The 223,587-nt window shown below is 64.0% G+C and carries 224 protein-coding genes, 4 tRNA genes and 1 pseudogene (2 of these 229 only partly in view); 106 read left to right on the top strand and 123 right to left on the bottom strand.

Annotated elements, in window-relative coordinates:
• The 3 genes in view from Harman_RS02205 to Harman_RS02195 are tightly spaced (at most 54 nt apart) and all read right to left on the bottom strand, a layout consistent with a single transcriptional unit that may run on beyond the window.
• Window positions 1–77, bottom strand: the 5' portion of a protein-coding gene (locus tag Harman_RS02205; protein WP_137682186.1) for a hypothetical protein. The gene continues 352 nt to the left of window position 1, outside the view; only the first 77 of its 429 coding nucleotides appear in the window; the start codon lies at window positions 75–77; its stop codon lies beyond the left edge, outside the window.
• Between the two features lie 54 nt (window positions 78–131).
• Window positions 132–2,057 (bottom strand): PDC sensor domain-containing protein, encoded by a 1,926-nt coding sequence (locus Harman_RS02200; RefSeq protein WP_137682185.1) that lies wholly within the window; start codon window positions 2,055–2,057, stop codon window positions 132–134.
• Between the two features lie 2 nt (window positions 2,058–2,059).
• Window positions 2,060–3,241: an ABC transporter substrate-binding protein gene (locus tag Harman_RS02195; RefSeq protein WP_235007143.1), complete on the bottom strand. Its 1,182-nt coding sequence runs from the start codon at window positions 3,239–3,241 to the stop codon at window positions 2,060–2,062.
• 348 nt (window positions 3,242–3,589) lie between these two features.
• Between Harman_RS02195 and kdgK1 the strand changes: the two genes are divergently transcribed.
• From kdgK1 to Harman_RS02180, 3 genes are all read left to right on the top strand, one after another.
• Window positions 3,590–4,549, top strand: coding sequence for a bifunctional 2-dehydro-3-deoxygluconokinase/2-dehydro-3-deoxygalactonokinase (gene kdgK1, locus Harman_RS02190; RefSeq protein ID WP_137682183.1), 960 nt, complete (start codon window positions 3,590–3,592; stop codon window positions 4,547–4,549).
• A gap of 100 nt (window positions 4,550–4,649) precedes the next feature.
• On the top strand, window positions 4,650–6,440 hold the full coding sequence (gene pyk / locus Harman_RS02185) for a pyruvate kinase (protein ID WP_137682182.1): 1,791 nt from the start codon (window positions 4,650–4,652) through the stop codon (window positions 6,438–6,440).
• 52 nt (window positions 6,441–6,492) lie between these two features.
• Window positions 6,493–7,464 (top strand): ROK family protein, encoded by a 972-nt coding sequence (locus Harman_RS02180; protein ID WP_137682181.1) that lies wholly within the window; start codon window positions 6,493–6,495, stop codon window positions 7,462–7,464.
• A 29-nt stretch (window positions 7,465–7,493) separates the two neighbouring features.
• On the opposite strand, the gene Harman_RS02175 is transcribed toward Harman_RS02180, so the two are convergent.
• The 4 genes from Harman_RS02175 to Harman_RS02160 all read right to left on the bottom strand — a co-directional run bounded on the left by Harman_RS02175 (window position 7,494) and on the right by Harman_RS02160 (window position 14,065).
• Window positions 7,494–8,669, bottom strand: a complete 1,176-nt coding sequence (locus tag Harman_RS02175; protein WP_137682180.1) for a Cdc6/Cdc18 family protein — start codon at window positions 8,667–8,669, stop codon at window positions 7,494–7,496.
• A 65-nt stretch (window positions 8,670–8,734) separates the two neighbouring features.
• A complete protein-coding gene (locus Harman_RS02170; RefSeq protein ID WP_235007142.1) occupies window positions 8,735–9,859 on the bottom strand; it encodes a hypothetical protein in 1,125 nt (374 codons plus the stop codon).
• A gap of 3 nt (window positions 9,860–9,862) precedes the next feature.
• Complete coding sequence (gene glpK, locus Harman_RS02165; protein ID WP_137682179.1) at window positions 9,863–11,395, bottom strand: glycerol kinase GlpK; 1,533 nt, start codon at window positions 11,393–11,395, stop codon at window positions 9,863–9,865.
• A 129-nt stretch (window positions 11,396–11,524) separates the two neighbouring features.
• Window positions 11,525–14,065 (bottom strand): methyl-accepting chemotaxis protein, encoded by a 2,541-nt coding sequence (locus Harman_RS02160; RefSeq protein WP_137682178.1) that lies wholly within the window; start codon window positions 14,063–14,065, stop codon window positions 11,525–11,527.
• A 349-nt stretch (window positions 14,066–14,414) separates the two neighbouring features.
• Between Harman_RS02160 and glpA the strand changes: the two genes are divergently transcribed.
• From glpA to Harman_RS02145, 3 genes are read left to right on the top strand one after another with little or no spacing between them, the layout of a single operon-like run.
• On the top strand, window positions 14,415–16,145 hold the full coding sequence (glpA, locus tag Harman_RS02155) for an anaerobic glycerol-3-phosphate dehydrogenase subunit GlpA (protein ID WP_137682177.1): 1,731 nt from the start codon (window positions 14,415–14,417) through the stop codon (window positions 16,143–16,145).
• Window positions 16,135–17,409, top strand: a complete 1,275-nt coding sequence (glpB, locus tag Harman_RS02150; RefSeq protein WP_137682176.1) for a glycerol-3-phosphate dehydrogenase subunit GlpB — start codon at window positions 16,135–16,137, stop codon at window positions 17,407–17,409. The genes glpA and glpB overlap by 11 nt, the downstream gene beginning before the upstream one ends.
• A complete protein-coding gene (locus Harman_RS02145; RefSeq protein WP_137682175.1) occupies window positions 17,406–18,776 on the top strand; it encodes an anaerobic glycerol-3-phosphate dehydrogenase subunit C in 1,371 nt (456 codons plus the stop codon). The genes glpB and Harman_RS02145 overlap by 4 nt, the downstream gene beginning before the upstream one ends.
• 21 nt (window positions 18,777–18,797) lie before the next feature.
• On the opposite strand, the gene Harman_RS02140 is transcribed toward Harman_RS02145, so the two are convergent.
• Together Harman_RS02140 and ppc are read right to left on the bottom strand one after the other, a co-directional pair.
• Window positions 18,798–19,250, bottom strand: a complete 453-nt coding sequence (locus Harman_RS02140) for a universal stress protein (protein ID WP_137682174.1) — start codon at window positions 19,248–19,250, stop codon at window positions 18,798–18,800.
• Window positions 19,251–19,323: 73 nt separating this feature from the next.
• Window positions 19,324–22,020, bottom strand: a complete 2,697-nt coding sequence (gene ppc / locus Harman_RS02135; protein ID WP_137682173.1) for a phosphoenolpyruvate carboxylase — start codon at window positions 22,018–22,020, stop codon at window positions 19,324–19,326.
• A 154-nt stretch (window positions 22,021–22,174) separates the two neighbouring features.
• On the opposite strand from ppc, the gene Harman_RS02130 reads away from it, so the two are divergent.
• Window positions 22,175–22,879, top strand: a complete 705-nt coding sequence (locus tag Harman_RS02130; protein WP_137682172.1) for a helix-turn-helix domain-containing protein — start codon at window positions 22,175–22,177, stop codon at window positions 22,877–22,879.
• A gap of 109 nt (window positions 22,880–22,988) precedes the next feature.
• Window positions 22,989–23,303: pseudogene (locus Harman_RS21725) on the top strand (hypothetical protein); the annotation flags it as partial.
• 605 nt (window positions 23,304–23,908) lie between these two features.
• Here Harman_RS21725 and Harman_RS21910 read toward each other — a convergent pair.
• Window positions 23,909–24,676 (bottom strand): sensor histidine kinase, encoded by a 768-nt coding sequence (locus tag Harman_RS21910; protein WP_268812793.1) that lies wholly within the window; start codon window positions 24,674–24,676, stop codon window positions 23,909–23,911.
• Between the two features lie 691 nt (window positions 24,677–25,367).
• Between Harman_RS21910 and Harman_RS02110 the strand changes: the two genes are divergently transcribed.
• The 8 genes from Harman_RS02110 (at window position 25,368) to Harman_RS02075 (ending at window position 34,766) form a co-directional block, all read left to right on the top strand.
• Window positions 25,368–26,777, top strand: a complete 1,410-nt coding sequence (locus Harman_RS02110) for an ABC transporter substrate-binding protein (protein WP_137682169.1) — start codon at window positions 25,368–25,370, stop codon at window positions 26,775–26,777.
• A gap of 2 nt (window positions 26,778–26,779) precedes the next feature.
• Window positions 26,780–27,589: an ABC transporter ATP-binding protein gene (locus tag Harman_RS02105; RefSeq protein WP_137682168.1), complete on the top strand. Its 810-nt coding sequence runs from the start codon at window positions 26,780–26,782 to the stop codon at window positions 27,587–27,589.
• Window positions 27,586–28,284 carry an ABC transporter ATP-binding protein gene (locus tag Harman_RS02100; protein WP_137682167.1) on the top strand — a complete coding sequence of 233 codons (699 nt, stop codon included), beginning with the start codon at window positions 27,586–27,588 and terminating at the stop codon, window positions 28,282–28,284. The genes Harman_RS02105 and Harman_RS02100 overlap by 4 nt, the downstream gene beginning before the upstream one ends.
• Entirely contained in the window at window positions 28,281–29,270 is a 990-nt protein-coding gene (locus tag Harman_RS02095) for a branched-chain amino acid ABC transporter permease (RefSeq protein ID WP_137682166.1), read from the top strand. The genes Harman_RS02100 and Harman_RS02095 overlap by 4 nt, the downstream gene beginning before the upstream one ends.
• Before the next feature lie 139 nt (window positions 29,271–29,409).
• On the top strand, window positions 29,410–30,576 hold the full coding sequence (locus tag Harman_RS02090; RefSeq protein WP_137683112.1) for a branched-chain amino acid ABC transporter permease: 1,167 nt from the start codon (window positions 29,410–29,412) through the stop codon (window positions 30,574–30,576).
• A 145-nt stretch (window positions 30,577–30,721) separates the two neighbouring features.
• Complete coding sequence (locus Harman_RS02085) at window positions 30,722–31,576, top strand: alpha/beta fold hydrolase (RefSeq protein ID WP_137682165.1); 855 nt, start codon at window positions 30,722–30,724, stop codon at window positions 31,574–31,576.
• Entirely contained in the window at window positions 31,569–33,200 is a 1,632-nt protein-coding gene (locus Harman_RS02080) for an AMP-binding protein (protein ID WP_137682164.1), read from the top strand. Before Harman_RS02085 ends, Harman_RS02080 begins: the two co-directional genes overlap by 8 nt.
• 63 nt (window positions 33,201–33,263) lie before the next feature.
• On the top strand, window positions 33,264–34,766 hold the full coding sequence (locus Harman_RS02075) for a PAS domain-containing protein (RefSeq protein WP_137682163.1): 1,503 nt from the start codon (window positions 33,264–33,266) through the stop codon (window positions 34,764–34,766).
• Between the two features lie 76 nt (window positions 34,767–34,842).
• Here Harman_RS02075 and Harman_RS02070 read toward each other — a convergent pair whose 3' ends face one another.
• Window positions 34,843–36,093 (bottom strand): mandelate racemase/muconate lactonizing enzyme family protein, encoded by a 1,251-nt coding sequence (locus Harman_RS02070; RefSeq protein WP_137682162.1) that lies wholly within the window; start codon window positions 36,091–36,093, stop codon window positions 34,843–34,845.
• Window positions 36,094–36,326: 233 nt separating this feature from the next.
• The gene (locus Harman_RS02065; protein ID WP_137682161.1) at window positions 36,327–37,403 is read right to left on the bottom strand and encodes a tyrosine-type recombinase/integrase; all 1,077 of its coding nucleotides are present in this window, start codon (window positions 37,401–37,403) and stop codon (window positions 36,327–36,329) included.
• Between the two features lie 508 nt (window positions 37,404–37,911).
• Here Harman_RS02065 and Harman_RS02060 point away from each other — a divergent pair.
• Window positions 37,912–38,109, top strand: coding sequence for a hypothetical protein (locus Harman_RS02060; RefSeq protein ID WP_235007139.1), 198 nt, complete (start codon window positions 37,912–37,914; stop codon window positions 38,107–38,109).
• Window positions 38,110–38,393: 284 nt separating this feature from the next.
• Here the strand turns inward: Harman_RS02060 and Harman_RS02055 are convergent, their stop codons facing one another.
• The 4 genes from Harman_RS02055 to Harman_RS02040 form a co-directional block, all read right to left on the bottom strand.
• A complete protein-coding gene (locus Harman_RS02055; protein WP_235007138.1) occupies window positions 38,394–39,056 on the bottom strand; it encodes a DUF4145 domain-containing protein in 663 nt (220 codons plus the stop codon).
• A 45-nt stretch (window positions 39,057–39,101) separates the two neighbouring features.
• On the bottom strand, window positions 39,102–40,943 hold the full coding sequence (locus Harman_RS02050) for a hypothetical protein (protein WP_137682159.1): 1,842 nt from the start codon (window positions 40,941–40,943) through the stop codon (window positions 39,102–39,104).
• 422 nt (window positions 40,944–41,365) lie between these two features.
• Entirely contained in the window at window positions 41,366–41,683 is a 318-nt protein-coding gene (locus Harman_RS02045) for a hypothetical protein (RefSeq protein ID WP_137682158.1), read from the bottom strand.
• A 286-nt stretch (window positions 41,684–41,969) separates the two neighbouring features.
• Window positions 41,970–42,040, bottom strand: a tRNA-Pro gene (locus Harman_RS02040).
• Between the two features lie 171 nt (window positions 42,041–42,211).
• Between Harman_RS02040 and Harman_RS02035 the strand changes: the two genes are divergently transcribed.
• The 3 genes from Harman_RS02035 (at window position 42,212) to Harman_RS02025 (ending at window position 46,606) form a co-directional block, all read left to right on the top strand.
• Window positions 42,212–43,546: a DEAD/DEAH box helicase gene (locus tag Harman_RS02035; RefSeq protein ID WP_137682157.1), complete on the top strand. Its 1,335-nt coding sequence runs from the start codon at window positions 42,212–42,214 to the stop codon at window positions 43,544–43,546.
• Between the two features lie 124 nt (window positions 43,547–43,670).
• Entirely contained in the window at window positions 43,671–44,939 is a 1,269-nt protein-coding gene (locus Harman_RS02030) for a TIGR00341 family protein (protein ID WP_137682156.1), read from the top strand.
• A gap of 77 nt (window positions 44,940–45,016) precedes the next feature.
• Window positions 45,017–46,606, top strand: a complete 1,590-nt coding sequence (locus tag Harman_RS02025) for a DUF790 family protein (RefSeq protein WP_137682155.1) — start codon at window positions 45,017–45,019, stop codon at window positions 46,604–46,606.
• A 23-nt stretch (window positions 46,607–46,629) separates the two neighbouring features.
• Here the strand turns inward: Harman_RS02025 and Harman_RS02020 are convergent, their stop codons facing one another.
• Complete coding sequence (locus tag Harman_RS02020; protein ID WP_137682154.1) at window positions 46,630–47,130, bottom strand: DUF7122 family protein; 501 nt, start codon at window positions 47,128–47,130, stop codon at window positions 46,630–46,632.
• On the bottom strand, window positions 47,127–48,038 hold the full coding sequence (locus Harman_RS02015; protein WP_137682153.1) for an RsmB/NOP family class I SAM-dependent RNA methyltransferase: 912 nt from the start codon (window positions 48,036–48,038) through the stop codon (window positions 47,127–47,129). Before Harman_RS02015 ends, Harman_RS02020 begins: the two co-directional genes overlap by 4 nt.
• Before the next feature lie 51 nt (window positions 48,039–48,089).
• On the opposite strand from Harman_RS02015, the gene Harman_RS02010 reads away from it, so the two are divergent.
• From Harman_RS02010 to Harman_RS01995, 4 genes are read left to right on the top strand one after another with little or no spacing between them, the layout of a single operon-like run.
• Entirely contained in the window at window positions 48,090–48,863 is a 774-nt protein-coding gene (locus Harman_RS02010) for a proteasome assembly chaperone family protein (protein WP_137682152.1), read from the top strand.
• Entirely contained in the window at window positions 48,863–49,858 is a 996-nt protein-coding gene (gene sppA, locus Harman_RS02005; RefSeq protein WP_137682151.1) for a signal peptide peptidase SppA, read from the top strand. Before Harman_RS02010 ends, sppA begins: the two co-directional genes overlap by 1 nt.
• A gap of 40 nt (window positions 49,859–49,898) precedes the next feature.
• Window positions 49,899–51,020, top strand: a complete 1,122-nt coding sequence (locus Harman_RS02000) for a DUF373 family protein (RefSeq protein WP_137682150.1) — start codon at window positions 49,899–49,901, stop codon at window positions 51,018–51,020.
• Between the two features lie 35 nt (window positions 51,021–51,055).
• Window positions 51,056–51,775 carry a diphthine--ammonia ligase gene (locus Harman_RS01995; protein ID WP_137682149.1) on the top strand — a complete coding sequence of 240 codons (720 nt, stop codon included), beginning with the start codon at window positions 51,056–51,058 and terminating at the stop codon, window positions 51,773–51,775.
• A gap of 28 nt (window positions 51,776–51,803) precedes the next feature.
• On the opposite strand, the gene Harman_RS01990 is transcribed toward Harman_RS01995, so the two are convergent.
• Window positions 51,804–52,772 carry a sugar phosphate nucleotidyltransferase gene (locus Harman_RS01990; RefSeq protein ID WP_137682148.1) on the bottom strand — a complete coding sequence of 323 codons (969 nt, stop codon included), beginning with the start codon at window positions 52,770–52,772 and terminating at the stop codon, window positions 51,804–51,806.
• An 84-nt stretch (window positions 52,773–52,856) separates the two neighbouring features.
• On the opposite strand from Harman_RS01990, the gene Harman_RS01985 reads away from it, so the two are divergent.
• Complete coding sequence (locus tag Harman_RS01985; RefSeq protein ID WP_137682147.1) at window positions 52,857–53,510, top strand: NUDIX hydrolase; 654 nt, start codon at window positions 52,857–52,859, stop codon at window positions 53,508–53,510.
• 23 nt (window positions 53,511–53,533) lie between these two features.
• On the opposite strand, the gene mce is transcribed toward Harman_RS01985, so the two are convergent.
• Window positions 53,534–53,923: a methylmalonyl-CoA epimerase gene (mce, locus tag Harman_RS01980; RefSeq protein ID WP_137682146.1), complete on the bottom strand. Its 390-nt coding sequence runs from the start codon at window positions 53,921–53,923 to the stop codon at window positions 53,534–53,536.
• 83 nt (window positions 53,924–54,006) lie between these two features.
• Window positions 54,007–55,689 (bottom strand): acyl-CoA mutase large subunit family protein, encoded by a 1,683-nt coding sequence (locus Harman_RS01975; protein WP_137682145.1) that lies wholly within the window; start codon window positions 55,687–55,689, stop codon window positions 54,007–54,009.
• A 130-nt stretch (window positions 55,690–55,819) separates the two neighbouring features.
• Between Harman_RS01975 and Harman_RS01970 the strand changes: the two genes are divergently transcribed.
• A complete protein-coding gene (locus Harman_RS01970; RefSeq protein WP_137682144.1) occupies window positions 55,820–56,299 on the top strand; it encodes an FKBP-type peptidyl-prolyl cis-trans isomerase in 480 nt (159 codons plus the stop codon).
• Here the strand turns inward: Harman_RS01970 and Harman_RS01965 are convergent.
• Window positions 56,296–56,880: a GNAT family N-acetyltransferase gene (locus Harman_RS01965; protein WP_137682143.1), complete on the bottom strand. Its 585-nt coding sequence runs from the start codon at window positions 56,878–56,880 to the stop codon at window positions 56,296–56,298. The genes Harman_RS01970 and Harman_RS01965 overlap by 4 nt on opposite strands.
• Window positions 56,881–56,988: 108 nt before the next feature.
• On the opposite strand from Harman_RS01965, the gene Harman_RS01960 reads away from it, so the two are divergent.
• On the top strand, window positions 56,989–57,693 hold the full coding sequence (locus Harman_RS01960; protein WP_137682142.1) for a helix-turn-helix domain-containing protein: 705 nt from the start codon (window positions 56,989–56,991) through the stop codon (window positions 57,691–57,693).
• A gap of 25 nt (window positions 57,694–57,718) precedes the next feature.
• On the opposite strand, the gene Harman_RS01955 is transcribed toward Harman_RS01960, so the two are convergent.
• Genes Harman_RS01955 through Harman_RS01935 form a run of 5 tightly spaced genes read right to left on the bottom strand, consistent with a single transcriptional unit; the run spans window position 57,719 to window position 62,660 of the window.
• A complete protein-coding gene (locus Harman_RS01955) occupies window positions 57,719–58,456 on the bottom strand; it encodes a branched-chain amino acid ABC transporter ATP-binding protein (RefSeq protein ID WP_137682141.1) in 738 nt (245 codons plus the stop codon).
• Window positions 58,449–59,204, bottom strand: a complete 756-nt coding sequence (locus tag Harman_RS01950) for an ABC transporter ATP-binding protein (RefSeq protein WP_137682140.1) — start codon at window positions 59,202–59,204, stop codon at window positions 58,449–58,451. The genes Harman_RS01955 and Harman_RS01950 overlap by 8 nt, the downstream gene beginning before the upstream one ends.
• A gap of 1 nt (window position 59,205) precedes the next feature.
• Window positions 59,206–60,354 carry a branched-chain amino acid ABC transporter permease gene (locus tag Harman_RS01945; protein ID WP_137682139.1) on the bottom strand — a complete coding sequence of 383 codons (1,149 nt, stop codon included), beginning with the start codon at window positions 60,352–60,354 and terminating at the stop codon, window positions 59,206–59,208.
• Window positions 60,354–61,298, bottom strand: coding sequence for a branched-chain amino acid ABC transporter permease (locus Harman_RS01940; protein ID WP_137682138.1), 945 nt, complete (start codon window positions 61,296–61,298; stop codon window positions 60,354–60,356). The genes Harman_RS01945 and Harman_RS01940 overlap by 1 nt, the downstream gene beginning before the upstream one ends.
• A gap of 9 nt (window positions 61,299–61,307) precedes the next feature.
• A complete protein-coding gene (locus Harman_RS01935; RefSeq protein WP_137682137.1) occupies window positions 61,308–62,660 on the bottom strand; it encodes an ABC transporter substrate-binding protein in 1,353 nt (450 codons plus the stop codon).
• Window positions 62,661–62,903: 243 nt separating this feature from the next.
• On the opposite strand from Harman_RS01935, the gene Harman_RS01930 reads away from it, so the two are divergent.
• Both Harman_RS01930 and Harman_RS01925 read left to right on the top strand, forming a co-directional pair.
• Complete coding sequence (locus Harman_RS01930; RefSeq protein ID WP_137682136.1) at window positions 62,904–63,773, top strand: SDR family oxidoreductase; 870 nt, start codon at window positions 62,904–62,906, stop codon at window positions 63,771–63,773.
• A 148-nt stretch (window positions 63,774–63,921) separates the two neighbouring features.
• A complete protein-coding gene (locus Harman_RS01925) occupies window positions 63,922–65,949 on the top strand; it encodes an AMP-binding protein (protein WP_137682135.1) in 2,028 nt (675 codons plus the stop codon).
• On the opposite strand, the gene Harman_RS01920 is transcribed toward Harman_RS01925, so the two are convergent.
• Window positions 65,950–67,140: an MFS transporter gene (locus tag Harman_RS01920; RefSeq protein ID WP_137682134.1), complete on the bottom strand. Its 1,191-nt coding sequence runs from the start codon at window positions 67,138–67,140 to the stop codon at window positions 65,950–65,952.
• A gap of 710 nt (window positions 67,141–67,850) precedes the next feature.
• The gene (locus Harman_RS01915; protein ID WP_137682133.1) at window positions 67,851–68,828 is read right to left on the bottom strand and encodes a phosphoadenosine phosphosulfate reductase family protein; all 978 of its coding nucleotides are present in this window, start codon (window positions 68,826–68,828) and stop codon (window positions 67,851–67,853) included.
• Between the two features lie 135 nt (window positions 68,829–68,963).
• Here Harman_RS01915 and Harman_RS01910 point away from each other — a divergent pair, with 135 nt between their 5' ends.
• Window positions 68,964–69,581 (top strand): stage II sporulation protein M, encoded by a 618-nt coding sequence (locus tag Harman_RS01910; protein ID WP_137682132.1) that lies wholly within the window; start codon window positions 68,964–68,966, stop codon window positions 69,579–69,581.
• Window positions 69,582–69,657: 76 nt separating this feature from the next.
• Here Harman_RS01910 and Harman_RS01905 read toward each other — a convergent pair whose 3' ends face one another.
• The gene (locus Harman_RS01905; protein ID WP_137682131.1) at window positions 69,658–70,260 is read right to left on the bottom strand and encodes a DUF7110 family protein; all 603 of its coding nucleotides are present in this window, start codon (window positions 70,258–70,260) and stop codon (window positions 69,658–69,660) included.
• A gap of 196 nt (window positions 70,261–70,456) precedes the next feature.
• The gene (locus Harman_RS01900; RefSeq protein ID WP_137682130.1) at window positions 70,457–70,789 is read right to left on the bottom strand and encodes a 2Fe-2S iron-sulfur cluster-binding protein; all 333 of its coding nucleotides are present in this window, start codon (window positions 70,787–70,789) and stop codon (window positions 70,457–70,459) included.
• 104 nt (window positions 70,790–70,893) lie between these two features.
• Between Harman_RS01900 and Harman_RS01895 the strand changes: the two genes are divergently transcribed.
• Together Harman_RS01895 and Harman_RS01890 are read left to right on the top strand one after the other, a co-directional pair.
• Window positions 70,894–72,312 (top strand): geranylgeranyl reductase family protein, encoded by a 1,419-nt coding sequence (locus tag Harman_RS01895; RefSeq protein WP_137682129.1) that lies wholly within the window; start codon window positions 70,894–70,896, stop codon window positions 72,310–72,312.
• A gap of 230 nt (window positions 72,313–72,542) precedes the next feature.
• Window positions 72,543–72,998 (top strand): type IV pilin, encoded by a 456-nt coding sequence (locus Harman_RS01890; protein ID WP_137682128.1) that lies wholly within the window; start codon window positions 72,543–72,545, stop codon window positions 72,996–72,998.
• Here the strand turns inward: Harman_RS01890 and Harman_RS01885 are convergent, their stop codons facing one another.
• Together Harman_RS01885 and Harman_RS01880 are read right to left on the bottom strand one after the other, a co-directional pair.
• The gene (locus Harman_RS01885) at window positions 72,999–74,270 is read right to left on the bottom strand and encodes an amidohydrolase (protein WP_137682127.1); all 1,272 of its coding nucleotides are present in this window, start codon (window positions 74,268–74,270) and stop codon (window positions 72,999–73,001) included.
• Window positions 74,271–74,323: 53 nt separating this feature from the next.
• Window positions 74,324–74,656 (bottom strand): uS10/mL48 family ribosomal protein, encoded by a 333-nt coding sequence (locus Harman_RS01880; RefSeq protein WP_137682126.1) that lies wholly within the window; start codon window positions 74,654–74,656, stop codon window positions 74,324–74,326.
• A gap of 95 nt (window positions 74,657–74,751) precedes the next feature.
• Here Harman_RS01880 and Harman_RS01875 point away from each other — a divergent pair, with 95 nt between their 5' ends.
• Window positions 74,752–75,183 carry a bis(5'-nucleosyl)-tetraphosphatase gene (locus tag Harman_RS01875; RefSeq protein ID WP_200830807.1) on the top strand — a complete coding sequence of 144 codons (432 nt, stop codon included), beginning with the start codon at window positions 74,752–74,754 and terminating at the stop codon, window positions 75,181–75,183.
• A 93-nt stretch (window positions 75,184–75,276) separates the two neighbouring features.
• On the opposite strand, the gene Harman_RS01870 is transcribed toward Harman_RS01875, so the two are convergent.
• Window positions 75,277–75,717, bottom strand: a complete 441-nt coding sequence (locus Harman_RS01870) for a DUF5684 domain-containing protein (RefSeq protein ID WP_235007136.1) — start codon at window positions 75,715–75,717, stop codon at window positions 75,277–75,279.
• 208 nt (window positions 75,718–75,925) lie between these two features.
• Here Harman_RS01870 and Harman_RS01865 point away from each other — a divergent pair, with 208 nt between their 5' ends.
• Window positions 75,926–76,951 carry a DUF5787 family protein gene (locus Harman_RS01865; RefSeq protein WP_137682124.1) on the top strand — a complete coding sequence of 342 codons (1,026 nt, stop codon included), beginning with the start codon at window positions 75,926–75,928 and terminating at the stop codon, window positions 76,949–76,951.
• A gap of 23 nt (window positions 76,952–76,974) precedes the next feature.
• On the opposite strand, the gene Harman_RS01860 is transcribed toward Harman_RS01865, so the two are convergent.
• The 4 genes from Harman_RS01860 to Harman_RS01845 form a co-directional block, all read right to left on the bottom strand.
• A complete protein-coding gene (locus tag Harman_RS01860) occupies window positions 76,975–77,454 on the bottom strand; it encodes a DUF5797 family protein (RefSeq protein ID WP_004516865.1) in 480 nt (159 codons plus the stop codon).
• 184 nt (window positions 77,455–77,638) lie between these two features.
• Complete coding sequence (locus Harman_RS01855) at window positions 77,639–78,103, bottom strand: Mut7-C RNAse domain-containing protein (protein WP_137682123.1); 465 nt, start codon at window positions 78,101–78,103, stop codon at window positions 77,639–77,641.
• On the bottom strand, window positions 78,096–79,832 hold the full coding sequence (gene polX, locus Harman_RS01850; RefSeq protein WP_137682122.1) for a DNA polymerase/3'-5' exonuclease PolX: 1,737 nt from the start codon (window positions 79,830–79,832) through the stop codon (window positions 78,096–78,098). Before polX ends, Harman_RS01855 begins: the two co-directional genes overlap by 8 nt.
• A gap of 1 nt (window position 79,833) precedes the next feature.
• Window positions 79,834–80,286 carry a DUF5788 family protein gene (locus tag Harman_RS01845; protein ID WP_137682121.1) on the bottom strand — a complete coding sequence of 151 codons (453 nt, stop codon included), beginning with the start codon at window positions 80,284–80,286 and terminating at the stop codon, window positions 79,834–79,836.
• 143 nt (window positions 80,287–80,429) lie between these two features.
• Between Harman_RS01845 and Harman_RS01840 the strand changes: the two genes are divergently transcribed.
• The 3 genes from Harman_RS01840 to Harman_RS01830 are packed head-to-tail and all read left to right on the top strand — an operon-like array spanning window position 80,430 to window position 83,062.
• Window positions 80,430–81,374, top strand: coding sequence for a rhomboid family intramembrane serine protease (locus Harman_RS01840; RefSeq protein WP_137682120.1), 945 nt, complete (start codon window positions 80,430–80,432; stop codon window positions 81,372–81,374).
• A 2-nt stretch (window positions 81,375–81,376) separates the two neighbouring features.
• Window positions 81,377–82,183 carry an endonuclease V gene (locus Harman_RS01835; RefSeq protein ID WP_200830806.1) on the top strand — a complete coding sequence of 269 codons (807 nt, stop codon included), beginning with the start codon at window positions 81,377–81,379 and terminating at the stop codon, window positions 82,181–82,183.
• A gap of 54 nt (window positions 82,184–82,237) precedes the next feature.
• The gene (locus Harman_RS01830; RefSeq protein WP_137682118.1) at window positions 82,238–83,062 is read left to right on the top strand and encodes an SDR family NAD(P)-dependent oxidoreductase; all 825 of its coding nucleotides are present in this window, start codon (window positions 82,238–82,240) and stop codon (window positions 83,060–83,062) included.
• Window positions 83,063–83,079: 17 nt separating this feature from the next.
• Here Harman_RS01830 and Harman_RS01825 read toward each other — a convergent pair whose 3' ends face one another.
• The 6 genes from Harman_RS01825 to mct all read right to left on the bottom strand — a co-directional run bounded on the left by Harman_RS01825 (window position 83,080) and on the right by mct (window position 89,498).
• Window positions 83,080–84,171, bottom strand: coding sequence for an ArsA family ATPase (locus tag Harman_RS01825; RefSeq protein ID WP_137682117.1), 1,092 nt, complete (start codon window positions 84,169–84,171; stop codon window positions 83,080–83,082).
• A gap of 51 nt (window positions 84,172–84,222) precedes the next feature.
• Window positions 84,223–84,384, bottom strand: a complete 162-nt coding sequence (locus tag Harman_RS21340; protein ID WP_004516852.1) for a DUF7563 family protein — start codon at window positions 84,382–84,384, stop codon at window positions 84,223–84,225.
• A gap of 75 nt (window positions 84,385–84,459) precedes the next feature.
• Window positions 84,460–86,907 carry an ATP-dependent DNA helicase gene (locus Harman_RS01820; protein WP_137682116.1) on the bottom strand — a complete coding sequence of 816 codons (2,448 nt, stop codon included), beginning with the start codon at window positions 86,905–86,907 and terminating at the stop codon, window positions 84,460–84,462.
• A gap of 125 nt (window positions 86,908–87,032) precedes the next feature.
• The gene (locus Harman_RS01815; protein ID WP_004516850.1) at window positions 87,033–87,593 is read right to left on the bottom strand and encodes a TATA-box-binding protein; all 561 of its coding nucleotides are present in this window, start codon (window positions 87,591–87,593) and stop codon (window positions 87,033–87,035) included.
• A 203-nt stretch (window positions 87,594–87,796) separates the two neighbouring features.
• Window positions 87,797–88,237 (bottom strand): TRAM domain-containing protein, encoded by a 441-nt coding sequence (locus Harman_RS01810; protein WP_137682115.1) that lies wholly within the window; start codon window positions 88,235–88,237, stop codon window positions 87,797–87,799.
• Between the two features lie 70 nt (window positions 88,238–88,307).
• On the bottom strand, window positions 88,308–89,498 hold the full coding sequence (gene mct / locus Harman_RS01805; RefSeq protein ID WP_137682114.1) for a succinyl-CoA:mesaconate CoA-transferase: 1,191 nt from the start codon (window positions 89,496–89,498) through the stop codon (window positions 88,308–88,310).
• A 121-nt stretch (window positions 89,499–89,619) separates the two neighbouring features.
• On the opposite strand from mct, the gene glmS reads away from it, so the two are divergent.
• The 5 genes from glmS to citE are packed head-to-tail and all read left to right on the top strand — an operon-like array spanning window position 89,620 to window position 94,896.
• On the top strand, window positions 89,620–90,060 hold the full coding sequence (gene glmS / locus Harman_RS01800; RefSeq protein ID WP_137682113.1) for a methylaspartate mutase subunit S: 441 nt from the start codon (window positions 89,620–89,622) through the stop codon (window positions 90,058–90,060).
• Window positions 90,061–90,062: 2 nt separating this feature from the next.
• Window positions 90,063–91,526 carry a methylaspartate mutase subunit E gene (locus Harman_RS01795; RefSeq protein WP_137682112.1) on the top strand — a complete coding sequence of 488 codons (1,464 nt, stop codon included), beginning with the start codon at window positions 90,063–90,065 and terminating at the stop codon, window positions 91,524–91,526.
• Window positions 91,516–92,784, top strand: coding sequence for a methylaspartate ammonia-lyase (locus tag Harman_RS01790; protein WP_137682111.1), 1,269 nt, complete (start codon window positions 91,516–91,518; stop codon window positions 92,782–92,784). Before Harman_RS01795 ends, Harman_RS01790 begins: the two co-directional genes overlap by 11 nt.
• Window positions 92,777–93,859 (top strand): 2-methylfumaryl-CoA hydratase, encoded by a 1,083-nt coding sequence (gene mch / locus Harman_RS01785; protein WP_137682110.1) that lies wholly within the window; start codon window positions 92,777–92,779, stop codon window positions 93,857–93,859. The genes Harman_RS01790 and mch overlap by 8 nt, the downstream gene beginning before the upstream one ends.
• On the top strand, window positions 93,856–94,896 hold the full coding sequence (gene citE, locus Harman_RS01780; RefSeq protein WP_137682109.1) for an L-malyl-CoA/beta-methylmalyl-CoA lyase: 1,041 nt from the start codon (window positions 93,856–93,858) through the stop codon (window positions 94,894–94,896). The genes mch and citE overlap by 4 nt, the downstream gene beginning before the upstream one ends.
• Before the next feature lie 18 nt (window positions 94,897–94,914).
• On the opposite strand, the gene Harman_RS01775 is transcribed toward citE, so the two are convergent.
• Window positions 94,915–96,033, bottom strand: a complete 1,119-nt coding sequence (locus Harman_RS01775) for a pyridoxal phosphate-dependent aminotransferase (protein ID WP_137682108.1) — start codon at window positions 96,031–96,033, stop codon at window positions 94,915–94,917.
• A 38-nt stretch (window positions 96,034–96,071) separates the two neighbouring features.
• A complete protein-coding gene (locus Harman_RS21335; protein WP_200830805.1) occupies window positions 96,072–96,215 on the bottom strand; it encodes a hypothetical protein in 144 nt (47 codons plus the stop codon).
• A gap of 77 nt (window positions 96,216–96,292) precedes the next feature.
• Between Harman_RS21335 and Harman_RS01770 the strand changes: the two genes are divergently transcribed.
• Complete coding sequence (locus Harman_RS01770) at window positions 96,293–96,802, top strand: CinA family protein (protein ID WP_137682107.1); 510 nt, start codon at window positions 96,293–96,295, stop codon at window positions 96,800–96,802.
• 36 nt (window positions 96,803–96,838) lie between these two features.
• Window positions 96,839–97,345, top strand: coding sequence for a metal-dependent hydrolase (locus Harman_RS01765; protein ID WP_137682106.1), 507 nt, complete (start codon window positions 96,839–96,841; stop codon window positions 97,343–97,345).
• On the opposite strand, the gene Harman_RS01760 is transcribed toward Harman_RS01765, so the two are convergent.
• Window positions 97,342–98,103, bottom strand: a complete 762-nt coding sequence (locus Harman_RS01760) for a PHP-associated domain-containing protein (RefSeq protein WP_137682105.1) — start codon at window positions 98,101–98,103, stop codon at window positions 97,342–97,344. The two genes, Harman_RS01765 and Harman_RS01760, sit on opposite strands and share 4 nt — an antisense overlap.
• A 115-nt stretch (window positions 98,104–98,218) precedes the next feature.
• Here Harman_RS01760 and Harman_RS01755 point away from each other — a divergent pair, with 115 nt between their 5' ends.
• Entirely contained in the window at window positions 98,219–98,518 is a 300-nt protein-coding gene (locus tag Harman_RS01755; RefSeq protein WP_137682104.1) for a DUF7565 family protein, read from the top strand.
• A gap of 106 nt (window positions 98,519–98,624) precedes the next feature.
• Here Harman_RS01755 and Harman_RS01750 read toward each other — a convergent pair whose 3' ends face one another.
• From Harman_RS01750 to Harman_RS01720, 7 genes are all read right to left on the bottom strand, one after another.
• Complete coding sequence (locus tag Harman_RS01750; protein WP_053968046.1) at window positions 98,625–99,062, bottom strand: transcription elongation factor Spt5; 438 nt, start codon at window positions 99,060–99,062, stop codon at window positions 98,625–98,627.
• A 4-nt stretch (window positions 99,063–99,066) separates the two neighbouring features.
• The gene (locus Harman_RS01745; protein WP_004592944.1) at window positions 99,067–99,246 is read right to left on the bottom strand and encodes a protein translocase SEC61 complex subunit gamma; all 180 of its coding nucleotides are present in this window, start codon (window positions 99,244–99,246) and stop codon (window positions 99,067–99,069) included.
• Window positions 99,247–99,394: 148 nt separating this feature from the next.
• Window positions 99,395–101,839: a methyl-accepting chemotaxis protein gene (locus Harman_RS01740; protein ID WP_137682103.1), complete on the bottom strand. Its 2,445-nt coding sequence runs from the start codon at window positions 101,837–101,839 to the stop codon at window positions 99,395–99,397.
• On the bottom strand, window positions 101,836–103,074 hold the full coding sequence (locus Harman_RS01735; RefSeq protein ID WP_137682102.1) for an ABC transporter substrate-binding protein: 1,239 nt from the start codon (window positions 103,072–103,074) through the stop codon (window positions 101,836–101,838). Before Harman_RS01735 ends, Harman_RS01740 begins: the two co-directional genes overlap by 4 nt.
• A gap of 254 nt (window positions 103,075–103,328) precedes the next feature.
• Window positions 103,329–104,489 carry a cell division protein FtsZ gene (gene ftsZ, locus Harman_RS01730; protein WP_137682101.1) on the bottom strand — a complete coding sequence of 387 codons (1,161 nt, stop codon included), beginning with the start codon at window positions 104,487–104,489 and terminating at the stop codon, window positions 103,329–103,331.
• 103 nt (window positions 104,490–104,592) lie between these two features.
• Entirely contained in the window at window positions 104,593–105,948 is a 1,356-nt protein-coding gene (locus Harman_RS01725; RefSeq protein ID WP_137682100.1) for a D-aminoacyl-tRNA deacylase, read from the bottom strand.
• The gene (locus Harman_RS01720) at window positions 105,948–107,309 is read right to left on the bottom strand and encodes a sodium:calcium antiporter (RefSeq protein WP_137683109.1); all 1,362 of its coding nucleotides are present in this window, start codon (window positions 107,307–107,309) and stop codon (window positions 105,948–105,950) included. Before Harman_RS01720 ends, Harman_RS01725 begins: the two co-directional genes overlap by 1 nt.
• A gap of 137 nt (window positions 107,310–107,446) precedes the next feature.
• On the opposite strand from Harman_RS01720, the gene Harman_RS01715 reads away from it, so the two are divergent.
• From Harman_RS01715 to Harman_RS01690, 6 genes are all read left to right on the top strand, one after another.
• The gene (locus Harman_RS01715) at window positions 107,447–108,244 is read left to right on the top strand and encodes a shikimate dehydrogenase (RefSeq protein WP_137682099.1); all 798 of its coding nucleotides are present in this window, start codon (window positions 107,447–107,449) and stop codon (window positions 108,242–108,244) included.
• Between the two features lie 50 nt (window positions 108,245–108,294).
• Window positions 108,295–108,897, top strand: a complete 603-nt coding sequence (locus tag Harman_RS01710) for a helix-hairpin-helix domain-containing protein (protein ID WP_137682098.1) — start codon at window positions 108,295–108,297, stop codon at window positions 108,895–108,897.
• Window positions 108,898–109,001: 104 nt separating this feature from the next.
• A complete protein-coding gene (gene pabB / locus Harman_RS01705) occupies window positions 109,002–110,471 on the top strand; it encodes an aminodeoxychorismate synthase, component I (RefSeq protein ID WP_137682097.1) in 1,470 nt (489 codons plus the stop codon).
• Complete coding sequence (locus tag Harman_RS01700) at window positions 110,468–111,205, top strand: anthranilate synthase component II (protein ID WP_137682096.1); 738 nt, start codon at window positions 110,468–110,470, stop codon at window positions 111,203–111,205. The genes pabB and Harman_RS01700 overlap by 4 nt, the downstream gene beginning before the upstream one ends.
• Window positions 111,190–112,062, top strand: a complete 873-nt coding sequence (locus Harman_RS01695) for an aminotransferase class IV (RefSeq protein WP_137682095.1) — start codon at window positions 111,190–111,192, stop codon at window positions 112,060–112,062. Before Harman_RS01700 ends, Harman_RS01695 begins: the two co-directional genes overlap by 16 nt.
• An 83-nt stretch (window positions 112,063–112,145) precedes the next feature.
• Window positions 112,146–112,562: a Rieske (2Fe-2S) protein gene (locus Harman_RS01690; protein ID WP_137682094.1), complete on the top strand. Its 417-nt coding sequence runs from the start codon at window positions 112,146–112,148 to the stop codon at window positions 112,560–112,562.
• Window positions 112,563–112,594: 32 nt separating this feature from the next.
• On the opposite strand, the gene Harman_RS01685 is transcribed toward Harman_RS01690, so the two are convergent.
• Window positions 112,595–112,885, bottom strand: a complete 291-nt coding sequence (locus Harman_RS01685) for a transcriptional regulator (RefSeq protein ID WP_137682093.1) — start codon at window positions 112,883–112,885, stop codon at window positions 112,595–112,597.
• A gap of 107 nt (window positions 112,886–112,992) precedes the next feature.
• On the opposite strand from Harman_RS01685, the gene Harman_RS01680 reads away from it, so the two are divergent.
• Window positions 112,993–113,442 (top strand): pyridoxamine 5'-phosphate oxidase family protein, encoded by a 450-nt coding sequence (locus Harman_RS01680; RefSeq protein WP_137682092.1) that lies wholly within the window; start codon window positions 112,993–112,995, stop codon window positions 113,440–113,442.
• A 7-nt stretch (window positions 113,443–113,449) separates the two neighbouring features.
• Window positions 113,450–116,098 carry a cation-translocating P-type ATPase gene (locus Harman_RS01675; RefSeq protein WP_137682091.1) on the top strand — a complete coding sequence of 883 codons (2,649 nt, stop codon included), beginning with the start codon at window positions 113,450–113,452 and terminating at the stop codon, window positions 116,096–116,098.
• Here the strand turns inward: Harman_RS01675 and Harman_RS01670 are convergent.
• Both Harman_RS01670 and Harman_RS01665 read right to left on the bottom strand, forming a co-directional pair.
• Entirely contained in the window at window positions 116,095–116,676 is a 582-nt protein-coding gene (locus Harman_RS01670; protein WP_137682090.1) for a VIT1/CCC1 transporter family protein, read from the bottom strand. The genes Harman_RS01675 and Harman_RS01670 overlap by 4 nt on opposite strands.
• Before the next feature lie 3 nt (window positions 116,677–116,679).
• The gene (locus Harman_RS01665; RefSeq protein WP_137682089.1) at window positions 116,680–116,970 is read right to left on the bottom strand and encodes a DUF211 domain-containing protein; all 291 of its coding nucleotides are present in this window, start codon (window positions 116,968–116,970) and stop codon (window positions 116,680–116,682) included.
• A 104-nt stretch (window positions 116,971–117,074) separates the two neighbouring features.
• Between Harman_RS01665 and Harman_RS01660 the strand changes: the two genes are divergently transcribed.
• Window positions 117,075–117,944 carry a universal stress protein gene (locus Harman_RS01660; RefSeq protein WP_137682088.1) on the top strand — a complete coding sequence of 290 codons (870 nt, stop codon included), beginning with the start codon at window positions 117,075–117,077 and terminating at the stop codon, window positions 117,942–117,944.
• 6 nt (window positions 117,945–117,950) lie between these two features.
• Here the strand turns inward: Harman_RS01660 and Harman_RS01655 are convergent, their stop codons facing one another.
• Window positions 117,951–118,586: an FAD-dependent oxidoreductase gene (locus Harman_RS01655; protein ID WP_137682087.1), complete on the bottom strand. Its 636-nt coding sequence runs from the start codon at window positions 118,584–118,586 to the stop codon at window positions 117,951–117,953.
• 205 nt (window positions 118,587–118,791) lie between these two features.
• Here Harman_RS01655 and Harman_RS01650 point away from each other — a divergent pair, with 205 nt between their 5' ends.
• From Harman_RS01650 to Harman_RS01635, 4 genes are all read left to right on the top strand, one after another.
• Window positions 118,792–120,555, top strand: coding sequence for a 2-oxoacid:acceptor oxidoreductase subunit alpha (locus tag Harman_RS01650; protein WP_137682086.1), 1,764 nt, complete (start codon window positions 118,792–118,794; stop codon window positions 120,553–120,555).
• Window positions 120,552–121,415 (top strand): 2-oxoacid:ferredoxin oxidoreductase subunit beta, encoded by an 864-nt coding sequence (locus Harman_RS01645; protein ID WP_137682085.1) that lies wholly within the window; start codon window positions 120,552–120,554, stop codon window positions 121,413–121,415. Before Harman_RS01650 ends, Harman_RS01645 begins: the two co-directional genes overlap by 4 nt.
• Before the next feature lie 234 nt (window positions 121,416–121,649).
• Window positions 121,650–122,444: a methyltransferase domain-containing protein gene (locus Harman_RS01640; protein ID WP_137682084.1), complete on the top strand. Its 795-nt coding sequence runs from the start codon at window positions 121,650–121,652 to the stop codon at window positions 122,442–122,444.
• A gap of 103 nt (window positions 122,445–122,547) precedes the next feature.
• Entirely contained in the window at window positions 122,548–123,918 is a 1,371-nt protein-coding gene (locus Harman_RS01635) for a cryptochrome/photolyase family protein (protein WP_137682083.1), read from the top strand.
• Window positions 123,919–123,947: 29 nt separating this feature from the next.
• Here the strand turns inward: Harman_RS01635 and Harman_RS01630 are convergent, their stop codons facing one another.
• From Harman_RS01630 to Harman_RS01620, 3 genes are all read right to left on the bottom strand, one after another.
• On the bottom strand, window positions 123,948–124,433 hold the full coding sequence (locus tag Harman_RS01630) for a metal-dependent hydrolase (protein ID WP_137682082.1): 486 nt from the start codon (window positions 124,431–124,433) through the stop codon (window positions 123,948–123,950).
• Window positions 124,433–124,981 (bottom strand): hypothetical protein, encoded by a 549-nt coding sequence (locus tag Harman_RS01625; protein WP_137682081.1) that lies wholly within the window; start codon window positions 124,979–124,981, stop codon window positions 124,433–124,435. The genes Harman_RS01630 and Harman_RS01625 overlap by 1 nt, the downstream gene beginning before the upstream one ends.
• 68 nt (window positions 124,982–125,049) lie before the next feature.
• Window positions 125,050–126,267, bottom strand: a complete 1,218-nt coding sequence (locus tag Harman_RS01620; protein ID WP_137682080.1) for a hypothetical protein — start codon at window positions 126,265–126,267, stop codon at window positions 125,050–125,052.
• Window positions 126,268–126,378: 111 nt separating this feature from the next.
• On the opposite strand from Harman_RS01620, the gene Harman_RS01615 reads away from it, so the two are divergent.
• The 4 genes from Harman_RS01615 to Harman_RS01600 all read left to right on the top strand — a co-directional run bounded on the left by Harman_RS01615 (window position 126,379) and on the right by Harman_RS01600 (window position 129,304).
• Window positions 126,379–127,614, top strand: coding sequence for a digeranylgeranylglycerophospholipid reductase (locus Harman_RS01615; protein ID WP_137682079.1), 1,236 nt, complete (start codon window positions 126,379–126,381; stop codon window positions 127,612–127,614).
• Between the two features lie 58 nt (window positions 127,615–127,672).
• On the top strand, window positions 127,673–128,386 hold the full coding sequence (locus tag Harman_RS01610) for an NAD(+)/NADH kinase (protein ID WP_137682078.1): 714 nt from the start codon (window positions 127,673–127,675) through the stop codon (window positions 128,384–128,386).
• A 41-nt stretch (window positions 128,387–128,427) separates the two neighbouring features.
• A complete protein-coding gene (locus tag Harman_RS01605; RefSeq protein WP_137682077.1) occupies window positions 128,428–128,889 on the top strand; it encodes a DUF7313 family protein in 462 nt (153 codons plus the stop codon).
• Window positions 128,890–129,124: 235 nt separating this feature from the next.
• The gene (locus tag Harman_RS01600; protein ID WP_137682076.1) at window positions 129,125–129,304 is read left to right on the top strand and encodes a DUF7317 family protein; all 180 of its coding nucleotides are present in this window, start codon (window positions 129,125–129,127) and stop codon (window positions 129,302–129,304) included.
• A 47-nt stretch (window positions 129,305–129,351) separates the two neighbouring features.
• On the opposite strand, the gene Harman_RS01595 is transcribed toward Harman_RS01600, so the two are convergent.
• The 8 genes from Harman_RS01595 to Harman_RS01560 all read right to left on the bottom strand — a co-directional run bounded on the left by Harman_RS01595 (window position 129,352) and on the right by Harman_RS01560 (window position 134,523).
• On the bottom strand, window positions 129,352–129,621 hold the full coding sequence (locus Harman_RS01595; protein ID WP_137682075.1) for a DUF7314 family protein: 270 nt from the start codon (window positions 129,619–129,621) through the stop codon (window positions 129,352–129,354).
• Window positions 129,622–129,631: 10 nt separating this feature from the next.
• Complete coding sequence (locus Harman_RS01590) at window positions 129,632–129,931, bottom strand: DUF7315 family membrane protein (RefSeq protein ID WP_137682074.1); 300 nt, start codon at window positions 129,929–129,931, stop codon at window positions 129,632–129,634.
• Between the two features lie 106 nt (window positions 129,932–130,037).
• A complete protein-coding gene (locus Harman_RS01585) occupies window positions 130,038–130,802 on the bottom strand; it encodes a cytochrome bc complex cytochrome b subunit (RefSeq protein WP_137682073.1) in 765 nt (254 codons plus the stop codon).
• 4 nt (window positions 130,803–130,806) lie between these two features.
• Window positions 130,807–131,610 (bottom strand): cytochrome b, encoded by an 804-nt coding sequence (locus tag Harman_RS01580; protein WP_058996093.1) that lies wholly within the window; start codon window positions 131,608–131,610, stop codon window positions 130,807–130,809.
• A gap of 3 nt (window positions 131,611–131,613) precedes the next feature.
• The gene (locus Harman_RS01575; protein WP_137682072.1) at window positions 131,614–132,480 is read right to left on the bottom strand and encodes a Rieske 2Fe-2S domain-containing protein; all 867 of its coding nucleotides are present in this window, start codon (window positions 132,478–132,480) and stop codon (window positions 131,614–131,616) included.
• A 3-nt stretch (window positions 132,481–132,483) separates the two neighbouring features.
• The gene (locus tag Harman_RS01570) at window positions 132,484–132,903 is read right to left on the bottom strand and encodes a DUF7318 family protein (protein WP_137682071.1); all 420 of its coding nucleotides are present in this window, start codon (window positions 132,901–132,903) and stop codon (window positions 132,484–132,486) included.
• Window positions 132,903–133,559 (bottom strand): halocyanin domain-containing protein, encoded by a 657-nt coding sequence (locus Harman_RS01565; RefSeq protein ID WP_137682070.1) that lies wholly within the window; start codon window positions 133,557–133,559, stop codon window positions 132,903–132,905. Before Harman_RS01565 ends, Harman_RS01570 begins: the two co-directional genes overlap by 1 nt.
• A gap of 64 nt (window positions 133,560–133,623) precedes the next feature.
• Window positions 133,624–134,523, bottom strand: coding sequence for a DUF7319 domain-containing protein (locus Harman_RS01560; protein ID WP_137682069.1), 900 nt, complete (start codon window positions 134,521–134,523; stop codon window positions 133,624–133,626).
• Between the two features lie 87 nt (window positions 134,524–134,610).
• Between Harman_RS01560 and Harman_RS01555 the strand changes: the two genes are divergently transcribed.
• Together Harman_RS01555 and Harman_RS01550 are read left to right on the top strand one after the other, a co-directional pair.
• Entirely contained in the window at window positions 134,611–135,093 is a 483-nt protein-coding gene (locus Harman_RS01555) for a DUF7321 family protein (protein ID WP_137682068.1), read from the top strand.
• Between the two features lie 99 nt (window positions 135,094–135,192).
• Window positions 135,193–135,702: a universal stress protein gene (locus Harman_RS01550; protein WP_137682067.1), complete on the top strand. Its 510-nt coding sequence runs from the start codon at window positions 135,193–135,195 to the stop codon at window positions 135,700–135,702.
• A 9-nt stretch (window positions 135,703–135,711) separates the two neighbouring features.
• Here Harman_RS01550 and nth read toward each other — a convergent pair whose 3' ends face one another.
• A complete protein-coding gene (nth, locus tag Harman_RS01545) occupies window positions 135,712–136,395 on the bottom strand; it encodes an endonuclease III (protein WP_137683108.1) in 684 nt (227 codons plus the stop codon).
• Between the two features lie 129 nt (window positions 136,396–136,524).
• Between nth and Harman_RS01540 the strand changes: the two genes are divergently transcribed.
• Window positions 136,525–137,064: a GNAT family N-acetyltransferase gene (locus Harman_RS01540; protein ID WP_137682066.1), complete on the top strand. Its 540-nt coding sequence runs from the start codon at window positions 136,525–136,527 to the stop codon at window positions 137,062–137,064.
• On the opposite strand, the gene Harman_RS01535 is transcribed toward Harman_RS01540, so the two are convergent.
• Window positions 137,065–137,520 carry a redoxin domain-containing protein gene (locus Harman_RS01535; RefSeq protein ID WP_137682065.1) on the bottom strand — a complete coding sequence of 152 codons (456 nt, stop codon included), beginning with the start codon at window positions 137,518–137,520 and terminating at the stop codon, window positions 137,065–137,067.
• Between the two features lie 196 nt (window positions 137,521–137,716).
• On the opposite strand from Harman_RS01535, the gene Harman_RS01530 reads away from it, so the two are divergent.
• Window positions 137,717–138,022, top strand: a complete 306-nt coding sequence (locus tag Harman_RS01530) for a PRC-barrel domain-containing protein (RefSeq protein ID WP_137682064.1) — start codon at window positions 137,717–137,719, stop codon at window positions 138,020–138,022.
• Here Harman_RS01530 and Harman_RS01525 read toward each other — a convergent pair.
• Window positions 138,019–139,485 carry a DHH family phosphoesterase gene (locus Harman_RS01525; protein WP_137682063.1) on the bottom strand — a complete coding sequence of 489 codons (1,467 nt, stop codon included), beginning with the start codon at window positions 139,483–139,485 and terminating at the stop codon, window positions 138,019–138,021. The two genes, Harman_RS01530 and Harman_RS01525, sit on opposite strands and share 4 nt — an antisense overlap.
• Before the next feature lie 154 nt (window positions 139,486–139,639).
• Here Harman_RS01525 and Harman_RS01520 point away from each other — a divergent pair.
• Window positions 139,640–139,713 (top strand) — tRNA-Lys (locus tag Harman_RS01520).
• A gap of 226 nt (window positions 139,714–139,939) precedes the next feature.
• Here the strand turns inward: Harman_RS01520 and Harman_RS01515 are convergent.
• Together Harman_RS01515 and Harman_RS01510 are read right to left on the bottom strand one after the other, a co-directional pair.
• Window positions 139,940–140,731 (bottom strand): YihY/virulence factor BrkB family protein, encoded by a 792-nt coding sequence (locus tag Harman_RS01515; protein WP_137682062.1) that lies wholly within the window; start codon window positions 140,729–140,731, stop codon window positions 139,940–139,942.
• A gap of 104 nt (window positions 140,732–140,835) precedes the next feature.
• Complete coding sequence (locus Harman_RS01510) at window positions 140,836–141,276, bottom strand: GNAT family N-acetyltransferase (protein WP_137682061.1); 441 nt, start codon at window positions 141,274–141,276, stop codon at window positions 140,836–140,838.
• An 87-nt stretch (window positions 141,277–141,363) separates the two neighbouring features.
• Between Harman_RS01510 and Harman_RS01505 the strand changes: the two genes are divergently transcribed.
• Entirely contained in the window at window positions 141,364–141,588 is a 225-nt protein-coding gene (locus tag Harman_RS01505; RefSeq protein WP_137682060.1) for a hypothetical protein, read from the top strand.
• Window positions 141,589–141,879: 291 nt separating this feature from the next.
• Here the strand turns inward: Harman_RS01505 and guaB are convergent, their stop codons facing one another.
• Window positions 141,880–143,364, bottom strand: a complete 1,485-nt coding sequence (gene guaB, locus Harman_RS01500; protein WP_137682059.1) for an IMP dehydrogenase — start codon at window positions 143,362–143,364, stop codon at window positions 141,880–141,882.
• A 412-nt stretch (window positions 143,365–143,776) separates the two neighbouring features.
• Here guaB and Harman_RS01495 point away from each other — a divergent pair, with 412 nt between their 5' ends.
• The 4 genes from Harman_RS01495 (at window position 143,777) to Harman_RS01485 (ending at window position 146,057) form a co-directional block, all read left to right on the top strand.
• Window positions 143,777–144,664: a DUF5794 domain-containing protein gene (locus tag Harman_RS01495; protein ID WP_137682058.1), complete on the top strand. Its 888-nt coding sequence runs from the start codon at window positions 143,777–143,779 to the stop codon at window positions 144,662–144,664.
• A gap of 38 nt (window positions 144,665–144,702) precedes the next feature.
• The gene (locus Harman_RS01490) at window positions 144,703–144,930 is read left to right on the top strand and encodes a DUF5795 family protein (RefSeq protein WP_137682057.1); all 228 of its coding nucleotides are present in this window, start codon (window positions 144,703–144,705) and stop codon (window positions 144,928–144,930) included.
• Between the two features lie 54 nt (window positions 144,931–144,984).
• Window positions 144,985–145,165: transfer RNA gene (locus tag Harman_RS21200), tRNA-Trp, on the top strand.
• A 211-nt stretch (window positions 145,166–145,376) separates the two neighbouring features.
• On the top strand, window positions 145,377–146,057 hold the full coding sequence (locus tag Harman_RS01485; protein ID WP_137682056.1) for a carbonic anhydrase: 681 nt from the start codon (window positions 145,377–145,379) through the stop codon (window positions 146,055–146,057).
• Window positions 146,058–146,059: 2 nt separating this feature from the next.
• On the opposite strand, the gene Harman_RS01480 is transcribed toward Harman_RS01485, so the two are convergent.
• Both Harman_RS01480 and Harman_RS01475 read right to left on the bottom strand, forming a co-directional pair.
• Window positions 146,060–146,353 carry a chorismate mutase gene (locus Harman_RS01480; RefSeq protein ID WP_137682055.1) on the bottom strand — a complete coding sequence of 98 codons (294 nt, stop codon included), beginning with the start codon at window positions 146,351–146,353 and terminating at the stop codon, window positions 146,060–146,062.
• Complete coding sequence (locus Harman_RS01475; RefSeq protein WP_137682054.1) at window positions 146,350–147,228, bottom strand: shikimate kinase; 879 nt, start codon at window positions 147,226–147,228, stop codon at window positions 146,350–146,352. The genes Harman_RS01480 and Harman_RS01475 overlap by 4 nt, the downstream gene beginning before the upstream one ends.
• Before the next feature lie 143 nt (window positions 147,229–147,371).
• On the opposite strand from Harman_RS01475, the gene Harman_RS01470 reads away from it, so the two are divergent.
• Entirely contained in the window at window positions 147,372–147,809 is a 438-nt protein-coding gene (locus Harman_RS01470; protein WP_137682053.1) for a hypothetical protein, read from the top strand.
• 20 nt (window positions 147,810–147,829) lie between these two features.
• Here the strand turns inward: Harman_RS01470 and Harman_RS21905 are convergent, their stop codons facing one another.
• From Harman_RS21905 to Harman_RS01440, 7 genes are all read right to left on the bottom strand, one after another.
• A complete protein-coding gene (locus Harman_RS21905) occupies window positions 147,830–147,964 on the bottom strand; it encodes a hypothetical protein (protein WP_268812784.1) in 135 nt (44 codons plus the stop codon).
• Window positions 147,965–148,076: 112 nt separating this feature from the next.
• Window positions 148,077–149,612: a TrkH family potassium uptake protein gene (locus Harman_RS01465; protein WP_137682052.1), complete on the bottom strand. Its 1,536-nt coding sequence runs from the start codon at window positions 149,610–149,612 to the stop codon at window positions 148,077–148,079.
• Window positions 149,613–149,854: 242 nt separating this feature from the next.
• Window positions 149,855–150,277, bottom strand: a complete 423-nt coding sequence (locus tag Harman_RS01460; RefSeq protein WP_137682051.1) for a hypothetical protein — start codon at window positions 150,275–150,277, stop codon at window positions 149,855–149,857.
• A gap of 59 nt (window positions 150,278–150,336) precedes the next feature.
• Window positions 150,337–152,673 carry an alkaline phosphatase PhoX gene (locus Harman_RS01455; protein ID WP_137682050.1) on the bottom strand — a complete coding sequence of 779 codons (2,337 nt, stop codon included), beginning with the start codon at window positions 152,671–152,673 and terminating at the stop codon, window positions 150,337–150,339.
• A 397-nt stretch (window positions 152,674–153,070) separates the two neighbouring features.
• Complete coding sequence (locus tag Harman_RS01450; protein WP_137682049.1) at window positions 153,071–153,793, bottom strand: cell surface protein; 723 nt, start codon at window positions 153,791–153,793, stop codon at window positions 153,071–153,073.
• 39 nt (window positions 153,794–153,832) lie between these two features.
• Complete coding sequence (locus tag Harman_RS01445; RefSeq protein WP_137682048.1) at window positions 153,833–156,490, bottom strand: alkaline phosphatase PhoX; 2,658 nt, start codon at window positions 156,488–156,490, stop codon at window positions 153,833–153,835.
• 204 nt (window positions 156,491–156,694) lie between these two features.
• The gene (locus Harman_RS01440) at window positions 156,695–156,982 is read right to left on the bottom strand and encodes a DUF7111 family protein (protein ID WP_137682047.1); all 288 of its coding nucleotides are present in this window, start codon (window positions 156,980–156,982) and stop codon (window positions 156,695–156,697) included.
• Window positions 156,983–157,069: 87 nt separating this feature from the next.
• On the opposite strand from Harman_RS01440, the gene Harman_RS01435 reads away from it, so the two are divergent.
• Window positions 157,070–157,360, top strand: a complete 291-nt coding sequence (locus tag Harman_RS01435; RefSeq protein ID WP_137682046.1) for a PadR family transcriptional regulator — start codon at window positions 157,070–157,072, stop codon at window positions 157,358–157,360.
• A gap of 87 nt (window positions 157,361–157,447) precedes the next feature.
• Entirely contained in the window at window positions 157,448–157,702 is a 255-nt protein-coding gene (locus tag Harman_RS01430; protein WP_137682045.1) for a hypothetical protein, read from the top strand.
• Here Harman_RS01430 and Harman_RS01425 read toward each other — a convergent pair.
• Together Harman_RS01425 and Harman_RS01420 are read right to left on the bottom strand one after the other, a co-directional pair.
• Window positions 157,699–158,847, bottom strand: coding sequence for an acyl-CoA dehydrogenase (locus Harman_RS01425; protein ID WP_137682044.1), 1,149 nt, complete (start codon window positions 158,845–158,847; stop codon window positions 157,699–157,701). The two genes, Harman_RS01430 and Harman_RS01425, sit on opposite strands and share 4 nt — an antisense overlap.
• 111 nt (window positions 158,848–158,958) lie before the next feature.
• Window positions 158,959–159,816, bottom strand: a complete 858-nt coding sequence (locus Harman_RS01420; protein ID WP_137682043.1) for a 3-hydroxyacyl-CoA dehydrogenase family protein — start codon at window positions 159,814–159,816, stop codon at window positions 158,959–158,961.
• Between the two features lie 280 nt (window positions 159,817–160,096).
• On the opposite strand from Harman_RS01420, the gene Harman_RS01415 reads away from it, so the two are divergent.
• Window positions 160,097–160,972, top strand: coding sequence for a class 1 fructose-bisphosphatase (locus Harman_RS01415; RefSeq protein WP_137682042.1), 876 nt, complete (start codon window positions 160,097–160,099; stop codon window positions 160,970–160,972).
• 17 nt (window positions 160,973–160,989) lie between these two features.
• Here the strand turns inward: Harman_RS01415 and Harman_RS01410 are convergent, their stop codons facing one another.
• Window positions 160,990–162,984: a PKD domain-containing protein gene (locus Harman_RS01410; protein ID WP_137682041.1), complete on the bottom strand. Its 1,995-nt coding sequence runs from the start codon at window positions 162,982–162,984 to the stop codon at window positions 160,990–160,992.
• 107 nt (window positions 162,985–163,091) lie between these two features.
• Between Harman_RS01410 and Harman_RS01405 the strand changes: the two genes are divergently transcribed.
• Both Harman_RS01405 and Harman_RS01400 read left to right on the top strand, forming a co-directional pair.
• Window positions 163,092–164,855, top strand: a complete 1,764-nt coding sequence (locus Harman_RS01405; protein ID WP_137682040.1) for an acyl-CoA carboxylase subunit beta — start codon at window positions 163,092–163,094, stop codon at window positions 164,853–164,855.
• Between the two features lie 128 nt (window positions 164,856–164,983).
• On the top strand, window positions 164,984–165,367 hold the full coding sequence (locus tag Harman_RS01400) for a DUF5658 family protein (protein ID WP_137682039.1): 384 nt from the start codon (window positions 164,984–164,986) through the stop codon (window positions 165,365–165,367).
• A 34-nt stretch (window positions 165,368–165,401) separates the two neighbouring features.
• Here the strand turns inward: Harman_RS01400 and Harman_RS01395 are convergent, their stop codons facing one another.
• Window positions 165,402–165,851, bottom strand: coding sequence for a MaoC family dehydratase (locus tag Harman_RS01395; protein ID WP_137682038.1), 450 nt, complete (start codon window positions 165,849–165,851; stop codon window positions 165,402–165,404).
• 114 nt (window positions 165,852–165,965) lie between these two features.
• On the opposite strand from Harman_RS01395, the gene Harman_RS01390 reads away from it, so the two are divergent.
• The 4 genes from Harman_RS01390 (at window position 165,966) to Harman_RS01375 (ending at window position 169,746) form a co-directional block, all read left to right on the top strand.
• Window positions 165,966–166,799 carry an HpcH/HpaI aldolase/citrate lyase family protein gene (locus Harman_RS01390; RefSeq protein ID WP_137682037.1) on the top strand — a complete coding sequence of 278 codons (834 nt, stop codon included), beginning with the start codon at window positions 165,966–165,968 and terminating at the stop codon, window positions 166,797–166,799.
• Between the two features lie 87 nt (window positions 166,800–166,886).
• Entirely contained in the window at window positions 166,887–168,143 is a 1,257-nt protein-coding gene (locus Harman_RS01385; RefSeq protein WP_137682036.1) for a Glu/Leu/Phe/Val family dehydrogenase, read from the top strand.
• Window positions 168,144–168,206: 63 nt separating this feature from the next.
• Window positions 168,207–168,692: an SRPBCC family protein gene (locus Harman_RS01380; RefSeq protein WP_137682035.1), complete on the top strand. Its 486-nt coding sequence runs from the start codon at window positions 168,207–168,209 to the stop codon at window positions 168,690–168,692.
• A 145-nt stretch (window positions 168,693–168,837) separates the two neighbouring features.
• Window positions 168,838–169,746, top strand: a complete 909-nt coding sequence (locus Harman_RS01375; protein ID WP_137682034.1) for a DMT family transporter — start codon at window positions 168,838–168,840, stop codon at window positions 169,744–169,746.
• Window positions 169,747–169,764: 18 nt separating this feature from the next.
• Here Harman_RS01375 and Harman_RS01370 read toward each other — a convergent pair whose 3' ends face one another.
• Complete coding sequence (locus Harman_RS01370) at window positions 169,765–170,559, bottom strand: RIO1 family regulatory kinase/ATPase domain-containing protein (RefSeq protein WP_137682033.1); 795 nt, start codon at window positions 170,557–170,559, stop codon at window positions 169,765–169,767.
• An 81-nt stretch (window positions 170,560–170,640) separates the two neighbouring features.
• Between Harman_RS01370 and Harman_RS01365 the strand changes: the two genes are divergently transcribed.
• Window positions 170,641–171,780 (top strand): acyl-CoA dehydrogenase family protein, encoded by a 1,140-nt coding sequence (locus Harman_RS01365; protein WP_137682032.1) that lies wholly within the window; start codon window positions 170,641–170,643, stop codon window positions 171,778–171,780.
• Between the two features lie 4 nt (window positions 171,781–171,784).
• On the opposite strand, the gene Harman_RS01360 is transcribed toward Harman_RS01365, so the two are convergent.
• Together Harman_RS01360 and Harman_RS01355 are read right to left on the bottom strand one after the other, a co-directional pair.
• A complete protein-coding gene (locus tag Harman_RS01360; RefSeq protein WP_137682031.1) occupies window positions 171,785–172,216 on the bottom strand; it encodes a universal stress protein in 432 nt (143 codons plus the stop codon).
• A 55-nt stretch (window positions 172,217–172,271) separates the two neighbouring features.
• On the bottom strand, window positions 172,272–173,735 hold the full coding sequence (locus Harman_RS01355) for an RtcB family protein (protein ID WP_137682030.1): 1,464 nt from the start codon (window positions 173,733–173,735) through the stop codon (window positions 172,272–172,274).
• Window positions 173,736–173,958: 223 nt separating this feature from the next.
• Between Harman_RS01355 and Harman_RS01350 the strand changes: the two genes are divergently transcribed.
• The 4 genes from Harman_RS01350 (at window position 173,959) to Harman_RS01335 (ending at window position 176,435) form a co-directional block, all read left to right on the top strand.
• The gene (locus Harman_RS01350) at window positions 173,959–174,483 is read left to right on the top strand and encodes a DoxX family membrane protein (protein ID WP_137682029.1); all 525 of its coding nucleotides are present in this window, start codon (window positions 173,959–173,961) and stop codon (window positions 174,481–174,483) included.
• A gap of 14 nt (window positions 174,484–174,497) precedes the next feature.
• A complete protein-coding gene (locus Harman_RS01345) occupies window positions 174,498–174,794 on the top strand; it encodes a hypothetical protein (protein WP_137682028.1) in 297 nt (98 codons plus the stop codon).
• A 189-nt stretch (window positions 174,795–174,983) separates the two neighbouring features.
• A complete protein-coding gene (locus tag Harman_RS01340; protein ID WP_137682027.1) occupies window positions 174,984–175,676 on the top strand; it encodes a metal-dependent hydrolase in 693 nt (230 codons plus the stop codon).
• A gap of 72 nt (window positions 175,677–175,748) precedes the next feature.
• Window positions 175,749–176,435: a protein sorting system archaetidylserine synthase gene (locus Harman_RS01335; RefSeq protein WP_137682026.1), complete on the top strand. Its 687-nt coding sequence runs from the start codon at window positions 175,749–175,751 to the stop codon at window positions 176,433–176,435.
• 19 nt (window positions 176,436–176,454) lie between these two features.
• Here the strand turns inward: Harman_RS01335 and Harman_RS01330 are convergent, their stop codons facing one another.
• Window positions 176,455–177,231 (bottom strand): alpha/beta fold hydrolase, encoded by a 777-nt coding sequence (locus Harman_RS01330; protein WP_137682025.1) that lies wholly within the window; start codon window positions 177,229–177,231, stop codon window positions 176,455–176,457.
• A 147-nt stretch (window positions 177,232–177,378) separates the two neighbouring features.
• On the opposite strand from Harman_RS01330, the gene Harman_RS01325 reads away from it, so the two are divergent.
• Together Harman_RS01325 and Harman_RS01320 are read left to right on the top strand one after the other, a co-directional pair.
• Window positions 177,379–177,624, top strand: coding sequence for a DUF7127 family protein (locus Harman_RS01325; RefSeq protein ID WP_137682024.1), 246 nt, complete (start codon window positions 177,379–177,381; stop codon window positions 177,622–177,624).
• Window positions 177,624–179,897: a CDC48 family AAA ATPase gene (locus Harman_RS01320; protein ID WP_137682023.1), complete on the top strand. Its 2,274-nt coding sequence runs from the start codon at window positions 177,624–177,626 to the stop codon at window positions 179,895–179,897. Before Harman_RS01325 ends, Harman_RS01320 begins: the two co-directional genes overlap by 1 nt.
• Window positions 179,898–179,996: 99 nt before the next feature.
• Here Harman_RS01320 and Harman_RS01315 read toward each other — a convergent pair whose 3' ends face one another.
• Window positions 179,997–180,749 (bottom strand): TrmB family transcriptional regulator sugar-binding domain-containing protein, encoded by a 753-nt coding sequence (locus tag Harman_RS01315; RefSeq protein ID WP_137682022.1) that lies wholly within the window; start codon window positions 180,747–180,749, stop codon window positions 179,997–179,999.
• Between the two features lie 128 nt (window positions 180,750–180,877).
• Between Harman_RS01315 and Harman_RS01310 the strand changes: the two genes are divergently transcribed.
• The gene (locus tag Harman_RS01310; protein WP_137682021.1) at window positions 180,878–182,425 is read left to right on the top strand and encodes an ATP-binding response regulator; all 1,548 of its coding nucleotides are present in this window, start codon (window positions 180,878–180,880) and stop codon (window positions 182,423–182,425) included.
• A gap of 156 nt (window positions 182,426–182,581) precedes the next feature.
• Complete coding sequence (locus Harman_RS01305; RefSeq protein WP_137682020.1) at window positions 182,582–183,142, top strand: DUF420 domain-containing protein; 561 nt, start codon at window positions 182,582–182,584, stop codon at window positions 183,140–183,142.
• A 34-nt stretch (window positions 183,143–183,176) separates the two neighbouring features.
• Here the strand turns inward: Harman_RS01305 and purF are convergent, their stop codons facing one another.
• The 4 genes from purF to Harman_RS01285 all read right to left on the bottom strand — a co-directional run bounded on the left by purF (window position 183,177) and on the right by Harman_RS01285 (window position 186,118).
• Window positions 183,177–184,619, bottom strand: coding sequence for an amidophosphoribosyltransferase (gene purF / locus Harman_RS01300; protein ID WP_137682019.1), 1,443 nt, complete (start codon window positions 184,617–184,619; stop codon window positions 183,177–183,179).
• 14 nt (window positions 184,620–184,633) lie between these two features.
• Entirely contained in the window at window positions 184,634–184,807 is a 174-nt protein-coding gene (locus Harman_RS01295; RefSeq protein ID WP_004517916.1) for a 50S ribosomal protein L37e, read from the bottom strand.
• Complete coding sequence (locus Harman_RS01290; protein ID WP_004592851.1) at window positions 184,804–184,986, bottom strand: LSM domain-containing protein; 183 nt, start codon at window positions 184,984–184,986, stop codon at window positions 184,804–184,806. The genes Harman_RS01295 and Harman_RS01290 overlap by 4 nt, the downstream gene beginning before the upstream one ends.
• Window positions 184,987–185,059: 73 nt before the next feature.
• Window positions 185,060–186,118, bottom strand: coding sequence for a M20/M25/M40 family metallo-hydrolase (locus Harman_RS01285; protein ID WP_137682018.1), 1,059 nt, complete (start codon window positions 186,116–186,118; stop codon window positions 185,060–185,062).
• Between the two features lie 116 nt (window positions 186,119–186,234).
• Here Harman_RS01285 and Harman_RS01280 point away from each other — a divergent pair, with 116 nt between their 5' ends.
• Together Harman_RS01280 and Harman_RS01275 are read left to right on the top strand one after the other, a co-directional pair.
• Window positions 186,235–186,519: a hypothetical protein gene (locus Harman_RS01280; protein ID WP_137682017.1), complete on the top strand. Its 285-nt coding sequence runs from the start codon at window positions 186,235–186,237 to the stop codon at window positions 186,517–186,519.
• 93 nt (window positions 186,520–186,612) lie between these two features.
• Window positions 186,613–187,563: a zinc-dependent metalloprotease gene (locus Harman_RS01275; protein WP_137682016.1), complete on the top strand. Its 951-nt coding sequence runs from the start codon at window positions 186,613–186,615 to the stop codon at window positions 187,561–187,563.
• A 25-nt stretch (window positions 187,564–187,588) separates the two neighbouring features.
• Here Harman_RS01275 and Harman_RS01270 read toward each other — a convergent pair whose 3' ends face one another.
• The gene (locus tag Harman_RS01270) at window positions 187,589–188,119 is read right to left on the bottom strand and encodes an Rrf2 family transcriptional regulator (protein ID WP_137682015.1); all 531 of its coding nucleotides are present in this window, start codon (window positions 188,117–188,119) and stop codon (window positions 187,589–187,591) included.
• A gap of 76 nt (window positions 188,120–188,195) precedes the next feature.
• Complete coding sequence (locus tag Harman_RS01265; protein WP_137682014.1) at window positions 188,196–189,740, bottom strand: alkaline phosphatase family protein; 1,545 nt, start codon at window positions 189,738–189,740, stop codon at window positions 188,196–188,198.
• Window positions 189,741–189,872: 132 nt separating this feature from the next.
• Between Harman_RS01265 and Harman_RS01260 the strand changes: the two genes are divergently transcribed.
• Window positions 189,873–190,298, top strand: a complete 426-nt coding sequence (locus tag Harman_RS01260; RefSeq protein WP_137682013.1) for a DUF5796 family protein — start codon at window positions 189,873–189,875, stop codon at window positions 190,296–190,298.
• A gap of 42 nt (window positions 190,299–190,340) precedes the next feature.
• On the opposite strand, the gene Harman_RS21900 is transcribed toward Harman_RS01260, so the two are convergent.
• The gene (locus Harman_RS21900; RefSeq protein WP_268812783.1) at window positions 190,341–190,475 is read right to left on the bottom strand and encodes a DUF7128 family protein; all 135 of its coding nucleotides are present in this window, start codon (window positions 190,473–190,475) and stop codon (window positions 190,341–190,343) included.
• Between the two features lie 85 nt (window positions 190,476–190,560).
• On the opposite strand from Harman_RS21900, the gene Harman_RS01255 reads away from it, so the two are divergent.
• A complete protein-coding gene (locus tag Harman_RS01255) occupies window positions 190,561–192,678 on the top strand; it encodes an AAA family ATPase (RefSeq protein ID WP_137682012.1) in 2,118 nt (705 codons plus the stop codon).
• 277 nt (window positions 192,679–192,955) lie between these two features.
• Here the strand turns inward: Harman_RS01255 and Harman_RS01250 are convergent, their stop codons facing one another.
• The 5 genes from Harman_RS01250 to Harman_RS01230 form a co-directional block, all read right to left on the bottom strand.
• Window positions 192,956–193,969, bottom strand: coding sequence for a DUF4349 domain-containing protein (locus tag Harman_RS01250; RefSeq protein WP_137682011.1), 1,014 nt, complete (start codon window positions 193,967–193,969; stop codon window positions 192,956–192,958).
• Window positions 193,970–194,047: 78 nt separating this feature from the next.
• A complete protein-coding gene (locus Harman_RS01245) occupies window positions 194,048–194,866 on the bottom strand; it encodes a carbon-nitrogen family hydrolase (protein WP_137682010.1) in 819 nt (272 codons plus the stop codon).
• On the bottom strand, window positions 194,863–195,294 hold the full coding sequence (locus tag Harman_RS01240; RefSeq protein ID WP_137682009.1) for an SRPBCC family protein: 432 nt from the start codon (window positions 195,292–195,294) through the stop codon (window positions 194,863–194,865). Before Harman_RS01240 ends, Harman_RS01245 begins: the two co-directional genes overlap by 4 nt.
• Window positions 195,295–195,361: 67 nt before the next feature.
• A complete protein-coding gene (locus tag Harman_RS01235; RefSeq protein ID WP_004592831.1) occupies window positions 195,362–195,589 on the bottom strand; it encodes a DUF7123 family protein in 228 nt (75 codons plus the stop codon).
• Window positions 195,590–195,652: 63 nt separating this feature from the next.
• Window positions 195,653–195,883 carry a DUF7525 family protein gene (locus Harman_RS01230; RefSeq protein WP_235007133.1) on the bottom strand — a complete coding sequence of 77 codons (231 nt, stop codon included), beginning with the start codon at window positions 195,881–195,883 and terminating at the stop codon, window positions 195,653–195,655.
• 87 nt (window positions 195,884–195,970) lie between these two features.
• On the opposite strand from Harman_RS01230, the gene Harman_RS01225 reads away from it, so the two are divergent.
• Window positions 195,971–197,146: an LEA type 2 family protein gene (locus Harman_RS01225; RefSeq protein ID WP_137682008.1), complete on the top strand. Its 1,176-nt coding sequence runs from the start codon at window positions 195,971–195,973 to the stop codon at window positions 197,144–197,146.
• 23 nt (window positions 197,147–197,169) lie between these two features.
• Here Harman_RS01225 and Harman_RS01220 read toward each other — a convergent pair whose 3' ends face one another.
• From Harman_RS01220 to Harman_RS01195, 6 genes are all read right to left on the bottom strand, one after another.
• Window positions 197,170–197,400: a HalOD1 output domain-containing protein gene (locus tag Harman_RS01220; protein ID WP_137682007.1), complete on the bottom strand. Its 231-nt coding sequence runs from the start codon at window positions 197,398–197,400 to the stop codon at window positions 197,170–197,172.
• Between the two features lie 168 nt (window positions 197,401–197,568).
• Complete coding sequence (locus Harman_RS01215) at window positions 197,569–198,603, bottom strand: phosphate signaling complex PhoU family protein (RefSeq protein ID WP_137682006.1); 1,035 nt, start codon at window positions 198,601–198,603, stop codon at window positions 197,569–197,571.
• 91 nt (window positions 198,604–198,694) lie between these two features.
• Window positions 198,695–199,765 (bottom strand): ATP-NAD kinase family protein, encoded by a 1,071-nt coding sequence (locus Harman_RS01210; RefSeq protein ID WP_137682005.1) that lies wholly within the window; start codon window positions 199,763–199,765, stop codon window positions 198,695–198,697.
• A gap of 196 nt (window positions 199,766–199,961) precedes the next feature.
• Window positions 199,962–200,657 carry a competence/damage-inducible protein A gene (locus Harman_RS01205; RefSeq protein ID WP_137682004.1) on the bottom strand — a complete coding sequence of 232 codons (696 nt, stop codon included), beginning with the start codon at window positions 200,655–200,657 and terminating at the stop codon, window positions 199,962–199,964.
• A 77-nt stretch (window positions 200,658–200,734) separates the two neighbouring features.
• Window positions 200,735–200,809, bottom strand: a tRNA-Glu gene (locus Harman_RS01200).
• 67 nt (window positions 200,810–200,876) lie between these two features.
• Window positions 200,877–202,091, bottom strand: a complete 1,215-nt coding sequence (locus tag Harman_RS01195; protein ID WP_137682003.1) for a helix-turn-helix transcriptional regulator — start codon at window positions 202,089–202,091, stop codon at window positions 200,877–200,879.
• Window positions 202,092–202,420: 329 nt separating this feature from the next.
• On the opposite strand from Harman_RS01195, the gene Harman_RS01190 reads away from it, so the two are divergent.
• The 4 genes from Harman_RS01190 to Harman_RS01175 are packed head-to-tail and all read left to right on the top strand — an operon-like array spanning window position 202,421 to window position 206,391.
• The gene (locus tag Harman_RS01190; protein ID WP_137682002.1) at window positions 202,421–203,536 is read left to right on the top strand and encodes a branched-chain amino acid ABC transporter permease; all 1,116 of its coding nucleotides are present in this window, start codon (window positions 202,421–202,423) and stop codon (window positions 203,534–203,536) included.
• Window positions 203,533–204,816, top strand: a complete 1,284-nt coding sequence (locus Harman_RS01185) for a branched-chain amino acid ABC transporter permease (RefSeq protein WP_137682001.1) — start codon at window positions 203,533–203,535, stop codon at window positions 204,814–204,816. The genes Harman_RS01190 and Harman_RS01185 overlap by 4 nt, the downstream gene beginning before the upstream one ends.
• On the top strand, window positions 204,809–205,639 hold the full coding sequence (locus Harman_RS01180) for an ABC transporter ATP-binding protein (RefSeq protein WP_137682000.1): 831 nt from the start codon (window positions 204,809–204,811) through the stop codon (window positions 205,637–205,639). Before Harman_RS01185 ends, Harman_RS01180 begins: the two co-directional genes overlap by 8 nt.
• Window positions 205,636–206,391 (top strand): ABC transporter ATP-binding protein, encoded by a 756-nt coding sequence (locus Harman_RS01175; protein WP_137681999.1) that lies wholly within the window; start codon window positions 205,636–205,638, stop codon window positions 206,389–206,391. The genes Harman_RS01180 and Harman_RS01175 overlap by 4 nt, the downstream gene beginning before the upstream one ends.
• Window positions 206,392–206,409: 18 nt before the next feature.
• On the opposite strand, the gene Harman_RS01170 is transcribed toward Harman_RS01175, so the two are convergent.
• The 3 genes from Harman_RS01170 to Harman_RS01160 all read right to left on the bottom strand — a co-directional run bounded on the left by Harman_RS01170 (window position 206,410) and on the right by Harman_RS01160 (window position 210,155).
• Window positions 206,410–207,777: a substrate-binding domain-containing protein gene (locus tag Harman_RS01170; protein ID WP_137681998.1), complete on the bottom strand. Its 1,368-nt coding sequence runs from the start codon at window positions 207,775–207,777 to the stop codon at window positions 206,410–206,412.
• Between the two features lie 187 nt (window positions 207,778–207,964).
• Window positions 207,965–208,576, bottom strand: coding sequence for a superoxide dismutase (gene sod / locus Harman_RS01165; RefSeq protein WP_137681997.1), 612 nt, complete (start codon window positions 208,574–208,576; stop codon window positions 207,965–207,967).
• Window positions 208,577–208,757: 181 nt separating this feature from the next.
• Window positions 208,758–210,155, bottom strand: coding sequence for a cryptochrome/photolyase family protein (locus Harman_RS01160; protein WP_137681996.1), 1,398 nt, complete (start codon window positions 210,153–210,155; stop codon window positions 208,758–208,760).
• A gap of 106 nt (window positions 210,156–210,261) precedes the next feature.
• On the opposite strand from Harman_RS01160, the gene Harman_RS01155 reads away from it, so the two are divergent.
• The gene (locus Harman_RS01155) at window positions 210,262–211,056 is read left to right on the top strand and encodes an enoyl-CoA hydratase/isomerase family protein (protein ID WP_137681995.1); all 795 of its coding nucleotides are present in this window, start codon (window positions 210,262–210,264) and stop codon (window positions 211,054–211,056) included.
• 152 nt (window positions 211,057–211,208) lie between these two features.
• Window positions 211,209–211,724 (top strand): Lrp/AsnC family transcriptional regulator, encoded by a 516-nt coding sequence (locus Harman_RS01150; RefSeq protein ID WP_137681994.1) that lies wholly within the window; start codon window positions 211,209–211,211, stop codon window positions 211,722–211,724.
• A gap of 53 nt (window positions 211,725–211,777) precedes the next feature.
• On the opposite strand, the gene Harman_RS01145 is transcribed toward Harman_RS01150, so the two are convergent.
• Together Harman_RS01145 and Harman_RS01140 are read right to left on the bottom strand one after the other, a co-directional pair.
• Complete coding sequence (locus tag Harman_RS01145; protein ID WP_137681993.1) at window positions 211,778–212,059, bottom strand: UPF0058 family protein; 282 nt, start codon at window positions 212,057–212,059, stop codon at window positions 211,778–211,780.
• A gap of 71 nt (window positions 212,060–212,130) precedes the next feature.
• Window positions 212,131–212,346 (bottom strand): ribbon-helix-helix domain-containing protein, encoded by a 216-nt coding sequence (locus tag Harman_RS01140; RefSeq protein ID WP_004517946.1) that lies wholly within the window; start codon window positions 212,344–212,346, stop codon window positions 212,131–212,133.
• 255 nt (window positions 212,347–212,601) lie between these two features.
• Here Harman_RS01140 and Harman_RS01135 point away from each other — a divergent pair, with 255 nt between their 5' ends.
• Entirely contained in the window at window positions 212,602–213,939 is a 1,338-nt protein-coding gene (locus Harman_RS01135; RefSeq protein WP_137681992.1) for an isochorismate synthase, read from the top strand.
• Window positions 213,936–215,714 carry a 2-succinyl-5-enolpyruvyl-6-hydroxy-3-cyclohexene-1-carboxylic-acid synthase gene (menD, locus tag Harman_RS01130; protein WP_137681991.1) on the top strand — a complete coding sequence of 593 codons (1,779 nt, stop codon included), beginning with the start codon at window positions 213,936–213,938 and terminating at the stop codon, window positions 215,712–215,714. Before Harman_RS01135 ends, menD begins: the two co-directional genes overlap by 4 nt.
• Before the next feature lie 10 nt (window positions 215,715–215,724).
• On the opposite strand, the gene Harman_RS01125 is transcribed toward menD, so the two are convergent.
• Window positions 215,725–216,672: a J domain-containing protein gene (locus tag Harman_RS01125; RefSeq protein WP_137681990.1), complete on the bottom strand. Its 948-nt coding sequence runs from the start codon at window positions 216,670–216,672 to the stop codon at window positions 215,725–215,727.
• Between the two features lie 54 nt (window positions 216,673–216,726).
• Window positions 216,727–217,035 carry a hypothetical protein gene (locus Harman_RS01120; RefSeq protein ID WP_137681989.1) on the bottom strand — a complete coding sequence of 103 codons (309 nt, stop codon included), beginning with the start codon at window positions 217,033–217,035 and terminating at the stop codon, window positions 216,727–216,729.
• Window positions 217,036–217,128: 93 nt separating this feature from the next.
• On the opposite strand from Harman_RS01120, the gene Harman_RS01115 reads away from it, so the two are divergent.
• On the top strand, window positions 217,129–218,088 hold the full coding sequence (locus Harman_RS01115; protein WP_137681988.1) for a 1,4-dihydroxy-2-naphthoyl-CoA synthase: 960 nt from the start codon (window positions 217,129–217,131) through the stop codon (window positions 218,086–218,088).
• 37 nt (window positions 218,089–218,125) lie between these two features.
• Here the strand turns inward: Harman_RS01115 and Harman_RS01110 are convergent, their stop codons facing one another.
• Genes Harman_RS01110 through Harman_RS01090 form a run of 5 tightly spaced genes read right to left on the bottom strand, consistent with a single transcriptional unit; the run spans window position 218,126 to window position 222,790 of the window.
• Window positions 218,126–218,476, bottom strand: coding sequence for a helix-turn-helix transcriptional regulator (locus Harman_RS01110; protein ID WP_137681987.1), 351 nt, complete (start codon window positions 218,474–218,476; stop codon window positions 218,126–218,128).
• A gap of 27 nt (window positions 218,477–218,503) precedes the next feature.
• Window positions 218,504–219,241, bottom strand: coding sequence for an NRDE family protein (locus tag Harman_RS01105; protein WP_137681986.1), 738 nt, complete (start codon window positions 219,239–219,241; stop codon window positions 218,504–218,506).
• A gap of 51 nt (window positions 219,242–219,292) precedes the next feature.
• Window positions 219,293–220,795, bottom strand: coding sequence for an AMP-binding protein (locus Harman_RS01100; protein ID WP_137681985.1), 1,503 nt, complete (start codon window positions 220,793–220,795; stop codon window positions 219,293–219,295).
• Window positions 220,788–221,834 carry a mandelate racemase/muconate lactonizing enzyme family protein gene (locus Harman_RS01095; protein ID WP_137681984.1) on the bottom strand — a complete coding sequence of 349 codons (1,047 nt, stop codon included), beginning with the start codon at window positions 221,832–221,834 and terminating at the stop codon, window positions 220,788–220,790. Before Harman_RS01095 ends, Harman_RS01100 begins: the two co-directional genes overlap by 8 nt.
• Complete coding sequence (locus tag Harman_RS01090; protein ID WP_137681983.1) at window positions 221,831–222,790, bottom strand: 1,4-dihydroxy-2-naphthoate polyprenyltransferase; 960 nt, start codon at window positions 222,788–222,790, stop codon at window positions 221,831–221,833. The genes Harman_RS01095 and Harman_RS01090 overlap by 4 nt, the downstream gene beginning before the upstream one ends.
• A gap of 135 nt (window positions 222,791–222,925) precedes the next feature.
• On the opposite strand from Harman_RS01090, the gene Harman_RS01085 reads away from it, so the two are divergent.
• Window positions 222,926–223,587 carry the 5' portion of a long-chain-fatty-acid--CoA ligase gene (locus Harman_RS01085; RefSeq protein ID WP_137681982.1) on the top strand. 958 nt of this gene lie beyond the right edge of the window, so 662 of the gene's 1,620 nt are visible here — the first part of the coding sequence; it begins with the start codon at window positions 222,926–222,928; its stop codon lies off the right edge, out of view.

Below are 223,587 nucleotides of genomic sequence, written 5' to 3'. Positions count from 1 at the left end.
CCCGCAAGAATCGCGGCCTGGGTTCGACAGTACTCGGCGAGGTCCGCCTGTGAGATATCGCCTGCGTCGTCGCTCATTAAATACGGTACGATCCCAGCGCGAAAACCGGTTTCGGTGACAGTAGAAACAGCCTACTCTTCTTCTTCCTCTTCGCCGAGACTCTGGGATGGGCCGCCGGAGAAGACGAACTCGTGTTCGGCTTCGGTCTCGAAGCGATTCAGGATGTCACCGAGTGGCTTCGCGTAGCGTTTGAGCTGTTCGGCACGCGAGGACACTTCGTTGAGTTCCGCGGCCTGCTCTTCGGCCGCCCCAGCAACGGTCTGGGTTTCGGCCATCATCTGGTCGCTCGTTTCAGCGGCCGACTGCAGTGTGGTCGCCACCGTCCGGAACCGTTCGAGCGAGTCGCCCAGGTCGATGTCCGGATTGTTCGCTTCCAGCTCTTCAAGCGTGTCGACGAGGGTGTCAAGTTCCTCTGAGATGGACGCGAGGCGGTCCTTCTGGTCGTAGGCGTCGTCGGAGATCTTCTGTGTGGATTCGGCGACCTGTTCGGACGCGTCACGGACAGATTCCGCACTCGACAGAACGACATCACCGGATTCCGCGACCTCGTCGGCGAAACTGTTGAGCTGACCGACGGTCTTTTCGAGTTCGTCGACCATGCCGTTGAATTCGTTGGCGATGCGGTCCATCGACTCGTTCTCGCCGTCAGTCGCCATCCGCTCGGTGAGATTTCCGGCAGCCGTCTCCTCCATCACGTTAGAGAACTCTTCGGCCTTCTTCTGGAGGTACTTGTTGACTTCGAGGGCCTCGGCCCGGGAGACCTCTGCCTCCTTCTGGGCGCGTTCGGCCTCGTTGATCTGCTCTTTGAGCGCGTCGCGCATGTCAGCGAACCCGCTGTACAGGCGGCCGATGTTGTCGATGCGACCGGTAGCGATATCCACATCGAGGTTCCCCTGTCGCATCTGGTCCGTTTTTCTGGTCAGCCGGTCAATCGATGTTGCCGTGTTGTACCCGAGTATGGCTCCGACACCCGCGATGAGCAAAACCATCAATGCCGTGCCGATGAGCCCGTACTGCTGGACGTTCTGGACGAACCCGAACACGGCAGAGTTGGGTGCGTGTACGAGAACGACCCAGTCAGTCCCTTGAATCGGCGCATAGCCCACGGTGTAGCGTTCGTTGAGCACGTCGCCTGCGGGCATGTTCGGGCTGACACCGGATGGCTGGTCCGACGAGCGAAGGTCGTCTGCCGCGTCGATCGGTGCGGTGGCGCGGGTGTTCGAACTGTATGACTGCAGCATGTTCTCGCCGAGGCCGCGGCTCCCGTCTCTGGGTTCGTCGACCATGACGACTGCTGAACTGTTGACGACCTGCGTGAACCCGCCTTCGGCCCTGTTGTTTCCTTGAAGCGAGTTCGCGATCTCATCGAGGGAGTACTCGATGAGGATGTATCGGTTCTGTGTGGCGTCGACGGGGCTGACGAAGCCCACGACTGGGCCGGAGTTCGTCTGATACACGTCGGAGATGACGACATCACTCGCTGCTTCGAAGCTGACATCGGTAAACCAGGCCCTGTTTGTCGATTCCAGCGGTGAGTTGGTCAACACCTGCGAGTTAGACGTGCTGGCGACGACTTCCGTCTGGGTGGCACCGCGTTCGACCAGGTGGATGTCGGCAGCGTCCGCAGATAAGGCGGCCTTCCGATTGTTGAGTTCGATCTCGATATCGTCGGTATTGCTACTGGCCCAGATATCGTCCGAAGAGACGAACTGGGTCGATAACCGGTTTCGATCGACCCACTGTGATAGGATATCGGCTTCCTGTGCCGCGGCGTTTTCGTAGTCGCTCAGGACTTGCTGTTCCGTGTAGTCCCTGACTTGCTCTGTCGCGGCGAGACCGACAAGCCCCACCGACAGTGCCATGATAAAGAGGACGATACCGAACTTCAGTGCGAAGTTTCGCCGGATGAAATCCGGGACCACCGTGGCCAGAATTCCACCGGACGCGTTTGAGTCGGTCGCTGAACTGTCTGTTATCTCTGTGTCGTCTGAACTCATAGTTAGCTCCCTCCAAGCGAGCACTCGGCCGCTGGACCGCTATCGCACCCGTACTGCACATTTGCTGGCTCTCCGATCAGGCCGTAGTACGACCCGTAGGACTGCTCTGCCTCCGGCTTCCCTCTGACAACCGGGACCCGACGCATCGCCTGATGGTCACAGGCCCGGAGCGTCTGCGATCCAAGGCCGGCGTCGTACCCGTGGTCTTCGAGTTCCGCGATAACCTCAATCGGATTGAACGTCCCCGCTCGCTCGACCGCACTGGCGTACTGAAGCGTTTGCGTGTACGCGATGTGCGCCGATCCCGACGGGATAGACGCCGCCGTCCCGCTGTACTCTCCCCGGAACGCCTCCCGGAAGGTATCGGATAGCGGTGAGGTGATAGCCGGGCTCCAGGCGACAGTGCCCAGTACGCCGTCTATCGCATCGCCCGCGGTCTGGGCGACTTCCAACGAGGCCAACGGGAGGACGATATCCGAATCCGGGAACGCTTCACGGAATGCCCTGAGAGCGTTCGCTGCGTCAAGGCCACGAAGACTGAGGACGATTACATCGAAATCGACTGATTTGATCTCAGAAGCGTACTGCGAGAAATCGCTCGTCCCGACCTGGGAACTGTGTTCCCAGACGGGTGACCAGCCAATCTCTCCGAGGGCCGCATCCATATCGTCCCGCATCGTCTTGCCCCAGTCGTTCTTTTCGAAGAACTTGGCGTAGTTGACGTTCTCGCCGTACTCCTCACGGAGAACCGGAGCCAGCGCCTCGGCCGTCATATGGCTGTTGAACATCTCGCGGAAGGCATACCGGTTACACTCGGCACCCGTCAGCGAGTTCGCGTGGGCCATCGTCGCCATGTACACGACCTGATTCTGGGCGGCGACCTCCTGATTGGCCACTCCCGCACCGCTGGACGTACCGCCGGCGAGCATGATAGCCTCCTCGCTGTCAACAAGACGCTGTGCGTTGGTCCGGGCCGTGTCAGAACTGCCGCCGGTGTCCTCGACAGCGTACTCAACGTCTTTTCCGAGGAGTCCGTCACCGCTCAGGGGCGACTCGTAACTGTCGTTCGTTACCCATCCACCGCCGTTGTTGATGTGTTTGACTGCGAGTTCGAACCCTCGCAGTTCCTGCTGCCCGGCCGCCGAATACGTGCCGGAGGACGCGACGTTGAAACCGAACGTCACCGAGTCCCCGGAAACCGGATAGTTGCCGACCGGAGTGGGAGTCGGTGTCCCGCCTCCATCTGTTACACCCTCACTGCCACCACAACCCGCAAGCCCGGCGAGCCCGGACGCGCCGATTGAACGTAGTAGGTTCCGCCTAAAGACGGACCTTCCACCACCATTTCTCCCTGAATCCATACCCGCGAGTGTAAATTAGTATTGCACATAAGCTTTTGGAGACCCTCTAACGCCGATTGTCCAGGTTCACGCGACGAAACCACTTTCTACGAGCTGGTAGGCGAGGATTAATGTCTCTTACAGGCGACTGGTTCTCCGGGATTTATAGCCACCCAGTGAGGAACGTCGGATATGACGGAGCTAGTTACGTTCGGCGAGACGATGTTGCGGCTATCGCCGCCCGATGACGAGCGACTGGAGACTGCAGACCAGTACACCGTCCGGGCGGCCGGTGCGGAGTCAAACGTCGCAGTCGCCGCTCAGCGGCTCGGACTCGATGCGATGTGGACCTCGAAGCTCCCGGATTCGCCGGTCGGCCGCCGGGTCACCGGAGAACTCAAACACCACGGCGTGTCGGTCGATATCGCCTGGGACGACGCCGACACCGCCCGGCAGGGGACGTACTACCTCGAACAGGGCAGTCCACCGCGAGGCAACGAGGTTATCTACGACCGGCGAAACGCCAGTGTCACAACTGCGACGCCCGAAGAATTGCCAACAGAGACGATTGAAAACGCAACCGGATTCCACACCTCGGGAATCACGCCGGCGCTCTCGGAGACGCTGGAATCGACGACCACCGATCTCCTCTCGCTCGCACAGGACGCGGGGACGACGACGAGTCTCGACCTGAACTACCGCTCGAAGCTCTGGACGCCGGCGGAAGCCCGCTCGGTCCTGACCGAACTGTTCCCGGCCGTCGACGTGCTCGTGGTCGCCGAGCGCGATGCCAACGTCGTGCTGGACCGGGACGGTGACACGGAAGCGGTCGCTCGGGACCTCGCTGACGAGTACGGGTTCGAGGTGACGGTGATAACCCGGGGCAGTGAGGGCGCGCTCGCACTCGCTGACGGTGCCGTGGTCGAGCAACCCACCTTCGAGGCGACGGACGACCATCCGGTCGGAACCGGCGATTCGTTCGTCGGCGGCTTCCTCTCGCAGTACCTCTCGGGCGGCAGCGTCTCCGACGGGCTCGCGTGGGGTGCCGCGACGGCGGCGCTCAAGCGGTCCATCCCGGGCGATATAGCCGTCGTTTCGCCCGACGAAATCCGTTCGATTCTCAGCGGCGACACGGAAGCGATTTCGCGGTAGCTACGGCGTCCAACAAGCTTCTTATCCCCTCGCGGGGAACGTCAGGGTATGATTAACTATGAACGCTGTAAACTGTGGCTCCTGGGAGTCGGAGGCCACAATGCGTAGCGCAAAGATCGTCTGTACCCTCGGTCCCGCGTCGGACTCGGTCGACGACATCGCGTCGCTTGCGACAGCTGGCATGTCCGTTGCCAGACTGAACGCGAGCCACGGTTCGCCGGAACACCGCCGGGAGATGATCGACCGCATCCACGAGGTCGACGAGGCGGTCGAAGAGCCTGTCGCGGCCATGCTCGACATGCCGGGGCCGGAGGTACGGACCGCGGCAATCGACGAGCCGATCCAGCTCACTGAGGGATCCACCATCCGGTACGTCGTCGGCGACGACGCGACGCCCGAGGAGGTCGGTCTCTCGCAGTCGATCACGGCAGTCGAGCCGGGTGACCGGGTGTTGCTCGACGATGGACGCATCGAGACGACCGTCGAACGCGTCGAGGACGAGACGGTGTTTGCGACCGTCGAGAACGGCGGGAAACTGGCCGCCCGCAAGGGTGTCAATGTCCCCGGCGTCGAACTCGATCTGCCGACGATCACGGAAAACGACAGGCAGGAACTCGACGTAGCGGCCGAGAAGGAACCGGATTTCGTGGCCGCGTCCTTTGTCCGCGACGGCGAGGACATCTACGAGATCAACCAGGCGCTCGAAGCGCGCGGCGTCGACATCCCGATCATCGCCAAGATCGAACGAGCAGGGGCGGTCGAAAACCTCGACTCGATCATCGATGAGGCCTACGGCGTGATGGTCGCCCGGGGGGACCTCGGTGTCGAGTGCCCGCTCGAAGACGTGCCGATCATCCAGAAGCGCATCATTCGCCGCTGTCACGAGGCCGGCGTTCCGGTTATCACGGCGACCGAGATGCTCGACTCGATGGTCCACTCGCGGCGGCCGACCCGCGCGGAGGCCTCTGACGTGGCAAACGCCGTCCTCGACGGAACGGATGCAGTCATGCTTTCGGGCGAAACGGCTATCGGTGACCACCCGACCCGCGTCGTCGAGACGATGGACCGGATCATCCGCGATGTCGAGAGTAGCGAGGAGTACGCCGAGTCCCGCGAGCAGCGCGTGCCAAACGCCGGTGACACGCGGACGGACGCACTCGCTCGCTCGGGGCGGTTCCTCGCCCGCGATATCGGCGCGTCGGCTGTCGTCGCTGCTTCCGAGTCCGGCTACACCGCGCTGAAGGCAGCGAAGTACCGCCCGCCGATTCCCATCGTCGCGTCGACGCCAAACGAGCGCGTCCGACGGAAACTCGCGCTCTCGTGGGGCATCACGCCCGTAACGACCGAGTACACCACCGACGGGGCCGACGCGATTATCCAGACGGCGGTCCAGTCGGCGCTCGACACCGAGGCCGCGGACAGCGGTGACACGGTCGTCGTCCTTTCCGGGATGATGACCGAACTGGAGGGGATGAACACGGCGAACATGCTGAAAGTCCACGTCGCGGCAGAAACAGTCACCAGCGGCCGCTCCATCGTCGACGGCCTGGTGACCGGACCGGTACACCGAATTTCAACGGCTCCGTCCGCGGAGTCGCCGGGCGACCTCTCGAACGTCCCCGAGGGAGCTATTCTGGCGGTACCGGAGGGGTTCGACGGTGAGTTCCTCGGTGACACCAGCCGCATCGGCGGCATCATCGATGCCCATGAGGGCGTAACGAGCTACGCGGCCATCGTCGCCCGCGAACTCTCGATTCCGATGATCTCGAACGCGGACCTGCCCGACAGTGTCTCGGACGGGTCGACCATCACGCTGGACTCGGAGCGCGGCGTCGTCTACGAGGAGGCCGTCGGACGGGAGGACATCTCCGGCGCGGAGCGGGACTACTGATCGCGGTAGAATCTGTGTAGTTAAGTATCGGTGGAGCAACCCTTCGACCAGCATGGGCGCTTACGCAGGGGTCGACCTCGGAGCGACACATATTCGGGCTGTTATCGGTGACGAGACGGGTTCGATAGTCGCGTCACACAAAACTGAGACACCGCGGGGACCGTCGGGCATCGCGGTCACGGAAGCGGTCCTTGATGCGATTCGACAGGCCTGTGACGCTGCCGACATCGCCCCGACAGATGTGCTTGCCGCCGGTATCGGGTCCTTCGGGCCGATGGATTTGGCCGAAGGCGTTGTCGAGAACCCCGCGAACCTCCCCGACACTATCGACCGGATTCCGCTGACCGGCCCGGTCGAGAACCTCATCGGCAGCGAGCGGGTCTCGCTGCACAACGACGCCAACGCCGGCGTCATCGGCGAGCGGTTCTACTCGGACCGAAATCCCGATGACATGGTGTATCTCACCATCTCGTCCGGGGTCGGCGCTGGTGTCGCCGTCGACGGGAACATCCTCTCTGGCTGGGACGGCAACGCCGGGGAGGTCGGCCACCTGACCATCGACCCCCAGGGATTCATGACCTGTGGCTGTGGCCACGACGGGCACTGGGAAGCGTACTGTTCGGGCGAGAACATCCCGCGGTACGCCACGCAACTGCACCGCGAAGACCCCGTCGAGACGGCACTTCCCATCGAAACAGAGGAGTTTTCGGCGGCGGATATCTTCGAGTACGCCGGCGAAGACGAGTTCGCGTCCCACGTCCTCGATCAGATCTGTCACTGGAACGCGATCGGCGTCGCGAACATCGTTCACTCCTACGCGCCGCTCGTGGTCTACGTCGGTGGGGCCGTCGCGCTCAACAACCCCGAACAGGTCCTGGAGCCGATCCGGAACCGACTCGACGATATGGTGATGTCGAACATCCCGGACATCCAGCTGACGCAGTTCGGCGACGACGTGGTGGTCCGTGGCGCACTGGCGTCGGCGCTGACCGGCGGAACCGGCGACCCGTCACAGCGCGTCTGAAAAAGCGTCGACCAGCGGCAAAACGGGGATTACTGTCGCAGGTCGTACAGCCGACGGAACGCCGTCGGCGGGAACCGCGGTTCGACCCGGCTCGGGGGGCGGCCCTGGCCGTTTGTCGTCGTCGCCTCGACGCGGTCGACGACGCCGGACTCGGCCATCTCATAGAGGAACCGCTTGACCGTCCCGGCTGATAGGTCGAGTGATTGGGCGGACGCGATTGCCTCCGTCGTCGCTGTCACCGACGAGCGCTCGCTGTCCTCCAGGTCGATGAGCTCTCTGAGGACGGCCTGTCGGTTCGTCGGCAGGGAGAGGACGATGCCAAGCGACACGCAGGGAACTGGTACTTCCTCGATGGCCGTGTCCACGTTCGCCTGCGTGATGCGGTCCTGTCCGTTTTCCTCTGCCAGCTCCGCCGCGATGAACAGGGCCGCGAGGGCGTCGTGGGCGTTGCCGTCCGCCCAGTCCGCGATTTGCCGTGCCAGGCCGTGATCGAGTCCCTGCTGAGCCAGCCCGTTCGAGGTTCTGGTCATCAACACGTCGACGAGCATCTGGCGCTGGTAGCGGTCGATGCCGATTGATTCGGCGGTGTACCGCGTCAGCTCTGTCGTCGACGGGTCGTCACGACCGATAGCCAGCCAGCTGACGTTGCTCGGCAGGCCGGCAAACAGGTCGACAAGCGAGGAGGCGTCGATGCTCTCCGGCTCGCCGACGTGATCTACCGCGATGACGACCCCGGTTCGTTGCTCTCGAACCAGTTCATGGAGGCGAGACCTGAGCGTCTCCGTCCCGATCCCGTGTTCCGGGACTGACTCCTCCACCAGCGAATCCAGCACCGCGTGGTAAAACGCGAACTCGCTTGCGGTCTCCCGGGCGTTCACGTAGACGAACGACGGAGAGGTCGGTGGCTGTGCGCGGGTCGTCGTGTGGATAATCGCCTGTTGTGCTGTCGGGAGCTGTTCTAAATTGGCGAAAAGCGCCGTGATAACGGCGGATTTCCCGGAGCCGTGCGGGCCGTAGACGTACGCGTTCGGCGGTAACTGCCCGTCGAACACCGGGTCGAGATGGTCGAGCAGCCGTTCGAGGACCGGGCCGCGATCGGCCGGTTCCTCGATGTGAACGACCGGTGAGATGGCCTCGTAGTCCTGAATGAGCCGTGGCTCACCGTTCCGGCGTTGTCGACGCTTGATTCTCGCTTCAATGTCCATCGTTTAGAGAGATATGTGTTAGCGTTTGGAATCGGAAATATAGAGGTATCGTTTTGGAGTGGATCTCACACCGGGAGCGGGACCCAAGAGGCGCTGCCGAAGACGCCCGCGATTGCCAGAATTGCGATAGTAAACGTTCCGACGACGATAGCCGCCGCGGGCGGGTCGAAGTGCGTGTCCGAGTGCGCGTAGAAGACGCGCTGGATGACCTCACCGGCGAGGGCACCGTAGGCACCGAACACGCCGGCGACGATGAGGGCGATGACGGCTGCCATCGATCCGGTTTCGGGCGTGCCACCGAACACTGCCAGCGCGGCCGTGCTCGCGGGCAGGGTCATGTGGTGGGTCACCGGAATCTTCTCGACGCCGAGGTTCAGGAACGTCAGGCTCGCGGCGGAGATGCCGAAGCCGAGGAAGGCGCTGCCGGTCTGGATGGCGATCCAGCCGCCGAGCAGGCCGGCGACGAGGCCGATCATCGCGACGTTCGTCCACTTGTACTGGTGAGGGAGCCACGGCTCGACGGCCAGGCGGTACGACTCGACAGTGCCGCCGTCGGTCGCCGTCTCACTGCCGCCGTCCGTGGCGACGCGTTTTTCCCCGCTCTCGAACGGCGACATGTCGAGGATGTTCCGGCTGCCAGCGCCGATAAGGGGGTAGCCGAACGCGATACGGTGGGCGACAGCCGACAGGACGACGCCCATCGCAATCGGGTCCCACGGGAGCGCGAGCCCGCCGGAAACCTGGCGGACGACCATCCCGAAGATACCGAACAGCCCACCGACTGCGAGGATGTCCGGGCGCGTACCCAGCGCGTAGGCGATGTCCTTTGCTGGGTGGTAGTCGCCGTCGTCGGGCTCGTACATCCCGTCGCTCTTGGCGGCGTAGGCGGCCGCCGCGGCACCGCCGGCGAAGGAGACGTGCGGGCCGAAGACTGGACCGAACGCGATTGCGCCGGTCACGCCGGTCGCGAGCGCGCCGGAGCTGAGTTCACCGAGCTGGCCGGCGAGGCTCCCGCGGAGAATCGCCACGGCTTGGCCGGCGATAACCATGAAGCCGGTGAAACAGAACGCCGGGAGCGCACCGAGTGCCGCGCCGAACGCACCGCCAGCGAAGGCGGCGATTATCAACAGCAGGAGGTCCGGGACGTTCATCCCAAAGACCGGAATCTGTAGGAGCAGACTGTCTATCATGGGTTACTCCTCCTGTGCCCAGTCGCGGGACCGGTCGACGGCGTCGTCCCAGCGGGAGTACATCTTGTCGGCCTTCCCGGCGTCCATCTCCGGCGAGAATTCCTCGTCGACCTGCCAGTTGTCCCGGAGTTCGTCGACGGTATCCCAGTACCCGACGGCGAGGCCAGCGGCGTAGGCGCTCCCGAGCGCGGTGGTCTCGTCGACCTGTGGGCGGGCGATGTCCGTCTGGATGATGTCAGATTGGAGTTGACAGAGGAAGTTGTTCTTGACCGCACCGCCGTCGACTCGCAGCGTCGTCATCTCGACACCGGAGTCCTCTTCCATCGCTTCCGCGAGGTCACGGGTCTGGTACGCAATGGATTCCAGGGTGGCACGCACAATGTGCTCTTTCCGGGTCCCGCGAGTCATTCCCACAATCGTCCCGCGTGCGCGGCCGTCCCAGTGCGGGGCACCGAGACCCGTGAAGGCCGGCACCATGTAGACGCCGTCCGTGGACTCCACGGAGCGAGCCAGTTCTGCCGTCTGAGCGGCGTTGTTGATGAGGTCGACATCTTCGAGCCATTCGATGGCCGCGCCGGCGATGAAGATAGAGCCTTCCAGCGCGTACTGGACGGGCTCGCCGGACATCTGGAAGCCGACGGTCGTAAGCAGGCCGTTGTCGGAGGCGACTGCTTCGGACCCGGTGTTCATCAGGTAGAACGCGCCGGTGCCGTAGGTGTTTTTCGCGTCGCCCTTATCGAAGCAGGTCTGGCCGAACAGCGCGGCCTGCTGGTCACCCAGCGCGCCCGCAACTGGCACTTCCTCGCCGAGGAAGCCGTCGCCGTCGGTGTGGCCGTACAGGCTCTCGTCGGAGGACGGTCGAACTTCGGGAACCATGGACTTCGGCACGCCGAACTCGTCGAGGAGTTCGTCATCCCACTCCATATCGTGGATGTTGTACAGCATCGTCCGCGATGCGTTCGACACGTCCGTGATGTGGTTGCCGGTGAGCTTGTAGATGAGCCACGCGTCGATGGTGCCCATCAGGAGCTCGCCGTCCTCGGCACGGTCGCGGAGGTCGGCCCCGCGGGAGCTCTGCATCTTCAGCGGTTCGGCGTTGTCGAGGATCCACTCGGTCTTGGTCGCTGAGAAGTAGGCGTCACATTCCAGCCCGGTTTTGCCGCGGATCCACTCGACTTTGTCCTCCTCCTGGATCTCCTCGACGCGGTCGGTGGTCCGTCGATCCTGCCAGACCAGCGCGTTGTGGACCGGCTTGCCGGTCTCCTTGTCCCAGACGATCGTCGTCTCGCGCTGGTTCGTGATGCCAAGCGCCTCCAGCTGTTCGGCACCGACACCCGCGTCAGCCAACCCCTGCGTGACGACTTCCTGCGTGTTCTCCCAGATTTCGACGGGGTCGTGTTCGACCCAGCCGGGCTCCGGATAGATCTGTTCGTGTTTCTCGTAGGCGTTCGCAACGACCTGACCGCTGTGGTCGAATACCATGAAGCGAGTCCCGGTCGTTCCCTGATCGATTGCGCCAACGTATGTGTCTGCCATTGTTGTGTTCTCCGTGGTGGAGGTAGCTTATTTATGAAAGCTACCACCTTGACAGTAAACAACATATTGAACCATTATAAAGATTACTAATGGTGATGTTTAGATAGTAAAGAAAGGGGTAGACCGCCGTTACTGCCCGGATTCGTACCGTTCGAGCTGTTTTCCGACCTGCGTATCGAGTCGGTCAAGCGCAGACGGGACCGAATCCACGCCGTCCATACTGTCGATGGCGTCCTCGATAACCGTCCGAACCGTATCAAACGGCCCAATCTGTGCGCCACGTGTCGCCGTGGTGTCGCGCGTCTGCATAAGTTGGTCGAATGCCGTCCGGTACTGCGGATTCTGTTCGAACCAGTTCGCCGACCGGAGTTGCGGAATCGCCTCCTCGTGGACCGGGAAATACCCGGTTTCCCGGTGCCATCGGCGCTGTTGGCCCGGTTCGGTCAGCCAGGTGAGGAACTCGGCGACGGCGTCGTGGACGACCTCGGAAACCGCATCACCCACCCAGAGAGACGCGCCGCCGACGAGGACGCCGGTCCGGTCGTCGAGAACCGGAAATCGACCGGTTCCTACGTCGAAATCGGCACCGCTTTCGATGCTGTTCAGAGAGGAGGTAGAGTCGATCAACATCGCGGAGTCTCCCTCGAAGAAATGGGTCCGAGCCGCGCCTCTGGCCTCGATGCCCGGGTCATGGTACAGCCCATCCGCTTCGAGGCCCTGCCACCACTCGAACACGTCTCGGGCAAGCGGACCGTCAAGGTAGCTCTCCGTGGGCGACCCAGCCCGTCCGTTGTGCTGGTCCACGAGGGGTTGGTCGGCCTCGGCGAACCACTGCTCGACGAACCACGAGTAGTTCGCGAACGTGATTCCGACATCTACGACACCACTGTCTACGAGCCGTTCGGCTACGCTCCGGACCGAAGCAAGCGTTTCCGGGGGCGAGTCGGGGTCAAGCCCCGCCTGCCGGAACGCATCGCGGTTGTAGGCCAATACCGGGTTCGACGCGTTGAACGGGAGCGAGTGAAGCGTCCCGTCGAAGCGGTAGTAGTTGGTCACCGGGTCGAGCAGCGAGTCGATGTGCGCTCCCGGGAGAAGCTCCTCGACGGGTCTAAACTGACCACTGTCACGCGCACGCGTGGTCCCGATCTCGAATATCTGCGCGATGGCGGGTGGGTCGCCGTTTTCGGCCGCCTTTAGCGTCGCGTCGAGGGTCCCGCGGTAGCTCCCTTTTGACCGCAAGGCGAGGCTGATACCGTCAGTCTGTGCCTCGAACTCACGGACGAGTTCTTCCAGCAGCAGTGCCTTCTCGCCGCCCATCGCGTGCCAGAATTCGACGACGGTTTCGTTCTTGCCAGCCGCCGACGCGCCGGTCACGAGTTCGAAGGCGTCCAGGGACGCATCGAGCGATTCGGCCCGCTCGGTCAGCGTCGAGACCCGCGTCGACACCTCCGCGAGTTCCGTCGTCTGGTCCGCTGCGGCATCAGCGGCGACGGCCGCTTCCTCGGCTGTCCGAGCGCTTATCTCCTTAACGTCGTCAACCATCGACACGACCTCTTGTGTGGATTCGGCCTGCGTATCCGTCGCCTCGTCGATTTCCTGAACGCTTGCGTCCACGTCCTCGACCATCGAGACGACGGCATCCAGCTCATCGAGCGCACTGGCGACCGACGAGCGGGTTTCCGCGACGCTCTCTCTGGTGTCGTACATCTCCTCGACCGTCGCGTCGGCCTGGTCGTGAACGTCCTGGATGGAGGCCTCGATTTCGTCAGTGGCCTCCTTCGTCTCGTTTGCGAGGGCTTTGACCTCCTCAGCGACGACAGCGAACCCGTCGCCGGACTCGCCCGCCCGAGCGGCTTCGATGTTGGCGTTCAGCGCCAGCATGTTCGTCTGGTCCGCGACATCGGTGATGAACCCCGCAATCTCCTCGATGTCGGCAAGCACGTCGTTCAATTGCTCGACCTTGTCGACGGTCGCCTCGGCGCTGTCGGTCAGCCCTTCGAGAGTCGTCATCGCCGCCGCCGCTGACTCCTGTGCGGACGCGCCCCGGGCGTTGGCTTCCCGTGAGGTATCCGCGACCTCGTCGGCGGCACTCGCTATCTCTTCAATGGTTGCCGAAAGGTCCCGCATCTCGTCGGAAATGGACTGTATCTGGTCGCGCTGCTCGTCCGAGCCCGTCGAAATCTCACCCACAGCGCCACTGACTGCCCGGCTGGCGGATTTGACTGAATCGAGGCGTGTGTCGACCTGTTCGGTCGCGGCGGTCACTTGCTCGCTGAACGACGCCATCCGGTCGACGGTGTCGGTCCACTCTCGGAGCAATCCGTCGTATGCGTCGTACAGCGGTTCGGCGGCCTCAGTCGGCGGTTGCTCCGGTTTCGCTGTGAGATCGCCGCTGGCGTTCGCGCTGACGACTTCGGTGAGTTCGTCGACGGCGGTTTCGAGCGCGCGGCGGTCCGCCCGCTCCTGTTCGAGTTCTGCCGCCAGTTGCTGGCAGCGGGCTTCTAGCTCCGCCTGTTCGGCGTCTCGCGCTGTCCGATTCGCCTGGATTTCCGGTTCTTCCGACTGGGCGTCTCCCGTCGGCGGTGTCTGCTCCGACTCGTTTCGACCGCCGTCGGTCTGTCCCACGTCAGACCGGTCGTCTTCCGAATCAAATGGGTTCCATTTACTCATTGTCGCTCCCGTTGGCCGAACCGCCAACGTGCTTCGGCCATAATCAACTATCAAAATACATAATAGTTACTGTCGACTTGAGGTTAGTAGTAACAAATTCTCGGTGGTCAGATTCGTCAGGAGATGACTACATGGGCCGTAGTAATCAGGGAATATGGCCTGTATCTGCCGAATCTGTCTTTCTGGGTTCAGTGGTCCAGCAGACTGTTCAGCGAAACATAATGTGTTGTGTGGGCACAAATTCCAATAGTGGATTCTGGTATTCTACATGATTACATAGAAAATTTACTACCTAGAAGCCGCCAACGGTAAAGTGAAGTGTATGCGCTCCAAACCCACGGAAAGATAGATGGGACCGACACCACACATCGCCGTCATCGGCGGCGGTTCGACCGGGGCGGGCATCGCGCGGGACCTCGCGATGCGCGGGCTCGACGTGACCCTCGTAGAACAGGGGAACCTGACCCACGGGACCACCGGTCGGATGCACGGGCTGCTCCACAGTGGCGGGCGGTACGCCGTTTCGGACCAGGCCAGTGCGACCGAGTGCATCGAGGAGAACCGCGTGTTGCGGGACATCGCCAGTCACTGCGTGGAGATGACCGGCGGCCTGTTCGTCAAGCGACCGGAGGACTCAGAGGAGTACTTCCAGAAGAAGCTCAGCGGCTGTGAGGAGTGTGGCATCCCCGCCGAGGTCGTTTCGGGCGAGGAGGCCCGCGCCATGGAGCCACACCTGGCGAAAGACATCGACAAGGCCATCTCCGTCCCCGACGGGGCCATCGACCCGTTCCGGCTGGTGGTCGCCAACGCCGCGAGCGCACAGGAACACGGCGCACGCATCGAGACCCATAGTAAAGTCACTGACCTGCTTGTGGAGAGCGGCGAGGTCGTCGGTATCGAGGTTGAACACGACTCCGGTCCCGGGAAGCGTGTCCACGGGACCGAAGGCGGAACCGAGCAGATTCGCGCCGATTACGTCGTGAACGCGACGGGCGCGTGGGCCGGTCGCATCGGTGACATGGCGGGACTGGACATCGAGGTCCGGCCCTCCAAGGGTGTCATGACCATCATGAACATCCGCCAGGTCGACACTGTCATCAACCGCTGTCGGCCGAAGGGCGACGCCGACATCGTCGTGCCCCACGAGACGACCGCAATTTTGGGCACGACCGACGAGGAGGTCGAGGACCCCGAGGACTATCCCGAGGAGCAGTGGGAGGTCGACATGATGATCGACACCCTCTCGGAGCTGATTCCGATGCTCGAAGACGCCCGAACCATCCGCTCGTTCTGGGGCGTGCGCCCGCTGTATGAACCGCCGGACGTGGGCAGCGACGACCCGACGGACATCACGCGAGATTTCTTCCTGCTTGACCACGACGAGCGCGACGACCTGCCCGGCATGACCAGCATCGTCGGCGGGAAGTTCACCACCTACCGGATGATGGGCGAGCAGATCGCCGACCACGTCTGCGGGAAGTTCGGTATCGACGCCGACTGCCGAACCGCCGACGTGCCCCTGCCCGGCAGCGAGGACTTCTCGGTCCTTCGGGACTACATGGACGAGTTCGGCCTCCGCTCGCCAATCGGCCGCCGGAGCGTCGAGCGACTCGGCTCCCGCGCTGACGAGGTGCTCACAACCGACGGCCCGAACCCGACGGTCTGTGAGTGCGAAGGCGTCACCCGTGCCGAGATTCACGACGCCATCGAGGGGTCCGGGTCGGACCTCAACGCCGTCCGCATCCGCACCCGCGCGTCGATGGGCAACTGCCAGGGTGGTTTCTGCTCCCATCGGATGGCGAGTGAACTCCACTCGGAGTACGACGAGGCTGTCGTCCGCGAGGCCTGGGACGAACTGCTCCAAGAGCGCTGGAAGGGCCAGCGCCATGCTCTCTGGGGCGAACAACTCTCCCAGGCCGCGCTGAACTACGCGCTGCACGCAACGACACAGAACCGCGACCAGGACCCGGCGGACGGCGACCCCGTCGATTTCTCGGCCTTTGACTCGGGCCGCGGACAGACGGGCGGCAGCGTCGACAGCGCGGACGTGGCCGCCGACGGAGGGACAGATGGCTATTGAGTCGGAGGTACTCGTCGTCGGCGGCGGCCTCGCGGGCTTGACCAGCGCGCTTTCGGCTGCCCGCGACGGGGCCGACGTGCGACTGGTCTCCTACAAGCAGAGCACGCTCCGGCAGGCGTCGGGCCTTGTTGACGTGCTTGGCTACACACCTGACGGCGACGGCCCGTTGACCGACCCGTACGAGGCGATTCCGTCGCTGCCCGATAAACACCCCTACCGAAAAGTGGGTGTCGGGACGGTCCGCGAAGCGATGGCGCTGTTCGATGACGCGGTCCCGACCTACGAGGGCGACCACACCGACACCAACGCGCTCCTGCCGACCCACGGCGGAAGCATCAAGCCGACCGCCCGCTACCCGGCCGGGGCCAGCGCCGGCCTCGCCAGCGATACCCGGGACACGCTGCTCGTCGGCATCGAGGAGATGGTCGACTTCGACGCGCCTCACGTCGCCGCCCACCTCGACGCGACGGGCGTCCCGTTCGACGTTCGGGGTGAGACAATCCGGTTCCCCGGTGACCTGCGAGCGGACGCGAAGGTCACGCGATATGCCAAACTGCTCGATACCAACAGCGAGGTGGCGGTCCGCGGGCGAATGGTTCCGGCCCGCGAGGCGCTGGCCCAGCGCGTAAACCCCCTACTTGAGGGTGAACAACGGGTCGGCTTCCCGGCGATTTTAGGAGATGACCACCCCGGCGCTATCCGCGACTCGCTCGGCGACCACCTCGGCGTCGACGTGTTCGAGGTGCCGATGGGACCGCCGTCGCTGCCCGGTCTCCGGCTTGAGGACGCCCTGTTCTCGGCGCTTGACGCGGCCGGTGCGAGTATCGAGACCGGCAACCCCGTCGTCGACTTCGAGGGCGAGGACCGCATCGAGCGGGTGTTCATCGAGAAAAACGGCGCAAAAATCCCCAACAGCGCCGACCAATACGTCCTCGCGACCGGCGGCTTCGTCGGCAAGGGCGTCGAATCCGACCGCGAGGGCGTGTACGAACCCGTCTTCGACTGCCACGTTCCCCACGCCGCGGACCGCTACGACTGGTTCGAGGGCGAACTGTTCGGCGATCACGAGTTCGCCCGCTACGGCGTGGCGACCGACGACGATCTGCGCCCCCTCGATGCGAGCGACGACCGAGAGTTCGAGAACCTACGCGCCGCCGGCTCGGTGCTTGGCGGCTACGACTTTGCCGCCGAGAAATCCGGCAGCGGTATCTCGATTGCCACAGGCTACGCGGCGGGCCAGCGCGCCGCACAGGAGGCACGATGAGTGACGCTGAAACCCCACCAGACTTTGACCCGGTTGCACCGAACACAGGCGAGGAGTTCGAACCCGTCGACGTTTTCCCCGACAGCGACGATTTCGACCTCCGGCCCGGCGCGGACTCCTGTTACAAATGCTCGACCTGCGACACGAACTGCCCCGTCGCGGAGGTCGACGACGACTTCCCTGGCCCGAAGTTCCAGGGCCCCGAACAGTGGCGGCTGAAGCAGTCCGACGACGACCACGACATCGACGACTCGGTGATGGACTGCTCGAACTGCATGCGCTGTGATAACGCCTGCCCGTCGGGGGTCCCGCTCAGCCAGATGCACAACACCGCCCGCGGGGAGTACGTCAGCGAGCAGATGGACAAGCTCTCCGTCGAGTACATCCGCAATCGCATCCTCGCGAACTACCGCACCTCGGCCTTTTTCGCCAGCAAGGTCCCGCGGCTTGCGAACTTCGCCATGAACTTCGGCCCGGCCCGCTGGGTCATGGAGAAGACGCTCGGCGTCACGAGCGAGCGGGACTTCCCAGCGTTCGCAAAGCAGACCTTCCGCGAGTGGTGGGCCGACCGCGGCGGCCAGGTCCAGTCACGCGAAAACGCCAGAGCCGCCCGCAAGCGCCGTGGGCTCCCCGAGGACGCCGACAAGAAGGTGGCGTACTTCCACGGCTGTTACTCCAACTACAACACCCCCGAGGTCGCCAAGGCGATGGTCCGAGTGTACGAACATTTCGGTTACGAGATCGTCGCGCCCGAGCAGAAGTGCTCCGGGACGCCGATGTTCGCCAACGGCATGCTTGATGACGCCCGCCGCCACGCCGAGACCAACGTCTCCTCGATGTCCGAACTCGTCGACGAGGGGTATCACGCTATCGCCTCCTGTACTTCCTGTTCGATGGCGCTCCGCCAGGAGTACCCCGAACTGTTCGACATCGACGGCATCGACAAGGTGGCCGAAAACACCTTCGAGGCAATCGAGTACCTCCGCATCCACGAGGACCTCACGAGCGAGGTGCAGGCGGCCGACGTGGACGGCGAACTGGCAGAGGAGTTCGCCTACCACGCCCCGTGTCACTCGCGCAATCAGGGGCTTGACCGCCAGGCCGTCGAGCTGTTCCGGGACTTAGACGGGGTCGAAGTCGAGGACGTGGGCGACTCCTGTTCTGGCATCTCGGGAACCTATGGCTGGAAGGAAGAGAAATACGAGAAGTCCATGGCAATCGGCGAGGAGATGTTCGAACACATGGACCACGCCGAGGGCGAGACCGGCATGACCGAATGTCCGACCTGTGCGATGCAGATGGAACACGGCAGCGGCTACGAGATCCGGCATCCGCTGGAGTTGCTCGAAGCCGCGCTGGTGGAGTAACTGAAAACCGTTTTCGCTGCCCTACTCTTCGCCGCGGACGAACGTGACCGGACACGGCGCGTTCAGCATGACTTCCTGTGCGGTGGAACCGAAGACGGCCTTCCCGGTCGGCGAGCGTTTGCGGCCGCCGACGACGATGAGGTCAGCCGCGGTCGTCTCGGCGAGGTCGACGATCTGCTCGCCGTGGTTGCCCACGGCACCGCGGGCCTCCGTTTCCAGCCCGGCGTCCTTGAACCGCGAGATGAGTTCTCGGACGGTCGTGTGGCGGTCGGCGACCTCGTCGGGATCGGCTTCGCCCGTCGATTCGAACTCAAGCCGGTCGACGACGCCGTCGTACTGATCGTCGGTGAATACGTGTGCAACGACGACTGTCGCACCGGCCGGCCCCGCAATGTCGAGGACGGCGTCCGCGAGTTCGTCGATTCGGTCGGCGTCGTTCGGCCCAACTGCAAGAAGAACAGTTTCGAGTGCCATATCGGCTACTCCGCAGGAAGATGCCTAAATCCTTCGGTAGGTACTACTTTCGGTGTAACCCGTTCACACGACCTTATCCGGTGTTTTTCATCCCGGCCGCGATCCCTTGGACGGTCAGTCGCAGGGTCCGGCGCTCGGTCTCGGTCCGGTGGGACTGCTTGAGCAGGCGGACCTGCAACAGGTTCAGCGGGTCGACGTACGGGTTCCGACGCTCCAGGTTCTCCTCCAGCCAATCGCGGGAGAGCAGGCCGTCCTGCCCGGTGATTTCGAGGACTTTCTCGACGGTCTCCTCGTACTCCTCGACGATGCGCGGGAAGATGCGCTCCCGGAGTTCGGGGTCGGCGAGGTCGGCGTACTCCTCCGCGATTTCGAGGTCGGTGCGGGCGAGCGCCAGCGACGCGTTGTCGAGTTTCGTCCGGAAGAACGGCCAGTTCTCGTACATCTCCTGAAGGGTCTCCATGTCGCCGCCGTTTTCCAGGTAGGCGTCCAGTCCGGTCGAAATGGAGTACCAGCCGGGAATGATACAGCGGGCCTGCGTCCAGGAGAACACCCACGGGATGGCCCGGAGGTCCTCGACGCTGCGGTCCTCGCTTCGGGAAGCCGGCCGCGAGCCCATGTTGAGGTTCTCGATGACAGTGATCGGCGTCGCCTGCTCGAAGAATTCGACGAAGCCGTCGGTTTCGAGGAGGTCCTGATACTCGGTGCGGGCGGCGTCGGATGCCGTCTCCATGGCCTCCTCCCACTCCTCGGGAATCTCCTCGACGGGCTCCTCGATTGCGTTTTTCCGCGCCCGGATCTGGGCGTTGAGCATCTGTTCGAGGTTCCGCTCGGCGATGTCGTGGTTGGCGTACTTCTCGGCGATGGCCTCGCCCTGCTCGGTGAACTTGATCTGGCCGGTCACCGTCTCGTTTGGCAGCGCCAGCATGGCGTCGTTCATCGGGCCGCCGCCGCGGGAGATGGAACCGCCGCGGCCGTGGAACAGGCGCATCTCCACGTCGTAGTCGCTGGTGATGTCCGCCAGTCGCTTCTGGTTGTTGTACAGCGACCAGTTGGCTGCGAGGAAGCCGTTCTCCTTGTTCGAGTCGGAGTACCCCAGCATGATCTCCTGAACGTTGTCCCGGGCCTCAAGGGCCTGGGAGTAGGCCTCGTTCTCGAACAGCGTGCCCATGATGCGGCGGGCACCGGAGAGCGCGTACTCCGATTCTAGCAGCGGGACCACGTCGAACCCGCAGTAGCCGGGCAGATCGACGATGTCGACCTGGTCGGCTAGGAACAGGACTTCCAGCGCGTGGCTCGGTTCCTCGCACCAGGAGATAGCGTAGGTGTCGATGGCGTCGATGCCGAACTCGTTTTGCCAGTCGGCGGCCGCACGGAACCGGTCGAGAACGCGCGTCGCATCGTCCGAGAGGCCGTCGGTGTCCGCCATGTCGATGACGGTGTTGTCCTGTAGGATGGCCTCGGTCAGGAACTCGACGCGCTCGTCCTCGTCCATCGCCGCGTAGTCGATGCCTTGGCGGTCGACGGCCTCGGCGATGGCGTCGGTGTGCATCTTCCGGTGGTCGCGCAGGTCGAGGCTGGCGAGGTTGAAGCCGAACGTCTCGACCTTTCGGATGAGCGGGTCGACGTGGGCCTCGGCGATTACCTCCGCGTCGTTCTCTCGGAGGCTGTCGGCGATGACTTCGAGGTCGGTCAGCAGTTCCTCCTCGTTCTCGTAGCCGCCCTGGCGAACATCGCTGACACGGATGACTGACTCGCGCATCAGCCGGAGCTTCTGGCGGTAGGGCTCGTCCGGGTACCGCTCCTCAGCTTCAGAGGCGATGCCGGGCAGGCGTGACTTGTGGCGGTCCAGCCGTTCGTTGAACACCGCGTCGGTCGCGATGTTCGAGGCGTCCTGGCTCAGGACCCCGGAGAGCTCCTTGAGCTTGTTGCGGTACAGCGGGAGCACGGTATCGCGCTGACGCTCCAGGGTTTCCTCGGTTACGTCGGTGGTGACGAACGGGTTGCCGTCGCGGTCGGAGCCGGCCCACGAGCGGAACTCGTAGAGGGTGTCGACATCGATGTCCTCGCCGTACTCGTCTTCGAGCGTGTGTTCGAGTTCGTCGTACACCTCGTCGATGACATCGAACAGGACGTTCTCCAGGTACCACTGGACGTTCAGCGCCTCGTCGGTGACCTCGGGGCGGCGGTCCCGGACCTGTGGAGTCTGCCAGAGGCTCGTCACCTCGGCGTCGAGGTTGCGCTCGATACGCTTCTGTTCGCGGTCGGTAAGACGGCGCTCATCGAGCCGTTCGATATCGCGGGCCACCGACCGGAGCTTCGCCTTCACCGTCTTTCGTCGGGCCTCCGTTGGGTGGGCCGTAAACGTCGGCTGGATGAGCACGTCTTCGAGCACCTGCTGGACCTCCTCTGCGTCCGCCCCGCGGTCGGCAAGGTCCCGAACGGCCTCCTCGACGCTGTCGGCTAGGACACCCTCCTGGCTTCCCTCCCGAATTTCGCGGACCCGTTCGCGTTCCTCGGCGAGGTTTATGAGTTCGAAATACGTCGTGAACGCGCGTGCGACGATGTCCTGGGTCTCCGGGTTCAGTCGGTTCAGCGCCCGATGGACCTCGTCCCGCGTCTCGGCGTCCCCGCGGCGGTAGTCGATACACGACGTTCGAATGGTCTCGACCGTTTCGAACGCCTCGGTCGACGTCTGTGCCTCCAGGACCTCGCCCAGGAGCTCACCCAACTCCCGTACGTCCTGGTTAATCTCTCTGGCGTGCAAAGTCATACCACTTCCTCCAAAACCGAGACCTAAAACACTATTGAAACGGTGTATCGGGGATAGACGTTCGTGAAGAACACGGCTGTGCCGAGATAACTATCATTAATCGTGGGGTTCTTTACCGTGTCACCGTAATGTCACACGATACAGTGGACTGCCAATGATAGATATCGCCCTGGACATGGAGCAGTACGACTGTCCGTTCATCGACACCACGGCAGACCACGATGTCGCCTTCGCGGCCGTACATTGGGACTTCGACCAGCGCGCACGGGAACTTGAGACCCGAATGGTCGTCGAAGCCGAGGATTCGGGGGTCCTCGATACGGGACTGGAGAGCCTGCAGGCCCACGGGAACATGAACGACTGCGTGCTGTTGCGCCGCGAGGACAACGCCGCCCACATCCGAACGACCATCGAGGAGACGGCGGCGATGCAGACTATCAGGGACAACGGCGGCTACATCACCGGGCCGTTCCACATCGAGGCGGGCAGCGAGACCTGGCACGTCGGCTTCGACCGCGGCCGGGACGCCGATACCACCCTTTCGGAGCTTGACCGTGACAACGAGTACGACGTGATCGAGCGCACGTCGACGACGCTCCCCCAGCTTCAGGACCTCGTGAAAAACGCCGGCGCGGCGATGACGCTCGTCGACGGCTGTCGTGACCTCTCGGACACCGAACGCGAGACGCTGGAAACCGCCGTCTCCGAGGGGTACTTCGAATCACCCCGCGACGCGACGCTGGGTTCGCTGGCCGAGGACTTCGGCGTGTCCAAACCCGCGGTCTCGAAGAACCTCCGTCGCGGCGAGCGGAAGATGATCGAGCGCGTCATCGAGGCATTAGACGACATCGACGACTGATTCTGTGTGGCTGTTACCCCAGTCGCTTCACGCCCCGAGACCTAGACGAGTGGGGCCCGGGCATCGATGACGGTTCGGAGGACGAGTAATGGCTTAAGAGCAGGGGGAAGTCTGGTGGGGATCGGCACCGCACAAATCCGGGCCATCGTATCGCCCATGGACGATCGTCAGCGGTGACAGTCATCCGTTCTCGCATACGGGGTGTATCGCCGTCGCGATGACCACACAGCAGCATGCTGGTGGGATTCCCGTTCCTGGTGACGCTTGGATTCAGGGCGGCTCACAGACGAATTCGTATCTCTCCGTGGTATACGAGACAATCGAGGACCGGGCTCTCGATCAGCAGCAAGAGACGATCTCGGCATCGCTCGTAGCAGAGGCCGTTGCCGAACTCCATCGATACACTCTCGCTCCAGCGAACTGAGTCCCACAATCCTCGAACCGACTACTTGGATTTGTTGAAATATTCAACTACTAATGTTTTGTTGAGACCATGCAGAATACAGGGCGCGAGTCGGTCACCAGGTCAGCAACCAACGACGCCGACCCGAATCAGTCAGTACAGTCCACGTATCGTGACTGCAGATTGCTCGGCACTGTCGCCGTGTTGATCCTGCCATTTGTCAGCGCCGAGGACAAACAGTACGTATGGGTAGTGATGGACTCATTGAGCTGGATCAAGAGTGTTGGGTAGCGTTCGCAAAATACAATCTGCTGCTGGCAACGATGTTCGGTATTCTCGCTGTAGTTACCCGGACGATGCTGGCAAACAACGTTTTATTACTGATCGAAAATGGGGCGCTCACGCTATTGTTCGGGGCCATCCAAACGTACGCATGGCTCTCATCCTGATACATTTCGATTCCGCCGACCAAAGAACTCCCGCTAAAACTGTCGAAACGAGACGGCCGCCCCACGTCCTGCCGTACCGTGAAACAGCAGGACACATATGTTCGAATTGACTACTTGGGATCGTGGTAGTTTCATACCATATTTGCAGAGCGGTACAAGATACAGGATGCGTCTCTCTCACTCTGCGAATTCGACACCGGTGATTTCAAACCGGGCCCCACCATCGCTTCCCCCGACAATACGGATTTCCCACCCGTGAGCCTCGATTATTTGTTTAACAATAGTCAGGCCAAATCCTGTCCCGTCCTCCACAATTGAGTGCCTAGGTTCAAACACGAGTTCACGTTCCTCATTGGGAATCCCTGGTCCATCATCCTCAATATAGAAGCCGTCAGCTAGTTCCCCAACGGTAATCGTGACGTTCGGACCGGTATATTGAACTGCATTTGTGAACAAGTTCCCAAACACTTGGCGGAGAGCAGCGGGATCGGCTAGTATCCGTTTCTCAGTCTCGATGCGGATAGATGGTTCAGTTCCTGTAACCGTCTGCCAACAGTTGATAGACATAGTTTTAAGATTTACTGGCTCCGTCTCTCCGGTCCATCTACCTTGGCGAGATAGGGCCAGCAAGTCCTCGATGAGTTCGCTCATGTGCTTGTGGGCATCAGCAATGCTATCGAGATGCTCGCTGTCACATTCCTCTCGGGCCAATTCAAGGCGTCCGCTGGCCACGTTTAATGGATTCTTGAGGTCATGGCTAACAATCCCTGCAAACGCCTCCAATCGTTGGTTCGTTTGCTGAAGCTGTCGTTCACTATGATAAGTCAATGCATAGACAAGGCCCGCTGTCAGTAGCACTTCGAGACTCCCTTTCAGAGCCTGTACCTGAGCCAAGAATGGGTCAGAAAAGAACCGCACTATATAGAAATCAAACAAATACAACATAAGAAACCCAAATATCGTGTAAATACCTGCTATTCGGAGTGGCGTTAACTCAATTCTCAGCCAGCTCTCGTTTCTACCCTGAAAGTGCATATGCGAATTTAATTTGATACACAAATGAATAAGCACATGGGAGAAGCTGTCCAGAACCTACAGAAGCGATCTCTCTCTTGAATGGTTACTCCGTCAGATCGAAGAGGGGGGTTGTTCCTGACGAGACAGATTTTATTGTGTGCCCTGAGCACGTCTCCGGTCGATATCGATCCGTAGACAGGACAGCCACTCCGATGGCAGTTGCATTCGACCGTCAGAAGTAGACTGTTCTGCGCTTATCTGGGTGAAACACAGTGGTCACTAAGTGGGCTGTCAATTACCTGTGCGAAAATAGCTACTCCGATTCAGTGCGATAGTGTTGGGCGTACATGTCGGTGTAAATACCCAAGAGAGGAGTGAGACTCGCACCAGTCCCGGTGAATTCGCTCATCGGAACGAGGTGGAACAAGCCGCGCGTGATTCCGCCGAGGACTAAGTCCGAGCTGTTTTTTTGCAGATAATCCGGCAAGCGAGGAGCGAGATCAGTAGTTTGCGATCCGTTCTGTGACTGACCCAGTACGCCGGGTACTGCGTTCTGCCCCGCCGCGTTAACATGTTAACTCAGTACACTATGGAGGTAGCGAATATACGATTATCTGTTATGCAGAATACGACCACACGGCGGCGCGTCCTCGGTGCGCTCGGTGTCGGTGTCGTTGGACTCAGCGGCTGTGTCGGTGACGACTCAACCATGACAGAACAGGACGGTTCGGACGGCGGCATGACGGATAGTGGCACGAACGGCGAATCGGGCGGGGACTCCACACAGACGGTCAGTATCGGCGTGTTACAGCCCCGCTCCGGGGACCTGAAGTACTACGGCGACCAGGCGCTGTGGGGCTTTCTCTCCGGGCTGGCGTACAAGGGTGAGACGGCCCCTCCAACCGACGCTGGCAGCGGTGAAGTAACGATCACCGCCGGAGACACGGAGTATCGGCTGCTGGTACGTGATACGGAGTTTTCGGCGGACACCGCCCAGACGGCGGCGACGAATCTCGTCGAGAATGAGGACGTGGACATGCTCGCCGGCTGTGCGTCCTCGGCGGTCGCCAGCCGGGTCGTCACGACGGTCGTCAATCAGGCGCAGGTCCCCATCATGCTCGGCCCGGCGGCGTCAGCAGATATCACGTCTAACTCCGAGACATGTAGCGACCTCGTCTACCGGGCGAGCGAGAACACCGCGATGGACGCCCGCTCGGGCGGGAAGTACGTCGCCAGAGAGACGGACGTTTCGAGCGTCTATCTCTTCGGCGCTGACTACAGTTTCGGCCGGGCCGTCGTCAACAACTACCGGGCCGTGCTGGAAGCGGAGGGCGTCGATATCGTCGGCGAGCGCTTTGTCGAACAGGGGTATGCCGAATGGGACGGCTTGCTGGACAACGCCGAGGAGGCCGGTGCCGAGGGCGTCGTCGGCGGGTTCACCGTCGCGACGCTCCCGGCGATGTTCAACGCCTTCCTCTCGGGCGACTACTCCTACCGCGTGTTCGGCGGGTTCGCTACCCGCATCACGAACAGCGTCGTCGGCGGGACGATGCAGAGCGTCCTCGGCGAGCCCCTGACCGAGGAGAAGATCAGGAACTCCCGGCTAGGGCCGTTCACGACACGGTACCACTGGAACCAGTACGACAACCCCATCAACGACGCATTTGTCGAGAGCTACACCAACGCCTATGGCGTCGTTCCCGACCTCTTTACTGCGGGGACGTTCACGGGCGCGTCGGCGATTCACCAGGCGATACAGGAGAGCGGGTCGACCGAGGGCGCGGACATCGCCGACGCTCTGAAGGGGATGACCGTCACCGACACGCCGAAAGGCGAGAACGGCTACACCTTCCAGGAGTACAACAACCAGGCGCGGTCGGCGATGACCGTCGCGAACCCGATTCCGACGACCGACGAGTGGGCCGACAACTGGGGGGCCGCGATTATGCCCGGCGAACCGCTGGCCCGCATCAGTGCTGACGAGACGACCATCCCGCAGGACAGCGACCAGATGGGCTGTTCACTGTAGGCATGCTCAGAACACAGGGACTGACCAAGCGGTTCGGTGGGCTCGTCGCCGTCGACAGCGTCGACTTCGAGCTCGAAAACGAACTCTGCTCGCTCATCGGCCCGAACGGGGCCGGCAAGACGACGTTCTTCAATCTGCTGACCGGGACGCTCTCGCCCACCGAAGGAACGGTCGAACTCCGGCGGAACGGGGCCTGGGAGGACATCACCGACGCCGCCCCCCACGAGACGGCCAGCAAGGGCATCCACCGCTCCTACCAGGTGACGAATGTCTTCCCGAACAGCACGGTGCTGGAAAACGTCCGGGTCGCCGAGCAGGCCCATAGCGACGACGCGACGACGTTCTGGCGCAACGTCGACCACTACGAGGAGTTCACCGAGCGCGCCCACGAGATTCTGGAGCGGGTCGGCCTGTCCCACCGGGCCGAAGACGCCGCGAGCACACTCAGCCACGGCGCAAAGCGCAAGCTCGAAGTCGCCATCGCGCTGGCCGGCGACCCCGCAGTCCTCCTGCTCGACGAGCCAAACGCTGGCGTCTCCTCGGAGAGTGTCGACGAAATTCGGGACCTCATCGAAGCAGTGGCGGAGGACTACCCCGTCCTGCTGGTCGAGCACAACATGGACATCGTGATGGGCGTCTCCGACCGCGTGGTCGTCCTGCATCAGGGCGCGGTCATCGCCGACGGCCCACCGGCAGAGGTCCGGGCCAACCCCGACGTGCAGTCGGCGTACCTCGGCGGCTACGAGCCGGGCAGTCTGGACGACGACGCGACAGCCGGGTCCGCAACGGACCCAGAGGAGGGACCGGTATGAGCCTGCTCGAACTGAGCGGCGTCCACACCTACTACGGCGACAGCCACATCCTCGAAGGCGTCGACCTCGCCGTCGAGGAGGGGGAGGTGGTCGCGCTGGCCGGCCGCAACGGCGTCGGCAAGACCACCACGCTCCGGACGATTCTGCAACTGACGCCGCCCCGCGAAGGGTCAATCACGTTCCGTGACGAGTCGCTGGTCGGCCTGGAAACACACGAGGTCGCCGCTCGGGGACTCGGTTGGATTCCCGAGGACCGCCGGATATTCGGCCAGCTCACGGTCGAGGAAAACCTCCGGGCGGCGATTCCGGACCCCGACGACGTGAGCGACGGCCTCCGGCTGGCCTTCGATTCGTTCCCCATCCTCGAAGAGCGGCGGGGCCAGGACGCCGGGACGCTGTCGGGGGGCCAACAGCAGATGCTCGCCATCGCCCGCGGGCTGGTCGGTGACAACGACCTGTTGCTGGTCGACGAGCCGAGCGAAGGACTGGCCCCACAAATCGTCGCCGACGTGGCCGAGGCGCTGTCGACGGCGAGTGAGGACGTGACGATGCTGCTGGTCGAGCAGAACCTCCCGCTGGCGCTGGATCTGGCCGACCGCTTCTACATCATCGACAAGGGCCGCGTCGTCGACGACGGCGACACGGCGGCGGTGACGGCCGACGACGAACGGTTCCGGAGGTATCTCTCGGCATGATACTGGAAGCACTCGCGGAGTTTCTGACGCTGAGCGAACTCGGCGGCGTCATCGTCAACGGCCTCGCCAAGTCGGCGCTGTACGTGATGATAGCAAGCGGCCTCACCCTCATCTTCGGTCTGATGGGCGTGTTGAACTTCGCGCACGGGTCGCTGACGATGGTCGGCGCATATCTCGGCGGCCTCCTGATGGTCGTCACGGTCACCAGTGGGACAGCACCGCTAACGCGTCTCGGGCTGTTCTTCGTCGCCATCGTCGTCGTCTTTGCACTGTTGACGGTGCTTGGCGGCGCAATCGAGACGACCATCATCCGGCCGCTGTACGACCGGCCGCCGATATACCAGATCCTGCTGACCTTCGGCCTGACGCTCGTCATCGAGGAACTCGTTCGCATCGTGCTGGGGATTTATGACCTCCAGCCGCTGTCGGACTGGCAGGCCGCGCTGGCGACCAAGCCCCAGTTCCTCCGGGAGCCGGTCTCGCTCGGCCCCGTCAGCGCCGGCTGGATGTCGCTGTTCCAGATACTCCTTGGAACTATCACGGTGGTCGGCATCTGGGCCTTCCTCACGAAGACCCGCTACGGGCTGTACATCCGGGCCGGCAGCGAGGACACGGAGATGGCGTCGGCGCTGGGCATTGACGTTCGCCAGGTGTTCACCGTTGTGTTCGCGCTGGGTATCGGCCTGGCCGGCGCAGCCGGAACGCTGTTGATGTGGGACCCGACGTGGGGCGCGAGCGTCCCGCTTGCGGCCGAGACGTTGCTGCCGGCGTTCATCGTCGTCATCGTCGGCGGCCTCGGAACCTTTCGCGGGACCGTCGTCGCTGCCCTCGTGGTGGGAATGGCCGACGCGGTGACGACTTGGTGGTTCCAGAACGCCATTCAGTTCACGGGCCTGCCGGAACTCGTCCTGTTCCTGGTGCTCGTGGTGACGCTCATCGTCCGCCCGCAGGGACTGTTCGGCGTCGAGGAGGTGGGGGGCCATTAGCGCCGAAACTGAGGCCGACGCCGAGGCGGCGTCCGAGCCACAGGCCGCCACAACCGTTGAAACTGGGTGGCCCCGGGAGTACCTGCGGGACCACACCGCCCACATCGTCATCATCGCCCTGCTGGTGCTGTACCCGCCGGTGTATCACACGCTGTTGAACTCGCCGGTCAGCGCCGAGACGCAGATGCTCCTGCCGACGGTGGAGACGATGGTCGGCGTCCTCTACTTCGGCCTATTTGCCATCTCTTTTGATTTCATCAGCGGCTACACTGGCTACCTCTCCTTCGGCCACGCGGTGTTCTACGGCACCGGCGCGTACACGGTCATCCTCATCGCTAACGGGAAGATGCCGCTGCTCGGTCCCGGGACGCCGTTCATGCTGTCGCTCCTGGTCGGCGGCCTCATCGCCATCGCGCTGGCGATACTAGTCGGACTCGTGTCCTTCCGCCTGTCGGGCGTCTACTTCGCGATGATTACGCTGGGCTTCGCGCAGGTGTTCTACGTGTTCGTCCGCGGCTGGGACTACGTCGCCAACAACCCCCGCGACGGCCCAGCGGTCGGCCCGAGCCACGCCGAGGGGTTCCAGATCGGCGTGCCCGGTATCGACCAGCTCTCGCTGTCTATCGGCGTGTTGACCGGTGACGAGGTGGCCCTACTCGGGTCGACGCTGTCCGGGACGGAGGTGTCCTACTACATGATCGGCCTGGTCGTCCTGGCCTGCTACTTCGCCATGCAGCGGGTCATCCACTCCCCGTTCGGACGGGTGATGATAGCCATCCGGGAAAACGAGGAGCGCGCCGTCGCCATCGGTTACAACACCTACCTGTACAAGCTCGGGGCCTTCGCAATCAGCGGCTTCTTCGCCGCCGTCGCCGGCGGCCTGTTCGCCGGTTTCAAGCGCTCGGCCAGCCCGGAGAACTCCTTTTACTTCCTGGTGACGGGCGATGCCTTGCTGGCGAGTATCATCGGCGGGTTCGGCACGCTCGCCGGCTCGCTGTACGGCCACCTGTTCGACGAAACAGTCCGAGAATTCCTCTCGAAGGCCGGCCAAGGAGGGGGTCTGTTACCCTATCTCCGCGCGCTACTGGGCCAGGAAACGCTGGACGCGACGCTGTTCGGAGACACGACCATCGGCGGGCTCATCGACCTGCTGTTGAACGGGCACGCGAGCCTCTACGTCGGCCTCGTGTTCGTGCTGTTCGTCCTCTACGTCCCCGACGGCCTGCTCGGGACGCTCCGGGCACGCATCGGCGGAACATTCGCCGAGGCGCTGCCGGCGAAGCTCTGGGGTGACTCCGACCAATGAAAACAGTGAAAACGACCGTCGAACCGCCAGACAGAGCGACGACCTGGGCGTGGGGCGGCCGCTCGCCCCCAGGCTGGCCCACGGAGAGGTATCGCCAGCGAGACGACACGATATCTGACCTCCCGAACACGGAGCCAGTAGAGCAATGACCGCGGAACCGGACCACTTGAAGGATATCCAACCAGAACCAGCCAGTATGCAATACGCGACCAACGACGGCGTCGACATCGCCTACGAACGTGACGGGCCGCCGGACGCCGAGACCGTTGTCTTCGTCGAAGGCATCGGTTACGGCCGCTGGATGTGGCTGTGGCAACAGGAGGCCCTCGTCGACGAGTACCAGACGATCGTGTGGGACAACCGCGGCACCGGCGACTCGGACGAATCCGAGGGGCCGTACACGATGCGCCAGATGGCGAGCGACCTGGAAGCGGTGCTGGACGACGCCGGCGTTGAGCAGGCCCACGTCGTCGGGGCCAGCATGGGAGGGATGATCGCCCAGCAGTACGCCTTAGAGTACGACCGGGCCAGGTCGCTGACGCTCATGTGTACCTCGCCGGGCGGGCCGGAGGCCAAGCCGGTCCCCGAGGAGACCCAGCAGCGGATGTTCGCTGTCCCCGACGACCTCGACGAACGCGAACTCCGGCGGTACAAGATGCAGCCGGCACTCTCAGATTCGTTCATGGGGGCCCACGAGGACCTTATCGAACGCATCATCGACTGGCGTATCGACAGCGACGCCAGCGACCAGGCTCTCGAATGGCAAGGCGCGGCGGTCCAGGCGTTCGACGCGTCGGACCGCCTCCAGGAAATCACGGAGCCGGCACTGGTCATCCACGGGACCGCCGACGAGGTCGTCCCCTATGAGAACGGGGAACTGCTGGCACGGGGGCTGCCAAACGCCGACTTCATCACCGTCCACGGTGGTCCGCATCTGCTGTTCATCGAGGAGTACGAGCGTGTCAACACACAGATACAGGAGTTCATCGACGATGTCTGAGATCGGCCCCAACACTCCGCAGGAATGGGTCGGTGCCTGGAGCGAACGCCGGGCCGCGCTCACCCCGGACCGCGAGGGGCTGGTGGACGCGACGACTGGCGAGCGGTTCACCTACGCCGAACTGGACCGGCGAGCGAACCGGACCGTTCGCCTGCTTCGACAGCATGGGGTCGGTGATGAATCGAGTGTCGCCGTCGTCTCGCGGAACCGTCCGGCCGTCGTCGACCTGTTCTTCGCCACCGGAAAGACCGGGAGCCGACTGGCCCCGCTGTCCCACCGGCTTGCGCCCCCGGAACTCGCCGACCTCCTCGACCGTGTGGACCCCGAACTCCTCGTCGTCGAGGCCCGCTTCGCCGAGACTGTCTCGGCCGCCCTGGAGACAGCCGACGCGACTGCCCCCCGCCTCATCCATCTCGAAACCGCAAGCGACGGCGCGTCCTCGGGCGCCCAACTCGACAGCACGCCCTACGCTTCGGCCCTCCCCGAGGACGACGCGCCCGTCGAAACGGCGACGGCGGCCCCCGGCGACACGCACCTCCTGCTTCACACTGGCGGGTCGACGGGGACGCCCAAGGAGACGGAAATAACCCATCGCGGTATCGTCTGGAACTCCCTGAACACGATCACGGCCTGGGGGTTGCGCGAGGACGACGTGACGCCGATGGTGTTCCCGATGTTCCACACCGGCGGCTGGAACGTCCTCACCGTCCCGCTGTGGCACATGGGCGGAACGGTCGTCATCGCCCGCGAGTTCGACCCCGGCGACGTGCTAGAGACCATCGACACCGAGGGCGGGACCGTCCTCGTTGCCGTTCCCGCAGTGCTTCGGATGATGACCCAGCACGACCGCTGGGCGGAGACGGACCTCTCGACGCTGCGCTTTGCCAAGTCCGGCGGCGGTCCCTGCCGCAAGAGCGTGATGGAGACGTGGTGGGACCGCGGCGTCGACCTCTCGCAGGGCTACGGCCTCACTGAGTGCGGTCCCAACAACTTCGCGATGCCCGAAGACTGGCCCCGCGAGAAGGCCGATTCCGTCGGGAAGCCGGTGCTGCACGTTGACGCCAGAGTTGTCCAACCCGAAGACAGGGACGACGGGGACGGTCCCTCCGGCCCGCGGGAGACGGTCGACCCCGACACTGTCGGCGAACTCCAGTTGCGCTCGCCCCACGCCGCGACGGGCTACCTCGACAATCCCGAGGCCACCGCCGACACGTTCGGCGACGGCTGGGTGTCGACCGGCGACCTCGCCCGCGTCGACACGGACGGCTACTACTACATTGAGGGCCGTACCAAGCACATGTTCGTCAGCGGCGGCGAGAACGTCTATCCTGCCGAGGTCGAAGACGCCATCGCCGACCACCCCTCCGTCGGTGAAGTCGTCGTGATTCCGGTGCCCGACGACACGTGGGGCCAGGTCGGGAAGGCCGTCATCGAACCCGCTGCCGGTGTCACGACGGACGGGGCCGGCGACCGGCCGCTAACGCTTCCGGAACTCCGGGCGTTCCTCGATGACCGCCTGGCCCGGTACAAGCACCCCCGCGAAATCGCGTTCGTCGAGGCGATGCCAACCAGCGGCCCGGACAAGATCGACCGGGGCGCGATCTCGGATCGGTTCGGGGGGTAATCCGTCAATTCAGGCGTATCTTCAAGAGGGCGGGGGCAGTCCTGTTTACACAATACGACTGACATGTGTGTGCAAGCAGATCAGATACACGTACTGCAAGTAGATACCGCCCCGCCGCTCGACGAAACCGTGGACTTTCCCGACACACAGCGGACGAACTCGCTCACGGTGACCACGACCGATCGGGCAGACGATGCGCTCGACCACCTCGAAAGGAACGCCATCGACGGTATCGTCGTCGCCGACTCCCTCCCAGACATGACCGGGCTTGCGTTTGTCGACGCGGTCCGTGAGACGGACCCCGATATCCCGGTTCTCTTGCTCACCGAGTCGGAGTCAGTTGCCAGCGATGCGGTCTCGCGGGGCGTCACCGATATTTTCAGAAAAGACACAGAGACGGGCCAGAGCGACCTTCTCGCCAACCGGATTCGGCTGCTCGTCGAGCGTCACCGGTCGACCGAAACCGCTGTTCAGGCCAGACAGCGATTGACGGAACTGGCGGAACAGTCCGACGAACTGCTGTGGGTGTTTTCCGGGGACTGGACCGAGATACAGTTCGTCAATTCACAGTACGAATCGCTCTACGGGCGGTCCGTCGAATCACTGCAAGCCAATCCCGCGGAGTTTATGACGGCGATCCATCCGGACGATCAGGACAGGGTCATTCAGGCGATGCAGCGCGTGTCGGCGGGCGAGGCCGTCGACCTCGAATTCCGCATCACCCGGCCGGATGACGAACGGCGCTGGATGCGGGCCGAGGCGCAACCGATTGTCGAGGACGGCACGGTCACCAGAATAGTCGGGGCTTCGCGCGATATCACCGAGCGCAAGCGCCTCGAAGAGTTCGCCAGCGAGGTCAGCCACGACCTCCGAAACCCGCTGGACGTGGCCCGCGGTCAACTCGAACTTGCGCGGGCGGAAAACGACGGCGACCACCTCGATTCGGTCGAGCGGGCACACGACCGCATCGGACAGCTCATCGACGACCTCTTGACGCTGGCCCGGAACGGCGAAGCGGCGCTCGACAGCGAGCCGGTGCCGCTTCAGACAGTCGTCGAGCAGTGCTGGCAAACTGTCGAGACTGGCGATGCGACGCTGGAGCTACAGACCTCGGCCGTGGTCCGAGTCGACCCGGCCCGGCTCCGACAGCTGTTCGAGAACCTCATCCGGAACAGTGTGGAACACGGTTCCACAAGCAGTCGGCCGCGGGCCGACGACAGCGTGGAACACGGCCCGACGCCACACACCGAGAGACAGGCGGAGACGGGCGAGCAGCGTGGGACGACCTCGCTGTCACAGTCACAGGGGACCGCGGCCGCCGACCTGACGCTAACCGTCGGCGAACTGGACGACGGCTTCTATGTCGCCGACGACGGCGTCGGGATTCCGGCCGAGGAGCGCGAGAACGTGTTCGAGGGCGGCTACTCGCTGGCTTCGGGGCCGGGCTTCGGTCTCCGAATTGTCGACGACATCGCAGACACCCACGGCTGGTCGATAGCGGTCACAGAAAGCGACGCCGGCGGTGCTCGCTTCGAGATCACCGGCGTCGAGTTCGAAACGGCGTAGCCGTGCCGCCGTGATACCGGGTGACCACCACGTCACCCGGTGCCGCCCCAGTCAACACCAACTACGGGGTCCGAACTTACGCTTCGTCGAAGACGGTGTCGCCCTCGACGACGTGCTCTTCGACGGTATCGAGGTCGAGCGTCAGCCCGAGCCCCGGCTCTTCCGGAATCTCGATGTAGCCGTCCTCGATGACAGTCTCCTCGACCAGGTCCTCCCACCAGTCGAGTTCGTAGGAGTGGTACTCGACAGCCAGGGAGTTCGGGACCGCGGCCCCGACGTGGGCGCTCGCCATCGTCGCAATCGGCGAGGAGACGTTGTGCATCGCCACCGGGATGTAGTACTGGTTGGCCACGTCAGCGACCTTGCGCGTCTCGCGCATGCCGCCGACTTTCGGCATGTCCGGTGCGACCATGTCGACGGCCTGGTTCTCGATGAGCCGTCGCTCCTCGGTGACGCGGTAGCGGTTCTCGCCGACGGTGATCGGCGTGTTCGTGGACTTGGTGACCTCCTCCTGCACTTCGAGGTTCTCCGGCGGGACGGGATCTTCGAGCCACCAGACATCGTACTCGTCGATAGCTTCGGCGAGGCGCTTGCCGGAGCTACCCGAGTACGTCCAGTGACAGTCGAAGGCCACGTCGGCCTCGTCTTTGACTTCCTCGGTGACCTTCTCGACGATCTCGGCCTTGTGGCGGATTTCGCCCGGGCGGAGGTGGCGGTTCGCGCGGTCCTTCTCCAGGCCGCTTGGCACGTCGAGGTCGAACTTCAGGGCGTCGTAGCCCAGTTCGTCGACGACGCGGCGGGCCTCCTCGGCGCAGGCGTCGGCGTCGGCCTCCTCTTCGGTGTGACAGTCACAGTACACGCGCATCTCGTCGCGATACTTGCCACCGAGTAGCTGGTACGCCGGCACTTCGAGGATCTTGCCCGCGAGGTCGTGCAGCGCCACCTCGATGCCGGCGATGGCGGTGACGGTGACGCCCTCGACGCTGCCCTCGCCGCTCATCTTCTGGATGAGGTGCTCGTAGAGGCGGTCGATGTCCAGCGGGTTCTCCCCGACGACGAACGGCTTCATCCGCTCGATGAGTTCCGGGACGCCAGCGCCCCAGTAGGCCTCGCCCGTGCCGACGATGCCTGCGTCGGTGTAAATGCGGACGAGCGTCCACGGGAAGTTCCCGTCGACCATCGTCGTCTGAATGTCGGTAATCTCCACGTCGCGGCCGCCGCCACGTTTCGCGGTGACGCCCATTGTCTCCGCGGAGAGCTCCCGCATCGTGTACTCCGCGTTCGGGTCGTGCAGGTCAGCGTAGTCTACGTCGTTTGCCTTTCCCATACCCCCCGATTGCTATCGGCGTCACAAAAGTGTAGAGGAAATCAGTCTCGGTCTGACACGGCCGTACAGATCACACTTTGGCACCAGTCGTCAGCCGCATGCGAAACCGCCACTGTCCAGTCGTATTCGTCACGCAAGAAGTTGAAGTGGGACCGCCGAGTGCCGCGATTCGTCTCTAGAGCTATCCATCCGTGGGGTGTCGTGGTTGTGACTCATGGGTCTGTGAACTGCTGTTAGTCGAGGTAGCTACGGCGCGATTCCATCCGCTTCAGCAGGTCCGGCTGGTCGTAATGCGTCCGAATGACCTCCGGGGTCGCGTTCACACGCTCGGCCAGCACCTCCGGCGGCCAGCCTTCATCACGGTGATGCGTGATCGAACCAGTCCGAATCCGGTGAGGCGAACGGGCCGACGGGCAGCGCGATTCGTAGCCGTGTTCCAGTGCCTCGCAGGTCTCCGTATCGCGGTCGTGCGGACACGTCCCGAAACGGCACGGCTGGGTGATGATATTGAACCGCGAGCGAATCGCGCCCTTCGACATTCGACCGGTTCCGCGCTTGCTGGAGAACAGCGGCTTGCGCCCGTGTTCGTCCTCGACCTCGACGCGGGTTACCTCAATGTAGTCTTCGAGCAGCTGCCCGATCTCTTCCGACAGGCCGACCGGACGCTCACCATCCTCCTGATTCTTCAGCGGCGTATCCGTCTCAGGCCGATGGCGGAAGTAGACGAACGGAACGTCGAACTGTTCGAGTTCCTCGTCGGTGAGTCCGTCCCGGTGGGCCAGTCGGTCGAGATCGTCGTCGGTCAGGTAGCAGTCGTCCAGGTCGAGCGCACGAAGCGCACCGAGTCGAGCACCAGTATGCCACGCCAGCGCGAACAGCATGTGGTCGCGGCTGGCGTAGTCGAACTGTTCCAGCTTGTGCAGAATCGTCTCGGCGCGGTTCGCCGTCAGTTTCTCCTCGTTCGCTCGTTCTGCCTTCGAGAGGGTCGGCACGTCAACCTTCGCGGGCAGCACCGGCGGAACGGCTTCTACGTCGACGCAGAAGTCCAGAAACAGTTTGATGGTCCCGAGTTGCGTGTTCAGGGCGTTCTTGGTTAGCCCGTCAGCACGTCGCTCGGAATCGTACCGGAACACGTCGCGCCCGGTGAGGTCGTTCAGGTTGTCGATGCCCTCTTCGTCGAGCCAGTCGACGAACTGCCGAACGCGGTAGTAGTAACTTTGGACCGTCTCGTCGGCTTTCTCGGCCTTCTGCCGGTCAATCCACATCTCCAGTGCTTGCCGCGGGGCAAGCGGTTGGAGATCGTCACTCATCGGTGTCCCCCTCGGACGGGGCATCCGGTTCTGATTCGACGGCGGACGAGCGAATCCGATTTCAGATTTGACGGGGCAGTCATCCACTTGTGACTGCTGAATCCTGGTATAAACCGGGCCGTCTCGGTGGGGTGAAAGTGAAACCGTGGGGCTAGGCCCACTGATTACTGCGTTTATCCGCCTTTCTGAATCCACTCTTGAGAAGCTAATACATCTACCGGACAACCTCCGGTGGGGTCGAGCGAGGGGTTTAATCCTCGCGGTTGTGTCTGCTAACATGCTTCCGTGGGATGGTCACGGAAGCCACAGCGGGCCGGTGTTGCAGCACCGGGTCCGCATTTTCCGAACTGTTGCAGCAGTCCGGGTGACCTCCGTAACTACTTCTTCTGCCAAAGCACAATAATGGTTTCTGTACTTGTTATGTGTCTAATCATAATAATACGATGGACCAGAGTTTATTTGGCGTACACAACCGATATGCGGTACAATGGCGGGCCGAAAACCGGACGTGACTGACGAAGAAATCATCGCTGTTTTAGAACAGGCTTCAGATCCCGTTCTGTCCACAAACGAAGTCGTCGATCAACTCCCGATCAAATCCAATGCAACACAGATACGACTGAAAGAACTGCGAACCGAAGGGCGCATTAACGGAAAACAGGCCGGACGTAGCTGGGTCTGGTGGGTTTCAGACGACAACGAGTAATTCGCTCTCCTGTCGGGGACTCAGTCGCCGCCAGCACATCGGGGACTCGTTCGGCGGTCGCTCTGTTTCACTTGTTCCGTTCTCCCATCGGGGACTCGGTCGTCGGTTTCACATCGGGGACTCGCTCACCGAGCACTCTACAGACTCGATCCGAAGCGCCGGGTTCACTCTTTCATCGGGGACTTGATCGGTTTCACATCGGGAACACGTTCGACGATCTTCTGATATAGCAGTCGACTGATTTCCTTTTTTAATAATTTCTTATCAACTAATTCATTCAGATTCTATTCTTGATGTGGATTTGGATGTTCTTCACGTAGTTTATTGACTTTTTCATCAGCAACTACTGTCGCTGTAAGGACAGCCTCAATCATTTCTTTCATGTTCTTAGCTTGGTCTAATGTTGGGTCGTTATTATTAATATGAGCACCATCATTTCCCGCATCTTTTACACCGAGAAGGCTTTGACGGAGTGATTCCGTGATTATTTCTTCATCAGAGAGTGTTTGAATCATATCATAAAACCCATCATTTGAATCAGCTTCAGTAATATCATAATACATACACACTGCATGAATCACTTTCCTGAAAACTGTTGCTGCACCATTTGGGGCGTCTGCACCCAAACAACGGACTCCTTCATCGTAGTAATCTTGGATATTATCCGGTAGATCTTCTCCAAAATCTTCAACTTTTGGTTTGGGGAATATTTCTTCTTCATCTATAGATGCAGATATAATACAACCACAATTAGGACACTTCAAGGCGACCATTTGGCCTTTTAATCTTGATCTGTTCCCTCTTCCTACCTGACGAAATGAGGATATATGGTCACAGAATGGACATTTAGCCTTTGCTACTGTTTCATCTTCTAACCTCTCGTGTCCAACATTGCCAGAACTACCGATGTTAGCGGTCTTGTAATTAAAAATGATCTCGGAACTCATTACTATAGTCTACATCTCTCAGGAGTTAAAACATATGTCCTACAATCACTTCCAGATGTCGATAATCGGTGGGTCTTTTTCACGGTTGATATCCGGCAAACCATCGGTATCCACAATATAGATCTCAGCAGTTTCGAGGTTTTGAGAACTATCAGCTACCTCGCTGCTCGGAAGATCCCAGTATGCATACGCACCGATGTAGTCAACAACACACCGGAAAGAGGCTTCTTCTGGCAGCGTTGAACGTACCTGCGGCTGTTCCACGTCTGAAACCGCCCTCTCTACAGCAGCGTCGAGATTGTCGAGGTCGTCCCACTGCTGACGCGCGAGGCTGTCGCGTATCTCGGATTCGCTCGCAGTTTGTACTGAGTCGAGCGAACACCAGCGTACGGCTTCGCGCACGTCCGGATCTTGCAGGTGGTCGTTCGGGTCGATTCCTTCTGTAATCGACTCCGAGCAAGACCAGAAGCGCCGGTTCGTCGCCCAGTACAGCGCGAGCTTCCACGTCGCCGCTTTGTCCACGTACGACTCTCGTTCGTCGTCGGACGCCTCGAAGGACTCCGTCGCGTCGAGCAGCGAGCCGAACGTCGCGCTCAGGTACTTCCCAAGATACGCGCCAGCCGTCGACTCCATTTCGCGGCCGTCGTCGCCGAACTCGATCAACTCGTGCGAGCGGGTTCGTTCTCGAACCCACTGCTCACCGTGATCGTGGTCGCCGAACCTGTACCAGTCGACGAAGCCCTCGTCACTCTGGAACTCTGGTTCCAGGTCGTCGAGGTCGTCGCGGTACGTCAGCGGGTACACGTCGACAATCTCGCCTTGGCCGTAGTCGGCCCATTTAGCGGCCACTTCCGGTTTGTCGCACAGCCACGGGAGGCCATCGGATGCGCGTATCGGCACGTCGAAAAACAGCACGTGCAGGTGCGGGTATCCTTTCTCAGTAAACTCCAGCGCCTTGATGTAGTCCGGTCGGTCACGAGGTCGCCCAGTCACCTCGCTATCGAGATCGGGACGCCAACCGGGAACATCTGGGTCGCGGGTATCGGCTTTAGTCGACGGGTCCGAATCGAAATACGACAACAGCCGGTTGAAGTTCTCGTTTATCGAGTCGATCCCGTCGAGCAGCGAATCTTGGCGCTTCGGGTCGGTCGTCAGCGTCACCAAAACGGCATTATTGGCGTTCTCGTAGCCGTATTCCAGCGCATCATTGAATCGTGCGAACTGCTTCGAGACGCGGCCTTGGTCGTTGAAGCGGGTCTTGTAATCCTTCGTCATCCGCTGTGTGGATTCGCCGCCGCGCCGGTCGACGAAGTGAACATCGAACAGCAGTTTGTAATCCTTGATGCGGTTCAGGTAGGATGTAAAACCGTCCTTCAGTAACTCGCGCAGGTCATCGTCTACAGAATCGACACGAGAGAGGTAATTACGCAGAAACTCGCGGTCGTACGTTATACCGTCTGTCTGGGTTGTTTGAGTAATGCCTTCTGTAATCAAGTCAAGAAGCCGCAGTGTCGGGGTCACGAAAAGAACGCCTGACGACCGGGATTTCCGGACGTACGGGTCGTCATCGGCTACGAGGTCGTCGATGAAGCGGTATGCAAACTGGTAATCCGGGTCCGAACCGTCGACGCGCTCGCACGTCTCCGGCGAGACTCCCTTCACAGCGTACGAAACAACATGAGACAGCGGCGTACCTTCCGGATGCGCCGCAATGAACTTCGCAATGCGTACGCGGTCTTCGTCACGTTCCGTCAGTGTTCCGTCGAGCAACTGGCCGTGGCCGAGGAGGTCGCGCTCTTCCAGGAGGTCCGCTAAGACGGGAGTGTTACATCTATCAGCGAGGTCAAGGCCGCCCAGGTGTCCCGGCGGCTCCACGCGGCTACTCATACGTAGGACCCCGCAGACGCAGAAACAGCGTTGGTCGGACAGGTGAACGCGGTAACGATTCCCCTCACCCGCCGGGTTCGGGGGAAACGCTCGGGCTTCCGGGTCGACCCGCAAGGGGTCGCTGCCGGCTGGTCGAGCAGGTGCGGGCCGCGATTGGCGCTCGCGGCCCGGTCCGGGCTGCTCGCTCCGCTGCGCTGCCGGGCGTGCCAGCTCTCCCGCACCCTCGCTTTCGGTGGACTGTGGAGGCTGGCAGACACGCACGGCTGCGAGGTCGAGTCAACCCCCGCAAGGGGGGTTTCCTCTCCCGGTCCTCGGCGGGCCGGGGTCGAGCAGCGCACCAACCGGGTTGGTTGGTCGGTAGGTAGGCTACCGCTCGCGGGTAGCCTTCCGTTCTGTCCTCGGTACATGGTCGGACAGAACGGTCAGCGGTCGAGCGCAGGATCGTCGACGCTGTGGCGGTCGAGAGTCGGCACGGCGTAGCAGTGGCGACACTCCCGCGCTCGGGCGTAGTCCGAGTCGATCTTGTTGATACAGTTGTCGTGACAGTGGGCGCACCGATAGGCCGTGTACTGCGACCAGTCGGTACTCTCACCGTCTGCTACGTGTGGCAGGTCCGGTCTGTGTTCCTCTGGTAGGTTCTCAGGGGTCGAACCACGCTTCGACGGGCTTGGGCCGGAGTCCGGTATCTCGCTCTTGTCGGCTTCCTCAGCGGAGTCTACGCGGCTCTCCGCATCACTCATCGGAACCACCTCGCACGAGATCGCCGTCGACCTCTTGGACCGCACGACGCACCTCTGCATCAGTCGCACCGTCCTCGACGAGTCGGCTCGCAGGAACGAACGCACAGGATGGGTACGGCCACTGCTGACGACGCCGAAGTTCTATCAGAAGCCGTAGCTTCTTGACAGACTTCTTATGGTTCGCAGAGGTATTTAAAGAACGATTAAATTTCAGCCGAATACGCGAAGGAAATTGGTCGCTCGCATACCTAAGCGTACAGGTGTCGGCATCTGGTAGAAGTTGAAGTGGGACCGCCGAGATTCGAACTCAGGTCCGACGGACCCCATCCGCCGAGGATACCGCTACCCCACGGTCCCGTACTCCGTCAGAGGGGGGTGTTTTAATTAAGGGCTTCGCTTTGGCGACGAGATTGGGAGCCTGAAACAGGGTGACAATGACGGGACGCAACCCTCATTGGTAGTTCACGCCATGACGCCAGCAGCGGTGGCCGCGAAAGCGTTATCGGCCGGACCGGCGAACCCCGGAGTGTGCTGGAGTTGACGTACGAGTCGGGGACCATCCGCGTGACCGGGGACCCGCCGTCGGACCTGCCCGGTGTCGAGTACGACGAGCGCACGCAAACAGCGAGAGCGCCAGCCTACCGGTACGCCGAACTCGCAGACGCGCTCGACGAGCGCGGGCTGGCGTACGAAGACCACGTCTACTCTCTGCCGTCGCTATCGCTCTCGACGACGTACGACCTCCGAGCGTACCAGCAGGCGGCGCTGGACGCTTGGCGCGACGCCGGCGATAGGGGCTGCCTGGAGCTACCGACGGGGAGCGGCAAGACCGTCATCGGCATCGCGGCGATGGTCGCGCTGGGGACGCCAACGCTGGTCGTGGTCCCGACCATCGACCTGCTGGAGCAGTGGCAGCGCGAGCTACAGCGGGAGTTCGACCAGCCAATCGGCCGCATGGGTGGCGGCGAACAGCGCGTCGAGGCCATCACGGTATCGACGTACGACTCGGCGTATCTGCGGGCCGACGAACTCGGCGACCGGTTCGGACTTGTGATTTTCGACGAGGTCCACCACCTCGGCGGCGAGGGGTATCAGGACATTGCTCGATTGCTCGCTGCGCCGGCACGACTCGGGCTGACGGCGACGTTCGAGCGGCCAGATGGGGCACACGAGGCCATCGAGAATCTCGTCGGACCGCTCGTCCAGCGCGTAGATATTGATGACTTGGCCGGTGAGCACCTCGCGGACTACGACATCAAGCGAATCGAGGTCTCGCTCACGGCGGACGAGCGGGAGCGCTACGAGAAGCACCAGAGGACGTTCACAGACTACCTCAAGCAGTCGAACATCCAACTCCGGTCCGGTAGCGACTATCAGGAACTCGTCAAGCGGTCGGGCAACGACCCGGCGGCCCGCGAGGCGCTGCTGGCGAAACAGCGCGCACGCGAGGTGATGATGAACGCCCAGCGAAAGGTCGACCGGCTGGCGACGATTCTGGACCGCCACCGCGAGGACCGGATCATCGTCTTCACTGCCCATACCGACCTCGTGTATCGCCTCTCCGAGCGGTTTCTCATCCCGGCGATAACACACGAGACCGGCGCGAGCGAACGCCGGGAGATATTAGAGCGGTTCCGCGACGGGACCTACTCCCGTGTCGTGACGGCGAACGTCCTCGATGAAGGCGTCGACGTGCCCGACGCGAACGTGGCTGTCGTGCTCTCGGGCAGTGGCTCCGAACGGGAATTCACCCAGCGGCTCGGTCGGATTCTCCGGCCGAAAGCCGACGGCGGGCGGGCGCTGCTGTACGAACTCGTGACTGAGGAGACCGCAGAGGAGCGGGTCGCACGGCGACGCAGGTAAAACCCTGTCTGCGCGTTTCCCTCCGCGATGACCCGTCTTACCTCCCTGATAACTATGATCCTCTCCGCCGAGACCCAGAGAGATGCGCGACGCCAGAGTGACACGAGCCACAGAGTGATCCCGAGTGCGGTTGATACACATCCGCGTTCCGGACGACAGCCTCGACAGCGTCAGCGACGTTCTGGACGACCGAGACATCAGCTACGTCCGGACCGAGGAGGAGAGTGACGACGAGGCGGCGTGGCTGTTGCAGTTTCCGCTCCCACCGGAGGCCGTCGACGAGGTGCTCGAAGACCTCGAAGCGACCGGACTCGACGCCGACCGGTACACCGTCGTCGGGAACGCCGAGACCGCCAGGCCGGACCAGTCGGACTCCGCTCGCCGCCACAAAGACCGCATCTCACACGACGAGCTCCGCGGTCGCGCGGTCGGCATGAACCCCGGACAGGGGATTTACTACGCGATGACGGTCCTGAGCGCAATCGTCGCGACGGCTGGACTGCTGCTCGATTCGCCGGCTGTCGTTGTCGGGTCGATGGTCATCGCGCCACAGGTCAGTTCGGCGCTCATCGCCAGCGTCGGCACGACGCTCAGCGACCGCCGGCTCATCGTCGAAGGCGTCCGGGACCAGCTGTCCGGACTTGCCGTGGCTATCGGCAGCGCGGCCCTGTTCGGCCTGTTCATCCGCCATAGCGGGTTCGTCCCCGGACAGCTCCGGGTCACGACGGTCCAGCAGATCGCACAGCGCATTTCACCGGGCTTCCTCTCGCTCGCGGTCGGCCTCTGTGCGGGGGCCGCCGGAGCGTTCGGACTGGCGACGGCGCTGCCGGTGTCGCTCGTCGGGGTGATGATTGCAGCCGCACTCATTCCCGCCGCCGCGGCCGTCGGGGTCGGCATCGCCTGGGAACTGCCGGCCGTCGCGCTCGGGGCGAGCATCCTCCTGCTCGTCAACGTCGCGTCGATTAACCTCACCGGCTTTCTGGTCCTCTGGGGACTGGGCTTTCGCCCGGTTGACTGGACGGCCGACCGCTCCCCCGCCGAGACGGTTCGACGGTACGCGCCGACCGCCGTCGCCGTTCTGGCGCTGCTGGTCGCGTTCGCCGGAGCCGGGACAGTCACCGTCCAACAGATGCAGGTCGAAACGTCTGTGAACGACGCTGTCACGGAAGTCCTGTCCGACGAGTCCTACGAACGACTCCGGCTACAGTCGGTCCAAACTCGCTTTGGCGGCGTCTCGGTCTACCGGCTGGACCGGGAAGTCACTGTCACGGTCAGCCGGCCCGCCGACCGGGCGTATCCGGACCTCGTTCCGGCGCTTGAGCGCGCTGTCAGCCGGTCGATTGCGGACGATGCTACTGTCGAAGTCACGTTCGTGGACAGACATCCGGGGTGAGGCCGGCCGATTGCAGGCGGTCGAGTGGATCGGCATAACTCCCCGTGTTTTTGTCGCTCCGCCGCGGACACACGGCTGTGCTGACGAAAGACCTCCTGCGGGTGTCCCGCGCCGGCGGCGGCTTTCACCTGCAGTTCGCCGACGCCGACGCGGAGCGGCTGGCGGCCCGCGTGCTCGGTATCTATCAGGGCCACGTCGGCGAGTCCCGCAAGACGCTGGAGGCGGCACTCGCGGACCTGGAACGGGAGGCCGACGATTTCAAGCTCGTCCGCGGGCTGGCGAAGCTCGTCGAGCGGGAGGCCACGTTCGAGACGCAGGCCCCGGTCGACCCCGTTCGTGCCCGTCGTCGGGTATTCGAAGCCGCCGCGGACATCGGCGTCGTGAGCGAGGGCGAGCGCGAGCAGGCACTCTCCGAAGCGGCTGCCCACTTCGGCACAGACGCCGCGGTACTGGCCGATGCGCTGTACGCCGACCGGGAGTCGCGCCAGATTCTCACGACCGTCGACTCCCGCTGGGGACCGGCCGAACTGCGGACGCAGTACAACCTCTCGCTGGCGCAGACGGTGCTGTTCGACGCGACCGAGGTGCGGGTCCGGTCTTCGGACCCGAAGGCGCTCGTCTCGGCGGTCAAACGGCTCCGGCTCATGTACGAGATTCGACGGACGGAGACTGGCCGTGAAGTGGTTGTCACGGGACCGGACACGCTGTTCTCGAACACGCGCCGGTACGGGACCCGCTTTGCCCGACTCTTGCGGACGGTCGCAACTGCGAGCGAGTGGGAACTGACAGCGACTATCGACGACCGGGGCACTGAGCGGGAACTTACGCTCTCGGACGGGGATATTTCCGTTCCCGGCGTCGAGCCCGTTGCCGAGGTCAGCTACGACAGCGGCGTCGAAGCGGACTTCGCCGGCCGATTCGCCACGCTGGACCTCGACTGGGACCTCATCCGCGAGCCAGAACCACTGGCGGCGGGCGAACACGTCGTCATCCCGGATTTCGCCTTCGAGTGGCGACCCGGGGCGGACACCACGGTTCGGGAGACCGGGCGCAGTGAGATGGATTCGGACGGGGCTGGGGTGACTGTCGGTGACGACACCCCCTTCCGCGTCTTCTTCGAAATTATGGGTTTCTGGACGCCAGAGTACGTGGAGAAGAAACTCGCTCGCCTCGATGCGCTGGAAGATGTCGAGATGCTGGTCGCCGTCGACGAGTCGCTCGGCGTCGGCGAAGACATCGAAGCGACGGACAACCGAGCGATTCCGTACGCCGGCACGGTCAGCGTCAAAGACGTGCGGGACGCGCTGCGGCCCTACGAGGACCGACTGGTGCGCGAGAGTGCCGCGGCGATTCCCGACGAACTCCGCCCGGACCACCCGGTCATCTCGCTTGCGGACCTCGCCGCCGAGCACGGCGTCAGTGAGGAGGCGCTCACAGATGTGGCCTTTCCAGCCCACGAACTGGTCGGCCGCACGCTCATCGACCCCGCCGTGCTGGAGGACCTGGCCGCGGAAATCGAGCCTGGCATGGCCTACGAGACGGCGACAGACCGACTGGCAGCGTACGGTATCGAGGACGACAGCGCCGCCCTCGCACGCCTCGGCTACCGCGTCGCCTGGGAGGGGCTGGGGAGTGGGACTATCGAACTGCGGGACCGAGAAGCGTAGCAGCCCACTTCCGTATCCGCCGGTCAGACCTCGCGCCGGCGGCCCTTCGGCACCTGTGACCGGAGTTCGCCGTAGACGTACAGGCCGACGCCGACCGGTTCTGGCTCGTCGGCGAGGTCATGGGTGACGATCAGATACCCCCAATCGCCGTCCCAGTCGAGTTCCTGGTCCTCTCCCGCGACGAACGCCCGGGCGGCGTCCTCGTCGAGGCGGATGACGTTCTCGCTGGCGTGCTCGCCGAACCGCTGGACGGCTTCCAGCGTCGGCTTCCAGTGTTCCTGGCGCGTCCGCAGGACCGTCATTCCCAGGCCCTCGATGTCAACCGGCGACGGAGGGGTGCCCTGATACAGCCACAGTTTGCCAGCGCCGCGCTCCCAGAACGTGTACCCCTCGAAGGTTTCGGGCGGCACGCCAAAGCGATCCGTCCAGAAATCCAGTACTTCTTCGCGGGTCGCCCGTTCGGGGTCCTCGCGCTCGTCGTCCGTTTCGGGAAGCCGCGTGAACACCGTACTCTGGTCGCTCATTCGGCGGGCACCTCCAGTTTCGCACAGAAGAACCCGCCCGTGTCGTTGTGATGTGGGTAGATGCGCTTGGCGTTGGTCACGCTCGGGTGGAAGCTCTCGTCCTGCCACTCAGTGATTCCGGGGGCGTGTGAGAGCGGGAGGTCGTAGTCCACGATTTCGCAGTCCGTCTCCTCAAGCACGTAGTCCAGTACGGCCTCGTTTTCCTCCGGCGCGAACGTACAGGTGGAGTAGACGACGGTGCCGCCGGGGTCGGTCACTTCGACGGCGCGTTTGAGGATGCCCTTCTGGACGCCCGAGATGCCCTCCACGTGAGAGAGCGTCCAGTCCTCCAGCGTATCCGGATTCTTGCGGATGGTCCCCTCACAGGAGCAGGGCACGTCGACGAGTGCGCGGTCGTACCCCTCGCCGCCGAAGGGCTTGAGCGAGTGGTTGCGGCCGTCCTCGTGAGTGACGGCCACCGTCGTCACGCCCAGCCGCTCGGTGTTGGTCCGCAGCGCCGAGATACGGCCGAGGTTGTTGTCGGTGGCGACGACCTCGCCGGCGTCGTCCATCAGCGCGGCGAGCTGGGTGGTCTTGCTGCCCGGTGCCGCGCAGGCGTCCCAGACCCGCTCGCCGGGCTGTGGGTCGAGTACGGTCGCCGGAATCACGGACACCTCCTCCTGGCCGTGAATCCAGCCGTGGAAGTACGGCCAGTTCGCGCCGGGGGAGTCCTCTGGCAGGACGAACAGGCCGTCGTGCCAGTCGACGGGCTCGACGGCGATGTCCGCGTCCGCAAGCGCCGTCCGGACCCGCTCGACGGTGGCTTTGATGGTGTTGACCCTGACTGCCGACGGCAGCGGGCGTTCACACGCGTCGATGAACGCCTCGAAGTCGTCGATGATGGGCCGGTAGCGGTCGAGTGGTTCCATTGTCCGGCGTTCGCTGGCGGTCGGTTTGTGGGTTTCGAACGCCACTGGCCCATGGCTTTCAAGCCGCCGGCGGCCGATACCTGTGGTATGGCACACGTACAGGTCCACCGCGACGACATTTCGCTCGACTCGCCGACACTGGTCGAAGGACTCCCGGGGGTCGGCCTCGTCGGCAAGATAGCCGCCGATCACCTCGTCGACGCCTACGACATGGAGTACTACGCGGCGGTCCACTGCGACGGGCTGCCGGAAATCGCCGTGTACGCGGACGACGACCCCGAGGTCCGCCCACCCGTCCGCCTGTACGCGGACGAAGGCCGCAACCTGCTCGTCCTCCAGAGCGACGCGCCCATCTCGCCCTCCGGCGCGAGGGACTTCGCCGGCTGTATCGTCGGCTGGTTCGAGGCAAACGACGTGACGCCGATCTATCTCAGCGGCCGCCCCGCCGAGAAAGACGGGGCTCCGGAGGTGTACGGCGTCTCGACCGGCGACGGGGCGTCGATGCTCAAAGAGGCGAACGTGGACCCGCCCTCGGAGAACGGCGCGATTACGGGGCCGACCGGCGCGCTGGTCCATGAATCACAGCGGGTCGGCCTGACGAGCATCGGGCTCATCGTCGAAGCCGACCAGCAGTTCCCCGACCCGGAAGCCGCGCGGGCGCTCCTGCAGACGGCGATCAGTCCGCTGGCCGACTTCGAGGTCGACACCGAGGCACTGGTCGAGCAGGCCGAGGAGATCGGCCAGGCCAAGGCGAAACTCGCAGAGCAACTACAGGAGAATCAGGAGGAGAGCACGAGCGCACGCCCGCTCGGGATGTATCAGTAATGGCGGGCGCAGACGACATCGTTCGTGGGTTACTGGTCCTGCTCATCGTCGGTATCGCTGTGGTACTTGGCTGGGTGCTGTTCGTCAGAACACCCGGAAATCTCGCGCAGTTGCTCGGCGTCCTGCTGGTCGTCGCCCTCGCTGTCGCTGCGGCGCGCATCGGCAGCAACATCGCGGGGTCACTGCTGCCGGCACACAACGTCGCGGAGGTCGCTGTCGAAGGGCCGATCACCCGCGACGGGGGTGGCGGTATCACCAGTCCGCCGGTCGGCGCGTCGGCCGACGACATCGTCGAACAGATCGAACGCGCCGATGCGGACCGCGGCTCGGAGGCGCTCATGCTGAAACTGAACACGCCCGGCGGCGAAATCGTCCCCAGCGAGGACATCCGCATCGCCGCCGAGGAGTTCGACGGCCCGACCATCGCCTACGCCACAGATGTCTGTGCCAGCGGCGGCTACGACATCGCCGCCGGCTGTGACGAACTGTGGGCACGGGAGGGCTCTATCGTCGGCTCCATCGGCGTCGTCGGCTCGCGAGTCAACGCCAAGGAGCTGGCCGACCGCCTGGGTCTCTCCTACGAGCAGTTCACCGCCGGCGAGTACAAAGACGCCGGGGTGCCATTGAAGGAAATGTCCGAGGACGAACGGGAGTACCTGCAGGGCATCGTCGATGACTACTACGACCAGTTCATCGACACCGTGGCCGAGGGCCGTGAGATGGACGCCGAGACGCTCCGAGACACCGAAGCACGCATTTTCCTCGGCGACGCGGCTGAGGAGCGTGGGCTCGTCGACCGACTCGGAACCCGAGACGACGTGGAGGCGAGCCTGGAGCAGCGCCTCGGTGCGGACGTGACGGTCAAGGAGTACGAGCCCGAACGCGGTTTGACGGGCAAGCTCCGCGGTGGCGCACAGCAGGTCGCCTTCGCCTTCGGTGCGGGTATCGCCCGCGTCGCCGACGGTGATATCGACGGGCTTTCCTTCCGGCGATAGCTCGGGAGGTTTTTTATTCGGGGACCGCCTTCGCCGTAGTGTGACTACGCTGGTGGTGTGTATCGACAGGGACAGTCCGGCCACAGCGGCGTGTCCCGTCGTCGGCCGGAACGCCGTCGAGTCACTCATCACACAGACGGGCGTCGTCGACCCCGAAGACAGCCGGGTCAACTGCCTGCTGGAAGGGCTCGCAGTCGCGGACGAACTCGAGGCCGAAGGGTCCTCGCCGGTACTTGCCGTCGTCGGTGGCGGAAGCGACAGCGTGGGCTCGGACCGGGAAATCGCCAGCCAGATCGACGACTTGGTCGCCGAACACGACCCAGATTCGGCGGTCGTCGTCGTCGACAGCGCCGACGACGAGCGGCTGGTCCCCATCATCGAGAGTCGCGTCAGAGTCGATGCCGTCGACCGGGTCGTCGTCCGCCAGGCCCGGGATATCGAGTCGACGTACTACCTGCTCAAGCAGTTCCTGGCCGACGAGGAACTGCGCAAGACCGTACTGGTTCCCGTCGGGATCATCATGCTCGCGTTCCCGCTGTTGCTCGTCGTCACCAGCCCCACCATCGCCGTCGGCGCTATCGCGGCCGCCATCGGCGTGTTCCTCATCTACAAGGGCCTCGGTATCGACACGTACCTCTCGCGGTTGCCCGGTCAGACCCGGGAAGCACTGTACTCGGGCCAGGTGTCACTCGTAACCTACGTCGTCGCCGCCGGCCTCTCGCTCGTCGGCATTTTCGCCGGCGTGCTGGGCGTCTCGGCGGTTGAGGACATCAGCCTCTTCCTGCTTGTGAACCGCTTTGCTTTCGCGTCCGTGCCGTGGCTGACCGGCGCGGCGCTGGCCGCCTCGCTGGGTCGGTTGCTGGACGAACTTATCCAGCAAGAAGGGGTCCGGAGCGCGTACGTGAACCTGCCGTTCGGTGCGGTCGCTGTCGGGCTTGTCGTTCGCGGTTTTTCTGCGTATTTCCTCGAACGCGGCGGCGTGTTCGAGCCGTTTCGGGTCCGCCAACATGACCTCGGTATCGTCCAGATTCAGGGGTTCACACTGCAGGCCGGTCCCCGGCTGGCGATATTCATTCTCGCTGGCATTCTCATCAGCCTCGTTGGCGTCCGGGTGGCGACCTACGTCAGCCACACCGATATCGAGGACGAACTGGTTGAATAGACAGCGATTTAGGCCGGCGACGGCTACCGGTGGCTATGACAGACGGCGCGTGGGTTTCGCTGTTCTCCGGCGGCAAAGACTCCTCGTGGGCGTTGTACCGGGCACTGGAGCGGGGCCATCCCGTCGAGCGACTGGTGACGGTCCATCCCGAAGGCGATTCCTACATGTACCACGTCCCGGCGACGCGACTGGCCAGCCTTGCCGCCGAGAGTATCGGCATCCCGCTGGTCGAGGTCGAACCGGACGACTTCGACGCCCACGACGTGCCCGACTCCGGCGAACAGGGCGACGCCGAACTCGAACCGCTGGAGGCCGCACTTAGAGAGCTCGACGCCGAACTGGACGGCGGCATCACAGGCGTCACCGCCGGCGCGGTCGAAAGCGAATACCAGACGACCCGTATCGAATCGATGGCCGAGCGCCTCGAAGCCAACGTGTTCGCGCCGCTGTGGCAGGAGAACCCCCGCGACCTCGCCGATGCGATGCTTGACGCCGGTTTCGAAATCCGCATCATCCGCGTGGCTGCCTACGGCCTCGATGAGTCTTGGCTGGGCCGCACGCTGGATGCTGACGCGCTCGACGAACTGGAGGCGCTCAACGAGGAGTACGGCGTCCACATCCTCGGGGAAGGCGGCGAGTTCGAGACGCTCGTCACCGACGGCCCACACATGGACCGCCGGATCGAACTGGAGTACGAGACGGAGTGGGACGGCAGCCGCGGGACACTCAAAATTGAAGACGCGTGGCTGGCGTAATCGGGAGAATTAAAACGTCTGGTCGGGGTTAGTTCCCGTTCGTCAACTGCGTGTGCGCGCCGATGAGCGCGCCGGCCAGGTCCAGGCTCTCGACTTGTGTATCCCGGTCGATAATCGACTGGCGGATGTCTGAATCGAGGATAGTCGTGTCCGGGAACACGATTGTCCCGTCGAGGCTGGAGTTGACGATCTCGGCCCCCGAGAGAACGTGGACGTTCTCACCGAGCGTGGTGTTCTCGATAGTGGCGTCCTCCGCGACGACGTTCTCGCCGTCGAGTTCCCACGCGACGGCCTCGAGGTAGCTCTCTGGGGTTCCGATGTCGTACCAGGCGTCGTCGAAGGTGAACGCGCGGACCGGCCCGTCGTCGACGAGCCACTGGATGAACCACCCGGGCTCGTCGGGGTTGTTCCCGTCTTCGAGGTACTCGTTAAAGCGAATCGCGTCGGCCGGGAACGCGTAGCAGGCAATCGAGACGAGCGTGCTGTTGGGGTCGTCGGGCTTTTCCTGGAAGTCCGTCACTTCGTCGCCGTCGAGTTCGATGAGGCCGTAGGAACTGGCCTTCTCGCGGGACCCCACGTCATAGGCGGCGAGCGTGGGGTCGTCGTACTGTTCGAAGTAGTCGATGAACTCCGCGATGTCGAAGCTGATGAGGTTGTCGCCGGCGATGACGAGCAGGTCCTCGTCGCCGAGGCCCTCCCGGTCGACCAGTTGGGCGAGCGCGCCGACGACGCCGAACTTCTCGTCCTCCTCGGCGGTTTCTTCGACGGTTAGCGCCGGCTTCTCGAAGCCACTTGCCGCGATGTGGTCACGGAAGTCGTCGGCAAAGCGCTGGTTCGTACTGACGAACACGTCGGAAATGCGATTGTCCGCCTCTAATTCGCCGAGGATTCGGTCGATGACAGTCGTGTCACCCACAGGGAGCAACATCTTGGGCCGGTGCTTTGTGACAGGCCATAGTCGGGTGGCGTATCCGCCCGCAAGGACAATCGCTTTCATGCCCGGAGAGAGACAACCAGACTACAAGTTCTTTTTCATCGGCTGGATCGCGGCACTTATCGGTGCCCCGCAGTATCACCCCGTATGACTGACGACGCCGATATCCCGGCTGACGCAAAACCGGGTGACACGAACCTCACGGAGAAGATCAACCAGACGAACGTCGACAAGCGTATTTCGAGCCTGGAGGCCGCCTACGACGAGGTCCCGGTCACCGAGGAGACCTTCGTGCTATCGCCCGACGAATACGCTGACGTGTTTGCCGCGACGCGCGGCACCGGCTACTCCGGAAACAGCGTCGTGTTCGTCACCCGCGATGGCACCGACTTCCCGGAACTGAGCGACCAGATACCCGACCAGGCTGCTGGCGACACCCGCGACCGCGTCCTGCTGGTTTTGGGTCGCGGCGCTGACATGTGGGCGCTGCCCGGCGGCGGCAAAGGCGACGAGTACGAGTCGGTACAGGGGACTGCGGTCCGCCGCGTCAACGAACAGACCGGCATCCGCTGTACGGTCACCGGCGTCGCGGAGGTCGTTCACTCGAAGTACTATCCCGACACCGACGCACAGGGGTCGGTACACACGCTTGATATCTACCTCGAAGCAGAGTACAAAAAGGGCGCTCTCGACGTTGACGAGTCAGAACTCGTGGGGGCTGCCTGGTTCGCAGAGCCGCCGGAGCGTCTGACGCCAGGAGCCGAGGAACGGTTCGCGGCCTTCCTCGATGACAGCGAGTGAGTCAGCCCGGAACGAGCAGTCGGTCAGTGTTCGACTAACTCCACGAGTACGCCGCCGGTCGTCTTCGGATGCAGAAACGCCACGTCGTGGCCCCACGCGCCCGGCCGCGGTTCCTCGTCTATCAAGTCGATCCCGCAGTCGCTGACCGCTTCTAGCGCGGCCGCGATGTCGTCGGTTTCCAGGGCGACGTGATGAATACCCGGCCCGTTGCTGTCGAGGTACCTGGGGATCGCCCCATCAGCGTCGGGCAGCGGCTCTAACAGTTCGAAGTAGCCGTTACCCATGTCCAGAAACGTCACCTGCAGGCTGTCGAACGTCTCCTCGTGAACGACCGGCGCCCCGAAGGCGTCTGCGAACAGTTCCGCGAGCGGGTCGGCGTCGTCGGTGGCGATGCCGGCGTGGTCGAATTTCATGGGAGATGGTACATCGGGCCGGCATATAATTCCGGGAGCCGGGCGGGTCCAATAGCGGTCAGCAACAGCGTTTGGACCGCTCCTCACATCGACGATCCGGGCTGGTACTCCCCGAACACGTCCCGGAGCACGTCACACACCTCGCCGGTCGTGGCGTACACCTTCACGGCGTCGATGATATAGGGCATGATGTTCTCGTCGCCCTCAGCAGCCCCCCGAAGCGCGTCGAGTCTCGCCTCGACTTCCTCGTCGTCGCGTTCCTCTCGGACTGTCGCGACATTGTCTTTCTGTGCCTGCTCGACTGCTTCGTCGACTTCCTCGATGTCCTGCTCGCCCTCCTCTTCGACCTGGTACTCGTTGACGCCGACAATGATGCGCTCGCCGTCTTCCTGTTCGCGCTGGCGCTCGAAGGCCACGTCCTGAATCTGGCGCTGGACCCACTGCTCCTCGATGGAGCGGCGCATCCCGCCGCGTTCGTCGACCTCCTCGATGAGTTCGCGGGCCTCGGCTTCGAGTTCGTCGGTCAGCGACTCGACGTAGTAGCTGCCGGCCAGCGGGTCAATTGTGTCTGCGGCCCCCGACTCGTGGGCGAGTATCTGCTGGGTCCGCAGTGCGGTCCGGACGGACTGCTCGGTCGGCAGGCCGATGGCCTCGTCCTTGCCGTTCGTGTGGAGGCTCTGGGTCCCACCCAGGACCGCAGCGAGCGCCTGATAAGATACGCGAACGACGTTGTTCTCGATCTGCTGGGCGGTCAGCGTCGACCCGGCGGTCTGCGTGTGGAACTTCAACTGTTTGGACTTGGGGTTGTTGGCGTCGAAGCGCTCGTCCATGATCTTCGCCCAGAGGCGGCGAGCCGCACGGAACTTCGCCACCTCCTCGAAGATGTTGTTGTAGGAGGCGAAAAAGAAGGATAGCTGCGGGGCGAACTCGTCGACATCAAGACCGGCTTCGATGGCAGCCTCGACGTACTCGATGCCGTCGCCGAGCGTGAAGGCGATTTCCTGGGCGGCCGTCGAGCCGGCCTCGCGGATGTGATAGCCCGAGATGGAAATAGTGTTGAAACTCGGTGTTTCGGCGGCGCAGAACTCGAAGATGTCGGTGATGAGCCGCATCGACGGCTCCGGCGGGTAGATGAACGTGTTCCGGGCGATGTACTCCTTCAGTACGTCGTTCTGGATGGTCCCGCGGAGTTCCTCGCGGTCGACGCCCTGCTTGTCGCCGACGGCGATGTACATCGCTAGCAGCACCGACGCGGGGGCGTTGATGGTCATGCTCGTCGACACCTCGTCTAGCGGGATGCCGTCGAAGACGGTCTCCATGTCGTCTAGCGAGTCGATGGCGACGCCGGTCTTCCCAACTTCACCGGCGGCCATCGCGTGGTCGGAGTCGTAGCCCATCTGCGTCGGGAGGTCAAACGCCATCGAGAGCCCGGTCTGGCCCTGGTCGAGCAGGTAATTGAAGCGCTCGTTTGTCTCCGTCGCGGTCCCCATTCCGGCGTACTGGCGCATCGTCCAGAGGCGACCCCGATAGCCGGTCGGGTACACCCCGCGGGTGTACGGTTCCTGACCGGGAAAGCCCAGGTCTTCCTCGTAGTCCAGATCAGCGACATCTGCGGGCGTGTACAGTCGATCTACCTCGTGTCCCTCGGTGTCCGTGGTGAACGTCTCCTTGCGCTCGCCAAAGCGGTCGACGGTGGGCTGGACATCGTCTTCCTCCCACTGAGCCTTCGACTCCCGTATCTGCGCCAGCTCGTCGGGGTCAAACATGGACGGACCCTCGGACGGCGGAGGCTTAAGGGTTCCCAAATCCTTCACGGTTTTTAATATTCCGTCCCTCGTAGACGCAGTGGCGCGCCGTTCCGAGGTGGGTTTATATCGTCACCAGCTATGGGGAAGTATGCCAATCGAACCGGGTGACAGTGTCACCATCGAGTACGTCGGTCGCTTCGAGGACGAGACCGTCTTCGATACGTCCCGCCCCGACGTGGCCAGCGAACACGGACTCATCGAGGCACAGGGCGTGGAGGCGAGCGAGTACACACCGCTTTCCTTCACCGTCGGTGCAGGCGAGATCATCGAAGGGCTCGACGAGGCACTCGTCGGCATGACTGCGGGTGAAGAGACCACAACCACGGTCCCCCCGGAGAAGGCTTACGGGGAATTCCAGGCCGACCGCGTCCGCGAGTACGATCCCGAGACGTTCGAGGGGATGGTCGGAAAGGAGCCTGCAGTCGGACTCCACGTCGAGGCCGAGAACGGACTCCACGGGGACGTGACCGCGGTCCGGGACGACGCCGTCGAGGTTGATTTCAACCACGAGTTGGCGGGCAAGACGCTCGTGTTCGACATCGAGGTCGTCGACGTTCGTCGCGATTAGTCGCCCGTATCGTACTTGTAGGTCGCTTCATCGGGGTCGATCCCGAAGTCCTCGGGCCCCTCTTCCGGCTCGGGGTCCTCGGGTTCGCCGGCACTGGCCTGCTTGAACCGACTTCGGAGGTGCCCGGGCACCTGAAAGCGGTCGACGGCCACCCGGAGCGGCACCGCGTCGGGCTGGATGTTCTCCTGTTTGGTAGCCAGCCGGTCCCGGAGCGAGTCGGGCAACTGCGCCGGCTCAATCGGCTCGAACCCGAACTGCGCGAGGTACTCCGCGGCGTTCGTCAGCGAGTAGACGGTGTCGAACCCCTCGTCGCCGGCGTACTCGACCAGTCGCTCGATGACGTGAGCGCCGACGCCCTGATTGCGCCACTCCGGCAGGACACCGATGCTCGTGAGTTCACAGACGGACTCCTCGTCGCCCTTGTGGATACGGATGCGGCCGAATCCGGCCTTCTCGTGGCTCTCCTCGTCGATAGCGACGACGTAGTCCCGGGACCTGAAGGCTGTCTCGTCCAGCCCCATCTCCTCGATACGGTCCAGCAGCCAGACCTCCTCTCGGTTTTTCGCATCCCGGACGTACATGCCTGAAAATTAACTGCCGCAGTGAAAAGGGTTTGTGGGGTCTCTTCGGGACGGGTGTTACGTAGCGAAGAGGCAATCACTAAGACAGTCCAACATGATTGATTACCCATGATCTCGCTCGAGATGGATATGGTCCAGTACGACTGTCCGTACATCGACACGACACGGGACTACGAGGTGTCGTTTCTGGCCAAGCAGTGGGATTTCCACCCCGTCGAGCGGGAGCTTGAGACGCGAATCATGGTCAACGGTGCGGACCGAGAAGAACTGGACCGCGGGCTGAACGCGCTCGAAGCCCACGACCACATGGAGTCCTATCAGCTCCTCCGTCGGAAGGGCGACTTGGCGCTCATCCGCTCGCGCATCGACGAGACGAACGCGATGAACGTCATCCGCGACCACAGCGGCTACATCACCGGACCGTTCCGCATCCGTGACGGTTCGGAAATCTGGCACGTCGGCTTCGACACCGAGCGGGTCGCCGATGGAACGCTGTCGGAACTGGAACGGGACAACGACTACACCATCCGGTCCCGAGAATCGGTCGACTTGGAGGATTACTACGACCTGCTGCAGAACATCGACTCGGCGAAGCGGCTGGTCGACGGGTGCCGAGAACTCTCAGAGGTGGAGCGGGACACGCTGGAGAAAGCCGTCGAAGGCGGCTACTTCGACACGCCCCGGGACGAGACTCTGTCGTCGCTCGCCGAGGAGTTCGACGTGTCGAAGATGGCAATCTCGAAGAACCTCCGGCGCAGCCAGCGCAAAATTCTCGACCGCGTTACGACGGCGATGAACGATGTGACCGAGTGAGACTCGATCTGGCGCTGCGTTGTCTTTACTCCGTCCCGCTGCCTTGCATCAGCTTCTGGATGTCTTCGTCGGCTGCCAGTTCCTCCGGGTCGCCGCTGGCGACGATATCGCCGCGCTCGATGACGTAGAGGCGGTCGACGACCTCTGGGACGTGCGTGACGTTGGACTCGGCGATGAGCACTGCGATGTCGCGGTCGTTGATGGCCCGGATGTAGCGTTTGAGGCTCTCGACGACGACGGGGGCCAGCCCCTCCAGCGGTTCATCGAGGATGAGCAGGTCGGGCTGGAGCGCGAGCGCCCGGCCGATGGCGACCATCTTCGCTTGGCCGCCGCTGAGGTTCTGGACCTTCGCGTCCCGGCGGTCGTCAAGTTCGGTCAGCACGTCGTAGACGCTCTCGATGACCGCGTCCTCGTCGTCGATACCGCGGGCCTTTCCGCTGGTCCAGATTGGGAGCCGGAAGTTCTCGTCGACGGTCATCCCGGTGAACAGCTTCCGGTCTTCGGGCTGGTAGCCGATGCCCCGCTTGGGAATCAGCTCCGAGCGGATGTCGGTCAGTTCCTCGCCGCGAAATTTGACCGACCCGCTCCAGACCGGCGTCAGGCCCATGATGCCGCGGAAGGTGGTCGTCTTGCCCGCGCCATTGCGTCCGACCAGCCCGACCGCCTCCCCGGCGGTCACGTCGAGGTCGATGTCCTCGGTCACCTGGAACCCCTCGACGGCGGCGCTGAGGCCGCGAACCGACAGCAGGGGTTCGCTACTCATCGTCTCCCACCCCCAGGAGGAGCCGCCGGAGTTCGTCGTCGGTTTCGAGCATCGTCGGCGGACCGACCCCGTGAACGGCTCCCTGGTGCAGCGCCACGACGCGGTCGGCGTACTCGGTAACGATGTCCATGTCGTGTTCGATGGTGACCGTCGTGACGCCCTCGGCCCGACCGACCTCGACAATCGTCTCGATGACGTACTCTTTCTCGCGGGTCGAGACGCCGGATGTGGGTTCGTCAAGCAGGAGGTACTCGGGATCGAGGCCGAAGGACATCGCCACGTCGAGCAGTTTCCGGTCGCCGTGGGGGAGTTCCTCGGCGATGGTGTCGGCGGCGTCTTCCAGCCGGAACCTCGCCAGCAGTTCCTCCACTTTCGTTTCCACGTCCTCGTGGCCGTCGGCCATCGAGAACAGGCTCCAGGTCTTGCCCTGCTCAGTGAGGACCACCGTCCGGAGGTTCTCCCGGACGGTCATCTCCTCGAACACCTTGACGACCTGGAAGCTCCGGGCAATACCGGCGTCGACGCGGCTGTCGGCCGACATGCCGGTGATGTCCTCGCCGTCGAGGACGATTTCGCCCTCGTCTGGCGAGAGGAAACCGGTCAGCAGGTTTATGAACGTCGTCTTGCCGGCCCCGTTCGGGCCGACGATGAAGACGAGTTCGCCCTCGTCTTTGCCGAACTCAAGTGTGATGTCGTCAGTCGCGACCAGTTCACCGAAGGACTTGCGTAGGTTGCGTGCTTCGAGCATCTCAGTCAGCTCCAAAGAGGATTATCCGCAGGCTGGTCATCGACTCGGCGAGCTTGCGCTCCGTCGTCTCGACGGCTGTTTGGCCCCACGTCGACAGGACGGACGGCTCCCGGCGTAGCTCCCCGAGGCGGGTGTTGACGATGCCGCCGGACTGCAGCGAACCGACGATGCCCCGCGGGAATCCATACACCAGTATCAGGAGTATCACACCGGTGAGGAAGTCGTAGTACTGGGTGACATCTTGGCCCACGTCCTGCAGGAAGACGAGGACGACACCACCGAGCAGCGGCCCAACGAGCGTCCGGAACCCGCCCAGAATCGCCATGAACAGGATGTCGCCCGACCGGAGGAAAAACAGCGTCTCCTCCGGGCGGATGTACTGGCGCACGACGGCGAACAGTCCGCCCGCGACGCCACCGTAGATACCTGAGATGACGAACGCGACCCAGACGTACCGGCGGACCGGCAGACCGATGAACCGCGCCCGGGTCCGCTCCTGTCCGATGGCGTCTAAGGCGTTGCGGAACGGCGACTGCGTGATGCGGTACATCACGAACAGGCCGATGAGGATGACGACGACCGTCAGGTAGTACGTCAGCACCTGGTACACGTCCGGACTGAACGCGGTCCCGAACAGGAGCGGCTGATTGGCCGGTCCCGGTCGGATGGGGAGCCCGTCGCTCCCGCCGAGTGCACTTTGTCCGAGCGCAATGGCGTACAGCAGTTGGCCAAAGGCCAGCGTCAAGAGGGCGAAGTACAGCCCCGTGTGTCGCAGCGACAGCACGCCGATGATAGCGGCCATCACCGTCGCGGCTGCGATAGCGCCGAGCAACAGCAGGCCGACGCTCTGGACGCCGGCATAGCGAGCCAGAACTGCGGTCGCGTATGCGCCAGTGCCGAAGAACGCCGCGTGACCAAAGGAGGTGAGCTTCGTGTGCCGGAGCAATAGATTGAGTCCGACCGCCGCGAAACCGAATAGGAGGCCCTGGTGGATGACGCTCAGTTGCAGGCTGTCGGAGACGGTCGTGAGGTCCGGCACGATGAACAGGACGACGACGCCGACCAGTAGGAAAACGGCCTCCCGGCGGGTCACCTCTACGCCGAGGAACCGATACGCCGGCGTCCCGTCGCGGTCGGTCCGCCTCGGCATCACGCCGTCTCACCCCACGTCCCGAACAGCCCCTCGGGCTTGACCAGCAGGATGAGCGCCATGATGGCGAACGGGGCCGCTATCTCACCGGGTGGGTACAGCGTAATCATCCAGCTCCGGATGACGCCGACAAGAAGCGCCCCGACGAACGCACCCCGGAGGCTACCGAGGCCGCCGATGACGATGACAACGAAGGAAAGCACCAGCGGGTTGGTCCCCATCTCTAAGGTCGCCGCAGTGGGTGGGACGGCCATCGCGCCCGCGAAGCCGGCGAGGAAGGCCCCGAGCGCGAACACGAGCGTGAACACGCGGTCAGTGCTGACGCCGATGGCGGTCGCCATCTCGCGGTCGATAGCCGTCGCTCGGATGATGCGGCCGGTCTTGGTCCGTTCGAAGAACCAGAACAGACCGACGACGGAGGCCATCCCGACGAGGATGACGAACACGTTGTACGTCGGGTAGTTCAGGCCGACGAGTTCGCTGGTCGGGATGGTGTTGATGGCGCTGTAGACGGCGTCGGTCCGGAGCGAGCTATCCCCCCAGATGAACTTCTTCACGTCGAGCAGGATGAGCAGGAGGGCAAACGTCAGGACGAGCTGGTACACCTGGTCGCGGTCGTATATCTGGCGGAGAAACACCGCCTCCAGAACGGTGCCGACCGGAAGGAGGATGGCTGCCGTGATGAGGACGGCCGCGATGACAGCGAAGAGGAACACGGCGGTCCCGACGATGCCGCCCCCCGGCGGGCCGACGACACCGATAATGAAGCCGAACACGCCGATAGCGGTGTAGGCACCGATGGAGAACAGCTCCCCGTGGGCGAGGTTCAGCACGTCCAGGATGCCGAGGATGACGGTCAGTCCCGAGGCGATCATGAACAGGATGAACCCGAACTGGATGCCGTTGAGCGTCTGGACGAGCGCGGCTGTGGGTGTTACGGCCATGGCTCGGTCTCAGGCGCTCCAGCTCTCCAGCCAGTCGCTTCCGGTGACGCCCGGCGGCGGCGCGGTCTCGGTCGCCGCGTAGGTGTTCACGTCGTCGAGCCTGGCCGCGCCGAGGTCGTCGTCGTACACCATCTGGCCGGCAAAGGAGTTCGACGCGCCTTGGTGGTCCTCGGCCATGTTGTGGTAGCCGGCCGGCGTGAAGAAGCCGTGCCCCTCCAGCACTTGGGCAATCTGCTCTTGACTGGGGTAGGTACCCAGCAGGTCGATGGCCTTCTCGACGGCCGTCGCCCAGGCGGTGACCGCACCGTAGCCGCTCATATAGTGGGCTGTCGGGACTGTCACACCCTCCTGCTGTGTCGCGGCGTCGAACAGCTCCCGGCCGGGCTGCCAGTTGCCCAGCGCCGGCAAGCCCCAGTAGTAGTTTCGGGACCCCGAGTAGATGTCCGTGCCGGCCAAGGCATCACCGGGAACGTCGCCGGCCGCGCTGTAGAGGGTCGTCCCGAACACCGTCGTGTTCTCGAACATGTTGTTCGCATTCGCCTGGCGGACGAACGTCGTCACGTCGCCGCCCCACAGGCTGGAGAAGGTCACGTCCGGCTCCTCGTTGTTGATCGAGGTGATGTGGTTGGACATGTCGCTTGCGCCCAGTTCCGGGAACCCCTCGTAGACGATTTCGGCGTCCGTGAGCTGCTGAATCGCCTGCGTGAACACCTGCATCTCGTCCTCGCCGAAGGAGTAGCCGGGGTTGACGCCGGCGACGGTCGAGATGTTGTCGGCCCCGATGCGCTCGACGGCCTCCCGGGCCATCGTCACCACCTCCATGATGTCGTAGTTCTGGAAGCGGAAGGAGTAGGTCGGGTCTGGGACAGTCTCCTCGTAGAGCGTCGTCACCGTCCCGTCGGTGCCGACGTTGATGACCTCGTTTTTCTCGACTTCGGGCGCAATCTGGCTGTGTGTGCCACTGGAGATCGGGCCGAACGTGACTTCTTTTCCCTCCTCGATGAACTGGTTGTAGCTGTCCAGCGCGTTCGACCCCTCGTTGACCACGTCCAGTTCGATTTCGCGCTGCCCGCCGATACCGCCCTGTTCGTTGATGCGCTGGACGGCAAGTTCGGCCCCGCGCTGGGCCTGGATACCGAGGACACCCGGCGCGCCCCGAGTAAACGTCAATAGCCCGGCCTGTATCGGTTCGTCCGAGATTCCGTCGCCGGACTGTCCGCCCTGGTCCGCTGACTCGCCGTCACTCAGCAGGGTCGAACAGCCGGCAAGCGCCGCGGCGACGGCCGAGCCGCCGACCGCGGAGAGCAGTTGTCGTCTGCCGATGCCACCAGCGTCATGGTCCGAAGTAGCCGTTGAATCCATAGGTATCACCCCGTCCCGGACGCGGCGTCCGGCATCTCTGCCCACAGCGTGTGCCGCGTTCACAGGGGTGCGTATGGCTACCGCACAACCCAGGGAATAACGGGAGGTTTACACGTAAACCACGGGGGTCGGCGGAGTTGCGTATCAAGGCTCTCAAGCCGAACTGCGATGCCCGCTCACTGCCGGTCGGGTATACATGTCAACCCACCCCTATTCGGCGGTGTCAAGAAAACATGTGATTGAATGGCATCCAGCACCTCTCACGAACGGCTCGAAGTCGCCCCCATCGACGAGTCCTCGATACTGTTCGTCGACGACGACCACTACACCGACGACACCGTCTGTTTGGTGACCGGCGGCGGGTCGGGCATCGGCCGGGCGACGGCGCTGGCGATGGCCGCAAACGGGGTGACCGCCGTCGCCACGGACATCGACGAGGACGGACTCGCTGAGGTCGAGACGACCGCAGCGGACCTCGACCTCGATGGGACCGTCGAGACGGTGGCCGGCGACCTCGCCAGCGACGCGGACATCGACCACATCGTCGAGACGGCCGCGTCCCACGGCACGGTGCGGTATCTCGCCAACATCGCCGGCCTCCAGCACATCGACGCCATCGAGGACTTCCCGATGGAGAAGTACGACCAGATGCACGACGTAATGCTTCGCGCCCCGCTGGCGCTCTCAAAACAGGTCATCCCTCACATCCGCGGGACCGACGACGGGGTGGGTGCCATTGGGAACATGGCGTCGGTCCACGGCCATTACGTCACCTCCGATAAGGTGGCCTACAACGTCTCGAAGTTCGGCCTGCGGGGGCTGACGCAGTCTATCGCCGCCGAGGGTGGCGACGGCTTGCGTGGGTTCTCTATCAGCACGGGCTACGTCAAGACGCCGCTCGTCGTCGACCAGATTCCCGATACCGCCGAGCAGCGCGGTATCAGCGTTGACGAGGTCATCGACGACGTGATGCTGGGACAGGCCCGCGTCAAGGAGATGATGGACCCCGTCGACGTGGCGAACCTCTTCGTGTTCGGGTTCTCCGGCCACGCCGACCATCTCAACGGCGGCGACCTGCTGTTCGACGGCGGAATGACAAAGACCTACGAGTGAGTAGTTTACGTGTGAACATGAGCCGCAGTAACACTCCACACATATTGTGCGAGGCCGAGCTGCCGCGGTGGCCGAACAGGGAAAGCATACGCCGATTCGCCGAACGTGGTCGTACCGGCCTCCGAACACCCGACAGGATACACGCCCTATGAGCGAGCAACAGCCCACCGATACCAACACCATCGTCCACGAACCGAGCCAGGAGTTCGTCGAGTCGACGAACGTCTGGGAGTTCATGCAGACCTATGACATCGACAACTACGACGAACTCATCGAGCGAACGACAACCGACGTGCCAGACGAACCCGAATCCGGCGTCGAGTGGTTCTGGGACGTACTCCCGGAGTACCTCGACATCGAGTTCTTCGAGGAGTACGACGAGGTCCGAAATACTAGCGACGGCCCGCAGTTCACCGACTGGTACCCCGGGGGAACCATCAACGCCGCCCACAATGTTCTCGACCGCCACGCGGCGCGGGACAGCCCCACTCGGAACACAGTAGCGCTCATCTGGGAGGGTGAACCCGGCGACGTGCGGGAGGTCACGTACCACGAACTGAACCGCCAGGCCAGCAAAGTGGCAAACTACCTGGAGTCGGTCGGCGTCGACACCGGCGACACCGTCGGCCTGTACATGCCGATGGTCCCCGAGGTCGCGTCGATACTGTACGGCTGTCTCAAGGTCGGCGCAATCGCCGTGCCGATTTTCTCCGGGTTCGGCGTCGACGCGACGGCGACCCGCATCGCCGACGCGGAGTGTTCCGTCCTGTTCACCGGCGACGGCTTCTACCGCCGCGGCTCCGAGGTCCATCTCAAGGACAGCGCCGACGAGGCCATCGAACAGGCCGGCGAAGACCTCGGGACGACGCCGGTCGAACACACCGTCGTCTACGACCGCTTCGGAACCGCTGACGACCCGGACGCAGATATCTCGTGGACCGACCAGGATTCGTGGTGGGACGACGCCATCGAAACAGCCGACGACGAGTACGCCGCCAAGGAACTCCCGAGCAACCAGGAGTCGATGCTGCTGTACTCCTCCGGGACGACTGGGAAGCCGAAGGGCATCGTCCACACCCACGCGGGCGCGGTCATGCAGGCCGCCAAGGAGATTTATTTCGGCTTCGACCACAAGCCCAGCGACCGCTTCTTCTGGGTGAGCGACATCGGCTGGATGATGGGTCCCTGGACGCTGCTCGGGAACCACATCTTCGGCGGCACCGTGTTCATGTACGAGGGCGCGCCGGACCATCCCGAGCCGGACCGCTTCTGGAAGATGATCGACCGCCACGACCTCACTACGTTTGGCGTCTCACCGACCGCCGTCCGGGCGCTGCGAAAGAAAGGCGACGAGTGGCTGGAGGGGCACGACCTCTCCAGCCTGCGACTGCTCGGGTCGACCGGCGAACCCTGGGACCCCGAGAGTTGGCTGTGGTTCTATGAAAACGTCGGCAACGGGGACTGTCCCATCATCAACATCTCCGGCGGGACCGAGATCATGGGCTGCTTTCTCATGCCGATGCCGATTCAGTCGCTCAAACCGTGCACGCTCGGCGGCCCCGGCCTGGGGATGGATATCGACATCGTTGATTCGGACGGAAACTCGATTGCTGACACCCACGAGCGCGGTTATCTGGTCGCCCGGGACTCCTGTCCGTCGATGACGCGCTCGCTGTGGAGCGGCGACGAACGCTACCTCGAAGAGTACTGGTCGACCTGGGACGACATCTGGGACCACGGCGACTGGGCGCAAAAGGACGAGGACGGCCTCTGGTTCCTCCACGGTCGGGCCGACGACGTGCTCAACGTCGCCGGGCGGAAGGTCGGCCCGGCGGAGGTTGAGGGCGCGGCGATGGAACACGAAGCCGTCAATCAGGCCGCCGCCGTTGGTGCGCCGGACGACACCACCGGCACTGCCGTCGTTCTCTACACTGTCCTCGAACCCGGCTACGAGCCCTCCGATGACCTCCGGGACGGCATCCGCGCCGCCGTCGGCGAGGAACTCGGCAAGCCGTTCCGGCCCCGTGAGGTGCTGTTCGTCGACGAGTTCCCCAAAACACAGAGCGGGAAAATCATCCGTCGGGCCATCGCTGGCGTCTACCGCGGCGAGGACCTGGGCGATATGTCCAGCATCGAGAACCCCGACGCATTGGACGAGGTCCGCGAGGCGTCGTAGTCAGCTACTCACTGCGTCTTCGGTCGGTTTTTCGAGCCGCAACAGTCCGGGCAGCGCGAGCACTGCGAGAACGACTTCCGTCCCACCGGCAACGAGGAAGGCGACGGGGTAGCCGAAGGCCCCCGCGACTGTCCCCCCGACGAGGATGCCGGCGAGGAAGCCGACGCTGCCGAAGATGTTGAACCCGGCCATGGCGGTCCCGCGCTCCGTCTCGCTCGCGAGGTCCGAAACGAGCGCCATCGTCGCCGGAGCCATCAGCGCGCCGATGACGCCAGTCAGCACCATCCCCGCGCCGGCGATAGTGACCGAGGGAGCCTGTCCGACGCCGATGACGGTGAGCCCGTACAGCACCGACCCGGCGACGATTGGAACCGTGCGCCCGATTCGGTCCGAGAGCACGCCGAAGGGGTACTGCAACAGAGCGAAAGGAGCGAAAAACAGCGCCAGCATGATGCCGGTTTCGCCCGGTCCCAGTTCGAATGTCTCCCTGAAATACAGCGTTCCGACGAGTGCAAAAAAGCCGGCGGTGAGCCGGTCGATGAAGCCGAAAGCGTACGGGACGCCCAGCGTCGGTCGCCGCTTGAGTCCGGCCACGGTCGCGGCCAGCCCCGACCGGTCGTCAGACGGCGCGCGGTCGGTCACGAGGAGGGCGATTACTGCGACGACGAGCGAGAGTATGCTCGCCACGTACAGCGGCAGAACCGTCTGGATTTCGTACAGCTGGCCGCCCAGCGGTGCGCCCAGCGCCGTCCCGCTGCCGATTGCAATACCCGCCGCCCCCATGTTCTTCCCGTGGCCACCGCCGAGGTCCATCAGCATCGTCATCGAAAGCGAGAACGCGGCAATCGTGGCCCCGCCCTGGAGGATTCGCAGGGCCAGAACGCCGACAAACGGGAGCGAAACAGCGCTGGGGAGCCACGCGAGGAGGGCGTACAGCACCGCGCTCGTGGCCGCCCCGCCGATGATAAACGGCTTGCGTCGCCCGGTCGCATCGCTGAGCGCGCCCCAGACGCCGGCAAAGGCGACGAAGGCCCCGAACTCGGCCGCGAGGAACCACATGCTGGCGTTCAGGTCCGTCGTCGCCCCCAGCGTCCGGACCAGCCTATCGACGCCCGGATACAGCAGGACCTGTGCGAGCAGGACGGCGAAGATGACGCCGGCGAGAATCCCCCGTTCTGTGCGGTCCGTCACGGCCGACGATACAGCGAGGCGAGAAAAATAGATGTCGGACCCGAGGACTGCAATCCACGGATAGAATTTATAGTGACTGCTAACTGGACGTGGCGTCGGCGTACTCGGCAATCCGCTGCTTACTCAGCGCTGTGCGGCGGGACGAAACCGCAGTTCGAACAGCCGTTGTGCTTGGTCGTCTGATAACTCAGTTCCATCCCGCAGTTCGGACAGTTGTACTGATCTGAACTCATTCACCTCCATGTAGTATTCGACAGTACCTAAAGCTTTTCTCGACAACTGTCTATACTTCTCCTACTGTTGATTTTCAGGCCAGAGCGGACCTAATAACGGTTCGAGCAAGCCTGAACAGTGGATAATTGCATCGTTCATCAACGGTGAACAAGGCCCTGAATACCATTGATGGTCGACGTGTGTAGCCGTTCTTGTGTGTAAACTGGAAGAAATGTACGCTTTTCGAGATTGAACTGTGTAGTTCTCATAGGTGCTGAAGCCGGGACCGGCCCATATACATCGACTCGTGTCGAAGTGATACTGTCTCAACATTCAGTGGCAAAAGTTAGTTCCGGTTTTAGTGCCGTGTCACAGTTTAGCATCCCAATTTTTGCGAGAACTCACTCGGACCTATCATATACGATACACCTGCTGACGCAGGCAGAGCTGCTGGGATACTATAAAAAAAGCGACGCAGCGAGATATTTGCCGCCCGTTTACATGTAGCCGAGGTCGCGCAGGCGCTCCATCAGGTCCTCTTTGTCCTGGGCGCGGCCGGCGCGCTCGGTCGTGTTCTCCATGTCCTGCAGCCAGGCGGGCTCCTCGGCGGACTTGTCGGTGCTGACCTCGCTCCCGAGCGAGCGGAACCCGGCGAAGTACTTCGGCGAGACCGGCACGTCTTCCTTCTCGATGCCCTCGGGCAGGTCGTCCTGGCCCTGTGGCACGTAGCCGTCTTCGGGGTAGCCCTCGACGGTGTCCGGCACGACGAAGTTCCAGAAGGCCTCCCACACGTCGGGTTCGGCGAACTGGAGGATCGGCTGGATGCGGTCGTGGGGCGGGTAGATGTCGGGGTCGTGACGCGGCGAGAAGAACGTCTCGTCGGCACGGGACTCCTGCTCGTCCCAGCGGATACCCGAGAGGATGCCGTCCACGTTGTGTTCCTCGATAGCGTCGTTGAGCGCCACCGTCTTCAGGAGGTGGTTGCCGACGTAGGTGTCGAGCAGGAACGGGAACGTGTCCTCCTCGTATTCGAGGATGTTGCGCACGTGGTGCTGATTGTGCTCGGAGAGTTCGTCAATCGGGATGTCGTCGCCCGGTTCGAGACCGTTCTCGTCGACGTAGTTGCCGACATCTTCGTTGCGCGCCCAGATGACATCGAGGTCCCACTCTTCGGCCCAGTGCTCGACGTAGTCGATGAGCTCGTCGAAGTGCTGGTAGTGGTCGATGAAGACGACCGGCGGGACTTCGAGGTCGAAGCGGTCGGCGACCTCTTTCACGAAGTACAGCGTCAGCGTGGAGTCCTTACCGCCCGTCCACATCACGACCGGGTTCTCGTACTGTTCGAGGCCGGCCTTCGTGACCTCGATAGCCTTCTCGATCTTGTGGTTGACAGTCGGGTACTCCTCGGGGTCTTCGCCTTCCCCGTCAGTGTAATCAACGTCCAGATAGTCTGGGAACTCTGCTGATTCGGACATAGTGTAATGAGATATAATTACGAGTGTCAAGTACTTTTTGGATTTTCTACAGGTGTGTGAGGGGGTGGCAAATGTAGCCTCGTTTAGTCCCGCTTGGTCACCCGGGTTTTTTGCGTTCGGTCCAAAGGGTCTACCATGGACGACCGCCCTCGCCTTCCAGCCCGCCTCTTTCACCGCTGGCTCTTGTACTACGTCCCCGTCGCTGCGCTGATACTGAGTCTCAGTGTGCTAATCGGATACGCGCTTGGCAGTCAGATACCCACCGAATGGCTCCAGAACCCGGGCACGACAGGCGAGAACGCCTTTATGCCGGTCGAACTGACCACGCTCTCGCTGACGATCAACAATCTCGGTGCGTTGCTCGTCATGGCACTCGGTGCCGTCTCGCTCGGGACCATGACGGTGCTGTCGCTCGTCTTGAACGGACTGGTCATCGGGGCCGTCGTCGGTATCGCACTCAAGCAGGTCTCGCCCGTCGTCGTCGCCGCGCTCATCGTTCCCCATGGTCTCATCGAGATTCCAGCATTGCTCATCGTCGCCGCCGTCGGCCTCCGATTTGGGTGGCAGACGATTCAGTACATCCGCGGGCGTACGACTGAACTGGTCACCGGACAGGATCTCCGGGAGGCCGGCTGGCTACTCGCCACGGCCGCTGTACTCATCGTGATCGCGGCCTACATCGAAGCGAACCTCACACTCGAAATCGCGTCGCAGTTTACCGACGCTGACCTCTCGGGTATCGCGGTGGAATGACAGTCAGGGTTCCCCACGACACTAGAGCACCGGCTGAACGGAGTAAAATAGGTGACCGGACTTCGAGGAGACAGCGTTACGAGATGAACTCGTTGTCGCGCCAGTTGACGCCCTCTTCTTCGTCCCCGTCGCGGGGTTCTTCTGCGACGTTGATCGCCGCGGGCCGCTCCTCCCCGTCGACGATGCGGACGGCTTCGAGTTCCTCGTCGACCGCCGCAATCGCGGTTAGCGTGCCCTTCTCCGCGACTTTCGCTACGTCACACAGGACCTCAAACATCGCGTACTGGAGCGCGGTGTTCTGAAGCACCGTCTCGCGGTCGCCCTTGAAACAGGCGTACTCGACGAGTTCCGACTCGATCTCCTCCTCTTCCTCTTCGAGCGCGCCCCACTGCGGGCCGCCGCCCGAGCTCCCGGTACTCGCGGCCCCGGGCGGCCCCATCTCGTCGGGGTCCTCCTCGTACACCCGGTTCTCCGTGACGCTGGCCTTGAGCTGGGCCGTCGGAGTGTACTTGCTCATAGAGTCGTCCTTGGCGACGGCGCTGACGATGAGCGTATTGTTTCGACGGGTGATGTCGATGTCAGCGATTTCGGGGGGGAGGTCCGGGTCCTCGAAGAAATCGTAGGCGTCTTCTAGTGGCAGTTCAAGTGTCGAGTGAAGTCTGTATACGCGGCTGGTCATGGTTGGGGAAGCGTGTGTCAGTCGTCGAAGGCCGTCCGCTGACGCTGTAGTCACTACGCTATAGGGGCCACTTGCTTATATGACCTGTCCTTCATTCGCGGTTTCACCGCTCTATACCGGGCCGTATCCGAGCCCCCATGTTAAAGGTGTTTAGAGACCTTCTAGCAGGACAATTGTTAGCAGTATTCAGTGCCTACTAATCGTCCGCAGGTGTGGGGTCGCCGTCTTCCGGGCCGGCTTCCCCTTCGATACTGGGCGGGTACTTCCCGCGGTCGAGTTTCAGGTCCGACTGCGGTCGCGCCATGCAGGTCAGCGCGTAGTTCTCCCGCTCCCGGTCGGTCAGTCCACGCGCGGCGGGCTGGGTGACCGACCCCTCGATGATTTCAGCCGAGCAGGCCAGGCACATCCCTACGCGACAGGAGTACTCCTGTGCGATACCCTCCTCGATACATCGCGAGAGGATCGTCTCCTTCTCGGAGACGGTGATCTCCTCACCCGTCCCCACGAACGTTACCGTATACTCGGTCATGCTCGGCCCTTTGATACCCCCCAGCAAAACTCTTTATCACCCACTGTCCCCGACTGAAACCGATAGTCGGAATAATTTTCTCTCTCCGGGCAGGACGGGAGTGCATGACCACACACCAGGACGGCAACGCCGGGGGAGAGTCGGCGACAGCACGGACCGTTTCCGTGGACGTTGTCGTCGTCGGGGCCGGAACATCCGGCTGTTACGCCGCTGCGACTATCGCGGACGCGGGCTACGATGTCGTCGTCGTCGAGCGCAAAGACGAGACCGAGGCCGGCCATATCGCCTGCGGGGACGCGCTGAAGGGGGCCAGTGACTTCCCCGAGGCGATTCCGAAGTCCCAGCTCGAACCAGCCTTTACGAACACGGATGTTGACCACGGCCGGTTCGAGATTCCACAGGAGGACACCGTCCTCGAAATACCCGTGCCGGGAGAACTCGCCGTCATCGACCGCTGGGAGTACGGTCGCTGTCTCATCGAGGGCGCGGCCGACAGCGGTGTGGAGTTCCACTACGACACCGTCGTCCAGGACGTACTTCAGGACGACAGCGGCCGCGTGACCGGCGTGAAAGCCATGCGGAAGGGCGACCCGGTCACCTACGAGGGGGATATCGTCATCGACGGGGCCGGCGCGCTATCGATCCTCCAGGACAAGACCGACCTCGAAGACGCCACCTTCGATACGAACGTCCAGTACTCGCAGTTCTGTTCGGCCTATCGGGAAATCATCGAGGTCGACGAGCCGGTCGAGTGGGACGACGCGCTCGTGTTCAAGCCGACCGAGCGCTCCGCCGGCTACTTGTGGTACTTCCCGCGCACGGACACGGAGATCAACGCCGGCCTCGGATTCCAGATGAACGAGGAGCCAATGGAGTTGGTTGACGACCTCAAGCGCGATCTCCAGGGTCGGAGTGAGTTCGAGGGCGCGGAGGTTCAGGACAAACTCGGCGCTGCACTACCGACCCGTCGCCCCTACGACTCCGCCGTTGCACCCGGATTCATGGCGGTGGGCGACGCCGCCGGACACGTCAACCCGACGACAGGCGGGGGAATCGCCGGGGCTGCCTACGCCGGGACCTACGCCGCCGAACAGGCCATCGAGGCTATCGAGTCGGGCCGCACGGACGACGAAGCCGCGCTCTGGGAGTACAACGAGCGCGTGATGGACCACTTCGGCGCCCGGTATGCGGCGCTTGACGTGTACAACATCTTCACCACCGCCTACGACGTGGACGACCTGATGGCGCTGCTGGCCGCGCTGCCCGGCGAGAAGCTCGCCGAGGCGCTGTACGGCGGCTCGACCAGCATCGGGCTCGGACTCAAGCTCAAGATGGCCGTCAAGAGCATCGGCCACTTGGGAACCATCCGGGACCTCTACCAGACAAAGAAAGCGGCCGACCGGCTGCTGGAGCATTACGAGTCGTACCCCAGCGACCGAGACGGCTTCGAGACGTGGCAGCGCGAACGTGACTCGATCATGGACGACATCTACGAAGTCACCGGCGCAGATCCCAAGTACTGATTCGCTGGCTTGTAGCGGCCCTGCGACCCGTTCCGGTTCTCTGGTTCGGTTTCATTATCGACCGTCACAGTATCTGGATAGTAATAGAGACCCAGATAAACTATTCATCCAGACAAAAGGTTTTATACTATAATAACATGATATCTAATTGAAGTCACTCGGGGTCGGTCGACCGGGGGGTCACCGAAACGGAGACAGTGTGTCGACCGTCTCCTGAGTGGGGGGCAATCATGGTAGCAGGTAGATTCAACTCCGACGATAGCGCAGTCTCACCAGTGGTAGGGGTCATCCTAATGGTCGCAATAACGGTCCTGTTAGCGGCGACGGCAGCGACGTTCTTCCTCGATTTGGGCTCCGGAAACCTCGGACAAAACACTCCGCAAGCGGCGTTTACCTTCGATTACGACGCCGGGAGCCCAGACAGTCTGACAATCGAACACCGAAGCGGTGACTCGGTTCGGGCCGGGAGTCTATACATCACTGTCAGCGGGGCTTCGACCGCCAACGGACAGCATGATTTCACGAGCATCGACAAAACGCTGGGTGACAGTTCGGAAATCACGGCCGGATCACGCGTGACGTTTTCGGAGAGTTCGCTCGACCTCTCGGACGCGACGGTCACGCTGAACTGGCAATCACCGGACAGTGACCGGTCCATCCAGCTCGCCAGCTGGGAAGCGCCGTAGTCACTCGCTCAGTCGCTCAATCGCCTCGCTAACGACATCAACACCGATAGCCAGCGAGTCCTCGTCGACATCGAAGGTAGGCGTGTGATGGCCGCCGGGGTGGTCGGTGCCGATGCCGACGAACGTCGCCGTCCCACCGTGGTCCTGCACGCGGTCCATCAGATAGGTGGCATCCTCGCTGCCGCCGAGGTCGTCGGTCCGCAGGCGGCTGGTGACGCCGGAAACGGATTCTGCCGCGTCGTACACCACGTCCGCGAGCGTGTCGTCGCTCACCGCACTCGGCGCTTCTGCGGTCGTCTCGATAGCAACTTCGCAGTCGTACATCTCGGCTGCAGAGGATATGACAGTGTCCGCCCGCTCGCTCATGTACTCCTTGAGTGGGGTCGTCTCGCCGCGGACCTCGCCTTCGATTGTCGCCTCCTCGGGGACGATGTTCGTCGCTGTGCCGCCCTCGACGACCCCGGCGTTGACCCGCGTCGCGCCCTCGCCATGGCGGCGAATCGCATGGAGATTCTGGACGGCCGTCGCGAGCGCCTGGACAGCGTCCCGCCCCTGTGCCGGATGCCCGCCTGCGTGGGCTGACTCCCCGGTGAACGTCGCTCTGAATTGCCGGACGGCCAGAAATCCATCCACTCCAGCGACGATTTCGCCGGTCGGATGGTCAAGTCCGATGTGGATCGCCAGCAGGTGGTCCGCATCGTCGAGGTGGCCGCTCTCCGCGACGGCCTTTCCACCGCCGATGACTTCCTCGGCCGGCTGGAAGACGATCTTGAACGTCCCCTTGAAGTCGCTCTCTTTCACTGCTTCCAGCACGCCGAGGCCAATCGTCGCGTGGGCGTCGTGCCCGCAGGCGTGCATGTACCCGTCGTTGGCTGAGCGGAACCCGTCTGCAGTCGGGGCATGCGCCACACTGTCTGACTCCGTTATCGGGAGCGCATCGATGTCGACCCGGAGCGCGACGGTCGGTCCCTCGCCCTGTTCGAGGACGGCCACCGCGCCGGTGAAACCGCCGGCTGTGGCGTCCAGCACATTCTCGCGGGCACCGGCATCACGGGCCTTCGCCCGCCACTCTTCGAGTTCATCGTCGTCAGGGACTGCCATCCGAGCGTCGCCGTCGAGTACGTCCTGGCCGATATGCAACTGGTCGACGCCGATCCGTTCGAGTTCATCGACGATGCGACTGGTGGTGTAGAACTCCCGCCACGCGGGTTCGGGATAGCTGTGTAGTTCACGTCGAAGCAAGCGGAGTCGCTCCTGCCGGGTGTCGTTCATGCCGGCAAAACGACCCGCAGTTACTTATAAGAATCCGCAGGGCAGGTCCGCCACTACGAGCCGCTGCCGACCTGCGTCCGCTGTTCGACGCCGGCCTCGACGTGGATAGCCTTCGGGAAGGTCCGCTGGGTGACGTTCCGGGCGAACTCCTCGTACCCGACGATCTCTATCGTCCGGGTGTAGACCGTGTGGTTCCAAGACTCGAAGCGGCCACCGCTCGGCCCGAGTGATTTCGATTGCGGAATGCGAAGCTCCTGTGGCTGTTTCGGGTGTGGGCCTTTCAGTTCGACTCCCTTCTGCTCGGCGCTTTCTTTGATCTCTGTGACGGTGTCGTCGAGGCGGTGTCGGTCCCCACTCGTGAAGGTCAGCGTCGTGACGAAGGGCATCTGTAGACGAACACTCTGCCGCGAGTGACAAAAGGCCATCTGTTTCCGTTGTGTCTCCGATATTCTCTTAAGTAGCGGTGTCCTAAAATCCGATAATGATAGAGGCCACGAGCGCGGGAGCCATCCTCTTTCGCGATACGCGTGGCCGGCGGGAGTACCTCCTGCTCAAGAGCCGACCCGGCGATTGGGAGTTCCCCAAGGGCGGCGTCGAGGGCGAGGAAGAGCTCCAGCAGACCGCCATACGCGAAGTGAAAGAGGAGGCCGGAATCGGTGATTTCCGGCTTTTAGACGGGTTCCGCGAAGACTACGACTACGTGTTCGAAGCGAACGGGAACACCATCCACAAGACGGTCCACCTGTTCGTCGCGAAGTCCTTCGAAGCGTCAGCCGAACTGTCCACAGAACACCGCGACCTGCAGTGGCGCGACTACGAACAGGCCATCAACACGGTCACGCAGGATGGCCCCCGCGAGATACTCGAACAGGCACACGAGTTCCTGGACGAGCGCGAAGACGACGAGGAGTAAGACAGTCGCAGCCGATAGCGGCTGCTCAGTGAAACCATGCCCGACGGGACATTGTCCCGGGGGTATTTGAGATGGAGTGGCGTCTATAGCGAGTTATACGCCAGGAGAGGTGTCGCCAACATACGTTTCGTCACCGAAACCGAGCAGTGGCCAGAACACGAATGGGAGGAGCCACATCGCCAGTCCGTATCCAGGTCCTTTTCCGAAGTTTTTCGCAATATCAATGTTGATCACAATGAACACCAGTCCGTTGATCACTGGAATGAAAAACAGAATGATCCACCACGTTTCCCTATCAGCGATATCCAGCATGTAGAGGACATTTAGTATTGGGATGAGCGATCCCCAGCCCGGTTGTCCGGCCTTTTCGAAAACTTTCCACATCCCTGCAATATATGCGATGAAGACACCGAACGCGAGCAGAACGAGGAAAATGAAGAACAGGCCTCCAAAAATTCCAGCGGCACCACCGCCTCCGCCAGATTGGAGCAATGCTGTTCCGACACTGTCAATCGAACTACTGAGTACTGACATGCACTCACTCATCTCGACCCATTTGGAATAAATTCTTTGTCTGATAATTTAACAAGAATCTCATTTGCATAACCGATTTGCTTTCGCTACCAATATCAAATTGAGTAATCCCGCTCCCAAATCGGAAATGTATGACGAGAGGATGGGACGGAGTAACTGACTCACCCGGAGAAAGCGGGTTTATTTATACCGAAACCGGAACAATACTGTGGTCAGTTCCGAGTTCGCCTTCGAGTTAGCTGTCTGCCAGTGGGCCGAGCGAGCGTGGTCACCGGCCGAAGACGCAGCGGTGCTGGTCGCCAGACAGTTCGGAACGAAACACCGCCGCTGGGACACGATTGTGCTGGAGTGTGACCCCGCCGGGCTTCGAGACCGAGCGAAGTTCGGGGTGGAGTCGTTCGATTCGGACCTCCTGCATGTCCTTCGGAACGCACCGGCCGACTGGACGTACTACCGCGACGCCCTCCCCGATCCGGGCTATCCGTGGCGGTACGTCCGGGAGTCGATTCACGAGGCGGCCGACCGGGACGCAATCGAGACGCGAAAGCGGGGCAATCGCATCGAAATCCGTCGGGTGCGTCCGTATCCGGACTGGGTCCGGCGGATAATCGCCATCGAGAACAAGCCCGATCTCACTGCCAGCGCCGCCAGAAATCTCGTCCCACAACTACAGCGGGACATCGCCCTGTCGCTGGCCGACGAGGTGTGGGTGGCGACGGAGACGACCGACGAGCGGGTAGAGCCGATCCTGCTGGCGGACCTGCCCGCGGCCGCCGGCGTGTTGACCATTGATCCCGAGCAGGCGACGGCCGAACCGGTCTGGCAACCGCGGTCGCTATCAGTGGAGGACCCCGGAACGCGGATTCTGGACCGGCCAGCCGACGACACCAGCGCGGCGCGGTTCGAGTACGTGGATACTGACTGGAAGCGAGAGCGCCGGCTCGCTATTGCGGAGCGGGCGTACGCCCGCGGCTGGCGCGCGTACGCGGACACGATGCGCCCAGATTGCCGGCATTTTCAACTCAGCGCCGACGAAACCGGCGTCTTTCCGCACTGCGCGGCGAAAGAATGTCTCCCAACGGCAGCGGAATGCCGGGGGCGGTGCCCGTCCTACGAACCGGAACCGCCGGCGTGGCGGTCGAAAGCGTGGCCGCTCGACGGCGGACCGGGCAAAGCAATACAACGGCTGTTAGCACGGCGGCGACGCCGCCAGCGACCGGGATTATCAGAGTAGCCGACCGTTATCCCGGCCCGGGGTTACTCTTCGGACAGCTCGATGTCCAGTTCGTCGCGCGGCACGGCCAGCCTGAACGTCGGCACGGTCTTCTCGACTGTCTCCACGATACCCTTATCCGCGAGACTGCGAAGCGCGGAGCGAACGTCGTCAGTGTCGCGGTCCTCACCGACCTCGCGGAGAGCGTGTAACACGGCGACGACACTCTGACTCTCCTCGTCCGGGCCGGCGATCACGTCGACGATGGCCTGCTGGAGCGGGGTGACCGTCACTGTCTGTATCCGTTCCGAATCCTCGCCGTCGATGAGCGTCGTCGCCTCCGGGGTCGCACAGATGAGGCTGTTGTCGTTGCGGTAGTAGTACTCTTTGAGTTCGGATTCGAGGTACTGGTGGACCTCGCTCCCGCTGTCCATGTCCCATCGCTCCTGTAACTCGCCGTTTTTCGTCGGCTGGAGTTCGACGATGTCGGCGAGTCGTTCGCGGGCCTCCTCCGAGAGGGTCATCGCCCATCGGTACGGCGAGCACGTATTTCGGTGTTCTGAATCCCGGTAGCGCTCGGCCGTTTTCGAATGGGCGGTCAAATCGGCATGTGCAGTCCGTTATTCGGAGCTATACAGCTGAGAACAGCCCCGAGACAGGTAATTGAGCGCGCGACATGAGCGACCGCTGTGCTTGCTTTCCCAGCGCCTACAGTTCGTCCAGCGTCGCCGCCACTGACGCCCAGTGGCTCCCCTTCCAGAAGTGCTGCCCGCAGTCGGTACAGCGCCAGACGGTCTCGTCGTCAGCACTCGGTGCGTACTCCGGCGTCGGCTCCACGGAATCGACCTGTTCGACCGGTCCGTTGCAGACGCCACAATGGGCTGGCTCCGGCGCGAGCGAGAGCTGGAAGCCGGCGTCGGCGAGTTCCCGCAACTGGCCGTCGATCTCCCGCTCGCTAAGGAGAATGCTGTCCGGCGCGCGAGCGTCGAGGTCTCTGTCCCGGGTTATCAGCAGTCGGTCCTCGCTGGCGGCCAATTCCAAGAGATTGTCGTCGGCTTCGGCGTCCCGGTCCAGTGCGTAGGCCGTGTCGTAGCCACACATCCGCAGATACGTGGCGAGCTTTCCTAACATTACATCAAGCACCAGCCGCTCCGAAACGTCGTCGTCAGCCATCGAGGAACTCACGGAGTCCCTCGGCGTCGCGGGTGTTCAGCACGTCGTCCGTCTCGGCCCACCCACGACGGGCCGTGTGGACGCCGTAGCGGAGCAGTTCGAAATTGCCCGGGCTGTGGGCGTCCGTGTTGATGACGATTGTCGCCCCGGCCTCGATGGCCTGCTTGACCGCGCCGCCGCCGAGGTCCAGCCGCGCAGGATTGGCATTGATTTCGAGCGCGGTGTCGTTGGCGGCCGCGGCTTCGGCGAGACGACCGATGTCCACGTCCAGGCCCTCACGGCGGTTGAGATACCGCCCCGTCGGATGCCCGATGACGTTCACGTCGGGGTGTTCCGCCGCGGTGACGAGGCGGTCGGTCCCGTCGCCGTCGAGTGCGGCGTGGGGAGAAGCGACGACCACGTCTAAGTCCGCCAGCAGGTCGTCGGCAACGGAGATAGTCCCGTCCGCGGCGATGTTGGCTTCGACGCCGGTGAACACGTCGATGTCGGCCTCTGCCGCGACCGACTCGATTTCGGGGATCTGCTCGCGGAGCCTCTCGTCCGAGACGCCGACGCCGCCGACCATCCCCGGCCCGGTCGCGTGGTCAGTGACGGCGAGATAGTCGTGACCGAAATCGGTTACCCCCTCAACCATCTCCGCGATGGTGTTGCCGCCGTCGGACCAGTTCGTGTGGGTATGGATGTCACCGCGGACCTCGCCCTCGGCCAGCAGGTCCGGGAGCGACCCGGCGGCGGCGGCCGCGACCTCGCCGCGGTTCTCGCGGAGTTCCGGCGGGACCCACTCCATGCCCAGCGCGTCGTACACTGCTTCCTCACTCTTACTGGCCACCAGTTCGCCGGCCCGCTGGTCGTCGTCTTCGACGCCGGTCACGTCGAAAACGCCGTACTCGTTGACCTTCAGGTCCCGCTCGATGGCCCGGTTCCTGACCGCGACGTTGTGATCCTTGCTGCCGGTGAAATACTGGAGCGCCGCGCCGAACTCCGACGGATCGACGACCCGAAGGTCAACGCGTACGTCGTCCGCGTATGCGCTGGCCTTCGTCTCGCCGGACTCGATGACGCGGTCGAGTTCGTCCCAGTCGGCGAACCGCTCAACGACGGCCTCGGCGTCGGTGCTCCCGACGAGCACGTCCACGTCGCCGATAGTGGGTCGCCAGCGGCGGATCGACCCGCCGAGTGCGCACTCCTCGACGGCGTCGCCCGCGGCCAGGTACGCCCGAATCTGGTCGCCATATGGGCGGGCCTCGCCCAGCAGCGACCGCTCGTGGGCCTCGCGGGCGAAGTCGATGTTGTCGAGGATGTTCTGCTCCGTTTTCGCGCCGAAGCCCGAGACCTCCTGTATCTCGCCGGCTTCAGCGGCCGCTTCCAGTTCATCGAGCGTGGTAATTCCCAGTGCCTCGTACAGCGAGCCGACTGATTTCGGTCCGATGCCCTCCACAGCGGTGAGCGCGTCCATCTCGACAGGAAGGTCCTCGCGCAGTTCGGTCAGTTCCTCGATTTCACCAGTCTCGAAATACTCGACGACCTTCGAGGAGATAGCATCGCCGACGCCGTCGATTTCGCCGACGCTGTCCTCGCCCTCGGCAGCCAGCCCCTCGATGGCCCCGGGGTAGTCCCTGATGTTCTCGGCCGCCCGCCGGTAGGCCCTCGGCTTGTACTCTACGCCTTTCGCGTCCAGCAGGTCGGCGAACTCTTCGAGCAGCGTCGCGATCTCGTCGTTCCGGCTCATGTTAGTAGCTCCGCCCGGCACGACCCGTGCCGGAGTCCGCGTCCTCGTGGCCCAGCGCTTTCTGGAGGAACTTCATCCAGCGCTTCCGGTCGGCCGCCTCCTGTGCCTGTGCCTCCTGTTCGATGTCCGCCGCGCCGAGCTGTTCGAGCGCGTTGAGCGCCCGGTCGATACCGATGATGGCCGTCGCGAGTTCCTCGCCGCGCTCGTAGCTCACCTCGTTGTCCTCGATGCGTTGCTTGCGCTGGAGGCGCTCGCGTCGCAGGTTCTTCTTGGCCTGCTCGACACGCTCGCGCTCACCCCGCGGAATCGTCTCCCGGCGCTTGATCTCGAAGACGAACGACTGGAGTTCGATCTCCTCATCCTGGACGGTAATCTCGTCGGGGATGTCCGCACCGACGGTCGCGCTGTCGCGTTCGATGCGCTCCAGCAACTGTTTGCGCTCGAACTCTTTCACTACGCCACTGTAGGGTCGGGGGTCCCTTACCCGCTTCGCTCACTCGCATGGCGACCGTGTCCCCGTAGACGAACTTCTCCACCTCGGAAGAGGCGTTCATATAAACACAATCCCTTTCCACGACCCTCCCCTACACCAACCCAATGTCGGAGTGCGATGCCTGTGGAAAGCAGGAGAACATGCCGTACCAGTGTGGGCACTGTGGCGGGACCTACTGTGCGGAGCACAGACTGCCCGAGGCCCACGATTGCCCCGGTTTAGACAACTGGAGTGATCCGGGCGGCGTGTTCGACAGCGGGTTCGACGAGAGCGTAAACACCGGCCAGACATCCGGGGGTGGTGGCGTCGCTGACCGGCTCGGCATCGACACCGGGCCGGGCGGGCCGCTGGCGTACTTCCGCGGGAACGTCACGTACCTGTTCCTGGCGATCATGGGCGTCGTTTTCATCCTCGAACACGTCGTGCTCCTATCGTTCGGCCGTAACACGTTCCAGACGCTGTTCGTCCTCCATCCGAACAACCCCGAGTACGTCTGGACGTGGGTCACGTCGGTGTTTTCTCACCAACCCTTCACCCTGTATCACATCTTCGGAAACGGCATCATCATCTACTTCTTCGGCCGTATCGTCGAACAGCAGGTCGGCTCGAAGAAGTTCGCTACCTTCTTCCTCGTGTCGGGCGCGCTGGCCGGTCTCGGACAGATAGCGATTCAGGCCGTTCAGGGAACGTCTGCCGGCGTTCTCGGGGCCAGCGGCGCGGCGCTAGCCATCATGGCGTTCCTGACGGTCCTGAAGCCGGACCTCCGCGTGTATCTGTACTTCCTGATTCCCGTCCCGATCTGGGCCATCACCGGCTTCTACTTCTTGCTGAGCATCGCCGGGACGTTTAACCCCACAGGGGCCGGCCTGCTCAGCGGCAACATCGCTCATCTCGCGCACCTCATCGGCCTCGTCATCGGGCTCTGGTACGGCCAGAAGATCAAGGGTCAGACCCGAATGCCCGGCCAAATACAGTTCGGTGGTGGCGGTGGCCCGGGCGGTCCCGGTGGACCGGGCGGCCCCGGCGGTCCGGGTCGCCGTCGCCCGTGACCATGGAGCCGGTTCGCCCCGAGTTCGTCCCCGACCCGTCGCTCTCGCAGTCCGAGATGGAGGCGCTACAGCGGGATATCGCCGAGGTAGCGCGGTTCGAGGACGATCTGGATTTTTCGCCCGAAACTATCGCACGCGCCGGCGATACCCCTGACGAGGACCAGACGACACTGAGTAACAGTGACGATCCGACAGACCAGCCGCTCGTCGCCGGCGTCGACCAGGCGTTCGTCGACGACAGGGCCGTCTCGGCTATCGTTGTCCTGCGGAACGGCGAGGTCATCGAGCGAGTCAGCGCCGTCGAGCGGACTGAAATCCCGTACATTCCCGGCCTGCTGTCGTTCCGCGAAGGGGGCGCGATTCTGGCCGCCTTCGCCGAACTGGACCCCGACCCCGACGTGGTGCTGGTCGACGGCAGCGGCCGAATCCACTTCCGGGAGGCCGGGCTGGCGACCCATATCGGCGTCACGCTTGACGTGCCGGCCGTCGGCGTCGCCAAGAGCCTCCTCTGTGGCACGCCGGAGCAGTCGCTCGACGAGACGTATTCGGAGGGCACGCGGATTCCGATTGCGGCCGACGACAGCGTCGAGACGTGCCCGGACGGAACAGTCATCGGCCACGCGGTCCAGACCCGGCAGTACGACTCGCCGAACCGGCATATCAATCCGCTCATCGTCAGTCCCGGCCATCGAGTCAGCGCACGTACTGCGGCGGTCCTCGTCGAAGCCACCGCTGACGGCTACAAGCTCCCCGAACCAACCCGGCTTGCCGACAGCTACGCCGACGAGGCGAAGGAATCTGTCGAATAAGCCGTCCGATAACCGACAGTATAACTTTCCGGGGTGTGTTTGCCCGGCCAACACATGGCGAAGACGGTGCTGATTACGGGGGCGTCCTCGGGTATCGGGCGGGCGAGCGCCGAGGCGTTCTTGGCCGACGACTGGACTGTCTGGGCGACCGCCCGCGAGGAATCGGACATCGAAGACCTCGCCGAGAGCGGCTGTGAAACCGCCGAGCTCGACGTGACGAACCCGCGGGAATGCGAGCGGGTCGTCGAGGCGCTCATCGACGCCGAGGGCCGGCTCGACTGCCTGGTGAACAACGCCGGCTACCCACAGTTCGGCGCGGTCGAGGACGTGTCGACAGCGGCGCTGCACGAGCAGTTCGACGTGAACCTCTATGGCCCACATCGACTCATCCGCGAGGCCCTCCCGCACATGCGGGCCCGCGAGAACGGCACTATCGTCAACGTCTCAAGCGTCGCGGGCCGCATCGCGTTCCCCAGTCAGGGGAGCTACGCCGCCTCGAAGTTCGCACTGGAGGGACTCAGCGACGCACTCCGGATGGAGGTCGAGGAGTTCGGTATCGACGTGGTACTCGTCGAACCCGGCCCGGTTGAGACCAACTTCGACGACCGCGCCGACGAGGAACTTGATAGCCTCGACAAAACCGGCGCGTACGACTGGCTGTATCAGGCCCAAGAGGACTCCAGTCTCGTCGGCATTCAGGACGCGCTGTCGGTCACACCTGGGACGGTCGCGCTGACCATCCGCGACGCCGCCAACGCCAGCAACCCCGAACCGCGGTATCCCGTCGGCCAGGGCGCGCAACTGCTACTCATGCTGGATTACCTGCCGGCGCGGTGGCGCGACGCGGCGTTCGGTGTCATCCGGAAGCTGACGAGCTGAGGGGCTCGACCGGGGGATTAATCCAGACAGGCCGCAACGACCGACAGCAGCCGCTCGCCACGCACTTCCTCGGCGAACAGCGGCACGCGGCGCACGTCGTGGCCGCGGAACATGTCCTGTGACCGGGCCAGCGCGTCCTGCTGGACCTGCCAGCGCCGGGCGCAGAACTCACAGTCGGCGTGGTTCGGGCCGGCGATGTCCACGACCTCACCGAGTACTTCGCTCGGGTCCTGCATCACGCGGTTGACGATGATAGTGCTGACGGGGATATTGAACTCGTCGAGTTGGGCGAGCAGGCGCTCTGACTCCACTACAGACAGCTCCTCGGGCACCATCACGATACGGAAGTCCGTCTTCCGTGGGTCCTGTAGAATCGACCGCAGGTGTTCGATACGGTCCGACAGTTCCTGCAGGTCCTCGATGCCGGCCTCGGCGTCGACATCCTGGTCGTCGCCGAACATCCCGGTGAGGTTGTCCATCATCCCCGAAAACCGTTCGCGGAGTTGGAGGATCTTCCCGACCATCGAATCCATCGTCTCGGGGAGTTCCAGCAGCCGGAGCGTGTGGCCGGTCGGGGCGGTGTCGATGACGACGCGGTCGAAGCGGTCGTCGTCGACGTAGTCTAGTAGGAGCCGGAGCGCCGCAGCCTCGTCGGCGCCGGGCATCGACCCGCCGAGTAGCCCCTCCTCGCCGCCGATGGGGTCCTCGGTCTGGCCTGTGCCTGCCGCACCGCCAGCGCCGCCTCCGCCGAACATTCCATCGCCACCGAGCAGTTCGCCCATGCCACCCAGAGCGTCTTCTTGCATCCCCAGCGGTCCCTCGCCGACGGCGGCTTCGGGGTCGATTTCAGCGGCGTACAGCGGGATGTCCTCGCGGATACGCGTCGGCGTCGCCGGGATGTCCGCCTCCAGCGTATCCGATAAGGAGTGGGCGGGGTCAGTCGAGACGACGAGCGTCGCCGTGCCGTCGCGGGCGGAGGCCAGCGCCGTGGCAGCCGCACACGTCGTCTTGCCGACGCCGCCTTTCCCGCCGTAGAGAACGTACTCGGCCGCGTCGATTCCCGCGGGTGCGTCGATGTCGTCAACCGCCTCAACGTCGAGTTCGCTCATAGCAGGAGCTACGACCCGCCGGCCTTGAGTACTTCCCGAAAAGGAGGCGTCCTACTGTCTCGAAGAGCGTGCTTCACGAACGTCCGCGCCGTCCCTGAGTTTGTCCTCGCAGTTCGGACAGACCCGGGGGCCATGGCCTTCGACGGCTTCTGGTGTAAAAACCCGTACGTACTGCTCGGTAACGAACTCGCCGCAGTTCTGACACTCGGGCATCTATGGATACACTCGTTCCACGATGTATATGCCTTCCGTTGCCAACCATATCTTCCGGTTAATCGACACGAGAACTCACTGGTGGGCGGCCCAGAACGACTCCAGTTGGCTTGCGAGGAAATCCGGTGTCATTCGGGTGAACTCCTCTCGTTCGCCGGTCGGAAGGTACGGATACACCGAGTGGCGCGCATCGGGGGTGTATCTGCGCCCGACCAGCGCCCGCACCCCGACCTCGTCAACGCCCCGGATGACCCGACCGACGGCCTGGCGCGCGCGCCGGACGGCCGGCACTGTCAAGGCGTATTCGAAGGCGTTCTCCTCGCCGAAGGCGTCGCCGTAGGCCCGCTGGACGCCCCGGACGCGGGGCGACCCGATGTTCACCAGGGGAATACCGACGACCGCGCAGGTCGAGAGCTTCTCGCCGTCGTAATCGACGCCCTCGGTCAGTGTCCCGCGGGTCGACGTGACCATGACCTTCCCGTCGCCGCGGAAGAACTCCCGTTTCAGCCGCTCGGTCTCCTCGTTGCTCGAAGACTCGTCGACGAGGACTGGTTTCTCGACGGCCTCCTGCAGGTACGCCCCGGCCCAGCGGGCCTCCCGGTAGTTCGGCATCGCCACCATGACGTTGCCCGGCGAGCGGGCCAGCGCGCGCAACGCCTGTGCGTACTCGTCGCGGGTCGGGTTCCAGTTGTCGCCCAACGGTCGCATCGTCTCGGGGTCGCCGCGGTTGCGCGCCGTAAAGGGCTTCGCGTCGACCAGATACGACGCCCGGTTCTCGGGCGGGAAGGGTAGGTCGTACGTCGTCGTACGGACCGGTCGTCCGTCGCCGGTCTGCTCATCGGGAGCAGTCGATCCGGTCTCGGCCATCGAATCAAGCCCCGATACTCTGGTGAACACGTCCAGCGGTTCCAGGGTCGCGCTCATCAGGATCCCGCCGCCGAGGTCGTCGAAGACGTTCCGAAGCGCCGTCGCCGGCATGCAGTTGTAACAGACCAGGCCAGGTGTGTAGACGGCCTGGTAGTCGGAATCGAGATTCTGTCCGTGGTTAGGCGAGTGTTCAAGTTCGATTTCCCGAAGGAACGTTGCGTGGTCGCGCTCCCACCACTGGCCGGCCAGCACACCGACGGCGGCACACACCGGCTGGCGGGTCAGTCCGAGTTGATCGATGGCGTCCTCGACGGCCGCCCCGACCTTCGACAGCGACCGCCAGAGCGAGCCGTCGTACCCCTTCCGCTCGGCCCATTCGGTCAGTTCGTCCTGTTCGACCGTGTCGGGGTCCCGCAGCGGAATCTCCCTATCGTGTTCCGGCAGCAGCGACGGGTCCGCGCGCCACCCTTCGTGTTCGGCGTCCAGAAATGACTCGATGCGGTCGTCGAGCCACCGAACGAGGTCGTCGTAGAACTTCCGTGCCTGGTCGACCGCATCCAGCGGTACCTCGCGGGCCGACAGCACCTCCCGGACCTGCGCCTTGTGGTCCGCGCTCTGCTGGGCGCGCTGGATGAGCGTCGTACAGTCGTTGCGCGCCTGCACGATGGTCTGGCGGCCCAGGTGGTCCGACAGGAGGTCCCGCACGCGTTCTTCGAGGCGATGGGCCTCGTCGACGATGACGAGCGTCTGGTCGTCGAGAACGTCCGACAGCAGCGGCCGGGAACCGGGGTCGAACAGGTGGTTGTAGTTCCCGACGATAACGTCGGCCTCGGAGAGCATCACGCTCATCACTCGGTGGGGACAGGTCCCGCGCTCCGTCGCCGCCGGGAGGTAGTCGTCCATCGTCACGACGTGGCCCTCCCCGGCCGAGAAATCGACGGGCGAACCCTTGTTGCGGGCGTACCAGTCCGCCTCGAACGGACAGTACAGCGGCGGGTCCGACCCCTCGGCCATCGACTCCGGCGCGGTGGGCTGGGTCTTCCGGTACGGGGATGCCGCGCCGGCTGTTTCGAGTGTATCGTCGCCAAGTGTCGACTGCTCGGCCGCGTCGGGTCGTGCGGCCGCGGCGAGGTCCTGCCCCTTCCGGGGGTCCCACCACTGGTCGTCGTCGGCCTCACCGGCGATTGCGGCGTCCGCGACGGCCGCGCCGTCCGAGCGCCCGTCGTCCTCGACTAACCGCGCCGTCGCCTCCCTGAGGTCCTCACAGCGGTCGTGTGTGCTCACGTCGTCCGGGAATTGCCCCTCGCGGCCGTACGGACAGAGGTCGCGCTTGCCGACCAGCGAGATGCCGTCGAAGGGCTCCTCGATACCGGCGTTGAGCGTCCGCAGGTCGTCGACGAACTGCTGGAGCTGCTGTTTGACGGGCGTGACGACGACCATCCGCTCGTACAGGTCAGTATCGCGGACGAGTGTCGCGCCGGCGGTGAGCGCGGCCATCGTCTTGCCAGTCCCGCAAGGCCCCTCCATCGCGAGAAAGCCGCGTGCCTTCCCCGCCTCGATAGCTCGTTCGACGGCGTCGGCCTGGTTCTCGTAGGGCTCGTCGAAGCCGAAGTACGTGCGCCAGGACTCCGTGCCCGTCGAGGCGGGGTCTGCCATTGAGGCGGGTTTGGTCGGCTTGGTATTTGAACCGCAGGGTTCCACGCTGTGGCTGTCGCTTGCATCACAAACGAACGGAAAAACGGGCTGTGACTGACGGCCGCCCAGTCACTGCCACCGCGTGGTTAGTCCAGCAGACCGAGGTCGCTCAGCCGCTCGACGATTGTGTCGACGGCTTCCTCGGCGTCTTCCTTGCGCTTCCCGCCGGTGACGACGAGCTTCCCCGAACCGAACAGCAGCGCGACCACGTCGGGCTCGTCGAGGCGGTAGACAAGTCCGGGGAACTGCTCTGGCTCGTACTCGATGTTTTCGAGGCCGAGGCCGATGGCGATGGCGTTGAGGTTGAGCGAGCTCCCGAGGTCCGCGGAGCTGACGATGTTCTGGACGACGATTTCGGGGTCGTCGTCGACCTGGATGTTCAGATCACGGAGCTTGTCGAAGACGATTCGCAGGCTCTGGTGGACATCGTCAGTTGATTTTGCGCCTGTGCAGACGATCTTGCCCGACCGGAAGATGAGCGCAGCGGACTTGGGGTCCTGTGTCCGATAGACCAGCCCCGGGAACTGCTCGGGATCGTAGTCGGCCCCTTCCAGGTCCATCGCGACGCTCTCAAGGTCGAGTTCTTGTCCGATACCGGTCGAAGCAACGACATTTTCGATGTCAATGCTCTCTTTTGGGTCGACCATATAGTGTTTTAAATACCGGATTTAAATCATATAAACGTTTGTGATGCTGTGATTACTAGTCGTTCTTCGACCTCTACCACGTCCGACAGATTCCATTCAAGTGGGGGTGTATCCGTCGAGCGGCCCGCTGTGACCGTTCGGCCCGGTGCTACGAGGCCGCGGGTCAGGCAGTTGAATGCACCGAAGAAAAGTCAGCAGTCGTGCTACGTGCCCTGGCCGTTTTCGTCGACGACGCTCGCGAACGCGACGTTCTCCTGCACGGTCTCGATCTCGACGGTCGGGGAGTCGCCCGGTTCGCCATCGGGGACGATGACGACGTAGCCTCGCTCGACCTTGGCGATACCGTCGCCCTGGTCGCCGAGCGATTCGATGGTGACGTTTCGGATTTCACCCTCGTCGACTGGCGGTTGCGGGACGCCAGTGTCGGCCCGAGCCGGGTCGGTGTCCTGTTCGGGTTCCTGTGGCTGGGGCGCGGGCGACGACTCACCGTTGACCTGCGAGAGCAGGCCGACACGGTAGGTCTCGCCCGGTGCAATCGCGCCGTGGGACACCTCGCTTTTCGGGATTTCGACGACGTACCGGTCGCCGTCTGTCTCTACTTTCGCGCTGAATAGCGTACTGAGTGCGTCTGGAACTTCGACCATAGCCTACTGTACGGCTCATGATAGATAATGGTCCTGCCCTGATGTGGTGAAAATTGCCGGCAGTTGCCGGTTAGTCGTCGCTTTCGACCCGATTTGTCTCGGCCTCGGCCGCAACCTCGTCGAGCAACTCCGCTCTGTGCTCATCCAAGAGCGGTGCCCGCCCCCCCGGCGCGGGCATCGTCTCGGTCATCTTGATCGGACTGCCGGCGATGGTCATTCGCTCGTCGGCTCCGGGCTGGTCGACATCGGCGAGCATCTCCCGGTCGCGGATGTGGGGGTCGTCGAAGATGTCGGCGGTGTTCTGGACCGGCGCGGCCGGGACGCGCCCTTCGAGCAGTTCGAGAATGGTGTCGGAATCGACCGTAGCGGCCCAGTCGGTTATCTCGCCGCGCAGGGCTTCTCGGTTCGCGATGCGACTGCCGGCGTCGGGGTAGTCCGCGGCCAGGTCCGGACGGTCCATCGCCTCGCACAGCGCCTCCCAGTGGCCGTCGGAAAAGGCGGCGATGACGACGTGGCCGTCGGCGGCCTCGAAGGAGTCGTACGGGAACAGTGTCGGGTGTGAGTTCCCCTGCCGGGTCGGCGACTCGCCGTCACAGGAGTACTGGTACACCGTCCGCTCACAGAGCGACACCATCGAGTCGTACATCGCCGTGTCGACGTACTGGCCCTCGCCTGTGCGCTCGCGGTGATGCACGGCCGCGAGGATGCCGACGGCGTTCAGCGCGGCAGTGAAGATGTCGCCGACGCCGGGGCCGACCTTCGTCGGCGGCCCGTTGGGCTGGCCGGTGATCTCCATGACCCCGCCCAGCGCCTGCGCGATGAGGTCGAAGGAGGGCTGGCCCTGCCGATGGGTCTCACCCGTTCGCGGGTCGCCAAAGCCCCGGATCGAGGAGTAGATGAGCTCTGGGTTGTGCTCTCGCAGCGTCTCGTAGCCGCAGTCGAACTTCTCCATCGTGCCGGCCTTGAAGTTCTCGACGACCACGTCCGCGCGCTCGACGAGCGAGAGGAACGCCTCGCGGTCCGCCTGGGTTCCGAGGTCGAGTTCGAGCGACCGCTTCCCCCGGTTAACGCTCTGGAAGTAGCCGCCGTAGGCCTCCTCGTCGCCGTCGGCCACGAACGGCGGGTTCGACCGGATGAGGTCGCCGCCGGGGCGCTCGACCTTTACCACGTCCGCGCCCATATCCGCGAGCAACATCGTACAGTACGGTCCGGCGAGGACCTGTGTCAGGTCGAGCACACGCAAGTCGTCAAGCGCACCCATAGGAAAACCACGACGGGGCGGCGGGATAAACCTTCCTGATAATTCATTATATATTCTTTAAGGCCATATTATCATGAAAGACCATTAGGTTTATCACCACCCGCCGACCACGACGTAGTACATGCCCCGGACCGTTATCCTCGGCGTGATTGGCTCCGACGCACACGTCGTCGGTATCACGATTTTAGAGCAGGCGCTCTCGGCCGCTGGCTTCGAGGTAATTAACCTCGGTGTCCAGACCTCTCAGGACGAGTTCGTCAGCGCCGCGAAATCTCACGACGCCGAGGCGGTACTGGTATCCTCCCTGTACGGGCACGCCCGCCAGGACTGCGAGGGGCTGCACGACGAACTCGACGCCGCCGGGCTCGACGTGCTCACCTACGTCGGCGGGAACCTCGCCGTCGGACAGTCCGACTTCGAGGAGACGCAAGCGACCTTCCGACAGATGGGCTTCGACCGCGTCTTCGACGCGGAGACGGACCCGGAGGAGGCAATCGAGATGCTCCGTGAAGACCTGCAGTTGACGACCACAGAGGCGGAGCAGATACGGGTCGACGGGTGACCATGCCAACAGACGAACGACTCAGCGACGACCAGCTACAGCGCATCGCAAACGACCTCAGGGACAACTGGCACACGGGCCGGGAAGTCGACTTCGAGGAGGCCATCGCCTTCCACGAGTCGCTGCCGGCTTCAAAGCAGTTCGCCACGGTGCTTGAGTCGGCCGACCAGCCGCTCCTCCAGCCACGGGCGGGCGTTCCCTGCCTCGAAGAGCAGATCGACCTCCTGCGGTATCTACAGGACGAGGGCGGTGCTGACCTCCTGCCGACGACCATCGACTCGTACACGCGCGACAACGAGTACGAGAAGGCCGAGGAGGGATTGGCGGCCTCCCGCGGTAGCGACGAGAACGAACTGAACGGCTTCCCCGCAGTCAACCACGGCGTTGAGGACTGCCGACGGCTCATCCGGGCGCTAGATGCCCCGGTCGAGGTTCGCCACGGCACGCCCGACGCCCGGCTTCTGGCGATGGTCACGCTCGCCGGTGGCTTCCAGAGTTTCGAGGGCGGCCCGATTTCCTACAACATCCCGTACACGAAACGCCACGACCTGGCGACGACCATCGAACACTGGCAGTTCGTCGACCGGCTTTGTGGGGCCTACACCGAGCGCGGCGTGACTATCAACCGCGAACCGTTCGGTCCGCTGACCGGCACCCTCGTCCCGCCGAGCATCGCTATCGCGGTGATGCTCGTCGAGGGCGAGCTTGCCGCCACGCAGGGCGTTCGCTCGCTCACGCTGGGCTACGGACAGGTCGGCAATCTCGTACAGGACGTGGCGGCGCTACGCGCGCTGCGGAAGCTCGGCAACGAGTACCTCCGCGACGAGGTGACGGTCACGACCGTCTTCCACGAGTGGATGGGCGGGTTCCCGCCCGACGAGGCCCGCGCCAACGGCGTCATCAGTCTCGGCGGCGCGACGGCGGCCGTCGCACAGCCGGACAAAGTCATCACGAAGTCCGCCCAGGAGTTCCAGGGCGTGCCGACGAAGGAGGCCAACGCGGCCGGACTGCGGACCACGAGACAGCTCATCGATATGATGATCGAACAGGACATCGACCTCGGGGGTATCGAAGAGGAACAGGCGCTCATCGAACGCGAGACTCGGGCGCTGATGGACGCCATCTACGAGGCCGGCGACGGCGACGTGGCACAGGGGGTCATCAACGCCTTCGACAGCGGCGCGCTGGACGTGCCGTTCGCACCGAGTGACGCCGCCAAGGGCGCAGTGCTGCCGGCCAGAGACGACGACGGCCGAGTTCGCATCTTCGAGTTTGCGGACCTCGCGCTGCCGGACGACATCAAAGAAATTCACGCCGCGCGGCTCGGCGAACGGGCCGAAACTGAGGGCCGCGACCAGTCGTTCCGAATGGTCGCCGACGACGTGGACGCCATCAGCGACGGGAAGCTCATCGGGCGTCCAACGGGCGACAACGGCCCCGCAGGAGGTGCGAGCGATGCGGATTGAGGACGTTCGGACAGTTCCAGGCCTCTCCGGATTCTTCTTCGACGACCAGCAGGCCATCAAGGACGGCGCGACTCAGAGCGGGTTCGCCTACGACGGCCAGCCGGTCACGGAGGGGTTCGACCGCATCCGCGAGGCCGGCGAGGCGCTCATTGTGGAAATCGAACTCGCCGACGGCTCTATCGCGACCGGCGACTGCGCCGCGGTGCAGTACTCCGGCGCTGGCGGTCGCGACCCGCTGTTCCGGGCCGAGAAGTACCGCCCCGTCGTCGAGGGTCCCGTCGCCGACGCGCTCCGCGGGCAGGACGCGACCCAGTTCGGAGCCAACGCCACGATGCTGGAGGAGATGGACCCACAGCGCTCGGGCGGTGAGCAACTCCACACCGCGGTCCGCTACGGCGTTTCGCAGGCGCTTCTCAATGCCGCCGCACGAGCACGCGGCGTGACGCCGACGGACGTGCTCGCAGACACCTACGACACCGAACCGGCGACCTCGCCAGTCCCAGTGTTCGGACAGTCCGGCGACGAGCGCCGCATCAATGCCGAGAAGATGCTGATTAAGGGTGTGCCAGTCCTCCCACACGGCCTGTTCAACAGCGTCGAGAAGGTCGGCGAGAACGGCGAGGGCTTGCGCGACTACCTCGCCTGGCTTTCCGACCGAGCGACGGCGCTGGGGCCGGAACCGTACTCGCCGCGCTTCCACGTCGACGTGTACGGCATCCTCGGGAAGGTGTTCGGCCCCCCGTACGACAGGACCGAGGTGACCGACTACTTCGAGACCCTGCGAGAGGCCGCCGCGCCGTACCCTCTGCAGGTCGAGGGGCCGATGGACGCCGGCGGCCGCGAAGCACAGATAGCCGAGATGGCCGAACTCCGCGAGGGGCTTGCCGACGCCGGTGTCGACGTGGATATCGTCGCCGACGAGTGGTGCAACACCTTCGCGGACGTGCAGGCGTTCGTCGACGCGGAAGCCGCCGACCTGGTCCAGATAAAGACGCCGGATCTGGGCGGCATCCAACGGTCGGCCGAAGCCGTGCTGTACTGCGACGGCACGGACACTCGCGCCTACGTCGGCGGGACGTGCAACGAGACCGTGACCTCGGCCCGGGCCTGTGCCCACGTGGCGCTGGCGACCGACGCCGCTCAGGTGCTGGCAAAGCCCGGGATGGGCTTCGACGAGGGCTTCATGGTCGTCACCAACGAGATGCGGCGGGCGCTCGCCAGACGAGACGCCGCCCGGGAGGTGCCGGCCGATGACTGACTGGACCGACCCCGACGCGCTGGACCTCTCGGACGCCGAGACGTTCGATTCCCTGCTGGACCGGGCCGAGACCCGCGAGAAGGGCCACTTCTTCGAGTTCTTCGCGGAGGGCGACGAACTCGACCACGACCCCGGCCTGTCTCTCTCCCAGCACGGCAGCGAGCAGTGGATGGGGCAGACACTCAACCACGACCCGGCGTACTGGCGGGCTGATACAGCCCGGGAGCGGGGCTTCGAGGAGCGTCCGGTCCACCCGGACTATCTGCTGGCCTGCGTCATGGGCATCACCGTCGAGGATCTTTCGGAGAAGGGCGGGTACTTCCTCGGCCGGGACGACGTGCGCTTTCACCGGCCTGCGACGGCGGGGACGCCGCTATCGGTTACCTCGACGGTGGTCGACACGCGTACCTCATCGTCCCGGCCGAAATACGGCATCGTCACCTGGGAGACGGAGGGTCGGGACCGCGAGACCGGGGAGACGCTGGTCTCCTACCAGCGGACGAATATGATTCCGCGCCGGGAGCCAGCAGCGACCGACGGCAGCGGCGGCGCGGTCGGCGAGCAGGACGCAGGCGGTCCGACGCTACCGGACACGCTCCTGACGCCCGACGGCAAACACTTCGAGGACTTCCAGACGGCACTCGAACGCGCCGACGAGGAGAACGCTGCCGTCGCCTACCGCCACGAACGCGGGCGGACGATGGACGACCAACTGGTCGCGGGACTCCCGCTGGCGACGCTCAACACCGCTCGCCAGCACCACAACCGCGACGAGATGGACGACTCGCCCTCGGGCGACATCGTCGCCTACGGCGACGTGACCCGGTCGGTTGCACTCGCCCACGCCCGCTCGGACGAGGCGACCTACCGCGAGCGTCGTTTCGCCAACGAGCGGTTCCACGACTTCGTCACGCTCGGCGACACCATTTATGGGTTCACCCGTGTCCTCGACTGTGACTCCAACGCCGGACCGGAGCGAGCCGGCGCGGTCACGTTCGAACACGTCGCGTTCAACCAGGACCAGACCCCGGTCTACTCGGGCCGGCGAACCGCACTCATTCAGCGAAACACATGACACGACTCTGTCGCACCTTCCAGACCGCACCGGCCGCGATACCGAACGACAACAGCGCGAAATTCCTCGTCTCGGGGCTCACCAGCGAGGGGTTCCAGACCCCGGACTGGCTCGTCCCCGACATCGAGGACGGCACCGCGCCGTCGATGAAAGCCGAAGCCGTCGACAACATCGTCGAGCACGTCCCCGACCATGCCGACGACTTCGCCGGGGAGATTCTCCCGCGGGTCGAGTGGGCCTACGACGACGCCGACGCCCGCGAGCGCGGCATCGAGCAGGTGACGCGCCTGGCTGAGGAGGTCGGCCAGGAACTGGATGGCTTCGTCTTCCCGAAAGTTGGCCGCCTTGAGGACGTGCGCGACGCTGCGGGCGTCATCGCCGACGCCGAACGGGACGCGGGGCTTTCCGAGGGGGCGCTGGATATGGCGATTATTCTGGAGACCGCGCCGGGCCGCTCTGACCTCCGTGAGATCTGTCAGTTCGCGGCTGGTTCGCGCCTCTCAGCGCTCGTCTTCGGGCCGGTGGACTACACGGCGGAACTCGGTGGCCGCGCGCTCAACGGCGAGCGGCCCCGCTGGGACGGCCTGCTCGAAGCCCTCTCGAACGAGACGAGCGCGGCCGACATCGTGTCTATCGGCGGCCCCTTCGACCAGTTGTTCCACGAACGGGCCGGGGTCACCTACTACAACGCCGAGGGGTACGCCGACCAGGTCGAACACGAGGCGACTATCGGTATCGACGGCTCGTGGTCGCTGCACCCAAAACAGACCACGCAGGCCAACCGCATCCACATGCCGACAACCGAGGAACTGGAACGGGACCTCCACAAAATCGAGTCGTTCAACGAAGCCAAACGGGAGGGGACCGGCGCGGTTGTCGTCGACGGTCAGATGGTCGACGAGGCGACGTACAAGAACTTCGCCAACACCGTCAAAACGGTGCGGGCCATCGACGAGACCCACCCCGCACAGACCGAGGAGTACTACCACGACGACCTGCTGGCGCGGGCGATGGACGTGGAACTGATTTTCGGCTGAGCAGACGACCGCCGCCTCTTACTCGAAATAGTCCGCCAGCCGGTCGGCTGCCTCGTCCACCCGGGGCGTCACGAGCGCGAACCGTATCCAGTCACTCCGGGACTCGCCGAACGCTTCGCCGGGCATCCCGGCGACGCCGGCCTCCTCGATGAGTTCGTACACGTTCTCGAAAGAGCCGGGGAAGTCGGGGAACCGCGCCATCACATAGAAGCCGCCGTCGGGGCGATTGTACTCGGCACCAACCTCGGCCAGTGCGGCACAGAAATCGCTGACGCGGGCTTCGAGTCGCCGTCGGCAGGCGGCGTAGTAGTCGGGACTCGTCGTCTTCAGCGCCCGCAGGACGGCGTACTGTGCCGGTCGGCTCCCGGTGACGTTGGTGAGCATGTGCTGGGTGCGAGCGCGCTCCAGCAGGTCGCCAGTCGGGCCGTCCTCCGGCGGGAAAATCGCGTAGCCGACCCGGAAGCCGGTAATCGCCATCGTTTTCGAGAAGGAATTAGTGGCGACGACGTGGTCGGAATCGGCGCGTAGCGCCGAACTGAACCGTCCCGCGTAGTCGAAGTGGTCGTACACCTCGTCACTGAGCAACAGGGCGTCGTACTCCTCCGCGATAGCTGCGAACTCGGCCATCGCGTCAGCGTCGTACACCGCGCCAGTGGGGTTGTTCGGCGAGTTGACGACGATGACGGCCGTCTCGTCGCTGGCGGCCGCCCGAACGTCCGCCGGGTTCAGCCGGTTGTGGTCATCGACCGGGACGAAGGAGATGTCCGCGCCGATGAAGTTCGCCCGGCCGGCGTAGTAGGGGTAGACGGGATCTGTCAGGAGGATTTCGTTGCCGTCGAAGCGGTGGAGCCCGCCGGTCATCGCAAGGTGGTTCGCTTCGCCAGCGCCGTTCGTGACAATCACTCGGTCCCGGTCCACGTCGCGGCGAGCGGCGATCTCGTCCCGGAGGGGCGTCAGCCCCACGCTGGGCGGGTACTGGTAGTCGTCGGCCGGGGCCTCGGCGTAGTCCCTGAGTCCGTCCCGAAGCCCCTCGGGCGGGTCCCAGTCGGGATTGCCCGACACCATGTCCACCACGTCCCGGTCGGCCCGGGCCGCGTACTGCATGACCCGGAAGAACTGGGGTTCCGTGTAGTCCATACCGACATTCGGACTGCCGGCTCCGTCTGCTTTTCTGTCTACTGGCGGATGTACAGCACCAGTCCGCCGAGCACCAGCAACGCCAGTCCCCACAGGAGGTCCGAGCCCGGCAGGACCCAGAGGAGTAGCGTCACGATACCCGAGGTAACGAGTGACCAGCCGAGCGTCGTCTGATAGGTCATACACACTGTCGTGTCTCTGGGATGAAAGTATCCCTGCTCCCTGAACGCTTATTCGCCCGTCCCGCCAACGACCGGCAATGGCAGACGATACAGTGGACCCGGTCGAGAAGCGCGTCGGGGAGCGCCTCCGAGAGGCCGAGCAGACGGTCGCTATCGCGGAGTCCTGTACCGGCGGATTGGTGGGATCGAAAATAACGGACGTGCCCGGCTCCAGCGACTACTTCGACCGCTCGCTGGTCACCTACTCCTACGACGCCAAGCGAGAGGTGCTGGCCGTCTCGCGGGAATCGCTTGACGCCCACGGCGCGGTCTCTGAGCCGGTCGCGGCGGAGATGGCCCAGGGAGTCCGCGATACAGCCACATCCGACTGGGGCGTCGCCACGACCGGCGTGGCCGGACCGAGCGGCGGGACGCCGGAGACTCCCGTCGGGACGGTCTACATCGCCGTCGCTGAGGCCGCACCATGGGGGACCAACGAGTCCGGCGTCACTGTCACCCGCTACGAGTTCGACGGCAGCCGCCGCGAGGTCAAAGACGCCATCGCAACACAGGCGCTCCGGGACCTGGAAACCGCCCTACAGGAGTAGTAAGGTCTTTTACTTGGGACACGGACGGTCCGGTAGATGAACAAACGTGGGCACGTCCTGAACGCCGTCCTCCTGAGCATCGGACTGGGCTACGTGCTGGACCCTTCTGGCGACGTGACGACGTTCGCGACAATCGCGGAAGTGTTTCTCCCCGTCGTCCTGGGCGCACTGTTTCCCGATGTCGATACCGCCTTCGGAAAGCACCGCAAGACGCTGCACAACATCCCCGTTCTCGTCATATTCCTGGCCCATCCGCTGTATCACGGCGGCAATCTCCAGTGGGTGTGGCTCGGCGTCCTCACACACTACGTGCTCGACTACTTCGGCTCCCGTCGGGGCATCGCGCTGTTTTACCCCATTTCGGACACGGAGTACGGCTCACCGACGGGTGTGACCACCACCAGTGAGTACGCCGAGGTCGTCACCGTGGCGATCACCATCCTCGAACTGGCCGCTGTCGGACTGTTGATTCATGTCCTGCCGCAATACCTGCCGCCGACAGTTCGGACCTTCGTCGTCGAGAACAGCACGTTCCTTGTTTAATACACCTTCACGTCGTCGAACCGCCCGTCGTAGGCGACCTGGTCGGGATGGGTCGGTTCAGTGCCCTGTAACATCAGTCGGTCGAACTTCCCCCAGGTGTTTTCCAGCCCCAGATGCGCCCACTCGACCGCCCGCCGGAAATTGTGTGTGATGCCGTCACGATGGAACAGGGTCCGCTCCGCGCCGGTTTTCAGCGCCGCACTGAGAGCGGCCACGTCCTCGAAGGCCTCAGTGAATGTCACGTACGCCTCGCCGACGGTGCCACGGACGTGCGCATACGACGAGGCGAACGGCTCGTGGCCGGTCTCCGATGTGAACGAGCGTGCGCGGTCTCGGTGGTGTGACAGTTGCTTTGGATTGTACACCTCCAGCGCGTCGATAGTCTCCTCGTACGCCTCGATATCTTCCAGTCCGAGACTCACGTTGAGAAAGCCGGGATGGGGAACGAGGACGGCCGCGTCCTGGCGGTCGAGTTCCCGCATCGCACCGTCGAAGGTTATGAAGTCCGGGACGGGTTCTTCGAGCCCGACCGCCAACACGTGCCGGCGCTGTTGCCAGGTCCCTGTAAATATCTCTCGGGCCGGGAACACCGTCAGCTCATCGTCGGAGAACGCCTCGGCTTGCCGCCGTATCTCCGGCAGCCGCGTGAAATGCGGCGCGTACACCAGCGCGTCGAGCCCACGGGCCTTCGCCCGCTCAACGACCCCCTCGTCGAGTACCTTCACATGGAGATCGACGGCGTACCCCTCAGGTTGCACGGTCAACGCTAACCCCGTACTGCCATTAGGGGTTTCCGTTTCGGCAGAATGCGGGACAGACCGCTGACAGGTAGCAGCCAAGGTTTTTACCCCCGCGTCGCCTGCCACTGAGCAAATGCCACGCTGGGAGTGCGACATCGAAGGGGACGACAGACAGTTCGACCGCGTCGAGGAACTCATCATTCATCAGTCGGTCGAACATGACCGCATCGAGTGCAAGGTGTGTGGCGCCATCGTCCCCGATGGCTACTTCGCCATCAAGCACGCTTTCGACGAACACTCCCGCGCCGAGTACGTCCGCGCCTACGACGCCTCCGCCGCTCAGGTCCGCCGTCGCGAACAGATCAAGGAGTCCGTCGAGGCCGTCGCCAACATGAGCGAGGTCATCGACCGACTGGAAGGCGGCGAAGCGTAAGGCTGTGTTTTTTGAAGCGGCGATGGCCCCGCTTGGTAGTCACCGCGAAAAAACCGACCACTCGCTGTGCTCGTGGCCGTGAACCGGCGGCGAAGCCGCTATTCTTTTATCGCTCTTCAGAGTCGAGAACCCGAATCTGGTCACCGCGCACGGTCACCGGAATCGGAACCGTTGCCTCGTACAGTTCGACGGTGACCTGGTCCTTGCCCTCGTCGATGCGCTGGACCTGCGCTTTCTCGCCCTTGAACGGGCCGGCGATGAGTTCGACGATATCGCCCTCCGCGATGCCTTCCACGTCCGGCTTCGGCGAGAGGAAGTGCTCGACTTCCGCCATCGAAGACTCTCCCTGCACGACGCCGTTAGCGTGGGGAATTTCGTCGAGGATGCGGTCGAAGACGGCTGCGTCATCGGCCTCGACCATCACGTAGCTCGTCAGCGAGTCCGGCGCGAGCGCGGCGTGGATCTCGTCCTCTTCGCGGGAGATGATCATGTCCGCAACAGTGCGTTCCTGGCTGGCCGTGGTTTTGACTGCGTAGATGCCCATCGGTTTACACCGGCTTGCTGCCAGGGATGAAGGTCATCACGGCGAAGATGATGAACCCGAGCAGTCCGACCAGCGCGATGCCCGCGCCGGCGATTTTCGCGATCTGGGAGAACTCCTCCCACGACGGCGTACTCGCCAGTTTGAGTACCCGGATGTAGGAGGTGAGATCGTATGGAACGTCCATAGCGGGTCGTACCCACTGGTGGCTTTTCTATATTGTGGTGCGCGGCGACGTATGCGCAGCCGTGACGGTGTGTCACGCAGACAGTGACAGGACACTATTTGTTGAAAGAACAGTCGGCTGGCGGACCAGATGTCCGGTCTTAGCCCGATCAGTCGTCAGTCGGTGCTGCTTCACCACGTGTGCCCACGTCACGTCCGTCGTCGACACGTCCGGTTTCGAACTGATCGATCAGGCCCTTGAGGTCGCTCGCCTGACTGGACAGCGACTGTATCTTCTCGGTGACCTCCGTAATCGAGGCGGTCTGTTCCTCGGCGGACGCGGCGACGTTCTCGGCCTCGGCAGACGTTTCCTCGCTGATCGAGCCGACTTCCTCGGCCATCGAGACGACCTCTTCCATCGAGGCCGCCTGTTCGTCGGTCGCGTCGCTGATAGCCTGGACGCCGTCGTTGGCTTCGTCGACCCGCTGGACGATGTCCGTTAGCGCATCCGTCGCGTTCTCGACTGTCTCCTTGCCGGTGTCGACGCTCTCACCCATATCCTGCATGTCCGCAACGGTGGAGTCCGTCCGGGACTGTATCTCGTCGATCATGGATTCGATGTCGGTCGTCGCTTCCTGCGTTTCCTCGGCGAGCGTCTTGATCTCGCGGGCCACAACAGCGAACCCTTCGCCCGCTTCGCCGGCGCGTGCGGCCTCGATGTTCGCGTTGAGCGCGAGCATGTTCGTCTGCTCCGCGATTTCGTCGATCAGCGTCGTGACCTCGCCGATCCGTTCCATTTCCTCGGCGAGGGACTCGACCTGTTCGATAGCCTCGGCGGACTTCCGTTCGAGCGCATCGATTTCGGCAGCGGCCTGCTCGGCGTACTCGCGGCCGGACTCGCCGGCGTTGACGGCCTGCTGTGACTTCGATGCGACCTCGTCGGTCGACGACGTGATTTCTTCGACGGTTGCCGACAGGTCCGTCATCTCGTCGCTGACCTGCTGGATGTTCTTGTTTTGCTCGTCAGCGCCGTCGGCGATCTGCTGGACCGACTCGCTCACCTGCTCGCTGGCCGACCGTACCTCCTGTGCGCTCGCCGAGATAGCCTCCGTCGAGGTGTCGACGGTCCCGGCGAACCCTTCGATGCGATTGACCGTCCGTTCGAGTTCCGCGATCATCTCGTTGAAACTCTCGGCGATGTCGACCATGGCGTCGTAGTCGCTGTCGGTCGCCATCCGCTGGGTGAGGTCCCCATCTGCCGATCTGTCCATCACGTCGCTGAACTCCGCGGCCTTCGATTCGAGGGCGGACGCCATCGCCTCGGCGTCCTCCTTTGCGGCCTCCGCTTCGTCACGGGCGGTCTCGACATCGGTAATCAGCGTCTGGATGTCCTCGCCCATCTCCGACAGCGCCGCGCCGAACTCGCCGGGGATGTTCTCGTCCAGCGCCGGGTCGTCGAACCGTTTTTCAGCGAGCGCATCGGCCTGGTTCGCGGCAGTTGTCAGGTACGACTGCATCGACGCAAAGGAGTTGTACAGCTGTCCCATCTCGTCGACGCGCGTCGTCTCGGGGAGGGTACTGTTGATCTCCCCGGCGGCAATGTCTTCGGCGGTTTCGGCCACACGGGAGAGCGCCTGTGCGGTCCCGCGGCCGATGGTCATCCCGACCACGAACAGCGCCCCGACGGCCAGCGCCACGAGAAGCGCAATGTTCTCAGAGACTGCCGACTGGAGCGCGAAGGCCTGGTTCGCCGGGACGTGATACAACAGCGCCCACTCGGTACCGGTGACCGGCGTGTACGCCATCACGTACTCGCCTTCGTCCATCCCCGTTCTGGCGGAGACCTGTGCGTATCCCGTCTCGCCGTTGAGGGCCGAATCGACGGCCGTTTCGGTTTCGTCCCCGCGCGTCGTGTACTGTTCGAGAATCGAACTTTTCCGGTTGTCCAGAATTATCTGGCCGTCCGAGCCGACGACCTTCACGTCGCCGGTCGCAAACGGTGACGTGAACCCGTGGGAGCGCGATTCCAGGGAGGCGGTCAGGACCATGTACGTGCCGTCACCGGCGGGCTGGAGGAACGCGATGACCGGCTCGTTCCCGCGCTCGTAGGGCTGGGACGTTCCCGTCGGCCCCGACGAGACGACTGCGCCGCTGCTGTCAGTCCACGGCTGGTCGACGGCGGCGAGCGACGCCCCGTTCAGGTCGTCGTCGGTACTGGCGATGACTGTCCCGTCGTCGGCGTCGACGTAATGGAGCGACCGCACGTCACCGGGCAGCCCGATGAGCTTCTGTTCGAGCCACCGCTGGTGGTCGGCCGCCGATGCTGACGCGGACCGGTCGCTGACCGAGTCCGCGAGGAACGATGCGGTCGACTGCTTGGTCCCGGCCCAGTCCGAGATGGAACTGGCTTCTGATTCCGCGACGCCGCGGATCTGTTCCTCGGTCTGGTCCTCGACCAGTGACTGCGTTTCGAGATGGATTGCCGCTCCGCCGAGTGCGAGAACGACGACCACACCGAGCAACAGGACGCCGAACTTCGCGGCGTATCGCTTTCGGATACCGTCGGGGAGTGACCGCTCTGTCGCCTCGACGATCCGCTTGGGAAGCGAACTCATTGCCCGCCCTCCGATTGGAAGTATTGCGGTTGCAGCAGTTCCAGGGACTCGATTGTCCCCCCAGTGACCCGCTCGATCACGTACGAACTCAGCGGTTCGAGGTCGTCGGTCAGGTCGACGCTGCCGGACGCGCCCTGGTAGTTCACGTCGCGGCCCGCTTCGATGAGCGACCGGACGCGGTCGAAATCCCCAACGGAGACTGTGTGTCCCGAGCCGCCGGAAACGGACTGGATTGTTTCGGCGATTGCAGGCCCGCTGCTCTCGCCTGCCTTTTCGGCGGCACTTGCCATAAGAAACAGCGCGTCGTAGGCGTTGACCGCGTACGCCGCAGGTTCGTCGATGTCGGTGAACCGCCGCACCAGGTCGAAGTAGCCGTCCGTTCGACCCGAGGAGAACGACGCGCTGTAGAACCCCTCGTAGTACGACGGGAGGTCACCGCCGAACATTCCCGAGGAGAACACCCACGGTACGTCATGCTCGGATTGGCCGTACGCATCGAGAACGCCCCCCTCCTGGCCGGCGGCGCACGTAAAACCGACCGCGTCCGGGTCGTTTTCGAAGACGGCACCGATGACATCGTCGAACGACTCCGCCGTCGGATCGAACCGAACGTCGGCGACGACCTCGCTATCGAGGGCCTGCTTTTGGGCCTCGGCGAGCCCAGCGCCGAAGGAGTTGTCGATGCTCAACAGCGCGACCGAGTTCGCACCGACGTGCATCGGGTCGTCAAGCGCCTTCGCCATGACTTCGGCCTGTGCCCCGTCGCTCGGAACCACTCGCCCGAAGTATTTCGCGCCGTCCGCTCGGCCCGCAGTCGATAGCTGTGGGGCCGTGCTCGCGGGGCTGACTTCCATGACACCGTCGGACGCCGCCTCCGGGGCGAGCGCTATCGACACGTCGCTGATGAGACCGCCGACGAATCCGACGATTCCTTGGTCGACGAGCGACTGATACTGCTCGGTCGCCGTTTCGACGCTCCCCTCAGTATCAAGCGCTGTAAGCTCGACTTCGGCCCCGTTGATACCGCCGGCGTCGTTGATGTCGGCAACCGCCTGTTCGGTCGCATACTTCCCGTGAGTCCCGAGCCGTTCGAGAGAGCCACTGAGCGGGAATAACGCGCCGAACTGCACCGTTTCACCACGTCCAGAAAACGAACCGAGGCACCCGGACGAGACGCCCAACACCCCCGTTCCTGCTATTTTCTTAAGAACACTACGCCGTGAATCCATGCCCATGCGCAGGAGCAGATGGTATCTATTTAAATACGTATCGTTACGATTATTGATACTAATAGTTATTTTTTGTGTACCTTACAGCGCAACACCGTTTGTCTGTCACAGCTAAACTGTCTATCCCGCGGCTTAGAACGATCTGAAGGGGGAAACGATTATACTGTCGGTGAGACACAGCTACCGCTCCCAGGTGCCTATCTGAGTACGATATTTGAAAATTGGGTTCTGTCGGGTTCCGACTGGGGTCGACTCGCTCCTCAGTCGACGTAGTCGATGTCTTCGCCGAGTTGCTGGGCCGCCTTCTCCTGTTCGGCCTCGCTCTGGCCGTAGATCTGGGGGCTCTCGACGCCGGTGACGACGATCATCGTCTCCATCTTGCCCTCGAACTCGTTGTTGACCGACGCGCCCCAGATGATGCGGGCGTCGGGGTCGATCCGGTCGTAGATCTCCTCGACGACGCCCTCGGCCTCCTCGATGCTCATGTCGGGGCCGCCGACGACGTTGACAAGCGCGGAGTTCGCGCCGTCGAACTCGACATCGAGCAGCGGCGAGCGCAACGCCGAGCGGATGGAGTCCTGAGCCTTGTTCTCAGAGTCGGATTCGCCGAGGCCGATCATGGCGACGCCACCGTTCTCCATGATAGTGCGAACGTCGGCGAAGTCCACGTTGACCAGGCCGGGCTTGGTAATCAGTTCGGTCATGCCCTTGACCGAGCGCATGAGGACGCGGTCACAGATCTTGAAGGCGTCCTGCAGCGGCATGCTGGGGGCGTAATCGAGCAAGCGGTCGTTCGGGACGACGATGACCGTGTCAGAAACGGAGCGGAGCCGTTCGAGACCGGCGTCGGCGTTTGCACGGCGGCGCTCACCCTCAGCGGTGAACGGAATCGTGACGATGGAGATAGTGAGTGCGCCGGCTTCCTGTGCGGCCTGTGCGACCACCGGGGCCGCGCCGGTTCCGGTCCCGCCGCCAAGCCCCGCGGTGACGAACACCATGTCCGAGCCGTCGATGGACTGCTGGATGTCCTCGATGTCTTCTTGGGCGGCCTCTTCGCCGATTTTCGGGACCGAACCTGCGCCGCGCCCGCCGGTGCGCTTGCGCCCGATGAGAATCTTGGTGTCGGCGGCCACCTCGTCGGCGAGGTGCTGTGCGTCGGTGTTTGCGGCGACGAGCTTGGCTCCGTGGATGCCTTCCTCCATCATCCGGGTGACCGTGTTCCCGCCGGCACCGCCACAGCCGACGACCGTGATTTTCGTTTCGAGGTCTTTGACGACGCTCGACAGCTCTTCGTCCGACATCGTCCCGGACGTAGACATGTCCTGAGACGGCGTCGATGTCGTTTCGTCGATAGTTCCTCCGTCCGCGTCCTCCCCGTCTTGCTCTGCCTCGTCGATAGCGTCGTCAATTATCGAATCCATAATTTAAAGCGTCCTTGCAGACGAGCAGTTATTAGTTTTCCCCCTCTGTCAGACAGGTGTCTGACGCTGAACCTGACAGTCTGCGTCGCTGACACGCTGATGTTCACAGCGTATATCGACGTATACGCTCGCGATGGAAGCGCTCCGGGTCGATTATGTCGCCATCGATTTCAACGGACTTCCCCGAGGCGAGTTTTCCGAACTTCGGGCCTTCAGGGATGTCCGCCGTTCGCGCGAGGTCCGGATCGAAGGCCGTTTCGCGGACAACCAGTTCGTCCGCGCGTCGCTCGACACTGTCGAAGCGCTGTTCGAGGATTTCAATTATCGGGTCGAGGAACGTCGCCGGCTCCGTGTTCGCTGGACAGACAATCGGCCCAGTGAGAACGGTCCCGTTTTGCTCGGTCGCGTACGCGATGGACTGGCGTTCTATCGTCTCACGCAGTGCCTCGCTGTCGACGCCGCGTGCGTCCGCAATGAGTTCCTCGGGGAGGTCGAGTACCGTCCATTCGCCGTCGTATCCGGGCGGGAGGTCGCCGAACCTGAGCCCCTGGTCGACCGGCCTGATAGCGTCTTCCAGCGCCTCGACCAGGGCCAAATCGACGCCGCTCGTCTCCTGTACGAACGTCTCGCTGACGACGCGGTAGCCCAGTGACTCGATGGTTTCCTGTAGCGCTGGGCGGTCCCCCTCCATGAGGGCGTAGTCGGCCGCACTGGCCCGGAATGCGCGTTCGAGGACAGCGTCTCGCTCCGCATCGCTGTCGGCCCACTCCTCTAGGGCGTCTAGCGACCAGTTGGCGGCGATATGTCCCACGGCCCAGTCCGTCTCGCGGACGACGCGCTCGAACCGCGGGGCGTAGTGGCCGCCGCCGACACCGAGGAGGTGACGGCGCGTCCCGTTCTCCCGGGGCTTGTCGGCTGGTTCGTCCGCGAGGTCCAGTATCGCTCTAGCGACGGCTTCAGCGGCGTCGGGGTCCTTCCACTGTGGCTCCCCACTTCCGACCTCCACGAACATCGACGGGACGCCGACGCTCGTTGGGCCGTGGTGGGTACACTCCATCCCGACCTCGTAGTCCGGTGGGGCGTGGCGCTGGAGCGCCGCCACGACTGCCTCGTGCGCTCGCGGACAGGCGCGGGCGAACTGTCCGCCCTCACCGCCGAACTCCGCGACGCCGAAGTTCCCGGTGTGGTGGGCCGTCAGGAGTTCCTCGGTCTCGCCGGCGTGTTTCGACGCGAACACCAGTAGGTCCGGGTCGTCGAACGCCGCCCCGATGTCTTCGATGTCCAGGTGTAACGCCTCGAACTCGCGGAGTTCCACGCTGTCAGTGCGATGCACCGTGCCGCCGCCCTCCGCGTCGGGTCGCGTCTCGTCGACGCTGGTGTCCCAGTCCCGCAGGCCGCGCAACTGCTCGCCGATGTGGACCGACGCGGAGTCAGCGCGTGAAACAACGATTCCGAGCATTAGTCAGCGTTCTCAGGATGGACTGGTTCTCGTCCCATTGCGGACCGGACTGCGTCACCAGCCAGCCCGAACAGGTGTTTCAGCGCCTCGCGGCGCTGGGCGAACAGCGCGAGCCCGATAGCGACGTACAGCCCAGTGTACGCCAACAGGAGGTCATGGCTCGATATCGGCAGGGCGACGAGGTCCCTGATGAGCGCGAACTCCAGGATCACCTGCGAGATGAACAGTACGAACAGCCCGACCGCTTCGCGGATGCTGATTTCGAAGTTGACCAGAATGGCGAGCGCGAAGAAGGACTGGGCCGCCGTAATCCAGATCTCCGCGCCCTGTCTGGCGTCAAAGGGCAGGACGCCGTATCCGCCCAGCGCGATAGAGTACACGACGGCGATAGTCCCGATGAGCAGCGTCCACTGATTGAGTTTCGAGGAGATGAGCGCGTTGAACCCCGCCGTCGACCGGGCCTTGTTGACCAGCACGGCGACGACGATGAGTTCGGGCGACTCGCTGGCCAGCGGGGCGACCCACTGGATCATGAAGAACTCGGGAATGCCGTTTGCGACGCCGATCTCCTCCAGCCCGTGAGCGAACGGCTCAACCGCGGTGAAGATCATCGCGCCGGAGTAGCCAAACAGCGCCAGGACGACCAGCGGCCGCCACGGTAGCGACCACTCCTGGAAGTACTTCGGCACGCCGACGGTGTGCTCGCTGTGTTCGATGTCAGATTTGAGGACGAGGCCGATGTATGCGACGTAGAGACCAACCAGAAACAGCGTATCGAAGATCCCGATACCGCCGCCGAGGGGGACGAAAAACGCCCACAGCGTCGCCAGGAAGAGAAAGGAAATCTCGGTCGCGATGTCGGTGTCTAACTGAACGGCGTCTTTCAGAAACCCGTCGCGTTTCTTCACGGCGGGGTCGCGCGTCTTCGCGGCCCGCCAGACGGTGAACACGGCGATGCCGGCCCAGCCAATGCCGATGAGGATGCGGTTCGCGCCGGTCATGTTCGCAATCGCGAGGTTGGCGTCGTGACAGGCGCGGGCCAGCGGTGTCGCGCTGGCTTCGATGGCCTGTGCGGTGAGCTGACTACATTTTTCCGTCGTCGCGCCGCCTGCCCCGGCGTTCCAGGCGTACAGCGCGTCGACAGCGTATTCGGGCGCGACAGCGAGAACGGCGAGGACGGCGATGGCGAACGACCGCGGCACGTCTTTCTCGGCCGTCTCGGCTCCCCAGGCTAGGAGAAACGACGCCCCGAGAACGGCGATCCCGCTGACGGCGACGGTCGCCACGTTCCCGAGTTCAGTACCAGTGACGAACAGATAGACCCAGCCGACAGTCAGTGACACTGTCACTGCGACCTGCACCAGTGGATGACGAAGACTACTCACTATCAGTGTTGTCGCTTGGTCCGGCTGAAAAGCTTGCGAAAGTGTCGACTAGACGCTGGATTAGCCGACGAGAGAGCGTGGCGTTCATACCATCGGGGACCGCTGGCGTTGATATGGACGTTTACGGTCTCATCGGAAACCCGGTCGGCCACTCGCTGTCGCCGCCGATGCACGAGGCGGGCTACGAAGCACTGGAGCTTGACGCGCGCTACGTCACGTTCGAGCCGTCGGTCGGGTCCGGTGCCGAAGCCATCGAAGCCGCGGAAACCCTTGGAATCGACGGTCTCAACGTCACCATCCCGTTCAAGCAGGACGTACTCGACGCCGTTGACCCCGCGCCGCTCGCCGAGCGCATCGGCGCTGTCAACACCGTCGATTTCACCGGCGAGACGCCGACGGGCTACAACACGGACGCCGTCGGCGCGGTCCGAGCGCTAGCGCATCACGACGTGTCGCTGTCCGGTACGGCCGTCGTCGTCGGGGCCGGCGGCGCGGGGCGTGCAGTCGCGTTCGGCCTCGCCGACGAGGGGCTGTCGGTACGTATCGCCAACCGTACCGAATCGAAGGCCCACGCGCTGGCCGAAGATGTCCCGGACGCGACGGGCCACGGCCTCGAATCGCTCGCGGACCTGCTCGCGGACGCTGACATCCTCGTCAACTGCACCAGCGTGGGCATGGAGGAAGACGAGACGCCAGTGCCAGCGGACGCGCTGCACGGCGACCTCGCAGTACTCGATGCGGTATACACGCCGATTGAGACCCGACTGCTACGGGACGCGGCGGCCACAGGCGCGACGACCGTTGACGGCGCGTGGATGCTCCTGTACCAGGGCGTCGAGGCGTTCGAACTCTGGACCGGCGAAGATGGCCCCGTAGACCGGATGAACGAGAAGTTGCGCGAGAGTCTGTAGCGAAACGGTCACCAGCAAGAGATTTGTGTTGGGGATAAATACGTCCATGTATGGGTCTGCTTCAGAAATTGAAATCCGTTTTCGGGCTTGACGGGACGGGGTCATCCGCGTCGGGGACCAACCGTGACGTGGACGTGACCGTCGAGCGAGAGCCCTCTACTGAAGACGAGGACGCGGTCAAAGGGACGAACACCGCGACGACTACCGAGACAGAGACTTCCGAAACCGCGGGTGCTGAGTCGGACGCGGAGAGCGACACGTCCGCTCACGCCGATGAGACGGAGACCACAGAATCCCCAGACGAAGCGACGGCTGCGGCCGCTGATACAGCCACGGAGTCATCTTCCGAGTCCGGAACAGCGGTCGATGACGAGGCCGGCGATTCGAGCGTCTCGGCTGCCGAAGAATCCGTTGTGGCTGACGAGGAACCGGCCGACGCCGACGAGGACTCGGCCGAAACCGACGCCGAGGGAAGCACCGCGCCCGTCACGGATATCAAGGGTATCGGACCCGCCTACGCCGACCGCCTCGCCGATATCGGTATCGAGACGGTGGGCGAACTGGCCGGAGCGGACGCGGCGGACATCGCCGCCGATACTGACCTCTCGGAGAGCCGCGTCTCGGGCTGGATCGAGCGCGCCGGCGAGTACTAACCGACGCCTGTCCCTCTTTGTGAGCGCGCCGAACCGGAACATGTCTCCCACTCGGACTCGCTGAACCGCAAGGGAATTAGTCGCCGCACTGTTTTCGTTCGGTAATGCCATCGGTCGCAACCGACCGGACCGCGTTCACCGACCTCGCAGCCGACGCGCCGCCCGCGGCGCGCGTTCCCGTCGAGGTCCGGGTAGATGTCGACGACCCGTTTCTCGCCTACCGGCGGGCACGCGACGAGACTGGCGGCGTGTATCTGGCGACCACCGGCGGTCAGTCGGGCTGGGGCTACTTCGGGACGGCTCCGGCGGAGTTCCGCGAGGTCGATCCGAGAGCTGGCGGGACTCTCGGCGCGCTGACCGAGTTTCTCGACGGCGAACGACTGGTCCGCGGTGACTGTGACGTGCCGTATCCCTGCGGAGCGGTCGGGTGGCTCTCCTACGATGTGGCGCGGGAACTGGAGTCGCTGCCCGACAGCGCCGACGCCGACCGCGCGCTCCCGAACCTGCAGGTCGCTCGCTACGACCGCTTCGCAGCCTGGGAAGAGCCTCGCGGTGAGTCGGTGAAGTTACGAGTGACAGCCTGCCCACGTGTCGGCGACTTCGAGACGCCCGAACTGGCCTACGAGTTCGGCAAGCAACACGCTCTGGACCTCGCTCGCGCGGCCACCGAGGGCGACCCTGCCGTCGAGGATCCGCCGGTCGAAGCCGACGAAGCGACCTTCGAGAGCGACTGCACGCGCGAAACTTTCGCCGAACGGGTCCGGACGGTCAAGCAGTACATCCGCGACGGCGACACGTTCCAAGCGAACGTCTCGCAGCGCCTTCGCGCCCCCGCCGCGGTCCACCCGGTCGAGGCCTTCGACGCCCTCCGGACAGTTAACCCCGCGCCGTACTCCGCCCTGCTTGAGTTCCCTGGCGTCGACCTCGTCAGCGCGAGCCCGGAACTCCTCCTCCACCGCGACGGCGACCGGATCGAAACCGAACCCATTGCTGGTACTCGTCCGCGAGGCGAGACACCCGTGGCCGACGACCGACTGGAGGAAGACCTGCTCGACGACGAGAAGGAGCGGGCCGAACACGCGATGCTCGTCGACCTGGAGCGCAACGATCTCGGGAAAGTCAGCGCGTTCGGCAGCGTCGAGGTGTCTGACTACCGGCGCGTCGACCGGTATTCGGAAGTGATGCACCTCGTCTCGGTCGTCGAGGGGCGGCTCCGAGACGGCGCGACGCTTGAGGACGCCATCGCCGCAGTGTTCCCGGGCGGGACTATCACCGGCGCGCCCAAACCCCGGACGATGGAGATTATCGACGAAGTCGAGAAGACACGCCGGGGACCCTACACCGGCTCTATCGGCCTGTTCGGCTTCGACGGTCGAGCAACGCTGAACATCGTCATCAGAACGCTGGTCCGGTACGCCGAGGAGTACCACCTCCGTGTCGGTGCCGGGGTCGTCCATGATTCCGACCCAGATAGCGAGTACCAGGAGACGTTAGCTAAGGGCCGCGCGCTCGTCAACGCCGTCGACGAGGCGCTGGGGAGACGTGTCGACCTGGCGATGGAGGACGAGCAATGAGTGGCTCTCATGGCAGCGGCGGCAGCGGCGACAGCGGCAATGGCTCGGCAACGGACTCGCTCGCACCGACCATCCTCGTCATCGACAACTACGACTCGTTCGCGTACAACCTCGTCCAGTACGTCGGCGAAGTGGTGCTCCGACTGGGTGGGACCGAGGACGATGTGGTCGTCCGGCGAAACGACGCCATCGACGTTGCGGGCATCCGCGAACTGGACCCCGACGGCATCGTCGTCTCGCCGGGGCCGGGGACGCCCGAAGAGGCCGGCGTCTCGATACCGATATTCGAGGAACTGGAATACCCGACGCTGGGCGTCTGTCTCGGTCACCAGGCGCTGTGTGCGGCCAACGGCGCGTCCGTCGGCCACGCCGAGGCGGTCGTCCACGGCAAGTCCTCGTCGATTGCCCACGACGGTACCGGCGTGTTCGAGGACCTGCCAGACCCCGTGGAGGTCGGCCGGTATCACTCGCTGGCGGTCGACCGCGAGGCCCTTCCCGACGTGCTGACCGAGACGGCGTACACCGTCAGCGACGACGGGTCCGGGAGCGCCGCGACGACGGCGGACGCAACGGAACCTGCCACCACAGATGGCACGGACGAGTCCCAGGTCGTCATGGGCGTCCGCCACAGCAATCGGCCCCACATCGGCGTCCAGTTCCATCCCGAAAGCATTCTGACCGACCACGGCAAGACCATGATCGAAAATTTCTGCCTGCTATGCAATACCACGTAAACGGGGCGCTTGTCCCCGAAGACGAAGCGACGGTGTCGGTGCGCGACCGCGGGTTCATGTACGGCGACGCGGCGTTCGAGACACTCCGGGCGTACGGCGGCGAACCGTTCCGGTGGGACGCCCACCGTGAGCGGCTTCAGCGGACGGCCGAGACGCTGGGTTTTGCCGACGCCGTGCCCGAGAACCTCCGGGAGCGCGTCGACGAGACGCTCGCGGCCAACGACCTTGAAGAAGCGTACGTCCGGCTGTCGGTCACGCGGGGCGTCCAGCCCGGAAAGCTCACGCCGGGGAGGGAGGTCGACCCGACGGTCGTCGTCATCTGCAAGAGGCTCCCGCGGGGCGGATTAGAGGGCGAGCGCGTCTGGGACGAGCCGGCGTCGGTCCAGACGGTCCGGACCCGGCGGATTCCCAGCGAGGCCGTTCCGGCGGACGCGAAGACCCACAACTATCTCAACGGGATTCTCGGCCGCCTCGAACTCCGGAAGGCCGCCGCCAGCGGCGAGCCCGCCGACGAGTGTCTCATCCGGGACACGGACGGCAATCTGGCCGAGGGGGCGACGAGCAACCTCTTTTTCGTCACGGACAACGGACTCCGTACTCCAAGTACGGATCTGGACCTGCTGCCGGGCGTCACCCGCGACGTGGTGCTCGACATCGCACGCGGCGAGGACTTCCCCGTCGAGACCGGCCACTACTCGCTCGACGCCCTGCGTGACGCCGACGAGGCGTTTCTCACCAATTCGACGTGGGAGATTCGCCCCATAGCGACCGTCGACGGCATCTCCGTCGGTACTGGGCCGATGACGAAGCTCCTCCAGCGGCTATTCGACGAGCGTATCGAGGCCGAGCATTACTGACGGAGGCACGCCCGTCCCGCGGGTTCGCAACTGTCGCCCGGACCGGCGGTTTGAAACCCCCGAAACCCATACGGGGGACCAGTATGGACGAGGACAGCCGCATCGTCGCGCTGGAGGAGGTGCCCGACGACGGGACCTTTCTGTTCACTGTTCGGGACGGCTTCGACACGAAGGAGGCGATCATCGTCGAACTGTCCGACGCCGTCGTCGCGTTCGAGAACTACTGTCCCCACTGGACGGACATCCGGCTGGACAAGGGCGACGGAGCGACGGTCCGCAACGGGGAACTGGTGTGTGAGAAACACGGGGCGACGTTCGAATCGGATTCGGGGCTGTGCAACTACGGTCCCTGCGAGGGGGCGGTGCTGGAGGAAGTCTCGATCACCACCGAAGACGGCGTTGTCTACCTGACCGACGAGCGCTACGAGTTTGAGAACCAGGGGCCGTCGGGCGATCACGACCTCTCCTCGCGCGGCCGTATCGGTTTCTCCGGGAACTAACCGGACGGAATCGTATCGACGGGACCGCCCTGTTAGCTGATTCGGTACGCCGGTTCAGCGACGGCCTCGCACTTACACTCCGGACACCGGCTCGGTCGGTTCGTCAGGTCGTCGAAGTCAGTAAAGCCGCATTCCTCACACTCCGGTGGCGCGACGAGAAGCTGTTCGTCGGTCGATTCTAGGGATTTCGAGATGTGCTCTACGTGCGTGAGCGCGTCGCTGGTCTGTATTTCGAACTCGTTTGCGATTGTTCCGGCGGCTATCGCTTCGTCGCGTAGTTGGTCAGCGATGCGCTGGCGCGTCGTCCGACTTGCCTCGCGCATGGGAACAGTTCGCAACCGACCGTTATATGTCTTATTCCGTCGGCGGGCGTCCGGGTCGACCGGGCCGCGCGTGGGGCTTTATTTACTGCCGGCCAGATACCTGATACATGGCTGAAACGAACCGCGCCGAGATGAGCGACGACGACCGGGAGGCCTTCCTCGGGGTCGGCGGAACGGGCGTGCTGTCGCTCGCAGTGGACGAGGAGACGGCCCCGTACGCGGCCCCCGTCTCGTACGGCTACGACCCCGAAGAGTCGGTCTTCTACTTCCGCCTGGCCGCGAACCGCGACAGCGAGAAGGGCCGTCTCGACGGCCGTCCAGTGACGTTCGTGACCTACGGCGACGGCGACGAGCCCTGGAAGAGCGTCGTCGCCAGCGGCCGCCTCGAAGACGCGTCGCGCGAGGCCATCACGAGCGAGGTCCTCGACGGCTTCGAGCGCGTCGACATCCCGCTCGTCGACGTGTTCGACCGCCCGGTCCGCGAGGTCACCTTCGAGTTCTTCCGGCTGGTGCCGGACGAACTGACCGCCCGCGAGGAACTCCAGCGCGGCACCTGACCCGTCGATGTCGGACATCGGGTCGCAGTCGACTAGCGAGCGCGGACCGCAGTCGCCCGACCGGGCCAGCGAGGAAAGCCCCGACGGGAGCGACAGCCAGTGGTACGCGCGCCCGGTCGAGGACGTGTTCGACGCGCTGGCCAGTTCCGAGGGGGGCCTGACAGGCGACGCGGCGGCCTCGCGGCTCGATGCCGAGGGGGCAAACGAGATTACGTCGACCGAGGCTCGAAGCCCGCTCCGGGTGTTCCTGTCGCAGTTCTCCAGCGCGCTCATCTGGGTCCTCCTCGGCGCGGCCGCGCTGTCGCTGGCTATCGGCCACACCGTCGACGCGGTGCTCATCGGCGTCATCCTCCTCGGGAACGGCGTCTTCGGCTTCCTTCAGGAGTACCGGGCCGAGCGGAGCCTGGAGGCACTCCGGGAACTCGCGACGCCGGAGGTGACGGTTCGCCGCGACGGGACCGAACAGACCGTCGCGGCGACGGCGCTGGTCCCCGGCGACGTGGTCGTCCTCCAGCAGGGCGACGTCGTGCCGGCCGACTGCCGGGTCGTCGAGGCGCAGTCGCTCGAAGTCGACGAGGCGGCGCTGACCGGCGAGAGCATGCCCGTCGAGAAGGGCGTCGAGCCGGTCGACCGGGCGACGCCGCTGGCCGAGCGGACGAGCGTGCTGTACAAGGGGACGAGCGTCACGCGGGGGTGCGCCGCCGCCGTCGTCGTCGAGACCGGGATGGCGACGGAGATGGGCGCGATTGCGACGGAACTGCTGAGCGCCGAGGACAGCCAGACGCCGCTGCAGCGCGACCTCGACACGCTCGGTCGACGCCTCGGGCTCGGGGTCGTCGCGCTCTCGGCCGTCATCGTCCCGTTGTTGACCCTCGGCGGGACCACGCTCGTGCAGGCGGCGCTGACCGCGGTCTCGCTGGCCGTCGCCGCCATCCCCGAAGGGCTTCCGGCGGTCGTGACGCTGACGCTCGCGCTGGGCGTCCGGCGGATGGCCGACGAGAACGCGCTGGTGCGGACGCTCCCCGCCGTCGAGGGGCTGGGCGCGGTCGACGTGGTCTGTACGGACAAGACCGGGACGCTAACCGAGGGCGAGATGCGTCTCCGGGCCGCGTGGGTGTACGACGAGGCGACCGACCTCGGCGGCGAGGACCGACCGTCGACCATCGAGGACGAGCGGCTCCGCCGCCTGCTCGAAATCGGCGTACTGTGTAACGACGCTACGGTTGAGGACGGGGACCCGACCGAACGGGCGCTGGTCGCCGGCGCGAGTGAGTGCGGTATCGACGCCGAGGCGCTCCGCGAGGAGCGCCCCCGGACCGATCAAGTGCCCTTCTCCTCGGAACGCCGCAGGATGGCGACAGTACACGACGACGAAGTGTACGTCAAGGGCGCGCCGCAAGTGATCCTCGACCGCTCGACGCGGGTGCTGACCGAGGACGGCCCGACCGAACTGGACGACGCGACCCGAGAGCGCATCGCCGAGCAGGTCGACGCCTTCGCCGGCGACGCGCTCCGCGTCCTCGCGTTCGCCTACAAGGAGCGCGGCGCGGACGGCGGCCCCGAGGAGAACCTCGTCTTCGCCGGCCTACAGGGGCTCATCGACCCCCCGCGGTCGGCCGTCAGGGACGCCATCGCGGACACGCACCGCGCCGGCATCGACGTGAAGATGGTCACCGGCGACAATGCGGTGACGGCCACGGCCATCGCCGCCGAAATCGGCATCGAATCGGACGTGCTGACCGGCACGGAAGTCGCCGAGATGGACGACGAGACGCTCGCCGAGCGCGCCGAAGCGGTCGACGTGTTCGCCCGGATGGAGCCGACCCACAAGGTCCGGGTGCTCAAGACACTGCAGGGCAACGGCCACGCCGTGGCGATGACCGGCGACGGCGTCAACGACGCGCCGGCGCTGAAAAACGCCGACATCGGCATCGCGATGGGCGTCCGCGGGACGGACGTGGCCAAGGAGGCCAGCGACATCGTCCTGCTCGACGACAACTACGCGACCATCCGCAACGCCATCCGCCGCGGGCGGACCATCTTCGACAACGTCTGGAAGTTCGTCGGCTACCTGCTGAGCGCGAACGCCGCCGAGGTGCTGCTCGTCTTCATCGCGTCGCTTTTCGGCTACCTCATCCTCCCGGCGGTCCAGTTGTTGTGGATAAACCTCCTGACCGACGGCCTGCCGGCGCTCGCGCTCGGGGCCGACCCCTCCGGCGACGTGATGGACCGCGAGCCGCGCTCGGGCGAGGCGGGCATCATCGACCGGCAGATGCTGACGCTCGTCGGCGGCATGGGGCTGGTTGCCACGGCGCTCATGCTGGGGCTGATGACGTACGCGCTCGACGGCGCGCCGTCCACCACGCCCTACGCCATGACGATGGTGTTCACCGGGTTCGTCGCCCTGGAGTTCGTGAAACTGTACGTTGTGCGCTGGACGCGGGACACGCCGCTCCTCTCGAATCCGTGGCTGGCCGCGTCCGTCCTCGCCTCGCTCGCGCTCCACCTCGCGGTCCTGTACACGCCGCTCCGGCAGTACTTCGGGACGGTGGCGCTCGGGGTCGCCGACTGGGGACTCATCGCGGCGACGCTGGCCGTTGGCGCGCCGCTGCTCGCCCTCGTCGGCTGGGGGGTCAGGCGCGTCGACGCCGCCTAGCCGGGCATGACGTAGTTGATGACGGCCACCACGAGGCCGGCGAGGCCCATCCGGGCGGCGGCGACGTACCACCGCTGGCCCGAGATAGAGCCCATGTACGCGCCGAAAACGCCGAGGACGCCGACGCCGAGGCCGACGGCAACCAGCGCGGCCTCGCCCATCGTCAACAGCGCCCCTTCGAAGAAGAACGGGACGAGCGGGACGACGATGCCGATGAGCGGGCCGAGGCCGCTCATCGTCGCGTGCAGAACGCGAGCGCCGCGCTGTTCGCGCTGGATGCGTGTGTCGTCTAGGTCCGTCAGCATGGCCCGCTCGATGCGGAGCACCTCGGCGCGGGTCTCCGCGCGTTCGATTTCCCAGACGCTCCAGACTGCCGACGTGCCGAGACCGACCGCCGCGCCGAGGCCGATTTTGACGACGGTGAGGCCGTCGGGCACGCCCGACAGCACCGCGCCGACGACGACGCCGATGCTCGTCAGCGTCCCGTCGAAGCCGTTCGAGACGAAGTACCGCCGGGAGATGGCGCGCACGTCCTCTTTGCCGAGGAGGCGCGTCAGCAACTGCCGTATCGAGACCACGGCTCAGCGGTCCTGAAACGTGGCCCGTTCCTCGATGACGCGCTCGCCGCAACTCACCTCGTCGATGGAGTGGACCGACGCGCCGAGTTCCTCGACCGCGTCCTGTATCGACGCGTAGTCGACGCCGTCGCCCTCTATGGTGAGTTTGACGTTCTGTACCTCCTTGTCCCGTTCGACCAGTGAGGCGGTCACGCCGACGACGGTGTGTTCAGTGGTGAGCCGTTCGGTGAAATCGACGAGGGGCGGGTCGTGGGGCTTCAACACGTCGATGACGATCCTGCGAACAGTTGACATGACTCGACAGTCGGCCGTGAGTGTCCTAAATGTGACTATCGGGTGAACTCTCCACTGGCACGACACTTTATCACACTTGCCGGCGAACACCGGAGCGAAACGCGATGTTCGACACGATTCTCGTCCCCATCGACGACAGCCCCGGTTCCCAGCGGGCCTTCGAGGCCGCGGCGACCCTCGCCAGACAGTACGGCTCGACCCTCCACGTCCTCGCCGTGGTCGACGAACACGGCCCGAGCGACGGCGACTGGGACTACGACGGCGACTCCCCCGCGGCGACGTTCGTCGACGAACAGACGGATGTGGTCGATACCGACGGCATCGACGTAACGCCGGCCGTCCGGGAGGGCGTCGTCCACGAGGAAATCCTCGACTACGCCGACGAGAACGGCGTCGACCTCGTCGTCATGGGCACGCACGGCCGCACCGGCGTCCGCCGCTACCTGCTCGGGAGCGTCACCGAGAAAGTGGTCCGCTTGTCCGACGTGCCGGTCCTCTCGGTCAAGGCCGACGCCGACCCGGGCGCGGTGGCCTTCGAGGACATCCTGCTCCCGACCGATGGCAGCAGCGGGGCCGAGGCCGCGATAGAGCCGACGGCGGCGCTGGCCGGTGAGACCGACGCGACCGTCCACGTGCTTTCGGCTGTGGACACGCGCTCGCTGGGTATCGACGTGGGGTCGAGCGTCATCATCGACGAACTGGAGTCCATCGCCGAGGACGCCGTCGCCACCACCTCGGAGCGACTCTACGAGGCGGGCGTCGGGGCCGTCAAGACAGCCGTCGCCCACGGGATTCCCTACCAGGTGATTCTGCAGGCCATCGACGACAACGACGTAGACCTCGTGGTCATCGGGACCCACGGGCGGACCGGCATCGACCGCTACCTGCTCGGAAGCGTCACGGAGAAGCTCGTCCGGACCGCACCGGTGCCCGTCCTGACCGTCCGGTCGTCCGACGCCGGCGATGGGGCGTAGGCCCCGCTACCCGAAGTTCTCGACTTTCGCGTCGTCGGTACTGACGCCTGCAGTTTCGAGCGCCTCCGTCGCGGCATCGAGGAAGTCCGCGAACCCGTAGATGAACACCTGGCCGCCGTCCTCGACGGCCTCGGCCACTGGGTCGACAAGCGATTCGTTGGCGCTGATGACCGAGACGAGCGCCCCGGCGTCCCGAAGCGCGTCCAGTCGGTCCTCGTGTACCGGGGCGTCGTCCTGATACACGACGGCGGCCTCGTTGCCGTCGTCAAGTGCGCGCTCGGCAATACCCACGGCCGGGCCGACGCCGGGACCGCCAGCGAGGACGACGACGCGGCTCTCGCCCTCGTAGTAATCCGACCCGAACGGGCCGGCGATGCGGACGCCGTCGCCCGCTTCGAGCGCGCCCAGCTGGGGCGCTAACTCGCCGTCGGGGTCGATGCCGACGGTGATCTCGAAGGTCTCCTCGACCGTCGGCGAGGAAATCGTATAGAACCGCGAGACCTCCTCCTCGTCGACGGTCAGAGTCAGTTTGACAAACTGGCCCGGCTGTGCGTCGAAGGCGTCCGGCGTTTCGAAATCAATCGCAACGGTGTCCGGTCCGACATCCCGGACAGCGACAACATCGAGGACTCGTTCATCCATATTTTGGGGTTGCCGTGCCCGGCCAAGGGGGTTACGGTCGCTGCGTGTTCTGTAATGCTGAAAGAGAGTGCCTCCGTGTCCCGATATACGGGAAACAACGGCGGTTGTTGCACGAAATCTACCGGTATTAACTCGGATCCGAGTTTCCCGCTTGCGGGCGGTTACGGAAGGCTTTTCCTACCACGCTGGCTACCCGTGCGATATAATGCCAGAGGACCTGAACTGGGCCATCGGCGGCGAAGCCGGCGATGGAATCGACTCCACCGGGAAGATTTTCGCGCAGGCACTCTCCCGGGCTGGTCGACACGTCTTCACCTCAAAGGACTTCGCCTCCCGCATCCGTGGCGGGTACACTGCCTACAAGGTACGGACGTCAGTCGACCGGGTCGAGAGTGTCGTCGACCGCCTGGACATCCTGATCGCACTCACAGAGCGCACCATCCACGAGAACGAGGACGAACTCCACGAGGACTCCGTCATCATCTACGACGGCGAGCGCTCGACGATGCAGGACGTGGAGGTTCCCGGCGACGCAACGGCGCTTGAAGTACCGCTGAAACGACTCGCGGAGGACGCGGGTGGGGCCATCATGCTCAACGTCGTCGCCCTGGGCGCGGCGTGTGAGGTCACCGGCTTTCCCATCGAGAACCTCGACGAGAGCCTCGAAAAGCGCTTCGGCGACAAGGGCGAAGCCATCGTCGAGAACAACAAGGAAGCCGCTCGCAAAGGCCAGCAGTACGTCCGCGAGGAGTACGACCAGGAATTCGACTACGACATGGAGACCACCGACGAGGACTACGTGCTCCTCAACGGTGACGAGGCAATCGGCATGGGCGCTATCGCCGCCGGCTGTCGCTTCTACTCCGGCTACCCCATCACCCCGGCGACGGACGTGATGGAGTACATGACCGGCCGCGTCGACCAGTTCGGCGGGAAGGTCGTCCAGGCAGAGGACGAACTCTCGGCGATCAACATGGCGCTGGGTGCGGCCCGTGCCGGTGCCCGAGCCATGACCGCAACCTCCGGCCCAGGTATCGACCTGATGACCGAGACCTTCGGGCTAGTCGCCACCAGCGAGACGCCGCTTGTCATCTGTGACGTGATGCGCTCCGGTCCGTCGACCGGGATGCCGACCAAGCAGGAGCAGGGCGATCTCAACATGACGCTGTACGGCGGCCACGGTGAGATTCCGCGGTTCGTCGTCGCGCCGACCACTGTCTCGGAGTGTTTCTGGAAGACCGTCGAGGCGTTCAACCTCGCCGAAAAGTACCAGACGCCCGTGTTCCTCGTCTCGGACCTCGCGATGGCCGTGACCGAACAGACGTTCTCCCCCGAGACCTTCGACATGGACGAGGTCGAAATCGAGCGCGGGAAGGTCGTCGACGAGAACGACATCGACACGTGGCTCGACGGGAAGGGCCGTTTCCAGGCCCACTTCGCGGCCGCCGACGGGGTCTCGCCGCGGGCGTTCCCCGGGACGACTGACGGCGCACACATGACGACCGGTCTTGAACACGACGAACTCGGTCGCCGGACCGAGGACACGGAGGTGCGCATCGAGCAGGTCGACAAGCGCCAGCGGAAAGTCGAGACCGCCCGCGAGCAGGAGGACTTCGACTACCGCGAGTTCGGCGACCCCGACGCCGACACGCTGGTCATTTCGTGGGGCTCCAACGAGGGGGCCCTCCGCGAGGGGCTGACGCTGCTGGAGGAGGACGGCTACGACGTGCGTTTCCTCTCGGTGCCGTACATCTTCCCGCGGCCGGACCTCACCGAGGAAATCGAGGCCGCCGAGGATGTCATCGTCGTCGAATGCAACGCTACGGGGCAGTTCGCGGACATCATCGAACACGATGTCCTCGAACGCGTCCAGCGCATCAACAAGTACAACGGCGTCCGGTTCAAAGCGGACGAACTGGCGACAGAGATCAAGCAAACGCTTGACACACCTGCGGAGGCAACACAATGAGTTCCGACGTTCGCTTCACAGACTTCAAATCCGACAAGCAACCGACCTGGTGTCCCGGCTGCGGTGACTTCGGGACGATGAACGGCATGATGAAGGCACTCGCAGAGACGGGCAACGACCCCGACAACACCTTCATCGTCGCCGGTATCGGCTGTTCCGGGAAGATCGGGACGTACATGCACAGCTACGCGCTCCACGGCGTCCACGGCCGCGCCCTGCCGGTGGGCATCGGCGTGAAGATGGCCAACCCGGACCTCGAAGTGATGGTCTCTGGCGGCGACGGTGACGGCTACTCCATCGGTGCCGGCCACTTCATCCACGCCGTCCGCCGGAACGTCGACATGAGCTACGTCGTGATGGACAACCGCATTTACGGGCTGACGAAGGGGCAGGCCTCGCCGACAAGCCGCGAGGACTTCGAAACCTCCACCTCGCCTGACGGGCCGAACCAGCCGCCGGTCAACCCGAAAGCACTGGCGCTGGCCTCCGGCGCGACGTTCATCGCACAGTCCTTCTCTTCGAACGCCCAGCGCCACGCGGAAATCGTCAAAGAAGCCGTCGAGCACGACGGGTTCGGATTCGTCAACGTCTACTCGCCGTGTGTGACGTTCAACGATGTGGACACGTACGACTACTTCCGCGACGCCATCGTCGACCTCGACGAGACCGACCACGACCCGTCGGACCGCGACCAGGCCAAGGACAAAATCCTCGAAAGCGACAAGGAGTACATGGGCGTCCTCTACCAGGACGAGGACTCCGTCCCCTTCGAGGAACGCGAAGGCGTCGAAGGCTCGATGGCCGAGATTCCCGATGGCGCACCCGAGGGCGCGATGGACCTCGTCCGCGAGTTCTACTAGTACCTTTTTCGGCCTCGGGTGCGCTTCGCGCACCGCTCGGCGCAAAAATCTACGCTAAAAAGGCCGGAATCGAGGCAGCCTCGATTCCGGTGAAACGGCGGCCTGCGGCCGCCGTATGCTAGCCGATTATAGGCTGCTACGGCTTCTTGTATATAAAATCCGGGACCGAGTTGGGGACGGTGCAACGCGACAGAACGATTTTATTTCTGACAGGAGAACGGATGAGCCACAGCGATGGGCGGGACACTTGATTACGACGCGTCGGAAGCGCGCCAAGAAGAGGCGATATACCGGACGCAATCGGCCGCGGCGCGCCGGGAGCGGATCCGGGAACTGCTCGACCTCGAACTGGGCGATGAGGTGCTCGCTGTCGGCTGTGGGCCGGGGTTCGAGCCGGCGGAACTCGGCTGGGAAGTAGGGGAACGAGGCCACGTCTACGGCATCGACCAGAGTCGGGCAATGCTCGACCTGGCCCGACAGCGCTGTGCCCCGCTACCCCAGGTGACGCTATCGCAGGGGAACGCCGTCGCCCTTCCTGTGGCCAACGAGTCGGTCGACGCGGCCGTTGCCGTGCAGGTGTTCGAGTACCTCGAAACGGTCGACTCGGCGATTTCGGAGCTGGCTCGCGTCCTGCGACCCGGCGGGGCCGCCGTTGTCTGTGACGCCGACTTCGCGACACTGGTGTGGCGCAGTCCCAACCCCGAACGGATGGGGCGGGTCCTCGACGCGTTCGACGACCACTGCCCACAGCCACGGCTGGGCTCCCGCCTGACTCCGCACCTCCGCGAGGCCGGGTTGGAAGTAGACCGGGTCGAGCCGAACGCTATCGTCAACACTGAACTCGACGAGGCGACCTTCGCCTACCATCTCATGCAGTTCATCGAGGACTACGCGGCCGACCACGACGACGTTGGCCCAACAGTGGCAGAGGCCTGGGCGGACGACCTCCGGGAGCAGGCGGCCGCCGAGGAGACGTTTTTCAGCTTCACGCAGTACTGCTATCTCGTCCGCAAACCCGGGTCGCGGTAGTTCGGCAGCCTTCGGGGGACAACACTTCGGGTGTCGGGACCTCCGGTCGCACACACAATAGAATCGGGTCCGGACCCATATGCCGGCGTCCCTAACAGAGGGTATGCACGTCTTCTGGCATCAGCGGGACCTCCGGATACCGGACAACCGGGGGCTGACTGCTGCCGCCGCGGCCGACGAAGTGCTGCCGGTGTACGTCGTCGACACGGACCTGCTATCGAAGGTCGGAAAGCGCCAGCGGGCGTTCCTGCTGGCCGGCGTCCAAGCGTTGAAAGCGGCGTACCAGGACCGCGGCGGGGACTTGCTCGTTCGGGAGGGGGCCGCCGCCGAGGTGCTCGCGGACGTTGTCGAGGAGTACGACGCCGACCGGGTGTACTACAACGAGCACTACCGGCCGGCGCGTCGGAACCGCCAGCGCCGCGTCGACGAGGCCGTCCCCACGAAATCTTTGACCGACCTCGTGCTCGTCGACCCGGCCGGACTCGACGACCGGTACGAGAACCACAGTCGCTTCTACGACGACTGGCAGACGCGGGAGAAACTGCCACCGGCCGACCGTCCCGACCCGGACTCGCTTGTGGTCGTGTCAGACTCGAAAACGGTCCCGACCGTCGATACAGATATTGACCTGCCGACGCCGGGCTATGCGGGTGCACGACAGCGGTACGACACCTTTCTCACCGATGGTATCGAAACGTACAGCGACACCCGCGACGACATGCAGGCTGCCGTCGAACGGCCCACAAGTGCCGTCTCACGCATGTCGCCGTACCTCGCCGCTGGAATGATCGGCATCCGCGAGATGTGGCGGGACGCGTCCGACCGCCACACCGAAGTCACCGGCGACGCCCAGCGGAACGTCCAGAAGTACCGCTACGAACTCTCCTGGCGTGAACAGAGCTACCATCTGCTGTACTACAACCCAACGCTGTTGTCAGAGAACTACAAGTCCTTCCCGAACCGGATAGCGTGGCGAAATGACGAGGACAACTTTGAGGCCTGGAAACGCGGTGAGACAGGCTACCCGCTCGTCGACGCCGGGATGCGCCAACTCGAACGTGAGGGGTACATCCACAACCGGCCGCGCCAGAACGTTGCCTCGTTTCTCACGAAGCACCTCCTCATCGACTGGCGCGAGGGGGCGCGACACTTCCGGAAGCGACTGGTCGACCACGACCCCGCGAACAACGCCGCCAGTTGGCAGTGGACGGCCTCGACCGGGACCGACTCCGTGGACGTGCGTATCTTCGATCCGGTCGCACAGATGCACAAGTACGACAGCGGCGCGGACTACGTCACCGAGTACGTCCCGGAACTTCGCGGCGTTCCAGCGACCAAGATCGTCGACTGGCCGACGCTCTCGGACGGGGAACGCGAGGAATTAGCCCCGGCGTATCCACATCCCATCGTGGACAGGGACGCGGCTTACGAGCGCGCCCAGCGCGTGTTCGAAACGGCGCTCGGGAAGCGGTGAGCCGGTGTGGAGTGGTCGCTGTAACGCCGCTACGCTCTGTACTGCACCAGAAGGTAGGCTGCCACCGCAACAGTTCCGGTAACACCGGTGAGCCAGATATCCGTGCTCAGATACAGCCCCGGCGTCGGCGGATGGTACTGCGTCAGGGGCCACAGCACCGCGTACGAGCGCCCCGAGGCTTTCAGCAGGAGCGCGTCGGCGAACAGGTGGCTGGCCGCACCCAGTGACAGGAGGCCGAACACGCGCCGCCGGTCCGCCCGGTTCACGACGACGGTCCCGACGAGGACGGAGACGAAGGCCCCGCCCAGCGTGTGGACGCCCAGCCAGCCAAACGGGAGGTCCAGTGCTGCCTCGACGGCCGCGGCGTCCACGAGCAGTTTCACCTTCGCCATGTCGGGGATGAACGCCCCGGCCATCCCGACGGTGACGTACTCGCCGGTGAGCCAGTCGTACCGCAGTGACAGGAGCGTACAGATGGTGAACGCGATGAAAGCGTGTGACAGCAGATCCGGCATCAGGCAAGCACCTCCTGCACCCGGTCGAGGAGTGCCCGGGCCGGTCTGCGTGGCTCCTCGCGCCGAACCAGTGCGCCCGTCCGCCAGTCCAGTCGCCAGCCACGGACCAGTCGCCAGAGCGTCCACAGGCCGGCGAGCGCGGAGACGAGGTACATCGCGGTGTAGTTCGTCGCCGGCACGCTCACGCTGTTTTCCGCGGTGATAGTGCCGTCCGGCCCGAGCGTGCCGTACACCTGCAGGGATTCGCCGTCGGTGACTGCGGCATCGACGTTTCGGACCGTGACAGTAATCAGACCACTGTGGCGCTCGCCGTCAGCGGCGTAGTCGTACTCCAGGGCGATCTCGACGGGGTCGGTCCCGACCACGGTGCCGGTCACCTGAACGTCATCGCCGACGTGTTTGTCGTAGTCCTGGGCCAGTTCGTCCCCACCGGGATAATTTCCCAGCGAAGGGGCCGGCCCGACCCCGCCAAACGCGACCATGAGCACGAACAGGGCGGCGAGGAGGACCCCGACCGCAGCGAGTCGGCCCGCCCACGAGTGAAACATTCAAATCTCGGTGCGGGCGGCGGGATATAAACTCTGGCGCTTGGGTCGAACCACTGCTGTCCGCATGTCTACTCAGGCTTGCCGGGCAACACGTCCGGGTCACCGGAGCGGTAGATGTACTCGACAGCGACGCCGGTCAGCGGCGAGTCGGCGGCCGTCGCGTAGCTCTTCGCAAGGTCGAGGTACTGTTCGGTCACGTCGACGACGCGCCGATAGGCGGCCTCGTCGTCGGGCGCGAGCAGGTACTCGGCGGTGACGGGCGTCAGTTGGCCCTCCGCGCGGTCGTCATCGTAGTCGTCCACGTCGTCGAGCCACACCTGCGCGCCGATGATGGCGAGGACGATGGCCTTGGCAAACTCGTCGTCGATGTCCAACCCAGCGAGCCGATAGAGGTCGAGCATGCCGTCGTACAGCACCCCGACACGGGCGTACTGGGTCTTGCTGTAGGGGAGTTCCTTCTCCGTCTCCGTGAGCGTCGCCGGCGCCTCGTCGTACTCGGCGAACTTGTACTCACCGCGGATGGCTGCCAGGGCGTCCTTGTCGCCGTCTTCGGCCGCGGTCATCAGCTCTCGGAAGTGGTCGTCCCGGTCCTGGTGGGCCTCGCTGTAGTCGACGGCCCACTGATAAGCGTTCTCGACGACCGGCGGCATATCCGCTAACAGGCCGTCGAGATGAGACTGGAGCGCGGACTGGGCGACTTCCGCGGCGCGGCGGCGGTCGGCTTCGCTCCCGCTCCACGGCTCGCTTCGCTCACCGTTCCGCTTCGAGGGCGCACCCTCGCTAAACTCCACCTCGAAGTCCTCGAACTCGTCGTCATTGATGGCGTCGCGCATGTCGCCGTCGATGAGCGCTTCGATGGAGAGGCGGGTCATCTGCTCGGCGCGGACAACCATCTCGCGGGGCGCGAGGTCCTGGGCTGGCCCCTGCTCCAGGGCCGTCTCGTCGACTTTCGGGACGCCGTCAGCGATGGCGTCGATAACGGGGTCGCCAGGGGCCTGCTGGCGGGCCTTGCGGTAGACGTAGCCGAGTGTCAGCTGTGCAGGCAAGATGAGCTTCGTGTCGTAGGAGAACTCGACGGGCTGGCCGAACTCGTCTTCGAGCGCATCCTCGATACGGTCGGTCACGTCGTCGACCATCGCCTCGGTGCGGTCGTCGATCTCGGACTTCAACGAGAGGCTGGCGGCGTCGAACACGCCGGTGTCCGCATAATAGCCCAGCACCGCCCGTAGCGCCGTAGGGAGTCGCCGCCTGTCCGCGAGCACGCCCGCGCCTGTCTTGAGAACCATTGTATGTCGCCCCGGGTGTTCTCGTGATGGTAGTGGGGCCGTCTTTACCCTTTCGAGAGCGCCGCCAGTGTATTCGGAAAGACTGATTACCAACAGGGGATACCCACAACCATGCGCGAGCGCTTTGACGTGGTGATAGCCGGGGCCGGGCCTGCGGGGGCGCAGTGTGCCCGTGATCTAGCGGAGCGAAACTACGAGGTGCTTGTTCTCGAAACCGAGCCCGAAGACGGGTTCCCGCGTCAGAGCAACAAGTCCACTGCCGGGACGTTCATGTCGGCGATGACGGGGTTTGCGATTCCCGACGACGTGGTGATGAACTACACGGACAACGTCGTGCTTGAGTCGCCAAACGACCACTACGTCCGCAACCAGACCGGGGCCGTTCTGGAGTTCGCGGAGTTCAAACAGTGGCTCGTCTCGGAAGGCCGGGAACGGGGCGCCACATATCGGTTTGACTCCCGCGTTTCAGCCCCGATCATGGAGAACGGAGAGATCGCCGGCGTGCGCTACGACGGCGACGAAGAAGTGTATGCGGACATTGTCATTGACGCCACCGGCCCTGCCGCGCCGCTGGCGAAGAAACTCGATGTATGTGACCTCCAGCGGGACCACCAGGCCATCGGCGTCGAGTACGAGTTCGAGGGCGTCGAAGTCAATCACGACGACTACGCCGACCTCCGGGACGCGATGATGCTCCGACTGGATCACGACCTCGCTCCAGGTGGCTACTCCTGGGTTTTCCACACCGGCGAAGACAGGGCGAAGGTCGGTCTCTGTTACATCCAGAACGAATCACACGACAAGTACGCGAAAGACGGGATGGGGATCGACGACTATCTCGACTACTGGCTCGATTCGGACCCGAGATTCGACGACGCCGAGCGAATCGAGGGGACACAAGCCCACCGCGGGTCGGCCCACATCCAGCCGCCCGATTCGATGAGCACGGACAGCTTCATGGCTATCGGCGACACCGTCCCGACCGTCGATCCGCTGTGGGGTGAGGGCATCCACAAGGGGATGAAATCGGCCCGCGCCGCCGCCGCGACGGCGGATTCGGCGCTCAAGCCGGACGAACCCGACACCTCCGCGGAAAACCTCTCCGTCTACGACCAACTCTGGCACAGCGAGGTGGCCCCGAAACACAACGCCCGCCTGATGATGACGGAACTGCTGTATCTCGCCCCCAACGAGCGGTACGATCAGTTGATGGATGACCTCCGGAGCACCGGACAGGACACCCTCAGGCAGATCAACGGCGGCGACCGTCGGGCAATTGCGAAGCTAACTCATCTCTCGGACATGCCGATCCTCGTCGAATACGCGCGCCGTCGTTTGGATATTTGAGCGCGAACACACGCCGGAGTGCGGCAGCTTTTTTTCCGCCGGCCCGGAGTTTCAGGTGATGGGAACCCCCGTTGGTGTAGTCGGTGACGACGGCCTGGCAGACGTGCTTCGAGACGCCGGCGTGGCTGTTGAGCGGGGTCGTGACGGCTCAGTTCCGGACACTGACCGAATTGTCGCCGTCGGCGAAGACGCCGTCGCTTCTGTGGCACGGGCCGACGGTGATCCACTCGTGTTGCCGGTCGCGGCCGGTCGCGGCGTCCGGTCAGTACCGCGAGCCGACGCTGCCGACGCTGTGTCGGCGCTTGCAGATGCCCGCGTCGAAACACACCCTGTCCTCCGTGTGGCGATGTCCGACGGCACTGTCGAACAGGCGTTCTGGGACGTGACTCTCGTCACCGCCGACGCCGCCCGTATCTCCGAGTTCACTGTCGCGTCGACGACTGACCGCATCGGCCAGTTCCGGGCCGACGGTGTGGTCATCGCCACGGCCGCCGGGTCGCCGGGCTATGCCCATCGCGTCGGCGGCCCGATTTTAGCGCCGTCCAAACAGGCGGTGATCGCGCCGATCGCGCCGTTTGCGACCGACCCGGACCACTGGGTGTTGCCGGTCGCCGGACTCAGCGCCTCGGTCGAGCGCGACGAGGCGACCGTCGAACTGCTGGTCGACGACCGCGTGTCACGGACCGTCAGCTACGGGGAGTCGGTCACGATATCGCTTGGCTCCCCGGTTCGGACCGCTGTCGTCGACCAGAGCCAGTCCAGATTCGAGTGAGATTGGAAAGACACTAATGGACGGTGGACAGAGTTTTGCGTATGCAGCCATCCGTAACGCTCTTTGGGCCATTGGATACCATTCTGGGGAGTCCGACAGTCGGCGGTGCGCTCCTCATCGAATACATCATCTTCGGAGTGGTGGTTGTCAACTTCCTGACCCGGCAGCTCGCCCACAGAAGTCACGTCAAACAGTACGAAAACGACGGTGCGGACGCGATCAGCCGCCATCCGGCACACACGTTCACCAACATCGCACTGATCGTGCTGTCGTTTTTCTACATGACGATGCACCACCACGGCGGGATGGTGCTGTCCGTGCTCGTGCTCGGCGCAGTCATCACCGACTTCTTCGAGTTCGAGTCCCGAAAAGTCGAAGCGCGCCGTGACATCCCGCTGGAACGGCCGAAAGGGGCCATCGTCGCCGCCCTCGTGATGTTCATGTACGCGGGCTATCAGAGCCTCTTCTGGGTCATCAAGGGTCCCTGGAGCGCCCTCGTCTGACCCTGTCGCCGCGTTTTCGTCTTCTTCCCGTTACTCGCGAACATCGGTAGTTGGCTATACTCAGAGCCCTCCGTATGCAGTCTGTTCCTCCCTCTATTCAAACCACAGCAATGTATAATTTTGACGCCATTTAGAATATGCCCATCCAATAAATAGCTATTTCTGCGAATGATTGGTCTGGTATATGCCGAAATAGTTTAATACTTCTACTGTATTTGTATCGTTGTAGACGAAGATGTCACACAGGTCCCTCACAACGGCACTGACGCTGTATCGCGGGAAAACACTCTCACTCGAAGAAGCAGCAGCGTATAGCGGGGTGTCACCAACAAAATTCGCGGCGGCGCTTGGTTCACGCGGGATTCAGGTACGCGACGAGGATCGCAACATGATTTCTGACCAGACGGCGAACTGAGACCGGCGTCAGGTCTACCCGTCGAAAAGAACGGTGTTACCCGGCCGTTACGCCGAGCGTTCGTTGAGGTACGTCTGGAACTCGCTGACCAGTGGGAGCACGACCCAGAAGGTCAGTGCGCCAAGAACTGCAAACCAGAAGAACGCATCGCCCATGAACAGCGCTATCTGGTCGAACACGGTCGGTTCCTCGATGGTAAGTTCGCCGGTGAGCTGTGCCCCCTCGAAACTCGGCGTGTTGTACCAGCCCTTGATGGTCATCCAACCCAGTCCGCCGACCATGAGGCACGCGAACCCCTTCATGAACTCGTCAGCCATTATCTGAACGTTAGGTAGCGTCGTCTTTAGACTTTCCCATTTCCTCGGTTCGGAACCGCGTCGAGAAGGCGTAGACGACTGTGCCAGCGAGGATACAGGCGATCCCGGCGATCCCGACCGGAACGTCGATTTCCGAGGCCGGTGCCGACGCCCGCTGGGTCGCTACGTCGACGAGGATGAATCCGGCGACGACGCTGACAACCGCAAACAGCGTCGAAAACACGGTCACAGCCTTGTAGACGCGGAGCGGGACCACAACGTCCCGCCGCTCGGATCCCTCGTCGGATCCCGCTGACTCGCGCTTTGTCATTGTCGAATACACGGACGGCAGCTACTTTACTGCGGCGAGACGGGTCGCTGGGACAGTGAGCGGAGCGACAGACGGTAAAAATGAAGCCGGCGGCGTTTTCGGCTGATTACTTCGGCGGTCGCAGCCGGTAGTACCGACGGTTGAGGTCGAACATGTATCCCTCGCGCATCGTCTTCAGCACCGCGTAGGTGATGGTCGCGCTGACGATGGGGACGAGGAAGGTGAGGTCAAACAGCAGGTGCGAGTCCATCGGGACGAGGTTCTTGATGGACAGCGCGGCGATGGTCAGGCTGAAGATGACGCCGGACATCCCGACCGCAGCCCAGAACGGCTGCTCAACGGGGCGTCGCGCCGAGCCCTTGTTCAGGAAGGGCACGATAGCGACGAAGCCGACGACCACGACGTTTGCCAACACACCGTAGGTCCGGTCAGCCATGAGCTTCGAGCCGCCGAGGATGCTCAGTTCGGGGTTCAGCGGGCCGAGCTTGAGCAGGCCAAAGGACCAGTAGAGATACCAGTCCGGCAGGATAATCGCCGGCGTCACGCTGGAGTTCGCCGGGTTCGGCATCTCCGGTGGGAGCGTCGCCGAGACGAACAGTATCATGCCCACGAAGAAAGATGTCAGCGCGATGTTGCGCATCATCTCGTGGGGCCAGGCTGGGAACGCGAGCACGTCACGTTCGACGTAGTCCGACTGTTGTCGAAGGTCCTGGTCTTCGCGGCGCGCCCGCTCGAAGTACTCGTAAGTCAGCCGGGAGAGCCCCTGGGTCCGCTCCTTGCGCTCGGACCACGCGGGAGTCTCGTCGTCCGGCGAGACGATACCGGTGCCGGAACCGTCCGTACGAACGTCGTCTGTGTCGTTGTCGCTCATAGTATTAGTGTGGTTCAGCGATCCCCTGCATCCAGACGATGCCGATGTGGACCGCGATGATGGCAGTCGTGATGAACGGCAGGAAGAACACGTGCAGGATATACATCCGCTGTAGCGTGGCCTGCGAGAGCGTGAACCCGCCGAACATTAGCTGTGCGACCCACTCACCGATGAGCGGGATAGAGAGTGACATCTCGACGCCGATCTGGCCGGCCCAGAACGACAGCTGGCTCCACGGCAGCAGGTAGCCCGTGTACCCGAACACCAGCGTCAGCGAGATCAGGACGATGCCGATGAGCCAGTTCAGCTCGCGCGGTTCCTTGTAGGCCCCGGTGAAATACACGCGGAGCATGTGGAGGAACACGGCGGCGACCATAATCTGGGCCGCCCAGCGGTGGACCGAGCGCAGGAAGTAGCCCAGGTTGAGCTGCCCCATGATGAGCATCACCGAATCGTACGCGACCGTCGGCGACCCGTCAGCGGCCGCAGCGGCCGGTGCGTAGTAAAAACCCAGTAATGCGCCGGATATCGCGGCGACGATGTATGCGACCGTCGAGAACGACCCGAGCGCATACAGTGGATACCAGTACCAGAACTTGTTGTCGAGGTTGTACTGTTCCGTGTGACTCTTCGGCATCTGCATGTTGACCTTGTAGTAGAGATCTTCGAGGATCTCCAGATAGTCAACGACGCGGAGCCGCCTGTCGAGCCAGATGAGCACGGTCAGGTACACCGATTCGATCGGCGTCAGCTCGCGCGATTCCATCCAGCCTTTGTGGTCGTGTTCGTCTTTGCGTTCGAGACTCATTGGTTACTCCGTCTGTGGGGGGCGTGGCAGCGCCACGAACGTCGATTGCACGGGACTGAACGGGTCGTACACTGATTGGTGGCACTGACAGTAAATAGCGTTTGCGCCGCCGAAGTTCGCGCTCCCTTCCTGGGTTTTGAATCCGGGCACACAGCAGAAGTGTGTGCACTTGTTCAGCCAGGCAATGAAGCCCTGATCGGTCGCCTCAGAGACGAACGACTGGACGTTCCCGGGGAGGTCCGCGTACTCGCCCTCGCCGTTGGCCATCTTCTCGACTTCGACTGACCTGATAATCTGTACCGGAGCGCCGTTACTTCCTTCGCTGTTGGTCCGCCAGACGACGCTTGCGGGCTTCCCGACGCCGGGGTCGCCGATGCCGTTGCCCCACTCCTGGTAGTCGTCGAACATGTCGACCGTGAGCGGTTGCCCGTCGTCGTACTCACCCTGCCAGGAGAAGGTCCCAGTGTCGTTGAGGAACGTGTTGTTCCGCTCGGATTGCGGGTAGATCGCCGCAGTACTCTGGATACCGCAGTACTGGAACCACTGCGAGGAGTAGTCGATACCGCTGCCACCGAAGTCCGACGCGACGGCCGCACCTGCGTTTTCGTCGTACTCCGGCCAGAGGCCGCTGATTTCGCCGCCGTTGATTTCGATTGGGATGATCGGCATCCCCCGTGGGGCTGGGCCGTCTGTGTTTTCGACGGCGACGAACGGGGTCGTCCCGCCACCTTCGCCGGCGGCGTCTGTCGTCGCGTCGACGGCTGCAGCGCCACCGACGCCGACGCCGGAGAGGGCTGCGCTTCCGACGACACCCTTTACGAAGCGACGACGGCCTGTTTCAGCCGGGTATTTGTCTTCATCAAGTGGCATATATTATTTCTTGTAGTATGGGTACACTGCGCGTTTGAATGTCTCTGCGAACTTGTCGCCGTCCGCCATTGTCTCTCCGTCAACGTCCTCCTGCCGGATGTAGAGGTCCTCCCACTTGCGACGGCGTTTCTTCACGATCATCACATCGGGGAGGAACTCCTTGCGGTACAGCAGCATGATGAACGCCAGGTCGATGAAGATGGCTGTCAGGACGCCACCGAGGAACATGTTGGCCTCGATGAGCCGCACCGTCAGCGTCGTGCCGATACCGGACGCCCACCCGGCGATCATGCCGTAGGTGAAGAGGCCGACGAGGCCGACCTGAATCACCGTCAGGAGCACGATTCCGACGGCGGCCGCTGTGCTCTCGCGTGGCGGTTCGTACCGGTGGATGTCACCATAGGTGGAGCCTTCGGACGCCATCAGTTGTTCCCTCCGCTGGTGTGTGGTGATTCACCGTACTTCAGCTGGAAGAACGTGAAGATGAGCGGAATGATGACTGCGAGCCCGGCTCCGAACCCGACGTAGTGGGGCTGAATCGGGACGCCGGCGTAGTGTGGGTCGACTTCGACTGGGCCGCCGCCGCCGATCGTCTGTGTCGGGTATTCCTCGCCGACAACGATAGCCCCCTTCATGTTGAGTCCTTCGTGGGGGACACAGAGGTACGAGTAGATGCCGTCCTCCTCGAATGTGTGTTCGTAGTTGACGCCGGCACTGGAGGTCGAACTACCCGAATCCAGCGGGCCGTCGCCGTCCGAGACGACGTTGTGGCCGCCGCCGTTGCCCGTCCATTCCCACTGGACGGTTGCGCCGTTGTCGACGTGGACGGCGGGCGGGCCGAACCCGTACGCGCCGCCGTTGGCCTGCACGCCGACCTCGACAGTTACTGTGTCCTGCCCGGTTGCGTCGACGGTCGACCCGTCGAAGTTCCCGACCGAATCCAGGAAACCGCCGTAGTCCGGGACGGTTTCGCCACCGCCACCGCCGTCCTCCTGTGCGGCGGCTGCGCCGGTGGCACTGAGGGTCGCCGCAGCGCCGGCGGCCCCCCCTGCTGTCCGGACGAACTCCCGTCTGTTCATATACGTTCTGGAATCAGGACTGAGTTTGTATAAACCCACCGAATACCACCCGCAGGAACCGTCATTACCCGGCTTCGTCAGTCTCGCCGGACCCGTCTTCAGACCCCGTATTCTGTGGGTCGAGGTCCGGAACGAACTCCGGCCGTTCGCCGTCCTCAAGTCCGATGGCCCGCAGTCTGTCCCGGTACTCCTCGGCGCGGAACGTGTCAGAGAGCCGCGCGTTTGCAACGGTGAAAAAGAGGACAAGAGAGACACCGATGAAGGCGACGCCAGCCACCACCAGCAGGGCGATGCTGGTTCCCCTGTTGCCGATGACCCCAGCCGTCGCTAGTACTGCCCCCGCAAGCAAGGCCAGGCCGGCGAGAAACTGCGTCCCGGCAATCGCCTGTAGCATCCAGTTGCCCAGTTCGCCGCCGCCCTCGGGGACTTCCTCCGGCTCGGGAAGCGGCCTGTCGGGGACCTCATCCGGTACGTCGTAGGACTCCATCGAACTCAGCGCGACAGTCGGCTTCACGTCGCGCATAACAGTTCCTTCCCCTTCCAGGCTCCCGTCAGGGTAGACGACTGCGTAGCCCTCGTCTGAGTACGCGAGTACGCGCGGCGGGTCCTGGTGGCGCTCGATGCGGGCGAACACGTCCCGGTTCGCCACCCGCGTCCGCAGGTCCCGCGTGACCCGGTCGAGCAGGTCGTCGCCGGTGATCCAGGAGTCCTCGTCGAAGGCCACGTCCCACTCCTCTGCGGTCATCTCGGCCATGTCAGCCGGGCCGAAGTTGTCGAAGTCGTACTTCTCTTCGACCTGTTTGCGGAGGGCCTCCGTATCGAGATCACTACCCTGCTCGCTCTCGTCGACTGCCGTACCGTTTCCAGCCTCGGTTTTGCCGGGTTCAGTTTCGGCGGAAACCGCGTCCGCAGGGGTGTTCCCGCGCTCGTCCTCCGTGGGAGACGTGGAGTCCGGGTCGGCCATTGGCCGGCTGTACGGACTGCGACGGCTTACAAGTTCTGACCTTCTGCATCCGGCAGTCTTTAGCGAGCACTGGCCCTAGGTCGGCCCATGGTGTCGGACGGCCTCGTAGCCACTGTCGTGTTACTGTCGGTGACGCTCAGTCTCCCCTGTTTCCTGTACGGCGCGTACTACATCATCGAAACCGAGCCGGTCACCTGGGACGTGCTTGTCCACCACCTGAAGTTTGTCGTGACCGGCCTGATACTGACGACCGTCCCGATGCTGTTGTGGATGGTGCCGCGGCTCCCGGACCAGCTGGGTGGCCTCTCGGCTGTCCACGCGATGCTCGGCCTCCAGGCGTACGCCCTGCTCGCTTTCGGTGGAACGGGTATCGTGCGCATCTTCCGCGCGAAACGGCAACACGACCTCTACAACGACTACGACGAGGACCTGCTGCTCGACGAAATCGGCGACGAGACGTTCAGTCACTGGCGCTCGCGGCTCCGCATCGGCGTGTTCGGCTACGTCATCTTCTGGCTGCTGGCGTATCTCGTCGGCGTGGCTCGGTACGCCCTCCGGTACGTGGCCTGAGCGCCGGTATCTCTGCATCGGCCGGCCCCCGTTCTCGGTTTCTGCGAACCGTCTCGATGTTTCATTATCGATGCTTGTCAATTTCTACCTGGAAGACCAATGTACGAACACATCCTCTTTCCGACGGACGGCAGCGACGGCGCGGGCGCGGCGTTAGAACACGCCAAGAACATCGCCGAGACCCACGACGCGACGCTACACGTCATGACCGTGCTGGACACGACATCGCCGCATATCGGGATGACTGCCGCCGGACCGGCGGCCGGTTCGACCGGGATGATAGCGGAGGAACCGAGCATGACAGAGTCGGGGATGGTCGGAGAAGACCACAGTGTCCAAGCGCACCTCCGTGAGCGGTCCGAGGCTATCGTCGACGCAGCGGTGGACGAGGTCGACACAGTGGAGACCGTTACGGCAGTCGAAAGCGGGGTCCCCCACAGCGCCATCCTCGACTACGCCGACGAGAACGATATCGATCTCATCGTGATGGGGACCCACGGACGGACCGGGGTCGGACGGTACCTGCTCGGCAGTGTCACGGAGAAAGTCGTCAGAACGTCGGACGTGCCGGTACTCACCGTCCGACTCGGTGACGGTGACGAGGACTGAAGGCGGCAGCTACCACGCCTCGCTGCTGGCGAGGTCGACCTCGCTGTCGCCCTTCTCGGAGGGACAGATGTCCGCGAGCACGCACGCATCGCAGTCGGCCGAGCGCGCGCCACACACCGCCCGTCCGTGGTCGATGAGCAGGTGGGTGAACTGCTGCCATTCGTCGCTCGGGACCACGTCGAGGAGGTCCTGCTCGATGGCCTCCGGGCGCTCTTCCTCGGTGAGTCCCAGCCGCCGTGCGATTCGCTGGACGTGCGTGTCGACGACGATGCCCTCGACGATGTCGTGGCCGTGCTGGAGGACGACGTTGGCCGTCTTGCGGCCGACCCCCGGCAGGTCGGTCAGCGCAGACATGGTATCGGGGACCTCGCCGTCGTGTTCCTCGGTCAGAATCTCGCCGATACCCTGCAGATAGCCGCCCTTGTTGTTGTGGAACGTGATGCCGTAGATGTCCTCGGCGAGTTGCTCCTCGCTAGCGGCGGCGTAGTCCTGGGCGCGCTCGTATTTCTCGAACAGGTCTTCGGTGACTTCGTTGACCCGCTCGTCGGTACACTGCGCCGAGAGGACGACGGCGATCAGCAACTCTAAGCGGTTGCTGTAGTTCAGCGAAATGGTCGAATCGGGGTATTCCTCGTGGAGTCGGTCGACGACCTCTGTTGCCTGTTCTTCGCGTGAATCCAGCGGCGTTCCCATACCGCAGAGCAGGGCTGGGATGCCTTTGGGGTGTCGTTCTGCACCGAGTGTCGTCGACAGGCGGTTACTCATGTTACCGACCCCCACACTACGACAACAGTCTTGTGTCAACTGTGTGTTCGTTCCGATATGCCCGGCCCAGTGTTCCTCCGCGGCGAAACGGTGGCGCTGCGGACGATAGAGGACGAGGACGTACCGTTCCTTCAGGAGACGGTCAACGACCCTGCCGTGCGCCACGGTCTCTCGGCATCCCAGCCGATGACAGAGCAGGCCGAACGCGAGTGGCTCGAATCCGAGACCGGGCTCGAATCGGAGAACGTCCATCTACTGGTCTGTGTCGACGGTGAACGGGTCGGTACGGTCGGGCTGATGGCCGTCACGACCCAGCCGGGAAACGCCGAAATCGGCTACTTCCTTTCACCGGAGGCTTGGGGGAACGGCTACGCGACCGACGCGGTCCGAACCGTCGTTGACTACGCCTTCCAGGCGCGTCGACTCCACCGAGTGTACGCCAAGGTGCTGGCCGGCAACGACGGATCCCAGCGAGTGCTCGAAAAGGCCGGCTTCGAGCGGGAGGGGACCCTACGGGACCACTGGTTCCGCGACGGTCGCCACGAAGACGTGTACCTGTACGGGTTGCTTGCCGATGAACTGGACCGCGGCGAGTAGCTACAGATCAGCGAGACCGCGAAGAATCGGGTCGAGGTCCGGCGCGCTTCCGTCCGGGTCGTCGAATACGGCTGCCGCCCGAACACGGCATCGCTGATCGACGACGAACGCCGCTCGCTGAACGCTCCCGTCCTGTTTTCGGACGCCGAACTGGTTGGCGACGCCGTGCGTATCGGCAAGCAGCGGGTATGGCAGCGACAACGCCCCAGCCAGCGACCGACAGTCGTCGATATCGGCCGGGAGAACACCAAAGACAGCCACGGCGTCCGAGACGCTCGCCCAGTCTGTTATGGCGAGTGAATCGAGGAGGCTCCGCGAATCGGGGTCGTCTTCGGGGACGAACGCCACAACTGCCGGCGCACGGGTCGTCGCGGCTGACAGCCGGTAGGCTCCGACACCGTCGTCTGCTGTCCCCTGCAGATCGAAGTCCGGGGCGGGGTCACCGGGGTCGAGCATACCGAATGAACGGGGAACCGGAGCAAAAGTCCCGCGGACCGCGCGAGCGGGGGCTACCTGTTCGGGGTCGGCAATACTGCGGATCAAAGGCAGTCCAGCAACTGGTATCCCGATCTGCGACGTGACTGTCACACCGAACCAGGCGATTGTTCACTCGCAAAGAAACTTTATAAGCCGCCCGACCAACCACCGTCGTATGGGAACGGAGAATCTGCCACAGGAGATTACAGCCCTCGTGGGTCGTGAGGTGTACTCGAAAAACGGCGTCTTTGTCGGTGAAGTCGAAGACCTGCGTCTGGAACTGGACCGCAAAGAGGTGACAGGGCTAGCGCTCCACCAACTCAACACGGAACTGTTCGACGAGGACGTAAACGCGGCCCGCGGAGTCATCATCCCGTACCGGTGGGTCCAGGCCGTCGGCGATGTGGTCATCGTCAGCGATATCGTCGAACGGCTTCGCCAGCCCGAGGCCGGCGACGAAGAAGAGGAAGTCCCCGCCTAGTTTCCGTTCGAACTCTCGCTACTGGAACTGTCGACGCCCATCGCCTCGAACAGTTTCCGCTTGACCGCTTCTTCGGTGAGTTCTAGCAGGGTATCTCTGTTGTCGTCGCTCGTATCTAATCCGGTGAAGATGCCAAGCGGTATCTCGACGCTGGCGTCGGTGGAGTGGCCCGCCGTCTCACCCATCTCGCCGAAGGCGTCCGACAGGACCTTGCCGATGTTCATCCGGATATCCTTCGAGCGAGCAGCGAGGTAGATGGTGTCGTCGGCGATGGCGAAGACGGCCGTCGTCGTAATCCCCTCCAGGTTCAGGAGGTGCTGGGCCGCCTGTGCCAGCGCGTCCCGATCACGGATGAACCCGGCGTTGGACACGAGGTGACTGCCCTGGACCTCGCGGTTCCGAATGGCCTCGGCGAGTACGTCCAGCGTCTCCGGGCTCATCGATGGCGATTCGACCTGTTCGAGCGTGTCGTGGTCGGCGAACGGATAGAGGTACGCCGCGGCGGTCAGATCCGCCGGCGTGGTGTCGCGCTTGAAATCCAGCGTCTCGGCGCGAATGCCGTACAGCAGCGCCGTAGCGACGCTCTGGTCGAGGTTGAGGTCCAGTTCCTGGATGTACTTCGTCAGAATCGTCGAGGTGGCCGAGATGTTCGGCCGGATATCGGAGAAGGCGGCGTCGTGTTCGAGTTCGTGTTCGTGCTCGTAGTGGTCGATAACGATATCGACCGACTCGATTTCCGGCTCGCCGCCCTTGGCGACATCGACCAGCGCGAACGTGTCGTACTCGTCGAGGTCCACGTCCTCGTTCGAGGTCAGTTCGATGCCCAGCAGGTTGACGAACGCCCGGTTCTCCTGGTGGCCGATCTCGCCCTCGTAGATGATGTCGGCCTCGATATCGCGGCTCGCAGCGATGGCCCGCAGTGCGGCCGCCGAGGCGATGGAGTCGGGGTCCGGCGACCGGTGAATGAGAATCGCCATGCGTTCCTCGGTCCCGTCGATAACATCCCCGAGCTGGGAGGCCTTGAACTCCAGTTCGCCTGTCTCCAGTGCCCGAAGGGCCGAGTCCGCGATGACCGCGGAGGGGTTGATGACCACGTCCGCGCCGAGTTCGGTGAGTTCGTCGGCCGAGACCGGGTCGTCAGCGCGGGCGACGACGAACTGCTCGCCGCCGGATTCACGGATGTTTCGCACCGCTTCTGCGTTAGCGTCCACGTCCGGGGACATGATGAGCACCACGTCGCGGTCGGCGACCGTCTGGGCGACGTCGGTTTCGCTGATGTCGGCCTGCTGTGCGTTGAGATCCTGGTCACGGAGCGCCTCGACTCGCCCCTCGTCGGCGTCGAGGATGAGTACGTCTTTCCCCTCCTCGACGAGTTCTTCCGCCACGGCGTGGCCAACACTCCCACACCCGAGGATGGCGTAGGTCGACATAGAGGCCATCGTGATGCCGCTGGCTGTACTCATTAGTGTCTGTATCGCTTGGCGTCGAGCCTCTTTAATGCCAGCTATTTCTACCGCTACCGCCCCGCCGAGCGGGGTGGGCGGCGTGAGACCGACCGACACGAGGCGGCCGAATGAAAACCTATTTTACCGGGCCGTCCAGAGGATTGAGTGCACTGGGCCGGTAGCTCAGTCTGGCAGAGCGACGGCCTCTTAAGCCGTCGGTCGAGGGTTCAAATCCCTTCCGGCCCGTTTTCCTGCGAACGAATGTGTGCAGTGAAAACGCCCGAAGGATTTGAACCAGGAGGTCGCGCACAGCGAAGCGAGCACGTCCGACCGTGGTTCAAATCCCGTGCAGTTCGTTTTGGGACGAACTATCTGTGAGGAGCAAAGTGGTTATCGAGCGGAGTTGAACGATAGAACGAGCGAGCGAAAGGAGCGCAGTTCCCGGATTTTCGGCGGGTTCACCCCCACAGACTCAGCTACTCACGTCGTACAGGTCGTCAGTGTCGGTGGCAAGGACGGCGTTGACGACGACGCCGACCATCAGCACAATCGCGGCCACGTACGTGCTCGTGAGAATGAGAATCATTCCGCTGAGGACGCCGTAGATCGCGTACTGACCGGCGTTGACGGCGAAAAACTGAATCGCCGCGTGGAGGACGGTCCAGCCGAGAGCGGTTGTCATCGCGCCTGGCAGCGCGTCGGTCGGCGTACTGGCGACGCGAGACGGAACGAAATACAGGGGCACCAGCGTCACGGTCAGTGCGACAAACAGGGCGGCGAACCCGGCGATTACGCTCAGAAGACCGGTCGCAGAGACGGACAGGACCACGCTCTGGGCGATAATGACGAGAATCGTGGCCGAGAGCGTCGCGAGGACGGTCGCGGCGTCGTACACCTGCCGTCTGAGGGGGCGTTCCGTTGCCGCCTCGGTACGCTCGACGACTGTCAGGAAGCCGACGGCGACGTTGGCCCCGCTCCAGGCCAGGACGCCGACGGAGAGTACAGTCGCCGCTGTCCGTCCCGAGGCCGTCGTCAGCCCCTCGTACAACAGTTCCTGTGTATCGGGGGTGAGAAACTGTGCCTCTGAACCGGAGACAGCGCCGACGAGCTGCTGGCCGAAGACGACGAGAACGAGCAGGAGGACCGGCATCAGCGAAATGAACGCGTAGTACGCCAGCGAGGTCGCGATATACCTGATGTCGCTCTCGTATGCGATGCGAGCGACCGTCTTCGCGGTGGCTACCCACTCGGTTCGTCGCAACATACCATGGGAAGGGGCGAATCAGGGAAACATGTTTGTACTGAGACATCCGGCTACGCCGTTCAATTCGGTGGAGACGGCGGCTGCCAGCCCGCTTTGAGAACCGCTTACCCGTCCAGCCGCTTGCGCATCTCGACGTGGGGGATACCGGCCTCCTCGAACTCGTCGCTGACCGTCTCATAGCCCAGCTGCCGGTAAAACGCCTCGACCCGAGTCTGTGCGTGGAGTTTGAGTTCCGACACATCCTCGTCGCGAGCGGCGTCCTCGACGGCCCGCATCAGTGCCGAGCCGACGCCGGCGTCACGGTGTGACTTGCGGACCGCGACCCGTTCGACCTTGCCGACTGTCTGCTCTGGAAACCGAAGCCGAGCGGTCCCGACCGGAGACCCCCCATCCCGGGCCAGAAATTGCACAGCGTCCGGGTCTCTGCCGTCGAGTTCCTCGGCCTCTGAGACGCCCTGTTCCTCGACGAACACCGCCGTTCGGACGGCCGTCGAACCCTCGGAAAGGTCGTTCCAAGTGCCGACCTCGATTTCGTAATCGCTCATGACCGTCCCTTGGGGAGGGGTGCCCGTATGTGCTGCTACTGGGAATCGCCGAAACCGTCAACACAGACCCGGGTGTAGCAGGGATGTATGACGTACGACTACGCCCGCGACCACGAGCACGAACTGTCGGCGGAGTATCTGTACGCCTCCGATGCGGAGGTCCTAGGCATCTACGAATCCGACGACACCCTACAGGTCGACGTGGCGGTCATCTGCCCCGAGTGCAGCGAGACGCTGACGCTGCAAACCGCCGTCGGAAAAGTCACTTCCTCGGGGACCGAACTGCCGCTGGACGAGGACTACTACGACTGATACTGTTGGACGTAACTTCGTTAAGATATTCGCCACCCCGGGGTGGCGAAATTCTTGAAAGGCTTATGTCCGACAGTATGGAGCCCGCTGAGAGGTCGCAATAATTTTTGTGTCGGCGTGAGTACGGCCGCCCGCTATGTCCGACTTCGATACGTACGAGTGTGCCAACTGCGATGAATCGTTCAAAGCCTTCCCTGACTCGAACGCGGCACAGAAGGAAGCGTGTAGCCCGGCCTGCGAAACGGCACTGTAGTCGGTTGCGGATCTATTTTTCTGTGGGTCAGTGCGTCGTTAGCTGTCGGGGCTGTAGTTGGGCGCTTCGTCCGTGATCATCACGTCGTGTGGGTGGCTCTCCTGCTGTCCGGCCGCGGAGACACGCACGAACTCGGCGCGCTCCTTGAACTCGGGAATCGTCGCCGCGCCGACATAGCCCATACCGGACTGCATCCCACCGACGAGCTGGTGGAGTTCGGAGGCCAGTGAGCCTTTGTACGGCGTCGCGGCTTCGACGCCTTCGGGAACGAACTCCTCGCCCTCCTCGTCGTCTTTGAGGTAGCGTTCGCCGCCGCCCTCGTTCATCGCACCGACGCTGCCCATGCCGCGGTACTGCTTGTACTTCTTGCCGTTCATCGTGATGACGCGGCCCGGTGCCTCATCGGTCCCGGCGAAGTACGAACCCAGCATCACCGCGTCCGCACCGGCGGCGATGGCCTTGATGGCGTCGCCGGAGTAGCGGATGCCGCCGTCGGCGATGACCGGCACGTCGTGCTGGCTCGCCACGTCGGCGACCTGTGAGACGGCGGTGATCTGTGGCATGCCGGCGCCGGTGACGACGCGGGTCGTACAGATGGAGCCGGGACCGATACCGACCTTGACCCCGTCGGCGAAGTCGACGACGGCCTCGGCGGCTTCCCGGGTCCCGATGTTGCCGACGACCACGTCGGCGTCGACCTCGGCCTTGATCTCGCGGGCGCTCTCGATGACATTGGCGTTGTGGGCGTGCGCGCAGTCGATGAAGAGGATGTCAACGCCGGCCTCATCCGCGACCTGGGCGCGATCCATCTCGAAGGGGCCGACGGCGGCACCACAGCGCAGCGAGCCGTCGTCCGCGCGGGCGGCCTGGTCGTACTCCCGTCGCTGGAGAATCCCCTGCATCGTGACCAGCCCGACGAGGCGGTTCTCGTCGTCGACGATTGGAACGCGCTCGATCTTGTGGTCGTACATCAGCTCCAGCGCTTCCCGTGGGGTCACGTCCTCGGGGGCGGTGACGACTTCGTCAGTCATCGCGTCCGTGACGGCGTCGTCCTCACCGACCTCCAGATACGGCCGGATGTCCGTCCCGGAGATGATACCCAGTACTTCGTCGGTGTCGTCATCGACGACAGGCGCGCCGGAGACGCCCTGGCGCTCCATCATCTCGTCGACTTCGCGGACAGTCTGGCTCGGGCTGGCCGTCACCACGTCGCGGATGATGAGTTCGTCGGCGCGCTTGACCCGCTCGATCTCGGTCGCCATCTCGTCGGCGTTCATGTTGCGGTGGAGGACGCCGAGACCGCCCTGTCGCGCCATCGCAATCGCCATGTCGCTCTCAGTGACGGTGTCCATCGCCGCGGACAGCACCGGAACGGTCAGCTCGACGGATTTCGACACCCGTGTCGCGGTGTCCGCTTCGTCCGGCTCGACGCGGGACTCCTTGGGTCTGAGGAGCACATCGTCGAACGTCAGCGCCTCCGGTACTCGGAGCTTCTCTGAGAAAGGCTCGGAATCGTTCGCCATGTAATTCGTCAAGGACGGCCCGGCAAAAACGTTGCGAGACTCGACGCTACGTGGGGTTTTATGCCACACTCTCTCGGGGACGACTGTCCGGAATCCGACCGATGCTACCTCATCTGTCATGCATTTCTCCCCATGGTGGGACGTACGTCCACAAACGGCGGCCGATTCCGGAGAAACGGTGCCGTGTGTGGCCAGTTCTCACGCAACGGTTATGTGTGAATGAAGGATAATTATAAACATGCGACTCACCGAACTTGCGCGGAACGGCACTGCCCGTCAGACGACGCCAATAGCGTCGGGCAACACAGTGTTCACGCAGTTCGGTAAACAGTTCTGGCAGTTCTGTCGTGTCCGTCAGGACCGAGCGAGAACCCCCCGACGGGAGTTGGGTTACGCTCGACCGTAACACGACATGAGTATCTCCAGACACCCGATTGCACTCGACATCGAGCAGCAGGTCGGCCGCGGCGGCCGACTCCTCGCCACTGTCATGGGCCTCCCGCTCGTCGACGGCATCTTCCCGGTGCTCGTCCTTGCGGGGGCGCTGTCGACCTGGACCGGCGTCCTCGAAGTAGGCTTGCTCGTCTTCGGCGGTTCGGCCACGGTCGCCGTCGTCCTGGCCGAACTCGAAGGCGGCCCCCGACAGCAGGCCCGCTCCGTGCTCATCATCGGGGCCGTCCTGCTACCGGTCGCCCTCATTGAGGCGGCGCTCGCGCCGACGATAGCCGGTATCGTCGAGTTGGCGACCCTCGAACGGTTCGCCGGCCTCGTCATCCTCGCTATCGCCGCACAGACCGCAAGCGCCCGTATCGGCGAGTACCTGCCGCGGCCGGCCGTCATCGTCCTGCTGGGGCTGCTGGGGAGCCTCGACCCCGCCGGTGCGACGCTGGTCACTGCCATCGAACCCGGCGTCTTGCTCCGTGCCGCTGCCACCACCGGCGTCGGCATCGGTTTCGCCCTCGCGGTCGCGCTGGCGAGCCCGTGGCTCCGCAACGCCGTCGACATCGACCGCTTCCGCTTCGGCAGCGCCGTCGCGCTCGGCGTGCTCGCCCTCTCGGTTCTCGGCGTCATGCCCACCGACGCTCCCGTGGCGCTGGCCGTCCTCGCCGTCACGGCGCTGCTGTCCTTCGACCCAGAGAACGCCCGCACGCGCCACACGGAGTACCGCCCCGACGCCGTGGATCTCACCGCCGCCTTCTCCGATGGCGGCGCGTCCCAGGGTGTCGCCGCCGACGAGCAGACCGACGACGGGGCCGCCGTCGAGTACGAACCCGACCAGGAACGCGCCCCGTGGCTCTGATGGAGAACTTTTAGGCCCGTCAGGCCCGGCCCTCTGGTATGGGAGATAACCGCGTTGTGCAGGGGCGGATGCAGACCCCCGAGAGCCTGGCCGAACTCATCGAAGGCGAGAGCGTCATGGACGCCGAACCGATCGAAGATGCTGCCGACGACTGCCCGGAATGCGGCGAGAACGTCATCTCCGTAGGGTATATGCCCTCTGCCATGGAGTTTGTCACCGGCTACAAGTGCCAGGAGTGTGACTGGTCTGACACCGACCGCGACTGACTGCCGTCTGCCAATCGAAATCCCTTTATCAGGGCTGGGCATACGCCGGAGTGCGGGGTCGTGGCCTAGTCCGGGAAGGCGGCTGACTCCAGAGGCCACGCGCCTGGGACGACACTCCAAGGGCTGATATACTGAGCGGCCGGCTGATCACCGGCTCGCAACGATGACCCTCTGGAGTTCCGAGGCGCAGGACGGAGATATCAGCCGATCGGGGGTTCAAATCCCTCCGACCCCATTCCCTTACTCAAATAACTACAACCGCAAGACAGTAGTGCGTCTCATCCTTGTACTGGCAGTTTGTGGTGGTGGCGGGCTCCGTTATTTGAAATCATCTGGATAGATGCTACAATAGATTGATAAACTCTTTCGGCCCCGACAGAAGACTGTGCGCAGTCACCACTGCACCAGCCCAATGAGTTTACTTCATGGCGGGTATCTGCCCACGCATGAGTCAGCTCCTGTACGATTTACTTGCCGGAAACGCCGACCACGCGGCGGCGTTCCGGGACCGGTTCGATAGCGTCCAGCACTCGCAAACGCCGGACGCTGTCACGGTCTGTTGCTCCGATTCGCGTGTCCTGCAGGACCACATGTGGGGCAACGACGAACCGGGCCACCTCTTTACGTGTAGCAACATCGGGAATCGAGTCATCCAGCGGACTGCATCCGGCGAGGCGGTGTCTGGCGACGTGTTGTATCCGATCGAACACACGATGACTGAAACCGCCGTTGTCGTCGGGCACACCGGCTGTGGCGCGGTGACGGCGACCTACGACGACCTGACGGACGGGCTCGACGAACCGGCGGGCATCGAGCACTGTCTCAGCGTTCTCAAACCGCACCTCGCGCCCGGAGTGGAACTGCTCCCCGATGATATCGAGCGGGCGGACGCTATCAATCGACTCGTCGAATACAACGTCGACAGACAAGTCGAATTCCTCAGCGATAGCGACGACGTTCCCGATGCGGTCGACGTGTTCGGCGTCGTCTACGATTTTCAGGACGCGTACGACGGCCAGCGGGGTGAAATCCACGTTATCAACGTTGACGGCGAAACCGATGTCGACACGCTCCGAACAGCACATCCTGATATCGATTCGCGGATCAACCGTCTCTGGGCGTACTAGTACTACCGGGATTCACGCTGTTCGACTTTGTTCAGTTCGATCAGTAACCGGAAAATCGCTTTCACGAGATTCGCGTCGACATCGAACTGCTCAGCGTTGTCGCCAGCGCGGTCCATCACGGCCTGTTCCTGCTGTTCGTCAGTGGTCGGCAGTCCCTTCTCGTCTTTGACCTGTGCGATGGTATCGGCCACGTAGGTTCGCTGTGCGATCTTCTCGACGATCTCGCGGTCGATAGTCCGGATTTCGTCGCGCAGTTCGTCCAGCGACATGTCCTCTGGGTTCGGGTTCGTGCTCATACTGTGTGTGTTCCCTCGGTTTGTGTCGTCGTCAGCCAGGTCTCGCCGGGTCGCTCGTCCCAGGCGTCCTGTACGGCTTCGAGCGCCGCCCGCTCACCAACGGCGGTAAAGGACGGCCCCGTCCCGGACAGCGAGACGCCCTCGACGTGCTGGAGCGCGTCGAGTACCGGGTCCGTCTCGAAATCCAGTGCGGCGGAGAACGCGAGGCCGTTGACCGTCATCGCTCGCTGGTAGTCGCCGTCGAGCGCGAGGTCTTCGACGAGGCGGGCCATCGGTGCGATCTGTCGACAGCGCTCGACATCAGCGTCGGCGCTGAAGGACTGTTCCGGCGGCGTCCAGACCAGCACGTCCCAGTCGATTTCCTCGCGGGCCAGAAGCGCGTCGTCTTCGTTGTCGGTGACGGTGACGCCGCCCAGCATCGACGCCGAGGCGTCGTCGAAGGCCCCGGTGACGGTGACGCCAACGTCGCGGGCGGCCATGACGCCGAGGCGGGCCATGTCCTCCCGGCTCATCCGCTCGGTCGCGTCGAGCGCGTCGAGCGTCGCCATGACGGTCGCGTTCGCGGCCGCACTGGAGCTTTTGAGCCCCGAGGCCATCGGGACCTCGCTCTCGGTGCGGACAGTGCCGCCGGAGACCGCCGGCACGCCCACGTTCTGTGGGCCGCCGTGGGCGTCGATGACGTACTCGACGCAGCGCTCGATGAGCCGCGTGTCGGCGTCCGGCACATCGGCGACCTCGCCGGTGACGCCCTCGGTCTCGGTCGAGAGCTCGACGGTGGCTGTCGTGTACTCGTCGATAGCAAACGCCGCGCCGCGGCCGGTCGCCAGCGCGTTGAGGACCGTCCCTGCTGCGGGCGCTGCTGCCTTCCCTTCCATCGACGTGTACTCCCTCGCCGACCTATTTACTAACTGCGATACCCTGTGTGGGATCGGTTTACCGCGGCAGTCGCGCCGCTAGTGAACCAATTAAGACGGGCGACGCTGTACCGGCCGATTCGAACGGGGTCAGCATACGAGAAATGAGTGTCAGTGAAACGTTGCGGGGACTTGCGGCGGGCATCGCCGTCCTGGGCTACGTCGCGCTGTTCCTGTTGCTGCGCTTTCGGTCGGTTCCAGCGTCCGTTTTCGCCGGAGTTGCAGTGCTTTCGACCGCTGCGCTCGTCGCCGCCGGTGGCCGGCCCGCGTTTCGGCAGCTCCTGGGTCGGGGCCCATCGACAGATGCTGAGACACCCGGCTGGTGGCTCGCTCGTGTCGAACCAGCGGTCGAAGACGCTTGGAATGCGTACGCGGACCTCATACTGACCGTCGGGCTGTGGGCTATCACCGTTGGGGCCTTTGGCCGACTCGCGACCTACCCCGGAGACGACCCGCCGTTCGGACTCGTCACCGTCGGCTTCCTCTCGATGGTCTGTGGACTCATCTCGCTCGGGTTTCTCATCGATTCAAGATACGAGTAGCCGCCGCAGTACTGGCTCGTTCAAGCCGGGAACAGGAGATAGGGGACGATGAATAGCAGCAGGAACATGAACAGGAGGATGAGGCCGTAGCCTGCGAGCGTCCCGGCGGCTGTCAGCCAGGCCGGATGGTCGAACTGAGCAGTGAGCGGTGCCATATCAGGACTGTCTGCCGGGGAGAGTATAGTGATTTGGGACGGGGCCTGGGCCAACAGATCAAACAACTATAACAAACAGCTAGCCAGGGGCACCAGAGGGGCGAGTGTCTGGTTACTCGTTCCAGAACGCCCCGGTGAAAATCACCAGCACCGGAATGATCTCCAGTCGGCCGAGCCACATCAGGAAGATCATCAGTAGCTTGCTGGTGTGTGGAAAGTCGGTGTAACTCCCGAACGGGCCAAGGAAGCCAAAGCCCGGGCCGATGTTGCCGATGGTCGCCAGGCTCGCGCTCATCGCCTCGAACACTGTCAGTTCCAGCCCGACCCGCCCTGCATCGAGCAGCAGCACTACCGTCGCTACACCGAGGGTCAGCAGATACACCAGCGTAAATCCGTATATCGCGGTCACAGCGTTTTCGTCGATGACCTGCCCGCCAAGTCGAACGGGCTTGACGGCGCTGGGATGGGCCGTGGTGAACAGTTGCCGTCGGATGCCCTTGAACACGACGAGCCAGCGGACGATTTTGATACCGCCACCGGTCGACCCCGCGGAGCCGCCGATGAACATCGCAAACAGCAGGACGCCCTTTGCGGTGTTGCCCCACTGTGCGAAGTTGCTCGTCGCGTATCCGGTCGAGTTCAACAGCGACGCGACCTGGAACGTCGCTTGCCGAAGCGAGTTCTCCAGTGCGCCCTGAGTAACGCCGCCGAGTTCCAACGGCGGAGCGGACCCGGTAAAGAGCAGCCCCCAGAGGATGACGGCCACGCCGGCGTTCGCACCGAGATACGCCTGGAGTTCGCGGTCCTGCAGGAAGGCGGCGTAGTCGTTCTGCAACAGGAGGTAAAACAGCGCGAAGTTCGTCCCAGCGACGAGCATGAACGGAATGATGACCCATTGGATAGCCGGAGAGAACGCCGCGATGCTTTCCGCCTGCGGGGAGAATCCGCCGGTCGGTAACGTGGAAAATCCGTGGGCGACAGCGTTGTACGCGTTCATGTTTGGAGCCAGCGATGTCTGGCCGAGGACGAGAAGGATGAGGACGAGCAGCACCGTAAATCCGAGATAGAACAGCCACAGTAGCCGCGCAGTCTCGGCTATCTTCGGGGTGAGCTTCTGGAGTTCGGGACCGGGCGCTTCCGACTCAATCAGTTGCGCACCGTTGACCGCTGCTTCGGGGAGGATAGCGACCATCAGGACGATGATACCCATGCCGCCCAGCCACTGGGTGAGCTGTCGCCACAGCAACAGCGCGTGGGAGTGACGGGCGAAAGATATCTCATCGGTGACCGTCGCCCCGGTCGTCGTGAAGCCCGACATCGACTCGAACAGCGCGTGCACAGGATGGCCCAGTGCCGACTCAGTCCCCCAGCCCGCGATCATGTAGGGTATTGCGCCGACGACAGCGACGGCCCCCCACGAGAGGGCGACGAACAGGAGCGCCTCGCGCGGGCCGAGGTCGGGGTCGGGGCTGAGTCGTTCCAGCGTAAGCCCGATAGACACTGTGACCGCGATAGAGACCAGAAACGTGACGATATCCTCCCCGTAGAGGAGACTGATAGCCAGCGGAACGAGCATCGTCACGGCCAGATACTTGAGTACTGTGCCGGTGAAGGCGACGCTCTGTCGCCAGTCGACGCGAACCGACATCACTGCCCTCCAACCATTACCTCACGGTGTCACTGCCGACCGGAAAAAGCTCTCGTTCCGCTGTCCGATCTCCGCACCTCGGCCTAGAAACGGAGATTTCCGATATGTAATTTCTGGTTCGGAGGGTGTATATTTACGTCGAATTCTAAATGCGGAGTTCGGTCGATACCGTCTTGTTATTCACTTCTTCAGACGGCGTTTGAACCGGAACGGCACATTCATCGGGCACGGCATCGCCTTTTTCAGGCGTGGCCCTGCTCTTTTGCCCCGTCGCGGATCTTCTTCGACCGCTTGCGGACGCGTGACGCGTACCGCTCGATCTTCTCCGGTTTCTCGCCGTAGAACGACGCCGCCCAGTGGACATCGACCCCGTCCTGCGTGAGGAAGTAGGCGACGAGCGTATCGCGGCCGGCCTGGATAACCGTCGGCGGCACGCCGCGTTCGCCGGTTCCGGCTTCCTGGAAGCCGTTCGCGTCGAAGTACACGTCAGCGTACAGCGTCGCCATCTCGGGGTCGTCGAACTTGACGCCCTGGTGGTCCGGGGCCTCGAAGCGATACCGGACCTCGCCGTCGGCTGTGGTCCACTCGACGATTCGAACGCCGAGGATGTACTCACGATACGTCTCCATGTCCGTTACTGTGTTCGAGTTGTCGGTCTGCGCCATTATGGTAAAATTGGGGAGTTCGTGTGTTCAGATGGTGCCGAGTCGGCGGTCCCGACCCGTTAGCTACCGGTGCTGTTGCCGTTGCCAGGCGTGGCAGTGCTGTTGCCGTTGCCGGGCGTGGCAGTGCTGTTGCCAGGAGCGTCAGTGCTGTTACCAGGAGTACTGTTGCCTGGCGCGTCGGTACTGTTTCCGGGGGTGTCAGTGCTGTTCCCCGGGGTCTCGGTGTTGTCGGGTGCGTCTGTGCTGTTGCCCGGCGATTCAGTCTCTTCCTCTCCGTTCTCGGTCTCCTCCTCGTCCTCGGTTTCCTCTCCGTCTTCTGTTTCCTCACCGTCTTCTGTTTCCTCTTCGTCCTCTTCGGATTCCGGCGGTTCGTAGACGTAGAGGCCGTCGTTGGGGTAGGTGCGGGCGGGGCCACCGAAGCCGTCCTCACAGCAGAGGACGCGACCGTCGTCCATCACGTAGACGTTGTCGACGTTGCGGAGCGCGTCGTCGGCGTCTTCCGGTTCGTCGGTGAAGTCCGGTCCGACGATAACAGGTTCGAGCGTCGAGATATTGTAGTCCTCTTCGAGTTCGCCGCGGTAGACGATGCCGCCGTCGACGCGGTCCATCTGGATGTCGCCGGTGTCGTTGGCGAGGTCGTCGTTGAACTCCGAGATGCCGAAGTAGACCGGGTCGCCGGGTCCAGCGCCGTCCCTGCTGTCGACGCCCTCGGCTTTGTTGAACTCGATGGATGCGCCGATTTCCTTGGCCGCGGCGCGGGTTTCGAGGAACGGCACGCGGCGGAGTTCCTCGTCAACGCCGTCGTGGCCTTCGGTATAGTACTGGTCGGCCCACTCGACGATTTCCTCGTTCGTGATGTAGTTCTGGTTCCCGTCCTCGACGACAGCTTGGTCGGCTTCTTCGAGGGCCGCTTCGAGGTCCTCTTCCCAGTCGGTTTCGGCGTGGGTTTCGAGGTAGTCGGCCTGCGTGATACCGTCGTACTCGGCGATCCATTCCTCGATTTCCGCATTGCTCGCGTGACCCAGCGGCATCCATTCGATTTCGAGCGGGTACTGCGCCGGGGATTTCCGTGTGCCGACCATCGAGGCGTTGGCCTGTGCGTTGGTGATCTTTGGCGCGTACAGCGTTCCCGCCACGTCCATCGGGTCCTCGTAGCTCGGAATCGGCTCGTCGGCGACGAACTTGTAGATGCCCTTGCTGTCGCCGTCGGAACAGCCGTAGACGGTCTGCTCGTCGGCCTGGATGTTCGGGGCCTCCCACGACGCCCGCCCCATCACGTAGTATTTAATCGGCTGTGGCGGGTCGGCCGTCGGCTCGCGGACATCGATATGGTAGCCGTAGCGGTACGGGTTCGGGTACACGTCGGTTATCGGCTGGATGGTGTTGATGTAGTCGGTCTGGTCGGCCTGCTCGGCACCGAGGTAGTACGCGAGGAACTCCACGCCGTCCAGCGCCCAGTACCCCTGGATGCCCCAGGACTCGTCGCCGTAGTAGTCATCGACGGCGCTCTGGATACCGGTCGGGTTCGGCCGGTTCCAGAACTGGCAGCCGCCGATGCGTCCCTTGCCGGTGCCGGCGTCGACGATGTCGCCGACCTGGTTGGTCAGCGAGACGCGCGGGTGGGCGTAGTTCTCCTCGGAGGATATCATCGTCCCCCACGGACTGAGGTCGCCGTAGCAGTTGATCCGGGTGCCACCGAGTTCGCGGAGCGGCTCCGTGTTCGCCAGGTTGAGCGCGTCATCGAGGTCGGCTTCCCACTCGCCGCCCTGCGTCTGGCTCAGTGGGATTCGGCTGACGTTGCCCGGGCTGTTCTCCCAGTTGGTGAAGAGGTAGCCCTCGGTCCCCTCGTCGTTCGTCGGGACGAACTGGTTGCAGTCGGGGTTCGTCGCGGCGGCCCCGTACTGTGTCCCGTTTAAATTGTCCAGCGTGATGTCCATGCCGTCCGGCGTCTGCGTGACGCCGAGGCGCTCCTCGCCGCCGTTGATTTCGTCACGGCCGTGGGCGAAGATGGTGTACTCACCGTTGCCCGACCGGACCCGTCGCTGTTCCGCCTCGGTCTGTGGCGTCCCCAGTTCGTCGAAGTCGTCGTTGTCCCCGTCGAGTTCGAACTGGAAGCCGCTGAAGTAGCCGATACCGGCGGTTCCGAACGGCTCGGGGTTTCCCCCCTCAGGATGCTGGAGGCTGTACAGCAGCGACCCGTCCTGGAAAACGAACGGTCCTGTTACCTCGGCCCCAAAGGCCGTCGTGGAGAACCGCTTGAGTTCCCCCTTAACGCTCGGCGCGCCGGGTGTATCGGATTCTTCGACTTCGTCACCACTTGCCACACCGATGACGCTGGCCCCAAGCGCAGCAGCCACCGATTTCGATAGTACCTGTCGTCGAGTAAAATCGACCATGCAGGTGTCAAGCAGGTTGGTGTTTTAAAACCAGTTTATAATACGTTCGCATGTGTCTGTTTTCGTCACAGATGAATACCGATAGCAGGGAATCGGATTGTTGGTGAATCAATCACTATCGAGATATATTTTTACGGGATACATACCAACTGTCTACGACTACGAGCCAGATGACACACGCCTGTCAAAAAAGCGTTTTCCGCCGTTTATTCACTGCTGCGATGGCGTAACCGTCCGCTCTCAAAATGCGTGTCCGACTGGCTATGTGTGGACATCATCGGTGAGCGTGTCGCTATTGCTCGCTCAACGATGCGAACCCGAAGGTGTACTCGCGGGCGCTCGAACTGTTCGGTAGTGAGAGGCTGCGCTCTGACTCCGGCAGATCTGTGTTGGGACGCTACGGTTGACCGGCTCTGGCTGCGAGTGCCGCTGCCACGCCAAGCGCGACGAGGACGAGCGGGAGCGCGAGCGGACCGGCGGCCGCGGTCGTCGATTGATTGTCGCCGCTGTCGGTTTCGGCGCTCGCAGTGCTCGGTTCGCCGTCAGTCGAGTCCGCGGCGGTCGCCGACGCCGAGTTCCCCGTGACGGCCGTCTCCGTCGGTCCCGACGACACCGTGACCGTCGTCGGCTCCGTCGCGGGCTCTATGGCTTCCCCGCCGTCCGCGTCGAACTGGCCGGACGCGACTGTCAGGCCCGTCTCACCGGCTTCGCCACCGGCGATCTCGACGGTCGCCAGCGTCACGTTGCCGGCGCCGGGTTCGATTGCGCCGTCCAGATCAGCCGCCTCAATGGTTATCGTCCCTCCGTCGGAGCTGACGACGGGGTCCGTGGTAAGCGCGAAGCGGTCGGGGTAGCTGGCGTTGTCGAACTGGGCCACTGCGGGGTCGTCAAGCGCGAGTTCGACCTGATAGCCGGCCAGGCCGTCCGGGGCGCTCGTGAGGACCACCTGGACTGTCGTCGTCTCTCCGGCGGTGACGGTTCCGTTTCCGACGGTGACCGTCGGGCCGCTCTGGGCCGCCGCGACTGCGGGAAGCGTGCCCGCGAGGAGGGTGAGCGCAGCGAGTACGAGGGCCAGGTGAACGGTCCGCTCGCGTATCGAAAGGTGGGTGCTGTCAGTCATTGTCGTGTATGGAAAGATGGGAAATTTCGGGCGAAGTCGTCAGTTGACCTCTTCGTAGAGTTCGGTCACGTCCGCGAAGTCGATCTGGCCGTTCTCGTTGAAGTCGTAGGCACCGACGTTCAGGCGGACGCTGTCCGAATCCATGTTCTCGAACAGGACCTGCACGTCCTCGTAGTCGAGGCGACCGTTCCCGTTGAGGTCCTCGAAGTGCCCGTCGCCGTCGGGGTCGGTCGGTGCGGCGTCACCGATAATCGTATCGGGGCCGCCGACGATGAGCCCGTTCCGAGTCTCCGCCTCGATGGCGGTCCCGCTCTCGTCGTCCATCTGCTCGACCGAGACGGTGAGGTCGGTCGTGCCGCCGCTGTCGGCGCGCACGTCGAGCGTCGCGAGGGGAACGTCCATGCCACCGGACTGGACGTTCGTGTCGACATCGGCCACGCGGATGGTGGCCGTAGCGCCGTCGTCACTGACAGACTGCTCTGTGAGGCCCAGCGAGTCCGGGAAGGAGACGCCAGTGATCGACGCGATGTCGGGGTTCGAGACGCTGACGGTGAGTCGCGCACCGGAGAAGCCGGCGGGGAGCGAGGAGGCGGTTAGCGGCACGCTGCCCGTCGACCCGCCGCCGACCGCGGCGGAGCCAGCGCTGACGATGACGTTCGGCTGGTAGACGTAGAGACCGTCGTTGGGGTAGGAGCGCGTGGGACCGCCGAAGCCGTCCTCACAGCAGAGGACGCGGCCGTCGCGCATCGTATAGACGTTGTCGATGTTCCGAAGCGCGTCGTCGGCGTCTTCCGGCGAGTCGGTGAAGTCCGGACCGGTGATGACGGGTTCGAGCGTCGAGACGTTGTAGTCGGATTCGAGTTCGGCGCGGTAGACGACGCCGCCGTCGACGCGGTCCATCTGGATGTCGCCCTCGTCGTCGGCGAGCCCGTCGTTGAACTCGGAGATGCCGAAGTAGATGAAGTCCCCGGGCTGGGAGTTGTCCATGGTGTCGACGCCCTCGGCCTTGTTGAACTCGATGGATGCGCCGATTTCCTTCGCCGCGGCACGGGTTTCGAGGAACGGGACCCGTCGGAGGTCTTCGTCGACGCCGTCGGGACCGTTCTGTTCGTACTGGGTGGCCCATTCGACGATTTCCTCGTTGGTGATGTAGTTCTGGTTCCCGTTTTTGAGGACTTCGAGGTCGGCCTCCTTGATCGCTGCCGACGTGTCTTCCTGCCAGTCGGTTTCGGCGTGTGCTTCGAGGTAGTCAGCCTGCGTAACCTCGTCGTAGTCGGCGATCCAGGATTCGACCTCGCCGTTGGTGGCGTGCCCGAGTTCGAGCCACTCGACTTCGAGGGGCGTCTGTGCGGGCGAGTTGCGGCTGTCCGATTCGGCGACACTGGCCGTGTCGTTGGTGATCTTCGGGGCGTACAGCGTCCCGGCGATGTCGTCAGTGTTCTCGTAGCTGTCGATTGGCTCGTCAGCGACGAACTTGTAGATGCCCTTGCTGTCGCCGTCGGAGCACATGTACACCGTCTTCCGGTCGCCCTGAATGTCCGGGGCCTCGTAGGCGGCCCGGCCCATCACCCAGTACTTGATGGGATTTGGCGTCTCGGCTGCCGGCTTGCGGATGTCGACGAAGTAGCCAAAGCGGTATGGGTTGGGGTAGACATCGTCGATGGGGGTCGTTGTGTTCTCGCCGTCTTCATTGTCGGACGGTTCCGCACCGAGGTAGTACGCGAGCCCCTCATTGCCGATCTGTGACCAGGCTCCCTGTGGCGTCCACGCTTCGCTGATGTCGCCGTTCTCGGCGTAGGTGTTGATCGCGTCGACGATACCGGCCGGGTTCGGTCGGTTCCAGAACTGGCAGCCGCCAAGCAGGCCGACGCCCGTGCCAGCCTCGACGATGTCCCCTACCGTCGCGGTCCGATGGACCCGAGCGTGGGCGTAGTTCTCTTCGGCGGAGATCATCGTTTCCCACGGGCTGAGGTCGCCGTAGCAGTTGGTTCGTGTGCCGCCGAGTTCGCGGAACGCCTCCGTGTTGACGACGTTCATCGCGTTCTCGGTGTCCGCGCTCCACTCGCCGTTTTCGTCCTGGCTGAGCGGCACTCGCGAGATGCAGCCGGGGACGTTCTCCCAGTTCGTGAAGAGATAGCCCTCGGTCCCCTCGTCGTTCGTCGGGACGAACTGGTTACAGTCCGGTCCCGCACCGACCCCGCCCTTGGCACCGGCGAAGTTCTCGGGAGTCACGTCCGTTCCGTCGGGCGTCTGGGTCACGCCGAGGCGCTCCTCGCCGCCGTTGATCGGCTCGCGGCCCTGTACGAGAATCTCGTAGTCGCCGGTCGCGGACCGGACCTGCCGCTGTTTCTCCTCGGTGTCCGGTACACCGACTTCCTGGAAGTCGTCGTTGCTCCCGTTGAACGTGAACTGGAAGCCGCTGAAATAGCCCACTGCGGCCCGACCGAACGGTTCGGGGTTTTCCCCCTCGGGATGCTGAAGGCTGTACAGCAGCGACCCGTCCTCGAAGACGAACGGTCCCGTTACCTCGGCCCCGAAAGCCGTCGTGGAGAGCCGCTTGAGTTCTCCTTTGACGCTCGGTGCGCCGGGTGTGTCGGATTCTTCGACCTCTTCGCCACTTGACACGCCGATGACGCTGGCCCCAAGCGCAGCAGCCACCGACTGTGAAAGCACTTGTCGTCGGGTAAAGTCAACCATGCGAGTATTCAGGGGAGGGGTATTTTAAAACCAGTTTATAATATCGGCTCATGTGTCTGTTTTCTTCACTGATGCGAATCGATAGCAGTAGAGCAGGTGAATAGTGAATAGATAACTACACAGACATATTTTTACGAGATACATACCAACTGCGCACAGCTATGGGCCAGAAGCGTCAACCCCGCGAGAACAAGCGTGTGAGCGTTACATTCCCATGTCGGCGGCAGCCTCCGGGACGGGGAGGTCATGCGGTGACCGGCTCAGCAGTTCCGCCGCGTGGTCGAGCGCCATGTCGAAGCCGTAGTACCGCTCCAGTTCGTCGCCGTCGGCCGTCGGCCGGACCTTCAACATTGCGTACCCCTCGATGTTCTGGGCGATTGCGGCGCTGCCGGTGTCGCTCTCGAAGGTCAGCAGCCGCTCGTCTTCGGTCTCTCGATAGGTGGCCGTGATGCCGTCGGCTGACGCCTCGACGGGGAGTTCGGAGTCGGTCATCGGCGGTTCTAGGGAGTCGGGGTATGCGAACCTGGCGGTCCGTCCGAAACCACAAGCGCGAAACCGGGCGGCTGTGACCAGACACCTATGGCGAAGTGGCTCCAGAGCGGCCGCCGGCGCGACATGTGCGTCCTGCTTGCTGCCGCCGAGGACGGCGAACTCTCCGGCCAGCGGCTGAAGACGCGGCTCGAACGCCGCTACGACACGCGAATCGAACCCCAGAGCTTCTACGGCGCGCTCGACGCGCTGGAGTCGGCTGGGTTTGTCGTTCACCGCGAAGACGGCATCGCCGACAAGTACTCCCTGACCGAGGCCGGCGAGCAACGGCTTCGAAACCAGTTTGAATGGATGCGCGAGGCGCTCAGCGAGGAATCCTGACGCCGCTGCATGTCGGCTTCTGGCGAATATCGCTGTGCCGCCACTGAGCAGGTATTCTTTTTGTGGAGGCTGTCACAGGATACAGCCATGTCCCTGACTCGATCGCTCCTCCTGGCAGGTCTGGACGCCCTCCCGTTCGCGGCGCTCGCAAGCGTCGCAACGTACGTGTTCGCACGTGCGGCCAATCAGCCACCGGTGCTCGTCGGCATGCTCGCCGGAACCGTCGGCGTGGTGGTGCTGCTCGCGCTGGGAACGATTAGCGCAAACCGCTACCGAGCGGACGGCAAACCCTTCTATTTCACGCGTGCGGTGGTCGTCGAAGGGCTGCTCTCCATCCCCTAATCGAGCAGTTCACTCGCAATAGTGTTGCGCAGTACCTCGCTGGTCCCTTCGTAGATTTCGTTGAGTTTGGCGTCGCGGTAGAACCGCTCGACGGGGAAATCCTTCGTGTACCCGTAGCCGCCGTGGATCTGGATGCCCTCGTTGGCCACTTCCCGGGACACCTCGGAGGCGTACAGCTTGGCCTGGGCGGCCTCCTTGACGAAGGAGTCGCCAGCCATCTTCTTATCGGCGGCCTGGTGCATCAGCAGGCGGGCAGCCTGGGTCTTCGTGTCCATGTCCGCGAGCTTGTGCTGGATAGCCTGGAAATCGCTAATTGGCTGGTCGAACTGCTCGCGGTCCTGGGCGTAGCGCAGCGCCTCGTCCAGCGCGGCCTGAGCGATGCCGACACCGCGGGCCGCGATAGTGATTCGCCCGCCATTGAGCGTCTTGAGGGCGTGCACGAAGCCGCGGCCCTCCTCGCCGAGCCGGCGGTCCGCCGGCAGACGCATGTCGTCGAACCGCAGTTCGGCGGTCGGGCATCCCTTGTCGCCGAGTTTGTGCTCGGTGCCCTCGACGATGAAGCCGTCGTCCTCCTCGGGCCGGACGATGAACGACGAGATGCCCTTGTTGCCAGCCTCGGGGTCGGTCTTGGCGAACAGGACGACGGTATCGGCGACGGAGCCGTTCGATATCCAGAGCTTCCCGCCGTTGACCAGATAGGCGTCGCCGCCCTCTATCGGTTCGGCGGTGGTGTCCATCGCCGGCACGTCACTGCCCGCGCCCGCTTCCGAGAGGGCGAACGCGCCGATCTCCTCGCCCTCGGCCAGCGGCGTGAGGTAGGTCTCTTTCTGGGACTCGTCGCCGAACTCGTATATCATGTTGCAGGCCAGCGAGATGTGGGCGGCGACGATTGTGCCGAGCCCGCCGCTCCCCCGCGAAATCTCTTCGAGGGCCATCGCGTAGCTGTGGTAGTCAAGTTCTGCACCGCCGTACTCCTCGGGAATCGGCATCCCCATCAGGCCCAGCTCGGCCATCTGCTCGACGAGGTCCCACGGAAACTCGTCGGTGTCGTCGATCTCCGCCGCCCGCGGTTTGACCTCCTCGTCGACGAACTCCGCGACCATCTCCTGTATCTGGCGTTGTTCCTGTGTGGGACTGAAGTCCATGCCAAAATCTAACGCAGGCCGGTCCTTTACTGTTCGCCAACGGCGGGCCCGTTGCTGGGTATCGTACTCGAACTGCCACTGTCGCCGTTGCCGTTTATCATCGGAAGCAGGTCAGTCATAGTCGTAGAAGCCCCGACCCGATTTCTTTCCGAGGTCACCCGCCGCGACTTTCCGTTTGAGGAGATACGCCGGCTTGTAGCGGTCGCCTAGTTCCTCGTAGAGGGTTTCAGAGGCGTCAAGCACCACGTCGAGGCCGATGTGGTCGGCCAGTTCCAGCGGCCCCATGGGGACGTTCGTCCCGAGCGTCAGTCCACGGTCGATGTCGGCCTTCTCGGCGACGCCCTCGTCGTAGGCCCGAATCCCCTCGTTGATCCAGGGCATCAGCACGCGGTTGACGACGAAGCCGGGCTTGTCGTCGGCCTCCCAGGTTTCCTTGCCGATGTCGTGGGCGAACTCTTGACCCAGCGTCACCGTCTCGTCGCTGGTCCTCTCGCCGACGACCAGTTCCACGCCTTTCATCACCGGGACGGGGTTCATGAAGTGCAATCCGAGAACCTGCTCGGGCCGGTCAGTGGCGCTAGCGATAGTCGTGATCGACAGCGTGCTAGTGTTGCTAGCTAGGACGGCTCTCGGCTTACAGATGCCATCGAGATCCTCGAACACTGACTGCTTGATCTCCATGTCCTCCGTCACTGCCTCGACGACCAGATCAGCGTCAGCAAGGTCCTCCATCTCGGTCGTGCCCGTGATGCGGTCTTTCGCCGCCTCGGCCTCCTCTTTCGTGACTGTCCCGCGCGCGACGAGGTTCTCGAAGCTCGCCTGGATGTCCTCGAACCCGGCAGCGACTAGTTCTTCGGATACGTCGCGCATGACGACATCGTAGCCGGCCGTCGCCGAGACCTGGGCAATGCCGTTGCCCATCGTCCCGGCCCCGACGACGCCGACGGTGTCGACTGCTTCGAGATGCATGGTCACACCTTCGGTCGGCCGTCGTGTAAGTCTGCCGACGGGAGTGAGCCAACGCGACACCAGACCACAGCCGAGTCAGGCCGTCACACACTTAGCGGCAATCGCTGACGCCCGCTCGAAGATTCACTCGAACTGTAGTAAATGTCAGCAAAAAGATACTTATGGTGTGCCGGAGAACGATCTGGTGATGAGAGACCCTGTGGGCAGCAGGTTCAGACGAATAATTCGACCGGTCGTCGCGTATCCGGTCTCTGCCCGGACAACCCCCTACATCTGACAAATGAGCAAGTCACTCGATACCTCGACCACCGAAGCCGAGCAGACGGTCACTGAAGTCATCGACGGCATCGTCGAAACGACGCCGGACGTTCGCCGTGCCGTTGCCGACCACCGCGGCCAGAGCAACTCCGTTAACCCCAGCGGGGATGACCAGCTCGCGGCCGACCTGCGCGCCGACGAACTGTTCGAACAGCGCCTCCTCGGTATCGACGGGGTCGCCACCTACGCCAGCGAGGAGCGTGCGGGCGTGGAAGCCACAGACGGCCGCCTGCACGTCGCCATGGACCCCCTCGACGGGTCGAGCAACCTCGAACCCAACAGCGGGATGGGAACGATTTTCGGCGTTTACAGCGAGCGCCCGCCGACGGTCGGGACGAACCTGCTCGCCGCCGGCTTCGTCATCTACGGGCCGATAACCTCGATGGTTGTCGCTCGAAAGGGGGGCGTCAGCGAGTATATCCTCGAAGACGGCGACAAGCGGATCGTCGACGACGACGTGACGGTCCCGGACGATCCGACAGTGTTCGGGTTCGGTGGCGGTATCGACTCCTGGACGGACGAGTTCGCGTCCTACGCCGAGGAGATCCGTCACGAACTCAAACTCCGCTACGGCGGGGCGATGGTCGCCGACATCAATCAGGTGCTCACTTACGGCGGTGTCTTCTCGTATCCGGAACTGGAGTCCCGCCCCGAAGGGAAACTGCGGCTCCAGTTCGAGGGCCAGCCAATGGCCTACATCCTCGAATCCGCCGGCGGCCGCTCCTCGAACGGCGAGCAGTCACTGCTGGAGGTCGAACCCGACGAGCTACACGAACGAACGCCGCTGTATCTCGGGAACGACGATCTGATCGACCGGCTCGAAGCGAACATCGACTGATACCTTCGGTATTCGTTTTAGTACCCGAGATAGATCGCTAACCCTTTGAGAAGGCTATAGAGACCGATAGCGACGCCCAGTAGCCCACCAAGCACCGTCCCGACGATGCCGTCGGGCCACAACGAGTTCGGGTTCGGGATTGCGAGCGATGGCACTGACGGGAGTCCCGGCAGAGAAAACCCACCCTCAGCGGCCGTGACGTTTCCGACACGCCGGTTATCGACGGTCAGAGACCCAGACGAGTTCTCGGGGACCGAGCGGGCGAACTCCGTCGTTCGCGTCTCGCCGGCCGGCACTGTCACCGTCCGTGTCGTCAGTATCGACGTGTTGAGCGAGACAATGACGAGATGATCGCCGCTCGCTGTGCCCCTGTTTGTCAGTTCGACGGTGATGACGGTCCGCTCGCCCGAGTCGAGCGTCGATGGAACGGCTGTCGCGTTCGTGACCACGATATCCGGCTGCCCGGCGTCCTCGGTCGTTTCGGGTCTGGGAGTCGATGTTTCCGACTCTGCGGCCGCTTCTGCGTCCGCTGCTGTCGTCCGTTCGGCCCCCACCACGAACGTGGAGAGGCCCGGCGACTGGGCTCGATAGACGATCTGTGACTCGCCCCGGGACGCGATTTCAGTCGCTAACGGCGACCAGCCGTCGTGTTTCCGGAACAGCGTCACGCTACGTGGCTCCACACCGGTCGCTTCCAGCGTCTCCCGTGCCACAGTAAATGTGAACGTCACGTCCTCGGTCGGGACGGAGCCGTGGTCGACATCGAACCGGCTAAGGCCGGTGTGGTCGGTCGCGGCCGCAAATGCCGAGGCGGGGCGGCGCGAGCGGATGGTGAGTTCGGCAGACTCGTTGCGCGGAAACGTCACGGTGAGTCGCTCTAATGTTCCGTTCGGGCCGCTGACGAGTGCGCCGTCTGGGGGCTGTATCCGCTGGGACTGGCCCGTTCCGTTTACCGATACGTTCGCTGTCGTCGCGTTCGGCCGCCGCACGGTCACGTTCCCAGCGGTTCCGTTCCCCGTCACAGAGACGATTCTGGTCACGGTCTCCGTGTTCCCGAGCGGATCGGCGGCTGACACCGTCACCTCGTGGTTGCCTGGGGCGGCAAACGCGACGGTGATGTTCTCACCGGTCAGAATCGTCTCCCTCCCCACCTGCCACCGGACCGAGTCTACACCCTGATCGTCCGTTGAATTCGCCACAGAGAAGGTCACCGACTCGCCGACCGTCGCGTTCTCCGGTCCAGTGACGGTGACGTTCGGCGCAGACCCATCATACAGGAAGCTCCGTTGGCGGCTGAAGGAGTTGTCGTTCCCGTTCCTGTCGGTCACCGACAGCAAAAGCAGGGAGTACTCTCCCTCCTCCGGGAACCTGTACTTTCGGGTGTAGGTGATCGTGTTCCCGGTGCGTTCGGAAAACCCGGAGATGTTGAGCGTGTCGATCGACTGTCCGCCGATGGAGATCTGCAGTTGCTGTATCGGTTCGTGAACCCCGACGGAGATACGGGCGGTCGAACTGTTGACGCGGCGCACCTCGAACGAACGGTACTTCGGCACGACGGAATCCATCCCGGTTGCAGTGACCGACTCGTGTGGGAGTTGGTTGCCCGCTTCGTCGGTGATCCTACCGGTGTCACGGAGGCTAACGGTAATATTGTCGGTGTCCGCCTTGTTCGCTAACAGCAGTGATACGCGCGCTCCGGACCTGTTTGTTCCTGTCGAGTTTAGCGAGGTGACCGAAACGCTCTGGATCCGGTTGGACGATAGCCGGAAGTCGTCCGCCTGGATCGTATCGGTATCGAGCGAGCCGTTATCGTACAGGAACACGTCGATTGTCGTCGCGTTGCCACGCGTCGCGTTGCCCCACTCCGGCGGGTCCGTGTCCTCGGCCGTGGCGGTGCCAGCAGCGACTGCTGTGAGCAGCGGAACCGCAAGCAGGAGGGCGAGAAGCGGGAGCCACCGGCGGCGACGCCCGGTCGACATAGGTGCCGCTCGGGCGTGGCCGGTGGCGCTCATGGTGCATGACTACTCCGGCACCCGATATCAATGGTACGCCATCATTACGAGACCTGATAATCGCATGCGGGGCAACTACTGTGACCCCTGGGAACGTTAGGTGTGGTATGAAGGTCCATATCGCAGCCGAGGCCACCCGCGAGGAGGCGTCGGCTATCGCAGCCGCTGTCGCCGAACACACGGGCCGAACCGTCGAAGTGTACGTCGGCGACGAGACAACCCCCACGCTGGTCCGTGAGGTGACCGACGAGAGTGAGACAGCCGAAGCGGTCCCGAACGACAACGCGAGGGACGCGGAACCTACTGAGCGAGAAAAACGCCTCCGTGAGGAAATCGATGACATCGAGCGCGGCGGGCCACAGAAGTACCGGGACCGCCTCGCTGAGCAGGGGAAGCTGTTCGTCCGGGACCGACTCGACCTCTGGTTCGGTGACGACGGCCTTGATTTCGAGGACGGCCGGTTCGCGAACTTCGATTCGTGGCACCCTAGCAGTCCCGACGTGGACGAGGAGGACGACCGGCTGCCGGCCGACGGGCTCATCACCGGCGCGGGAACCTTCGAGGGCCGACAGGTCCACGTCGCCGCCAACGACTTCACGGTCAAGGCGGGGTCGATCGCCCGCCACGGCGTCGAGAAGTTCCTCCGACTGCAAGAGCGCGCGCTGAAGAGCGGCCGGCCGCTACTCTATCTGGTCGACTCCTCGGGCGGCCGAATCGACCAGCAGCGGGGGTTCTTCGCCAATCGCGAGGGCATCGGGAAGTTCTACTACAACCACTCGCTGTTGTCGGGTGCGGTCCCGCAAATCTGTGTCCTGTACGGCCCGTGTATCGCCGGTGCGGCCTACACGCCGGTGTTCGCCGATTTCACCGTCATGGTCCGGGGCATGAGCGCGCTGGCGATTGCCTCGCCTCGGATGGTCGAGATGGTTACCGGGGAGGACATCGACCTCGAAACGCTGGGTGGACCAGACCTGCACGCCCGCCACTCCGGCAGCGCGGATCTGGTCGCCGACGACGAGGAACACGCCCGGGAGCTGGTCGCACAGCTCATCACATACCTGCCCGACAGCGCCGACGAGAAGCCGCCCCAAACCCATGGAACCGCTCCCGCAGTGGACCCCGAAGGCCTCGACTCGGTCATCCCTGCGGAGCCGAACAAAGGCTATGACATGCACCGGGTCATCGAACGTGTCGTCGATGCCGACTCCTTCTTCGAGTTGCAGTCCCAGTACGGAACCGAGATTCTGACCGGGTTCGCCAGGGTCGACGGCCGACCGGTCGGCATCGTCGCCAACCAGCCGAGCCAGCGGGCTGGCGCGATATTCCCCGATTCGGCCCGCAAGGCCGCCGGCTTCGTCTGGACCTGTGACGCCTACAACATCCCGCTGCTGTACCTCTGTGACACCCCGGGGTTCATGGCCGGCTCCTCGGTCGAGAAAGAGGGTATTCTGGAGGCCGGCAAACGGATGATCTATGCAACCTCGCAGGCCACCGTCCCGAAGCAGTGTGTCGTCGTCCGGAAGGCCTACGGTGCGGGCATTTACGCCATGTCAGGCCCCGCCTACGACCCCGAGGCGACACTGGCGCTCCCGGGTAGCGAAATCGCGATCATGGGCCCCGAAGCCGCGATAAACGCGGTGTACGCGAACAAACTGGACGCGATAGACGACCCAGAAGAACGTGCCAAGCGCGAGCAGGAACTGCGCGAGGAGTACCGCGAGGACATTGACGTTCACCGGATGGCGAGCGAAGTCGTCATCGACGAAATCGTCCCGCCAAGCGACCTGCGCGAGGAGATCGCTGCCCGGTTTGCCCTGTACGAAGATGTCGAAAAAGACCGCCCGGAGAAGAAACACGGCACGATTCTCTGACGGCAACCGTCCCTGTCCGAATACTGCGCTTGTCGGGCAGTAAAAAGCCCCTAATCGCTCTCTTTCAGAAGTAAACAGTGTGTATTTAATAGGGTGCGTGAAAACAGAATTACAGACCACGTGGGGGCGTGGTCGCGGAGGGTGACGTGTTCACAACGGACCGAACGGTCCCGATAGGGGCCATCGACGGGTGGTGTAGCGCCCTGCTCGACGAACTCGCGGGCGTCGAGCGAGAACTATGGCTGGTCGTCGTCGCCACGCTTGTCGTCGACGTGTGGCTGACACACGTCGGCCTCCAGCACGGTCTCCACGAGGGGAACCCAGTGATGCGGGCCGCGATAGAGACGTTCGGGATCGCCGTCCTCGCCCTGACGAAGGTCGGGGTGCTTGGACTGGCGGGGCTAACACGCCGGGCGCTGAGCGAGCAACGCGGCGTCGTCGTGCCGCTCGGGCTGGCGCTCCCGTGGGTGGGTGCCGTCCTGATTAACGCGACCCTGCTTGTCAGCCTGTAGCCGCCCGGGCTACGCTGCATCCCGGTCCCCGAATTCACTCACCCGCCCGCTGGACCAGCGCCGTCCGCTCGAACGTACAGACGAGCGTGTCGTCCTGCTTGTAGGCGTCAACTTGCATCGTGACGACGCCGCGCTCCTCGTCGCTGGTCAGTCGCGTGTTCAGGACCGTCGTTTCCGCGCGTATCGTGTCGCCGTGGACGACCGGTGCCGGGTGCTCGACGGCGTCGTAGGAGAGGTTGGCGACGATTGTTCCGTCGGTGGTATCGGGTATCGTCAGTCCAACAGCGAGGGACAGCGTGTACAGCCCGTTGACCAGGCGCTCGCCGAACTGCGTTCCGGCGGCGAACTCGGCGTCGAGGTGGAGTGGCTGCTGGTTCATCGTCAGGTCACAGAACCGCTGGTTGTCGCTCTCGCTGATCGTCCGGCGCTTCTCGTGGACGATGGTCTCGCCCTCGGTGAACTCCTCGTAGTACTTGCCGGGCATGACTGAGCACAGGCGCGGACGGCTCTTAGCCGTGGGGGCGCGGGGTCGCAGTGTCAGTCGCCCCGCGGTCGTTGGCCGCCAATCACTTACCACGGGCGCGGACGTAGGCCCCGTATGGCCCGCCGAAGTGTCCTGTTCTCCCCGGGCGACGACGGAGAGAAGCTACGGAAAGCCGCGGCGAGCGATGCCGACGTGATTGTGTACGACCTCGAAGACGCCGTCGTTCCGGACGCCAAGCCGGCGGCCCGTGAGACAGTCCGCGAGGCACTTTCCGACGTGGTGCCGGCGTCCCCCGAACTGTGTGTCCGGGTCAATCCCGTCGGATCGGGGGCCGAAGCCGACCTCGCGGTCGTCCTCGACGGGCCGGCCCCGGACAGCGTGATGCTTCCGAAGACGCGTGACGCCTCCGACGTTCGGAAACTGGCGTCGCTGCTGGAATCCCACGGCGCTGACTGTCCGGTGCTGGCGCTGGTGGAATCGGCCGCGGGCATCTTGCACGCGGAGGGGATCGCGGCGGCGGCCGCGACCGACGCGCTCGTGTTCGGGGCCGAGGACCTGGCCGGCGACATCGGCGCGACGCGGACGGTCAGCGGGCAGGAAGTGAGTCACGCGCGCCAGCACGTCGTCCTCGCGGCGCGAGCGGCCGGTGTCTCGCCGATAGACACGCACTACCCGCAGTTCGACGACCTCGACGGGCTCCGAGCGGAGACTGAGACGGCCGTCGGTCTGGGCTACGACGGAAAGCTCGCAATCCACCCCGCCCAGGCCCCGGTCATCAATGATGCGTTCACGCCCGACAAGACGCGGGTCGAGTGGGCCGAGCGGATTCTCGATGCTCGTGACGCCGCTAATGGCGGGGTGTTCGTCGTCGATGGGGAGATGATCGACGCACCACAGGTCAAACAGGCAATACGAATCATCGAGCGTGCCGGCATCGGCCGCGAGTGAGGGTTCGTTCCGTCGTAGGTATCTCTTGTCGTGGGGAATCCCATGGACGGCGGTACCCTTTTCCCTACTGTGCCAATCAATACCCGTATGTCGACTGAGGTAAATCCATTTGAAAGTCTACAGGAGCAGATCGACGACGCGGCGGACTACCTCGAATACTCGACCGACGTTCTCGAACGGCTGAAACACCCCGAGCGAGTTCTGGAGACAAACCTTTCTGTGGAGTTGGACGACGGCTCCGTCGAAGTGTTCAAGGCCTACCGGTCGCAGTTCAACGGCGACAGGGGACCGTACAAGGGCGGGATTCGCTATCACCCGCAGGTCACACGTGATGAGGTCAAGGCGCTGTCCGGCTGGATGGTGTATAAGTGCGCCGCTGTCAACATCCCCTACGGCGGGGGGAAAGGCGGCATCGAGATCGACCCGCGCCAGTACTCGGCCAGCGAAATCGAGCGGATAACGCGGTCGTTCGCAAAGGAACTCCGCCCGATCATCGGCGAAGACCGGGACATCCCCGCGCCCGATGTCAACACCGGCCAGCGGGAGATGAACTGGATCAAAGACACCTACGAGACGCTGGAGAACACGACCGAACCCGGCGTCATCACCGGCAAGGCACCGGAGTCGGGCGGCAGTGCGGGCCGCGTCGAAGCCACCGGCCGCTCTGTGATGCTCACCGCACGGGAGGCGTTCGACTACCTCGGAAAGGACATCGAGGACGCGACGGTGGCCGTCCAGGGCTACGGGAACGCCGGCTCCGTGGCGGCGAAACTCATCGAGGACCTGGGCGCGAACATCGTCGCGGTGTCGGACTCGTCAGGTGCCGTCTACAACCCAGACGGTATCGACGCACGCGAGGCGAAGGCGTTCAAGAGCGAGACCGGGTCGCTGACCGGCTACGACGGCGCGACCGAGGAACTGACCAACGAAGACCTGCTGACGATGGACGTTGACCTGCTTGTGCCGGCGGCGCTCGAAAACGCCATCGACGGCGACCTCGCGGCCGACGTACAGGCCGACATCGTTGTCGAGGCGGCCAACGGCCCGCTGACGCCGAATGCCGACGACGTACTCACGGACCGTGACGTGGCCGTGTTCCCTGACATCCTCGCCAACGCCGGCGGTGTCACGGTGTCGTATTTCGAGTGGGTTCAAAACCGCCAGCGGTTCTACTGGTCTGAGGAGCGGGTCAACGACGAACTGGAGACCATTATGACGAACGCGTTCGAGGACCTCGTCGAGACCTACGAGGAGACCGGCGCACCGAACTTCCGGACGGCGATGTACGTCGTCGCCATCCAGCGCGTCGTCGCGGCCGCCGAGGAAGGTGGTATCTGGCCCTAACTGCGTCTCAAAACCAGTCGTACCTACCGCGGGTGTTTTGCCGTCGCTGCCCCTACTACCGGTATGGTGATTTACGAGCGGCAGGTCCGCGTCGAAGCCCCGCTGTCCGAGGTCTGGACGTTCCACGCGACAGGCGATGGCCTGGTCGCACTGACCCCAAACTGGATGAACATCCGCATCGAGGAGGAGCGCGGGCCGGACGGCGACCCGGACCCCGAGGAGCTGACCGCCGGATCGGTCGTCGTCTCCTCAATCAAGCCTTTCGGAGTACCGCCGCGTCAGCGCTGGGTGTCGAACATCGTTGCGCGCGAAGAGAGCGAAGACGAAGCGATGTTCCGGGACGCGATGGCGGAAGGGCCGTTCCCCCACTGGGAGCACACGCACACATTCAAGGCGCTGAGCGACAGGGAGACGCTCGTCCACGACCACGTCGAGTTCGAACTCCCCGGCGGGCCGCTGGGCAAGGCCTTCGGCCCCTTCGGCTGTCTCGGGATGGAGCCGATGTTCCGGTACCGTCACCGGAAGACGAAGGAGTTGCTCGAAGGGTAACCATCCGTGCCCGCGGGCGGCAACGGTCCCGACTATGGGAGCCGGTGTTTCTTTAGTGCCGTATCGGATACTGCCAACAGATGACCGGACGTGTCGTCGCGAGAACTGATAAGACCGCTGGGACGCCGCGTCACAACGGAGCGCGATGGGCGTGACCGAGCCGCGAATCGACCCGCGAATCGCCCTGGCTGTCGCCGTATTAGCGGTCAGTACGAGCGCGATTCTCGTCCGCTGGAGCGCGGCCGCGGCGTCGGTCGCAGCCTTTTACCGCGTCTTGTTGACGACGACGCTGCTGGCTCCGCTGGCGCTGGGCCGACATCGGTCCGCCTTCGCTCGGCTCTCCCGGCGGGACGTGCTGGCGGCCGCGGCGACCGGCGTGGCGCTCGCCGTTCACTTCGCCGCGTGGTTCGAGAGCCTGGCGTGGACGAGCGTCGCGGCGTCGGTCACGCTGGTCCAGTGCCAGCCGCTGTTCGTCGCCGTCGGCGCGTGGGCCTTGCTCGACGAACGCGTGACGCGGGGGACGACGGCTGGCATCCTCGTTGCCATCGGCGGCATCGTCGTGATGTCCATCGGCGAACTGCTCGGCGGCGGTGCCATCGGCCCGCGCCCGCTGTACGGCAACGCCTTGGCGCTCGTCGGCGGCGTCATGGCCGCCGGCTACGTGCTCGCCGGGCGTTCGCTCCGCCAGCGGTTCCCCCTCATCCCCTACGTGACCGTCGTCTACGGTGTTGCCGCGGTCTGTCTGCTGGGGTTCGTTCTCGTGTCGGGGCATCCCGTCACCGGCTACCCGCCGCGGGAGTGGGCGCTGTTTTTTGCGATGGCCGTTGGCCCCGGCGTGTTCGGTCACACCGCCCTCAACTGGGCGCTTGCCCACGTCGAATCCAGCATGGTCAGCGTCTCGCTGCTGGGCGAACCGGTCGGGAGCGCGCTGCTGGCGCTGCTGTTGCTCGCCGAGATACCGGGTACGTCGACAGTTGCCGGCGGGGCCGTCGTTCTCGTCGGCATCGGTGTCGTCGCCAGAAGCCGGGCGGTCGGGGCAGCGCCGGCGGACTGAGACTGCTTAGAGCCGGCACTACGCACGCTTTTCGACGGCCCCACGGATTTCTGCGGCGGCGAAGTCGTGGTCCGGACGGATGTTGACGAAATCGAGGAACTCCTCGGCGGCCAGCAACTCCGACGTATCGTAGTGGATCGCCGCTGCCGAGACGGCGGCCGACGCGCCGATAAGCGGTTCCAAGGCGCCAAGCGCACAGGCCAGGTCGTATGCGCGGGCATCTCTGATCGCCGCCTCGCGGACGCTCGTCGCGTCGATGAAGTAGAGGTCGTCGTGGGCCACGAGCACGTTTTCACAGCGGAAATCGCCGTGGGCCAGCCCGTCCTCGTGCATCCGGTGCAGGAACTCAAACACTGTCGGGCTGTGTCGCTCGACCGTTTCCGGCGAAAGGTCATCCAGTGGCGCGAAATCGGGGATGTATTCCAGGACGAGGATGCCCATCCCGTCGTACTCGAAGGCCTCGATGGGTTCGGGGGCGTTGACGCCGATCTCTCGCATCCGCCGGGTCGCCGCCAGTTCGTGTTCGGCCATTTCGTAGGGCGTCCCGAAGTGCTCGAAAAAGCCCTCGGTCCCCGACGAGAACGCGCCGATGTTGCGGCCGGCGGTCAGCAGTGTGTGCACGAGCGAGTTCTGCTCGGTGATGACTTTCACGAACCACTGGTCGTTGACGACCAGCGGCGTCGAGAGCCAGTTGTCCGCCTCCAGAAACGCCACGTGGGCCGCGGGCTCGTCGTACCGGTCTATCACTGCCCGGACCACGCCTTCGAGTTGCTCCCAGGGGACCGTGCCACGGAGGAGTCGCCGGAACGCCATTCCCCCGAATGAATGCTGTGGACGGGCAAATGGCTTGTGTCTGCCCCTGTGGTATTTAGTGTCACAGGTCCTACGTTCAGTATGGAGTTCGACCTGCCGGGCGAACACCGGATGATCCGGAATTCGGTCCGCGAGTTCTGCGAGAACGAGATCAAGCCGATAGCCCAGGAAATCGAGGACGAACACCGCTTCCCGGCGGAGATATTCGACGAACTCGGCGACCTCGACATGATGGGGATCCCGATCAGCGAGGAGTGGGGCGGGCTCGGCGGGGATACGCTGATGTATGCCCTCGTCGCCGAGGAACTCGGGCGCGTCTCCGGGAGCATCGGTCTCTCGTATGTGGCCCACACCTCGCTTGGGAGCAAGCCCATAGAGCTGTTCGGCACAAACGCCCAGAAAGAGCGGTGGCTCAGACCGCTCGCTACTGGCGAACACCTCGGCGGTTGGGCGCTCACGGAACCCGGTAGCGGCAGCGACGCCAGCGACATGGACACGACGGCCGAGCGGGACGGCGACGAGTACGTGCTCAACGGGACCAAGCAGTTTATCACGAACGCCTCCGTCGCCGGGTCGGTGCTGGTCAAGGCCGTCACCGACCCCGACGCCGGCTACGACGGCATCTCGACGTTCATCGTCGCCCCCGAGGACGACGGCTGGGACGTGACGACCGAGTGGGAGAAGATGGGCCTGAACGCCTCACCGACCTGCGAACTCCAGTTCGACGACTGCCGGATTCCCGCCGACCGCCTGCTGGGCGAGGAAGGCGACGGCTGGGAGCAGACGCTGAAAACGCTCAACGGCGGGCGCATCTCCATCGCCGCGCTCTCGACGGGCCTCGCACAAGGCGCGTTCGAGGCAGCGAAGTCCTACGCCACCGAACGCGAGCAGTTCGACCGTCCTATCTCGAAGTTCGATGCCGTCCGGGACAAGATCGTCGAGATGGACCGCAAAATCGAGCGTGCGCGCCTGCTGACCCACAAGGCCGCGACGATGTACGACCAGGGAGAGGACGTGACCCGTCTCTCCTCACTGGCGAAACTCGACGCCAGCGAGATCTGCCGGGAAGTCGCCGAGGACGCCGTGCAGGTGCTTGGCGGCTACGGCTACACGACGGACTTTGCGCCACAGCGGTTCTACCGGGACGCGAAGCTCATGGAGATCGGCGAAGGGACGAGCGAGATACAGCGGATGGTCCTGGGGAGAGAACTGGGACTGTAGGACGCTACTGGTTTGGCTGTGTCTGCTGTGCGTGTGGCTCCGGGACGACAGTAACGGGCACATCGGCGGCGTCGATGACGGCTACCGTCGCATCTCCCTCCCGAAGCCGACCGGCCAGCCCCTTCGGCTCGTGGCCCATCACGATATGGCTAACGTCAACGTCAGCCGCGAGTTCGACCAGTTCGTTGCCGATCCGGGTGCCCGACCGCATCGCAGACCGACCGACGTGTTCGATAGCGACAGTCGCAACCACGGTGGCGTCGCGGAACCGCTCGCGTATCTCGTCCCGAAGCTGTTTGGCCGTGCCGTCGGCGGTGTCCTCGTCGACGAGGTGGACCACGTACAGTTCATCCTCGAGTCCGTCGGCGAGCCGAACCGCCGTATCGATGACCGCTGAGGAGACCGAATCGTTGGCGATGGCCACGAGAATGGTCATACGGGACCCAGGGCCTTCGAGCGCAAATCACTTTCTGCTATCCTAACAGGTTCGCTCACTCAGTCGCCTTCAGATTGTGGACGGCGTCGACGTACTCGACGACTTCTGCCGTGGGTTCGATGGCCGACAGAATCGCGTCGGCGTCCTTGTACGCCATCGGCGCTTCGTCGCGGACGCCTTCGATGACGGACTCGGAGTAGACGCCATCCATTGCCGCGGCGAACTCCTCCATGTCGATGTCGCTGTGGGCCTGCCGGCGGCTCATCACGCGTCCTGCGCCGTGTGGAGCGGTCTGGTGGTACTCGTCGTTGCCTTTCCCGCGTGCGATGATCGATCCCTCGGCCATGTTGAACGGGATCAACAGACGCTGATCCTCGCGGGCCGGGGTCGCCCCCTTGCGGACGGTCAGGTCGCGGAAATCGATATAATTATGAATCGACTGGAAGCGGTCGACGGGGTCGACACCGAGCGCGTCGCAGACGGCGTCGCTCATCAATTCGCGGTTCCAGCGGGCGTACTGCTGGGCAAACAGCATATCGACGAAGTAGCCGTGGGCTTCCTGGCCTTCCAGCCAATCCAGGTCCGTGTTACGGTCCTCGTCGTCGCTGCTGTGGATGGCGTCCTGTACTTTCCCCAGTTCGTCGAAGGCCTCCTCAATTTCTTTGCCGTCCAGTTCGCGGCGGAGGCGGTCCTTCCGGATGTAGGACTCGCCCATGCCGCCGGTGACCCAGGCGTAGAGGTCACGCGATTCGACGGTGTCGGGGTCGAACTTCAGGTACTCGACGTACTCCTCGGGGATCTGTTCGCGGATTTCACCGATAGTCCGGCGGTCCGTCGCGGTCGACTGCCAGTACTCGGCGACGGATTTGCCCAGATACCGTGAGCCACTGTGGATGACCAGCCAGTAGTCCCCCGACTCCCGTGCCTGGCCGAACTCCACGAAATGATTGCCGCCGCCCAGCGTTCCCGCACTCTTGATTATATACCCCATACCCTGGCGCTGGTCGGCCAGCACGCGGTCACACAGCGACTCGAAGTACTCCTCGTCATAGCCGTCGAAGTCGAACTCGACGGGGTCGATATGCTCGCCGAACCGCTCGGCGTAGGCCGCGTCGAACTGCTCGAAGACGCGGTTGGCCCGCTCAAACGGGAACTCCTCAACGAGGTGGATAGCGTCGTCGTAATCGTGAACCGACCGGCCCATCGGGACCGCTTCGCGCACGCGGCGCTCGCGCTCTTCGTCTTCCAGCGGAAGTTCCGGCCCGAGGTTCGTCGCGGCCATCCCACAGCCAACGTCGACACCGACGATGTTTGGGACAATCCGGTCGCCAAGCGGCATCGTGAAGCCGATTGGTGCGCCGGCTCCCCAGTGCGTGTCCGGCATAATCCGGACCGGCTCGGTGAACGCGGGGTGGTCGATGAGCGTCTCGATCTGCTCTCGACACCCCGCTTCGACGAGCGACTCGTCGTCGACCATCACCCGCGCTGTCGTGTGTTTGCCCGTCAGTTCGAGTACCATTGGTGTTGTAGCGTAGTCGCATCGAGGGTTTGAACCTCACGGTGGCCCGGGAGTGGCTCCCACGGCTGGACAGAGTACATAAAAACCCCCAGCCGAACGGGTAATATCGGCCTGGTCCGTGATTTTACACTTCTCAGGCTCCGAGAGCGGTTTTCAGTTGTTGAGAACGCTCTCCTGTTTATATGCTCCTTGCCCGCTCAGGTACACATGTGAGGTGACACAGATGTCCTATCAAGCGGCGAACCCCCTGGCAGACGAGTTCGAGCTCGAGCTCGGCGGGGCCTGGACCGCGTACTGGCTGGCGTTCCTGCGTGTCGTAACCGGCTGGTGGTTCTTCCACGCAGGCGTAACGAAGCTCATCGAGGACGGGCTGGCCTACACCTACGGGCCGGCGTACCTCAGGCAGATGACTGGCACGGCGCTCGGTCCAATCCCTGTGCTGATGGGCGAACACCTGGGCTGGCTCATTCAGGCGCTGGTCCCGCTCGGAGAGACGCTCATCGGGCTCGGACTGATGGTCGGCGCGCTGGTCAGGCTGGCCTCCGTGTTCGGGGTCTTCTTCATGGCCCTGTTCTGGATCGGCAACGCGGAGTTCGGCCACGGGCTGGTCAACAGCGACCTCATGGGCCTGCTGTTGTTCATGACGATGATCGTGCTGGCCACCGGCCGCTACTACGGCCTCGACGCCATCATCGAGAAGACCAAACTGGTCAAACGACACCCGAAACTCAGGTACCTGCTCGGCTGAGGAGGTGACCACCAATGCAACAACACACTACCGTCATCGACAAAGCGGCGATGGCACTCAGCGGCGGACTGATGCTGCTGGGCGTCGTCGTCCTCGGCATCGTGGAGATACTGGCGGGCCAGCCGTACGGCGCGGCACCGCTGACGAACGACGCGGGCGAGGTCATCGCGACCCCGATGGTCGACCCGACGCTCCGGACCGGGCTGGTCCTGGCCGGCCTCCTGGTCCTGGCCCTGTACGGAGCGTACAGACTCGTTGCCCCGACGAAGGACGAGGCGGCCACGGCACAGCAGGAAATAACGGCTGACTGAACGGTTCCCGTTTTCGCGTTTGTGACTCGGCGTGTCGCTCCGTTACAGAAGTACTGGTGGGTGCCATACCACCCCACCGATTCCCCACTAACAACGTATTTACTGTGTCCATATTAATCAGGTGGGGCGGTTTCTAATTTTGATAGAGCCCACCACAACGCTCATCTCTGTGGTGGTGGTGCTGTCTGTATGCCCTCGCTGGTCGTCCACTACGCGTTTGTGGGGTTGCTCGCTGCGACGCTGCTGGGAGCGGCCTTCGACAAACGGTCGCTGCTCCTGTCGATACTCGTCGTCACGTTCCCCGATGTCGATGCTTTCATCGGCCTCTACTGGCAGGCCGGTCACCGAGCCGCGACGACGAACCTCGTCATCCCGGCGGTGCTGGCGCTTCTCATCGGGGTCGACCTGTACGTACGTGAGGAGTCCTATATCAAGAACCGCTGGGGGGCCTACGGCGTCCGAGTCAGCTGGTTCTGTGTCGTCGTGTATGTGGCGGGCCATGTTCTCCTCGATCTGATTACGGGCGGTGCGAACCTCTTCTGGCCGCTGTACGACCAGTTCTATCAGCTCAGCGGCCACCTGGAGCTGTCAACCCAGCGCGGCATCGTCCAGACGTTCGTCGAACTGCCTGAGCCGACATCCGAAGGTGCGACTGGCGGTGGAAGCAGTGCGGGCGGCGGGTCGACCACTCAGGCGATGGGCAACTCAAGCGAAGTGCAGATGAGCACGGGCGTCGACCCCAATCCGGGACAGTCAGAACCCGAAAACGTCGACCGCGTGTTCCCCATCGCCCGGAGCGGCTGGGAGCTAGTCGTGCTCGTTGTCGGGACGCTCGCCACCACCGCTCGCCTTGTCATCGGCCACGATCTCCCGGAGGAGTGACGGACAGTCGAGCGGTACTGCGGGGCGTTCGGTTTCGAGTCCTTCATATACGCCGTGGCCAACCGGGGAAGCATGGGCTTCGAGATACGGCGACGACTGAGCCTCGCCGACACGGTGACGCTGTTCAACGCCGTCGTCGGGTTCGTCGCCGGAGCCATCGCCTTCGCCGACCCGCATCTGGCCGCTCGGCTGCTCCTGCTCGCGGTCATCGCCGACGCCGTCGACGGTATCGTCGCCCGGAACGGCGACAGTTCGGCGGTCGGCCCGCTGCTTGACTCTGTGACCGACGTGGTCTCGTTCGGTGCGACACCGAGCCTCTTTCTCTATGTTCTCCTGACGAACGCCTACGGCGGTATCGAATCCGCCCATCCGGCCGTGTTCGTCGGTCTCGTGTTGCTGGCCTCGGCGTACGTCGTGTGCTCGATTATTCGAACGGCGTTCTACTCGACGTACTTCGACTCCCCCGACGAGCGGCCGGGGATGCCAAACACGCTCGGGAGTATCATCATCGCCACGGCGTATCTGAGCGGCGTCACGGACCCGCTCGTGCTGAGCGTCGGGGCGCTTGGCCTCTCGTTGGCGATGGTCGCGCCCTTCGACTACCCCAAACCGGGGCCGAAAACCGCGGTTCCGATGGGCGTCGTTCAGGCGGTGGCCGTCGTCGCGCCGACGGCGCTGTTCCGTGCCGGGCCGCGGGCGATGCTCGCCATCGCCTTGCTGTTTTTCGCTCTCGGGCCGTGGTGCTATCCCGGCGATTAAACACTCTCAAAAGAACTGCTCAGACCGCGTCATCGAGGAACGACCCGACGATATCGTTGAACGGGTCGGGGCGCTCGACCATCGCCAGATGCGCGGCGTCGGGGACGAACGACACCTCGCCGCTCGGTATTTCAGTGGCAAGCGTCTCGTGATAGGCACGCGGGGTGAGTTTGTCGTGTTCGCCACAGATAGCGAGGACGGGAACGTCGATCTCGCCGAGTCGGTCGCTGACATCGAAGTGATGGCAGGTCATGAAGTCGCGGCGGGTCACTGCCTGCCCGACCGCCGCCATCTGCTCGCGGGAGCGGGCCACGGCCTCGTGATCAGCGTCGTGAAACAGCCGGTCCCGTTCGTGCAGGAACTCGACAGCGCGGTCCCAGTCGTCTGCCAGCCACTCCCGGAGGCCTTCGAACACCGGGAGTTCGGGGCCGGTGCCGAGCAACACCATCGCCGCAGGCGTCCACTCGCGCTCTAGTGCGACCCACTGGGCGATGGCCCCGCCCAGCGAATTGCCGACAAGCACGTCGGCGTCCGTCTCCGCCGCAACGGCGACCACGTCGTCCGCGTACGCGTCGAGCGTCGCGGTCCCGGCCTCGGTGTCGATGTCTCCGGAGTCCCCGTGACCTGACAGGTCCAGCGCGACGGCGGGGTGGGCCGGTCCGGACGGCGCGTACTGGCGTCCCCACACGCGATGTGTCGCGCCGCTACCGTGAACGTACAGCGTCGTCGGTCCCACGCCACCAGGTCGCGTCCGTCTGTACGCCGTGACTCGCCCGCGATGGCTCACCCGCTCCATGCGACACCGTTGGGAAGCGGTGTGGATAAAAGGTTGGCGCGCCCAGATAAGGTGTGAACCGCATTCAAGCAACTACATGTATTTTCCCGCCGTACAGCGCATTTCAGCGATAGGTTTATATACTTATCACGCTTACTTTGAGTTAGCATGACTTCAGAACAGCAGTTGTTCGACGAGACGCCCCTCCGCCGATTCGAGTACGACGACAGCGTCGTGCTCGCGGCGGACGTGGGACCTGCCGCCGATGCGAGTGTCGATGTGGTCGACGGGACCGTCATCGTCGTCGCTGACGGCCACCAGCACGAACAGGAGATCCCCGCCGGTGACGCACGAGCGTTTATCAATCACGGGGTTCTCACTATCGAACTGTCAGAGAGCGAGGGAGATTACTGATGAAACTTACTGTTAAACCGCTCAAACAGAAAGACGCCGGCCGTGGCCTTGCGGCTATCGACCGCGCCGCCATGGACGAACTCGAACTGGAGAACGGCGACTACATCGTTCTCGAAGGGAAACAGGACAGCCGCGCGGTCGCCCGGGTCTGGCCCGGTTACCCCGAGGACGAGGGGAAAGGTATCGTCCGAATCGATGGCCAGCTCCGCCAGGAGGCCAACGTCGGTATCGACGACCACGTAAACATCGAGAAAGCCGACGTGAACCCCGCGACCTCGGTCACCGTCGCCCTACCTCAGAACCTTCGTGTTCGGGGCAACGTCGGCCCGATGATTCGCAATAACCTCAGCGGCCAGGCCGTCACGCAGGGCCAGACGGTCCCCGTGAGCTTCGGCCTCGGACCGCTCTCCTCTATGTCCGGTCAGAAGATTCCGCTGAAGATCGCTGAAACCGAACCCTCCGGCACGGTCGTCGTGACCGACTCCACGGACATCCAGGTCAGCGAGATGCCCGCCGAACAGGTCCACAGCGGCGAGGGCGCGCCCGAAGCGAGCGACACGCCCGACGTGACCTACGAGGACATCGGCGGCCTAGACCGCGAGCTCGAACAGGTCCGGGAGATGATCGAGCTGCCGATGCGCCACCCCGAACTGTTCCAGCAGCTCGGCATCGAGCCGCCGAAGGGCGTCCTCCTGCACGGCCCGCCCGGCACCGGCAAGACGCTGATGGCGAAAGCCGTCGCAAACGAGATCGACGCGTACTTCACGACCATCTCCGGCCCGGAGATCATGTCGAAGTACTACGGCGAGAGCGAGGAGCAACTCCGTGAGGTCTTCGACGAGGCTTCGGAGAACTCCCCCGCTATCGTCTTCATCGACGAGATCGACTCCATCGCCCCCAAACGTGGCGAGACCCAAGGCGACGTGGAACGCCGCGTCGTCGCCCAGCTACTCAGTCTGATGGACGGGCTGGAAGAACGCGGACAGGTCATCGTCATCGGTGCGACGAACCGTGTCGACGATATCGACCCGGCGCTGCGCCGTGGTGGTCGCTTCGACCGCGAAATCGAAATCGGCGTTCCGGACAAGAAGGGGCGCAAAGAGATCCTGCAGGTCCACACCCGCGGGATGCCCCTCTCCGAGGAGATCGATATCGAAAACTACGCCGAGAACACCCACGGCTTCGTCGGGGCCGACCTCGCCTCGCTCACGAAAGAGAGCGCGATGAACGCGCTGCGGCGCATCCGCCCCGAACTCGACCTCGAATCGGACGAGATCGACGCCGAGGTACTGGAGCAGCTGGAGATCAGCGACAAGGACTTCCGCGAAGCGATGAAGGGCATCGAGCCCTCCGCGCTGCGGGAAGTCTTCGTCGAAGTCCCGGATGTCACCTGGGACTCCGTCGGCGGCCTCGAAGACACCAAGGAACGGCTCCGGGAGACCATCCAGTGGCCCCTTGAGTACGAAGACGTGTTCGAGTCGATGGATCTGGAAGCCGCGAAGGGCGTGCTGATGTACGGCCCGCCCGGTACCGGCAAGACGCTGCTGGCGAAGGCCGTCGCCAACGAGGCCCAGTCCAACTTCATCTCCGTGAAGGGGCCTGAGCTGCTGAACAAGTTCGTCGGCGAGTCCGAAAAGGGCGTCCGCGAAGTGTTCGCGAAGGCCCGCGAGAACGCCCCGACCGTGGTGTTCTTCGACGAAATCGACTCCATCGCCAGCGAACGAGGCGGCGGCACGACCGACTCCGGCGTCGGCGAACGCGTCGTCTCCCAGCTCCTGACGGAGCTTGACGGCATCGAGGACATGGAGAACGTCGTCGTGGTTGCGACCACGAACCGCCCGGACCTCATCGACGACGCGCTCCTGCGTCCCGGCCGGCTCGACAGGCACGTCCACGTGCCCGTCCCGGACGAGGAAGCCCGACGCGCCATCTTCCAGGTCCACACCCGGAACAAGCCCCTGGCCGACGGCGTCGACCTCGACGAACTGGCCCGCCGCACGGACGGCTACGTCGGCGCGGACATCGAAGCGGTCGCCCGCGAGGCATCGATGGCCGCGACCCGGGAGTTCATCAACAGCGTGGACCCCGAGGAAATCGGCGACAGCGTCAGTAACGTCCGCGTGACGATGGACCACTTCGAGCACGCACTGGAGGAAGTCGGTCCCAGCGTCACCGAGGAGACCCGCGAGCGCTACGACGAGATCGAACAGCGCTTCGACCGAGCCGAACCCGGCGTCACCGAGGAAAGCACGGCCAGCCGAACCTTCCAGTAACGGGCTGGTATCGGCGCGGTCGCCAGGCGATAGCGGTTCTTTTTCGTATTTCAGTCGGTCCGTTTCGAGTCCGAGCAGTGGAACAGAGGGCCGGAGTGGCTACTGCCTGTCGTCTCGGTCAAGCGTGATGTCGCGGCATTCGTATGCTTCTTTCGTGGCACCGTTCCCACCGACAGTGACCGGCCCGTCGTCGGTTTCGACAGTAATCGACCGTTCGGCCGGGTTCGAGCTTGACGCCGGATAGACGAGGCTCTGGCGGACGTTCACTACTGGTCCCGATATCGTCGTCTCCGTCCCGTCCGCGGTCGAGACCACCGCTGCGCTCGCAGTGATCGGTATCTTATCCCGGAGCGCCAGCGCCGCCGTGAGAACGGCGAATTCGAACGCCGAGAACGTCTGCGGGAACGAACCGACGCTGGCGACGTAGCGTTCCGTTCCCATCAGCCAGTGGACGCCCAGGAACATCGTGAACTCGTCGTGAGCGAGGTTCTCGCTGTCGAAGACCGTCGCCTGATAGTCGCCGTCCGGCTCGGTCAAAACCCGGTCATGCCCGGTGAGGCCACGTTTTACATCGGCAGTCACGAGCAACGGCGTGATGCCGTTTCCGATCGTCCGAACCGCCGTTGCGATGTCGTCGTACGCGGGTGTCGATGCGGTCGTTTCGCCGTGGACAAGGACCAACACCAGTACGTCGCGCTCGATAGCGGCTCTGAGTTGTGGCGCAAATGTAGCGAGTGCGGCTTTCGGTACCGCGAGCGTAACGCTTTCCTCGGCATCGTCGATGAGTGATCGGACCGCCTCGATGACTGTCGACCGGGTCCGATACGTCTCCAGCCCCTGATGCGCCATCATCAGAGGATGCGGTGCCAGGTGTATAAATCGTCCCCCGGCGTCGGTCGCGGCACCGCTGCGGAAGTACTGTCACTCACCGTGACAGATCGGGTGTAACTTCTTTATGTGTGTGTCTCCTCGGAAGGGTGATGAAGCCCCAGCCCACCGTCCTGTTTGTCCGAAGTGCAAGCCAGGACAGGGCCGCGATTTCGTTTCTCCGGGACAGTGGCCTCACTGTCCACGAGGTCGAGGGCGTTCGTGACCTAGAGTGTGCGCTCGGTGATTACGACACGGACTGCGTTGTCACGAACTGCGAAGTGGCGAACCCGGACGGGACGCAGTACCTCGGTGGATTGACCGTCATCGAGCGGCTGCAACGGAATCATTCCGAGGTCCCGGTCGTCCTCCTTGCGGAAGTGACGAACGGCGATATCGCCCGTGAGGCCTACAGCCGCGACGTGTTCGGTTACGTTCCGGGGACGGTCGACGACGCCCACCAGCGACTCCTGGCACAGGTCGATGCCGCTGTCGCGTCCAGTCCAGCCCGCCAGCGAGCCAGCAAGCGGAAACAGCTCAACGAGGCCGTTCGACTGGTCAATCAGGCGCTCGTCCGGTCACAGTCGCGGATGGACATTGAACGCGATGTCACTGCAGTTCTGGCAGGCACGTCCAGATACACCGAGGCCTGTACGGTGACCTGTCAGGGTGACAGACCCGTCATTCGGACGCTGGGCTCACAGCGTGGCCGCGTAACGATCACCGCCCCGGAACCGTTGGTTCGGGCCGGATCGGCTGAGCGACTCGTCGTTGCGGACATCGACCAGGCAGCGGTCGGAGACCGGACGGACGCACTGGAGACAGATTGTGTCCGCGTTCTCGCCGTTCCACTGGTGTACGACGGGACCTCGTACGGCGTCCTCGCTGTGTACGCTGACCGCATCGACATCTTCGACACGGAAGAACAGGACACGTTTCGGGAGGTCGGCCACAACATCGCGCTGGCTATCGACGCGAGCCATACGAAAGACGCGCTCCAGCAGCGGACGACAGAGCTGGAGCGCCAGAAAGAGCGGCTGCGAGAGCTCGCACAGATTATTTCACACGAACTCCGGAACCCGCTTCAGGCGGCGATGGGGCGGGTCGAACTCCTCGCCGAAGCGACGGACGCCGAGGAGTTCGACGCGATCCAGCGCAGTCACACCCGCATGTCGTTTCTCATCGACGACCTCATGGAGATCGCCAGACAGGGGGAACGACAGTACACTGCCGAGCCGGTGTCGCTCTCGGACGTGCTGGCCGAAGCATGGAACGCCATCGACACAGGTACGTCGACCGTTGAAATCGACTGTACTGGGACGGTGTTGGCTGACCGCAGCCGTCTGTGCCAGCTCGCAGAGAACTTCTTCCGGCTCGCCACGGACCGGGGTGAGAGCGTGCGGATAACGGTCGCCGACACGGCCGACGGCTTCTTCCTCGAACACGACGGCCGGCCACTAGACGGGGACAGTCAGGGGCCGTTCGAACTCAGCTACGGGTCCACTGACGAAGGTGCCGGCCTTCACCTGGCTGTCATCCGTGAGATCGCACGCGGCCACGGCTGGGATATTTCACTCGGCGATGGGTCGTCAGGACGGGTCCGGCTGGACGTTATCGGCGTCGAGCAGCCGTCAGCGAAAGCCGACAGGACCTCGGACTGATAGTGATTATTGTAGCGATTTACCGGGACGCGCCGTTCCCGAGGGCGGCACTATCCGGAAATAATCTACAATAATCACTATGAGACGGGGGATGGCTCCTGTGGCTCGCCGTACCCGACTCGAAACCGTATTTTGCGTCCAGTCCGCAGTTGGGGTATGGACCTCCAGGCTCGGTATCGCGTGCCAGCACTCACTGGCCTGCTGACGGTCGTGTCGCTCGCGCTCGTGTTCGGGGCCGTTCTCGGCGCGATCCCGCCGTCACTGCTCCCCGCCGCTCCCGCGACGGTACTGGGGGCGATTCCACACGTCAACGCCGCGATCAGCGCCCTCGTTATCGGCACTATCGTCGGCGGCGTCCGGGCGATTCGCCGCGGCGATGTCGCGCGCCACCGAACGCTGATGCTCTCCTCTTTTGGCCTGTTTGCCCTGTTTCTCGTGTTGTATCTCTACCGAATCACGCTGGAAGGGCCGACAGACTTCGCCGGCCCATCGGTCGTCGAGACATACTTCTACCTGCCGTTTCTTGCCGTCCACATTCTGCTCGCTATCGCCGCTATCCCGGCAGTGTACTACGTCCTGTTGCTGGCCTACACCTACCCGGTCTCGGAATTGCCGTCGACGAACCACCCGCGGGCCGGAAAGCTCGCCGCGGGGCTGTGGCTGATCTCCTTCTCGATGGGTATCGCCGTGTACGCGATGCTGTATCTGGTGTGGTAGCTATCAAGTGCCCGAAAAAAGACCCGGCGTGTCGTCAGTCGTCGGCCGGGCTCGACTGCGTGCCGATCTCCGGGCGGGCAACCTCGCGGTCCGTCGCTTCGCCGTCGATGTCGTAGGGGTACTCGCCGGTGACACAGCCGAGACAGAGATCCGTCCGGCTCGTCTCCAGCGTCTCCGCGATGGCGTCGATAGAGAGATACGCCAGCGAGTCCGCCTCGATTTCGTCGCGGATTTCCTCGACTGACTGGTTCCCGGCGATGAGTTCATCGCGGGAGGCCATGTCGATACCCATGTAACACGGGGCCACGATGGGTGGCGCGCCGATGCGGACGTTGACCTCCTCGGCACCGGCGTCTTTCAGCAGCTGAATCAGCTGCGTCGAGGTGGTCCCGCGGACGATGGAGTCGTCGATGATGGTGACGCTTTTCCCCTCGATGGTCGACTTGATGGGGTTGAGCTTCAGGCGGACGGCCCGCTCGCGTTCGTCCTGGGTCGGCATGATGAACGTCCGGCCGACGTAGCGGTTTTTCATCAGCCCCTCGGCGAACTCGATGTCCGAGCCGTCGTCCTGTGCGGCTTCGGCGTAGCCCGACGCGAACGCGCGCCCGGAGTCTGGCACCGGCAGCACCACGTCTGATTCGACGCCGGACTCTTCCCAGAGCTTGCGGCCCAGTTCGCGCCGGACCTCGTAGACTAAGCTCTCGTCGATGGTCGAGTCCGGCCGCGCGAAGTAGACGTGTTCGAAGAAACAATGGGCCGTGTTCTCGGGCTCGACGAGCTGATAGGTGTCGTAGCCAGTGCCGTCGGCGTGCAAGACGACGAGTTCGCCGGGCTTGACATCGCGGATGAGTTCGCCGTCGAGCGTGTCGATGGCCGCTGACTCGGAGGCAAGGACGTAGCCGTCCTCAAGTTCGCCGATACACAGCGGTCGGTTCCCCTCCGGGTCGCGCACGCCGAGTACCGTCTCGTCGTGCATGATGGTCAGCGAGTACGACCCGTGGATGCGGTTCATCGTCCGCTTGACTGCCCGGACCAGGTCCTCCTCTAAGAGGTTGCGCGCGAGGTCGTGGGCGATGACCTCGGTGTCCCCGTCGGACGTGAAGGCGTGGCCGAGTTCGGCCAGTTCGTCGCCGATCTCGTCGGCGTTGACGAGGTTCCCGTTGTGGGACAGGCCCAGCGAGCCCGACTTGAACGAGACGGAAAACGGCTGGGCACAGCTGCTGTTGACGCTCCCGGCGGTCGGGTATCGGACGTGCCCGATGCCGTTCGCGCCGTTGAGCGATTCCAGGTCACCGGGCTCGAAGGCGTCACCGACGAGTCCCATTTCGACGTGGCTGTACTGCTGGAACCCGTCGTGGGTGACGATACCGGCCGATTCCTGGCCGCGGTGCTGGAGCGCGTACAAGGAGTAGTAAAGCGGTCGGGCGGCGTCACGGTCCTCCAAAGAGATGCCAACAACGCCGCACTTCTCGTGCATTTGTGTTGAGTGTGTTATTCGCCCGCTTTCGACTGCCACTCGTAGTCACGCCGCTTGGCCGACTTGCCGAAACCGCACGACGAGCAGACCTTCTTTTTCGTGTGATACGACTTTTCGCCACACCGGCGACACTTCGTGTGTGTCGTGGTGTTTTTCTTGCCCTGACTCGGAGTTCCTGCGCCAGTCATGGAGTAATTGAGACGACGTTATCGCCGCGTATAATCGTTGTGTCTTCATCCTCGACGACGAGGTTCATGTGTTGGTCGTAGCCGGTGAGTTCCCCTTCGAAGATTTCGCCACCCTTCAGCTGTACGGTGACTGTCTCACCGAGGGACGCTTCGAGTACATCCAGCGGTCGTCCACTCATGTACGGTTTGGATAGTGACGGCCGCTTAAACGTACCGTTTGCGTGGTGGCAGCCGTGATACCGTCGTGCTGTCCTACACGTCGACGCTAAAGGGCGCTCGGTCGGCCGCTCGGACAGCGAAGCCGGCCAGCAGGTCCGCGAGCGCATCGAGGTCGTCGGGGTCGATAACCTCGACCGGCGTGTGCATGTAGCGGTTTGGCAGGCCGACGTTGACCGACGGGATGCCGCCACGTGAGGTGTAGAAGGCGTCGGCATCGGTCCCAGTGCGCGTCCCCGTCGCCTGCAACTGGATGTCGATGTCCTCGTCCTCGCTCGTCTCTCGCAGCGCGTCGACGGCGACCGGATGGTTCGCGCTCCCGCGGGCGACGACCGGCCCCTTGCCGAGTTCGACGCCAGTGTCGGCTTTGCCCGGCGCGTTCGGTGAGTCCGTCGCGTGGGTCACATCCGCTGCGATGGCGACATCCGGCGCGAGGTCGAACCCGACCATCTTCGCCCCCTGCACGCCGACTTCCTCCTGCACTGTGGAGACGGCATACACTGTCGCGTCCGCGCCGGTCTCCGCTGCGCGGCGGAGCCCCTCGGCGGCCGCCCAGATGCCGATGCGGTTATCCATGCCCCGTGCAGCGAGGCGGCCGTTCTCCAGTTCGCTCAGCGTCTGGACGAACGTCACCGGGTCGCCGCGGTCGACGAGCGACTCCACCTCGTCGCCGTCCTCGGCTCCCACGTCGACGTGCTGTTCGGCGATTTCCGGCACGGAGTCGTCGTCGGCGTCCCGGAGGTGAATCGCCGTCTGACCCACGACGCCCGAGACCGGTCCATCGGCGGTGTGGATGGTGACGTGTTGCCCACGCGAGACAGTCTTGTCCGAGCCGCCGATACGGCCCAGTTTGACGAAGCCGTCGTCGGTGAGGTCCCGGACGATGAAGCCGATCTCGTCGCCATGGCCCGCGAGGGCGACGGTCGTGTCGCCGCCCTCGACTTTGGCGACGGCGTTGCCGTAGTCGTCAGTGCGGACCTCGTCGGCGAACTCGCTGACGTAGTCGAGCCACACCCGCTGGCTGTCGGCCTCGTACCCGGACGGGCCGGGCGTCGTCAGCAGCGATTCAAGAAACTCGCGTCGTTGCGTGTCCATACCTGGCGTAATCGCTCCTGGGTGATGAAAACAGCGGACGGCGAGCCGTTGACCGAGTCGAGTAACGGACACTCCGTTACCGCCACGGCTAAGAGTCGCGGTGTCGAACTCTCAGTATGGCCGAATTTACCCTCCTCGAACTGCATCTCGACGGCGCGGAGTTCACCGCGAACGCACCGTTCAGTTCCTCCGACGATGACGACGAATCGACGAGCAAATCACGGTGGTCGCGCTCCCGAACGAGCGAGACGAGCGACGAGACCGACGACGACGCCAGCGGTGGCCCCAGCGTCGGTCGCCTCGCGCTCGTGGCACTCGGTGTCGTCGCGGTCGTCGCGGTCGTCCTGCGTCTGTACCTCGGTGGGTCTGACGGCGCTGACGACAGCGACGAAGAGCTGTAAGGGACAGCGTTTCGCTTCTCTATCTCGGAACCGAACGCCGCTGGTCGTTTTCGCAGGGAGAAGGCCTATTTTCTCCCGCCACATTTCAGACGTATGGGATTATACCACAGCGTTCAGGCTGTCGCCGGCGCAGGCGGCGACGGGCCAATCGACTGGAGTGCCGTCGCCGACGCCGCGAAGGCCGCCACGGACACGGGTGACCTCACCGTCGAGACGCCCGAACGCGACGGCTACGCAACGGACGTTCGGGACGCTAGAAACCGCGTCCGGGAGGTGGGACAGCTGGAGTTCGACCTACCCGAGACCGTCGAGATCCAGAACCGACACCACTGGATCGACGCCAACGTCGCCACGTTCAGCCGCGTGATGGAGCCAATCGAACAGCAGGCCGAGTACATCCCCGGCATCGCCCGCATGGTCAACACCGGGTCGATGGCCGTTGCACTATCTTTCCTCGGGAACAACGTCCTGGGTCAGTACGACCCGGTCCTGCTCGCTGATAACGACGCCCACGCGCTGTATTTCGTCCGCCCCAACATCCACCGGGTCGCCGACCAGTTGAACGTCGAACGGGACCGCTTCCGGCGCTGGATCGCCTTCCACGAGGTCACCCACGCGGCGGAGTTCGGCGCGGCCCCGTGGCTGTCTGACCACCTCGAAACTGCGATGGAGGACGCTATCGACAACCTCACCGACGGCAGCATCGACCGCGCGACGCTCGGCGAACTCGATACGACGATGACCGCCGTCGAGGGGTACGCAGAACTGCTCATGGACCGCGCCTTCGACGACGAGTATGACGACCTGCGCCGGAAAGTCGACGAGCGTCGCCAAGGCCGTGGCCCCATCGCGTCGCTCATGCGACGGCTACTCGGTCTCGGGATGAAACGACAGCAATACGAGCGTGGGAAAGCGTTCTTCGACACAGTCGCCGACGCTCGCGGCGTCGCTGCGGCCGGCCGCGTCTGGGACTCGCCGGACACACTCCCCACCGAAGACGAGATAGAGACGCCAACGCTGTGGATCGACCGCGTCGACCCCTGAACGGGACAGGGCGCGGTCGGGACGCTCAGTCTTCCGGCTCTTCGACGGGCGCTTCCATCTTCGCCACGTCGAGGAGGACCTCGCTGTTGGATTCGTCGACCGCCACGACCGTGCCGGCGATGACAAGTTTCGAGATGGGCGTCGGCCCGAGGATGACCGCCTGCCCCTCGCTGAAGTCCTGGACCGAGTTCTGGAGGTGGTATCGCGCGCGGCACTTCTCCGGATGGTGGACGCTCGTGAGGTTGATCTCCTCGACCGTCACGTCGACCCGCTCGTAGTCGTGGGCGACGACGACGCTCTCGGCCTCGTCGATCTGCTGGCGGTTGATCGCGTCGAACGCCTCCGAGGTCGGCTTGTACCCGCCTGTTGGCCCGGGAATACCCTCGACAAGCCCCAGCGAGGTCAGGCTCTGCATCTGGTTCCGCACCGTGCCGGGGTTCCGGTCGATCTCCTCCGCGATTGTCTCGCCGGTGACTGCCTCACCGGTCTGTTGATACTTGTTTACCAGCGTTGTAAGCATCGTCCGCTGGCTGTTGTTCAGATCGATGCTAACCATATCGGTGTGTATCGGGAGCGGCTACTTATCCCATTGGGTTCACTCATCCGAACGCCAGCCGCTCGTACAGACCGGGCTACTCCATGTAGCCCAGTTGTTTCAGCCGGTCTTCGACGGCGTCCCCGTCACCGTCATCGAGCGCGTCCGCGATACTGAGCGGCTCCCGCTGCCCGACATCGGGGTCCTCGGCGAACACCGGCAGAATTTCACCGCGCATGTCGGTCGGGACGGCACAGCCATGGGCAGCCAGCACCGTCGGTGCGATATCGAGGATGCTGATTCTGTCGAGTTCGCCCTGTGACTCGAAATCCGGGCCGCTGGCGACGAAGATGCCGTAGGGCGTGTTCTCGGCCGCCCAGCGGTCCGGGCCGCTCTGGACGGTCCCGCCGCCGATGCCGTCGTTGACGTGGACGCCGGGCCGCTGGTCGACGACGACCTCCGGGCCGGCGTCGACGTAGGGACCATTGTAAACGTCCTCACCCCTGTACACGTCGGTGAACAGCGGCCCGTGTTCGTCCGCGACCTCGCGGAGGTCGGCAATGAGCGACTCGCGGACCGACTCCACGTCGAACCGGGGGTTGATGTACACCGGTCCCTGTCCGCTGGCGACGACCTTCGTTTGTTCCAGGTCGATGGCTTCGAGCTTTCGGTCCCGTTTGACGCCGTCTTTCTGCGGGACCAGTTGCTGGATGGATTCCGGGACGACGCGGGCAAGCGTGTCCACCACGCCGGCGCGCTTTGCCACCGCCAGCAGGTTCTCGCGGTCGAGCCCGATTCGAGTCAGTAGGGCGTCGACGCTCGTGTCCCGGACCTGGTAGCCGTTCTCGGCCAGCCACTCGTTGATGTAGAACTCCGTCTGGGTCGCGTCACAGCCGTGATCGGACATCAACACCAGGTTCAGGTCCTCGCGGTCGTCGAGCCGGCCGACCCACTCGTCGACGAGCTTCCACGCGCGCAGGCTCGGCTCGTCGTCCCAGAAGAAGTGATGGAGGACGTTCAGATAGAACAGCGTCACGTGGACGAAATCGAGGTCCCGCTCGTCCATGAGCGTCGTCGCAACCTCGAAGCGCTTCTCCAGCAGGTCCAGAATGGCGTCGACCTCCGCGCCGCGCTCGTCATTCGAGGACAGCAGCGGGTCCGGGTGGACGCTGTAATCGAACCGCTCCTCCAGTTCCTCGGCCAGTTCCGGCGGCGACGTGTAGCCGGAGCTAATCGAGCGGTACTCCCCCTCGACGGCGTCCGGGCCGCCGGCGACGACGAGTTCGTCAATATCCCGCGGCGGGTACATCGTCGGCATGTTGACGACACCAGCCGACTGTCCCTCGTCGTTGAGGTAGTCCCACAGCTCGGCGGTGTCGTAATCGCCGCCGTTCATTACGTTTATCTCGCCCGCGGCGAGGTCAACGTTCTCGAACCAGAAGACGCCGAACCCGCCGGGGTCCTTGCCGGAAGAGTAGCACTTCCAGTTCGGGAATGTCACCGGCGGCAGACAGCTCCGTGTCCCCGCCCAGGTTCCGGTGTCCCGCAAGGCGGCCAGGTTCGGGAGCTCGCCGGCCTCAATCCACGGGTCGAGCAGTTCCCAGCTCGCTCCGTCGAGTCCGACGACGAGGGTCTTCGTCATGTTGAGACGGAGACAGGCGAGTCACTAGTCCCTTTCGCACCCTGGCCGAGAGCGTTCGGCGTGTGGTGATGAACGCGCACGTGTCGAAACGGACAACGCGTCACTTTTGAGCGCGCCGCCGGAACAGACGGTATGAGCAACCGGTCGGACATCGCGCCGGACACCGTCTCGGTCGAACTGACCGAGGACGGGGTCGTCGTGGAGTACCTCGACGGCCGCCAGGCGTTCTATCGCGGCGTCCCGACGGCGGTCGAAGGGAGCGTCCAGACAGGCCCGGGGAAAGATACGCACGTCCTGATAACCGACGAGACGGAGACCTCGGGTATCCTCGTGTACGTCAACGACCTCCGAACGCACGACGACATTCTCGAAGAGACGGGCGTCGGACGGGTCATCCTCGACGACGGCGAGGAGGACGAACTGTTCCCGGGCGTCACGGTCCGAGACAATCAGATGCGGACGCAAGTGGAGGTCGATTACGACGTGACGAACGGCCGCGTGTTCGTCTTCGAGGAGGACGAACTCGGCGAGCGGAGCTTCGAGATCGTCGAGGAGTGATACCGGTCGTGGGGTGACGTGTGACCGTGGGGACGAGGACCGCTACTGGATGTAGGACGGGTCCTCGTCGTCGCAGTTCTCCTCGTGCTGGCGCGCGTCGCTCTGGTCGTCGAACATCAGGCCACAAGTCTCGCACTTGTACCACGTTATGTCGTCTCGTTCGGTTTGGACAACCATGCCAAAAACTCGGATGGCCGTCCGTATATTATTTTCCCGCAACACAACGGGAACCCTCAAGGGGGTCGGATTGCAAGAAGGCGGCATGAGCGGAGCCGCTGACGCCGGTGTCGAACTCACGGTCGAGGGTGCGAACAAGCGCGACGCCGGGCGCGGTATCGCACGGTTGCCGGAGTCCGCACGGACCGAACTCGGAGTGTTGAGCGGGTCGCCGGTCATCATCGAGGGCGACGACGTGACCGTCGTGAAGGTGTGGCCGGCCGACGACGACGGCTCGTTCGTTCGCATCGACTCGGACACCCGAGCGAACGCGGGCGTCAACATCGGCGATACGGTCACAGTGACGAGCGGGTCGGTCTCCGAGGCCACCGAAATCGCCGTCCAGCCGGTCGAACCGATGCCGGGCAGAGAGGACTACGAGAGTCTGGTCGGGAAGCGGCTGGTCGACCAGATTATCCAGGCCGACGAACGGACACACATCGAGGGGCTGGGGACCTTCCTCGTCCGCAAGACATCCCCATCGGGACCGGTTCGCGTCACTGGCACGACATCGGTCACGGTACTGCCGGGCCTCGACGGTGGCAGCGACGCGAGCCAGTCGTCGTCCGGCGAGACGACGGCGGCGAACACACCAACCGCTGAGACGGAATCCGAAGTGAGCTACGAGGACATCGGCGGCCTCGACGAGGAACTGGACCGCATCCGTGAGATGATAGAGATGCCCCTCTCCGAACCCGAGGAGTTCCGCCGACTGGGTATCGACCCGCCAAGCGGCGTGTTGCTCCACGGACCACCCGGGACAGGCAAGACCCTCATCGCTCGGGCGGTCGCAAACGAGGTCGACGCCTACTTCGACACCATCTCCGGCCCCGAAATCGTCTCGAAGTACAAGGGCGAGAGCGAGGAGCGCCTGCGCGAAGCCTTTGAGAAAGCGGAAGCCAACGCCCCGGCCATCCTCTTTGTCGACGAAATCGACTCCATCGCCGGCTCCCGCGACGAGGACGCCGACATGGAAAACCGGGTCGTCGCCCAGTTGCTCACGCTGATGGACGGCCTCGAAGACCGGGGCCGCGTCGTCGTCATCGGCGCGACGAACCGCGTCGACGCCATCGACCCCGCGCTGCGCCGGGGCGGGCGCTTCGACCGCGAAATCGAAATCGGCGTCCCCGGCGAGCACGGCCGCCGGGAGATTCTGGACGTGCACACCCGGGACATGCCGCTGCACGAGGACGTGGACCTGGACCGCATCGCCGCCCAGACCCACGGCTTTGTCGGCGCGGACCTCGCCTCACTGACCACCGAAGCCGCGATGGCCGCGCTCCGGGCCGACCGCGAGGACGGCATGGTCCACCGGGACGATTTCGAGACGGCCCTCGCCACAGTCGACCCCAGCGCGATGCGGGAGTACGTCGCCGAGTCGCCGTCGGCGACCTTCGACGACGTGGGCGGGCTCTCGGAGGTCAAGCAGACGCTGACCGAGACTATCGAGTGGCCGCTGTCGTACGGTGAACTGTTCACTGCGACCAACACAGATCCGCCGAGCGGTATCCTGCTGTACGGGCCGCCGGGGACCGGAAAGACGCTGCTCGCTCGGGCCGTCGCCGGCGAGAGCGACGTGAACTTCATCCACGTCGCCGGCCCCGAAATCATGGACCGCTACGTCGGCGAGAGCGAGGAGGCGGTCCGCGAACTGTTCGAGCGCGCCCGCCAGACCGCGCCGAGCATCATCTTCCTTGACGAGATCGACGCCATCGCCAGCCACCGCGGCCAGGGCAACGAGGTCACCGAGCGAGTCGTCTCGCAGTTGCTCGCGGAACTGGACGGGATCACCGAAAACCCCAACCTGGTCGTGCTGGCCGCGACCAACCGCCGGGACATGATCGACGACGCGCTGTTGCGGCCGGGCCGCCTCGAACAGCACGTCGAGGTCCCGAACCCCGACCAGGCGGCCCGTGAGGAGATTCTCACCGTCCACACCGAGGGGAAGCCGCTCGCGGGGGCGGTCGCTATCGAGGACATCGCCGAAGAGACTGACGGCTTCTCCGGCGCAGAGCTTGAGGCCGTCGTCCGGGAAGCGTCGATGTTGGCTATCCGAGAAGTCGCGTCCGCTTACGGACCCGAGGAGGCGACCGAGAACGCCGACGACGTGGAGATTACCCCTGAACACTTCGAGGAAGCATTAGCGCGGGAGCGGTCGCGCTAGGCTATCGACGCCCCGGGTACCGTACGTTTGCTCTCGGCACTTGCGCGTCGATGAGACGCTTCGCTCCGACGAGTGTATGAAAGACGAGGAGCGGCGACGACATCCGCGACTCCGGGAGAGGAGTGAAAAGGCTGTCCGGACAGCCTTGGCGGACGAGCGACGCCGAGTGGCCGAGCAGCGAGACGGGCGTTAGCGCCGGCATCGACGTGAAAAGCGCCTTGCCGGCAGCTACCAGTAGCGATTGCACACGCAAAAAAGGCCCGGTGTGCGGCCCCGGCTAGGCGTCGTTGTCGGGCGACTCCGCATCCGACTCGTCAGTTGGCTCTTGATGTGGATTCTCACCGCTTCCGTCTCTGTCCTCTGTATCTGGCTCCGATCCGCTACGTCGTCCTACCAGCGGGAGCGACCGCCCACGAAGGAACCGTCGGCCACCGACGACTGGAACGGCGAGGACGACGAGCCACGGTGCGAGGCTCGCAGCGGTCACAAGCAGACCACGGGTGAACACGTACACGTCAGTCACCGATGAGAGGAACGCCGAGACCAGCGACCGCTCGTGGTAGGGGACCTGCTGGGCCGACGGCTCCGGCGCTGGCTCGTGAATCTCGACGCGTAGCGTCGAATAGGCGACCCGCTGTTCGAGCGAGCGCTTCTGGGCCTCCAGGCGCTCGATGTCGCTCTGGACCGACGACAGCTCCTCCTCGATACGCAGCAGTTCCTCCGTGCTGTTTGCCTGCTCGTAGAATGTCCGCAGTCGGTCGCGGCGCTCCCGGAGGTTCCTCAGCCGCGCTTCGAGATCGACGAGCTGGTTGGTCACGTCCTTCGTCGTGGTCTCCTCGGAGCGGACCGTCCCCTGCTCGCTCACCATCGACTGCATCGGTTCGTACTCTTCGCTGGGTACTCTGACGACGATGTAGCCGGTGTACCACGTCTCGCCGTCGTCGCGGTGGAGTTCGCGGTTAGAGTCGCTCACGTACCCGCCGGAGGTGCGAGCGCGGGCGGCGATTGCCTCGGCCGTGGTCGAGTAGTTCTCCACCTCGACGACCATCCGCCCGTTACGGATGATTGCCCGGTCCGTCGCCGCGTCGCCGGCCTGGATGTTCTCACTATCACCGGCGTTCGCCCCGGAATCCGCCGCCTCCGGTTGGCTCGAACCATCGCCGCCGTCAGCCATCTGTGCGCCATCACCGCCACCTTGCGCCTCGCCCGCATCGCCGCTCCCACCCATGCCGGCACAGCCGGCCAACAGGAGGAGGGCGACGACAGCGAGGACCCGGACTCGCGAAACCATACGGAACGTACTCGTCCTGAGAGCGGCATAACGACGGCGAACGCTCAAAAGCCGCTTTTTGTAAAACGGCGACTGCAGTTACGACCAGTCCGTCCGGCGGTCCGCAAGCGCCGGGAACTCATCGCGGACTTGGTCGACCCGATCGGGGTCGACGGTGGCGGTCACCAGCGCCGGGTCGTCGTCGGCGCTGGCAAGCGTCGTCCCCCACGGGTCGTACACCGTCGACCGGCCCAGCAGCTCCGCGTCCGCGAACTGTCCCACGCCGTTCGCGGCAGCGACGTACAGCTGGTTCTCGACGGCCCGGGCGCGGCCGAACAGCTTCCAGTGCTCGACCCGCGGATAGGGCCACGCGCTCGGGACGAGCGTCAGCGTCACGCCCTCGTCGACGAGATGCCGGTACAGCTCCGGAAACCGGAGGTCGTAGCAGGTAGTGATACCGATTGTGAACCCCTCGAACTCGACGGTCGGAATCGTCCGGCCGGCCTCCAGTAGCTGGGACTCCGCCGAGTCGTAGCCGAACAGGTGATGCTTGCGGTACACCGCCTGGCGCTCCCCGTCGCGGTCGAAAAACACCGCCGTGTTCGCCAGTCCCTCGGAATCGGGCACGTCGAACCCGCCGTCGTCGCTGGCTTCGAGGTCCTCGACGATACTGCCGGCCAGCACCGCCACGTCCTGCTCCGTAGCGACGCTGCGGATTTGGCTGAGCGTCTCGCCGTCCAGCCCTTCGGCCTCGCGGGCGTAGCGGTCGAACGCGAAGTAACCGACGTTGAACAGTTCCGGGAGCACGACGAGGTCCGCGCCGTCCGTGGCCGCATCCTCAATGGCAGTCGTCGCGCGGCCGACGTTTTCGCTAACGGAATCCGACGACACGTCTATCTGTGCAAGCGTGAGTCTCATGCTTCGACTTCGAGGTCGTCCCGCAGCGCCTGTTCGAGGTTCTGCATCTCGTCGTCGAGGTTCCGCTTGAAAAATCGCTCGACGCCGGGGAGCTTCCCGTCGACGATAAACCGGTTCGTCAGTTTCGTTCCGCCGTCTGCCGTCTCTTCGAGTTCGTGTTCGCCCTGGACGGTCATCACCTTCGAGCGACCGACGAAACGGGCGTATTCCGGGCGGCGCTGTTCGACATCCTCGGTTTTCACCGTTAGCGTCTGATTGACTACCGGAATCGGGAGTTTGATCGACCAGTTCGCGTGCGTGTCATCGATGACTTCCCAATCGGTGACGACGCTGATCGGCCGAGCCCGTTTCTCCGGGTCGGTGATGAATTCCCAGACACGTTCCGGTGTGGCCGGCACAGTCATCGTTCGCTCGACCCGGACAGTCATAGAAGGTACTGTGGACTACTGGCCGATGAAACCACCGATTGACGTGGTGTGTAAAATTCGGGTGCGGCTATCCCGTCGGCGTGACGCGCCATGTTGTCGACCTGGCGCGTCCCCACTTCTCGATCTCGACTTCGTCGGCCTCCTCAGCGAGGCGCGGGAGCCGCGCTCCCACCTGCTTCGACGAGAGGCCGAGCTGCTCAGCGATGTTCTTCGCGCGGAAGTAGCTCTCCCCGCGCGAGACGCTGTCCCGGAGATATTCGAGAATGCGTCGGTCTTCCTCGCTGTAATCGGCCATACTAGAGGATAGTTCTCAGCGTTTTTAACGGTTCCCTTCACAGTCTCTCCGTTGATACCGACGTTAGGCGTCGTAGGCGTGAATCGCCACGATAGCTACGCCAGCGGCAAGCATCGCGAGCCCGAACGCGCCGCCGGAAGTCACGAGCAAATTCCCGGTGTCAAGCTCCTGTGCGTGTAAAATTGCGTAGTTGTAGCTGTTCGTTGCTGTGGCCACGGCCGCACCGACTGAGACGAGTCCGAACAGCAGGGCCAGGCCCATCCCCATGTCGCTTTTCGACGCCTTGGAACTCATGTACGACGCTTTCGGTGTTGCCCACTTAGTTCATTCGGGCTGGGGCCACAGGACATATATCTACCCGCAGGAGAGAGGAGAGCAACTATGGGTACGTTGAAAACAGTTGGCGTCTTGCTCGTCGTGGCCGCCGCTGCCGTGGGTGGCAGCGTGGCGCTCGGCGTGCTGGGCACACCCGGTGTCGAGTCCGTCGACAACCACTTCGCGGGCGTTTCGAACCAGACGACCACCGTGGCGACGGCTCTGACCGTAAACAACCCCAACCCCGTCGGCGTCCAGCTGGGCGGCGTCGGCATCAATTACACCATCTCGATGAACGGCGTGGAGATGGCACGAGGAGCCAAGCAGGGTGTCGGCATCGGTACTGGTAACTCGACACTGCAGTTCAGCACCGAGATGCAAAACGACCGCATCCCGCCGTGGTGGGTCACCCACATCGACAACGGCGAGACGACGACGGTCGGTATCGACTCCGCCGTCACGTCTTCGACACTCGGCGGCCGGTCAGTGTCCGTTAGTCAGGAGCGTACCATCGAGACGGACCTTCTGGGCCAGTTCAACGCCACCGAGACGCGTCCCGTCGAGGCCGACCAGCCGCTCGTTTCCGACCCCGTACTCTACATCAACGAGACCCGCGGCGCGTGGGACCAGGGGAACCTCACCCAGTCCGAGACGCCGCTTGACCTCGGATTCGACGTGTACAACCCCAAGCCGTACCCCTACACCATCACCAAGGTCGGCTACACCATTCGGATGAATGATGTGACCGTCGGCGAGGGTGAGACCGACCGCGGCTACGTCCTCAGCCCCGGCGAGGAGACGACACTCGAAGCGAACACCGCCATCCAGAACGAGAATCTGGACCGCTGGTGGGTGAGCCACCTCCAGCGCAACCAGCGGACGGACCTCTACATCGACTTCTACCTCGTGCTTGAGGGCGGTGGGGAGCAGTTCCGGGTCGATCTGGACTCCATCGACTACCAGCAGGAAATCGAGACGGACATCTTCGGCAACAAGGCGCAGTATCCGACCGGCAACGGAACGAGCGCCGAACCCGACGATGGGTCGGGCGACGAGTCGCCGGACGGAGACGAAGAAACTGAAACTCCGACGCCGACACCCACGGAAACCGAGACGGATGACGGGCTACTGAGTGACGGGGAGACTGAGACAGAAACGGCAACGGCAACGGAGACAGAAACCACCGAGACGGAAACAGCGACACCGACTGAGACCGAAACCGACGACGGTTTGCTCGGGTAGCCGGAACTGCCGTCTGTCAGCTCTCAGTTCTCGACGCGGAGCGTCCCCGTCTCATCGACTGTTACCGTGTAGCCACAGTAGCGGAACAGCATCGGCGACTCGCTGGATGGGGTGTTCGGCACTGCGTCAAGTCGCTCACCGTCGACGACGAGGCTGAGGCTCCCGAGTTGGGTGGGATGGCAGTCCTCAAGCGTCGCCACAGCCTCTTTGACTGCGACGTGAACAGGAGTCGATTGGTCGACAGTCCGCTTCATGATTCTTTTAGCGTGTCAGGACGCAAAAACCGGCGACATTTTCATCCCGTTATCGCGTGCAAATGAACCGCGACAGCACAGTGTGAGACGCTGTGAATGCAGGACGTTCGACGAACCAGTGCAGAGCGCAGTAGCGTGACAACACGCCGACCGGCCGCACCTGATAGCTTACTCGATTGTCGTGTGCTCGGACTCCTCGTTGAGCGCGAGGTTGGTCGCAATTTCGGCGCTCCGGACCGCGAACTCGGCGGTCTGCTGGAGACTGACGAGCACTTCACGCACTTCCAGCAGCGCATCGTTGTCCATCTCCGGGAGGTCGTCCAGGATCTCGTGTTCCTTGTCGCCGATGTCCTTGTACAGCTCCCGGACCTGAATCGCGGTGTCGTAGTTCCGGTCGACAGCCGCCTGGACCGCCAGTTCGGTGATGTCGTTGACCTGGTCGGTGAACTCGCGGATGCGGCGCATCGTCGAGCTATCGACGTTGAGCGAGTGGTCCTCGGTCTCCAGGGCGATCTCGGCGATGTCCTCGGCGTTGTCCGCCGTCAGTTCGAGGTTCTTCGCAATCGACCGGTAGCCGATAAGCGGGAAGCCGTCGTTGAGGCCGATGGCCCGCGCGAGGTTGGGGTTCTGGTAGGCCGTGAAGATGAGCCGCAGCAACAGGACGAATATCTTGTTGGCCTGTCGCTCGCGGTTGAGCGCCCGCTGGGCGAGGTCCGGGTTGCCGTGGGCGAGAGATTTTACCGCCTCGTTGCGCATCGTCGAGCCGGTGGACTCCAGCCGCTCCAGTAGATTGTTCAGCGTGAAGTCCTCCGGGTCGACGGAGCAGCGAATCGCGATCCGGTCGGGCGTCTCCTCGATGACGCCAAGCCCCATCAACTGCGTTTCGGCGTTGTAGACCGCGTTGATGTGAGAGGATTCCAGTGTCTCGCCTTCCGGCGCTTCGACGTGGATGACGCGCCGGCCGAGCACGTACTGGGCGACGATAGCCCGCTCGACGGAGTCGGCGTCGAGGTTCTCCGCGTGGATGATAGCTTCCGATTCCTCAGTCTGGACGGATTCGGGCATGACCGTCAGCGTGCCCTTGCCGCCCATCCGCAGTGACACTTCGTCGCCCTTCTCAACGTCGTGTGCGCTGGCCCACTCCGCCGGTAACGTCATCGCGAGCGTCGACGGCCCCAGTCGCTGGACTTTCCGCGTTTCCATATGTCCTTTGTGGGGCGCCACATACCTTAATCTTGACTATACATGATAAAATACCGCGGCCGATCTATCATGGCTTGATTCCGCCGGGGTATCAGACGACTTCGACCAGTCTGCGCTCGTGGCGGCCGACACGTACCCGAATCCAGCCGCGCAGTTCCGCGTCCAGTTCCGGGTCGCCAGTGTCGACCCGGAGCGTCCCGACGCCGTCCAGCTTCCGCCGGGAGGCGACGACTTCGAGGTCACACTGCCGGATGACCGCCGGTGAAAGCTGCTGGTTCCCCCGGCCGAACACGAACCCCTGGCCGCCGATTGGCGAGACGACGATGACGTTTCGGTCGCCGAGCGTGTCGAGGATATCCGATTCGGCTCCGTCCCGGAGCAGTACCTCGCCGTCGCGCCACACGTCCACGCCCAGCGTCGTCCCGTCGAATCCGAGCTGTGCCTTGATAGCGCCGACGGTGCTTCCGGGGCCGAGGACGTACGTGACACCCGGTTCAACGGCGTCGGCGACGCTCTCGGCCAAGGACTCGACGCTCCCGCCACCCAGTTGCTTCGCAGACTGGCGCTGGTCGGCGACGGGGACCGTCGCGACGGCCCGGAGTTCGGTGACCACCTCGCCACCTCTGAAAGCGTCCTCGTCGATGTCGTTGACCTCCGCGCGCTCCGTCTCGGAGAAGCGGGCGATGATGCGGCCGGCCGCCCGCGGCGACACGCCGAACACCGACGAGTACACCTTGACGCCCGCCGGAACGCCCAGAATCGGAACGTCCGCGTCCAGTTCGGTAAGCGTCGTGGCTACGTCCACCGCTGTGCCGTCGCCGCCGACGAACAGAATCGCGTCCACGTCCGCGTCAACGAACGCTCGGATCGCGTCGCGGGTGTCCTCGCTGCTCGTCTCCTCGGAGTCCGCCGGGGAGCCGACTATCGTCGGGTCGAATCCCGCGTCGCGGGCGATCCCCGCACCCATCGGGTCGCCGTATGTGAGCAGTTCCACGTCCGCCCCCACCTCGGCGAGCGACTGGAGTGCTGACCGCGCTCGGTCCGGTGCGCGTTGCTCCGCGCCGCGGCTACGTGCCTCCGCAACTTTCCCGTCAGTGCCCTTGAGGCCGACGCGGCCGCCCATCCCGGCGATGGGATTGACCACGACACCGATTCGTCGCATTCGCCGTCTCTTGGCGACCCCGCGGCAAAAGCGGCCCGGGAGCGTGCCTTTCAAGCCACCCCGCACAGAACCCTCTGCTATGTCAGTTGTACTTCAGAGCGGCGTTCAGACAGGGATCATCAACGCGTCCGGCGCGGCCATCACGCTCGGCGGCCTGCTCCTGACCTTCCTCTGGCTGAACCACCTCTACCGGTAGTCACTCCGCCGTCGGTGACTCGACGCGTTCACCGAACCAGGCGGCCGCTTCCTCGACCAGTTCTTCCTCCGTCCCCTCGAACCGGACGGTCACGTGGTCGCCCGGATAGCTCCCGACCTTGACCGGGAACTGCTCCTGTACCTCCGCCAGCCGGTCGAGCAGGGCGCTCTCGGGTTCGTCGGCGTCGACGGTGCGGACGTACCGCTGCTGGCCGGCAAACTCTCCCGCGATTTCCTCGAACATCCGCTTCATCTCCGCTGGCACGCCCGGCAGGACGTAGCAGTTCTCGACGACACAGCCGGGCGCGACGCCCTCGTGGTTGGGCAGGACGCGGGACCCCTCCGGCACTTCCCCGGTCCCGTCCGTCAGGTCGTCGCGCGTGTAGCCGCCGTGTTCTTCCAGCCAGGCGAGGGCGTCCTCGCTCTCGACGACATCCCGGCCGAAGGCCGCGGCGACCGCCTCGATGGTCCGGTCGTCGTGGGTCGGCCCCAGGCCGCCGGTGACGATGACGGCGTCGAACTCCGCGTGGTACTCGTTGACCACGCGGGCGATGTCCGCGATCTCGTCGGGGACCACTGTCGTCCGGGCAACGGTGACGCCACGCTCCGCGAGCTGGCGTCCCAACCACGCGGCGTTCGTGTTGACCGTCTCGCCACTGAGCAGTTCGTCTCCGACGGTGACTACCGCGACGCGCATACCGCCTGGTTGGACTGGGAGACACAAATACTGTCGGTCACGGACTCGACAGTGTGTGTTATCGGTTCGGAAAGAAATGCTCCGTCAGGGATTTGAACCCTAGTCATCACCGTGAGAGGGTGATATGATTGGCCGGACTACACCAACGGAGCGTACACAAATCCGTAGATTGGAGATACGTATAATCATTGCGTTTCAGCCCCGCCCTGTGTTGGTTTCTCACTCGTCATCGAATGGCGACCCGGCGGCGTCCGGTTCCTGACCGGCGAGGCTGATGATGTTCTCCCGGCCGACTCTGAGCTTCGAGATGTCGCCTTCTTCCTCCATGTCAGAGAGGAGCATGCTCACCTTCGATTTCGACCAGTCGGTGTTGTCGACGATGTCGACCTGTTTCATTCGGCCGCCGTTTTCCTCCAGCAGTTTGCGGACGCGGTCGCTGTCGGTGAGTAGTTCCTCGTCGGGGACCGCTGGTTCGGCGGGCGTGTCTGTGCCCGCTGCTGTGTCGTCCGGCGCAGCCGTCGACGACTGTTCCGTGCCCCCCGCCACTGACGGTGCCGAAGCGGGCGGTTCATCGTCATCGGTTCCCAGTACCCCTGCCAGCGCGCCGGACCGCCACGCCGCCGCACCGCCAGCGACGATGGCGACCAGGATGACAACGGCCGGGAGCATCCACGACGGGCCGCCACCGGCCTCGCCCGGCGCGTCAGCGGCCACCGTGGTCCCGCCCTCCGTCTCGGCGCCTTGTCCGGTCTCGCGCGGTGTCAGTTCCACGTAAGGCCGGCGGTCGTTGAACGACTGCTCCCCGTTCCATGTGACGCTCTCGCTGTTCGCTATCGAGTCCGGTGCGCTCTGTGAATCCGGTGTCGGATCTACATCGGCAAACTTCAGCCCGGGACCGCGCTCGAAGACGAACGACTGGCTCTGGCCGATGTAGAAGCCGCCGTCGAACACGTCGCTGACGACGACCGAATCGCCCTCGACGACGGCGAAGTTACGCCAGCGAAACGACATCGTCACCGTCCCGGTGTTCTGGAGCGGGTCGACCGACGCCGACCGTTGGTAGTCGGTCGCGCTCATGTCCCGGTCGGTCACGTTCGTCCCGTACTGTGTCAGCGCTGTCGACTGCTCGACGAAGTTCTGATACAGCGGCTGTTCGGATTGCTCGAAGTTCTGAGCGAACTCCTCGAACTGCTGTTGCTCGGTGTCGTTTTCGAGCGGGGTCCTGTGGATAATTGCCCACCTCGCAGACCCGTTCTGATACAGCGTGACCTGGAACGTCGACCGGTCGAACCCGTCGGGCGTCTGGACGCCAACGCTCTCGTCGGTCGGCTGTGACACCGCCAACGGCGCAGCACCGCTCCCCAACACGAGAACCAGCACGAGACTGGCGACGACCAGGCGTACCATCTGTCGTATATCATCGATGGACTGCATAAAAGCACTGTGAATAGTTCTGTTCTACGCCAGTATCAGGCCGGAGTCCGGTGGTTTTTCGATACACCGACTATTCAATACGATGATAATTGGATCGGTTGGACTTGCTACTCCTGTGCCCCGTTCACGGTCTCTGCGGCAGCCGTCGCTGTGTTCCGACTGGCTGAATGCGGTTGCTGGTGTAGGTCGGTCTTCGATCTGGCAGTCGATATCTGACAAGAGGGTGGGAAGATTCCTGTTCCGACACCGGTATTTTGGCTTCTACACCGTCATTTCGCACGAATTTCCGGAGGGTTATTTAGACAGGAGGGTCCAACGAACGGTAACCTATGGGAATTGCTGCGTTCGCAAAGGACGGTCGCGTGGTGTTGGGTGACCGGCCGGGGGCAGTGGCGGTGGCCGCGGTCGCCGGCTTCCTCCTGCTGGATCTGGTCGCAAAGCTCGCCGGGACAACCGTGTTCTTCCTCGGAGCCAAACTGCTGGGTGGCTCGCTCACGGTCGGCTCATTACTCTCGATGGTGGTGGACGGGCTGCTCGTCGGACTGGCCGTGGGACTGGCCGGCATCGGACTCTCGATGACGTACAGCATCCTCGATTTCGCTAACTTCGCACACGGGGACACGGTCACTGCGGGGGCGTTTCTGGGGTGGGTCGCCGCGTACATCGCCGCCGGCCTCGGGACCGGCGCGCCGGTCGCCGAACTGTTCATGCTCAACTCCGGCCGGCAGTTGAGCACCGTGACGACCTTCCTGCCGGTGCTTCTCGGCCTCGTCGTCGCCGGCGTCGGGTCGGTCGGCGTCGTCCTACTCGTCGACCGCCTCACGTACCGCCCTATGCGCGACGCGGACAACATCTCCTTGCTTATCGCCTCTATCGGCGTCGCCCTCGCGCTGCGCTATCTCATCGCGTTCCTCTTCGGGACACAGACCAGCGGGGTCGCAAGCGGCGGGCTCCGGGTGACGGTTCTCTCTACGGTTTCGGTCACCGACAACGAGATCACGCTGCTGGTGGTGTCGCTCCTGTTAATGCTCGGCGTCCACCTGCTGCTACAGCGGACAAAGCTCGGCAAGGCGATGCGGGCGATGGCCGACAACGAGGACCTCGCGCGGGTCACCGGGATTCCGACCGAGCGCGTGATCCGGCTCACCTGGATTCTGGGCGGCAGCCTGGCGGGCATCGGCGGCTACCTGCTCGTACTGGAAAGCGGGACAATCTCGTTTAACTTCGGCTGGATTCTCCTCCTGCTCATTTTCGCTGCCGTCATCGTCGGCGGCATCGGCTCGATTTACGGGGCGATGGCCGGCGGCATCCTCATCGGACTGGTCGACAGCCTGGCCCTGATCTGGCTGCCCTCCGGACTGACGCGGGCCTCCGCGTTCCTGGTGCTAATCGTCGTCTTACTACTTCGCCCGTCCGGTATCTTCGGGGGGGTGTCGACGGCATGAGCGCCGTCGACTCCGTCCGGGACCGACTCGACGCGCTCCCGGATGTTGGGCTGGTGGTCGGCTTCATCGCCGGTATCTGGACCATCATGCTCCTCCTGGCGATAGCTGTCGGCGGCGCGGAGTGGACGAACCTCGCCGTCGGGTTCATCGGCAGCGTGACCGTGCTCATGGGCGGCTACGCCATCCTCGCGCTTGCGCTGAACCTCCAGTGGGGATACACCGGGCTGTTCAACATCGGCATCGCGGGCTTCATGGCCGTCGGCGCGTACACCACGGCGATTCTCACCGCACCGACTGATCCGGCCGCGGGCGCGGTCCCGGGGCTCGGCCTCCCGCTGTGGGTCGGCCTCATCGGCGGGATGGTTATGGCCGCTATCATCGGCGGCCTCGCGGCGCTGCCGGCGCTCCGACTGAAGGCCGACTACCTCGCTATCGTGACGGTCGCGTTCTCCGAGATCATCCGGCTCGTCGTCAACTGGGACGGGCTCGCCGAGTTCTCGCTGTTCGGGCTTCCGGTCGGCACCGGCGGCGCGACCGGCATCTCGTTCAAGTCCGCGAATGAGGTCGCGTCGGGGTTCATCAACGGAATCGGACAGCCGCTCGTGACCGCCGCCGAGAGCGTCGGCGTCTCCGGCCCGAACCTGGCGAACCTCACGTATGGACTCATGCTTTTGGGGGTGATGGGCGCGAGCTACTGGGTGCTCGCCCGCATCACGAACTCACCGTTCGGTCGGGTGCTGAAGGCGATTCGCGAGGACGAGACCGTGACCCAGTCGCTTGGCAAGGACACGCGCCTATTCAAGATCAAGACGTTCATGATCGGCTGTGCGCTGATGGGGCTGGCCGGCGTCCTGTTCCGCGGGCAGGCCGGCTACGTCAGCCCACAGCAGTTCAGACCGACGATCACGTTCTACGTGTTCGCGGCGCTCATCCTCGGCGGTTCCGGGTCAAACACCGGGAGCATCCTCGGCGCGGCGACGTTCTCGGGACTGCTGTTCTACCTCCCGGCACGGCTCGGCGAGAACATCTCCTTTGGTGGCACGAGAGCGCCCGGAAATATCGTCGACGCGGTCGCTGGACTCGCGTCACTCGATCCACTCCCGCTGCTTGCTTACACTGTCGGCAACGTCAGCACGCTCCGGTTCGTCCTCATCGGTGTCGTGCTGATATACATCATCCAGAACCAGCCCGACGGGCTGCTCGGTCACCGGAACGAGCCGGCAACAAGCGTGAGCCTGGACAGATCACAGGCCGGCCCAGGAGGTGAGACCGATGAATGAGTCCGACACTGTAGACCGACAGGAGACGGCCGTCACGAGCGACGCCATCGAGTCCCCGCTGCTCGAAGTCGACGGCCTCCGCAAGGAGTTCGGCGGCGTCGTCGCGGTCGACGGCGCGACCTTCTCCGTGGCCGAGGGGTCGCTCACCGGTCTCATCGGCCCGAACGGGGCCGGCAAGTCGACAACGTTCAACTGCATCACGGGCATTCACGAGCCGACCGGCGGTCAGGTCACCTTCGACGGGCAGGACATCACCGGCCTCGCGCCGTACACGCTCGCAAACCGCGGCCTGGTCCGGACGTTCCAGATCGCCCGCGAGCTGTCCGATATGACCGTACTGGAAAACGTCATGCTCGCGCCGGGCGGACAGGTCGGTGAGTCGGTCGTTCGCTCCGTGACGCCGGGGCTTCGCGGCGACGTAATCAAAGACGAGGAAGGCGTGCGCGACCGCGCGTGGGAGACGCTAGAGTTCTTCGAAATCGACCACCTCGCCCACGAGAACGCCGGCAATCTCTCGGGCGGCCAGCGGAAACTGCTTGAGATGGCGCGGGTCCTGATGACCGATCCCGAGATGATTCTGCTGGACGAGCCGCTTGCCGGTGTCAATCCGACGCTCGAAGAGAAACTGCTGGAGCGGATCCACGAACTCCGCCGGGAGCAGGGGCTGACATTCCTGCTCGTCGAACACGATATGGATGTCATCATGAACAACTGCGAACACATCATCGTCATGCACCAGGGGGGCGTCCTCGCCGAAGGGGACGCCGAGACCATCAAGTCCGACGAGCGAGTACTGGAGGCGTATCTGGGAGGAGACGTATGAGCCAGCGCGCCACGGAGTCCGAGACCGTCTCGCTTCCCGACCCGTCCGAGCGCCTGCTGGCGATCCGGGACCTCGACGCCGGCTACGGCGACCTGCAGGTCCTCAACGATGTCCACATGGACGTTGCGGACGGCGAGTACGTCGTCATCGTCGGCCCGAACGGGGCCGGCAAGTCGACCGTGATGAAGTCGGTCTTCGGCCTGACGACGTACATGGGCGGGCAGGTCGTTTTCGACGGGACCGACATCAGCCAGCGCAACCCCGACGAGATCATCTACGAAGGGATCAGCTACGTCCCACAGACCGGCAACGTGTTCGGGTCGCTGAGCGTGCGCGAGAACCTCGAAATGGGCGCGTACATCCTCGACGAGGTTCCGGAAGACCGCATCGAGGACGTGTATGACCGGTTCCCCATTCTCCGTGAGCGGTCCGACCAGTCCGCCGGGACGCTGTCGGGCGGCCAACAGCAGATGCTCGCCATGGGCCGGGCGCTGATGCTTGACCCGGACCTGCTGTTGCTTGATGAGCCCTCCGCCGGTCTGGCCCCGGACCTCGTCGAGGACATGTTCGACCGCATCGACCGCATCAACGACGACGGCACGGCAGTCCTGATGGTGGAGCAAAACGCAAAGGAAGCCCTCCGGCGGTGTGACCGTGGCTACGTGCTCGTGCAGGGTCAGAACCGCTACGAAGACGAGGGGTCGGTCCTGCTTAACGACGAGCAGGTGCGACAGGACTTCCTCGGCGGATAAAAAGAGCGTTTGCGGGCGTTACTGGTTCATCGCGCTGTTGATCTCGGACGTGTACGATGACTGCTGTTGCTCGAACCCGACCTGATTGACGACGGTCCCGCCTTCCGCCTCAAACGCCTCGGCGAACGCCTCCTGTAGCGCCTGGCCGTAGCTGTTGTTCACGTACAGCGTCGATGCGGTCTCGGCTTCGAGTTCGTCCACGCCGACCTGTGCCAGGACCTGTCCCTGCAAGGCGTCACTCGGCGGGGTACGGAAGATGTAGTCGTCGTCTTCGAGGTCGGTGATCGTCGGCGACGTAGAGGCCGGCGAACAGCCGACGACGCCGCTGTCGATAAGCACGTTACGGGCGACCTGTATCGTCGTCTCGGAACTGGCCGCGCCGGTAATCGACGGATATCCATCGCTGACGAGGGAGTTGGCCGCGTCGATGCCCGCCTGTGCCTGGGTCTGTGTGTCACCCACCTGGTAATCGAACTCGAAGTCGACCTGGTCTTCGAGTTGCAGGGCCGGGAGCAACGCGCCATCGCGGATGGGCCTGCCGAGCGAGCCGAGGTCGCCGGTCTCGGGCATCAGGACGCCAAAGCTGATCGTTCGACCGGCGTCGCTCCCGGAGCCGCTCGGTTCCGGCTGTGGGATGTCGTCCCCAGCGCTGAAGTCGACAGTGTTGAGCGTTTCGACGCCACCGCCGTCCTGGAAGCCAAAGACCTGGTACTGCGCCGAGGCCATGTCCCCGTTCTCGTCGAAGTTGACGGAACTGGACGCTCCTTCGTACTGGATGTTCTCGCCCGTGGCGGCCGCCTCGACAGCCGCCGGCAGGTCAGAGGGGCCGTACGTGTCGCCGCCCGGGTTGGCGACGACGCGCATGTGGTCCCGGATGGCCTGCCCGTCGTTTTCGCCGGCCATCACGTTCGCGAGGATCTGGACCGCCGTCGCGTCGTAGGCCTGCGATGTGAACACACCGGCCTCCTCGTAGTCGAACTCGGAGGTGAACTGCTCGGTGAACGTATCGACGCCGGGGCCGGCCGCCGAGGGGGCCGTACCGCGGACGTTCGACATGTCGTCGCCGACGTTACTCGGCAGTTCGCCGTCCTGCAAGCCGTCGGTGACGAGAATATCGGCGGCGTCGTCGCCATAGTCGGCGTAGAAGTCCTTGAACAGTTGCACACCGCTCTGGGGGTAGCCGACAACCATCAGAATGTCCGGTGAATCCGAACCGCCGTCGCCACCGGCATCCGTTCCGGTTCCGGTCATCCCGCCGTCGCCGCCATCTCCACCATCGCCGCCGGTCTGTTCAGTCGAACAGCCTGCCAATCCACCGAGCAGACCGACAGTGCTTACCGCCCCAGTGCGCTTCAAGAACGTTCGTCGACTGGAATCACGACTCATACCAGTTATCACTAATTCACCTCTTATAAAACTGTATCCTCCCGTAATGCTGCTATTCGGTCGTGTAATGCTATCACAGCGATAATTGTTCGATACGACGACCGAGATAACAAGGGCTCAGTTTCTTTCGACTGCGATGTCTCTCAGGCTCTCACGCACCAGCCAAAAAACGTCGAGTACTGCCCCGTTATTCGACGCGACCGACGACCTTCTCGTACTCTTCGGCGACCGTGTCCCAGTTGACAACCTCGAAGAAGGCGTCGATGAAGTCGCCGCGGGCGGGACCGTAGTCGTAGTAGTAGGAGTGCTCCCAAACGTCGAGTGCGAGGATGGGATGGGAGCCCCAGAGTGCGCCCTGGTCGTGCTTGTCGACCTTGACGTTGCGCAGCTGCTTGGCAACGGGGTCGTACACGAGCAGCGCCCAGCCACCAGCGGCTGATGCGGCGGCTTCGAACTCGCCCTTCCAGCCCTCGTAGGAGCCGAAGTCCTCCTCGATGCGGTCGAGGAGTTCGCCCTCCGGCTCGCCGCCGCCGTTGGGGTCCATGTTCTCCCAGAACAGCGTGTGGAGATAGTGCCCACTACCGTTGTGGGTGACGTTGCCCAGTGCGCCGGCGCTCGAACCGAACTCACCGGACTCGCGGTTCTCGGCGAGTGTCTCCTCGGCGGCTTCGAGACCGTTTACGTACCCCTGATGGTGGGTGTCGTGATGCCAGGTGAGCACCTGCTCAGAAATGTGTGGCTCCAGTGCGTCGTAGTCGTACGGGAGCGGTGGCAGCTCGGGATTTGAATGTTCGGACATATGAAAACGCCTCCATCAATTCCTGTCGCGTCGCTGCCTGTTAAACGTTTAGGAGCCATTCGTTACCATCCTGCATGGACAGGGGGACGGAGCCGCGACCGCCCGGCGCTGTGACGCCACGGAGCGGCTCCGTATCGGGTGTAAGCGTTCGGGAGAGTACAGCGAAGCGGAACGAACCGGCCTACTCGTCGCCCCTGGCCCGCTCAAACATCGCCAGGGCCTGCTCGCGGCGCTCGCTGTGGTCGACGACCGGGTCCGGATACTCCGGTGCGGCGTTGCGCCGCTGGGTGAGCGAACAGTCGTTCCACTCGTGGATGATCTGCGGGTCGGCGTCCCGGAGTTCTGGCACGTATTCTTTGATGTACGCGGCGTCCGGGTCGTAGTCTTCGCCCTGGGTCATCGGGTTGAAGATACGGAAGTACGGCTGGGCATCAGTCCCGGTCGAAGCCGCCCACTGCCAGCCACCGTTGTCGTTGGCCGTGTCGTGGTCGACCAGCTTCTCCCGGAACCACTCGTAGCCGTGTCGCCAATCGATGAGCAGGTCCTTGGTGAGGAAGGAAGCGACGATCATTCGGACGCGGTTGTGCATGAACGCCTCCTCTCGGAGCTGTCGCATTCCGGCGTCGACGATGGGATAGCCCGTCTCGCCGTCTTTCCAGGCCTGCAGCAACTCCTCGTCGTTCTCCCACTCGATGGGGTTCTCGTAGGTCTTGTAGTTCGAACTGACGACGTTTGGGTGGGCAAACAGCACCTGCGTGTAGAACTCCCGCCAGGCCAGCTGGGACTGGAACTCCCGTACGGACTCACGGCGGTCGCCGTCGGTGCCGTCCTTGGCGGCCTCGGTGCGGTCGTACACTTCCCGTATGCCGATTGTCCCGAACTTCAGATGGGGTGAGAGCCGGGAGGTACACTCGTCGGCCGGGAAGTCCCGTCGCTGTTCGTAGTTGTAGACGTTTTCATCGAGAAAGTCATCGAGCAGCGCGCGGGCTTCGTTGGTCCCCGCCGCTGGGACCTCCGCTGCTGGCTCCCCGAAGCCCAGGTCGGCAAGCGTCGGCAGTGCGTCCCCGTCGACATCGGCCAGCACGTCGGCGGACGGGGGGTCGGATGGTTGTGCTTTCTCGCGGTCGTGCCACTTCCGCCCGAAGTAGGTGAAGACGCTGTAGGGGTCGCCGTCGTTCGTGGTTATTTCGCCCGGCTCGTGCAACACGGCGTTCTGGACGGCCCCGCGGGCGACGTTTTCGTCGTCCAATGCCTGCCGAACGGCGGCGTCGCGCTCGCGTGCGAGCCCGGAGTAATCTTTCCCCCAGGTGACTTTCTCCGCGCCGTACTCGGCTGCCAGGTCCGGCAGGACAGCCGTGGGGTCCCCCTCGGCGATGACGAGGTCGCTGCCGCGCTCGCGGTACCACTCGCGTAGACTGTCGAGGGCGTCCAGCATGAACGCGACCCGCGGCGGCCCAGCGTGGTCGAGGACGGCCCTGTCGAAGACGAACACCGGGACGACCGGGTCGGACGGAGTCGCCGCGGCGAGGCCGGCGTTGTCCGCCGCCCGCAGGTCACGGCGATGCCAGTGCAGGCGCATACACGTACCACGGCCCAGTCCCGCGAAAAGGTACCGCCAAACGATGTTGGTCTGAGGAGTGGTGACAAACACCACTGTTATCTTCCAGCCGGGTGAGCGCACACGCATGGACGACGCGACCGTGACGGTGTCGACAGCGGGGGACGTAGCCACAGTGACGTTGAATCGACCGGAAGCGCGAAACGCGCTCTCGAAAGCGACGGCTGAGGCACTCATCGACCGGTTCGAGTCGGCGGCCGACAGCGACGCCCGGTGTGTCGTACTGGAGGGGGCAGGTCCCGCGTTCTGTGCCGGCGGCGACATCGACGCGATGCTCGAAGGGGTGAACGACGAGCAACCGCCTGCCGAGCGGGTCGAGCTGGTTGTCTCGTCGCTCCACGAGGCGATTCGGACCGTCCACAGCTGTCCGCTCCCGGTCGTGGCGAAGCTCGACGGTCCCGCCTTCGGTGCCGGTGCTGGACTCGCGCTCGCCTGTGATCTACAGGTCGCGAGTACGGATGCCAAGATCGGCTTTGGCTTCCGTCAGGTCGGCCTGGCGAGTGACTCCGGGGTGTCCTACTTCCTCCCGCGGATCGTCGGCCCGAACAAAGCCAAGGAACTCCTCTTTACCGGTGAACTTCTTGACGCCGAGACCGCCCACGAACTCGGGCTGTTCACAAAGCTGTTCGACGCGGAAACCTTTGAGTCGGAGGCGTCGGCGCTCGTCGACGACATCGCCTCGGGACCGACGGTCGCACTCGGCCACGCCAAGCGACTGGTCAACCGCAGCCTGGACAGTTCACTGGAGGAGGCGCTCGAAAACGAGGCCACCGCCCAGGGTGTCGCGTTCACGACTGACGACCACGAGGAGGGCGCGACTGCGTTCGTCGAGAAACGCGACCCGGACTTTCGGGGCCAGTAAAGTGATTACGGTGGCCGTCATCACCACTGATTCAGCGACCGTGCGATAGCAAACAGACAGATGGTACCGACAATTTTCCCCACGCTACCACGACCGGCCACCGACGGCGCGAGTGGCCGTGCTTGCACCACCGATACTGTGGAGGCCACAGCATGACCGATACCCCGGACTGGGAGTTCACCGAGCGGGACAGGTACGTTTTGCGTGAGCTGGCGGCGGATCCCCAGCGGTCGTCCCGCGAGATCGCGGACCTGCTGGAATCGAAGTACGACATCGACGTGTCCCACGTGACCGTCAGCGAATCGATCCGGAAGATGCGCGACGAAGGGGTCTTCCGTGAGACCATCGTCCCGAACGAGGAGCTGTTCAACTTCGCCCTGTTCGAGTTCAAATTCAATCCCGAACATTTCGCGGACTCCTGGCACGACGCGATGGTGTCCATCCGCGACGACCGGCACACGCTGTTTTACTTCCTCTCTGACGGCGAATATCAGTGGAAGTCAGTGATGATGTTCACGAGCCGGAAAGCCGAGTCGCGCTGGATACACGAGTTCTACAAGGAACACGGCGACGTGATCCAGAACGTCCGGAACTCAGTCGTCCACAACGTCCTGAAGTTCCGAACGAACCCGGAGCTGTTCACCGAACTCGACGGCAAGACGGAATAACGACGGGAAGAAAGAACGGCTGCAGTAAAGACGAGAGAGAGTCGGCGTCGCGGTTACAGTTTCCGCTCGGCGTCCTCGGCCAGTTCCTGCATCCGCTTGCTGACCCGGCCCGCGTCCGAGAACTCGTCTTCGCTCATCGCCGTCGCCAGCGAGTTCCCGAGCACGAACACGGCGTGTTTGTGCTCGCTCTTTGATTTGTGTACGTCCGAGGGGCGTACGTCGAGTTCCTGGTAGGCGTCAAACAGCTCGGGATCGACCGAGTCCATGTCATCGCGGAAGTACTCCATAATCGTCACCATCTGCTCGTGAAGTTCGAGAAGCTCGTCTTTGTGCATGGCTATAGTACGTGGCGGCACATCCATAAGAATTGCTTGAGAAGGGATACCAGACTCTCACGCCTGTATTTTCAGAAGACGTACTCGTCGTCGTGACCCATCATGCCGTCTTCTTCGAACCCTGGCTCCTCGTCTTCGTCCTGTGGTCCGGAGGTTTTGTACGCCTTGAGCCCGGTCGATAGGAGGTCTTCGATTGCTTCCTCTCGGTTGAGGAACTCGCCTTTCTCGACGAGCTGCGCGATCTGCATCTCCAGGTGTTCCGGGATATTGATCTCTACCTTAGGCATCGCAACATAGGGGGCTTCGACTATGCCCTATTTAAACCTGACGGGGGTGTGTTCGTAGATTGCAGAATTACAATTGTAGAACGCAGAGACGAAATTCGCGAAGAGAGAGATTAATTTCCTTGAAGATAAATGCCCGGGAGCGACCCCGAACAACGGTCTGCGTCGGTCGAGCGCTGTCGAAAACGCGACTGCGGCCGTCGTCCGGAATCGAGCGTATAGTTAGGCTCAAAGGTGCGCAATCCTAAGGCATGGCTGATGGAACCACTGCGTGGTGACGGGACGACGGTTGGTGAGACAACGGTCGTCGCACGCGGGTGTCGCCTCGACGACGCACCGGTGCGGGCGGTCCTCGAAACGGACGCCCGCCCCCGGTTCTTCTGGGCGGCCGGTACAGAGTCAATCGCGGCCCGCGGGAGCGCGGCGACCGTGACTGCCGGCGGGCAGTCGCGGTTCGGCGACGTGCAAGCGGCGGTCGAAGCGCTGTTCGAGGACTGTTCGGTCCCCGACCGTCTCCCGAGCGTCGCCCGACCGCGAGCGTTCGGCGGGTTCGCCTTCCACAACGGGAGCCACGAGGGGGGCGACTCCCCATGGGACGGGTTTCCCGGCGCGGCGTTTTTCCTCCCCGAGATACAGGTCACCGTCAGGGACGACGACGCCTGGCTCACGGCGACCGCGACGGGACCCGAGGCCGCCGCGGAGGCGGAGGCACTGCTCGACGAATGGCGGGACAGGCTGGCCGACCACTCCGAGCGTGAACCTGGGCCACCGCCGGGAATCTCACACCGGGAGCGAACGCCGACACGGGACGGCTGGCGCGAGCAGGTATCGGCCGCCATCTCCGGCGTCGACCGCGGCGACCTCCAGAAGGTCGTCCTCGCACAGAGCCTGAAAGTCGCGCTGGAGGCGGACCTGTCAGTTCCCGACGTGATGGCGCGACTCTCCCGGACGTACCCGGACTGTTATCGCTTCATGCTGTCGCCGGAGTCCGGCGGCACCTTCTTCGGCGCGACGCCGGAGCGGCTGGTCTCGGTCCGCGGGCGAACCGTCCGCACAGAGGCCCTGGCCGGCTCGACGGGGCGGGGCGACACGCCCGCCGAGGACGAGTGGCTCGCCGCCGAACTCTTAGAGAGCGAGAAGGACCGCCACGAGCACAAGCTCGTCGCTGACGCGATACGGGACCAGCTCGAACCGTTTGCCTCGACGGTCCGCATCGGCGACCGGACCATCCGCCGGCTCGCCACGGTCCAGCACCTCCGCACGTCGATAACGGCCGAACTCGACGACGACGAGCACGTCCTTTCGCTGGTCGAGGCGCTGCACCCGACGCCCGCTGTGGGCGGGCTGCCACCGGACGCGGCGCTGCGGACCATCCGCGAGACGGAGGCGTTTGACCGCGGCTGGTACGCCGCCCCCATCGGCTGGGTCGACGCCGCCGGCAACGGGACCTTCGCCGTGGGCCTTCGCTCGGCCGTCGCCACGGAGCGAGAGGCGACCCTGTTTGCGGGCGCGGGCATCGTCGCGGACAGCGACCCCGACCGCGAGTGGGACGAGGTCCAGCTCAAATACCGGCCGATACTCGACGAGCTAGAATGACCGCTCCGAACGTCAACACGCTGTGGGCGGAGACGCTCGTGTCCGAACTCGTCGCGGGCGGTGTTGAGGCGGTGTGTCTCTCGCCAGGGAGCCGCTCGACGCCGCTGACCGTGGCCTTCGCCGAGCACCCCGACATCGACGTGTTCTCCCACCTCGATGAGCGGTCGGCGGCCTTCTTCGCGCTGGGACGCGCCCGCCGGACCGGCGAGCCCACGCCGCTGGTCTGTACCTCCGGCACCGCTGCGGCGAACTACCACCCGGCGGTCATCGAAGCGAATCAGTCGGGCGTCCCGCTGCTCTTGCTGACGGCGGACCGGCCGCCCGAACTCATCGACAGCGGGGCGAACCAGACCGTCGACCAGGAGAAGCTGTACGGCGACGCCGTCCGCTGGTATCGGGACATGCCTGAACCCGAGGCCGAACCCCGGAAGATGCGAATGTTGCGGACCACGGCGGCCCGCGCACTCGCAAAGAGTACCGGAGCCGACCCCGGCCCGGTTCACCTGAACTGTCGGTTCCGGAAGCCGCTGGAACCGACGCCGGTGGCCGACAACGACCCGGCGGGCGTGCCGACGGACTGGGCGAGCGGCGACGACGCGGCCGAAACCGGCCGGGACGGCCCGTTCGTCACGACGAGCGAGGGTGTCACTTCGCCGGACGAGCGGACGGTCCGCCGCGTTCAAGACGTACTTCGGTCCGCCGAACGGGGCCTCATCGTCGCCGGGCCGGCCGATACCGGACTCAGCGCTGACTCGCTGACCCGGCTGGCGTCGGCGACCGGCTTCCCGGTGCTTGCGGACCCGCTCTCTGACCTGCGGTTCGGCCCGCACGTCGACCGCCTCGACGTGCCGGTCTGTGGCGGCTACGACGGCTATCTCGGAAGCGACGGCGTCAAGCGGTGGGGCGACCCCGATGTCGTCGTCCGCTTCGGCGCGTCACCGACCTCGAAGCCGCTCCGGCAGTATCTCCGGGACGCCGATTGCCGGCAGTTCGTCGTCGACCCGACCGGCGGCTGGCCGGAGGCGGAGTTCACGGCGACGGACCTGCTCGTTGCCGACCCTGACGCGACCGCAGACGCGCTTGCAGCAGAGACCGTGGGTGGTGTCAAGGCAGCATGGCGCGAGCAGTTCGCCAGGGCGGAGCGCGTCCACTGGGACACCGTCGACAATACTCTCACAGAGACCTATTGGGAAGGGGGCGTCCTCGCGGACGTGGCGGCGTTGGCCCCGGACCCGGCGACGGTGTTCGTCTCGAACAGCATGCCGATACGGGACATGGACCGCTTCGGCCGGCCACGCGACGCCGACCTGACCGTGCTGGGCAACCGCGGGGCCAGCGGTATCGACGGGATCACCTCGACGGCGCTGGGGGCCGGCAGCGCGACGGCGGACCCGCTCGTGCTCGTCACCGGCGACCTGGCGTACTACCACGACATGAACGGGCTGCTCGCGCTCGGTCGCTGTGCCGTGGACGCGACGGTCGTCCTCGTTAACAACGACGGCGGCGGCATCTTCCACATGCTCCCTATCGAGGACCACCCCACCTTCGAGGACCAGTTCCGGACGCCACACGGCCTCGATTTCGAACCGACGGAGGCCCTCTACGCGCTGGAGTTCGAGCGGGCGACCGGCCGCCGGCAGTTCCGCGAGCGGTTCGGCGAGTCGGTCCAGACAGATGGAACGCAGGTCATTGAGGTCCAATTCGACGCTGGCGACAGCCACGCAGTCCGGGAGCGACTGTCCGAACAGGTCGCTGCGGCCCTCGATGAAGACTGATTTTCGGCTTTCAGAGTCGGAGTACTGATGCCGTCAACAGCGAGAACCCGAACGGGAGCCACGTCCCCGACAGCGCGAGCGCACCGACGAGCGAGAACGCGCTGATGTTCAGCGTGACCAACACCACCGTCGTCGTCAGGCTCCAGCTTCCGAACACCATGATCGCAATTGTGGGCTCGGACTGGAGGTAGCCGACCATGAAGAGGGTACAAAGTCCGATTGTCGCGTTGACCCACAGCGGGAACGCCGGGAGCAAGGCGCTGAACAGCATCACCGGGTAGAGGGCGAAGGTGATGGCAAACAGGGTCAGCTCCCGACCGGTTGGCTTCTCCAGAAGCGAGCCGCGGCCGACGGTGTCGGTCTGGCGGACGGCGTACGCAGACGACGAACTCCAAGCCGTGCCGCTGCCACCGGACCCGCTGAAGCCACTCGTCGCCGTCGTGCCGGGGTCCCAGGCGTCGTCGGTCGCCGCTGTGGCGGCTGTCTCATCTGTCTTCCCATCCGACGGTTCGTCCGTTTGTCCCTCGCCGGTGTCGGCAGTTGAGTGCTCGTTTCGGTCCTCCTTGACGCGGTCTCTGGCGGCCCGCTCACGCCGTGCCCGCTCTCGGGTACTGGTCCGTGATGTGTGCTTGTCAGCGTTCGATTTGGTCCGGTCCGTCGCCGATTCAGACCCGTAGCCCGCCCGCCGGGCCGCTTCAGCCACGTCGCTGCCGCCGTCGGCTCCGTTGGTCTCGCCAGCGACATACGCCTCGTGTCCCAGCCGGTCGTATCGCGCCCGTTCGTCCTCGTCGGTGAGCACGTCGCGGGCCTCGATGAGCCGCTGTGTGGCCTTGCCGGCGTCGGCCGAATCGCTTACGTCGGGATGGGTCTCCTTCAGTTGCTCTCGATAGGCCGCCTCGATTGCCGCCGTCGAGGCGTCGGTTGAAACGCCCAGTACATCGTAGAAGGTCTCTGTCATGCCGGGGGTAGCACCCGTTTCCAAGCCGTTCCGGCGCTGTTCGACCGTCCGTCCTCACTCACTCCGACTCGACGCCTCCTCCCCTGCGTCGCTGCGGGGCCGCTGGTGTTCGCCTGTGTGGCTATCTTCGCCGACAGGCGGCCGTGCCTGCCGTCGGTCCACCTCCGCACGCTGTTCCATTGCCGTCGCGATACGCTCTAACGCCCAGAGCAGGCGCAAGAACAGGTAGAGAATCCAGGGAACCACGCCGACGAGAATTCCCAGGAGAACCTGCTGGATGATAATCAGACTGTACAGCACGATAGCGACCGAGAGAACCGCGAGAGCCGCCTTCGCCGCGCGGCGGGTCTGAGTGGAGGGCATCGCTAGTCGGTTCATGTGCGCGTCACCAAAGCGTTTGCTCTGAAGTGAGCGCGTACGAGGAATCTTTTTGCGAGGGCCGTCCCGAGCCACGGTATGGTCTCTGAGCTATTCGACCCGGAGCGATGGACTGCCATCGACCGGTTCGACTTCACCGACATCACCTATCACCGCTCGACTGACACGGGCGCGGTCCGCATCGCCTTCGACCGGCCGGAGAAGCGCAACGCCTTCCGGCCGGAGACGGTCGACGAACTCGCAACGGCGCTTGACCACGCCAAGCGACAGACCGACGTGGGCTGTGTCATCCTGACTGGGAACGGGCCGTCGCCGAAAGACGGCGGCTGGGCGTTCTGCTCCGGCGGGGACCAGAGCATTCGGGGCGAGAGCGGGTACGAGTACAGCGAGTCGCCCCGCGACTCGGACACGGCGAGCGGGGAGCAGAGCGAGCCGCGAGCCGCGGACGAAAGTGACGGTGTGGCCGACGATGCCCCCGAGAACGTCGGCCGCCTGCACATCCTCGAAGTCCAGCGCCAGATACGACACATCCCCAAGCCCGTCGTCGCCGTCGTGCCGGGGTGGGCCGTCGGCGGCGGCCACTCGCTGCACGTCGTCTGTGACCTCACGCTCGCCAGCGAGGAGCACGCGAAGTTCCTCCAGACGGACCCCGACGTGGGGAGTTTCGACGGCGGCTTCGGCTCGGCGTATCTCGCGCGACAGGTCGGCCAGAAGAAGGCCCGCGAAGTGTTCTTCCTCGGGAAGACCTATGACGCCGCGGAAGCCGCCGACATGGGGATGGTCAACGAGGTCGTGCCCCACGAGGATCTAGAGGACACCGCCATCGAGTGGGCTGAGCGGATGAACGAGAAGTCGCCGACGGCGATGCGGATGCTGAAATACGCGTTCAATCTCGACTCAGATGGCATGGTCGGCCAGCAGGTGTTTGCCGGCGAGGCGACGCGGCTGGCGTACATGACCGACGAGGCCCAGGAGGGACGGGACGCGTTCAACGAAGGCCGCAAGCCGGACTTCGACGACGTGCCGTGGCACTACTGAACCGGCAGAACGGACAGAGACGGAAGCAACTGCGCGCTCAGTCCTCGTACGCGAGGGTCATGACCCACTGCGAGAAGGTGTCGTCGTGAGGGTCGACTTCTTCGTCGCCGATAAATGGCGAGAGCTGGTCACCCGCCATCAGGAGCGAGAAATCGAGGTCACGGGCCGCGGGAGTGAGATAATACGTGTTGTGGCCCTCGTACACCGTCTCCTCGCGCTGGATGAGGTTCTTCTCGAACAGGGACTCGACGATGCGACTCCCTTTCCGTGAGGAGACATCGAGTTCCTTCCAGAAGTCGCTCTGGTGGATGCCGCCGGACTCACGAATCAGTTCGAGCCCGGCCCGCTCGCCGTCAGAAAGGTCCGCCTCCGAGGCTGCTGAACTCATGTGTTATGCATACCGTTAGTCGGCCGCTTAAATCTGACCTTCGACCGGGCGGTAGGGGGTCCGGCAGGGTGGCCCGTCCGCGTACCGGTACGTTTTGTCGGCTCCCAGCGTAATGAGCGACGACGACCGCGTGCCGAAGCCGTCGCCGTGAACGCAGACGCCGTACTCGTGGTCGCTGATGGTCTCGCTCGCACGGTCGATCCACTCGTCGACGGATTCGCCCGGTTCCGGAGCGAGCGCCTCGTGCAGCCGACTCGCGTTGTTCGCTTGCTCCTCGCCTGCGTCGGGCCGATGGGCCGGAATCCGGTAGTCGCCATCCGCGCCGACGTTGACGACGACGTGAACGCCGGGCTGGAAGTTCCGGACCGCCAGTTGGCCGTCCCACTCCAGCAGGACGGCGGCGGTCTCGTCGGCCAGCAGAAGGTTGAATCCCTCGTACTCAGCTTCTCTGGTCGCCTGTTCGACGGCGCGAGCGGCTGACTCCGCGCTCTCGTGGCTCAGGGCGTCCCGGACGAGCAGGCCGCGCGAGCGGTCGCCGGCCAGGTCGGCGTCGACCCAGCGGTTCGTCACCGCTGCCAGCAGACCGTGTTCGTTGTAGCCGATCCAGGTCCCGTCGGCTTCCTCGTCGGCCGGTGCGACGACGCGACTCCCCCAGTGGCGCTGTTGTGGCGGCTGTGATGGCCGGTCCAGTCGCTCGTCGCGGTTCGCCGCAACTGCGACCGGCGTACCGTCGAAGACCTGCCATGCGAGGACAATCGTACACACAGGCCCCAGTACACTGCGGACGTAGAAAACCGCTTGGCTCGGTATCCCGAACTATCGGGACGAGTCGCCGGCTTCTGAGAGTAGCGACCGGACGGCCTCGCGGTCGACAGTGCCCGAAGCCGTCCGCGGGAGTCCGTCAACGACCCGAACCGTCTTCGGGACCTCGTAGGCAGCGAGGCGGTCGTCGCAGTGCTCGCGGACGGTTTCTGGCGTCACGTCCCCAACGACCAGTGCGGCGACGCGCTGGCCCCACTCGTCGTCGGAGAGCCCCACGACGGCCGCATCGTCGACCGCGGGATGGTCGCGAATCGTTGCGGCGACCGTGCTTGCATCGACGTTCTCTCCGCCGGTCACAATCTGGTCGTCGACGCGGCCCTCTATCCAGAGACGGCCGTCCCCGTCCCGATAGCCGATGTCGCCGGTCCGAAATCCGTAGTCACCGAACGCCTCGCCATCGCTGTTCAGATAGCCCGGCGTCACCGTCGGGCCGTCGACGACGATCTCGCCGCGCTCGCCGGGGTCGCAGGGGTCGCCGTCAGCGACGACCGTCACGTCGGTACACACGAGTGGCTGGCCGACGGTGCCGGCGTGCTCGAACGCCGTCTCGGGTCGCGCCGTCGCTATCTGCGAGGCGGTTTCGGTCATCCCGTAGGTGGGACAGACAGGGATACCTCGCTCCCGACACCGCTCGATGAGGTCCTCGCTGGCCGGGCCGCCGCCCAGCAGGACGAACCGGAGCGAGGTCGGCGGCTCCCAGCCCGCCTCAATCAGCCGTGAGAGCATCGTCGGGACGAGCGAGACGCCTGTCACCGACCGGTTGGAGATGACATCCTGTGTCGCGTCGGCGTCAAACGAGCGCTGGACGACGACCCCGGTGCCATACAGCGCGCTCCGGACGAATGGGGCCAGACCACCCATGTGGTAGGTCGGCAGGCAGACCAGCCAGCGGTCGTCCGGGAGGACGCCCAGCCGGTACGAGGACGCGACGGCGCTGGCGACGAGGTTGCGGACGGTCAGCCGGACGCCTTTCGGATCGCTGGTGGTCCCCGAGGTGAAGATGACGAGCTGTGTATCATCGTGGGACAGGGCTGCCGGGGTCACGTCGGCCGATACGTCGGCAGGCGCGCGGTCCGTAGCGACGGCTCCCGACAGGTCTCGGTCGACGGAGACGACCGGACATGGAGCCGTTTCGGCGGCCAGTTCGGCGGTGTTGTCCCCACAGACCAGCAGGTCGGCTTCGACCGTCGAGAGCTGAGTTCGGAGCGTGGCTGCGTCGAGTTCGACGTTCAGCGGCGCGAGCGTCGCGCCCAGTCGCATCGCTGCGAACAGGAGCGTGCCGACCGCCGGTCGCGTCGGCAGGAGCGTTGCGACGGTCGCGTCCGACGCCTCTCTTCGCCGGTCAAGGTCGGCAGCCACGGAATCGACAGCGGTGTCGAGTTTTCGGTAGGTGACCGCGTTTCCCGAGTCCGCTGCGATCATCGCCATCCGGTCTGGTGTCGCGTCGGCGCGGTGCGTTACGAGGTCCTGTGTCGGCCACTCGACGGGATTACGCATCTGGCTGCACCTCCGCCGGGTCCAGGCCGAGACCGGTCGTCTGTGGGACCGACATCGCGCCATCTGTGATTGTGGTCGGATCCGTGGCGAGGTCGGCCGCCAGTCGGTCGCCAGTTGCCAGGCCGCAGGCCCCGATATCGGGAATCGCCGCGGCGACGTGCAGCGCCGCGAGGCGGGCGACGACGGCGTCGATGGTCGTCGTGATCACCGGCTCGACGCCCTGCTCGCGGGCGCGCAACGCCAGCGTATGAGCGTTGCCCGGACCGCCCAGCACCATCGGTTTCAGTATCAGCACATCGGCCGCGTCGGCGTCGAGCACGCTGTCGACACGGCGGTCAACGAGCGATTCGTCGAGTGCAACGCCGACGCCGTTGCCGCGGAGCGCTGCGTGGCCGGCCAGGTCGTCGGCGGGGAGGGGCTGTTCGACGTAGGCCACGTCCAGCGGGGCGAGTCGGTCGAAGGCATCTTCAGCTTGGTCGCGGGACCACGCGCCGTTGGCGTCGGCCCGCAGGGTCACGTCGTCGCCCACGCGCTCGCGGACGGTCCGGATGCGTTCGATGTCTTTGTCGACAGTCCGCTTCCCCACCTTGAGCTTACAGCAGTCGTAGCCAGCCTTCACAGCTTGCTCAACGGCGTCGGCGGTTTCACTCGGCGACCCGTCCCCAACCGTCGCGTTGACGGGGACGCGGTCGCACTGCCGCTCGGAATCGAACCACTGGTACAGCGGTACGCCGTCGGCCTTGGCGTCCGCGTCAAGCAGCGCGGTTGCGAAGCCGTGGCGGGCGGCGGGGACGGAGGCGGCGTCAAGCGAGAGAAGAACGTCCGTGTGTCCGGCGTCTTCGGCGACCGCAGCCGCGTCGGTCAGCCCCCGACGGCAGGCGTCGACGGATTCGGTCCACCCCGGAAGCGGCGTCGCTTCGCCCACACCGGTTTCGCCGCGGTGGTCGTAGCGGACGACGAACCCCGAGCGTTCGCTAATCGTCCCGCGAGCGGTGGACAGCGGACTCGACAGCGGGACGGAGAACGGGTCGACCCTCATAGTAGCTGTGGCGCGGCGAGTCCCAGCGCGAACAGGACCGAATGGGCAAACAGCGTCTGCCCGACCCGTTCGAGCGTCGGGTTCAGCGCCTCGCCGTCGGTGCGTGTGAGTACTGTTTTCAATATCCTCGCGGCCAGCGGTAGGGTCAGCAGCGGCGCGAGCGCGGGCAGGCCGTACTGACTGTCGAGGGCGAAGATGACCGGGACGACGTAGGCCATCCCGACCATCAGCAGGAACTCGACACGGCTCCACCCATAACCCAAGTACACCGCCAGCGTCTTCTTGCCCGCGGCGCGGTCCGTCTCGCGGTCCCGGATGTTGTTGACGACCAGAATCGCCGTCGACAGGCCGGCGGCCGGGAGACTCGCCGTAATGGCGGCGGCCGTGACCGACCCCGGCGGCAGTGCCATCGGGAACGTCCCAACAGCGCTGGCGCTCGCAACGGCCTGCACGTAGTAGGTGCCGGTGACTGCGACGAGGCCGAAGTAGACGAACACGAACAGATCACCGAGGCCGCGGTAGCCGTAGGGGAACGGGCCGCCAGTGTAGAGAATCCCGGCGGCGATGCCCGAGAGGCCGACGACGACGATTGGGAGGCCGCCGACAGCGACGAGGTAGACGCCGACGACGACGGCGAGCCCGTAGGTCGCTATCATCGCTCGTTTGACCTCCTCGGCGTCGATGAGACCGCCGGCAGTCACGCGGGTGAACCCCTCGCGGTCGTCGGTGTCGGCCCCCTTCACCGCGTCGTAGTAGTCGTTCGCGAAGTTCGTTCCGACCTGGATGAGCAACGCGCCCACCAGCGCCGCCACCGCCGGCAACGGGGCGAAGACGCCGGCGTGGACCGCAAGCCCCATCCCCACGATGACCGGCGCGGCCCCGGCGGGCAGGGTCTGTGGTCGCGCGGCCATCAGCCACGCCCGCCGCTTCGAAACGTCCGCCGTCGCTGTACTCATTGCCGTAGCGTGGGGACGCTATCCCCAAAGCGACTGTGGTTCCACGGACACCCAAAATATGACCCGTACACGTGACAGCAATATCAGGGGTGTTCCACAACCACTTTATCATAATTAAACATACGATAGTGTGAGATGCACAAGCCACTGCTTACCACGGATTTTCTCGACCGTGCGCGGGAGTACTACGGGGACGAGGAGGCCATCGTCGCCACGACCGGGGAGCGATTCACCTACGACGAGTTCGGCGAGCGGGCCGATGGCTTCTCGGCGGCGCTGGCCGCTCGCGGCATCGAGAAGGGGGACCGGGTGGCCGTGCTCGATCCGAACACGCACTACCACCTCGAAGCGGCCTACGGGACCATGCAACTGGGGGCGGTCCACACGCCGCTGAACTACCGACTGGTGCCGGACGACTTCCAGTATATCCTCTCCGATGCTGAAGTCGCCGCCGTCTACGCGGACTACGAGTACGCCGAGAAGATCGAAGCGATTCGTGACGAGGTGCCAACGGACATTTTCGTGACCAACGACACGGACGCCGTCGACGGCGACTGGGAGTCCTTCGACGAAATCATCGAGGAAGCAGGCACCGACTACGAGCGTCCGGAGATGGACGAAGACGACGACATCACCATCAACTACACCTCCGGGACGACCGGCGACCCGAAAGGTGTCGTCCGGACTCACCGGACCGAGACGCTGCACGCCTACCTCGTGGCGCTGCATCAGGAACTCTCGGACGACGACGTGTACCTCTGGACACTGCCGATGTTCCACGTCAACGGCTGGGGCCA

The organism is Haloarcula mannanilytica, from assembly GCF_005406125.1.
Lineage (GTDB): Archaea > Halobacteriota > Halobacteria > Halobacteriales > Haloarculaceae > Haloarcula > Haloarcula mannanilytica.
The sequence above is the reverse complement of the archived record's forward strand: the minus strand, read 5'-3'. Positions and strand labels throughout refer to the sequence as shown.

Coding starts and splice junctions, on each gene's coding strand:
- Harman_RS01220 (WP_137682007.1), bottom strand. CDS start 197,400: ATGAAGCGGACTGTCGACCAATCGACTCCTGTTCACGTCGCAGTCAAA.
- Harman_RS01270 (WP_137682015.1), bottom strand. CDS start 188,119: ATGGTTAGCATCGATCTGAACAACAGCCAGCGGACGATGCTTACAACG.
- Harman_RS02055 (WP_235007138.1), bottom strand. CDS start 39,056: ATGAGTTCCGAGATCATTTTTAATTACAAGACCGCTAACATCGGTAGT.
- Harman_RS01580 (WP_058996093.1), bottom strand. CDS start 131,610: ATGAGTCTCGAACGCAAAGACGAACACGACCACAAAGGCTGGATGGAA.
- Harman_RS01195 (WP_137682003.1), bottom strand. CDS start 202,091: ATGCAGTCCATCGATGATATACGACAGATGGTACGCCTGGTCGTCGCC.
- Harman_RS01510 (WP_137682061.1), bottom strand. CDS start 141,276: ATGAGCGATTACGAAATCGAGGTCGGCACTTGGAACGACCTTTCCGAG.
- Harman_RS01335 (WP_137682026.1), top strand. CDS start 175,749: ATGGGCTTCGAGATACGGCGACGACTGAGCCTCGCCGACACGGTGACG.
- Harman_RS01365 (WP_137682032.1), top strand. CDS start 170,641: ATGGAGTTCGACCTGCCGGGCGAACACCGGATGATCCGGAATTCGGTC.
- Harman_RS01495 (WP_137682058.1), top strand. CDS start 143,777: ATGAGTATCTCCAGACACCCGATTGCACTCGACATCGAGCAGCAGGTC.
- Harman_RS01995 (WP_137682149.1), top strand. CDS start 51,056: ATGACAGACGGCGCGTGGGTTTCGCTGTTCTCCGGCGGCAAAGACTCC.
- Harman_RS01435 (WP_137682046.1), top strand. CDS start 157,070: ATGGCGAAGTGGCTCCAGAGCGGCCGCCGGCGCGACATGTGCGTCCTG.
- Harman_RS01210 (WP_137682005.1), bottom strand. CDS start 199,765: ATGCGACGAATCGGTGTCGTGGTCAATCCCATCGCCGGGATGGGCGGC.
- Harman_RS21335 (WP_200830805.1), bottom strand. CDS start 96,215: ATGACCTATCAGACGACGCTCGGCTGGTCACTCGTTACCTCGGGTATC.
- Harman_RS01170 (WP_137681998.1), bottom strand. CDS start 207,777: ATGAGTCGTGATTCCAGTCGACGAACGTTCTTGAAGCGCACTGGGGCG.
- Harman_RS01535 (WP_137682065.1), bottom strand. CDS start 137,520: ATGCTCGACCCCGGTGACCCCGCCCCGGACTTCGATCTGCAGGGGACA.
- Harman_RS01560 (WP_137682069.1), bottom strand. CDS start 134,523: ATGGCCGACCCGGACTCCACGTCTCCCACGGAGGACGAGCGCGGGAAC.
- Harman_RS01855 (WP_137682123.1), bottom strand. CDS start 78,103: ATGGCTGACGACGACGTTTCGGAGCGGCTGGTGCTTGATGTAATGTTA.
- glmS (WP_137682113.1), top strand. CDS start 89,620: ATGCCCCGGACCGTTATCCTCGGCGTGATTGGCTCCGACGCACACGTC.
- Harman_RS01475 (WP_137682054.1), bottom strand. CDS start 147,228: ATGGAAGGGAAGGCAGCAGCGCCCGCAGCAGGGACGGTCCTCAACGCG.
- Harman_RS02200 (WP_137682185.1), bottom strand. CDS start 2,057: ATGAGTTCAGACGACACAGAGATAACAGACAGTTCAGCGACCGACTCA.
- Harman_RS02050 (WP_137682159.1), bottom strand. CDS start 40,943: ATGAGTAGCCGCGTGGAGCCGCCGGGACACCTGGGCGGCCTTGACCTC.
- Harman_RS01310 (WP_137682021.1), top strand. CDS start 180,878: ATGAAGCCCCAGCCCACCGTCCTGTTTGTCCGAAGTGCAAGCCAGGAC.
- Harman_RS01280 (WP_137682017.1), top strand. CDS start 186,235: ATGGCCGAATTTACCCTCCTCGAACTGCATCTCGACGGCGCGGAGTTC.
- Harman_RS01405 (WP_137682040.1), top strand. CDS start 163,092: ATGAAGGTCCATATCGCAGCCGAGGCCACCCGCGAGGAGGCGTCGGCT.
- Harman_RS01695 (WP_137682095.1), top strand. CDS start 111,190: ATGCAATACCACGTAAACGGGGCGCTTGTCCCCGAAGACGAAGCGACG.
- Harman_RS02110 (WP_137682169.1), top strand. CDS start 25,368: ATGCAGAATACGACCACACGGCGGCGCGTCCTCGGTGCGCTCGGTGTC.
- Harman_RS01710 (WP_137682098.1), top strand. CDS start 108,295: ATGGGTCTGCTTCAGAAATTGAAATCCGTTTTCGGGCTTGACGGGACG.
- menD (WP_137681991.1), top strand. CDS start 213,936: ATGACCGCTCCGAACGTCAACACGCTGTGGGCGGAGACGCTCGTGTCC.
- sppA (WP_137682151.1), top strand. CDS start 48,863: ATGGCGGGCGCAGACGACATCGTTCGTGGGTTACTGGTCCTGCTCATC.
- Harman_RS02145 (WP_137682175.1), top strand. CDS start 17,406: ATGAGTGACGCTGAAACCCCACCAGACTTTGACCCGGTTGCACCGAAC.
- Harman_RS02010 (WP_137682152.1), top strand. CDS start 48,090: ATGGCTTTCAAGCCGCCGGCGGCCGATACCTGTGGTATGGCACACGTA.
- Harman_RS01485 (WP_137682056.1), top strand. CDS start 145,377: ATGAGTCAGCTCCTGTACGATTTACTTGCCGGAAACGCCGACCACGCG.
- Harman_RS01640 (WP_137682084.1), top strand. CDS start 121,650: ATGGGCGGGACACTTGATTACGACGCGTCGGAAGCGCGCCAAGAAGAG.
- mch (WP_137682110.1), top strand. CDS start 92,777: ATGACTGACTGGACCGACCCCGACGCGCTGGACCTCTCGGACGCCGAG.
- Harman_RS01950 (WP_137682140.1), bottom strand. CDS start 59,204: ATGCTCGAAGCACGCAACCTACGCAAGTCCTTCGGTGAACTGGTCGCG.
- Harman_RS02085 (WP_137682165.1), top strand. CDS start 30,722: ATGACCGCGGAACCGGACCACTTGAAGGATATCCAACCAGAACCAGCC.
- Harman_RS01345 (WP_137682028.1), top strand. CDS start 174,498: ATGCAACAACACACTACCGTCATCGACAAAGCGGCGATGGCACTCAGC.
- Harman_RS02065 (WP_137682161.1), bottom strand. CDS start 37,403: ATGAGTGACGATCTCCAACCGCTTGCCCCGCGGCAAGCACTGGAGATG.
- Harman_RS01985 (WP_137682147.1), top strand. CDS start 52,857: ATGACTGACGACGCCGATATCCCGGCTGACGCAAAACCGGGTGACACG.
- glpB (WP_137682176.1), top strand. CDS start 16,135: ATGGCTATTGAGTCGGAGGTACTCGTCGTCGGCGGCGGCCTCGCGGGC.
- Harman_RS02080 (WP_137682164.1), top strand. CDS start 31,569: ATGTCTGAGATCGGCCCCAACACTCCGCAGGAATGGGTCGGTGCCTGG.
- Harman_RS02175 (WP_137682180.1), bottom strand. CDS start 8,669: ATGGACATTGAAGCGAGAATCAAGCGTCGACAACGCCGGAACGGTGAG.
- Harman_RS01630 (WP_137682082.1), bottom strand. CDS start 124,433: ATGCCGGATCTGCTGTCACACGCTTTCATCGCGTTCACCATCTGTACG.
- Harman_RS01235 (WP_004592831.1), bottom strand. CDS start 195,589: ATGGCCGATTACAGCGAGGAAGACCGACGCATTCTCGAATATCTCCGG.
- Harman_RS21910 (WP_268812793.1), bottom strand. CDS start 24,676: ATGTTGTATTTGTTTGATTTCTATATAGTGCGGTTCTTTTCTGACCCA.
- Harman_RS01265 (WP_137682014.1), bottom strand. CDS start 189,740: ATGACGAAGACCCTCGTCGTCGGACTCGACGGAGCGAGCTGGGAACTG.
- glpK (WP_137682179.1), bottom strand. CDS start 11,395: ATGGCAGACACATACGTTGGCGCAATCGATCAGGGAACGACCGGGACT.
- Harman_RS01680 (WP_137682092.1), top strand. CDS start 112,993: ATGGCTGAAACGAACCGCGCCGAGATGAGCGACGACGACCGGGAGGCC.
- Harman_RS01215 (WP_137682006.1), bottom strand. CDS start 198,603: ATGGAAACGCGGAAAGTCCAGCGACTGGGGCCGTCGACGCTCGCGATG.
- Harman_RS01465 (WP_137682052.1), bottom strand. CDS start 149,612: ATGTCGGTTCGCGTCGACTGGCGACAGAGCGTCGCCTTCACCGGCACA.
- purF (WP_137682019.1), bottom strand. CDS start 184,619: ATGCACGAGAAGTGCGGCGTTGTTGGCATCTCTTTGGAGGACCGTGAC.
- Harman_RS01390 (WP_137682037.1), top strand. CDS start 165,966: ATGGCCCGCCGAAGTGTCCTGTTCTCCCCGGGCGACGACGGAGAGAAG.
- Harman_RS01295 (WP_004517916.1), bottom strand. CDS start 184,807: ATGACTGGCGCAGGAACTCCGAGTCAGGGCAAGAAAAACACCACGACA.
- Harman_RS01975 (WP_137682145.1), bottom strand. CDS start 55,689: ATGTTTGACCCCGACGAGCTGGCGCAGATACGGGAGTCGAAGGCTCAG.
- Harman_RS01820 (WP_137682116.1), bottom strand. CDS start 86,907: ATGGCAGACCCCGCCTCGACGGGCACGGAGTCCTGGCGCACGTACTTC.
- ftsZ (WP_137682101.1), bottom strand. CDS start 104,489: ATGGATTCGATAATTGACGACGCTATCGACGAGGCAGAGCAAGACGGG.
- Harman_RS01145 (WP_137681993.1), bottom strand. CDS start 212,059: ATGCACAAAGACGAGCTTCTCGAACTTCACGAGCAGATGGTGACGATT.
- Harman_RS01940 (WP_137682138.1), bottom strand. CDS start 61,298: ATGGCCGTAACACCCACAGCCGCGCTCGTCCAGACGCTCAACGGCATC.
- Harman_RS01875 (WP_200830807.1), top strand. CDS start 74,752: ATGATAGAGGCCACGAGCGCGGGAGCCATCCTCTTTCGCGATACGCGT.
- Harman_RS01570 (WP_137682071.1), bottom strand. CDS start 132,903: ATGGCGTCCGAAGGCTCCACCTATGGTGACATCCACCGGTACGAACCG.
- Harman_RS01650 (WP_137682086.1), top strand. CDS start 118,792: ATGCCAGAGGACCTGAACTGGGCCATCGGCGGCGAAGCCGGCGATGGA.
- Harman_RS01775 (WP_137682108.1), bottom strand. CDS start 96,033: ATGGACTACACGGAACCCCAGTTCTTCCGGGTCATGCAGTACGCGGCC.
- Harman_RS01700 (WP_137682096.1), top strand. CDS start 110,468: ATGAGTGGCTCTCATGGCAGCGGCGGCAGCGGCGACAGCGGCAATGGC.
- Harman_RS01115 (WP_137681988.1), top strand. CDS start 217,129: ATGGTCTCTGAGCTATTCGACCCGGAGCGATGGACTGCCATCGACCGG.
- mct (WP_137682114.1), bottom strand. CDS start 89,498: ATGGGTGCGCTTGACGACTTGCGTGTGCTCGACCTGACACAGGTCCTC.
- Harman_RS01930 (WP_137682136.1), top strand. CDS start 62,904: ATGGCATCCAGCACCTCTCACGAACGGCTCGAAGTCGCCCCCATCGAC.
- Harman_RS01530 (WP_137682064.1), top strand. CDS start 137,717: ATGGGAACGGAGAATCTGCCACAGGAGATTACAGCCCTCGTGGGTCGT.
- Harman_RS02015 (WP_137682153.1), bottom strand. CDS start 48,038: ATGGAACCACTCGACCGCTACCGGCCCATCATCGACGACTTCGAGGCG.
- Harman_RS01410 (WP_137682041.1), bottom strand. CDS start 162,984: ATGAGCGCCACCGGCCACGCCCGAGCGGCACCTATGTCGACCGGGCGT.
- Harman_RS01770 (WP_137682107.1), top strand. CDS start 96,293: ATGGCAGACGATACAGTGGACCCGGTCGAGAAGCGCGTCGGGGAGCGC.
- Harman_RS01255 (WP_137682012.1), top strand. CDS start 190,561: ATGAGCGGAGCCGCTGACGCCGGTGTCGAACTCACGGTCGAGGGTGCG.
- Harman_RS01230 (WP_235007133.1), bottom strand. CDS start 195,883: ATGAGTTCCAAGGCGTCGAAAAGCGACATGGGGATGGGCCTGGCCCTG.
- mce (WP_137682146.1), bottom strand. CDS start 53,923: ATGAAATTCGACCACGCCGGCATCGCCACCGACGACGCCGACCCGCTC.
- Harman_RS01565 (WP_137682070.1), bottom strand. CDS start 133,559: ATGAACAGACGGGAGTTCGTCCGGACAGCAGGGGGGGCCGCCGGCGCT.
- Harman_RS01440 (WP_137682047.1), bottom strand. CDS start 156,982: ATGACCGACTCCGAACTCCCCGTCGAGGCGTCAGCCGACGGCATCACG.
- kdgK1 (WP_137682183.1), top strand. CDS start 3,590: ATGACGGAGCTAGTTACGTTCGGCGAGACGATGTTGCGGCTATCGCCG.
- Harman_RS01825 (WP_137682117.1), bottom strand. CDS start 84,171: ATGAGCGAACTCGACGTTGAGGCGGTTGACGACATCGACGCACCCGCG.
- Harman_RS01810 (WP_137682115.1), bottom strand. CDS start 88,237: ATGGTCGAAGTTCCAGACGCACTCAGTACGCTATTCAGCGCGAAAGTA.
- Harman_RS01550 (WP_137682067.1), top strand. CDS start 135,193: ATGTACGAACACATCCTCTTTCCGACGGACGGCAGCGACGGCGCGGGC.
- Harman_RS01205 (WP_137682004.1), bottom strand. CDS start 200,657: ATGCGCGTCGCGGTAGTCACCGTCGGAGACGAACTGCTCAGTGGCGAG.
- Harman_RS02170 (WP_235007142.1), bottom strand. CDS start 9,859: ATGATAGACAGTCTGCTCCTACAGATTCCGGTCTTTGGGATGAACGTC.
- Harman_RS01395 (WP_137682038.1), bottom strand. CDS start 165,851: ATGCCCGGCAAGTACTACGAGGAGTTCACCGAGGGCGAGACCATCGTC.
- Harman_RS01320 (WP_137682023.1), top strand. CDS start 177,624: ATGAAACTTACTGTTAAACCGCTCAAACAGAAAGACGCCGGCCGTGGC.
- Harman_RS01525 (WP_137682063.1), bottom strand. CDS start 139,485: ATGAGTACAGCCAGCGGCATCACGATGGCCTCTATGTCGACCTACGCC.
- Harman_RS01350 (WP_137682029.1), top strand. CDS start 173,959: ATGTCCTATCAAGCGGCGAACCCCCTGGCAGACGAGTTCGAGCTCGAG.
- Harman_RS02140 (WP_137682174.1), bottom strand. CDS start 19,250: ATGGCACTCGAAACTGTTCTTCTTGCAGTTGGGCCGAACGACGCCGAC.
- Harman_RS01090 (WP_137681983.1), bottom strand. CDS start 222,790: ATGAGTACAGCGACGGCGGACGTTTCGAAGCGGCGGGCGTGGCTGATG.
- Harman_RS01790 (WP_137682111.1), top strand. CDS start 91,516: ATGCGGATTGAGGACGTTCGGACAGTTCCAGGCCTCTCCGGATTCTTC.
- Harman_RS01675 (WP_137682091.1), top strand. CDS start 113,450: ATGTCGGACATCGGGTCGCAGTCGACTAGCGAGCGCGGACCGCAGTCG.
- Harman_RS01745 (WP_004592944.1), bottom strand. CDS start 99,246: ATGGACGTTCCATACGATCTCACCTCCTACATCCGGGTACTCAAACTG.
- Harman_RS01925 (WP_137682135.1), top strand. CDS start 63,922: ATGAGCGAGCAACAGCCCACCGATACCAACACCATCGTCCACGAACCG.
- Harman_RS01900 (WP_137682130.1), bottom strand. CDS start 70,789: ATGACCGAGTATACGGTAACGTTCGTGGGGACGGGTGAGGAGATCACC.
- Harman_RS01420 (WP_137682043.1), bottom strand. CDS start 159,816: ATGCATCTCGAAGCAGTCGACACCGTCGGCGTCGTCGGGGCCGGGACG.
- guaB (WP_137682059.1), bottom strand. CDS start 143,364: ATGGCGAACGATTCCGAGCCTTTCTCAGAGAAGCTCCGAGTACCGGAG.
- Harman_RS01305 (WP_137682020.1), top strand. CDS start 182,582: ATGGACCTCCAGGCTCGGTATCGCGTGCCAGCACTCACTGGCCTGCTG.
- Harman_RS01150 (WP_137681994.1), top strand. CDS start 211,209: ATGACCGATACCCCGGACTGGGAGTTCACCGAGCGGGACAGGTACGTT.
- Harman_RS01690 (WP_137682094.1), top strand. CDS start 112,146: ATGGACGAGGACAGCCGCATCGTCGCGCTGGAGGAGGTGCCCGACGAC.
- Harman_RS01590 (WP_137682074.1), bottom strand. CDS start 129,931: ATGACAAAGCGCGAGTCAGCGGGATCCGACGAGGGATCCGAGCGGCGG.
- Harman_RS01795 (WP_137682112.1), top strand. CDS start 90,063: ATGCCAACAGACGAACGACTCAGCGACGACCAGCTACAGCGCATCGCA.
- Harman_RS21340 (WP_004516852.1), bottom strand. CDS start 84,384: ATGCCCGAGTGTCAGAACTGCGGCGAGTTCGTTACCGAGCAGTACGTA.
- Harman_RS01815 (WP_004516850.1), bottom strand. CDS start 87,593: ATGGTCGACCCAAAAGAGAGCATTGACATCGAAAATGTCGTTGCTTCG.
- Harman_RS01890 (WP_137682128.1), top strand. CDS start 72,543: ATGGTAGCAGGTAGATTCAACTCCGACGATAGCGCAGTCTCACCAGTG.
- Harman_RS01910 (WP_137682132.1), top strand. CDS start 68,964: ATGGACGACCGCCCTCGCCTTCCAGCCCGCCTCTTTCACCGCTGGCTC.
- Harman_RS01970 (WP_137682144.1), top strand. CDS start 55,820: ATGCCAATCGAACCGGGTGACAGTGTCACCATCGAGTACGTCGGTCGC.
- Harman_RS02095 (WP_137682166.1), top strand. CDS start 28,281: ATGATACTGGAAGCACTCGCGGAGTTTCTGACGCTGAGCGAACTCGGC.
- Harman_RS01955 (WP_137682141.1), bottom strand. CDS start 58,456: ATGAGTAGCGAACCCCTGCTGTCGGTTCGCGGCCTCAGCGCCGCCGTC.
- Harman_RS01555 (WP_137682068.1), top strand. CDS start 134,611: ATGGTGTCGGACGGCCTCGTAGCCACTGTCGTGTTACTGTCGGTGACG.
- Harman_RS02180 (WP_137682181.1), top strand. CDS start 6,493: ATGGGCGCTTACGCAGGGGTCGACCTCGGAGCGACACATATTCGGGCT.
- polX (WP_137682122.1), bottom strand. CDS start 79,832: ATGAGCCGGAACGACGAGATCGCGACGCTGCTCGAAGAGTTCGCCGAC.
- Harman_RS01380 (WP_137682035.1), top strand. CDS start 168,207: ATGGTGATTTACGAGCGGCAGGTCCGCGTCGAAGCCCCGCTGTCCGAG.
- Harman_RS01835 (WP_200830806.1), top strand. CDS start 81,377: ATGGAGCCGGTTCGCCCCGAGTTCGTCCCCGACCCGTCGCTCTCGCAG.
- Harman_RS01290 (WP_004592851.1), bottom strand. CDS start 184,986: ATGAGTGGACGACCGCTGGATGTACTCGAAGCGTCCCTCGGTGAGACA.
- Harman_RS01945 (WP_137682139.1), bottom strand. CDS start 60,354: ATGCCGAGGCGGACCGACCGCGACGGGACGCCGGCGTATCGGTTCCTC.
- Harman_RS02070 (WP_137682162.1), bottom strand. CDS start 36,093: ATGGGAAAGGCAAACGACGTAGACTACGCTGACCTGCACGACCCGAAC.
- Harman_RS01245 (WP_137682010.1), bottom strand. CDS start 194,866: ATGAGACTCACGCTTGCACAGATAGACGTGTCGTCGGATTCCGTTAGC.
- Harman_RS01620 (WP_137682080.1), bottom strand. CDS start 126,267: ATGGTTCTCAAGACAGGCGCGGGCGTGCTCGCGGACAGGCGGCGACTC.
- Harman_RS01415 (WP_137682042.1), top strand. CDS start 160,097: ATGAGCAAGTCACTCGATACCTCGACCACCGAAGCCGAGCAGACGGTC.
- Harman_RS02100 (WP_137682167.1), top strand. CDS start 27,586: ATGAGCCTGCTCGAACTGAGCGGCGTCCACACCTACTACGGCGACAGC.
- Harman_RS01515 (WP_137682062.1), bottom strand. CDS start 140,731: ATGTTGCGACGAACCGAGTGGGTAGCCACCGCGAAGACGGTCGCTCGC.
- Harman_RS01225 (WP_137682008.1), top strand. CDS start 195,971: ATGGGTACGTTGAAAACAGTTGGCGTCTTGCTCGTCGTGGCCGCCGCT.
- Harman_RS02105 (WP_137682168.1), top strand. CDS start 26,780: ATGCTCAGAACACAGGGACTGACCAAGCGGTTCGGTGGGCTCGTCGCC.
- Harman_RS01935 (WP_137682137.1), bottom strand. CDS start 62,660: ATGGATTCAACGGCTACTTCGGACCATGACGCTGGTGGCATCGGCAGA.
- Harman_RS21900 (WP_268812783.1), bottom strand. CDS start 190,475: ATGGTTGTCCAAACCGAACGAGACGACATAACGTGGTACAAGTGCGAG.
- Harman_RS01425 (WP_137682044.1), bottom strand. CDS start 158,847: ATGGACTTCAGTCCCACACAGGAACAACGCCAGATACAGGAGATGGTC.
- Harman_RS02160 (WP_137682178.1), bottom strand. CDS start 14,065: ATGAGTAAATGGAACCCATTTGATTCGGAAGACGACCGGTCTGACGTG.
- Harman_RS01360 (WP_137682031.1), bottom strand. CDS start 172,216: ATGACCATTCTCGTGGCCATCGCCAACGATTCGGTCTCCTCAGCGGTC.
- Harman_RS01160 (WP_137681996.1), bottom strand. CDS start 210,155: ATGCGCCTGCACTGGCATCGCCGTGACCTGCGGGCGGCGGACAACGCC.
- pabB (WP_137682097.1), top strand. CDS start 109,002: ATGCCATCGGTCGCAACCGACCGGACCGCGTTCACCGACCTCGCAGCC.
- Harman_RS01595 (WP_137682075.1), bottom strand. CDS start 129,621: ATGGCTGACGAGTTCATGAAGGGGTTCGCGTGCCTCATGGTCGGCGGA.
- Harman_RS01275 (WP_137682016.1), top strand. CDS start 186,613: ATGGGATTATACCACAGCGTTCAGGCTGTCGCCGGCGCAGGCGGCGAC.
- Harman_RS01325 (WP_137682024.1), top strand. CDS start 177,379: ATGACTTCAGAACAGCAGTTGTTCGACGAGACGCCCCTCCGCCGATTC.
- Harman_RS01490 (WP_137682057.1), top strand. CDS start 144,703: ATGGGAGATAACCGCGTTGTGCAGGGGCGGATGCAGACCCCCGAGAGC.
- Harman_RS01655 (WP_137682087.1), bottom strand. CDS start 118,586: ATGGATGAACGAGTCCTCGATGTTGTCGCTGTCCGGGATGTCGGACCG.
- Harman_RS01905 (WP_137682131.1), bottom strand. CDS start 70,260: ATGACCAGCCGCGTATACAGACTTCACTCGACACTTGAACTGCCACTA.
- Harman_RS01315 (WP_137682022.1), bottom strand. CDS start 180,749: ATGATGGCGCATCAGGGGCTGGAGACGTATCGGACCCGGTCGACAGTC.
- Harman_RS01540 (WP_137682066.1), top strand. CDS start 136,525: ATGCCCGGCCCAGTGTTCCTCCGCGGCGAAACGGTGGCGCTGCGGACG.
- Harman_RS01635 (WP_137682083.1), top strand. CDS start 122,548: ATGCACGTCTTCTGGCATCAGCGGGACCTCCGGATACCGGACAACCGG.
- Harman_RS01895 (WP_137682129.1), top strand. CDS start 70,894: ATGACCACACACCAGGACGGCAACGCCGGGGGAGAGTCGGCGACAGCA.
- Harman_RS01240 (WP_137682009.1), bottom strand. CDS start 195,294: ATGACTGTCCGGGTCGAGCGAACGATGACTGTGCCGGCCACACCGGAA.
- Harman_RS01645 (WP_137682085.1), top strand. CDS start 120,552: ATGAGTTCCGACGTTCGCTTCACAGACTTCAAATCCGACAAGCAACCG.
- Harman_RS01605 (WP_137682077.1), top strand. CDS start 128,428: ATGCAGCCATCCGTAACGCTCTTTGGGCCATTGGATACCATTCTGGGG.
- Harman_RS01765 (WP_137682106.1), top strand. CDS start 96,839: ATGAACAAACGTGGGCACGTCCTGAACGCCGTCCTCCTGAGCATCGGA.
- Harman_RS01355 (WP_137682030.1), bottom strand. CDS start 173,735: ATGGTACTCGAACTGACGGGCAAACACACGACAGCGCGGGTGATGGTC.
- Harman_RS01135 (WP_137681992.1), top strand. CDS start 212,602: ATGGAACCACTGCGTGGTGACGGGACGACGGTTGGTGAGACAACGGTC.
- Harman_RS01460 (WP_137682051.1), bottom strand. CDS start 150,277: ATGGCGCAGACCGACAACTCGAACACAGTAACGGACATGGAGACGTAT.
- glpA (WP_137682177.1), top strand. CDS start 14,415: ATGGGACCGACACCACACATCGCCGTCATCGGCGGCGGTTCGACCGGG.
- Harman_RS01615 (WP_137682079.1), top strand. CDS start 126,379: ATGCGCGAGCGCTTTGACGTGGTGATAGCCGGGGCCGGGCCTGCGGGG.
- Harman_RS01110 (WP_137681987.1), bottom strand. CDS start 218,476: ATGAGTTCAGCAGCCTCGGAGGCGGACCTTTCTGACGGCGAGCGGGCC.
- nth (WP_137683108.1), bottom strand. CDS start 136,395: ATGGGAACGCCGCTGGATTCACGCGAAGAACAGGCAACAGAGGTCGTC.
- Harman_RS01750 (WP_053968046.1), bottom strand. CDS start 99,062: ATGGGCATCTACGCAGTCAAAACCACGGCCAGCCAGGAACGCACTGTT.
- Harman_RS01190 (WP_137682002.1), top strand. CDS start 202,421: ATGGGAATTGCTGCGTTCGCAAAGGACGGTCGCGTGGTGTTGGGTGAC.
- Harman_RS01880 (WP_137682126.1), bottom strand. CDS start 74,656: ATGCCCTTCGTCACGACGCTGACCTTCACGAGTGGGGACCGACACCGC.
- Harman_RS01660 (WP_137682088.1), top strand. CDS start 117,075: ATGTTCGACACGATTCTCGTCCCCATCGACGACAGCCCCGGTTCCCAG.
- Harman_RS01625 (WP_137682081.1), bottom strand. CDS start 124,981: ATGTTTCACTCGTGGGCGGGCCGACTCGCTGCGGTCGGGGTCCTCCTC.
- Harman_RS01385 (WP_137682036.1), top strand. CDS start 166,887: ATGTCGACTGAGGTAAATCCATTTGAAAGTCTACAGGAGCAGATCGAC.
- Harman_RS01455 (WP_137682050.1), bottom strand. CDS start 152,673: ATGGTCGATTTTACTCGACGACAGGTACTATCGAAATCGGTGGCTGCT.
- Harman_RS01860 (WP_004516865.1), bottom strand. CDS start 77,454: ATGACCCTCTCGGAGGAGGCCCGCGAACGACTCGCCGACATCGTCGAA.
- Harman_RS01600 (WP_137682076.1), top strand. CDS start 129,125: ATGTCACACAGGTCCCTCACAACGGCACTGACGCTGTATCGCGGGAAA.
- Harman_RS01965 (WP_137682143.1), bottom strand. CDS start 56,880: ATGTACGTCCGGGATGCGAAAAACCGAGAGGAGGTCTGGCTGCTGGAC.
- Harman_RS01585 (WP_137682073.1), bottom strand. CDS start 130,802: ATGAGCGACAACGACACAGACGACGTTCGTACGGACGGTTCCGGCACC.
- Harman_RS01430 (WP_137682045.1), top strand. CDS start 157,448: ATGTCCCTGACTCGATCGCTCCTCCTGGCAGGTCTGGACGCCCTCCCG.
- Harman_RS01470 (WP_137682053.1), top strand. CDS start 147,372: ATGAGTGTCAGTGAAACGTTGCGGGGACTTGCGGCGGGCATCGCCGTC.
- Harman_RS01755 (WP_137682104.1), top strand. CDS start 98,219: ATGCCACGCTGGGAGTGCGACATCGAAGGGGACGACAGACAGTTCGAC.
- Harman_RS01180 (WP_137682000.1), top strand. CDS start 204,809: ATGAATGAGTCCGACACTGTAGACCGACAGGAGACGGCCGTCACGAGC.
- Harman_RS02045 (WP_137682158.1), bottom strand. CDS start 41,683: ATGAGTGATGCGGAGAGCCGCGTAGACTCCGCTGAGGAAGCCGACAAG.
- Harman_RS01915 (WP_137682133.1), bottom strand. CDS start 68,828: ATGTCCGAATCAGCAGAGTTCCCAGACTATCTGGACGTTGATTACACT.
- Harman_RS01285 (WP_137682018.1), bottom strand. CDS start 186,118: ATGGACACGCAACGACGCGAGTTTCTTGAATCGCTGCTGACGACGCCC.
- citE (WP_137682109.1), top strand. CDS start 93,856: ATGACACGACTCTGTCGCACCTTCCAGACCGCACCGGCCGCGATACCG.
- Harman_RS01095 (WP_137681984.1), bottom strand. CDS start 221,834: ATGAGGGTCGACCCGTTCTCCGTCCCGCTGTCGAGTCCGCTGTCCACC.
- Harman_RS01185 (WP_137682001.1), top strand. CDS start 203,533: ATGAGCGCCGTCGACTCCGTCCGGGACCGACTCGACGCGCTCCCGGAT.
- Harman_RS02075 (WP_137682163.1), top strand. CDS start 33,264: ATGTGTGTGCAAGCAGATCAGATACACGTACTGCAAGTAGATACCGCC.
- Harman_RS01155 (WP_137681995.1), top strand. CDS start 210,262: ATGGACGACGCGACCGTGACGGTGTCGACAGCGGGGGACGTAGCCACA.
- Harman_RS01120 (WP_137681989.1), bottom strand. CDS start 217,035: ATGCCCTCCACTCAGACCCGCCGCGCGGCGAAGGCGGCTCTCGCGGTT.
- ppc (WP_137682173.1), bottom strand. CDS start 22,020: ATGACTTTGCACGCCAGAGAGATTAACCAGGACGTACGGGAGTTGGGT.
- Harman_RS01125 (WP_137681990.1), bottom strand. CDS start 216,672: ATGACAGAGACCTTCTACGATGTACTGGGCGTTTCAACCGACGCCTCG.
- Harman_RS01445 (WP_137682048.1), bottom strand. CDS start 156,490: ATGGTTGACTTTACCCGACGACAAGTGCTTTCACAGTCGGTGGCTGCT.
- sod (WP_137681997.1), bottom strand. CDS start 208,576: ATGTCCGAACATTCAAATCCCGAGCTGCCACCGCTCCCGTACGACTAC.
- Harman_RS01885 (WP_137682127.1), bottom strand. CDS start 74,270: ATGAACGACACCCGGCAGGAGCGACTCCGCTTGCTTCGACGTGAACTA.
- Harman_RS01990 (WP_137682148.1), bottom strand. CDS start 52,772: ATGAAAGCGATTGTCCTTGCGGGCGGATACGCCACCCGACTATGGCCT.
- Harman_RS01340 (WP_137682027.1), top strand. CDS start 174,984: ATGCCCTCGCTGGTCGTCCACTACGCGTTTGTGGGGTTGCTCGCTGCG.
- Harman_RS01175 (WP_137681999.1), top strand. CDS start 205,636: ATGAGCCAGCGCGCCACGGAGTCCGAGACCGTCTCGCTTCCCGACCCG.
- Harman_RS01250 (WP_137682011.1), bottom strand. CDS start 193,969: ATGGTTTCGCGAGTCCGGGTCCTCGCTGTCGTCGCCCTCCTCCTGTTG.
- Harman_RS01100 (WP_137681985.1), bottom strand. CDS start 220,795: ATGCGTAATCCCGTCGAGTGGCCGACACAGGACCTCGTAACGCACCGC.
- Harman_RS01725 (WP_137682100.1), bottom strand. CDS start 105,948: ATGCTCGGAATCGTTGTTTCACGCGCTGACTCCGCGTCGGTCCACATC.
- Harman_RS02020 (WP_137682154.1), bottom strand. CDS start 47,130: ATGAGCGACCAGAGTACGGTGTTCACGCGGCTTCCCGAAACGGACGAC.
- Harman_RS01370 (WP_137682033.1), bottom strand. CDS start 170,559: ATGGCGTTCCGGCGACTCCTCCGTGGCACGGTCCCCTGGGAGCAACTC.
- Harman_RS01740 (WP_137682103.1), bottom strand. CDS start 101,839: ATGAGTTCGCTTCCCAAGCGGATCGTCGAGGCGACAGAGCGGTCACTC.
- Harman_RS02130 (WP_137682172.1), top strand. CDS start 22,175: ATGATAGATATCGCCCTGGACATGGAGCAGTACGACTGTCCGTTCATC.
- Harman_RS01610 (WP_137682078.1), top strand. CDS start 127,673: ATGGGAACCCCCGTTGGTGTAGTCGGTGACGACGGCCTGGCAGACGTG.
- Harman_RS01140 (WP_004517946.1), bottom strand. CDS start 212,346: ATGCCTAAGGTAGAGATCAATATCCCGGAACACCTGGAGATGCAGATC.
- Harman_RS01960 (WP_137682142.1), top strand. CDS start 56,989: ATGATCTCGCTCGAGATGGATATGGTCCAGTACGACTGTCCGTACATC.
- Harman_RS01830 (WP_137682118.1), top strand. CDS start 82,238: ATGGCGAAGACGGTGCTGATTACGGGGGCGTCCTCGGGTATCGGGCGG.
- Harman_RS01260 (WP_137682013.1), top strand. CDS start 189,873: ATGAGCAACCGGTCGGACATCGCGCCGGACACCGTCTCGGTCGAACTG.
- Harman_RS01735 (WP_137682102.1), bottom strand. CDS start 103,074: ATGGGCATGGATTCACGGCGTAGTGTTCTTAAGAAAATAGCAGGAACG.
- Harman_RS01480 (WP_137682055.1), bottom strand. CDS start 146,353: ATGAGCACGAACCCGAACCCAGAGGACATGTCGCTGGACGAACTGCGC.
- Harman_RS01450 (WP_137682049.1), bottom strand. CDS start 153,793: ATGACTGACAGCACCCACCTTTCGATACGCGAGCGGACCGTTCACCTG.
- Harman_RS01715 (WP_137682099.1), top strand. CDS start 107,447: ATGGACGTTTACGGTCTCATCGGAAACCCGGTCGGCCACTCGCTGTCG.
- Harman_RS01685 (WP_137682093.1), bottom strand. CDS start 112,885: ATGCGCGAGGCAAGTCGGACGACGCGCCAGCGCATCGCTGACCAACTA.
- Harman_RS01665 (WP_137682089.1), bottom strand. CDS start 116,970: ATGTCAACTGTTCGCAGGATCGTCATCGACGTGTTGAAGCCCCACGAC.
- Harman_RS01375 (WP_137682034.1), top strand. CDS start 168,838: ATGGGCGTGACCGAGCCGCGAATCGACCCGCGAATCGCCCTGGCTGTC.
- Harman_RS01870 (WP_235007136.1), bottom strand. CDS start 75,717: ATGTCAGTACTCAGTAGTTCGATTGACAGTGTCGGAACAGCATTGCTC.
- Harman_RS01330 (WP_137682025.1), bottom strand. CDS start 177,231: ATGGAGCGGGTGAGCCATCGCGGGCGAGTCACGGCGTACAGACGGACG.
- Harman_RS21905 (WP_268812784.1), bottom strand. CDS start 147,964: ATGGCACCGCTCACTGCTCAGTTCGACCATCCGGCCTGGCTGACAGCC.
- Harman_RS01505 (WP_137682060.1), top strand. CDS start 141,364: ATGACGTACGACTACGCCCGCGACCACGAGCACGAACTGTCGGCGGAG.
- pyk (WP_137682182.1), top strand. CDS start 4,650: ATGCGTAGCGCAAAGATCGTCTGTACCCTCGGTCCCGCGTCGGACTCG.
- Harman_RS01840 (WP_137682120.1), top strand. CDS start 80,430: ATGTCGGAGTGCGATGCCTGTGGAAAGCAGGAGAACATGCCGTACCAG.
- Harman_RS01575 (WP_137682072.1), bottom strand. CDS start 132,480: ATGCCACTTGATGAAGACAAATACCCGGCTGAAACAGGCCGTCGTCGC.